Below are 230,686 nucleotides of genomic sequence, written 5' to 3'. Positions count from 1 at the left end.
GTTGTTATTCTGGGAGACGGTTTTACGCAGGCCGAACTTCCGAAGTTTACGGAAGAGGCCAGGAAATTTGCGGATTTCTTTCTCAACTACGCGCCGTACAATGTTTACCGCAACTATTTCAACTTTTTCTCTATTGCAACACCGTCCAGGGAGAGTGGCGTAAGCAATCCGGGCAATGCACCAGACGCGTATCCCGATCAGCCTGTCGGTAAGAAGGAGACTTATTATGGGACGACATTTGGCGAATACATTCATCGGCTCGTTGTTGTCCAAAACTATCAGAATCTCACGAATGTGCTGGCTTTTAACTTTCCGACGGCCGATTTGGTCGTTATGCTGGTTAACACACCATTCTATGGCGGTTCGGGCGGTGGCATTGCGGTCCATACATTGCATTCTGCTGCGAACACCATTGGCGTTCACGAAATCGGACATACTTTTTCTTTTCTGAATGATGAATACTGGGCGGGGCCGCAATATGGCTGGGAGGCTCCTAATATGACAGCCATTACCGATCCGGCAACAATAAAATGGAAGAACTGGCTGGATGAAACGAACATTGGTATATTCCCACACGGCGAAGGCGAGGCCGCCAAATGGTTTAAGCCAACGCACGCCAACTGCCTGATGGAATATCTCGACCGATCATTTTGTGCAGTTTGTAAAGAGGCCACAGCTGAGCGGATTTTGCAATATGTAAGTCCGATTGACCAGGTTTTGCCTGAGCCATCGCAGGGAATCGTGCTTTCGGATCAACCCAAAACATTCAAATTAACCCTGGTCGAGCCCGAGCCCAACAGCTTGAAAGTAACATGGTCGCTGGACGGAAAGTTGATCAGGACCGGAAGCGAAATAAGCTTAAATGTGACTGATATGGAGGAAAATTCGGGCACCTTAGTTGCCTCGGTGTTTGACTCAACATTGCTAAGCAGACGGGATGACAGGGCGAATGAGCGTACTAAAACGGTTCAATGGGCTTTGGTCAAAAGCAATGCGCCGCTTGTCTTTAAGGTAAAAATTTCTGATCCAGGCATTTGTCCGAGTGCGTTTAGCTTGCTCACTGCATCGGGCTGCGCCGGAAATGTTTCCTGGTCCACAGGTGAAGCTGGGTTGTCTATTAATGTAAGCCCAAAGGCAACAACTGACTACACTGTAACATGCAAAACGCTAGGCCAGCCTGATTCAACATTAAAAGCAAAGGTCATCGTCTTTGAACAGCCAAAAGCCACCGCAACCAATACAGGCCCATACTTTGAAAAAGAGACCATTGAACTTTCGGCCAACGGAGGCATCAATTATTCCTGGCAAGGACCGGAAGATTTTAAATCCCAAACCCAGACGGCACGGATCGAAAATGCAACTGTCAAGAATTCGGGCGTTTATGAAGTTCGGGTAGTAGACGGAAATGGCTGTGCAGACACCGCGACAACGGAAGTGAAAGTAGCGCCGATATTAGCTGTTGAAAATCCAGCCAATGCACTTGTACAGGTTTCACCTAATCCGGCAAGAGGTTTTGTGAAAGTCACTACGAAGCTGGCAGGAGCATCACTGTTCACGCTGTTCGATATTCAAGGCAGAAAAGTAATGCAGAAGCAGTTCGAGCAGCAAACCGAACTGAATCTGAATAGAACGACGGGATTGTATTTATACAAATTCAGCAATGGTGGGAAAGAGGTTTCCGGGAAGCTGCTGATTGAGTAGGATGATGAGTTGTTACATCCGCTGTCACACTGAGCGGAGCCGAAGTGCGCTTCTGCTAGCAGTAACGCACTTCGGCTCCGCTCAGTGTGACAGCCTCAGTGTGACAGGGGATGTGATCATCTTACTCACTAACCGACTTTGGCTTGCGGCCTACTTTTGTGCGGTTTCTAATTTTGTCTGGTCTTGGGCGGATCTCTTTGTCCTGAAAATACAGCTTTAAGGATTCAAGAATGATATCTTTTTGCGTTAGGCCTTCCCAGTAACCGTAATCTTTCATGTTTTCCATTAAAATGTAGTCACAATCAAATGTTACTTTCGTAGGCGCTCCGTCTGCAACCTCATTGGTTTTGTTGTTATCAACCTCCTCCTGAATGTCAGCAACCCGCGGAAGCGGCGCAAAATCGAATTTCCTTTCCTTAGCCATCGTGTCAGTTATTAATTCGTTCTAAAATTTCTCGTGTCAGTTTGTAATAATCTTCGGCACCATTGCTATTCGGTGCGTAATCAAATATGGTTGTTCCGTTTGCCTGCGCTTCGGAAAGCGCAATATTGTCCCGGATATAAGATGCCATGAAAACATCGCCCAATTGTTCTTTCGTCGCGTTGATCAGTTCATGGCTGATCTTCTTTCTGATTTTAGGGTTGTATCTTGTCGCAAAAACACCACCGAGATTTGTGTTCGGGCTAATCTTTTTGATCTCCGCAGAATAAACCAGAAAATTCCGAAGACCCTCATAACTCAAAAACTCAGCCTGCAAAGGGACATAGTACTGGTGGCACGAAACCAGGGCCAACCGCGTATTCCCATACAATGCAGGCGGGCAGTCGATGATCACGAAATCGTAACGGTCCTTGATTTTTTCCAATGCAATTTTCAGGTTGAATGGAAATACAGGAGCCGCCTTAATGGTGTCTTCTCGGTGTATCAATTCTGCCGATCCAGGCAACACATCAATATCCACAACCCGCTTTACGATCTCATCAAATTCATATTCGCCTGTGATGAACGAGCCACTGTCTTTTTTAAGTCCTGCATGCTGAATGCCGAAACTTTTGGTAAGACTAGCCTGCGCATCCAGATCAATTACCAGCACCCTTGCATTGGCAAATTTGCTGAGACCGGCAGCAATACTCTGAGCCGAAGTGGTCTTTCCCACACCGCCTTTGTTGTTGACAATACTAATGATTTTCATTTAAAAGTATTATAAGTATAAAAAGATAATAGTTTATTTCCAGTTTGATACGTAAATAAACGTAAAATAATTTTATGCCTAATCTTTATAAATAAAATGTCTCAAAAGTTTTTTGCGTTGTAAATGTATAGATCTTTTTAAAAGAATGATAAGTATTATATGAATTTATTTTTATAGAGAGTGTATCTCGTTGATTTGCAAGAAGTAAGCCTTGTCAGCCTGAGCGGAGTCGAAGGCGCGCTACTGCTAGGTGGACGCGCCTTCGGCTCCGCTCAGGCTGACAGGGGATGTAACATCATTGTTTAAACAGAAGGCTTCACAACACTTTCCGCCGAGCTCGCCAGCAACTTCGCTGTAACATACCGATGAATCCGATACATCAATAACGCGGTCACTACAACAGCAATAACCACCACATTGCCTAATGTTGGGTAATGTTCAATAAATCCGGTGCTGGTTTCTGAAACGATGAACCCTGCGAGGAGGGAGGCGAGGCCGCCTGCGATTTGCTGGATGGATGAGTTGATTCCCATAAATGCACCGCGGTCCTGCGGCTCGGGAACTGCCGTCATCAGCGCCGATGCGGAGATCATTCGGCCGGTTATTCCTACGAATAGGAGCACATTCAAAATGATAATAATCCAAAGTGGTGTCACACTGAGGTTGCAATAAATGAGGGTCATTACACAAGTAATTGCAGAGCCCGCGAGGAAGACTTTGTACTTCCCGATCTTGTCGCTAAGCTTCCCGATGAATGGACTGAAGACCAGCATGCAAAGTCCGGTGATCATATACAAGGTAGGAAGTTGTGCTTCCTGAATGCCGAGGTTGTTGACTCCATAGGCTGTCCCGAACGGCATCAGCATGAAACCTCCGGTGGCTAGTAATGTGGTCGCTGCAAAACCCTGAAGATATTCCGTGCGGGATAATGTTTTTCCCAAATGCTGGAATGCATTGCTTTGCGTCTGGATTTTTAAATGTGCGTTAATCGGTTTCATGTAAGTCACAATAAGGAAACCTACAATCAGGCTCAACCCGACGATCATCAGGAACGGGGCATGCCAGCTAAATTCCTTTGCAAGGTAAAGTCCGATTGGAATACCCAGAACCTGGCTGCTGGCAAAGGCCATTTGCACGAATCCCATGACACGCCCGCGCGCATTAATCGGGAACAAATCTGTGATAATGGCAAAACTGATAGACCCGATGACGCCGCCGAACAGGCCGGTAAAAACGCGCGCCATGAGCAAGAAGTGATAAGTAGGAGCGATGCCGCATAAAAACGTACCGATAATAAAGCCCGTATAGAAGAACAGGAGCATCTTTTTACGATCAAATTTATCAGCAAACCCTGCCGTAAGCAGGCCGGCCGCGCCCGCGCTGAATGCATAGGCCGACACCACGAGCCCGAACTGGCTCGTAGAGATGTCGAGCTTGTCGAGTAAAATATATCCCAATGGCGAAAGCACCATGAAATCCAGTACGATCGTGAATTGTAATGTGGCTAAAATGGCTATAATAAACTTTTCATAGCCCGAAAATGTGCTTGGTTTAGATTCTGTCATAAGGTGTGGTTGGTTTCTAGTCAGTTAATTCTTCGCAGTTGAACCCCGCAGTGGTCACCAGGTGAATGACTGGTTCATGATGCGGATGCGTCGCTTCAATGCGCAGGACATTGTCACAATCCGATAGGTCAATGTTCCATTTGATGATTTCCGAGCAGCCGTTGAGAAGCGGAGTCAGGGACTTAACATGCTTTTTGCGGTTTATGTTGGTGCGGAATACCAATATAAATTCCTGTTTGTTGAGATTATTTTTCATGTGAGCTAATTTAAAGACAGCCAAAACTCGCTGTTTCAAGGTTTTAAAGCTTTGATAACCAGGCCTAGCGTCAGATTTATCTTCTCTTCATTCAAAACAAATAGTGGCCGACCCGGCATACTTGATTTCGCAATGTGAAATTTCACTAATTGATACAGCGGGGCGAAAGCAATTGACCAGTAAATTTCAACCGGCAAAGGAATGATTTCGTTTCTTTCAATAGCCCGATTTACAAACCGGTGCATCGCATTCAGGAACCGCGTGTCAATATTAGAGCGGTCGACCAAGGGCGAATGCTTGACTTGTTCCGTAAAAAACATGCTGTATGGATTCTCGAAACAGTAATTCATCCGATTAAGCCACTGCACTTTCAAGCCGTCGTCGAAATGGGATTCGGGATCAAAATCGCGTAAGGTGGCCTCCACCATTTTTTGCATTTCCTCGGCATACAGCTGCTGGATCAGGTCTTCACGGTCTTTGAAGTAAATGTAAATTGTCGCCACCGAAACGCCTGCCGCTTTCGCCAACTTATGCATGCTTAAGCCTTCAAATCCTTGATCGACGATCATTTCAATCGCCTTTTCCCGAATGACTGTTTCTTTGTTGATGTCTCTGGTTCTCAATTCATAAAGTATCAAATTTCACCACAAATATAAATGAACGTTCGTTTATTTATCGATTTTTTGAGATTAAATAAATTCAATAAAATTCACTGTTTCAAGCTATTCAGGCAAGGTTATTATAAAATTCTCGATGATCTTTTTGTTATAACCTTTATATCCACCCTGGAAATCACGACCAGCTACCTCGATAAATTCGGCCATTCGTGGGGAGTTGAGTTGGGTCAAGAGCGCTTCATAATCGCCATCATATTTTATAAAATATCCCGAATAAACAGTCACGACGGGATTTTCATAAAGCACGAAATTCGGTGCGCGGTTCATCGGCGAAAACACAATTTTTTTACCAAATGTGTTGTCCAATCCCTGCGCACGGCCAAATGCATACCATGCAACTGCATTGACCTTCCCATTATCACGACGATCCAGGGCAGATTTTACTTTAAGAAAATAGGAAAAAGTTTGAGGAAATTGATCTTGAAGGACATTTTCAGGTATAATGCGCTGTTTGCCAGCAGCATCTTTCTGATATGGGAACAAAATATATTCTGTCACCGGATCCGCCGAAGACTTCAACTTAGAAGCCTTAATGATGGGTTTAAGGATGTTTTTTTCCAGGTAAATCTGCATACCGTTCTTGTTTTGGGCATAAACAAGATTTGAGTCCTCCCGAATGATCGTAAACAAGTAATATGCATCAGCTAATGTGGTAAGGCCCACGGAAATCTGACATATGTCGCCTAATCGTTGCCCATTAATGTGCTCAGAACGCTTCATGGACAACTGCCAGGGCTTTGATTCAGGAAGTTCGGAAAAGTGAATATCTCTTTTTCTGCATTGTAAATCAGCGCTTTCACATTGTTCAAATGTGAACTGCGCTTGATCCAAATTTCCAAAGATCACGATCGCCGAATAAGTTGCTGTATTGCCAAAAATGGGAACGGAGCCGTAATTGGTAATCTGCTTCAAATTTCGATTCTGCTGAAAATAGGAGCGAAGCGGTTTCCCTGTTTCGGACGTTAAGAAGCCATTGGGCGTGATAAATCCGCAGGTTCCGCCAGGAGAAAGCAATTTTACGGCTAGCTCGAAAAACGCCATATATGCATCCGTAGAGCCTTTTTTACAGAAGGAATAGAGAGATTGAATAAATGTTCTTTGCGTTATCGGGAGATGCTGGATGCGAATGTAGGGCGGATTCCCAAAGATAAAATCAAACTTCAAACGCTTTCGAAATTGTTTGAGCGCATCGCAAAGTTTTAGATTCCAGTTGATACTAAGACCCAATGGATCGGTCAGCGCATCCAAATTTTTCCTGCAACTTTCCAAAGCATCCGGATCAATGTCCCAGCCATAAATCTGGTTTAGGCGATCAGTAAGTTGGTGCGAAGGAGTCGTCTTGATAATGTGTTCAACGATAGGAACCAGAAATCTTCCATCGCCGCAAGCAGGATCCAGGACTTTTTTGTGGGCCAGATCACCATCATAAAACCCGGAATCTTGAAGGATTTTTTTAACAATATGAAGCGGCGTATAAACCTGGCCGAGGAGTTTTTTCTTTCCGTAAGTGCGTGTTTGAGAAGCCATTAAAAGTCAATGCCGGGCCTCTTTTTCAGAACCTGCGTCAAAAATTTGGACGGAGCAAGCACCTTGATCGTGCTATTATCTGCCGCCGAACTGAAATCTTTGGTGTTTCCTGTCAGAAGGTAGTCGCAACCCGCCATAACCGCAGTATTGTATTGAAAGCCATCTTCCAGATCTTTGAAACTCGATGTCAGACTATCCATTAAACACTTACTATCTGTATGGCAAACATGCAGGAAGCCGAGATAGAGTATCAACCTTTTCTTCAACTCCTCGTTTTTAAGGCCGTTTTTCTGCAAGATATATACAAATGTGTGAAAGCTACCGGGCGAAATGTACATGGGGATTTCATTTTCCAAAGCCCAGGACAGGATAAACTTCGCTTCAAAAGGCTCGCCTGTTGGTCTTGCAAGCGCATGATCAATCAGGACATTTGTATCCAGAAACAGCTTCATAGCCCGTATTTATCCTTGATCATCAAGTCCTTAATTTCTCTGTCTGTCATATAACGGAGAGGACCGTCCTTGGCACATCCGAAAAGTTCGTCAGCAATCGAAGGCTTTTTGGCGATGGTTGTATCGTCTGATTTTGTGTAGCTTAAAAGATATTCTTCAAAGAGATTTGATAAAGATGTGCCACGTGTCGCTGCAAATCTTTTTGCTTGTTCAATGGCCGATTTGCGGACACTAAGCGTTAGTTTAACCTTTGGCTCTTTTACTGTTTTCATTTTACACGTGTGTTCTTGAATAAAACAATTTAAATATACGTATTAAAATCATTATTTCAACGCACATATCCGGAAGCCGGGCAACGTCCTGATGTGGTTTGTTATAACGGGCGGATCGATGTCGCGGAACAAAACTTCATATGTACTTTCATAAAATGTAAACGAAGTTCCGTCAGATCGGATGCGTCTTGTGCCGCTTTTATACAGCGCTCCAATTTCTCCTTTTTCTAATGCAACCTTATTAATGAAACCAAGTAGGGAGGCGACGGTGCCTTCGGTGGGACATTGGTGAAATGAAATGCAGAAGTAATGCGAAGTTTTGGAATTTGCTTTGTGCAGTTGCGACGAAGGAATGTTCAGGACATAGTCGGAGCCTAGCATGCCGGTGCGGCGCTTCATGGATTTGATATCGACGGAAAATGAATGTTCCTCGGATTTGATCAAAAAGTCCTGTCCCCAATCCTGCCCGTCTGTTGCGCCGAAGGATTTGGTCGGCCGCGGTAAATGATAGCAATCTGCAAAAATGATTTCACCCAAGCTTCCGGTAAAACGCATCATTCTGGTTTGGGAAAGTTTGTCGCTGTGCTTATCCCAAATATTGGCAACGTGGTGGTGGCGCAAAGAATGCTCCACGAGCTCGCGAGCAAAAATCCGCTGATTCTCGCTGATTGAGATTTGAATATACGAGCCCTTGGTCAGAACAATTTGCTCCATGCAAACCTAATCGCTAGTAAAGTGAGGACAAAACCGATCAAAATGGCACTAAACGGAACGTAAGTCCATGCTACTAAGTGGATTCTGTCTACAAACCACATCACACCGATGAGTGCAAAAATCAATGTCAGAAATCCGGAAATTTTGCCAAATCCGGGAATTAACGAAAACGGGATCTTTCTTTTGATCAACATGAGTGTCAAGCCCATTGAAATGATCGGTAGAAACTGCATGATAATGTTTGCCTGCCAAACACTCTGCCTTTCAAAAAGAAAAAGATAAATGTTGAGCGTAACAGCGAAAATACCTGGAATGCAAACTGCATAGACGAGCACGGCATAGATGTAACTCCAAAGTTTAACTTCCTTGCTGCCATCTGCCGCCATTCCAATAAGCCAGGCAAAAATGGGTAGCAACATGAAATAAATGGCCAGCGGCCAGGGATTTTCCGAAATGGAGTTGAAGAGTTGGGATAGTGTCATGTAGTAGATTGCAATAAAAGGGAAAGATAACAAAAGAGGAGGGGAATTTTACATTTGTAAATTTCCCCTCCTCCAAAAAATGAATCAGCTCGTCTCAACTCATAATCCTAATAAGAAGCCGATTGTAAAGTTTGCATCCCAGTCGAATACAAATTGCTGACAGCCAGTTGCATCTGTCACGGCCTTATAGATGTTAACGCCGGCTTTTGATTTGGCATTCGTCAATTTCGAATATGCGAGCGGCGCGCTCAATGTGGTGAAGCGCTCTTTTCCTTTGCGGACTTCTTTGGCCATTTCAAAGGGAACGCCGCCGATGATGAAGCAGGTTTTTCTCAAATCCTCAGGAATCTGTTTAGCCTTCGCGCTTACTTCCTGGTACACTTTGGAATCGTCTGTTCCTTCCTGGAAATATTTGGCCCCGTATGATTCAAGCGCAGAAACTTTTCCATTCTCAATCCATGAGATTTTTGTGTTTCCGGAGCCAATGTCAACCACGAATGCTTTGCCAGCATAGTCAGCTGGTAATACTGATTTCAAAGCCAACTGCCCTTCCTGCTCGGCGGTAACCTGGTTCACCACGTATCCGAGCGATTTCAAAACACGCGTTATTTTTACAGTAACATCTGCTTTCGCAGCACCTGAACTTACTACGAAGTGAATGTCTTTGCTGGCCACGCCGTAATCCAGCATGCCGCCAATGTATTTTTTCAGGCCAATTCTCACGTCTTCGTCAGTTGCCATATTTTCGGTCACAAGGCTGTTTCCGAATTCTGATTTTTCAAGAGACCAGCGTTTTTCTTTGTCAACCTTAATAATGAATGAGTTGAAACCGCTTGCTCCCAGCTCAACAACACCGCGTAATTTGCCATCCACTGGCGCCGGCGGTGTGTAACTGAATGCTGAAACTTCTGTGGAAGTTGCTTCTGAATTTTCCGCAGGCGTCTCGGCCGAAGGCATATCGGGGTCGGTGTTACTCGCTTCCGTTTGCGGACTTTGCGCACGATCTTCGGCCATTTGGTTCAGGGCTTTTTCGCCGCCGAGATATTTATAACCTAAGAATATGGCCCCAATAATGATAGCGGTGATAATCAACCGGCCTGCAACTGTTAGTCTTTTCATTGATATTTTGTGTAAAATGAATAATGTAAATTGAAGTAAGGAAGAATTTTAGTCCAGTAACCCTTTGTAGCTGGAATCTTTCGGAGTTCCTACCGAACGGTTCACCGGCTGCGGATTATCGAGCTGGATAAGTTTGAATTGTCCGGAGTTGTAAGCTTCCAGCATGGCTTGTCCTTTGTCTGAAAGCAGCCCGTTCTGAACGTCCACGCCGTTGATAAAGTCCAGTGACAAGTCCATCGCGCGCTTCATTTCTCCCAGTTTCTGGCTCATATCGTCCTGAATGTATTCCATCGACTCATCGAAATAGAACTTTTTGTCCGGATTTCCTTTGAAAATGCTGATTGCCGTACGCAATGCATTAGAGCTTTCTTTAACAATTCTATATTCCGCTTCTTTCAGTTTGACCTTGATTTCTGTTTCTTTTATAATGTAGTCAGCGCTTTTGTTCACTTTTTCCATAAATTCCAGTACGGTTTTCATGTTTCGCTGCAATGGAAATAGCTTTTCATTCATCTCCTGTAAACCGGCTCCTTCAATGGTTGCCAAAGATGCTGTTTCCTTCATTCCCGGCCGGTCGAGCATGGTGCTTGCTTTGTTAGCTTCCGCAAATTTCTGCTTGATCTGCTCATTATTCTCGTTAATGTTCTTGTTCAATTTCACGAGCTGACCAGCAAGCGTATTGATCTGACCCTGCATTTTCTCCCTTTTCTCTTTCAGGTCATCAATGTAAATTTTCATGATCGCAATCGGATCCAGCTTGATAATCAGGCCGGTAATGTTACGCATGAGTGTTTTAAAAAGGAAGAAAACCGCCGTTCTTACATCTTTGCTAGTAAATAGAAAGATAAGCAGCGCAAGCACAGCCATTAAAAAGCCCAGATAGAGTGTGTTTTTAGTTACTTCTATCAGGAAAGCTGCGATTTTATTCCAAAAATAAAGGGTTATAGCCCCGGCTCCCCCGATAAAAAGGAGTGAAGTTATGCCTTCCGGTTTGCTCCAGTATGATCGCTTTGACGCGTCTTCCTGCGAGCCTCCGATTTGTGTAAAATCTGGTGTAGCCATTGTTGATCGAAATGTTAGGTTATTTAAGATATTGATTGATTTTATTTAAATCCGACTTGATCTGATCTACGAAACTGAGATAGGTGATTTCAAAACTATCCTTGTTTGCGTTGATCTTCGCACTTTGTTCTGCCACTTCTCCTGAGATTTGTCCGAGTCGGTTCTTGTTATCGTCCATCTTTTTTTGCAGATCCACAATCTGCTGGGCAATGGCCTTATTGGAATCTCCCAGCCGCTTTTCTTCATCCTGCAATGCGCCCACGCGATCATTGATCGCCCTTTCGACATCTTTCAAAAACGAAGCCCGGTCCTTATCCAAAATTCCCAGGTATTGATTGGCAGAAGTGTTCAAAACCGTTGTTTCCTTCACACCACCCATCGCCTTGAAACTTGCCCAGGCCGCCTGGAACTGCTTTTCCTCTCCTAATCCCAGGCCTTCCATACTCTGAAGTGCCTGTTTGTATTCGAAATAATCAGGTCCCGGAAGGTTGGCTTTTTCGAGCAGGCTCACGAAATGTTCTGTGAATTTCTTGTCGATGTTGCCCGTGCCCGCAGCATTCGGGGCGGTGTTCGCGATGACTGGTTTGGGAGCTTCCGATGCTGCCTGAGCTGCCGTTGTTGGCGCTGCTGCTGGCCTGATCGGTTCCTCACCCTCCTTGATAAAAAAGCTGAGTATCTTCTTTCCGATACCCGGTTCTGAATCTGCCATATGCGTATAAAGTGTTGATTTTGTTAGATCAATATTACTAAAATTAAAAGGATTTCGTACCGTACGATAATTACCAATGGTGCCCTGAATTGATGAAGCCTCGTAAAATTTGGATAGAATTGAAGGTGATTCTTGAATGCCGCCGTTTTTTTGGTGAAGTTTGCCTCAAAAACTAAATCCTTATGCTTAAACTAGGTTTTAACAGCGCCATTTTGGGCGATTTTGGCTTTGAACACGTGGTTCAGTTCGCGGGTAATCACGGTTTTTCTTGTGTTGAAATGATGTGCTGGCCGTCGGATAATGCGGATAGCAGAAGATACGCCGGCGTCACGCATATTGACGTAAACAACCTCACACCCGAGCGGACTGCGGGGATCAGGCATACATTAAAGGAAGCAAATATTACCATTTCGGCGCTCGGTTATTATCCCAATCCGCTTGATCCGGACGAGGAACGTTCCGGTTATTATATTGAACACATTAAGCAGGTGATCCGTGGAGCAGCGAAGCTTGGTATTCCTGTTGTTACGACATTCATCGGACGTAATCCGGCGAAGAGCATTAAAGAGAATCTGGCCAAATTTGCGGATGTATGGCCGGCAATCGTAAAAGTTGCAGAGGAAAATAACGTCAAGATAGGGATCGAGAACTGCCCGATGTTCTTTACAGACGATGAATGGCCGGGTGGAAAGAACCTGGCTATCAGTCCTGCAGTTTGGGACAGGATGTTTGAGATCATACCAAGCCCGATTTTTGGTTTGAACTATGATCCTTCTCACATGATCTGGCAAATGATGAGTGAGACCAAGCCAATTTATGATTACAAAGATCGCCTGCACCACATTCATTTAAAGGATGCAAAAATCTATAAAGACAAGCTGGATAGGGTAGGCATTATGGCGAATCCGCTGGAATATCATTCCCCCAAATTGCCCGGCTTAGGTGATGTAAACTGGCGCGCCTTCTTCGCGGCTTTAACGGACGTGCATTACCGGGGCCCGGTTGTAATCGAAGTAGAAGATAAAGCTTATGAAGGAAGCATTGCAGATGTCCAAAGCGCAATCCTGACAAGCAGAAATTACCTTCGTCAGTTTTTGGGATAAGAGTAGCTGGCTCTTAAAACAGCCGGAATTTGCAATCTGCCCGAACAACTTTTTAAATAACATCTTGAAACAAAAAAGGATAGCCTCTCGACTATCCTTTTTTGTTTATTCAAATAACCTTAATTATTGGATCAACTTGGCTTTCGTAGACAGGAATGCCGTTAAGGAAGCGAGTATACCAACAATTCCGAATGACATTCGCAAATCGGCAAACTGCGCCACAATCCCGATCAACGGCGGTCCGATAAGGAAACCAATAAAGCTGATCGATGAAACCGCTGCCAAGGCCATTCCGGCCGACATAGTGGTTGATTTTCCTGCTGCGCTGTAAACCAATGGGACAACGGACGACACACCGAACCCTACTAAAAGGAAACCGAATGTTGCCGGAACCAGGAATGGGAAAAACACAGCAATAGCAAGTCCTGATCCCATCAAAGCTCCGCTGATCTGCAACATTTTCTTGCGTCCGATGCGGTTGGCAAGCCAGTCTCCTGCAAAGCGACCGCCAGTCATAGTGCCCATAAAGGCTACATAACCAAGTGTTGTCAATGAGGCAGGCACGTGAACGGCTTCCTGGAAGTAAACACCGCTCCAATCGAACATTGCGCCTTCACAAACCATGGCACAGAATCCGATCAAACCTAGCATTAGCAAATCACGGTCCGGCTTTACAAACATGGGTTGCGCTTCGCCTTCGTTCTTCTCGCCATCGGGCATTGTATGCTTGTAAGCGGTGAAAATAATGATGAATGCCGCCAGCGCGATCACGCTAAAATGAATATGAGGAGGGATACTAACCGAAATAAAGAAAGAGCCAATCATCGCGCTCACAAAGCCAGCCAAACTCCAAAGTCCGTGGAATGAGGCCATGATGGATTTTCCGTAGACCTGTTCCACTGCAACAGCTTGTGTGTTCACTGCAATGTTGGTCAGGTTTCCCCAAAGTCCGAATGCGAACAGCGCAATGACAAGCTGCTCGGTCCTGGTTACAAAACCTATAAAAGACAATGTGACCGCATACAAAATGGCCCCGATCAGCACCATTTTTTTACTTCCGTAATGTGTCACCATCCAGCCTGAGATGGGTAAGCTGGCCATTAAGCCGATGGGGAGTGCCAAAAGAACTGTCCCCAAACCGCCTTCGGTCAGGTGCAGCATGTTCTTGATATCCGGGATCCGGCTCGCCCAGGCCGCAAAACTGAGGCCCTGAACGAAGAAGAAAGCAGCGACGGCCAGGCGCAGATACTTTCGGGAGTCGGAGGGAGCGAAAATTGAATAATTCATAGGAGAGAAAAATTAATGACAGATGTGTACAGCACTATCAATTCGTATTTATTTGTTATGATTTTTTTAAGATGCGAAATTTTTAAGATAGTGAAAAACAAAGATTGCTTTTATTGTGAATCACTCTCCGTTGCAAAAATAACGGATTATCAAACATTTTGATTCACCGTTGTTGTACTTTTTAAATAATATTAAAAAGTATGTGTTGTACAAAAGTAAGAAATAGCGTTTTCTGATTCAGCTTTTTTCAAATAGCGTAATCCATTTTGTAAATTGACCTTTCAGCCATCATAAAAATCATTGGATTAATGAAATTTGCCTTCACATCACTCCTTAATTTTCTGTTATTCATAAGTGCTTTTGGCCAGGAAAACAGCGGCGACCGGGCCGCCAGGATCAAAGCCACATTGCCTGTGATCGAGATGATGTACAATGAATATGCTGAAAAGAACCACTTTCCTGCTGTGGCATTCGGCGTAGTGGCGGACGGCGAGCTTGTAATGTCCGGCGCGACCGGTTTCTCAGAGATCGCCACGGAGACCAAAGCGTCGCCTGGCTCTCTGTTCCGGATTGCCTCCATGTCCAAGAGCGTCACGGCGATGGGCATCCTGGCCCTTCGGAAGGAGGGAAAGTTGAAACTCGATGATCCCGCCTATCTCTACATCCCCGAGTTGAAAGATATGCCGTCGCTGACCAGTGATGCCCCGGCTATCACCATCAGGCACTTGCTAACCCACCAGGCGGGCTTCCCGGAAGATAATCCCTGGGGCGACAGGCAGCTGGACACAAAGGATGAGCAGCTTATTGAATTGATTAAAAAAGGAATTTCATTCTCAAATGTCCCCGGCGTGACTTACGAATATAGCAATCTGGGGTTCGCTATGCTGGGCAAGATCATTAGCAATGTTTCGGGGCAGCCTTATCAGGACTACATTAATGAGGTTGTTTTTAAGAAGTTAGGGATGACTAACACCATTTGGGAGTATACTAAGGCCCCTGCAAACCTGTTAGCACACGGATATCGCTTCGAGGACGAATTGTGGAAGGAAGAAGAATTGGAGCATGACGGCACTTATGGCGCCATGGGCGGTTTGATCACTTCTATCGATGATTTTAGTAAATATGTTTCTTTTCATTTGTCGGCCTGGCCGCCATGCAATGATCCGGAAACGGGCCCGGTTTCGGGAAGTGACGTGAGGGAAATGCAGATGCCGTGGAATTTCAGCTATTTGAATGCACAATATAAATATCCCAATGGTCGTACCTGTGCGATGGCTTCCGCTTATGGTTATGGATTGCGTTGGAGCCGCGATTGCGAAGGACGGACTGGAATCGGGCATACAGGAGGCTTGCCGGGATTCGGGAGCCAGTGGCAAATCCTGCCTGAATACGGGATTGGAATCCTTGCGCATGCCAACCGCACCTACGCAGGCATGGCCAACATTAACACCGCCGTGCTCGACACGATTATTACATTAGCAGGTCTCAAACCGCTTCCTGTGGAAGTTTCTGCCATTTTAAGACAAAGAAAAGATGCCTTACTAAAACTATTGCCGCATTGGGAAGGCGTAGAACAAAGTGGGATATTTGCAGAAAACTTCTTTCCCGACAGATCTGTAAATCACAGAAAGCAGGAGCTGGACGCCATTCTCACGCAAACTGGAAACGTGACCGGCTCAACGGAAATAAAGGCTGAAAACCAGTTAAGAGGAAGTTTTCTTTTAAATTGTTCCAACGGCAATGTGCGCGTTTTCTTCACCTTATCACCCGAAAACCCGGCATTGATACAGCAACTTGATTTTTCACTTGCCAAATAATTTCTTAAAAATTTCATGACTAAATAGGGGAGTCGATTTTCTGGATTGTCTGAGAAGAAACAAAATCAGAAAATGATGAAAAAGATACTCTTATTAGCCATCTGCTTAATCGGTATTTCCGCCACAGACATCCTGGCGCAGGAAAACGAAACAATTTTCAAAAGCTCGGGTGTTCGGCGCTCCGGCGGATATGCGGCGATCTCCAATAAGTTTACAAAAATCAATGGCAGCTATGCCAATATGCCCGGCATTTACGGTGGCTGGTTTATCAATCGCCGCTTCATGCTAGGATTGGGCTTTGCCGCCACAACCAATCACATCCCCGTTCCTTTGCAGGACCAGCAGTTTCCGGCGAGAAAAATGACCTATCAATACGGGCAAGCAGGCTTAATGACGGAATATGTAGTTGCTTCGACCAAATGGGTGCATTTCAATTTCAACTTGTTAACCGGGACCGGATTCACCATGCAATACGATCGCCGGGAAGTGGATGACTGGGATTTCGATTTTGACGATCACGATGGCGAAGATCCTAAGTTTTTCTTCCTCATGGAGCCGGGTGTACAGGTTGAATTCAATGTCTTAAAATGGATGCGTTTCAGCCCGGGAGTGTCGTATCGGCAGGCGTTTGGTGCAAAAGGAAACGGCCTTACCGATTCCGATCTGAGCAACATTACCTATAACCTCACATTGAAATTCGGCAAATTTTGACCGTTTTTAATGGATTTCCGGGATTGGGTAATAATGCTCCATTCAGTCCCCACATTACCCTATGAAAAATTGTCAGGCGTCGTGTAGGACTGTCATATCGCTGATTATCTTTATGGAAGGCAATAGGAACAATAGTTTAGAGTTATATTAGCAACGCACTATTTCGACAGCAAAAAGACATAAAATGAGAGTTTCAGGGTATTTGGTTTTCGGGATGTTATTTCTTTCGGCTTCTATGGTCCGGGCGCAAAATGTATACGACGTGATCGTTGCAGGACGCACCATCGGATCTTTAAAGGTCTTCGATGACCAGGGCAAGGATAATTTGGAGCAGCATCGCATTGAATCGGATTTCAAGGTGATGTTCTACAAGGGTAAGTATTCGACCCAGGCGAATTATTCAGGAGGAAAGCTGGTGTCCGCAACCTGTGCGCATCATGTGAATGGGGATTTGAAGGAAAAAACACTTACAAAAAGTGCAGCAAAGAGTTCTTACGAAGTGTTGTTTTCGGGTGAAGACGGCGAGGATAAGCCAAAGCTATCACTCAATATACCGATTAGCAGCACGATAACTGGCCTCTACTACAAGGAGCCGATCAATATCAATGAAGTTTACTCTGAGCGATATGGGAAAATGTGCAGCGTCAAAAAACTTTCGGAAGGGAAGTATGGCGTAACACTTCCCGATGGCAAACAAGGAATCTATTCTTATAAAGATGGGCTCTGCCGGGAAGTCAAAACGGACCTGGCTGGATTTAAGCTGCGAATAGTCCTTAATGAGAAAAAGCAAGTCAGTAGTTTATAACCCAAAAATAAAGCCGGTCCATTTGGACCGGCTTTATTTTTGGGTTATAAACGCTTAGTCAACAGTAGGATAAGCTGTACTATCCTGTTTGTTGTAGTAATCAGCCACTTGCGTGTTGTTGCTCGTCGTTATGTTCGTTGGCGTTTTGTAATTCCGTGGTGAAATCAATGGGTTAATATCGACTCCTTCCGGCGTATAACGCTTGGTAACTACCAGCGTCACCGGGCGCGGCGCATACTTGGGCGTATTGCTCACATAACGGCTGCGCTGTTGCTTGCTGTAACTTTCAACTGTATTCAAATTATAAACGACAGCATCATTGCCGCGGTTAGCTTTGGCTTTGGCAGCTTTATTTGGGTGTTTATAATTGTGAACAGAAACTCCCGGATCAACAATGGACTGTGCCTGTGCACCGAACGTAACTAATCCTGTAAGCAATAATATAGATACTAAAAAAGATGACTTATTCATGATATTATCCGTTTAATCGAGTAACAAAACCTCCCGTTGTACGGGATTTCCATGAATATAAAAAATTTCTTGCCATCCTACTAGGCGCTAAAATGCGGCCAAAAAGCTCGAATTGCGGATTTTGAGGTAACTTTCGGTAACTGAATTGTCAAATTATTGTTGGTATGACAATCTTAGGTTTTTAAATGAAGGTGATTATTGAAAAACTTTTCAAAAATCACGAAAACAGGATAAAATTCAATTGGTTAAAATTTTTGAAAAAATCATCAATTTTAATCAAACTCTTACAGTTTTCTAATTTCTTCCTAATAATTGTGCCATTCCTGACATTATTGCAGCAACGCACGTGTGGAAGTCTGTATACCATTGCAAATGCGCTCCATAGGCAGATCATTGCTGTCTACACCAAAAGGATCCTCGATCTCTTCGGCAATGACTTCAAGACTGGCAAGAATGTAAAACACAAACATTACGAATGGAACAACCAAAAAGTGTAGACTAAAAACGTAGCCGATTGGGAGAGTCAGGCAGTAAATGAAAATGAATTTTTTGATAAAAGAGCTGTAAGAGAGAGGAATAGGCGTGTTCTTGATCCGCTCACACGCTCCGCAAATGTTAGTAAAAGCTTCCAGTTCGTGATTTAGCAGAATCGTATGCTCGGGTAGCAAAACACCTCTTTTTTGCAGTTCAATCACTTTGCTAAAGATCGCAGCGGCAATCTGGTTGGGAATATGATCGTGCACACGAAGCGTTGTCTTTTTATACAATTCTGAATCCTCAAACTCCTCCGACCTGTAACCGCCCTGCAGATGATTTTTCAGAGCAAAAGCATAATTGGGAATCATCTTCATAAAAAATGCCCGCTCCAATTCATGTTCATTTCCAAGTAATGCATTGATTTTCAGAGCAAGGTTGCGGCTGATGTTCATTAATGAGCCCCACTGTTTTCGTCCTTCCCACCAGCGGTCATAAGCCGTATTGGTCCGGAATACGAGCAGCATCGAAATGACAAATCCTAATAGCGAGTGCATCAGGGATATGTTTTTCAGATCCGTGTTTTCCTTTAATTTGAAATGAATCAATAAAAGATAGGCAATGGCTGTCGAATACACCGCAATGGTAAGAATCAGCGGCATGAGCTTGCGGACCGTGTCTCCTTTTTGGAAATAAAATATGTAGCGAAACCACTCCTTAGGATTGTAATCGATCATTTGAGTGTGAGATTGTCAATTAATTTGAAGAATTCTTTCAGGCACTTAGCGGTCAGTCGGGCGTCTTCCAATGCATTATGGGTTTCTTCTTCCCGCTCAAAACCAAAATAGGTGGCCACTGAACCCAGGCTCAGCGAGCGGGGAACCGTTTTGCCATTCTTTTCTAAAATTTGGAAAAACAAATAAGATACAGTGTGAAGGTCAATCAGCTTATTGGAGAATCCCCACTTCATTTTCTCATTGCGGTATGCATAGCGAAGGAAATTAATGTCGTTAATAACACTTTGACCGCAAATGATGACATTGGTAAGGTTTGGCTTACCGGCATTTAGCTTTTTAAGCCATTTTTCAAATTCCGGCAAGACATCGTAAATCATAGGCGCATCTTCCAGATCGGCCATTGATAGTCCATGCACTTCTTCCGATTTAACAGAAAAAGCCTCTTCATTTTCGGGATAGACGTTTTGTAGGTAAGTGCCCAGCGACCGCCAGTTGTCGTCAAAAAACTCTGCTCCAATTTGTATGATCTCATTCCAGCCCGGCTCGGGGCCCGTCATTTCAATGTCTAATACGAGGAACGCCATGCCGTGGTTTTAATTGGTTACATAAAATTGGGACTCTTTTGAAACTCAAACTTATACTTTTGTGTACAAAAATAGAGAAACCTTACATTTTAGCTGATTCATTCATTATTCATTTATATAAAATGCCCATCGATTACAACGAAATCCCGTCGCCTTGTTTTGTTCTGGACGAAACGCTCTTACGCCAGAACCTGAGCCTGATCGATTCGGTGCAGCAGGCGGCCGGTTGCAAGATCATCCTGGCCTTGAAAGGTTTTTCCATGTTCAGCGCGTTTCCGATCGTGAAAGAATATTTGAGCGGCGCTACGGCAAGTTCGCTGAACGAGGTGAAGCTGATCAATGATTTCATGGGTTACCAGGCGCATACATACATGCCGGCGTATCTGGATAGTGAGTTTGCAGAGATCATGGAGCGCAGCAGCCACATCACATTTAACTCCCTGAGCCAATGGGAGCGGTTCAAAGATAGGGTAGAAGCATTCAAAGCTGCGAACCCAGACCATGAGCTTTCCTGCGGCATCCGCGTAAACCCGCAATATTCGGAAGTAGCGACGGATATGTATAATCCATGCGTGCCTGGCTCGCGCCTGGGCATTACGCGGGACAAAATGCCCGACATCTTACCGGAAGGGATAGACGGCATCCACTTCCATACACTTTGTGAGAATGGTTCGGATACATTGGAGCGGACATTGGAAGCATTAGAATCACGCTTCGGAGATTTGCTGCATCAGGCCAAGTGGTTGAACATGGGAGGCGGTCATTTAATGACAAGAGAAGGATACGATATTGAAAAACTAAAAAAATTAGTTAGTAATATAAGGGCTAAGTATAACCTGGATGTGATATTGGAACCGGGTTCAGCCATAGCCTGGCGGACGGGTGTTCTGGTTACAACCATACTGGATGTGATGGATAGTCAAGGCATCGATGTCGCGATCCTGGACACGTCATTTGCAGCGCATATGCCGGACACATTGGAGATGCCTTATAAGCCTGCAATCACAGGTGGCAGCATGGAAGCAGTTGCAGGAAAGCCAACTTACAGAATGGGCGGTATGACATGCCTGGCAGGCGACTTCATTGGTGATTATTCGTTTGATCAGCCATTGACGTCTGGAGATAAAATCATATTTGAAGACATGATACACTATACTATGGTTAAAACTACCACATTTAACGGTGTTAACTTGCCTTCCATTGGTATGGTGTCAGCTGATGGCGATTTTAGATTGATCAAGTCTTTCGGATACGAGAGTTTCAAAGACCGGTTATCATAGTAAGTGCCTGATTTTAGTTAACATTCTCTCTTAAATCGAAAAGCCTCGTTCGAATAATCGTTATAAAAACGACAGACCGAACGAGGCTTTTGCTATATCTATTCTCGAAGTAATTTGAATCTGTTTAACCCTAATTTCCCTGTGGAAGCATTGGAAACAGTCGCCTGATCTCTTCCGGTGACGGCTGTTTTCCATACTCAGTTATCTCAAAAACTTCCACAAATTTTATCTTCTCAGATTGCTCTTTTCCGTACCATTTTTCAACCGTCAGCTTAATCTCGGGGGTGATAGAAGAACGTTTTTCCGTAGCTGCCAATAGCCACTTTTTCCGCTCGTCAAGACCTTTCGGAACATTAGCAAGATCCTGATTTGTCCAGGGTAACCATTCGTAGAATTGGGAGACATGCGCATCCAGTCCGTCGACTTTTTTAGTAATTGCTGTGGTGATGTCAATAGCAATGTCTGGACGGAAAGGGTTAGGACGCTGAAACCGATCCCGGAAATACAGAAAAACGGGGTTTTTAACCAGTGGAGGCACACTGCTAAGAATATTAGGTACGATTACTAGGTAGGATGCGTCCTGCACAATCACCCCAGTATTGCGATGATCGGGGTGATAATCGTTTGTTCTGGGTGCGATCACCACATCTGCATTCCATTCGCGGATTTTTCGGATCACTGCCAGCCGGTTTTCTAATGTGGGGAAAAGCTCGCCGTCGTGGTTGTCGAGCACGTCATATTCGATGCCTAGCCGCTTCGCCACTTCTTTTGTTTCATTAAGCCGACGTTTAGCCAGTTCTCCGCCGCCAATATCCTGGTGGCCTGCGTCGCCATTGGTAAGGGAAACGAATTTAACCTTATGTCCCATGGAGGAGTAAATGGATGCCACGCCTCCGGCGCCAAGGTCGCAGTCGTCGGGATGTGCGCCAAACACAATGATTTTGAGCGGAGTTTTGGCAGCGTCCAATGCGCTTTGTGAAAATGCGGGGGTCAGCCATATCAGCAGAAGTGGCAGAAATAAAATTTTTCTCATATTGGTTAAAATGATTTAGGTTGGGATTGATGCAAAATAGGAATTAAAATTTGTAGTTTTTTTTATTCAAAATTTTATGCATTTTATGAAGTCACAAACGCACTTAAAACCTGTGCAAAAGCTTGTTTGGAGAAAATGGGGGCAGAAAAATTTACGCCTGCTAACCTTCCAGAGTAACAAGTGTTTAATGATTTTACGGTAATATTTAAAAAGCCCCCGCTTAGATTCTTCTAATATTCCTGTATCTTTGTATCCCGTAATCATAGAAAAAAAGCAACGTCTTATGGCTTCCAAAGCACGAAAGACCGCGAAGTACATTTTCGTTACGGGCGGTGTAACATCTTCACTTGGCAAAGGAATCATTGCCTCTTCATTAGCAAAACTACTGCAAGCCCGAGGGCTTTCTGTTACGATTCAAAAATTCGATCCATATCTTAATATTGACCCGGGAACCATGAATCCTTACGAGCACGGCGAGTGCTATGTAACGGACGATGGCGCCGAAACGGATCTTGATCTGGGCCATTACGAGCGTTTCCTGAATGTTCGCACGTCCCAGGCCAACAATGTTACTACGGGACGCATCTACCACAACGTCATTACAGCCGAGCGTCGGGGGGATTTTCTGGGCAAAACTGTTCAGGTTGTCCCGCACATTACGGATGAGCTGAAAAGGAATATGCTGCTGCTCGGGCAAACCGGCGATTACGATATCGTTATTACGGAAATCGGCGGTTGCGTAGGGGATATTGAGTCACTTCCGTTCCTGGAAGCAGTTCGTCAGGTTAAATTCGAGATGGAAGAACACAATACGCTTGTGATCCATCTGACGCTGATCCCTTACTTGAATTCTGCCGGAGAGCTTAAAACCAAACCGACACAACACTCGGTAAGAATGCTGCAAGAAGCGGGGATCCAGCCCGATATTCTTGTTTGCCGTACGGAACATCCGCTTCCTTACGATATCCGCAAAAAAATCGCGCTTTTCTGCAATGTTCAGGTGAATTCTGTTATCGAGGCCATGGACGCGGATACGATTTACGCCGTTCCTTTGCTGATGCTGAAAGAAAGACTGGATCAGCGCGCGCTCTATATGCTCGATATTTACAACGATAAAGACGTCGATCTGGATTCGTGGAAGACGTTTTTGTCCCGCTATAAAAATCCGGTTGATTCCATCCGCATCGGTCTGGTAGGAAAATATGTTGAGTTGCATGACGCCTACAAATCCATCGTTGAATCATTCATTCACGCCGGAGCAGCCAACGAATGCAAAGTCAACATTGAATGGATCCATTCGGAAAGCCTTACAGCAGAAAATGCCGTTGAAAAATTGGAAAGCCTGGATGGTGTTCTGGTTGCGCCTGGTTTTGGTGAAAGAGGGATCGAAGGAAAAATCGCTGCCATCCAGTATGTGCGTGAAAACAACATTCCTTTCTTCGGAATCTGTTTAGGTATGCAAATGGCGGTTATCGAATATGCAAGAAATGTAATAGGCTGGGATGGAGCACATTCTGTTGAAATGGATGCCAACACCGATCATCCGGTTATCCACCTGATGAAAGATCAGAAAGACGTTTCCAACAAAGGCGGCACCATGCGTCTGGGAGCTTATCCATGCAAGATCAAAAAAGACACGCTGGCGAGCCGGATCTATGGTAAAACGAACATTAGCGAGCGCCACCGCCACCGTTACGAGTTCAACAATAAGTATCTCAAAGACTTCGAGGAAAAAGGACTGGTTGCAACCGGAATCAATCCTGACAACAACCTCGTTGAAATGGTTGAGCTGCCCGGGCATCCGTTCTACATTGGCGTGCAATTCCACCCTGAGCTGAAAAGCACGGTGATGAACCCGCATCCGATTTTTGTGAACTTCGTGAGTGCTGCACTTACTTATTCGCTGCAAAAGAGATCTGTTGAATCGCTTAACACCACAATCCACTGATCACAAAAAAGGCCGATAAGCAAAAAACTTATTACCTTTGCCGTCCCCTCGCGGGTTTACTATTTCAATCATTTCAAGTAAATAATGGATAAAAATTTTATCATCGGCTTAGTATTAATCATGCTAATGCTGATTGGCTACCAGATACTGGTTCCAAAACCTGTGGAACCTGCACCTGTGGAGCAAGTAAAACAAGTTACTACAAAACCCTCTGTTCAATCACCAACAGTTTCGGATTCAACCAACTTATCTGCTCAATCCACTGATTCAAATGCGGTAGCGCAAGTCGCTCCGAAAGACCTGGTTATCGAGACGAACGACACGCGTGTTGTTTTCTCTAACAAAGGAGGGGTCATGAAAGAGGTAATGTTGAAAAAATACAAAACCTACGATCAGAAGCCGCTTTACCTGATTGCGGAAAATCATAACAGTTTTCGGATCAACTTCCCGACCACAACAGGTGACGTGCGCTTGACGGACCTGTTCTTCACTACCGAGGCGCAAGATCAGAAAGTAGGGGAAAAAGACTCAGTAATAGTCACTTACCGCGCTCCGTTGAAAGGCAATCAGTTTGTTGAACAAACGTATGTTGTGCATGGAAGCGGTTATGTGATCGATTACGGCATCAAATCAAATGCTACCGGATCAAGTGACAAACTGGTTCAGCTGGATTGGAACAATGATCTGCTGCAATTGGAAAATGATATGCACAAGAACCGTGAGGTGGTCACGATCAACTATTACACCGATGATCTGCAAAGCCTTGCGACGAGCCCGACAGCAACAGAAGAGGACAAAACGGCCGAACCTGTTAAGTGGTTTACAATCAAACATAAATACTTCCTTGCCGGTCTGATCGCGGATAAACATCCGTTTGGTAATGTGGCTGTAAGGGCTGACGTGAACCCTGCGGATTCGACCATCGTAAAGACAATGCATGTTTCGGCCGGAATCCCGATGTCTGCCATACAGAAAGGGGAGGCCAATTATCAGTTCTTCCTTGGACCAAACGATTATCACCTGGTAGATAAGGTTAAAGCCGAGAATTTCGACCAGAATGTTTATCTAGGATATGCGTTTTTAAAGCCGATCAACAAGTTCTTCCTCGTTCCGCTTTTTAACTTTTTGGAAAAATTTGTGAGCAATTATGGTCTTTTAATCATACTGCTGGTAATTTTTGTAAAAACAATCCTTACACCGCTGACTTACAAGTCATATATCAGCATGGCCAAGATGCGTCTGCTGGCACCCGAGCTGGAACAGATCCGCAGCCAGAACCCGGATGATATGGCAAAGCAGCAGCAAGATCAGATGAAGCTTTATCAGGAAGTAGGCGTAAGCCCGCTGAGCGGCTGTATCCCCGTGCTGGCGACCATGCCAATCTTGTTTTCGCTGTTCTTCCTGTTCCCCAACTTGATTGAGCTGCGGCAGCAACCCTTCCTGTGGGCGAGCGACCTTTCTACTTATGATTCGTTCATCAAGCTGCCCTTTACCATTCCTTTCGGTGTAGGAAACCACATCAGCTTGTTCACGGTGTTAATGACGGCTTCCAGCATTGGTTATGCTTATTATAACAATCAGATCACGCCAACGCAGCCCGGCCCGGTAAACATGAAAGTGTTGGGTTACATTATGCCATTGATGTTCATGTTTGTTCTTAACTCGTTTCCTGCCGGTTTGACATTCTATTATTTTGTATCAAACGTGGTGACGATCGCGCAGCAGCTTTTGATCAAGCGTTTTGTGAATGAAGACAAGATCCGGAACATTCTGGAAGAAAACAGAAAGAAAAACGCGAATGGCGAGAAGAAGCAGACGAAGTTCCAGAAATATCTGGAAAAGTCGCTTCAAGCCGCAGAAGAGGCCAAAAAGAAGCAGGCTGAGCTTGAAAAGCGTTCGAAAAAGAAATAAAAGATTTAATATATCGTAATGTATAGGGCAATGTTTCCAACCGGAAATATTGCCCGTTTTTTTCTCTTAGACCGGATTTTGTAATTTGTCCGCCGTTACTCAATTTTCACCCACTGTTACGATGAAATCAATTATTGTAGTCATCTTCATACTTGCCGGTTTGAGCGATGCAGCATTTGCCCAGAATATTGCACAAACGGAAAGCAGATATAAAGCGGCGCTTGGAGATTATAAACAAGGACGTTATGCCGCAGCAATGGAGAAACTTTCGCCATTGACAAGTGTCAATTCAAAAACCACCTTCTCAGCCTACGCACATTACTATTACGCGCTTTCCGCTTACCAATTAAAGCGTTTCAGGGAGAGCAAGCAAATGTTACTGCAATTGCAAAGCCGCTATCCGGGGTGGAACCGTATTGCCGATGCGCAGTATCTGCTTGGTGCCATTGCGCTGGAAGAGGGCAAAACGGATGAAGGACTGACATATTTGGCCAAAATCAAGGATTCCTCCTTGGCAAAGGATGTATTTTCTTTAAAACAACATTATTTCGGCTCGATCACCGATCTGGCTAAATTGAAAGGACTGCAAAAGCAATATGCGGATGATCGGGACATTGCCTTGACCCTGGTCCACTTTATAGAGACTTCCCCAAGCTCAACACAAACTGACTTCCAGATCGCGGAGCAGCTTCAAAAGCAGTTTAAATTTAGTAAAAAAGAAAAAGTTGCCGTAGCAGAAGAAGCGCCAAAGCGCAGCATTCCAAAATCCGAAGGGCAGTGGACAAAAGGTTACTACGATGTTTCTGTGCTCCTTCCGTTTCGTTTGGATGAATTCAGCACGGGCAGGCGTCGTTCGAACCAGTTTGCTTACGACTATTACCAGGGCCTTATAATGGCCAAAGAACAGCTTGCCGCTGAGGGAATAAGCGTAAACCTATGGGCATATGACGTGGGAGCTGATGCCAAAACGGTCGAGCCGATTGTCGAGAATAAGAATTTTCAGCAATCTGATATGGTGATCGGGCCGTTGTATCCTGCCACATTCGAGGTTACTTCCAGCTATGTTGCCAATGGAAGGGCTATTATGCTTAATCCGCTTTCAACCGATGGCAACCTCTTGAAATCCGGCTCTAATATCTACCTGGCACATCCATCTATCGCTTTTCAAATGCAAAAAGCGGCGCAATGGATGAAAACGCAGGCGATGGGATTGTCCGCGGCGATCTACTACGGTGGAACGTCAAAGGACTCTGCAATGGCATTTTCATATGCCAACGAATGGAAGAGTAAGGGAGGGAAAGTGCTGGAAATGCTTAAAATCCAAACGTCCCGGGAGTGGCTGGAAAACAATCTTTCCACCTTCGAAACCACAAAACCATCTCACATCGCTCTCTTCTCTACCGACGGATCTTCCGGCGCAATGTTGATGGAGGTGTTGAACGGACGTAAACTGACCACAACTCCGGTCCTGAGCACATCCACAAGTTTCAGCGCGCAGCAGTCCAGACTTAACCGGTATGCGTCCCGGCTTTACCTGATTGATACGGATTATGTAGACCGTGAAAAGGAGAATATTCGTGAGTTTCAAAAGAATTACTGGAACAAAACGAACACTTTCCCATCCGTTTACTCTTACCAGGGATTCGACCAGCTATTGTTTTTTATGCGTATGCTTGCCAAGCATAAAGATAGGTTTCAGGACGGCTTGCAATCCGCACGGCCGGCAGGTGATGAATATCTTTTGTCAGGATTTAATTTTACAAAAGCAAACGAGAACCAGATTACACCTGTTTTGAAACATAACGGCTCCAAATGGACGCCAGTAGACAGGTAATCCAAATTAGCATATCCAATGAACATTGCAACGAGTCAGCATCTTTTTGAAAAAGCACAACATTTCATTCCTGGTGGCGTAAATTCTCCCGTCCGCGCGTTTCGTGCAGTGGGCGGTTCGCCCGTTTTTATCAAGTCAGCCAAGGGGCCTTATGTTTACGACGAGGATGACAATGAGTATATAGAATTAATCAATTCCTGGGGCCCAATGATCCTGGGACATGCTAACGAATTGATACAAAAGGCCGTATACGATGCCATTCAGCATTCATTCTCATTCGGTGCGCCAACGCGCCGGGAGGTGGAGATGGCTGAGCTTATCGTAAGTATGGTGCCTTCGATCGAAAAGGTAAGAATGGTAAATTCGGGCACGGAGGCTACAATGTCTGCGATCCGGGTGGCGAGAGGTTTTACAGGAAGAGACAAGATTATCAAATTCGAAGGCTGCTATCATGGCCACGGCGACAGCTTTTTAATAGCTGCGGGCAGCGGTGCCGTCACTTTCGGCACACCGGATAGCCCGGGCGTTACAAAAGGTGTGGCAAATGACACATTAACAGCACCATTTAATGATCTGGAAGCAGTTCAAACGCTTGTTAATGCCAACAAGAATGCAATTGCGGCATTGATCCTTGAACCTGTGGTTGGTAACATGGGCTGCGTCCTTCCGGCCGAAGGTTTTTTGCAGGGTTTGCGTAAAATATGTGATGAGGAAGGAATCGTCCTGATCCTGGACGAAGTAATGACAGGCTTCCGTTTGGCAAAGGGCGGAGCACAGGAAAGATTCGGAATTACGCCCGACCTAACAACGTTAGGAAAAATTATAGGTGGAGGAATGCCCGTAGGTGCATATGGGGGCAGGGCAGACATTATGAACAAGGTTTCGCCAGCCGGCCCGGTTTACCAGGCAGGGACGCTCTCTGGCAACCCGATTGCGATGGCAGCGGGTCTTACCATGCTGAATTATCTGAACGATCATCCGGAGGTTTATACGCAACTGGAAGCATCGGGAGAGAAGCTATCAACTGGTTTCAAAGCGTCTATGCAGAAATTGGGTTTAAACTATACATTAAACCACATCGGCTCCATGTATACGCTTTTCTTCACCGATCAGCCCGTGACAGACTTCCCATCTGCTAAGTCGTCAGACCTTCAATTATTTGGCAGATATTTCCACGCTATGCTAGACCGGGGCATCTACATGGGCCCATCCCAATTCGAAAGCATGTTCCTATCCACTGCATTGGAAGACAAGCATTTAGACAAAATCATAACGGCTAACGAAGAATCACTAAAAGAGATTCTAGATCTATAAAATCGGCGACCATTCATTCATCGCATCCGCGACTGCTCATTCACTCATTCAGTCATTCATTCATTCAAAATTAATTAATGCGCCGATACTCCATCATTATCCCTGTTTACAACCGTCCAGACGAGTTACAGGAATTGCTGGAATGTCTTGTGCACCAGACTATCAAGCATTTTGAGGTGATTATTGTAGAAGATGGCTCAAAAATCAAGGCGGATGCGGTTGTAAAGTCTTTTGCAGACAAGCTGAATATTAAATACTTCTTCAAAGAAAATGGCGGGCAGGGTTTTGCCAGAAATCACGGTTTTGAGCGTGCTTCGGGGGAGTATTTTATTCTGCTGGATTCTGATGCGCTGGTTGAACCAGACTATCTGGCTGTTGTAGAGCAAAAGCTAAATACGGACTACGTCGATCTGTACGGTGGTCCCGACACAGACCATCCTTCTTTTACGCCTATACAAAAAGCGATCAGCTATTCCATGACCTCCGTTTTCACGACGGGTGGGATCAGGGGAAAGAAGAATAATATGGGTGGGACTTTCCACCCAAGAAGCTTTAATATGGGCCTTTCCAGGCAGGTTTGGGAGAAAACGGGAGGCTTTTTAACAAGCCGGATGGGAGAGGACATTCTGTTCAGCATTGCTGCTCTACGGCTCGGATTTCGCTCTGCATTGATCCCGGAAGCATTCATTTACCACAAGCGCCGCACGCAATTCATACCGTTTTTCAGACAACTTAAATTTTTTGGAAGAGCCAGGATCAACATTGCCCGGTTTTACCCGGATGAACTGAAACTCGTGCACACATTCCCGCTGCTTTTTACTTTGGCAGTTTGCAGCATCCCCCTCTGGTTTTTGATCTTCAAGCCATTCTTCTATCTGGGCCTGATTGGATTAGCAACATACATTACACTTCTTTTTATAGATGCATTCAGAAAAACAGGAAGCGCTGAGGTTGCATTTCTGGGTATAGGAGCCGCTTTTGTTCAGCTTTTCGGCTACGGAATCGGCTTTATGGAAGAGGGATGGAAACGGCTTTTCGAAAAAAAATCGCACCGGGAAACCGGCGCGACCATCGAATATCCATCATAACATTGGTGTTCAAATTACCGGGATCCCGGGGTTGAAACCCCGGGCTAGAGTTTTATCATATCTGACGATATTATCTAGGGGCTCTGGGATTGTGATTATTTCATAATTATCCAGATACCATAACCTGGGGTTTCAACCCCAGGACGCTAGCTGACTAGCAGGATGTTCCGCTGCTGTCTGGCCGCATGATCCGCCATCTGTCCAGCCGCATGACCCGCCAGAGACCCGCCAGCTCACCATCACAACGCCTTTTGGCAAAAATATACGATCTCCTCACCAGGCAAAGCATACTTCGTGACCTCTGCTTTTGTTAGCTCATCCATCACAAATCGGTCCTCCTTAACAGTAAAGCCACCTTTCTCCAACTCGCGACCATAATTTCGTCCAAATAATCGCAAATGGTCATTTTGTAAAAAGTACTTTTCCCTTTCCTTGGGATCCGTAATCGTAGCATCTTCATAAGTCACTTCATACTTCATATCCTGTGGCGATTGGATCAACGCCCAGCCGCCAGGTTTCAAAACACGGTGCAGCTCGCTCATGGCCAGAATATAATCGTCCACGTGTTCCATTACGTGATTACAAAAGGCAACGTCAAATGTATTTTCCGGGAACGGAATCGAATGAATATCCATCTTTACCTTCGCCAGTGGTGACTCAATGTCGGCTGTAATATAATCCAGGTTTTTCATCTGCTCAAAGCGATCGATGAAGCAATATTCTGGTGCTACATGCAAGACTTTGAGGTTGGCGGTAAAGAAATTCGTTTTTCTTTTAAGATATAGACCCATCAGCCTGTGTCGCTCTAAGGAAAGGCAACTCGGGCAAAGTGCGTTCTCACGGCTGGAAGTGTTACGGCCGTAAGGCAGGAATTTCCGGTAACGGCTTTCGCAAACAGGACATTCAACCTGATTACCAATGTAAAAAATGCTGAGAAAACGGGCAACCCAATGTCCGACCAGTTGCAGATAGGGCCGGGGAATATACCTTAATACTAAACTAATGATGGATTTCATTAAATCAATTAACTAAAAATTAATAATTTTAGGATCATAATAAGGAAAAAAGTAATAAATGATTCCATCAATAGATCCGAAACCACCTGGCAAAAGGCTAATCAAACGAATGTCAACGCGTACGAAATGGATGATATTGGCTCCATTCGGCCTGTTGATTTTCAGTTTTGGCCTGACCGTCCTGAGCGAGGCAGCACTCCAGCGCCGGACAGGAGTTCCTACGCAGGTTTGGGTTGTATTGGGATTGTATAGTCTTGCGCTTATCAATGGCGGCCTCATCATGTTTGGCGAAGCCCTCCGGTTCCGGATATTACTGGACGTCCGCAGGGAAACCCGGCGCAGCATGCGTCAGCTTGTTCGGAAAATCAACATTAAGTCTGCTAGCAAGCATAAACCCGGTAAAAAAGCAAAAAGCCCTACCAAAACAGATTGACAGGGACTAGTTGAATTCCTTTCCGTAGATGCTAAATTATTTTTTATTAGCTTCAAACTGAGCCTTTATTGCTTCAACATCAACGTTGCGTACTTCTGGCTTGCGTAAAAGATCTTTGATTTTCGCTGTGCGGTTATTAGCTACTGCTTTGTTTCTGCGACTCTTACGTTTTAATTCCGTAACTCCCATTGTAAAATATTGTTTTGTGAAAGAGCCGCAAAATTAATCATTTTCATGTAAATAATGCAGACAATAGTCACAAATATTGCCTAACCTGCCCTAACTTTACGGTTAAATTGGCCTACAAGCCAAATTAATTACAAATACTGACACCAATTGACGTTCGATAGCCGGCAAACTTCACTTGCCGGTTCATCGCTTTCAGGTTCCGGTGCGCAGTACATTTACCGAATGAATTCAATGAGTAAACCATCCCTTGCCCGCGGAACCCGAGACTTCGGTCCCGAACAAATGGCAAAACGTACTTTTATTTTTGACACCATCCGCCGCTCTTTCCAACGATATGGATTTTTGCCTTTGGAAACACCAGCCTTTGAAAATCTTTCGGTTTTAATGGGCAAATATGGTGATGAAGGCGATCAGCTTTTATTCAAAATACTGAACTCCGGAGATTTCAGCGGAAAGCTCACCGACGCCGACTGGCAGGAAGGTTCCAAACCATTAACTTCGAAAATTTCTGAAAAAGGACTGCGTTACGACCTTACGGTGCCCTTCGCCCGATATGTGGTGATGAACCGGGGAACATTGGTAATGCCTTTTAAAAGATATCAGATCCAGCCTGTCTGGCGTGCAGACCGTCCGCAAAAAGGCCGTTACCGCGAATTTTACCAGTGCGATGCAGATGTTGTAGGAACCGATTCGCTGCTTTGCGAAGCGGAAATCGTGTTGCTTCTGCACGAGATTTTGCCTGCATTGGGGATTAATGATTTCACAGTAAAGATCAATAACCGCAAGATCCTCACGGGCATTGCGGACATGATAGGCGCGCACGGGATGGAAGGACCGCTTTGTGTTGCGATTGATAAATTAGATAAAATCGGAAAAGATAAGGTTGTTGAAGAACTCGTTGAGCGCGGGTTTTCGAACGAAAGTGTGACTCAACTGGATCCCGTTTTCAGTCTTTCAGAAGGCGCTGAACCATTCACCGCATTGAAAAACTGGTTAGGAAGCTCTGAAATTGCCATGAAAGGCGTGCAAGAACTGGAAGAAGTTTGGGACTTGGTAAAAACGCTTGGACTGGAAAATCCGAAGATACAATTTGATGTGACCTTAGCGCGCGGCCTTTCCTATTATACAGGGGCTATTTTTGAAGTGAAAGCGAACAATGTTCAAATTGGCAGCATTTCCGGAGGTGGTCGTTATGATAATTTGACGGGCACTTTTGGCGTTCCAGGCATTTCCGGCGTGGGCATTTCGCTCGGCGTCGACCGGATTTATGATGTCATGGAAGAACTCAATCTCTTTCCTGAAAACCAAAAGACGGCAACTAAGGTTATGATTTCAAACTTTGACCAGCCAGCATTCCGTTTTGGGTTATCTATCTTGCCAAAGCTGAGAGCAGCGGGCATTAATGCTGAAATTTACCCGGATTCGGTAAAACTTAAAAAGCAGCTGGATTATGCCGACAGGAAGAACATTCCCTTCGTGATCCTGATAGGGTCGGATGAAATGGAAACGGGTCAGCTGACTTTGAAAAATATGAAAACAGGCGAGCAGCAGAAGCTGAATACCGACGACATCATTTCGTCACTCGCCGAAACCAATAACTAAACTTAACTTACAGACCAAACCGTTGCTTAGCGGAAGCCCACAACACAATGAATGACAACATATTAAGAATTGCAATACAAAAATCCGGAAGGTTGAGTGAAGACTCTTTAAAATTGATCAAAGAGTGTGGGATCAGGTTTGATAATGGTGCCGGAAAGTTGAAAACCGACGCTACAAATTTTCCTGCTCAAATCCTTTTCTTGCGGGACGATGATATTCCTGGATATGTTGAGGACGGCGTGGCGCATTTGGGCATCGTGGGTGAGAATGTTTCTGAGGAGTCAAATCGGGACGTGGATACGGTTCACAAGCTGGGTTTCTCAAAATGCAGATTGTCAATCGGCGTTCTCCGCGAGCACGATTACAACAATGTATCGGACCTGGAAGGAAAAAGCATTGCCACGACTTACCCGCGTTTGTTGGAGAAATATCTGAGTTCGAATAATGTTAAAGCCCAAATCCACGAAATTAGCGGATCGGTTGAAATTGCGCCCAGCATTGGTTTGGCAGACGCTGTTTGTGACATTGTAAGTTCCGGCAGCACACTTTTGAGCAACGGCTTGAAAGAGGTGGAAACCATTTTCCGTTCAGAGGCGGTCATGATTGCAAGCAAGCATCTTTCGGAGGTGCAAAAGGATCTTTTGGATCAATTGCTTTTCCGGATCAAGTCTGTTCAGGTTGCGAAGAATAACAAATATATTTTGCTCAACTGCCCCACCAGCGCTGTTGAGAGCATTACCAAGTTTCTGCCCGGAATGCGTGCCCCAACGATCCTGCCGCTGGCCACAGAAGGCTGGTGTTCCTTGCATTCGGTGATCAATGAAAATGAGTTTTGGGAAAATATCGAGAAAATCAGACAGGCTGGTGCAGAGGGGATTCTGGTTATTCCAATTGAAAAAATGATCTTATAATTGTATGAATATTATTCCATTTCCTGAAAGAGAGCAATGGCCTGCATTACTGGCCCGTCCCGTTCAGGAAGCACAGGATATTGAAGCAATAGTAAATCCAATCCTTGATAAGGTAAGGAAAGAGGGTGATCAGGGCATTAAGGAACTGGCGCTGAAATTCGATAAAACGGTTCTCGACAACATTGCTTTCACCGAAGCAGAACTAACCGGCGCAGGTGATAAGCTGGATGAAGCTTTAAAGCAGGCGATAGGGCAGGCATATCAGAACATTTACAAATTTCACGAAGCCCAGCTCCAACCCGCCGAAAAGATTGAAACCATGCCCGGCGTTACTTGCTGGCGTAAAAGCGTTGGAATCGAGAAAGTAGGCATATACATTCCCGGTGGCTCTGCACCATTGTTCAGCACTGTCCTAATGTTGGGAATTCCAGCAAAAATTGCGGGTTGTAAGGAAGTTGTATTATGCACGCCTTCGGATCATCCGGCAATTTTATATGCAGCGCAATTGGTTGGCGTGACCAAAGCATTTAGGATAGGAGGGGCACAGGCCGTCGCGGCAATGGCCTATGGAACTGAATCTGTGCCGAAGGTTTACAAAATTTTTGGCCCTGGGAATCAATATGTTACAACGGCTAAAATGCTGGTCAGTAAAGAAGGCATTGCTATTGATATGCCTGCCGGACCATCGGAAGTTGCCGTTTATGCGGATGATAGCGCGATTCCTGCATTCGTAGCCGCTGATCTTTTATCCCAGGCCGAGCACGGTCCGGACAGCCAGGTGTTGCTTGTTTCGACCAGCAAAAAGCTCTTATCAGCTGTCAATCTTACATTATCCTCGCAAATGGACAAGCTGCCCAGACGCGATCTGGCTGCTCTATCCATTGCCAACAGCAAAGCCATTCTGCTCGATAACGAGGACGATGCCATTGATCTGCTAAACCAATATGCAGCCGAACATTTAATATTAAGTGTTGAGAATGCAGAAGCGGTTTCAGAACAAATAGTCAATGCAGGCTCCATATTCCTGGGCAATTATACACCTGAATCATGCGGTGATTACGCCTCAGGCACCAATCACACATTACCCACCAATGGCTACGCACGTGCATATAGCGGCGTGTCCGTTGATAGTTTTGTAAAAAAAATCACCATACAGAACATTACTAAGGAAGGAATACGGCAAATTGGTCCCGTTGTGGAAGCCATGGCAGCAGCCGAGTCACTGGATGCACATAAGAAAGCAGTTAGCATCAGGCTGAAAAGTCTTTTGTAAGAAGGAATTTTTAATGCTGGAAATATGTCTTAAATTTGGGGACATTTTTCAACTCAATCAAAAGAGCGATGACAGCATACATGGTTAATGAACGGCTCGGAGGTTATGGCATTCTAAAGCATGCTGTAAAGAACGATTTCGATCTTGCTTACCTTGCAGCAAATGGCGTGCCGAAAGCATCCATTCAGCATCTTGCGGATTCAGTAGGCATGGATGTGAAAGATATCATTGCATTATTGCCTGTAACATCCCGCAACCTGCAACGTTACAATGATGTGGATCTGCTTAGCAATGTTGTTTCAGATCATCTCATTTCGCTTGCAGATCTCTTTTCAATAGGAGTTCGGGTGCTAGGTAAAGAATATTTTCTGGATTGGCTCAACAATGAAATTCCTGCTTTGGGGCAGGAGAAACCCATCAGTTTTCTGCGTACACACGCAGGCATAGAACTGATTAAAACAGAGTTGGGACGAATCGAACACGGTATTTTTGCTTAATGGAGCTATTTAGGATTACACGCACTATTTATAAAGACGATTTGACTGGGATTGGCGCTTTTCACCACGGTGGAAGGTGGAACTCGCCCGGCAGACCAATGCTCTATGCGTCCTCGCACAGGTCGCTTGCTATGCTGGAAGTGCTGGTTCACGCCAGCCGGTCCACGCCGCCTCCGGACTATGTTGTTGCTGTGCTTTTTGTGCCTGATGACATTAAATCGCTCGCTGCATACACCGTAGAAGACTGGAAACAGGATCCGCAATGGAGCAAGTCGGTGGGTGACGATTGGCTGCAAGACAGTAAATCGCTGCTATTGAGAGTTCCGTCGGTGGTGGTGAATTCGGAGTATAATTATTTAATCAATCCGTCGCATCCTGCTGCCAGTGAGGTGAAAGTGGCTCATATTGAGCCATTTGAATTTGACAAACGACTATTCTTCTTTTCAAAAAAGTAAATAACCGCATCCGAGCGATATAAAACGGACCGCATGAAAAATACATTTGACCTTACTAAAATTCTTCGTCAGCATATACTTTCACTGGCGCCCTATTCCTCGGCAAGGGATGAATACACAGGACATTCAGGTATTTTCCTGGATGCGAATGAAAACCCTTACGGCTCGGTGACGGAAGAAAATTACAACCGTTATCCCGATCCTTACCAGTCTGAAATCAAACATAAGCTGGCGCCCATCAAGAACATTAATATCGACCGTATTTTCCTGGGAAATGGAAGCGACGAGCCGATAGATCTGCTTACGAGAGCGACCTGCACACCCGGTCAGGACCACGTGATCATCTTGCCGCCTACTTATGGAATGTATGAAGTAAGTGCTTCCATTCACGACGTCATCATTGATAAAGTGTCATTAACGACAGATTATCAGATTGATGTGGAAGCAGTGCTTAATGCAGTGACGCCTAAAACCAAGATTATTTGGATCTGCTCACCGAACAATCCAACCGGCAACGTTATGCAGGCCGACGCCATTACGACGATTCTGGAAAGTTTCGAAGGGCTGGTGGTCGTGGACGAAGCTTACATTGATTTTACAGACACACCTTCATGGATACAACACCTGGATCAATACCCGAATCTGGTGGTGCTCCAGACATTCTCTAAGGCATGGGGATTAGCCGGGATCCGCGTGGGAATGTGCTTCGCCAGCCCGGAGCTGATCCGCATTTTGAACAAGATCAAACCACCTTATAATATCAGCCTGCCGGCTCAGAAAGCGCTATTAGAAGGTTTGGAAGGAATTGATAAAAAAGATAAAATGATCGCAGAAATTCTCAAAGAAAGGACTTCTCTGTGTAACATGTTAACGGATTTATCGTTGGTGATAAAAGTGCATGCAACTGATGCCAATTTTCTACTGGTGCAATTCGATGAAGCAAAGGCAATCATGGATTATCTGATCAGCGAAGAGATCATTGTCAGGGACAGGTCTCGGGTTCATCTTTGTGACGGTTGTTTGAGAATTACAGTTGGCACGCAGGAAGAAAATGAAGCATTAATAGACTCTTTGAAAAAATATCAATCAAAAAGCGTGACGGTGTAGCACGCTTTTTGATAAGAGCACAAAAATTCAATATCCCCGATAAAAACTCATTATGAAGAAATTAGCCTTAACGTTTGCCTTTATCCTCAGCTTTGGTTTTGCACACGCTCAATATGACAACTGGGCAGTTGGTTTTAAATTGGGCGAGCCAACAGGGATCAATATCCGTAAGTATTTCAACAACATTCATGCGCTGGACGTAACGATAGGGACTTATGGCGGAATCTTGTCCAACGACCGTAAGTACAGAGGTGATGAAGGAATTTACAAAAACGCCGGTGTTTCCCTGCAAGTGCATTACTTATGGCATACGCCGCTTTTCAATTCAGAAGCCGTGCACGTTTATTACGGATTAGGTGGACAGGTAAATAGCCGCAGATCTTACCCAAAACGCTTGAATGGCAATTATGAAAAAGACATTTCACTAGGCGGATCGGTTCTGGGTGGAATTGAATATTACATTCCTGATAACCGCATTTCTGTTTTTCTGGAAGGAGGAACCTATCTTGAACTGCTTCCAAGACCATTTTATTTGAGCCCTAACATTTCAGGAGGCATTCGCTTCAACCTGTAAGGTGTTTAAGGTTTATAGTTCATCGGCAGGGTCGGGGAAGACGTATACGCTTACCAAGGAGTATCTTAAACTTGCCCTGCACTCCAATTCAGATACTTATTTCAGGCATATATTAGCTGTCACATTCACGAATGCGGCAGCTAATGAAATGAAAGACCGCATCCTGCTTATGCTGCGGATCTTTTCAGATTTCTTCAATTCGGATGCTGATCCACATCCCATGCTCCGTGATGTGGTAACGGAAATGTATCCGGATACGCTTCAAGATCAAGAACTTTTCCAAGGTGCGTGCCAGCTGATCGCAGGCCGCGCGCAACTCGTTTTCAGACAGATCCTGCATCGCTACTCCGATTTTTCGGTCATGACGATCGATAAGTTTACACAACGGCTTATCAGCAGTTTTACAGATGAACTTGGGATCCCATTTATCTTCGAAACACAACTCGACAGTGATTTACTGGATGACGCCGTAGACCGCCTGCTCGCGCGTATCGGGCAGGATGGCGAAGAGGTGCTCACAGAGATCGTTGAAAGATATTATCGCGAAAATGCCGAGGAGGGGAAAAGCTGGGGCACATTACCCATGCAGATACGCGGCACTGCTGGCACTTTGCTGAGCGAGCAAAGTTACATGCAGATGAAGCGAGTGGAGGATCTTAAAATGCAGGATTGGATCGCCATACGCAACCAGATGCGCGCATTCGTTCGCGAGCGTGAGGCGCATTTAGCGAAACTTTCGAAGCATGCATTTGAATTGATACAATCAACTTTTCTCACTGAAAAAGATTTTCACCAGAGTGGGAGAGGCATTTATGGTTACTTCCGCGACAGAGCCGAAGGGAAGAAAATTTGGGCGGAACCAAATTCCTACGTTTACAAAACCATCGGAGAAGGGGTTTGGTATGGCGCCAAAGCGCCAGTTTTAATTAAAGACGAAATTGAGAAGGTAAGGACAGACCTGGAAAATTATTTTCACCAGATCGAGAACATCCGGACTTCCGAAACGCAGAAAATTACGCTTTACGGACAGCTGGACAGGCACATTTATAACCTGTCGCTGCTGGGTGAAATTAGGAAGGAATTTGATGCGCTTTTAAAACAAAATAATCAAGTCCACATTTCAGACTTCAATCGAAAGATCGTCGAAATTGTGGCCAGGGAGCCTGTTCCGTTTATTTTCGAGCGGTTAGGAGAGCGCTATAACCATATTTTGGTCGATGAGTTTCAGGACACATCCAAGCTGCAATTTGCCAATTTGCTTCCGCTGATTGAGAATGCATTATCAGGCGGTTTTTTCAATCTGATCGTAGGAGATGCCAAACAATCAATTTACAGGTTCCGGGGCGGTGATATGGACCTTATTTTACATCTCGCCACCAGCCAGGTGATGGCGCTGGCGAATGTGCTGGGGAACAGTTCGTATAATGCCGAGCGGTTACTCAGCCTGGATAATTATCTGGATGTAAATCATTTGAAAGTCAACCGCCGTAGCCGTCGGGAGATTACGGATTTCAACAACAACTTCTTTGCCTTCGTTGCCGAAACGGTCGGCGCGGAGAATGTGCTTATCCAGGATGTCTATGATCAGAATTTCCAGCAGGAAATTCCAGATAATGTGCCGAATGGCGGCCATGTTGAAATTGAGTTTCTCGAACTGCATGAGGAAAACGAGGAGACGGAAGAGATCGGGGCCACCGACAGCATTGTCAAGCGTTCTTTGGAACTGGTGAATGAGTTGAAAATGCAAGGTTACGATTGGCGTGACATGGCTATTTTGTGCAGAAAAAAAAGGGAAGCAACTGCCCTGGCCAGCACGCTCAAAGAAGCAGGATTACCCTTGATATCGGACGATGCGCTTTCCTTAGGCTATTCCAGATCGGTGCATTTTATCATTTCCTTTATGAAAGTGCTGCTTAGCTCCGACCACCGGTTGGCGCGTTACGAGGCGGCTTATCTGTTTCATCACGTTGTCAGAAGAGAGAATCCCGCAGCGAGTGAATACGAGCAGATACGCATTTTGTGCGAAGAGAGTGGTTTGGATACATTTCTGGAATATTTTAAAAAATGGAACATTAACCTGAGCTCATTCAGAATGCGGCAATTGTCCGTGTTCGAATTGAGCGAGCAGCTTATGCAGCGTTTCGGATTGTTTGCAAACCATTTCGAGAACGAATATCTGTTCCGTTTCCTGGATGTGGTGATGGACTTTGGAAACAGAAAAAGCAATCACCTCGGCGATTTCCTTACTTATTGGGAGTCGGCAAGGCATAAGCTTTCTATAACAATCCCAGACGAAACCAATGCCATCCGCATTACCACCATTCATAAATCGAAAGGTTTGGAATATCCCGTAGTCATCGTGCCCTATGCACATTGGAAAGTCACGCCTAATGCCAAGCTCGACCGCCTATGGCTTGATCTGGATGATGTCGATTATGATGAACTTGCATTGGCCAATCAGCCCGAAAAAAAGCTGAGGAGCTCAATGGTCTCAGTCGTGAAAGACCTTGAAAACACAGTCGTTGCCACGCAGTATACAGATGAGCGTACACGCACATTGGTTGAAAATCTGAATTTGTTATATGTCGCTTTCACGCGTCCCGTGCAGCGATTGTATATCCTGGCCAAACGCGAAAGAAAGTGGGAATCAAGGCAGCAGGTTAGCAACTGGCTGCAAAATTATCTGGCGCAGGAGGGTGTTGAGCCTGCCTGGAATGAAAGTGAGTCCAAATACGTCATTGCTAATGGCCATAGCGAACCCATGCACGCGCACAGGAAGTCCAATGCACAGCCATTTGTACTGAATCATATCCTTAGTAATGACCGTACGGAATCCTTGCGCCTGAGAAGAATGGCAGACAGGATCTTCGATGTGGAAACATTTGAGCCCAAACATGACCGTTTACAAAAAATACGTTACCTCTTAACCCGCCTCAAAACCATTTCCGACCTGCCATTTGCCCTGGACCGGCTGGTAGGCGAGGGGATTTTTACCAAGGCAGAAACAGCAGCGATTGAGGCACAAACTAGGGATTTATTGAGTGATCCCGAACTGTCAGATCTTTATCAGGATACTGGTAAGGTGCAGACAAACAGAGAGTTATTAATACCAGGAGGTAAGTTACTGCACATTGACCGGGTTGTTGAGCAAACGAGCGGCGAGTTCATTTTCATGTCGTTCGTCGGGGGAAGCAATGCCGACGAGCCGCGCAGGCATTTGCGGAAGCTGATCAAAACATACGACGGCGCGGGCAAGAAGTCTCGCGGTGTGCTGATCACGCTGGAAAACGAACTGGTTGAATGGGTTACCGCAAAATCGAGCGAATAGGACAGTTCGAAGTAGAAGTAGTTTATATTTAATATCCGCTGAAATTCTATAAAATAGTTAAGGGAAACGCTTCATATCAAGAGCGGTTTCCGTTTTTTTCCTGATATTTAGCGGAAATTGCTCAGCCAGTCCATTCCGCTATTTGTCGTTTATGCGCCTATCTTTCCAACAACAGATTTTAATTGGTATAATCTTCTCTATTGTTTTAGTTGTTGTAGTAGGGCTTACGTCTTACAATGCGATAAAGATGCAGCAGGAAAATACCGGCTGGGTGAACCATACCCGGGAAGTAATGGCCATTTCAACGAATGTCCGTAACAAGCTGCTTACTGCGGAATCCAATGTCCGGGGATACGCGCTTACCAATAATGTACAGTTTGAAAACAATTACCGGCAGGCCGCCGACAATGTATGGCAGCAATTGGATGCCATGCGGAAATTGGTAAGGGATAATAGAATACAAATAAGCCGGTTGGATTCACTCATGCCGATCATGCAAGTGCGGCTGGACCTGATGGATCAGCAATATGAGCTGCTCAAAGCCGGAAACGTCAAGCCCGACACCATTAAAGCGATCGTCTTAAAAGGGAAAGTCCTTTCTTCACAGATCGATTTTGTTTTTAAACGCATTGAAAACCAGGAAGAAGGCTTGCTTGCAGAGCGTGAGCAACTTGCTGCCGACAGCTCATCCGAGGCGACACAATACATTGTTTTTGGAACGCTCGTGTTCCTATGCGTCGTTTTCCTGCTATACTATTTTATCAGAAGAACCTATAATGCACAGATCGCTTCCGAAAATGAGACGATTAATGCTAACAAGCAGCTCGAAAAGTTGTCGATTGAGGATCAGGAAAAAAATTGGATATTAAACAATGCAGTTAAACTTGCAGAGGCCATTCGCGGAGAGCCCACACATCGCGAACTGGCGCGCAAATTTTTAAATAAGCTCGTAGAGGTCACCGGCTCGCCGGTAGGGACCATGTATCTGGTCAACCGCTCGGGAGATCTTTTACAGCTCGCCAGCACTTATGGAATCGAAAACGCTGGGTCAGTTCCGGATGAAATCAAATTTGGTCAGGGTATGCTGGGGCAAATGGCATCTGACCAGGTAGGACTGAGGAAAGTGGAAGTCCCCGCCGCATATTTTAAAATTGCGAGCACGACGGGAAGTACCAACCCTGCCATGGTTTATATCAAAACTGTCTCATTTGAAGGTGCGGTGACGGCGGTTATAGAAGTGGGTTATCTCAATGATCCCGGCGATAAGGTTTCCAAGTTATTGGAAATGGTTTCGGACAATGTTGCCGTTGCCATCGTGGCTGCACATGCGCGTGAGACCACCAATGAGCTGCTTGAAAAAACCCAGCTACAAGCGGAAGAGCTCGAAAGCCAGCAGGAAGAACTGCGGGTTACGAACGAGGAACTCATGCGCCAGACGCAGCTTTTGCAGGTTTCGGAAGAAGAGTTGCGGGTGCAGCAGGAGGAGTTGAAACAAATCAATACTGAGCTGGAAGAAAAAGCTTTTATGCTGGAAGAGCAAAAAAGCACCATTGAGGAAGCGCGTGATCAGATACAGATCAAAGCCGACGAACTCGAAAAAAGCGGCAGGTTCAAAAGCGAATTCCTTGCCAATATGAGCCATGAGCTCAGGACCCCATTGAACAGTATTCTCATCCTTTCCAGAATCCTGGGCGAAAACAAAGGAGCGAGGCTCAACGAAGAAGAACAGCGCTATGCTTCTGTAATTTTCAATTCTGGCAATGATCTCCTGACATTGATCAATGACATTCTCGATCTTGCAAAAGTAGAATCGGGTAAGATAGAGCTGATGCACGAGCATGTAAGCACAGAGCTTTTGTTATCCGAGGTCAGAAATACATTTCAGAAAATAGCGGAGAACAAAGGATTGGAACTGAAAATTGAAAAAGCTGAGTCATGCCCGGACACGCTGTTTTTGGATCAGGTCAGATTGCTCCAGATCATTCGGAACCTTGTTTCCAATGCTGTAAAATTCACCTCGGCGCCGGGCACAGTTTCGTTGAATATCAGACAAGAAGCGTCACATTTGTTTTTCGAAGTTTCGGACACCGGCATCGGGATCGCGCCTGAAAAACAGCAGTCCATTTTCGAAGCTTTCCAGCAGGCCGACGGCTCTACCAGCCGGAAATATGGCGGAACGGGACTGGGACTTTCTATCAGCCGTGAGCTCGCTAATTTATTCAAAGGCTCCATTTCTCTAAGAAGTGAAGCAGGAGTAGGATCAACATTTACATTAAAAATTCCCGTACAAGATCAGGAGCCGACTTCGGAAGCCGCAGCGATGCCTCTTGAAATGGTTGAAATCCAGAAGCCGGTGGCAAAAGTGCCGGAGGATGACAACGGCAAAGAATACCGGTTGCTATTGGTTGAAGATGATGAGATTTTTGCGGCGGATATGTCGTCCAAAGCACGGGATAGCGGATTTGAAGTAGTAGTAGCCGACACGGGCAGGAAAGCCATGGAGCTGGTGCAGAGTTTCCGGCCCACGGCCATCATTCTGGATATGCATTTGCCCGATATGTCCGGGGATGAAGTTTTGAAAGAACTGAAAGCAGACCCAAAAACAAGTCTCATTCCTGTTCACACGGTTTCTTCGGGTTCCTATCTGGACATGGATATGGTCAAGGAAGGAGCAATCGGATTTATGCAAAAGCCCGTGGACGAGAAATCGGCGGAGCATATATTTACTTTGCTGAAACTGGAATCCGGCAAGACCGAAAAGCAAAAGATCCTGCTCGTTGAAGACGATCAGTATCAGAGCAAGTATCTGGGAGATTTCCTGACGGCGAACAACATTTTTGTGCTATATGCATTTTCAGCAGCCGAAGCATTAGAGATACTTAATACAAAAACGGTCGATGGCATCATTCTGGATATCCGGCTTTCGGACATGAATGGCCTCGATTTGCTGGACGAGATCAAGAAACATTCAGTTTGGAGCGCAGTGCCTGTTGTGATTAACACAGCGGAGGATCTGGACCAGGCGGACCTTACACGTGTAATGAAATACGCGCATCCGGTCGTGATGAAAACCAAGAAGTCGAATGAGCGGTTGTTGGATGAAGTAAAATTATTCCTGAAAAACATTCAGCCCAAAACACTCAAAGGACCTGAGAAACGGGATGCATTCAGCAATCCGGTAGTCCATTCCGAAAATGTTTTTGTAGGTAAAAAAATACTGGTCGCTGACGACGATATGCGCAATATATTCGCTTTGAGCGCGGTGCTTGAAGAGTCGGGTTTCAAGATCGAAATCGCTACGAACGGCCGGGAAGCCATTGAAAAACTGGAAGATACACCCGAAATTGATCTCGTTCTGATGGACGTAATGATGCCGGAAATGGATGGGATAGAGGCGACGAGAAAAATCAGGGAAGTGCCCAGATGGGCCAACCTGCCCATCATTGCGGTAACGGCCAAGGCGATGCAGGGCGATAGGGAACAATGTCTTGCGGCAGGTGCCAATGACTATATTTCCAAACCTGTGGACGTGGATAAGTTGCTGGCATTAATTAAAGTGTGGCTGCATTCAGCCTGACATATGGTTGTTTTAGAATATTCACAGCTCGAAGAATTGATCGTCCGCATCCGAGAGATTTCCGGTTTCGACTTTTCCGGTTATGCGCGACCATCGCTGCTGAGAAGAGCGGGCCGTTACCTGGCTAAATACGGCATGGACCTGGACGAGCTCATACAGCACATCGAGCCTGGGGGAAGCATTGTATACGACCTGATCCAGGAACTGACGGTCAATTATTCTGAAATGTTCCGCGATCCCGAATATTTCAAAAGGGTAAGGACGGAAGTATTTGGTTACCTGGAATCTTACCCGTCATTACGGTTCTGGGTGGCCGGATGTGCATCGGGCGAAGAGGCGTTTTCAATGGCAATCCTGCTAAAAGAGGCTCAACTCATGAGCCGTTCGCTGATCTATGCAACTGATCTGAGCAATAAGGTGCTTACTTCGGCCAGGGAAGGGGTTTTTACTTTGGGAAACGCAAGATCATTTTCTGAAAATTATCTCCTGGCGGGAGGAAATGGCTCATTGTCGGATTATTATCATGTGGCTTACAATAAAGCCGTTATATCCCCGGAATTGCGGAAAAATATTGTTTTTTCATTACATGACCTTACCGGTGACGGGGTTTTCAATGAGTTTCAATTTATAAGCTGTCGCAATGTAATGATCTATTTTACGCTCGAACTTCGGCAGCAGGTTTTCAAGCTTCTTTACGATAGTTTGAGCATGTTAGGGTTTCTTTGTTTGGGAAAACGAGAAACATTGCGTTATTCGGGGCTTGAAGCCCATTTCAAAATAATTGACAGTGCACTGAACATTTATCAGAAAATCAAATGAACAGCGCGAAAGATGAATCGCTGAGTCTTGTACTAATGGGCGGCTCGTCGGGAAGCTTTGTGATCCTGGAAGACATTATTAAACTTTTAAAGGGACCGATCTCGTTTGCCGTTATTTTCGTATTGCATAGGGGAAGATACAGTTCATCGGTGTTGCCTGATTTATTTAAAACAAAAACCGATGTTCACATGAGCGAACCGCATCATCTTGATCCGATTACCTCGAACACGATTTACTTTGCATTGCCGGATTATCATCTTCTGGTCGGAGAGGATCATCGGTTCTACTACGATCACACAGAGCCGGACTTTTTCTCACGACCGTCCATTGACGCGACATTTATGTCGGCGGCAATGTCAGGCATTCCCCTGAAAGCCGCTATGCTGTTTTCAGGGTCAAGCCAGGATGGAGCCGAGGGATTGAAACTCCTGGCCGAAAAGGGCTGTCCGACTTATGTGCAAAGTCCGGCGTTTGCGGAATTTCCGCGTATGCCGGAAGAAGCATTATTAAAATATCAAAAACACAAGCTGTTAGAGGAGAATGGGTTTTACGAAACGATCAGCGATCTACTTTCATAGAATAAATTAAGATGGAAAACACAAAAATTCTGCTGCTCGACGACCGTGAAGAAAACCTCATTTCGTTGAAAGCGATTCTAAGCAGGGATGATATCGAGATTTACTCCACAACTTCTGCCAACGAAGCATTGCGCATCGTATGGGAAAATGAAATTGCGGTGGCACTTGTCGACGTCCAGATGCCTGGTATGGATGGTTTTGAATTTGCAGAAACCTTGCTTTCCAATCCGAAGACCAAAGAAATTCTGATTGTTTTTGTGACCGCCATTTCGAAAGAAACAACCTATGCGGTGCGCGGGCTCAAAACCGGCGCGATCGATTATCTGTACAAACCGCTGGACCCGTATATAACCAATGCAAAAGTCGACTCGCTGATCAGGCTGGCCAGGAGCCAGAAAGAGATCCGTGACAAGAACAAATTACTTGAAAATTACGCAACAATCATTCTCAATTCCCCCGACATTATTGCAACCGTTGAACCGGAAACGGGCAACATTATTTCCATTAACCCATCAGTTGAAAAAATTCTTGGAATATCTCCCAGTCACCTGGTAGGAACCACAATCCTGGATCTGCTGGTAGAACCGGGGAATGCTTCGTTACGTGAAGTTTTGGTCAGGAAGAGCTACGTGGGTGGGGAAACCATCGTTGTGGAAGACCGGTTCTTCGGGCGGTTAAGACAACCTGTCTGGCTCGAATTACGCATTATGTATAAAAACAGGCTCCTGTTTGTAAACCTGCATGATGTAGAAAAAAGGAAAGAGCATGAAAGAGCATTAATCGACGCACAAAGCCTGGCTGAAAAAGCCCGGAAGGCGAAGGAATCGTTTCTTGCCAACATGAGCCACGAAATACGTACACCGCTTAACGGTATCATCGGGCTCGGGAATCTGCTCAGCGCAACACCCCTCGACGCATCGCAGCGCGACCTGATCGATATGCTGCGCCAGTCGTCCGGATCCCTGCTCAACATTCTCAATGACATTCTGGATATATCCAAAATCGACGAAGGGAAATTCTCTATTATCCCGACGTCCACTGACCTCCGTGTGCTGGGAAAAGGGATTATTGACCTGATGCGCTTTAAAGCAGATGAGAAAAAGCTGAACCTCAGCCTGGCTATCGACCAAAATCTTCCGGAATGTGTCATGGCCGACGGAATGCGCCTGAACCAGATTTTGCTGAACCTGGTGGGCAATGCATTAAAGTTCACACAGGAAGGCGGAGTCGTTTGCCGTGTGGATCTGATCTCAGAAACGCAGTTTGGCCACAAGATTAAATTCAGCGTCGACGATACGGGCATAGGCATGTCTGAGGAGCATCTTGCCAATATTTTCTCGGAGTACGGACAAGCTTCTGAAAACACGTCGCATCAATACGGAGGAACGGGCCTTGGGCTGACAATTTCTCAAAAGCTCGTGCGGCTGATGGGCAGCGAGCTGGAAGTGAACAGCAAATCCAATAAGGGAAGCCAGTTCTTCTTTACCTTAATCCTGCCGGATGCCAATGAAAAAAGCGTTGAGCCAAAACCTTCGGTAGCATTCCAGGATTTGCCGCCATTTACGGGGAAGACAGTCCTGGTAGCCGAGGATAATCCGATCAACGCACTGCTTTTGAAAAAATACCTGAAAACCTGGTTATTGGATGCGACCATGGTTTTGAATGGCAGGGAGGCCATTGATGCATTAAGGGAAAAAAAATATGACCTGATCATTATGGATACAAGAATGCCCGAAATGGATGGCTTTCAGGCCGCAAGCTTTGCCCGGAAGCAGCTGATGATTCAAACCCCGATCCTTTCGCTTTCAGCCACGGTGTTGCCTGAGGAAATTCAACAGGCCCTGGCATCGGGTATGAACGATACATTGTCCAAGCCATTTGAGCCGGAAAAACTGCACCGGAAGATTGCTGCCTTGCTGGGAGAGTAATAGCGTTAGCGGACGATCAGCCGGAAACATATTTCCCAAATGTGGAAAGTCTTATTCATCGCAACGATTTCATCGCGACGATTTATTTCAGTTTGCAGTAATGATTGGTTGGAGGATTTCGTTTATTAATTATTCATAATCGTTACGCTTAGTTAAAATGAAAATCATAAAAAACAGTTGGTGCTTATTACTGCTGGCTGCCCTCGCTGGATGTAGTTCCTCAAAAACCATGACATATGAGTCGAAATGGAACGCGCCTTTCTCGTACGTGGATGAAGTTAAACCAGATCAGCAGGATCAGAAATCAAGGCTCAGATACGGAATCATTAATGATGAACATTACGTTTATCTGACCCTGAAAACCAAGGATCCGACCACCATTCAAAACATCCTTTCCAGCGGCCTGAAAATCTCTTTCAGCCCCGACGGACAGAAAAAAGACCAATACTCCCTGCTGTTCCCGGTTGTAATGAAAGAAGACAGGAAAGCGTTAAAACGCGTGGATACTGATCTTCCCAACAGCTTAGGACTCGACCTGCTTCTGGATTCGTATAACAAAGAAGCCGTTTGGAAAGACAAGCAAGGCCAGCATTTCATCAATCTGGTGGCACAGGACGGCAGCATTAAGTCCAAGATCCTGATGGACCAGAATGGAGAGCTTACAGAACAGATTGCAATCCCGTTCAGCCTCATGGGCGTGAACGCCAGAGAAACCGCAATGCTTGGTGTTAACATTAAAGTGGACGGACAATCGTCACAATCCGGATTCAGCCCACGCATTGGCATAGGTTTAGGGGGAGGAATCGGAATGGGAGGCGGAATGGGTGTAGGCATCGGATCGGGCGGCTATAACTCGCGTTATAACGGCAACGACCGTAATGTGGACATCAAGCTTGAAGTTCAGCTTGCCCGTGCTAACTAGCATTGAAAATGAAGTCCGCCGGCGTCCCGGCGCTCCGGCGGACCAAAACGGTAAATTGTGAACAAGAGCAACATTAAGAGAGCATTCGGTTATTTAAAGTTCAGAAGAAATTTCATCAGATACAGCCTCAATAAAGCGCGCAGTTACGAAATCGTGCTTTTCTGGTTGAAAAGTGTGCTCACAAGATCTCAATTTTTGATCCTGTCGGGTATTCTGGTCGGCATCACATGCGGCCTTGCGGGCGTGATCCTCAAATCGCTTGTACATTACATTCACTATGTAATTACCTACAAGGTCTACTTCGAGCAGCAGGTTTTCTTTTATATTTTGTTTCCCTTTCTCGGCATCGTCATCACGACGCTGGTTGTGATTTTTATATTCAAAGGGCAGGACAAAAAAGGCATCCCCGTAATCCTGTATGAGATCGCGCAGAATTCAAGTGTGGTCTCTTCGGTCAAAATGTACTCACAGATCGTTCAAAGTGCGATCACCGTGGGGTTGGGAGGGTCGGCGGGTTTGGAGAGCCCTATCGCAGTTACAGGGGCTGCAATCGGGTCTAATTTCGCTCAGACCTACAAGCTGGATTATCGCGAGCGGACATTGCTGCTCGCAGCAGGCGCAACGGCCGGTATTGCCTCGGCTTTTAACGCGCCTATCGCAGGGATGATGTTCGCCTTTGAGATCCTGCTGGTAGGCGTCGTATTTTCTGATTTTATCCCCTTGGTCGTTGCGGCAGTTTGCGGAAGTCTTATCTCAAAGATCTTGCTGCAGGAAAATGTTTTATTCCAATTCAAGACGCGCAACCCATTCGATTATCACAACATTCCGTTCTATTTAATTCTCGGCGTTCTGTGCGGACTTTACGCCCGGTATTTTGTTTTAATAGCCAAGTACATTGATGAGTTTTTTCACGGGCTGAAACTCACGCGGATCAGAAAAGCCATGCTCGGAGGCGCGATCCTGTCGGTCTTGTGCGTGCTCTATCCGCCGCTGTTTGGCGAAGGTTATGACACCATTAAAGCCATCACCAATGGGCAGATGCAGTCGGTAATTGAGAACAGTTTGTTCCGCTTCATCGGTTACCGCGAATGGGTCGTTGTTGTCTTCGTTGCGCTGATCTGTTTGCTCAAAGCATTCTCCGCTTCGATCACCATTTTCAGTGGCGGGAACGGTGGGAATTTTGCGCCGTCTCTTTTTGCGGGCGGGTCGCTCGGCTACGTGTTTGCGCTCATCTGCGTGCAGGTCGGTGCCACCGATGTGCCCATCAATAATCTTGTGATCGTAGGCATGGCGGGTGTCATGAGCGGCGTACTTTATGCGCCCTTAACCGCGATATTTCTGATCGCCGAATCCACTTCCGGTTATGATCTTTTTATCCCGTTAATGATCGTTTCGGTCATCTCATATTTAATGGCGAAATGGTTTTCGCCCATCTCGCCCGACCTCAGAAAACTCGCAGAGCAAGGCAAGATTTTCACCCGCGAACACGACCGGAATTTACTCTCGCTGCTACACATTCTGGACCTTATCGATAAGGACATTCAGACGGTAAGCCAGCACGCCACGCGCGAGGAGCTGGCTGAGCTGGTGCGTGTAGGAAGGCGCAATATGATCTCGGTCGTGGACGCGGACAAGAAACTGGTCGGTACAATTTCTCTGGACGACATCCGGCCGCTGCTTTTCAATCCGGAGCTGTATGATATGCTCACGATATCCAACCTCATGAAAGTCCCTTCCGTAGTCATCAGCGACTTCGACAGCATTGTAAGTGTTGTCAAAAAGTTCGATGAAACGGGTGCCTGGAACTTGCCCGTAGTGAAAGTGTCCGGGGAGTTTGTAGGGTTCATTTCTAAGTCCGCCATCCTGAACAGTTACCGCCAGTTGCTGCGCGCACATTCGGGGTGAAAATTTACGCATAAGCGCTTCATAAACCGCCTTATTACGCATTGAAATCTAGCGCGTAACAGGGCAGGTTATGCCATTGCTTAACGATCCACGTGAAACATCTCTGAAATCCCGCTCAGAGGCATCAAAAACCTATTTTTTCATTCATAATAATGCAAAGCATTGTTTGACAATGTGTTAAACTTGCTATATATTTGCATAATACTTGAATGCTCAACTATATTTCAACAATAAAACAAATATAACTCAATCATATGTCAACCATCACGCCATCATTAAAATTGTTCCTGAACCTCACCACAGTGCAGGCCTTGATTACCAAGCGATTCGATGCAAAACTGAGCAGTCATGGCATTAGTCTCAGTGAATTTCTGATCTTGTTTCACCTCGGAGAAGCGCCCGAAGAGAAGATGCGCCGCGTTGATCTGGCTGAAAAAATCGGCCTGACAGCCTCAGGAATTACCCGGATGCTATCGCCCCTGGAGAAGCTGGGAATGGTGAAACGTGAAGCTAACAGCCGCGACGCGCGGGTCTCTTATGTGAAACTGGCGAACGCTGGTAAGCGGATCCTTACCGACGCAACTGCAACATCGGAGCTGTTGTCAGAACAGATTCTTGCAACCCTGAGAACAAAAAAACTGGACGACCTTTCAAAAATGCTCGTAGAAATGGGCGGCACAATTGAATAGACGCGGGCCATAATGCATGCATATTGGTACATCAAAAAGAAAACCCGCCGCATTGCTTTTCAGCATCGGCGGGTTTCTGCTTATAGGGCTTTTAAAGGCGGTTTTACTTCGCTTTTCGCACGTAAATATTGCCATTCATATTCTTCATCATAATTTCGCTTCCGCCGCCATTGATCTTGCCTTTCACCCAGTCATCGATCGAAACCTTATACATTCCGTCCTTGCCCGAGCGCGTGGCCTGCGGAGCGCTTTTGTCAACGTCCACATCGAAGTCGCTGAATATTTCGCCCCGGTCGGATTTCAGTTTTACATCGAATTTTGCAGTCGCCGGAATGGTCACATCCACGTTGCCGTTCAATGTCGAGAATGCCATGGGCGAGGTGTTGTCGATGGTCTTAAAGTTAGCTTTCAATGTTCCGTTGATGGTGTTCGCAACGGCCGATCCGGCAATGTTCGTAAGCGTGATATCGCCGTTCACATTCTGGATTTCCATCTCGCCGGACACGTTCTCAATGACGATGTCTCCATTGTTTACAGTACCAACTTTGAGGCCAAATTTCTGGGGCACTTTGATCTCCAGAAGCATCGTTGTGTTCACCATTCTGGTCGTCAATTTGACAACATTATGCTCTTCGGTTGCGGTCAGTTCTAGGCCTCCGTTTCGGGTGATCCGCTTCATGCCACCGGCTGCTTCGTCTTTCGGCTTGTCCGGCTTTTCCGAGCTCTTAACGACCGCGTCAATGACAACCTGGTTGCCCGAATAACCCGTCACTTTAATGGTCCCGTTTATCAGATTGACTTGCAAAGATCCGGGTTTTGTAGGGTCTGTTAGCGGCACCACGAGTTGTTCTTTCGTTCCCGTCTGAGCCTGGGAAGGACTCGTGAAACAGGCTAGCAAAGCGGCAATCGAGAGGGTCAATAATGGGTTGGTTTTCATTTTTGTTATGATTGTTTTTTAATATAAATATTCCCGTTGAATGTTTCAAACTTATAGGTCGGGCCGCCTTTACCAATGCGGATCCTGGTTTCCGTGCTGAGTTTGTAGACCGTTTTATTGGTTTTGTTTTCTTCATTTTTTACCACTTTCACCGGCAGTGATTCGGTGTTTGGAAAGTCTGTATAAAATTCCCCGTTAAAGCTTTTGAACTGGCAGTCGGCGGAAAAATCCGACGGATAGCTGATCTTGATATCACCATTCAGTGTCTTGAAATCCGATTCGCCCGGAGGAAGTGAAACATAGTTGGCGACAACATTCCCGTTAATAGTCCGCGCGATCGCCGCCCCTTTTGCATTCACCAGCGTAATGGCACCATTGACATTGCTGGCGCCTAATTGGCCCGAAACATCCTTCACATCTATGTCGCCACCGTTTACCGTCGACACATGCAGGTTCATGGCATAGGGGACTTTTACAGTGAAATCCAGCTCAAAATCGTACTCGATCCTGGGGCCGTCATTGTTACGCCTGCCGTGGTTGGGGCGCGAGTCAAATGGTTCGGAAATGTAAGCCGTAATGCTGTCCGCTTTCTGATCGAAATTCAGTTTAAACTCCTGCTTTCCCTCATCTACGATGGCGTTGGTTTTGCCCGTAATTTTCTTGTCCACTTCAATCAAAACCTTACTTCCGTTATAGCCCTCCACCTTTATGGAGCCATTAATGTTGTAAATGGCCAGCACATTGGCCGATGCATTCTGAGATAGGGTAAACTCTTTACTCACGCGCTCCTTGAATTCAAGCTTTTGTGCGGGCGACTGGGTACAACAAAGCACCGCTCCCGCTAATAAGGGGATTGCAAAAAATTTCATAGCTAATTGTTGGATTATGGTTGTAATTTAAGATAAGTCCTTGATTGACTGCTCAATCTTGTTCTTCACAAGGTCATTGAGCCCCTCTCTGTCCAGCAGCTTACGCAGTTCTTTCACAGAGCCTTTTTCCTGCAATTTTACCATCACATCGGCCAGCGCAACCTGAACCATTGGTGAATCCTGCACAGCCAGCGATTTCACCAGGCCTTCCCGCACCACCGAATTCGTGGCAAATTGCGTAAGCGCTTCCAGTGCAACCAGGCGCACATTCACATTTGCATCGTTGTTCAATGTTGAAAAAAGTGCGTCGATCACCTTCTCGTCCGCGTGGGTAATGTCGCTTGTATAGCTCACCGCACGCAGCCTTTCTGTTGCCGAAGGGTTGTCGATCAGCGCCAGCATCATGGTGCTTTTCATCTGTTCCACCTGCGTTGCGAGCGTTTCGATTTGTTCCTGATATGCGCTCGCAGACACATTATTTTTGCTTGTTTTATGGCCGATAACCCAGCCTAACCCTACCAGCAGCAAGCTGAATGCGACCTGAACAGACCATTGCGGAAGTACAAAATCCCTGAGTTTTTGGATAAATGTTTGCCAAGAAAACGCCGTGCTGGTTTCCTCCGTGGCTTTGAAATTATCGAGCATGGCGTAAAAGTTAACCCGCATTTCCTCGCTTGGCTCCGGGACTTTCATCTTGCCCAGACTTTCCCAAAGCTGCTTGTCAGACGTAAACGCCTCCTGGCAATGCACACATTCGGCAAGATGCCGCTCCATATTTTGTCTGTCCGCCTTGTCCAGATCGTCGTGAAGCCAGTCTTCCAATTTATCCTTTGCATGTTCGCAACGCATGTCCTTATCGTCTTTCATTTGTAAAAAACTTTTTTTTCAATTCACCCAAAGCTCTGTGCACCCGCACTTTCACCGTCCCTTCGTTAATGTTCAGAACCTTTGCAATCTCATCGTATTTCATTTCCTGGAACCGGCTTAACACGAGCACTTCCCGGTAATCGTCACTCAATCCGGCCATTGCTTTATGGAGGAAATCGGCGTTTTCTTTTTTCTCAAATCCTTCGTCTGCCAATGTGCCTCCACCGATCTTATCAGCCATTTCATTCACATCATAATGATCTTTAGAGCGGTTTTGCCTGGCGGAGTCATTCAGGATATTCCTGGCCAGATGATACATCCATGTCCTGAATTCACCTTCACCCGTAAACGTATGCTTATATTTGAGCATCCGGTAAAACACATTCTGCACGAGATCTTCGCTCATGTCCCTTTTATGCGTCATATGATAGAAAAACGCAAACAAAGGGCGGTTGTACCGTTCAAAAAGCAGGCCCATCTTGTCCAGATCCCCGGCCTTAACCCTCAGCATGAGTGAATTATCTGTCAGCGTATTCAAACGGTTCGTCTTTTGTGGTGATCCTGATGTGGAAACCGGGCGTGAGGGAAAAGGTTACAGGAATTTATAAAAATAAATTTAAAAAATCCGTATCCATCTCTTTACTAGTGTATTATAAACAAACAAGACCGGTTTCCCGGCCTTATTATGATCAGTATCAATGTCTTCTTTCACCCAATGAAGTTTATTCCGACCGAAGCGATTTTACCGGGTTCATTAATGCTGCCCTAACCGATTGAAACGACACCGTAAGCAGTGCAACCGCCACCGAAACCAGGCTTACCAGTGCTAAGGCCCACCATGAAACGTCAATTTTATATTCAAAATCTTCCAGCCAGCGGCTCATCAGCCACCAGGAAGTGGGCAGTGCAATCACGATCGCCACCACAACGAGTTGAAGAAAATCCTTCGACAGCAGCGCAACAATGCCCGCTACCGACGCGCCCAGCACTTTGCGAACGCCAATCTCTTTGGTCCGTTGCTCCGCCGTAAAAATCGCCAGCCCGAACAGTCCCATGCAAGCGACCAGTATGGTTAATCCAGCAAAAATCGCTAATATTTTACCTGTTTTCTGTTCGGTTTTGTAGGTCTCGTTAAATCTTTCATCCAGGAATGAATAGGTGAAAGGCATATCAGGTTTAAAGCCTTCCCACTGGTTTTTCATTTTGGCAAGCAGGCCAGAAACCTCCTTGTTTTTTGTCTTAATGATCATCCATCCGCGGTCCTGGCTCAATGTCATCACCAGCGGTGAAATTTTCTCGTGCAACGATTTGAAATGGAAGTCTTTTACGATGCCGATCACATGGTAAGCGCTGCCTTTACCCTCATTGTTCCGCCGCGAAAGCGTTTTGCCGATTGCATTATGCTGCCATCCCAGCGCTTTTGCGGCTGTTTCGTTCAGGATAACGGCGGTTGAATCCAAGCCATAGGCTTTTGAAAAATTGCGTCCCTGTGCCATTTCCATGCCCAATGTGGCCAGGTAATCGTAGTCCACTTCGTAACGGAGCGTTTTGAGAAGTTGCGAGGGATTGTCTTCCGGCGTGATCATATAATTGTTGTTATCGGAAGGCCCGGCAGGCACAAAGCCCGACAAGCTGACGTTGCTTACACGCGAATCCCGCATCAGCTCATCCTTGAAAACCGGCATATTTTTGCCCAGAGCCCAGGCCGGAACAATCAAAACCTGGTCTTTTTCATAACCCAGTTTTTTGTTTTGGATAAATTTCAATTGCTGATATACAACCGTCGCACCGACCATTAATGTGATAGAAACGAAGAATTGAAAAACCACCAATCCACTTCTCAGGCCAACATTTTTACCGGAAGAATTAAGTTTAACGGCTGCGTTGCCGCCCTTGAGAACGGCAATAGGCTTGAATGACGAAAGGAAAAAAGCAGGATAGCTTCCTGCAAAAATGCCGACAAACAGACCGAAGATCAGCAAAGCGGGAATCAGCGCGGGAAGTGCTTCCAGGCTGAAACCGAGATTTTTACCCGAAAGACTATTCAGCAACGGCAAACCGGCCAGACAAATAAGCCCTCCAAACACCAATGCAATGCCCGTCAGTAAAATGGATTCCATCAAAAACTGGGCGACCAGCTCGATCTTTTCCGATCCCATCACTTTCCGCACACCCACTTCCCGGGCACGCTTGGAAGAACCGGCCGTGGATAAATTCATGAAGTTAATGCATGCAATGAGCAGCATAATCACTGCAATGGCACCAAAAATGTACACATATTTCAAATCCCCATTGGTGCCCAGATCATACTGAAAATCTGAATGCAGGTGAATTTCGGTCAGGGGTTGCAGATAAAGGCCGAGGTTGTTTCCTTTCTTTTTGAATTCAGCAAAGGTAAGGCCGAGGGCTGTTTTGAGCTGGGGGCCCATGTATTTCTCCACGGTTTGCGGGAGTTTCGCATTCAGCTGGTTGTAATCATAGCCCTCAGGCAAAAGGAGATAAGTGTAAAACTCGGAGATCATCCAGGAGGTCGATTTGGCATCTTCCAGGGAAGACATGGATGCCAGCATATCAAATTGAATATGCGAATGTGCAGGCATTTCCTCCATTACGCCGGTTACCTTATAAGGCGTTTTCCAGTCCTTAAATGTGATTATCTGACCGACAGCATCTTGTTTTCCAAAATACTTCTCAGCCAGTTTGGTTGAAATAACAATTGTATTGGGCTGTATGAGCGCCGATTTTACATTCCCTTCTACGAGCGGAAATGTGAAAACTTGCAGGAAATTAGAGTCGACGAATGCAAGCTCATCGTCCGTATAAATTTGTTGGTTGCGTAACACCATCGGAGCGCCTCCTCGCCTTAACCTGGTGGCTTCCAAAACCTCGGGATAATCGGCTTTGAGGGCAGCGGCGGTGGGAGGCATCACATGCGCTTCCTTCATCTCACCGCCTTGCATTACTCCTTTGAAAACCACCCGCACGATCCGGTCGCCGTTCTCATGAAAGCGATCGAAACTGAGCTCGTCCAGCACATAAAGGCTGATCAGCAGGCAGGAAGCCAGCCCAATGGCCAGGCCCGTAATGTTGATAGCAGAAAAGGCGCGGTTGCGGAGCAGGTTGCGCCAGGCGATTTTGAAATAGTTTTTCAACATAACAGCAGGAGAATGAGAGCGGATTGTATATTATTTTTATGGCTAACAGATCGGTACATTGTATAACATAGTTCTTTGTATAAAATATATGCCAATTTACTTAACGGCTCTTAACAAGCCGTTTACAGGCATCTCCATTTTTCAAAATGTCCGCATTCGGACACTTTTCGTACGAATATGATCAGCATAACAAAGGCTCGCGCGGCACGGCGCTTGGCGGTTCGAAGGAGCGTTGTTACATTTGATATAAAGCAAATCACCCATGACAGAACTGGAAAACTATCTGCAATCTTATTTTGAGTTCGAGCCGAGCGATCTGACCACCGTCGCTTCCTTTTTTAAGCCTGAGTTTGTCAAAAAAGGTGATTATTATCTCAAAACCGGGAAAAGTTGCGATAAATTAAGCTTTCTCCAATCGGGCCTGCTGCGGGTTTATGTGGATTTGGAAGATAGGGAGGTAACGCAGTGGATTTCTTCAAAGGGTTATTTCATCACCGATCTTTCCAGCCTTGTTTTCGGCAAACCTTCCCGCTGGAACATTCAGGCGCTTACAGATACGACATTATACACCATCGATAAAGCCGATTATGACCGGATAGGGGACTTCGTTCCAAAATGGCACCAGACCGAAAAGTTGTTCATTGCGCACTGTTTCGTCATGCTGGAAGAACGCGTGTTCTCATTCCTGTCTATGACCGCTGAGCAGCGTTATAATGTCCTGTTCGAAAGCAGCAGAGAGATTTTCAATCAGGTGCCGCTGCAATACATTGCCTCTATGCTAGGCATGACGCCCGAAACCATCAGCCGCATCCGTCGAAAGCAGCTCATTTGATTTCTTGACATAGGTCAAGTGGCGTTGATTGTGCCGACTATACTTTTGTAGAGTCATTAATCAACCAGCCATTTGTATGTTTATAGGTCATTATGGATTAGCATTCGGAGTTAAGAAAGCAGCTCCCCAAATATCGCTTCTGACATTGTTCGTCGCCGTCGAATTTGTCGACATTCTCTGGCCATTCCTGCTGTTGTTTGATGTTGAACAGGTGAAGGTTACGCCGGGCATTACGGTTGTTACGCCATTTGATTTCGTACATTATCCTTACACACACAGTTTGCTGATGGGCATTGTGTGGGGAGCATTGGCAGCATTGGTTTATTGGTTTTTCAAAAAAGATATCAAAAGCGCTGTAATTGTAGGCCTGGCGGTGCTGAGCCACTGGTTCCTGGATGCCGTAGTGCACATTGCCGATTTGCCGCTGACTCCTTTTTCAGATACGAAAGTCGGAATGGGGCTTTGGAATTCCCTGGAAGGGACTCTCGTTGTGGAAAGCATCATTTTTATCATAGGCGTTGCGCTTTATTACAGGGGCACAAGGGCTATTAATAGCAAAGGAAAATGGCTTTTCTGGCTGCTCGTTGCCTTTTTTATCATCATCGACATTTTCAACATGTTTGGACCGGCACCGGAAGATTCGATTCCTGCATTGTTTGTTTCCTTCGCAGTGTTGCAGTTAATCGTCCTTTCATTAGCGCATTTCGTGGATAAGAACCGTGCTTCCATATAACTTGAAGCGACGCATTGCCGCCAACATTGCTTGCTACCAATATTGCATGCCTCCGGCATTTTATGAATCGTGTCCTTCGTTTTTTCCTACCGATATTGCATGCCTCCGGCATTTTATGAACCGCGTCCTTCGTTTCTTTTTCCTACCGATATTGCATGCCTCCGGCATTGCCTTAAAATCGCGGAGCGATGCAATATTGGTAGCAAAAAAAATGAATGTGCGGAAAGCCTGAATGCCGGAGGCATGTAACGACCAGCACTCCGTACCCTGCTATTTCGTTTTGAAAATGTATTCCTTTCGGGCTTCGGTCGGAAAATCAAATGCCAATCTTCCGGCTTTTACAAGGTTTGAGCTTGCTGGCACTGTTTGAATGTTTTTATAAAATGCATTTGAATTTTCGCCTTTTGCAGCCTTTAACGCAACCTTCGAAGCAGCCTTCACAGCCCCCGGAACGCCTATGCGGCAGTTTCCTCCCAGCTTGGAGCGAATGATAAGCTGAGTGATTTTACCATTGGCCCAGGCGATGTCGAGCTCGAAACCGCCTCTGGCTTTTATGCCTTTTACTTCGCCGCTTGTCCAGTTGTCGGGGATGGCAGGAAGGATGTTGATGAGGCCGTCGTGGCTTTGGAGCAGCATTTCGGTGATGCCGGAAGTGCCGCCAAAGTTACCGTCGATCTGAAAGGGTGGGTGCGCGTCCAGCAGGTTAGGGTAGGTTCCGCCGCCTTTTGCGTAGTCGGTTCCTTCAACGCCTGTCAGTTTCAATTGCTCGCGGATCAGCTTGTAAGCGTGATTTCCATCGAGTAACCTCGCCCATACATTGATTTTCCAGCCTTTACTCCATCCTGTACCGCCGTCGCCGCGCAACTCCATGGTTTTTCTGGATGCTTCTGCAAAATTTGGCGTCGTGATAGGTGAGATCTGGCGGCCGGGGAACAAGCCGAATAAATGTGAAATGTGGCGGTGTTCCGGTTCTACATCCTCCCAGTCTTTGTACCATTCCTGCAAATTTCCCTTTTTGCCAATTTGCATGGGGAACAACTTGCTGCGCTTTTCAATAAGCATTTGTCTGTATTCCGCGTCGATTCCTAACCTTTCGGAGGCTTCGATTAAATTCGTGAAAAGGTCCCAGATAATGGCCATGTCCATGGTGGTGGCAACGGAGACCGAACCTTTAAAGCCTTTCTCTGTTAAGAAAATGTTTTCAGGAGTCGTGGATGGTGCGGTTACCAGCTTGCCGTTTTTATCCTCGATCAGCCAATCCAGACAAAACTCTGCGGCTGATTTCATCAAGGGATAGGCTGTTTTGGACAAATATTCTTTATCACCGCTAAACTGGTAATGTTCCCACAAATGCTGGCATAACCAAGCGCCTCCCACCGGCCAGTTGGCCCAGGAAGGGCTTCCGCTGACCGGATTTGTCGTTGCCCAAATGTCCGAATTGTGATGGAGCGTCCAGCCTTTTGCGCCGTAAAAATTTTTGGCTGTTTCCTTTCCGGTCACGGCAATGTCGCCAATCAGGTCTATTAATGGTGTATGCAGCTCCGATAGATTGGCCGTTTCTACCATCCAGTAGTTCATTTGTGTATTAATGTTGGTTGTGAAATTGCTGCTCCATGGCGGGCGCACTTCGCGGTTCCATATGCCTTGCAGGTTGGCAGGAATGCCGCCGGGACGGGAACTTGAAATGAGCAAATAGCGGCCAAACTGAAAATAAAGCGATTCCAAACCCGCATCTTTCGCACCCTCGGCATATGCTTTCAGGCGTTCGTCCATAGGAAGCTCCGTCTTTGGATTGCCATTAATAACAAGGCTTACGCGGTCGAAAAACTTTTGGTAATCGGTGATATGGTCGCTTTTCAGGGCATCGTAGCTCTTCGTTTGTGCTGCTGTCAGATATTTTTCTGCGATCTGCGACTCGTCTTTTCCTTCTTTGTCAGGACATTTATCAAAACCATTGAAGCTGGTTGCTGCCGACAAAATCAGAACAACTTCGGTCGCGCCCGTGATGTGCAATCCCTGCGCATCGGCAACTGTTTTGCCATCCGACTCCTTTACTTTCATACGCAGCTCAAACCGCATTCCCCGGCATTTGGAAGGATCATTATAGATCACCGGCTGCTCCATGGTTTGCATGTAACTGGGATCCGTATGCGCAGGCGCCTGTCCCTTCATCGCCACCTGATCTTGCCCGATCGCTACATTATTATATACAAGCTGGCTTTGTGTGCTTGCAGTGAAGCTCAATGCGCCCTTTTTGCTAGCTTTCAGTTTCACGATCATTACCTGATCCGGCGCTGAAATGAAGATTTCACGCGTGTAATCGACGCCGTTTATCGTAAAAGAAGTGGAAGACAATGCATTGGAAATGTCCAGATCACGCTTGTAGGCGGTAGGCTGGCCTTCAAAGTCGTGCTTAATGATCAGATCACCCAGCGGCTCGTACGATTCCGTGAAAATGCCTTGCAGTTTCTGCGTCAGCTCCTCGGCCAGTTTGTAATCTTCGTTAGCCAGTGCCGTCCGGATTTGCGGGAGATAGTTCTTCGCATTTGGATTGGGATTCGTGTTCACCGGCCCGCCCGACCAGAGCGTTTCCTCGTTCAGCTGGATGATTTCTTCATTAACCCTTCCAAAAACCATCGCACCAATGCGGCCGTTCCCGATGGGCAATGCTTCATTCCAGTTTTTGGCAGGTTGTTTATACCAAAATTTCAGATCGGATTGCGCGAAGGCAATGTTGCAGGTATGAAGGTAAATGAACGTACAAATTGAAAAGCGGAGCACCCTTCCCGCACCGGAAAGTCGGATTTTGATTAATCTCATAAATGGTTTTTAAAGTATTTCAATTGGGACAGGTTAACAAGATTGTGTCGTTTGTATTCTACTATTCTATTTGAATTTTGTAACTTCGCTTCATGGCAAATTCAGAAACACTCGAAGAATTTTATCAGCACAAGTTTAACTGGCTGCCCGATAACCTCCAACAGGACATCGGGCATTTCAATGTATTTCGTTTGGAAGACTGTATGGGTCCGAATTCGGCACCTATCCAGTATAGCCGTAAGGATTTCTACAAAATTACCCTTATCCGTGGAAAGAACATTTACCATTACGCGGATAAAAGCCTCGAAACGGACGGTGCAACATTGATTTTCTTCAATCCGCAGGTTCCATACACGTGGGAAGGCGGCCCTGACAGCATTTCAGGTTACTTCTGCATTTTCACAGAGGGCTTCTTTTCCGGTCGGATCAGGGACGGATTGGGTGATCTGCCGATGTTTACACCTGGTGGAAAACCAGCTTACCTCCTTAATGAAGCTCAGGAAGCACATATGGAAGGGATATTCAAGAAAATGCTGGAAGAAATTGATTCGGATTATCAATATAAATATGATTTGCTGCGCAACTATGTGACCGAAACAGTGCATTACGCAATGAAAATGCAACCCTCCGAGTCGCTGTATCAGCATCCGAATGCGAATTCCAGGATAACAGCCGTATTTACGGAGCTTTTAGAAAGGCAATTTCCCATTGAATCCCCGTCTCAGCGTTTTACATATAGATCGGCCAATGATTTTGCACAGCAATTATCGGTTCATGTGAACCATCTGAACCGTGCCATCCGCGAAACGACGGGAAAAACAACCACTACACACATTGCAGAACGCATTGCCAGTGAGGCCATTGCACTTTTGAAGCATACCAACTGGAATATTGCCGAGATCAGTTATAGTCTGGGATTTGAGGAACCTGCGCATTTCAACAACTTTTTCAAAAAGCAAACCAGTCAGACGCCCACCTCTTACCGCGTTGTTTGAATTTTGCAATCATCTGTTTGAACCGCGCAATGCAGGATTTTATCCGGTGACCTAATTTTGTTTCATCAAATTAAAACAAACAAAAAAATGGAAACTGATAAGATTTGGTTCGTAACAGGTGCTTCAAAAGGATTGGGGCTGACATTGGTTCAAAAACTCCTGGCTAATGGCTACAAAGTGGCTGCTACTTCGCGGAGCCGGGAAGATTTGCAAAAAGCGGTAGGCGATGACAGCCCGCAGTTTCTGGCGCTGGCAACTGATCTGAAAAGCGAGGCGAGCGTGCAGGAATCGATCGAAAAAACCGTTGCGCATTTCGGCCGCATTGATGTGGTTGTGAACAATGCAGGTTATGGTCTGGTAGGAAGCGTGGAAGAGCTTACCGACAGCGAAGTGCGCGATAACTTTGAAATTAATGTATTCGGTGTGTTTACAGTCATTCGTAAAGCGATGCCGTACCTGCGTGCGCAGCGCTCCGGCCATATTCTGAACATTTCATCCATAGGCGGTTTTATGGGCGGTTTCCCTGGGTTCGGTGCTTATTGTGCTACAAAGTTTGCGGTTAATGGCATGTCTGAGTCGCTGGCGGAAGAAGTAAGGTCGTTCGGCGTGCATGTGACGGTTGTGGAGCCGGGCTATTTCAGGACCAACTTCCTGACCGATTCATCCATTGGCGTTCCCAAAATTCAGATTGAGGATTACAAAGAAGTGCGTGATTCTCAAAATGCACATCAAAACGACATTAACGGAAAACAGCCCGGCGATCCGGAAAAAGCAGCTGACGCCATGATCCGCATCGTGGCAGAAGCCAATCCACCTATGAACCTCTTCCTGGGCAGCGACGCATTTGCCATCGCAAACGGGAAAATCGCTGCCGTTCAAAAAGAACTGTCAGACTGGAAAGATCTGACAGTTTCTACGGACTTTTAACATTAGAAGCTGAGGACATATCTTAATAAAGGGCAGACTGCTTTGCGGTCTGCCCTTTTAGAATTATCCCCTCAACATTGAACAGGCAACTGGTGTGAAACGGCTGCCTGATTAGTAAATTGGCAGAAAATAATTACTTTGCTGTTAAATTGGCATTCTTCAAAACGCAAAAAACAGCACCGTAAAACCTGCATGGATTATTTTCTCGTTTCGTTTTTCCTGATCCAGTACGTCCGGTCTTCATTGCAGACAGCCACAAGCCTTCCGGAATGGGACCGCAAATTGCTGATCGGCCGGTACACCAGTATCGCGTTACTTGTTACGTATTATGTGACGGACACGCCGGACTGGTTTTCCTGGCTCTGGCATCTATTTATGATTATAGTCCTGCTCATTCTTTTAACTAAGGATGAGTTTCTGCAGATGAAATCGGTTTCGCAGTCGGTTGTCCCGTTTGTAGTCATTTCTATCATAAATGACGTCGTAGACCTGGTTGCTCCCAAATTCCATGATCAATATCACGACTTTCTGGACATTGCGGTCGCTTTCGCATTCATACTCTGCTTTGTGATCTGGTTCTATGCCCGCAAGCAGCAGAAAGTATTGTTAAAAGAACGGGAGGATCGTTTGCGCGAGGAACTGGCCAGTAAAGCACAAAAGGAATCATTGGAATATCTCGTTGCCGAGCGCACAATGGAGCTTACGGCGCAGAAAGAGGAACTGCAAAAGGCAATTGAAGACCTGAAATCTACACAAAACCAGCTGATACAGAGCGAAAAAATGGCTTCGCTGGGTGAGCTTACTGCAGGGATTGCACACGAGATCCAAAACCCGCTGAATTTCGTCAATAACTTTTCCGAAGTGTCGGTGGAGCTTTGCCAGGAATTGGAAGAAGAAGTGGACAAAACTTCAATTGCGGACGAGGATAAGGATTATATCAAGGGCATCATCGCCGATTTGAGCCAAAACCAACAGAAAATAACGCATCACGGCAAACGCGCCGATTCTATTGTAAAAGGGATGCTGCAACATTCCCGCGCATCGTCCGGGGAGAAAGAAATGGTGGAAATCAATGCGTTGGCTGACGAATATATGCGCCTCGCTTACCACGGTCTGCGCGCCAAGGACAAAGAATTCAATGCAGCGCTGGTTACAGATTTCGACCCTACTATTGGCAAAGTGCTTGTCATGCCGCAGGATCTGGGAAGGGTTTTTCTGAATCTTTTTACCAATGCATTTTACGCCGTTGCGGAGAAAAAACGACTGCTCACAGAGGCCGGTACGCTGGACGATTACAGACCGGAAGTCAAGATTTCCACGAAAATGTTTGCCGGTAAGCTTTATATAAGGGTGTCAGATAACGGCACCGGCATGCCGGATCATGTGAAAGCGAAGATATTCCAGCCTTTTTTCACAACCAAACCAACAGGCCAGGGAACCGGATTGGGCCTTTCGATGAGCTACGATATCATTACCAGTGCGCACAACGGAACGCTGGACGTAGAGACCATTCCAGGGCAAAAGACAGAGTTTAAAATCACAATTCCTGTTGCCTGATTTACGCGACAGTTTCACGCGACAGTTTATAGATTTGATATGAAAATACTTGTAGTGGATGACGAGGAAGACGTAAAGTCCCTTTTTGAACAAAAATTCAGGAAGGAAATCCGCAGCGCGCAGTTTGAATTTTCATTCGCGTTTTCGGGCGAGCAGGCTTTGGCATTTCTCGCCGATCATCCTTCTGAGGTCGTTATGATCTTGTCGGACATTAACATGCCCGGCATGAGCGGCATTGAGTTGTTGAAGACCATCCGGAAAGATTTCCCCGCTGCGCCGCCGCAGGTAATGATGATTACGGCTTATGGCGACAGCAACAACCACGATCAGGCGATGCAGCTCGGAGCCGACGATTTCCTGACGAAGCCGGTCAATTTTGTTGAATTAAAAGAGAAATTGCTTAAATCCTTATGAAAGCCAAGATACTGGTAGTGGATGATGAGGCTGACCTGCAGTTACTGATCAAACAAAAATTCCGTAGACAGATCCGCGAGCAGGAATACGAATTTATCTTCGCCGAAAACGGCTTCAAAGCCCTTGAAGCACTCGTGCTGCATCCGGACACGGACATGGTGTTAAGCGACATCAACATGCCCGAGATGGATGGTTTGACGTTGCTCATCCGGCTTGGCGAAGTGAGCCCGATCCTGAAATCGGTCATCGTGTCGGCTTATGGGGATATGGACAACATTCGTACAGCCATGAACCGCGGCGCGTTTGATTTCCTGACCAAACCCATTGATTTCAAGGATCTTGAAGTCACCATGGAAAAGACGCTCACCTATGTGGCACAACTGCGGGAAACCCTGCGCGCCGTTCGGGAAAATGATATTTTAAGAATGTATGTCGACTCGTCCGTGCTGCAATTTATGACGCAGGACGCATTCGAGAAATCATTAATGACCAGCGAGAACATTGAGGCGACGGTCGTTTTCATGGATATGTGCGGTTTTACCTCCATTTCTGAAAAAGAGCCAGCCGATCTGGTTGTGAAGCTCATTAACAAGTATTTTGATGTGATGGTGAAAGAGATCATCGCGCAGGGTGGTCTGGTCGATAAGTTCATGGGAGACGCGGTGATGGCGGTTTTCCGGGGGGAATATCATTTGGACCGCGCCATTGAATCTTCACTGGCCGTAAGAAACCAGATCAACAATTTTAAAGAAGAAGCAGAAGGGCATACGGGCTATTTTCCTAAGGTTTCGATCGGGATTAATTCGGGAGAAATGGTTTCGGGGAACATTGGTTCCGCGGCGCTGAAACGGCTGGACTACACTGTCATAGGCGATGCCGTTAATGTAGCTCAGCGCCTGCAGAATGCGGCAAAACCCGGCCAGGTTTTACTTCCGGAGTCTGCTTATCTTGCTGTAAAAGAGGCATTTAATTGTAATCTGGTAGGGGAGGTCGTTTTGAAAAATAAGGCAAATCCTGTTAAGATTTACGAAGTTTTGGAATAGCCATGAATGTTCAGGAAGCAGAAATTTACATCGTTGACCAGTTTCGCCGGAAATTACCCGACACATTGTATTATCACGGCCTGCACCACACGCTGGACGTCACCAATGCAGCATTGCACCTCGCCAGGCTTGAAGGCATAACCGATCCCGAAGCACTTGACCTGCTCAGAACAGCTGCTTTGTACCACGATTCAGGATTTATGGTCACCTACCACGGCCATGAGGAGGCCGGATGTGACATTGTGCACCAGTCGCTGACCCGCTTTGGTTACAATGCGGATCAGATCGAAGTCATCTGCGGCATGATCATGGCCACCCGGATCCCGCAGAGCCCGAAAACACATTTAGAAAAGATCATTTGTGACGCGGACCTGGATTATCTCGGCCGTGCAGACTTCGAGCAGATCGCCGAAACATTGTATCGGGAGCTCAAAGTCCGTGATATGGTTTCTGACATTGAATCATGGAATGCTTTACAAAAAACATTCATAAGCGGTCATGCTTACTGGACAGAATCGGCACGGCGCCTGCGGGACATTCCCAAGCAGGAGCGCTTGAAAACCTTTTTATAGCAGCCGCATTTTCTCGTTCTGCACGCGGATCCGCTGGCAAAGGATACGCAGCACGTTTCTCAGGATCTCATCACGCTCTTCCATCAACTCAAAGAAATCTTCCTGATCGATGCGGAAAACGAGTGTGTCCGTTTCAGCAATTGTTGTCGCAGATCTGGGCTCCGTATCGAGCAACGCGAGCTCGCCAAAAATCTCTCCCTTATCAAATAATGCAAGCTGTTTCTTGCCGTCGTAAATCCCGATTTGCCCCGTATATATAATGTACATGGAATCGCCGGGATCTCCTTTTGCAAAAATTTGCTGCCCGTCGCTGTAAGTGATTTCCTTCATGATCGGCGCAATGGAGCTCAGGACATTCTCGGGGGTCTGGGCGAAAAGTTGGGTGTTTTTTAGAACAATCACTCGCTCCATTTCCGAAATTTGCTGTGAAGTTTCTGCGTGTTTCATGGTTGTTGTTGTGAGATTAAGGCCTGTGGCTTGTGTATTCGATACGCCCAATTTCAACCGCGCGGCATCCCTGATGAGCCGGGAAGTGTGGCTGGTGAAGCTTCCGATGAGCGCGATTTCGTTGTCCGTATGGCTCTTGTTAATCGCCAGCGCAATGGTCCATTCGGTAAATAATTTTTCTTTCTGGGTAAGAATGTAAGGCACTAGTGATACGCCCGATTCCTGGTTGCCCATGTACTGGCGCAAAGCTTCCCGTTTCTTTTGAATAGGGATATTTTCAAACAATGCGTGCAGCGATGGATACAGCATGCGCGGCAAAAGGCTCTCGATCATTTCAAGAGAATTGGCCCGCTTCTCGCGGGACGCATGCCGGATTCCCTTCCAGGCATTTTGCACAGCGTCCTTATCGTACTGCATCATGAAAAGGTAAAAAAGACGCTGGCTTGTCAGTTCCAGTTCGTAATCCAGGGTGTTATTCCAGCGTTCATCCGCTTCCTGCTCGTCCATTCCGTTCAGGAGCATGGAGGCGTGAAATAGTTCTTTTTCCACAAATTCAGAAATAATATGCTTATAATCAGCCATTAGGGAATAATTTGTCAATGCTTTCAATGCGTCCCGGTGAATATAAGTGTCTATATTATTAGAATGTATTGAACTTTCTGAGTTAACTAAATTTATATTATGGTAAATATTGTTAATAAGTTTAAAAAGTATTTGAAGTATAAATTCGTGTTTCGTTTTTTCGGCCACCTTAATGAGCGTTTGCATACGCTCGCGGGAAGGATCATTTTGCAGCCATTCCTCTACAATACCAATGCCCGAGTCGCCGGATTTAATAAGCGACGCAACGGTTTGCCGGTTGAGAGAGCCAGTAAGCGATGGCTTCAATTCACGTAAAAGTTGCGGGGAACCCACAGTTGCAGCTACTTCCAAAGCATAGTTCCGAACCTTTTCCGACCCACTCCGCAGGCACATTTTGACATACTCTTCATGTGCTTTCAGACCCGTAATTTTGACACAGTCCAACGCCACCAGTTGTGCCTGCTCATCCTCCGAAAGAAACAGTCGGCGCAATGTGCCATGGATCAGCGGCAATGCTTTTCCGGCCTCCCAGCTTCCCAGGATCGACCCCTTCACAATGTCCAGATCTTCATGCGCCAGGAAGCGCGCCAGCTGCTCTTCGGTAAGCTGCGATTTGGATGCTGCAATCCTGACGGCCAGTGTCTGGCAAGCTGTGTCAGGTTCAGTCTCAATGTATTTTAAAAACGTCTCCGAGAGCTCCGGTTTTTCAAGTCCGGCAAGCGTTTGTAATGTTTTCAGGCGAACAGCAGTAAACGGATTTTTCAATAGGGAATCTACATTCTTACGAAAGACAGATTCCTTGTTCCGGGCAAGCCAGTCAATCGCATTTAGCACTTCCTCTTTCCTGTCGCTCTTTAAGTTTTCAGTAATAATGGGCAATGCTTCCGACGGTGAAGCCATTTCGCCGCTGCGGATGAAACGCTTGCTGATCGCGCTTTTCAACTCCTGAATGTAATGCCCATAAGCTTTGCGGAATATGATCAGCGCCGCCACCGCGAATAGGAGGGAAAGGTCGAATGTGAGGCTGATATTGCTAAGCTTCTGCGTGTAAATGATCCATAGCAATGCGCCGGCAATGAGCATACCCAATGGCTCAAACAGCCCCTTCGCCAATGTATGTCCCTTCAAGCGGGTCTTGGTGGAAAGCGGCTGAAACAACACCAGGAAAACAGGGTCGAAAATGGTTCTTCGCACCAGTTCAAACAACAGGTAAGCGGCACAATAATACACCAGCAGCGAAGGCTCGTCCTTTCTGAAATACGATGATATGAGCAGGCCGAGCGAGATAACAATGGTCGTCAGCGGCAACAGGAACAGCGTAAGCCTCACCCCGAACCGTTCCACCGTTTTGCCTGAGAAAATCAATTTTACAAATGTCGCAATGATATAAGTGGCTGCGAGCAGCGTTCCCACGAACACGATCACATCGTGCTGGCTGTGGAATTTATATTTGACATTCACAAAGAAATGATACTCAATCCAAGTCGCGGCTGCCGCAACGAACACCATACCCAGACAAAGTGACGTAAGGAGCTTATTTCCGCCAAAGTATTTTTCAATGATCTTGGAGTCCGAGGCGGTGATTTGTCTTGGCCTCGCGTGGTGCGGATTCGGGATTTCGGTGAACCGGAAAGTCAGGATCTGGGTGTAAAATGCGAGGGCAAAAAATACGAGCGAAATGACCAGCAGGATCATTAAAACAGACGGAGAATGGATCAGAACGGCCAGAACAGCACCCAGCGCCTTAGCAGGCATATCGCCCGATCCGATGACGCTGAACAGCCTTTTACTTTGGCGTACATCAAAAACCAATGCAGATAGGCCCCAGAATTCCAGGTTAATGAGCAGGTAAATGATCCGGTAACCCACCATAATGGCAATGGCCGTAGCAATGCCATGACCCGCCCAGAGCAGGCCCATCACCACCAGGACCATTAGCAGTGAAGACAGCATCGTACCCAGGCTCAACCTTTTCAGAAGCAAATGGTGCTCAAAATATTCGTACACTTTCCCCGCCGCCATAACCGCAAGTGCTGCTGCCACATAGGCAATGGGCAAGGAATATTCGGGATGATTTTCGAGCAGAAGAACGTTGGCCGAGACGTAGACCAGCGTTGTCCCAACATTGATAAAGAAATTATGAAAGAAGAAAAGGATCGTCTGGGGATTGATGGAACTGAAAATCTTGCTATTCTTAATCTGGGATATCATATGTTCGGAATGCTGTCGTCGCTTATGTAAATTAAACACTTATCCCCGCACGATCAAAACGGATGGGCAGTGCGATAACCAAAGGCTGTGCGACTCAACGGCCTTTTTCCAGCTTTCCAGACTGATGATCATCACGTCTTTTTCAAGCAGGAAATCCTTTTCCAGGACATTCTCGTTATACAGCGTAACCCGGTCGTTACCAAGTCCGTTTATGGCATCCAGCTCAGCCTGGATGTCAGGCGATTGGCTGGCAGCATTGGTGGGATCCATGATGGTAAGCTTCACATTTTCGTGCAACACGAGCTTTCTGACGAATTGGAACAAGACCTTGTCATCCGGTGAGAAGATCGGCACAAATATATTGTCAGCCCTTTCGAGCTTATTTTCGATCAAAATGCCGACCGGAATCCTTACGGACTTGATAATGTGCGTCGTGCGTTCGTCGAAAACACCTGAGTGGAAGAGTTTTTCCTTGCCCGTAATGGTGTCAAAAAGCCTTTCCCTATTGATCATCCTGGAAGTGAAACCCAGGATTTTACCTAAAAATGTGCCTTCGAAAACATTGCGTCCGATTCCGATCATCAGCATGTCATAGTCTCCGCCATTGCCAGTTTCGATAATGTCGCGCTCGATGTCCTGCGATGGTTTCAGCACCGTTGCTAATGTTGCGCCCAGACTGGCTGCTTCTTCGGTAATGGGCCGGAATGTTTCCCGCTGATATTCTTCTGTGTTCACCTGGTTCAGGTAACTGCTCGGTGACAGGTGCAATGCTGTGATGTGGTGTGATTGAAGTTGTTTTTGAATAAAATGATAGGCAATGCGCATCATTTTTCGTCCTCCTTGGGGACTTGCAAATGCGATCAGAATGGAAAATCTGGATTCTTCGATGGCTGTTTCCAATGCCTCTGATTTATTTTCAGGCAGGAAACGGTCGATCAGGTCCAGGGCAGGGCCGGTCATACAAGTGGTTGCGAGGGCCATAATGACCATCATTGCAAAGATTTCAGGAGACAACACGCCGATATCATAGCCAATGTTCAGTACAACAAGCTCCATAAGCCCGCGGGTGTTCATGAGGGAACCGATAATTAAGCTGTCTCGCCAGGATTGGTTTACAAAACGCGCCGCAACAGCACTGCCGATAAACTTTCCGGTTGTCGCCAGGAGGATGATCAATCCGGTGATTTGCCAGAGGTAAGGATCATTCAGCAGGCCGATCTGCGTCCGCAAACCCGTAAAAACGAAGAATAACGGCAACAGCAAAACCATGGAAACGTCCTCCACTTTTTCGATGAACAGATTCCGGAAGCTCTGGTTCGCAGGCATGATCACCCCAGCCATAAATGCTCCGAACAAGGCGTGAATGCCGATGACCTCAGTGCAGTAGGAAGAAAATATCAGGACAAGAAAAAACAAACCGACCACCGGTTTCGTCAATCCTTCGCGGTAGGAGTAATGGTCACCCAAGCGTTTCAGTATAGGTTTCAGCACTTTCAGCATAAAGAGGACATAGGCAGCCGCCAAAAGAATTGTATAGATGGAGCTCACAAAATCACCTGCTTTGACAATAGCGATTACGGCGGCCAGAATGCACCATGCTGTAATGTCGTCGGTGGCAGCGCAAGTGATTACCATCATGCCGAGCTTCGTACGTGAAAGCCCACGCTCCTGAACAATTCTGGCCAGAACCGGAAAGGCCGTGATACTGAGCGCTATACCAATAAAAAGGGAGAAGGACAGGAAGCTGATGCCGTCCGGGGCAAATTGTTGATATAAATAAAATGCAAGCCCTACACCCAGCGCAAACGGCAGGATTATGCTCGCATGACTGATCACGACCGCTTCCTGTGCCTTGCTTTTGAGGACTTTAAGGTCCAGCTCCATGCCAATGATAAACATGAAAAGGATCAGCCCCACCTGGCTCAGGAACTGCAAGTTACCCAGCGATTGCGTAGGAAACAGAAATGTAGAGAACTCGGGAAAATACATGCCGAGCAACGACGGGCCGAGGAAAATACCTGCGGCTATTTCACCAATAACAGTAGGTTGCCCGATGGATTTACAGATCCAGCCAAAAATCCGCGCGACCAGGATGATCGTAATGATCTGCAAAAGCAGGGTAGCGAGCGGGTGTGTCAGGTTATTACTGAAAGTGTCTGTGAACTGGTCCCAGGACGACGCTGTGGAGGCTGGGTTGTTGGCTAGCAGGTCTGCTTTTTCCAGGGTTTGGCCTTGCCGGATAAAGAAGTAAAGCAAAGCGGAAAAGGCACCAATTGTAATTGTGTAGAAAAGTATATTGCGAATGCTCTTCATTGTCAGTAATGAGTGTAAAGCACGCAAAATAGCGAATAAATGCTGAATGCGGGTTTCCAGACCGTTAAGAATGGAAACCCGTATTTAGATTTTCAGCTCCATAAGCGGTCGTGAGAGCGCTTGTCGTTCCAGTCTGGCGTAGGGGCGAAGAAGCTTTTGTCCTTCGGATTTAGGTGTTTTTTAACTTCTTCTTCGTTCAGTTCAATACCGAGTCCGGGCGCTTCCAGCGGTACAGGTGCATAGCCTTTGTCAATCAGTTTGCGACCGTCCGTTGTCTTCACCAGGCTTTCCCACCACGGCACATCCACCGAATGGTGTTCGAGGGCCAGGAAGTTCTGGGTGGCCGCTGCACAATGCACATTGGCCATGAAGCTTACTGGTGTTCCTGCAAAGTGCATGGCCATCGCAATCCCGTTGTCCTCGGCATAGTCTCCGATGCGTTTGGTTTCCAGCAAACCGCCCGACGAAGCCAGGTCCGGGTGCACAATGTCCACGGCCCGTTTTTCGATCAATGCTTTGAAACCCTCTTTCAGGTAAATGTCTTCGCCGGTTAATGTGGGAGTTTCCAAAGCGTCGGAAATGGTTTTCCACTGGTCGGTATATTCCCAGGGCACCATATCTTCCAGCCAGGCGAGGCGATATTTGTCCAGCGCCTTACCCAGCCGAATGCCGTTATTAAGGTCAAAATGGCCATAATGGTCTGTGGAGAGCGGGATTTCGTAACCTACAACGCTACGCACATCTTCCACGACCCTGGCCATTTCGTCCAGGCCTTTCGGCGTGATCTGGATCGCTGTAAATGGGTGTTTCGTGTTGGCATAGGAATGATAGTCGCCAGCCCACTGGGAAAATCCGCCGCCCCATACCTTATTGTTCACAACGCTGTTTTCACTATTCCGCAGCATCCCGATCGAAACATCCATTTTCAGCCAGGTATAGCCCTGATCCTGCGTTCTGAATTTGATCTTTTCTTTGAACTCATTGATGTCATTGGACTCCGGCGTATCTGCATAAAGGCGCACTTTATCGCGATAACGACCGCCCAGAAGCTGCCAGCAGGGCACATTATAAGCCTTTCCGCAAAGATCCCAAAGCGCCATTTCAACGCCACAGACGCCGCCTGCCTGGCGACCATGGTACCCAAACTGCTTGATCGATTTGAAAAGCTGCTCGACATTGCAGGGGTTTTGTCCCAATAAATGGCTTTTCAAAAACAATGCATAACGTTCGTCCGCACCGTCGCGCACTTCTCCCAAACCATAAATTCCCTGATTCGTATCAATGCGGATAATAGGCGTGCGGCCAACATTCTGAACAATGCAGTAGCGCAAATCTGTTATTTTCAGTTCGGATGGTTTCGAAGCGCGATTGACCTTTGAAGTGGCCTGTGCAATGGTGTCTTCGGTTGACATGGACATAAAGCCGCCCAGCGCGATCCCACCGACGGCTGTTTTCCTCAGAAAATTCCGGCGGCTGTCTTTGGTGATGGGATTACTGATCTCGGCAGCTGCGGCGACTTTCTCCGCTTGTTCAACTTTTTTGTTAGAAGCAATAATGTCTGTTAAAATGCTTTTCATAAGTGTTAGTTTAGAAGTTAGCAATTTGGCAATCGCCCTTAGTAATTCCTTTCTTTGAGATAATCGTCCAATTCCTTCTTGGTCATAGGCAGTTTGCCCGGATAGTTGTTGACCCAGTTCAAAAAGTCCTTTTGAATTACGGCAGACCATTTTGTGTCAATTTCACCAGGCGTATATTTTCCTTCTTTGAGCCTTAAATGTCCAAACTCATCACGGAGCGCAGTAACCTCCGAGGTTAGCACGAGCTCTTCCGCCAGGTGGGCTGGAATGAATATCGTCCCATATTTTTTAGCTAATACTACATCGCCAGGCAGTACAATAGCACGACCGATGCGGATGGGCGTATTAATGTTAGTAAGCATCATTTGCTGAATATAAGACGGGTCCTGGCCCTTCATCCAGGCATTGAAGCCTTTAATCTCACTCAATCCTTCCACATCGCGCACCGAGCCATAGAATATGACACCGCGTTTTGATTTGGCATAAATCGAATTCCCAAGATTATCACCGATCAATGTTCCGTCAGCGATTTTGCCATAACCATCCGCTACGTAAACATCACCGTCTTTCAGCACATCAATAGGCCAGGAATTGGTGCCACCCGTTTGTACGCGGCCTTCCTTTTTGCCTGTTTCTTTCACCAAAGCCTCCAAATCGGGTCGGGAGGGGACATATTGGGCGGTTACCACGCGGCCGGTCATGGCGCTGTCGGGATAGATCAGCTGCCATTCGCCTTCGAACTGATTGTGATAACCTTTGTTCCGTAACACGCCCCATGCTTCTTCCATGGAAATGTTTTTCAATCTGGCCAGGATCGCATCGGACACTTTCGGGCGGCCATCCGGGGATCGCTCGCCCTTCCACGCCGACGTGTAGGCATTGATCTGATCAGGAGTGGGTGAGATAGCTTGCGCCGTGGCTGTAAGACCAAACAGCACAAGCGCTCCCGCAAGCAGGTTTTGTTTTAGCATAAGTAAAAAATTAAGGGTTAGTAATTTTATTTGTCCCAAAAAATAGGCGTTCCAAGCTCGTCAGGGCCCATTCTTGCTACTGCTTCTTTGTAGTTAGCTTCATTCACCGAACGTTCGCGCACGGGGTAAACCAGTCTTTTGATAAAGTCCTTTACCGAAGGATCTTTACCTGGGTACATATTGATTGGCAAGACAGGAAAACCGCTTCTGCGGAAATTAGCCCACGCCTCTGAGCCATTCAGGAAAGAGGAAACCCAATATTGCGAATTGATCTGCTCCAAAGCTTTCGCCGGAACGAATGGGTTAGCAGTCAGATACGCGGTCTGGGCTGCCTCGGGAATTGTTGCGGACACATCATAAGTTGCCATTTGCGCCATGTGAGCCTTTACACCAGCCTCATAAAGTGCTTTTACATTTCCCGTTGCCCAGCCACGCTGCACAGCTTCTGCTAATAGAAGCGAAGTTTGGGAATAGGTAATAAAAAACTCAGGTGCGTCGATTTTCCCGACCGTTCTGCGATTAATCTGTGAGTATTTAAATGCGGAGCCAATTTTTCCGGGAAATCCGGCCACGCTAGTAATGGTTGATTCGTTGTAACCGTACGGCATTCCTTCCTGGTTGGCGGGGTTGGTATCTTCTGCGCCAGCCGTGGCGATCGGGTTGCCGGGCGCTTCGTACTTCACGGCGATCACTTTGAGGCGCGGGTCGGCAGTCGTTTTCAGATAATCAATAAATGCTTTGCCCATATACACATTACCACGCTCGGTTCCCTGAAAATAGCCGGCAAGCGGATGATTGAATGTGCTGTTAAATGCGATATAGGCATTATCTGCATTAGAATCTTGCAAGCCTCCGTTGGCCGGATCAACCGCAATGGCAACAAATTGCTTCGCTTTGGCAGGATCCAATTTTGTGTAACGCATGGCAGCACGAAGCAATAGCGAATTGCCAAGTTTTTTCCATTGTGCAATGTTGCCTTTAAAGAACAGGTCTCCGCTTTCGATGGGTTTTGCAGCGTCGAGCGCTTTTGTTCCCTCTGTAAGTTCTTTTAAAATATCTTCGTAAATCAGTTTTTGATCATCATATTTTGGCAAATTGATACCTTCCAGAAATGCTTTTCCCGCTTGGAAATAAGGTACGTCGCCGTATGTATCAACCAAAACCATAAATACATACGCCTTCCAGATTCGTGACATATTGTACAAATTACTCCGGGCCGCATCGTCCTTGGTCTGTGAAATAACCGTCGTCAGCAGGTTTACAGGGCCATTTTGCAGGTATAACGAATTGAAATTGGCATTCGAATTGGGATCCGAAACGACATTATGATTTCCGCCTTCAACAACACCGGTAAAGGGTGTATTGATCTGCTGTACAATTTGCATTTGATAGTTATGCGTTGCAATGGCAGAGGAAAATTCAGCATTGGAGAAAAAGTAGATCGGGTCGAGGCTGGTAGCCTGCACCGGGTTTACATTAACCTCTTCAAAACCCTTGTCGCAGGAAGTTGCCAGGAGGGTGAGGATGATTAGATATTTGGGTAGATGTGTCATAATTTTGAATGAGTGAATGACTGAATGATTGAATGGCGGTTTGTTAGCATTCCTTTACAATTTCAGGTTTAGGTTGAGACCGTAGCTTCTGGTGGTTGGGAGCGTGTGGGTTTCAATGCCTTGCAAATTGTCGGATGAAGACACCTGGGCCTCAGGATCGAGGTTATCAATGTATTTTTTGATCATCAGCACATTGTTGCACATGGCAGAAATCGTCAGTCCTTTTATGAAAGTTTTTTCTTTCACAAATCGCGAAAGATCGTAGCCGATCGTGATAGACCTCCAACGTACAAACGCACCATTGTAAACAAATGGTGATGCCAGGTTGGTACTCCTGTATGCCGTGTAAAACTGCTCGGCTTCCACTTTCGTATCATTCGGAGCACCATCTGCTTTTACGCTTTCAAGTAATACACCGCCTTCACGTCCGGCCAGCGACGATTTGGACAAACCTTCACGCAGGAAGTTAAGGTTGGAGTTGGAAAGGATTTTATTACCCGCCTTGAAATCGATCTGCGTGCCTATCCGTAACCCTTTCACGTTGATTGTGTTCACCCAGGCGCCAACCCACGTCGGTATAGCGCTTCCGAATGTGGTGAGGTTACCTTGCTGGGGCAGGCCGCCTGATGTGATGATTCTGCCTTGTGCGTCCCTTTTGTAGTCAAATCCGCGAAGCGAAGCCAACGGCTTGCCTACTTCGTGCGAAACAATTCCGAAAAATTCGCCGGTTCCTACATCAAATCGCTGCTGACCAGCTGCCAGCTCAATCACTTTGCTAATGTTGTAGCTTCCGTTGAAACCGGTTTCCCAGGTAATAGCATCGGTTTTTACGGGAACAATCGTCAACAAAAATTCAACTCCCTGGTTACGCAGCTTACCCACGTTCACTTTGGTCTGGCTGAACCCGGAAGTATTTGAAATGTCTACATTCAGGATTTCGTCAACCGTGTTTTTTCGGTATAATGAAAGATCAATGTTCAGCCGGTTATCGAAAGTTTTCATTTCAAGACCGACCTCCGTTTCTTTCACTTTTAGTGGTCTCAAATTCGCATTCGGGCTCACCGTCGACGGGAAAGTGCCTAGCGCTGTCCCGTTGAACGGGTTTGCATTAATACCATAATAGAGGTTATTTGAATAGGGATCGGTATCGCCACCTACTTCGGCATAAGCTGCGCGCAACTTACCATAATTCAGCCAGTTAGGCGCATTGGCAAATGCCTGACTGAAAACGAAACTCGCGCTGACCGATGGATATAAGTAACTGTTTGACTCTGGGTTCAACGTTGAAAACCAGTCATTACGTCCTGTTACATTCACGTAGAGGAAGTTTTTGAACGAAAATTCAGCAGCTCCGTAAATGGAGTTTACTTTCTTTTTGCTGTATCCATAATTTGGCGTTTTAACCTGACCATTGGCAATGGTATACAGATCCCGCACGTAGAAGTTGGTTACCGCAGTGGAGATATTGTCGCTCACTTGTAGCATCTGGTTGCCACCGAGGGTGATATCTATACCAAAATCTCCGAAAGTACGGTTTGCGCCGATCAGAACGTCCAGGTTGCGTTCACGGAAAGTGGCTACATCCTGGTAATAATAACCATTGAATCCAGTCGTAACGGCACTGATCGAGCGCGTTCCGGTAGGACGGTTGTAGTTGTATGGACGGGTGTAATAGTCCTGCCCAACGCGTCCCTGCACAAACAGCCAGCTTGTAAAATCATATCTCACGGATGTGTTTCCGAAAATCCGGTCGCGGCGCACATTCTCAAAGCGGTCGTATGCGACCCAGTACGGGTTATTCCGGTTTGTAAAACGCGCCAGAGGCATTTCATTTCCATTTGCATCCTTGCGGTTTTTCAACCAGTCCGAATTAATGCTCGTCGCCATCGTGTAAATGGTCGTATTCGCATTCATATCCTGGATCCCGATCTGGGGCGGGTTCTTGTTATGCTCGTTCGAATAGTTCGCATTCAATTGCGCCGAGAGCTTATCCGAGAATTTGTAATTCAAACCCAGGTTAAAAATCTTTTTATGGTAGTCAGAATTTGGCATAATGGCATTCGCGTCCGTGTTAGCGAAGGATAACCTGAAATTTCCCTTCTCATTCCCACCCGAAAGGGCAACCGAATTCGTGAAGCTGGTTCCGGTGCGGTAAAAGTTTTTGATACGATCTTTATTGGGCGAGTAGGGCTGTGTGCTCCCGTCGAATTGCGGCGTAGGCGCGCCGTCCATTCTTTCTCCGAATGCAAATACGCCTGAGCTTTGTGCCTCTGCGGTTGATGTGGGCCGTTTTCCAAACTCGCCCTGACCATATTCGTATTGGAAATCGGTGTAGTCCAGTGCTTGTTGTGCCTGGAAATTGGAATTCACCTCAACGCCGATGCCCGTTGTTTTGCTTCCGCTTTTGGTTGTAATAATAATGGCTCCGTCCTTTGCACGGAAGCCGTAAAGCGCTGCCGCAGCCGCACCTTTCAAGACGGTCATGGACTCAATGTCGTCCTGGTTAATGCTTTGTAAACCATCGCCACCATCGGATGAGCCTCCCGTTGGGTTACCCGTTCCGTTTCCGTTCGATCCCCCCGCAGAAACGCTGCTATTATTAATGGGAATGCCGTTTACAATGATCAGCGGCGAGTTATTTCCACCAAAAGATGACTGACCACGGATACGGATCTTTGTTGATCCGCCCGGTCCGCTTGCTGGCGGCGTTACATTCAAGCCGGCCACTTTTCCCTGCAAGCTGTTTCCCAGGTTTGTCGTGCGGTTTGTTGTAAGTTCCTCTGTATTAACGGTTGCAGTGGAATAACCCAGCTTTTTTGCATCCCTTTTTATACCCAAAGCCGTAACGACAACCATTTCCAGATTGCGTTCGTCGGGTTTCATGGAGAGGTCATAAGTGGTTTGATTTCCAATGGTCACTTCTTCTGGCGCGTAGCCCACATACGAGAACACCAAAACGCCGCCCGCATCCGGAACGCTTAGTTGATAAGTCCCTTCTGTATTGGTAGCAGTGCCCACTTTCGTTGACTTTACCACAACGCTTACGCCTGGAAGCGGCTGGCCTTTTTCGTCTGACACTTTTCCCGTAATGGTCCGGTCAATGGAAGTACGATTGTCTGTGATGCCTGGAATCACACTGCCAGGTTCCGCATTACCTTTGGTCAGCACAATCTGCTTACCTTCAATCTTATAGGCAATATCAACGGGCTTGAAAAGCTGGTCGAGCACGTCCGCCAGCGTTTTATCAACTACATTGATCGAAACCTTTTGCTGTGAGCGGATTAGCGCCGAATTATACGTAAACCGGACCTGCGTAAGCTTGTTCAACTTGTTAAGCACCATCTTAATCTCCTGGTTGTTCACCTGGATCGTGACCTTCTGGTTCAGCATATCCTGCGCGCCAACAACCCTCGCAAGCGAAAGGTGTGCAAAGATAAAGGCAATTAATAATTGGTAAAGTGACATTCGCATCGCGCTGCAAAACAGCCGGGACAAGAGTCGATGTTTTTTCATACGTGTAATGGTTAGTTTGGTACTTAAAAAATTGGCACTACAAATTCACTGAGGGCGCAGGATGCCACAGGCTATGGCATCAGCAATGTTTGTTTAGTTGCACCCTTTGCTGGTGATGACAACTTTGCCGTTCACCATTTCATAACCAGCGTCAATTGCCTGGCAAATCGCACTGAGTCTCTGTTTAAGGTTTTCATCATTGAACTGGGCACTAATGCTGCAATTCGCAAGTATATCATGGTCATAATCAATCACAATACCGTACATGTCCTGCAATGCTTTAAAGACCTGGTACACAGGCATATCGTCGAAAATCAGCTCCTTCTGGACCGAAAGCTCGGATAGCAGCTGCCGGTTGATTACCATTCCTTTTAGCAGCTTATTATCTTTCCGGTTGAACACAGCCTGTTGATTGGGATCGAGCACAATCATTGAAACCTTCTTATCCGGCTTCTTTTGCAGCGTCTCATATTCTGTTTTTGGGTAAACTGACACCCGGCCGGTCCTGACCAGCACCATTACTGTATTTTCCTGATCCAAAGCCTTCACCCGAAAGCTTGTTCCCAACACTTTCGTAACGGTTTCATTGGTATAAACTAAAAATGGACGATCAGGATTTTTTGCCACATCAAAGAATGCTTCGCCGGTTAAAACGACTTTTCTTTCTCCGTGTGCAAATGTGGCGGGGTAACATATCGTGCTTCCCGGCGACAATGTTGCCACGCTATTATCACTCAGAAAAACCGTCATTTCTGTTTCAGTGGCATTTTTTTGCACGATTACAGAGTCAACCGCGCTGCTTTTCAAGCTTACCAGGACAGGACTATCTGGGCGATTATGCGTTTTATAAAACCACAAACCCACTGCCGATACGAACACAAAAATGGCCGCGACACGCCAGAGTGGTTCTGCGAGTAAGTGATAAATGCTTTTGTGCTTGTGTGTATCTTTTTGAAGCTCGGCCAATCTGCAAATTTCTCCGATTTCATGTTGAAGCATTTCATCGCTCAGGTTATCCTGATACATGTCGGATACAGTCAGCACGAGTTCTTTCGCCATGCCGATTTCTGCGGCCTTATCGGGATTTTCAGCGATCCATTTCAGCCAGAATGCAGTGATTTCCGGAGTAGGGGCTATCACCCATTTCCGGAACCTTTCATCTCTGGCGAAGTCTTCAACCGTATGATGGCGGTAACCCATAAATAAAGCGTAAGGTCTTTAAATATGTATGTCCGTTTTTTGGGTTGATATAACCAAAAAAATGAAAATATTTTTTGAAATAGTGATAAAATAGCTTTCAGAAGCGTGAATGCGCGGTTTAAAGAAGGGATGCTAAAACAAATAAAGCCCATACAAATTGCGCGGGTGCCCATATCTGCCGGATATCTTTCAATGTGCGGTGCAAAAGATTGGAAACGCTTTGACGTCCCAAACCCATAATGTGGGCAATGTCTTCGTTGTCAAGGTTTTGGTAAAAGCGCAGGTAAATGATTTCCTGCTGCCTTTTCGAGAGCAGCGTAATAATGCGTTGCAAGTGACTGGACTGGGAGTGAGCGCTTTCATCCGCAATGATCTGCGACTCGACAGGCGCATCATCCTGCACGATATCAAAATATTCCTGACCCGGTTCCTGAAAGCGTTTCAGACGAATGCCTTCCTTGATCAGCTTGTGTCTCAGTGCTTTGAGCAGATAGGACTTTACAAACGCGGTTTCTGAAAGATGCTCGCGGCGTTCCCATAATTCGAGATATAGTTCCTGGATGGAATCGCGGATGAAGTCTGGATCAGATGAAAATTTGGTGGAGTAGTTGTAAAGGGCGCGGTAATGCACCTGAGCTAGCTGCCCCAAAGCGGCAGAGTCGCCAGCCTTGAAACGCTGCCAGAGCTGGATATTAATGTCAGAAAGGTTTGATATGTTTGCTTCGTTATTCAAAACTTTGGACCATTAACATTGTTTTAAAATTTCAATGAATTATGCTATTGAAAGCGGCACGTGCTTTTATTCTCTATTAATATTTCAGGAAGTGTGATTTTAGTAAAAAATGGGAGGAAGAACTTGCAAAAAAAGATGGCTGTGCTGAACATGAGTCTGTGCAACACAGCCATTTACGCGGGATTTGAATCTTACTTGGTCACTTTCAATTTACCCTGCATTAATGTGTAATGTCCTGGGAATGTGCATACATACTGGTAAGTGCCAGTCTGTTTCGGGGCAACAAAATAGATGCTTTCTGATTTTTCAGGCTCCACAATGTTGCTATGGAACAGAACGTCGCTTGTTCTGGGAACGTAGTTCAATTCCGAGCCTTTCAAGCCCAGATTAAGTCCGGCCTCACCAACCGCGTTGGCAGTTCCAGGCTTGGTAATCACCAAGTTATGGAGCATATCGTCATTGTTATTAAAGACAATTCTAACACGGCTCCCAGCTTTCACTTGAATTTCAGAAATATCGAATTTCAATCCTGGAACGGTGCCGATCGTAATTGTCTGATCCGGGCCGTTGGTCCAGCTGGCAGGCATTTCCACCACACGCTTTGCGGACGGTGCCGAATTAGCCGGTTCTGCGGATGCACTGGCAGCAGTGTGGGCACTGTGGTCAACCGCAGCCGCCTTAACCGTTGTTGTAAATGCCGATGCATTCACCGGATTGCCCGACGCGATTTCATTTAATGTATAATAACCGGTTGCATGCAGCAATGAATTGCCATCCGCACCTTTCACGCCTTCCGCCTTGATTTCATGAATATAACCCTTGCGAAGCAGGGCCGGATCAAGCACCAGGCGCACTTTCAAGCCATCTTCTGAAACTACAATTCCCTTCAAAGGCACTTCCTGCGTGTTAACGATCGGGCTGCCGTAGGTTTGGTGGTATTTGTAAGTGAAGCTGTTGAGCTTGTAAGCATCCTGGTCCGCAGCCGCTTTTTTGTCGACCGGGCTTGTGAATGTAATTTCAAAACCATCCGGCATAGAACGCACGTTTTTCATTTCAAATGGCATCTTACCCGTCCATACCAGTCGCTGGATGCCGAATTCCTGCTTACCGGTTGCCGACCAGCCACGGCTCGTCTGGCCTACGAACATAGAGCCATCCAATCCCCATTCCATCCGTAAAATTCCAGACATAAACCCTTCACGGAAAGGGAAAACGGTTCCCTGCCATACGCCATTCACTTTTTCCAGATCCACGCGCGTAATAATGCTGTGTCCCTGATCCCCCACGAACATTTGTCCGGCAAAAGGACCGAAAGCGCCGTTGGTAACATCTTCTTTGAAGTCGGAAGTGGAGATTCCCACGAGCGTATGCGGGAACCAGACGGCCGGCGCTTTCAAGCCAGGCAGTTTTTTGGCAACATCATAAAGTGGCTCGCCCGTATTCGGAACGTCGGAAGGAGTCAGTTTTACAGGTGAACCTTCTTCCTTGCTCCAACGCAAGCCAGCCGGGTTTCCTGCAAAATCGCCCTTTTCCAGATGCGTCATACGGCCGGAGCCAACCCAGTCGCCCTGGTTTTCAGTATAAAAAATATCGCCTTTGTACGAACCGAAGCCAGAAGGGGAGCGCAAACCTGTTGCATAGGGGGTCAATTTGCCATCTTCTCCCAATTTTAGCATCCAACCTCTCCATTTAGACTGGCTCGCACCGCGTCCCACCCAGTCGAGGTTCAATGTTACCAGCAGCTCACCATTTGGCATGGGCACAGGGCCGTAGGAATATTGGTGATAATTGCCTGATAATGGCCATTTTGCAAAAGAATCGTAAACGTCGGCGATGCCATCATTGTCCGTATCCACCAGACGTGTAACTTCTCCGCGTTGGGAGATGAGGAAGTCTTTTCCACGATATAAAAGCCCCAACGGCTCATGCAAGCCCGATGCGAAACGGTGGAACGAAGGCTGCCCGTCGCCTTTCAGATAGGGGTTACCGATCATCCAGACTTCACCGCGGCGCGTAGACGTGGCAAGGCGGCCATCGGGAAGCACTTGCATGCCGCCGACTTCCATTTTAATGTTCTCGGGAATTGGAATGGTGATGATCCGGTAGAAATCATCCTCTTTATTTTGCTTGGATTGCGCATACGCCGAGACACATCCCAGTGAAATCAGCGTCGTTAATAGTATATTTTTCATTGATTGAGATCTAAGAATATGGTTACCAGAACATCGTATATGTTGCCGAATCGGACACTGGCAACACCAGCTCCTGATTATCTCCCGCAGGCCTTACCATAGCCTGTGCCTTCTGGTTTACCTGAACATAATAGCGGTTATCGATCTGGAAAAGGCCGTTTTTGAGGTCGGTAATCTGCTTTCCTGAACCCAGCAGTGAGTAAATGGCTCCGTTTGGCTTGCCTTCCACAGTGAATGTGCGGGACATTCCTTTGTCATTGGATATGATCTGATCACTTACGGTTGCAGAACCAATCGCGTAGCGGAACACCGGAAATCCTTCCGCGTTGATTTTATAGCCCAGAAAGTTAATGTTTGAAGAATCCGGCCAGGTCGTTGCTTTATCGGCCAAAACGGCCAGACTGCTTCTGCCTGAAACATGCACAGCTAGTCCAGCAGGAGTCAGCAATTGCGCCTCACCTCTTTCGTACCACATTTCGGTAACATTGGCAAAATTCCCACGCCAAGCCTGCAACATGGCGCCGCGGTTCAAGTCGATCGTGTAGCTCCATCCCTGCGGACTTCCTACTGAAATGCAATGTGTGCGTTTGTATTTCTCGCCATCGATCTGGATAAATGAACGCACCATTTCGGGTTGTTTGTCGGGTGTGACGCTGATATAAGGCTTTGGCTCGGGTTCAGGAAGCGACGAAAGCACATGCAGGTCGTAAGGACGAATGCCCGCCTTCTCCACGCGAAGTCCCAAAGCAGGCTGTCTCCACGGAAAACGTGAATAATGTATTTTAAACTTATGCGCTCCCTGCGTAAGGTTAGCAGAACCCGTATGCGTTTCCTGTGAAGTGCTTTCGCCCAGGCTCATCACACTTTTACCGTCCACCTCGAAATCGAACATCGGTCCTGAGTAAACGCTTGTAAAAATGTATTCGCCAGCTTCCTGCACATCCATATCACCCTCGTAAACAAGGTGAAACTCACGCATCCCGTTCGTTACTTCCTGCGTTAATGCGGGTGACTTGCCTTCATGTGAAAGCTTGCTGTATTCCTTCGCATCCCACTTGTCGGAGTAAACTTTGTAGGCGAGATTGTTCAACGTCAATGTCTTACGGCTTGCCAGCAACTGGTAACCCAGGTTTTTGAAAGCAATCGTTCCTTTGTTTACTTCAAATGAAAGCGGCTTGCCTTCGGCAGTGGCTTGTGAATTCGGGAGGTAAACTGTTTCTAGGACCGTCACGCCATTCAGCGAAAGCAGGTCCAAACGTGCCGAATTGGCAACGCCGGGAACAGCTGCATCATAAACGAGTTCAAGTGTTTGCCAGAGCCCTGGTGCTTTTGAAGCGTTTTGTGTTGGAAATTGTCCGATAAAACCGGAGGTGGATGCATTGGCATCGCGCTGCTGGCTGCTGTCGGAGATTCTTACTTTTTGTCCGCCGGGGAGTACGATGTAACCTTCTGCGCCTGGCGAAACCATGAATTCGGTTGAAAGGCGCATATCGCCCGCTTTCAACTTGGTAGTGAGGGGTTTACCCGGGCTGCCGATCAGGATGCCTTCGCCGGATTTGGTTTTCGGTTTTGCGTTCCCCGTCGGGTGAATTGCCACGTCGCTTTGCACGGACCAGTTGGGGCTGGCGCTTTCAAATGAGCTGAGGTCTTTTAAGGGAAGCAGGGAGTAATTTCCTTTCGCTGTCTGGCCCATAACCATTATGGGACAAGTCAGAAAAAGCATGGAAACTTTCTGAATCAAATGACGCATTGGATATATTAAGTGTATTGTTCACAATTAAAAAGCGAAGTTCGCATTTTGCTACTAATATATCCCGTTAAATTGTAATTAATTTTTAAATAAATAGGGTTTTCTTCATAGGGCTAAAACCTCAGGTTTGCCGTAAATAGCAATGCCAATCACTTCCGTTGCATTTTTATTAAAATAGTTGGTTGGTAACTTGGCTTTCAGCGCATCGAAGTCTTCATTTTTGACTATGAATTCGACGCTTTGTCCGGTCGCAGGATCATTGAGGATCAGCGCCGAGCGCAGGAACAACACTTCATATTTCCCCGACTTTAAATCAGGCGATTTTGCCTTATCCTGCGTAGTAGATTTACGGTTTGCGGGAAAACAAAAAGACCGCTTTTTCAGGGCGGTCTTTTTGTTTACAGGAGTGAAAAGAGGATTATAGTATCATTTGTCCCACCAAACCTTGGTGTTGTAGTTATCGGCGCCTTGTCTTGCTACGGCTTCGGCCAGGCTGGTGGGGTTTAATGTTTGTTCGCTTCTTGGGTAGGCGAAGCGGACGGGGACTTTACCGCTGTTTACGTTGTCGACGCCTGGGGTGATGGTTGGGATGCCGGTCCTTCTCCAATCGAACCAGGCTTCCAGGCCTGTGAAGAAGAGCGCGATCCATTTTTGAGTGCCGATCAATGTTAATGCATCGGTTTCGGAATAGGCCGAGCCGGGAGTTGTGAGGTAATTAGCTGGCATTGTGACATTTGCATAGCCGAATCCAGCTTTAACGCCTTCTTCGTAATGCATCTTTGCCGTCTTCGGCGATTTTACCAAACCTTTCTTGACAGCCTCAGCTAAAATGAATTGCAGTTCCGGATAACCCATAATGTAGCCCTTGGCAACATTCAAGCCTCTTTCTGTGATCGAACCTTTGTAGAATAATGATCCGGCACGCGACACATTGTTGGGGCCGCCGTTGTAGTCCAGGGCTGCCACTTCATTCAGGCCGTTGGGGACGCCTACGTATTTGGGCGCGTTGGCAGCAACGGATGCGTCGGTGGGCTGTGCAAAAATGGCGATGCGCGGATCGGCCAATGCGGTGAGCTTGTCGCCGAGATTTTTACTTAAACGAAATTCATCAAAAGACCCCTGGCGCGCCGTATACAAGGGAAATTGGTTAGGAGCGGATGTAAGATAACGCAAAACTCCGTTGTCTTCGTTCTTGTTGGCATCGCTGAAAACAGGGTTTGCAGTCGGGTTGTCAATGATCGCCTGCATATCCGCTTTCACATCCTTTACATTGGAAATCCGCATCAGGTAACGCAGGCGCAGGCTGTTTGCCAGTTTTTTCCATTTGCTTACATCACCATTATAAATCAGGTCTCCCACAACGACTTCTCCCGGTCCAAGTATTTCGTTGGCGGTTTTCAAATCGGCCAGAATGCCGTTATATACTGCTTCCTGCGTTTCGTATTTGGGTTGTAGAATGCCAGTTACCCCTTTTGTTGCTTCTGAATAAGGAATGTCTCCGTAAGCGTCTGTCAGCAAAGAGAACATCCAGGCGCGCATAATGAGCGAAATTCCTTTGTAATTATTGGCTTTGTTGCGGTCACTGATCTCGATGAGCAGCTGCACATTCCGCAGGTTGTTATACATATTCTCCCAAAGTCCGTCGCGGTCGCCCCAGGTGTAACGGTCTTCTGATACGAACTGTATTTTGGCAGTATGCTGAATCACAATGTTGCCTATGGACCAGCTTTGGTCGACCATCTGGTTCACAGCTGTGCGGATAATGCCCGGCAGCAGCAGATCCGGCGTTACGGCCGTGATGGCGTTGGGATCTGTATTTTTCTCAACAAAATTGTCTGTACAAGCCGGCAGAAAGAAGGCGGCGGCCAGGATCATTAATGTATATTGTCTTATCTTTTTCATATCCTTAAAATGTTTGCCTCAGTTAAAAAGTAAATCCAAGATTGAAGCCCCAGCTGCGTGTGGTAGGCATTCCAACTGATTCAATACCAGGAACAATGGTGCCGCCGCTCAGCGAAGAAGTTTCCGGATCAACGTGTGGCACTTTGCTCCAAACTGCAAGATTTCGTCCCACAACGGAAACATTAAGTCCCTTAATCTTTGCGCGTGACAGATATCTCGCTGGAATAGCATATCCCAAACGAACCTCTCTCAATTTGGCATAGGAAGCGTTGAAAATCCCGCCTTGCGGAATGTCGCGGTTACCCGTGCGTGACTGGTGATATTCCCTTGCAGTGAGTTTCACATCATTCACGCGATAACTTCCGTCCGCATTTTCGATCACACCTTTACCAATTACGCCGTTGCCAGCCTTGGTAATGTCGTAGCCATCGGCACGTCCTTCGAGTGTTTCTTCCAGCTGTCCGGCTTCCAGACCTACTACAAATGTTTCGGAGAAGATCTGACCGCCGTGACGGATGTCAAGCAATCCGCTCAGGCTGACGTTCTTATAGGTGAATGTGTTCCTGATTCCGGCCATCCAGTCGGCGTTGTAGTTTCCTACTTTTACCAGCTTGCTGGTGCCCATGAAACGTCCCGATTCGTTAAAGATCTGCTGTCCGAAGTAAGGGCTGTTCTTGTCTTCCACTTTCTTGAAACCAATGGCATACATATCACCCATGCGCTCACCTACTTGGGCACGAATGGATACGCCATGGCGCTCTGCCATTTGATAATCAGTCACTTCGCCGTCAAATTTGACAACCTTGCTTCTGTTTGCCGACCAGTTTACATTGATATCCCATTTGAAATCCGAAGTCTGGATAGGAGTGCCTGTAAGCATTACTTCATAACCGTAATTCCTGATCTCACCCGCATTGACGATCCTGTCGCGAAAACCGGAGGTAATGGATACCGGAACGGATGGTAGGATCTGGTTTTTTGTATTAATATTATAAAAAGTGAAATCAAGTCCGGCGCGGCCTTTCAGAAAACGCCATTCTGTCCCGATTTCAAATGAGGTGCTGATCTCCGGTTTCAAATTGTAGTTAACAAGCCTGTTGGTAGAGTTGTAAATCGGATAGTCTCCCCATGGATTATCGCGGCTGTAACCGGAGGTAAAGCGATAAGGATCCGTATCATTACCAACCTGTGCCAAACTCGTGCGGACCTTGCCAAACGAAACCCATTCCGGCATCGTAACCACGTCGCTCACCACTGCGCTCAATGATGCCGATGGATAGAAATAGGAATTGATCGTTTGCCCCAGTGAATCGGCTGCCATAGGAAGCGTTAATGCCGTTGACCAGTCGTTACGCGCTGTTACGTCGAGGAAAAGGAAGTTCTTATAACCAAACTGCACCGATCCGTAAACGCTGTTAATGACCTTATTAATGTCGTCAATGGAGCTTACAAGAGGGATCCTCGTGTTATTAAAACTAAAAATACCGGGGATAAGCAACTGGGGAGCAGTTACTTCCAGGTTATTCGTGTTGCTGATCTGGCGGTTAGCGCCAAGGTTTGCACCGAATGTAAAGTCCTCGCTGAACTCCTTATTTGCACTTAATAAAAAGTCAAAATTGGATTCACCGTTCCGAACGCGCTCTTCACGATAGCTTCCGAAAGGGAAACGCTGCGTACTGAATGCCCTGCGACGTTTTCTGAGCTCGTTATTAAAGTCCGTTCCGCCGCGTAATTGCAGGCTCAACCAGCTTGTGAAATCATATTTAAGAGAAATATTTCCGAAGATGCGGTTGGCATTCTGGCTGTTTGTATTCTCGTAAAGGTTGAAATACGGGTTGTCGTGATAGTTATAGTTGAAGTTATATTGCTGTCTGTTTTCCATTCCGGGAATCCAGTAATCCTTCAAACTGTTCAGATCCACGTGCTGACCCATCCAGCAATGCAGAAGATAAATGATGCTTTCTGTTCCATAAGTCAGGTTAGGGCGGTTGTCGCTTTGGCTGTGCACGTAGTTTGCTGAAATACGAACGCTTAATTTAGGGGACAGGTTATAGCCCGAGTTCAATGCAAATGTATTGCGCTTGATGTCGGTGTTGGGAATGATTCCCTTTTGGTCCAAAAGTGTGTAAGAAAGACGGAAATCGCCTTTTTCGTTGGAGCCGGTCACCGAAACGTTGGTGTTGTTGGTAATCCCTGTTTCGTAAAAGTCTTTCAGATTATTTCCCGGCACGAAAGGTGTTGGTGTAATGGTGCCGCGTGCTGCCAGGTCGGCAGGGGAGCCCAAAATGCCGTCATCGACCAGTGAAATGTCGCCGCCGCGGTAACCGTTGGAAGTAGGAGAGTTGGCCTGTGCAATCAGGCGGCCGTCCATTTGCGGTCCCCAGCTTTCGTCCACACCGTCACGGGTCCCACCGCCGCTTCCGTCTACAAACGAAAATTCACCATTATTTCCCTGGCCATATTTACGCTGGAATTTCGGCAGGATCAATGGGTTTTCAAAAGTCACCCCCGCATTCACCGAGACGCCCAGCCCTTTGCTGTTTTTACCGGATTTCGTTGTGATCACGATCACACCGTTTGCACCTCTTGATCCGTAGAGCGCCGATGCATTCGCACCTTTCAGCACAGTCATGGATTCCACATCGTCCGGATTAATCAGCGATGCGCCGTTTCCATAGTCCAGTTCCTGGAAATCGCGGCCGCTGGACCCCGTCAAGGCATTGGTAATAGGCACCCCGTCGATCACGAACAATGGTTGATTTTTATTGATATCAAGTGACTTGTCACCCCTGATGGTTATACGTGCTGATCCGCCGATGCCGCTTGGGCTGCTCATGACCTGCACACCTGCCACTTTTCCGGCCAGTCCGCTGACGAAGTTCGTCTCGCGCGCCTTATCCAGGTCGCCGCCCTTTATTTCCTGGACGGCATAACCCAATCTTTTCGTTTCCTGCTTGATACCTAGGGCCGTAACTACCACTTCGTTCAGGTTTCTGGCGTCGGGTTTCATAAGAATGTCGATAACTGACTCGCTGCCAATTGCCACTTCCTGCGACAAATAGCCCACATAAGAGTAGATCAATGTGGCTGCATTGTCGGGCACAGTAACGGTATAGCGCCCTTCCGAATCGGAGATTGTGCCGGAGGTTGTTCCTTTGAGCACGACGCTTACGCCCGGCAGTCCCAGGCTGTTTTCGTCAGTGATCTTTCCGGTGATGGTTCGGTCGGGTTTGGCTGCATTGGCCATTGGTGCTGCGAAAGTGGCCAGGAAAATGAGCAGCATTGCTAATCCTTGCTGGCAGAGCCGCGGAATTTTCCGGCTTTCAATTAGTGGTAAAAGTTTGTTTCGCATAAAAATGAATTTTAACGGTTGTTGAACTAAAATTCTGCACCCTATATACTGCCATTTGCGTGTGTCGGGCTAGTAAGGTATCAGGTGCGCCATTTCGGGTGCAAAAATCGGGAGATTCGTATCGTGCGTTGTGAAGTATTTGTAAACAAATTGTTATCTGTTAAAACATAAAAAAGCCGTCTGCACCAGGAGTTGTGCAGACGGCTTTTACTACGACTCAGGTCGATTTTAATGTGCTTCGAGCCAGTTGGCGCCGATGCCGATCCCGGTTTCCATTTTTACAGGCAGCGGAATGGCGATGCGCATGAGCTCATCCACTCTTTCTTTCAGCAGATCGATTTCGTCCCGGTGCGCGTCAAAAACCAATTCATCATGCACTTGTAGGATCATGCGTGATTTGAGTTTCTCCTTTGCGATAAAATCATGAATGTTGATCATCGCCACCTTGATCATATCGGCCGCTGAGCCTTGTATAGGCGCATTAATCGCATTTCGTTCGGCATAACCGCGGTTGGTCTGGTTCCTGGAATTAATGTCCGGCACGTAACGGCGCCTGCCCAGGATGGTTTCCACAAATTCCTTTTCCCGCGCATCATTCACCACTTTGTCCATATAACCTTTCACGGCAGGGAATTCTTCAAAATATGCCCGGATGATTTCGCCGGCTTCACCCCGTGGAATAGCCAGTCTTTGAGCGAGCCCGAATGCTGAAATCCCGTAAATGATACCAAAATTGACCATTTTCGATTTCCTGCGCATGTCCGAGGTTACTTCCTCCAATGGCACTTTGAAAACCTTACTGGCCGTAGTAGCGTGAATGTCACGCCCCTGATTGAATGCTTCTATCATACTTTCATCCCCGCTGAATGCCGCCATAATGCGCAGCTCGATTTGGGAATAATCCGCAGAAAGAATCTGAAATTCCTCATTATCAGGCACAAATGCTTTCCTGATCTCACGCCCCCGCGGTGTGCGGATCGGAATGTTTTGAAGGTTGGGATTAGTTGAGCTCAACCGACCGGTTGCCGCAACTGCCTGGTTGTACGATGTATGAATGCGCCCGGTGCGACTACTTACCAGCAAAGGCAATGCGTCCACATAAGTCGATTTCAGCTTTTGCAGTTCCCTGTAATCCAGGATTTTACGTGCAATTTCATGACTGTTTTCGAGCTCCGAGAGAATGTCCTCGCCCGTTGCATACTGCCCGGTTTTGGTTTTTTTCGGCTTCTCAATCAGTTTCATTTTATCGAAAAGGACCTCACCCAGCTGCTTCGGCGAGCTGATATTGAATGATTGCCCTGCTGATGCGTAAATTTCACTTTCTGTTTGCCGAAGATCCAGTTCAAGCACATTGGACATCTCTTTCAAAGCGCCTATGTCAAGCCTTACGCCTTTGCTTTCCATGGAAGCGAGCACTTTCAAAAGTGGCATCTCAACTTGCTCGAACAGTTTGAATGCATTCACCTTCGGCAGCTCGCGCGAGAAGATTGTGTTCAGCTGCAATGTAATATCGGCGTCCTCGCCTGCATATTGCGTGATCTCAGGAATGGAAACATCGCGCATAGTGCCTTGTTTCACCCCTTTTTTGCCAATCAGCGAAGTAATGGAAACCGGTTCGTAATTGAGATAGGAAGCGGCCAGAATGTCCATACCATGGCGCTTGTCCGGTTCCAGCAGGTAATGTGCCAGCATGGTGTCGCTGAGTTTGCCATGGATTTCAATTCCGTAACTTCTCAGCACCAGCAGGTCGTATTTTATATTTTGCCCGATTTTTTCAATGGATTCATTTTCAAATACTTCCCTGAAATTTTCAAGAATTTCAATGGCTTTCTCACGATCGGCAGGGATCGGGATGTAGAACGCTTCTCCGGGCAGATAGGCGAATGAAAGTCCCACAAGTTCAGCATCAATGGTGTCCAGCGATGTGGTTTCCGTATCAAAACAAAACGATTCCTGCAATGAGAGATAGTAAGCCAGGCTTTTCAGCAATTCCGGTGTATCCACAGTATGGTAACGGTGGAATGTGTTGTCGATAGTCGACTTCGTTGTCGGGATATGCAAATCCTCGTATGACTGCTCCGCCGCGTCGTCGTCTGCGATCCCTTCGCTGATGATGGCTGGCTGTTTACCCAGTTCCTCGGTTGGATTTCCAAAAATATCGAGCTGTCCGCCTTTTCCCGGCCCCGGCTTTAAAGCCGGGGTAATTGTTTGAGTTGATGAGCCCAAAATCCTGGTTTTAAGCGTTTTGAATTCCAGCTCGTCAAACAGCTCGATGATTTTATCTGCATTGGCTGCACAAACGGTAAGGTCTTCGGGATCAAACGGGACCGGAACTTTAATGTCGATTGTCGCAAGCTGCTTGCTCAGCACTGCCTTATCAATGTTCTCACGAAGCTTTTCGCCTAATTTGCCTTTTACTTCGTCTGCATGCGTGATAAGGTTTTCAATGGTGTCGTATTCCGCGATCAGTTTCTGGGCCGTCTTTTCACCCACACCCGGCACACCCGGAATGTTGTCCACCGCGTCGCCCATCAATCCCAGAATGTCAATTACCTGATCGATACGCTGGATCTGCCAGCGGTCGAGGATCTGCTGAACACCGAGCACTTCTGCACCTTTGCCCAGGAAAGCGGGCTTATATATGTACACATGCTCTTCCACAAGCTGACCGTAATCTTTGTCCGGCGTCATCATAAAAACTTCAAAACCCGCCGCGGAAGCTTCCTTGGCAATGGTCCCGATAATGTCATCCGCCTCATAACCGTCCAGAACGAGGATCGGGATACACATTGCTTCCAGGAGTCGTTTTACCAGTGGAATGGCCACTGTAATATCCTCCGGCTGGGCTTCGCGCTGCGCCTTATAGGCCTCATATTGTATGTGCCTGAATGTAGGCGCGGATGTGTCGAATGCAACGCCGATGTGTGTAGGTTTTTCCTTTTGCAAAACTTCAAGCAATGTATTGGTAAAGCCAAATACAGCACTTGTATTCAATCCCTTTGACGTGATCCTGGGCGCTTTGATAAATGCAAAATGCGCACGGTAGATCAATGCCATCGCGTCCAGCAGGAAAAGTTTATGAACGGGTTTATCCATGAGGTCTTTTATTTACGAAACTCAAATATAATGTAAGTGTGCCGATGAAATGGATTGCTGACGGTTTTTTGTAGATTTAAGGCAGCCATTGCTGCGTATGGCAGCATGCTTTCCCTTAATGTACATTTTTATATTACAATACTTTTTATATTAATAATAAAAATAAAATGTATAAATATAATTGTACGCTATATACTTTAATAACTTTCTATAAATATTATATTAAACCTAATCAACGTGCCTGATGCGAATCATTTTACCTTTTTTAGCTGTTATCATTTTTTCCTGTAACCAAAGTAAAGACGTGAACGAAGCATATCAATGGCCGGAAGCAACGCCTCCCGTAGCAGAAATGAAAGACCATGAAACCGGAATGCATGGCGACAAACGAAATGATGAGTATTACTGGATGGCCGATTTTTTCAGGAAAGGCCCGGACAGCAACAGCGTTGTGGATTACCTGAAAGCGGAAAATGCTTACACGGACACGATGATGGCGGCCACAAAGAAATTCCAGGAAGATCTTTTCACCGAAATGAAAGGACGTATCAAGGAGAAAGACGAGTCGGTGCCGGTGTTCAGCAATGGATATTGGTATTATACAAGAAGCGAAGAAGGCCAGCAATATTTCAAATACTGCCGCAAAAAAGGATCGCTGGATGCGCCGGAAGAGATGCTTCTGGACGTGGACAAAATGGCGGAAGGACATCCGTATTATTCCGCGGTTGGTTTTAATGTAAGCCCTGACAATAAATTGCTGGCGTATGGCGTGGACACTGTCTCGCGGCGTCAGTATACGATCTATATAAAGAACCTGGAAACGGGCGAATTGTTCAAAGACAAGATCTTCCCGGCAAGCGGCGGATCGGAGTGGGGGAACGATAACAAGACATTGTTTTACACAGCAACCAATCCTAAAACGCTGCTGAGCGAAAAGATCAAGCGGCATACATTAGGGGCAGATAGTAAAAAGGATGCGGTGGTTTATGCGGAAAAGGATAACAGCAATTACATTGGTGTTGGCAAAACCAAATCCGAAAAATACATCATCATCGCATCTTCGGCGACGATGTCATCGGAGTACAGGATCCTGGATGCGGACAAGCCGGAAGGCGATTTTGAGGTTTTTCAGCCAAGAATGAAAAATGTCCTTTACGACATCGATCATCAAAATGACAAATTTCTCATCGTTACCAATAAGGACGCGCTGAATTTCAAGCTGATGGAAACGCCGCTGAATAAGACGGGCGTGGAGAACTGGAAGGAGGTTATCCCGACCAGAAAAGATGTTCTTTTGGAAGGAATCGACGTCTTCAAGGATTTCCTGGTCATTACCGAGCGTAAAAACGGACTGTTACAATTGCGTATCCGCAACATTAAAACCAATGCGGAACATTATGTGGATTTTGGCGAGCCTGCTTACATGGCTTATGCCAGTTCTAATCCTGAGTTTGACAGCAAAAATCTGCGTTATGTTTACACCTCGCTCACAACGCCCAATTCCGTGTATGATTACAATATGGAAACAAAAGGGAAGGAGCTGAAAAAGCGCCAGGAAGTGATTGGCGGATATGATCCGGAGGAATACGTGACGGAGCGCTTGTATGCAGAAGCACGCGACGGCGTAAAGGTTCCGATCTCGCTGGTTTATAAAAAAGGCACCGTTAAGAGCGAAAAGACGCCATTGTTACTATATGCATATGGCTCGTACGGCAACAGCATCGACGCGGCGTTCAGCAGCACCAGGCTCAGCTTGCTCGACAGGGGCTTTATATACGCAATCGCGCACATACGCGGCGGTCAGGAAATGGGGCGGCAGTGGTATGAAGACGGTAAGTTGCTGAAAAAGAAAAACACATTCTACGACTTCATCGACTGCGCGGAATATTTGATCAAGGGCAAATTTACTTCACCTGCACACCTATACGCAGAAGGTGGCAGCGCGGGAGGCTTGTTAATGGGCGCCATTTCCAACCTCCGTCCGGACCTATGGCGAGGCATCATCGCCGACGTGCCATTCGTAGACGTGGTCACAACCATGCTCGACGAAAGCATCCCATTAACCACCAACGAGTTCGACGAATGGGGTAACCCGAAGGATAAGGAATATTATACATTCATGAAAACATATTCCCCTTATGACAATGTCGAGAAAAAAGACTATCCCAACATGCTCGTAACCACCGGCCTGCACGACAGCCAGGTTCAATACTTCGAACCCGCCAAATGGGTCGCAAGGCTCAGAACCCATAAAACCGATAAGAATGTGCTGCTGCTAAAAACAAACATGGAAGCCGGCCACGGAGGAGCGTCGGGGAGGTTTGAATATTTGAAAGAAGTAGCGCTGCAATTTGCGTTTATGTTCGCGTTGGAGGGGATTCGGGAGTAACCTGGCCTGTTAGCCAGCGTGACCAATGATAACAACAACGCCCTGACACCCTGCGCGCAGACAAAGCCGCGTTACCCAGGAGTAGCGCGCCTTCGTCTCCGCTCAGGCTGACAGGGCTTGTTATTACGTCAGTTACAGCCTGATAGGCTGGTCTCATCTCACCTACAACACCCCGAACGCTGCCTCTATATCTGCTATAATGTCATCGATATGCTCAATCCCTACCGAAATCCTTAACTGCGTTGGGTGTACACCGGCTGAAACCTGTTCGATTTCGTTTAGTTGCGAGTGGGTGGTGGAGGCTGGGTGGATGATCAGGGTTTTGGCGTCGCCTACGTTGGCCAGGTTGCTGATCAGTTTCAGGTTGTCTACGAATTTTTCTGCTTGTGACCTGTCCCCTTTGATGGCGAATGATAACACGCCTCCGAAACCTCTTGTAAGATATTTCTTTGCCAGCGCGTGGTATTTGCTGCTTTCGAGGCCGATATAATTTACGCTTTCAACTTGTGGTTGGGCTTCCAGCCATTGCGCCAGTTTCAATGCATTTTCTCCAATCCTTTCGACGCGTAATGAAAGCGTTTCAAGACCTTGGAGGAACAGGAAGCCGTTGAACGGAGAGAGGGCAGGGCCCCAGTCGCGCAGACCTTCCACGCGGGCGCGGATGATGAACTGAATGTTGCCGAATGGTCCGCCGATGCCAAAAACATCGTTCATAACCAGGCCATGGTAACTGGGTGATGGCTCGGTGAACTGCTTGAATTTACCATTACCCCAATTGTACGTTCCCGCGTCTACAATCACGCCGCCGATGGAAGTCCCGTGACCGCCGATCCATTTTGTTGCCGACTGCACCACAATGTGCGCTCCGCGCTTAATAGGCTGAAATATCGCGCCGGCTGCTCCAAATGTATTGTCAACCATTAAAGGCAGGTCATATTTGTTGGCCAACGCTGCAAATGCCTCAAAATCCGGAACGCTGTAGCTCGGGTTGCCGATCGTTTCCAGATAAATGAATTTGGTGTTTTCATCGATCAGCTTTTCAAAGCTGCTTACGTCGTCCCCATCTGCAAAACGCGCTTCGACGCCTATGTTTTTGAAAGAGTTCTTAAACTGGTTGTGCGAACCGCCGTATAGGAACGATGTGGTTACAAAATTGTCGCCAACTGTCGTGATGTTATTGATTGCTATAAATTGGGCTGAATGTCCGGATGCAGTAGCCAGTGCCGCAACGCCGCCTTCCAAAGCAGCCACTCTTTTCTCAAAAACATCATTGGTAGGATTCATGATCCTCGAATAAATGTTTCCGAACTCCTTCAATGCGAACAAGTTGGCTGCATGCTCGGCATTATTGAACACGTAAGATGTGGTCTGATAGATGGGAACAGCACGTGAATTGGTTACGGGGTCTGGCTGTTGTCCGGCGTGGAGTTGTAGGGTCTCAAATTTCATCTTTTTGAACGTTGTTTAAGGTGGATAGAATTCAAATGTATTAAATAAACATATAGTAGATAGAAATTATAGTCTTTTATTTCAGACACAATTTTTATCATTTTACCAATAAAAAAACTTTTTTCATAGCTATCAATGGGTCAGCTTCTCCGAAATCTGAGCCAGCAATGCCCTTACTTTGTCTTTCAGGCTCTCCGGTTCGAGAATGCACGCGCTTGTGGCGAGCATCAGATACCATAGTGCGAAAGCGTCCAGCGAGGCGGACAAAAAGCTCATTTCAATGCCATCGTCGGTCACGGTCTCGGAAACGAAACCGTAATAATACTTTTGATTGCGAATGTAATGTGATTTGTTTTTGTCGATTTTGATCCGGATCAGCCGCAGGTTTTTGGTGTCCCACGACTGCGAAAGAAAATCCTTTAACGGCGCGTGCTTATGCTGGAAATCTTTGTCGGTCAGTTCAATTTTAAGGATACGGTCGGAGCGGAAATTGCGGTAATTGTTGCGTAAATGGCAATAGGCAATGGTGTACCAATAATCATTTTCATGATAAATCCCGACCGGCTCGATAACGCGTTCCGTCAGGTCCTGAAAGCCGAGCGAGTTGTAATTGATTTTGGTAATCTTCCTTTCAGTAATGCTTTTAAGCAGAATGTCCAGCGTATTGCTGTCCTCCCCATAAAACGGCTTGGCCGATTGCCTGACCTCAATATGGTTTTCAAGCGTTTCCACCATTGATTTTTCACTGCTCCGCAACACCGACTTGATTTTGAACATTGCCGACTGATATTGCGATTGCGTCGAAAGGTCCGTGAATTTTTCCATCAGCTTTTCGGCCGTGATGAATGTCCGCGCTTCCTCTTTCGTGAACATGACAGGAGGCAGGCGGTAACCATCCATGATAGAATAGCCCACGCCTGCCTCCCCGATAATAGGCACGCCTGCCTCTGCCAACGAGCTGATATCCCGGTATACGGTCCGTAAACTAATTTCAAACCGCTCTGCGAGATCCTGCGCCTTTACAATTTTGCGCGATTGGAGCTGAATAAGTATGGCAGTAATGCGGTCGAAACGGTTCATTTTGTGGCTGGCTAACGGATTTGCCACAAAAATAAACTTATTGGACCGGTTCTCTCAAATTAAATGCCTCAGAAATTAACTCAAATGACCGTATGCGGTTTTCATTGCTGTCGGCCATGGTGGAAATGATAATTTCATCCACATCAAAGTCGTTGGCAAGCTTGGTAAGCTGCTCTTTGACGTCGTCTTTTGTGCCGGATACAATCCTTCCGCTGTTGTAACGGAGTCGTTCAAGCTCGCCCTCGGTAAACCTGTATTTTTTCACCGTTTCCACATCCGGGAAAGGCCCGAATTTTCCTTTCTCAAATTCGATCAGAATGTAATCCATCATTTTGCGCATTTCAAGCGCCTTTTCCTCTGTTTCGCCGCAAAGGACAAATACAGAAAGCAGGGCATGCGGCTGCGCATATTGATCCGACGGACGGAAGTTTTTGCGATATGTTTCAATCACATCCGGCTTTACGAACCCATTGATAAATTTAGCGACAGCCAATCCCATCCCAAATCGCGCAGCAATGTTGCTGCTGCCCCCGCTGGAACTCAGGATCCATTGCATAGGAATGGTAGGGGACTGTGGGGCTGCATAAATAAAACCACGTTCCGTCCCTGCCGTATCCCGGAAGAAATGCTGTAAATGCTCCAACTGACGCAAATAACTACTTTCACTGAAATCGTTGGAGGGATTCAAGAGTGAGGATGTGATCCTGTCCGTGCCAGGCGCGCGGCCCATTCCCAGGTCGATGCGCCCCGGGAAAAGTGTTTCGAGCATCCGGAAATTCTCGGCCACTTTCAATGCACTGTGATTGGGAAGCATAATGCCTCCTGACCCGATGCGGATATGGTTTGTAGAATCCGCCAGTTTCACCATCAGCACTTCTGGTGTGGATCCTGCTATAAATGTTGAGTTATGATGTTCGGAAACCCAGAAACGGCTGTATCCAAGTTCTTCGGCAAGCTTTGCAGTGGCAATGGTCTCATTGATGGCATCCTGGACCGTAGCGCCCTGTCTCACAACCGATTGGTCCAATATCCCTAATTTTATATGCTTCATACGCGTGATGGCTATTTAGTCGAGAACATCGGGTTTACCTTTTGTATTCCCTCAGAACACATTAGCGACGCTTTCCTTGCGGATAGCAACGCACCTGTGAAGGTTAAATATCCATGCCATTGCTGCTTACAGCACGCGTTCCCAATATGTGGAACGGCCCAGCAGCGGAATTCCTACGTAGCCGCGGATTTCCAGTTTTTCAGTTCTGAGTTTCATCAGGCAGCTGTATGTTTTCCCGCTTTTGGGATCATACATTTTCCCCTCATCCCATATTCCTTCGCTGTATATGAAGTCGTGTAAAAGATCAATATTCAGAACACTTCTCGTCCGGAGTTTTTCATTGGTATTATTGACATCCTTGCGTTGCGTCTGACCGTCAGCTTCCATTAATTTTTGCGCCCAAATGAGTTTCCCGGAGTAAGAATTTCCGTTTTTATAGATCTCAATGCGCGTGTCTTTTTCTTCATTCACCCATTCCCCCAAAATTTTATCACCTGGCGCAGATTGACCAAAAGCAAAAGATACGACAAGCGCAAAAAATATTGTAAAAGTAATTTTATACATTGGAATGCTGATCAGTCTCTAAATGGTTCGTTGATGTCAGAAGTCTTAAAATTATACTAAATGCCTCAAAATTAAATTTTTTGTAACTAAAAGAGGTTTTTTGTTGATAATGCCTTTCCTGGCTTATTTTCGCACATTTCGATTAATGATAATTATTCTAACATTGTTAAATATTTGGCTTAACGCTGTTAGATTTTTATTTCTATTTTCATGACTAGAATAAATCACATTACTCTTTCCCAGAGCCAGGCACAATATACAACACTTCATCCATATGTAAAACTGAATTATTCCAAGACATAACAAACTGGTTTAAGGCTAGGGACTTTGTAGCCGTATCTTATCAGCGGGTTAATTGGGTGATTGCAGGTTATGGATATAAAAGTCGTGTTTGACAGCTTCTGTGTTATGAGCTTAGTATTAATACTAGTCAACTCACGTTTTGTAACTATATTCGAAGCAGTAAACCAGCCTAATATTTATTCATGGAAAATCGACCTCCTGTTCCGGAAAACGAAATGGAAAGGTTATTCAGCCTTTCAGATTTTGACCTTGATTATTCGGATCACCAAGACACATTTAAAGACCTGGCCAAGCTTGCGGCCAAAGTGACGGGAACGTCTATTTCGCTGGTTAACCTCATCGATTCATTGACACAATGGACCATTTCCAACTATGGTTTGGATCTGGATCAGATGCTTCGTGAGGATTCGGTTTGTCAGTATACCATCATGGAAACCGAGCAGTTTGAAGTTGCGGATCTTTCTCAGGACGACCGGTTCAAGGACAAATTTTATGTAACGGGAGGTCCGAGTGTGCGTTATTATTACGGCGTCCCGCTCAAAACCAGCAAAGGACTGCAAATTGGCGCATTATGCGTACTGGATACAGAACGAAGAGCGCTTGATCCAGAAAAAGTTGAACTCATGAAGATCATTGCTGATGAGATCGTGAGCCGGCTGAAAACGCATAAGGTGCTGGAAGACCTTCGTGCAAAGCTCACCGAGGCGAAACAAACCCAGAAAAAAGTCGCACACGACATTCGCGGGCCGCTGGGCGGGATCGTTGGACTGGCTCAGATCATTAAGGACCAGGGTGACGAAAATCAGATGGACGAAGTGCTCGAATTTGTAAATCTGATCCATAAAAGCGGAAATTCGATCCTCGATCTGGCCGAAGAGATCCTGGATTCACATAAAGAGAAGAAGACGGCTGTTCCCGAAGGCGCCGTCCTGGATACCAACCGTTTTAACCTGATTCTTTTTAAAGAAAAGCTTCTCAAATTATATGAGCCCCAGGCTAAACATAAAAAGGTCTTTTTGAATGTTGAAACTAGCAGCCTGACGGAAAATGTAGCATTCTCTAAAAATAAATTGCTGCAAATAACGGGTAACCTGATCTCGAATGCCATCAAATTCACGCCGGTTGGCGGCACCATCACGGTGGATCTGAAACTCGCTATAACATTGGAAATGCCCACTTTGCTCATATCCGTAAGTGATACAGGTGTAGGTATGACCGCTGCCAGCGTGGAGAGTATCATGACCGGCAATGCATCCTCTACGGGCGGCACCAGTGGTGAGCAGGGCTTCGGATTCGGATTAGCATTGGTGAAACATCTCATCGACAGCCTGGAAGGCGAAATGGAGATTCATTCCATCGTCGGAAAAGGCACCACGTTCGATGTTAGATTGCCTCAAAACATCTATTAGTAATATTTGTGAAGTTGGACAGCATTAAACTGATTTTGAAAACTTCTTTTCGAGACTTGACATGACGTGTGTTGCCGTTAATCCGTGCATCGCGACAGAGAGCAACACGATGAATGATACGGTTGACCATAGTTCCTTATCCATTAAAAACGGCTCTTTACTTAACGCGAAAGCAAGATAATAGAAGGAACCAACGCCGCGGATGCCGTAAAATCCTATGCCCATTCGTTCCTTGAAATGCAAATTTGTGCCAATCAACGCTATTAATGATGAAACGGGCCTGATGATCAATAAGAAAAATAAGGATAGCAATGCATATTGCCAGGTCAGATGATCCAAAATTCCGTGTACAAGGCTTCCACCGAAAATGAGCAGCACAATAGCAACCAGGATTCGTTCCGTCTGGTCTGAGAAACTATGAAGGTCTTTGTGGAACTGGTGGTTCAGCTCGTAGTTACGCATCGTTACAGCAGCTACGAAAACGGCAATAAAGCCATACCCGCCCAGCAGCTCGACGATGCCAAATATCGCCAGCGCCGCAGCAACAGCAATAAAGCCATCATTGAGGTCAATTGACTTGCGCTTTTCGGAGAAATTAAAGATTATATAAGCCAGGATCCTGCCGAGCAGTAAGCCTAATCCGGTCCCAACAATGATTTTGAAAGCAAAGTCAACCCTAAACCATTCCCAGGTAAATTCGCGAAAATCACCCGTTGCAGACCCAGCGAGAAAAATAGCCAGCCAGGTGAATGGGAAAGCCATGCCATCATTCATTCCGGCTTCGGCAGTAAGCGAAAAACGCACCTCATCCCTAACTTGCTCCATAGGCGGCCCAACCTGCACATCGGCCGCCAGAACAGGGTCTGTGGGCGCTAAAACCGACCCCAATAGCAATGCGGAAGCAAGATCGAAACGCAGGAAATAGTAGGCAATGAAGGTTACGGAAGCAATGCAAAGCACCATTGTGATGGTAAGCATGCGGAATGGAACGGCCCAGGATTTGAATGAGAAAGGCTTATCGATTTTCAAACCGGTGCCCATAAGCGAGATCACGACGACCATTTCAGTCAAATGAATGGTTTGCACATTGAAAATCACCGGATTAGGGATGGGCAGAACATCCAAAAGCTGATAAACGATTACGCCCAGCACAACATAGACGACGGAATCCGAAATCCCTGTTTGCTTTGTGAAGGAAGGCATCCAAGCCATTCCAAGGACCGCAATCCCTATAACTGTGAGCGTAATGATATAGCTGTCCATAAACAGAAGGGTTTAAAAACCATGCCTTTGCATTCAGATATTGTTTTGTACGCAAGACATTGCCAATTTTACCGCTTCAAACGTGCATTTGTTTAACCCGGATATTTTGAAACTATATAAAGGATTGGTTGCCGCAACGGTCGAAGCCTTGCAGCACATATTTGTTAAAAACCGCCAGGCTGACCGCGTTGTGGAGCAGCTTTTGAAAACAAATAAGAAATGGGGTGCCCGGGACCGTGCTTTTATCGCCGGTAACACCTATGAAATCGTGCGCTGGTGGCGCCTTGTAAAATTTGCAGCGGACATTGAGAAGGTTTCTGAACCCGAGGAGTTCTGGAAAATTGTGGGCGTTTGGCAAATTATAAAACCCCTGCACCTTCACACGGAAGATGACGGCCAATTGCCGGAATGGCCCGAATTTGAGGATATTAATGCTGAAAATGTATTAGTGCGATATGAAGAAGGACTCACCGTACGAAAAATTGCGCAGTCTGTTCCGGACTGGATCGATGCCATTGGCGAAGCGGAACTGGGAGACGACTGGGATGCAGAACTGGCTGCACTGAATCAGCAGGCGCCTGTTGTAATTCGGGTAAATACGCTAAAAAGCAATGTTGCTGCCGTCAAGGAAGTTTTCGGTGAGGACGGAGCGACCGAAATTACAGGCATTCCGGACGCGCTGGTTTTAAAAAAACGCCAGAACATCCTGAATCACGACGCATTTAAGCAAGGGTTTTTTGAAGTCCAGGACGCTGGATCACAATTGATTGCGCCTTATCTGGACATTCATCCAGGCCTTAGCGTTATTGATGCTTGCGCAGGTGCCGGCGGGAAAACGTTGCACATTGCGTCGCTGTTGCAAAATGAAGGTTCTATCCTTGCGATGGACATTGAGCATCATAAGCTGATCGAACTCGAAAAAAGAGCGGGGCGGAATGGTGTCCAAAACCTGCAAACCATGATGATCTCTTCTGACAAGCTGTTTGAGGCGCTTGCGGGAACGGCAGACAGGCTTTTGCTGGACGTTCCTTGCTCCGGCCTGGGTGTATTAAGAAGAAATCCCGACTCAAAATGGAAGCTGAAACCGCAATTTTTGGAAGAAATAAAAAAAGTGCAGTGGCAAATTTTGAACCATTATAGTCAAATGGTAAAGCCTGGTGGCAAGATGGTCTACGCCACCTGCAGCGTGCTTCCTTCGGAGTCCGAAGATCAGGTGAAACGGTTTATGAAAGCCAATAAGCGGGAGTGGAAGTTCATCTCCGCGCACCGCACATCCGTTGCTAAGGACGGAACGGATGGATTTTATATGGCCCTTATGCAAAAGAAGTAAACATCATGCGGTAAGGCACGGTTTTTTGCAATGTCAAAGCAAATTAAACTGATCATTATGAAATCCCAGACAGACAAACGGGAAGAGAAGCTCGACGATGAAACGGTCGATAGACAACCCAGGCAGCAACCGGTGCCCAGTTACGGTGAACCAGGTCAAATGGGCCCTATGAATCCAACACCGGACGTGCCCGGCGCTGATGCCCCCGAGGTAAGCACAGGCAACAGATTTGATACCGACGAGCCCGCCGAGGAAACGGACGAGCGGGAAGTAGGGGAGATCGAATCCGAAAATCCCTGATATCCAGTTCTTTTCGACCAGCTTTTTAATTCCTGCAAGAATGGGGTTTTTACCTTAACCATTGTTGCAGGAATTTGCTTAATGTATAAGCGTTAATTTCCATGCTTTTTGTTCTTCTGCCCCAGCCATAGTATGCTGTTCAGTATCAACTGGTTCTGAATGGGATTGTCAAAAGTAAACGAGAGTTCCTTGTTTGTTTTGTTCTCGTAGTCAATGTCATTGTGCCCCATATTCATATACACCATCTTATATTTTTTATTTGTCCAAACCACTGGATAATAGCCGCTATGCCAGATTTCGTGCTGTTTGGGACCGGTTCCGAGCGGAAAGCTGGCCGGGTCAATTGATAGCAGGATCTGAATGTCCGGGTTCGCTTTCAGCTCTTTTTCCCAACGATACCATTCGTTTGGCGATGCTTTAAATGTCCCAGGCAGCCTGTTTGTGACAGGGCTTTTGGCATCCTCAACTTTTAAAATAGCAGAAGTTGGCCGCCAGGTGTTGCTTTTATACTGTCCGGAACCAAGGAATTCGTTGTGATACCAATCCCAGTTCTGTGGATAAGCCGATGGCGTCAATGCGAATGCCGAGAAGTGAAAACCCAGCCAGCCACCTCCTTTTTCCATATATTTTTGAAATGCTTCCCGCTGTTCGGGCGTCTCCGGCCTTGTGTCTAAAAACAAAACAACCTGGTATTCAGCCAGAAATGATGCATTTAAATTGTTCCAGTTACTGGTTGTATCATAAGTAAAATGATTCTCCCGCGCCATTTCAGGAAAGCGTCTGTTAGCCTCACCAACAAAACTGATGTGCGCCTTATCATTCTTTCCGGTGAAGAATGCGATTACTTTGAAATCAGATTGTGCCTTGGCAAAAAATGGCGCTAATGTAAGGAGCAGCAAAAGTGAGCTGGCGCCATTTCGGCGCAGGAATTCCATGAAAACGGGCATAGGGTAGGAAAGTTAAAGTCACTAAATCTACGAATATCTGCTTTATTTGCGGAAAGAATCTTCGAAAATCGATTTCACAAAAAGCGTATTTCAATCCAATGAATTTCCCCTATATAGCCCAGCAGACGTCCATTTCTGAGAAACAGGTCAAGAATACCATTCAACTTTTTGAAGAAGGGGCGACGTTGCCATTTATTTCGCGTTACCGGAAAGAGGCTACGGGTGGGCTGGATGAGGTGCAGATCGGTGCGATCAAAGATGCCTGGCAAAAGCAGCTGGAAGTTGAAAAACGGCGTGAAGCTATTTTAAAAAGCATCGAGGAGCAGGGAAAACTAACCCCGGAGCTTCGCAAGCAGCTGGCCGGTGTGTTTACAATTGTCGAACTGGAAGACATTTATTTACCCTACAAGCAAAAAAGAAAGACACGGGCGGGCATTGCCATCGAACGTGGTTTGGAACCGCTTGCGCAGCTAATTTTTACGGGTAAAGAGTCGGATCCGGAGCGGAAGGCAGCTTCGTTTCTGAATGACCAGGTGCCGACAGCAGATGATGCCTTGCAGGGCGCCAGGGATATTATAGCGGAATGGATCAATGAAAACCCGGATTCGCGGACCCGCATTCGTAATCTTTTCCAGCGCGGTGGCATCATTACTTCTAAGGTTAAAAAGAAAAAAGAAGAAGAAAGCGTCAAATACCGCGACTATTTCGATTTTTCCGAGCCATTGTCGCGAATTCCTTCGCACAGGTTGCTGGCAATCCGCCGCGGCGAAGAAGAGGGGATTTTGAATGTGACGATCTCGCCGGACGAGGATCAGGCCATTGAAGCGTTGGACCGCCTTTTCCGCAAAGGCCCGCCAGCTGTTTTGACGCAAATGGAGCTGGCGATTTCAGATAGTTACAAGCGACTTTTGAAACCATCCATTGAAACAGAATTCGCCAATCTTTCAAAAGAGAAGGCGGACATTGCTGCTATACAAGTGTTTACCGAAAACCTGCGACAATTGTTGCTGGCGTCACCACTGGGACAAAAAAGCGTTTTGGCGATTGATCCGGGTTACCGTACGGGCTGCAAAGTCGTGGTGCTGGATAGCCAGGGAAATCTGGTTGCAGACCTGGTGATTTATCCTTTTGACAAACCCGCAGATGCAAACGGGAAACTCTCGGACCTGATCCAGAAATGGAAGGTCGAGGCGATTGCAGTCGGCAACGGAACGGCCGGGAGGGAAACGGAGGATTTCGTGCGCAAGCTTTTGACAAATGCAGGCAAGTCGGATGAGGTTGGTTTGTTCATGGTAAGCGAGCAGGGTGCTTCTATTTATTCAGCATCGGATGTGGCACGCGAAGAGTTTCCGGACAAAGATGTAACCGTTCGGGGCTCTGTCTCGATTGGCCGGCGGCTGATGGATCCGCTGGCGGAGTTGGTTAAAATTGATCCTAAATCGATCGGGGTTGGTCAGTATCAGCACGATGTAGACCAGAATTCATTGCGAAATGCTTTGGATACAGTCGTGGAAAGCTGCGTAAATTCCGTAGGCGTAAATCTCAACACGGCAAGTAAGCATCTTTTGCGTTACGTTTCTGGCCTGGGAACGTCCCTGGCGCAGAATATCGTGGATTTTAGGGCTAAAAACGGTGACTTTAAATCGAGACAGCAATTATTGAAGGTGCCGCGCCTCGGAGCAAAAGCATTTGAGCAGGCTGCTGGCTTTCTTAGGATCGAGAATGGTGCTAATCCATTGGATAACAGCGCAGTACACCCCGAACGTTATGACGTTGTGGGCCAAATGGCTAAGGATGTCGGCGCCAATGTGAAGGATCTGATGCAAAAGCCTGAATTAAGGAAGCAGATCAAACCTGAAAAATATATTTCGGATTCAGTAGGGCTGCCGACATTAAAAGACATTCTGCTGGAACTGGAAAAACCATCACGCGATCCGCGCGAGGGCATGAAGCAATTTGAATTTGATAGCTCAGTCCGCAAGCCGGAAGATTTGAAAGTAGGAATGGTCTTACCTGGCATTGTTACCAACATTACTGCGTTCGGCGCATTTGTCGATGTTGGTGTGAAGCAGGACGGGCTTGTTCACGTCTCGCAGATGGCGGATAAATTTATTAAAGATCCTAACGAAGTGGTGAAGTTACAGCAGATTGTGAGTGTGAAGGTAACTGAGGTGGATTTAGCAAGAAAGCGCATTGCTCTCAGCATGAAGTTATAGAAATACTAAGCCAATCCGGTTTGGATCAAGCCGGATTGGCCTTTTGCTAATGCTTTAAAGGACGTGTTTCCGTTCTCCTTCGAGGATTCGTTTAATCTCTCCGACTACTTTCATCCAGTTGCCCTCAGCTGCAACCACTGCTTCTTCGGTTTCCAGATTATCCTGCGTAATGGTAAGCGTCGTTTCGTCGTCGTATTCTGAAATGTGATACGTTACGTGCGCGTAGTTGTCCTCAAAATCATCCGTTCCGGAGAGCGGGCTCCAATATGAGAAGCTCAAAACGCGCTCGGGAATAATTTCCAGAATTGTGCCTTTATCTTCATAAGGTGTGCCGTCCCACACGCCCCGGTAAACGATCGGGCTGCCAACGTGCCAGTCAGAGTACACTTCCGCGCCGTACATATATTGTTTAACAATTTCGGGATCTATTAAAGCCTTCCAAACAGCCGAAGGACTGGCATAGATGGATGTGGATGTAGTTGCAATCTGTTTTCTGTTCATAATTTCGGAATTAGGTCATGCCAAAACACAGAGAAAATCATGCCAACAAACCTTTTTTTGGTCTGATACGCGTATTTTAGCGTATGTAGTTTTGGATAAATTAGATTAGACGTGCAAGAATTATATTTCAAACAAAATCTTCCCATTTCACTCGACGAAGCCTGGTCGTTTTTTTCAAACCCGGCTAACTTGAAAGAGATAACCCCCGCCAAAATGGGCTTTGTCGTAACTTCAAGGCATCACGGCGGCGAAATGTATGCGGGGCAGATCATTCGTTACATTGTAAAGCCCGTGCTTGGTATTCCTTTAAAATGGTGCACAGAGATAACGCATGTGGCTGATAAACAGTACTTTGTGGACGAACAGCGTTTTGGCCCCTATGCATTCTGGCACCATCAGCACCGTTTTACAGCCATTCCCGGCGGTGTAATGATGGAAGATATCCTGAATTACAAGGTTCCTTTTGGTTTCCTGGGAGATTGGGTTAATTCGCTTTTTGTGAGAAATGAAGTCAATCAAATCTTCGAATATCGTCGGAAAGTGCTTACAGAGCGCTTTGGAAGCTAGAAATTATACTGCACCCGGCAGGTGAAAAGATCATCTGAGACATCCGTTTCAAAACCTTTTAACGCAGATTTTTCATTTCTTACAAAATCGTAATAGAAGGTAAATTTAAGCGATTCGTTGGCGGTGTATACATAACCCATCCCAATCGTATCATAGCGGAGATCAGACTTGCTAAAACCCCTGGCGTCTGTTATGTCGGCGCCCGAAACGCGCTTATTAGGGTCATACCAGTCATATTTCATCACAAACTGATGTTCCAGGCTGCCCAGATGCTGTAAAAAGTAAAAGTAAGCGCCGTCAAAATTCCGGGTATAAAGCGGGTCTTTTATTCCGTTCGTTACGGGATAAACGCCGGGCGTTTCGCTGCTGGCAAGTGTGGCCGTCTGATCGCCGCGAATGTATTCCAGCCGAAACTCCGTTTCGCCTTTTCTGTTTGGGAAAGAGATCTGAAAATCGGCGCCAGCATAGTTTCGCGGCGCAACCTTGTAAAGATTCTTGTCTGATGAGTCGCGTACCATCGCGTATTCGCCCGCATTCGCCTTCGTACGATATAATATGGCAGACTGACTGGTAATCCCACCTGCATAGCCGGAAACTGCTCCGGAAACAATCGCGCCGCCCAAGCCGCTCACCTTCGAAGGTTTGACGCTAAGCCGGCCGATGACATCTTTATGGCTGTCGTAATCCACCGGCCCCGACATTCCCTGGCCGTTGAACACGCCCAGGTCAAGTTTGAGTCTCTGCTGCCAGGTCACCGAATTGCGGCTCGTCACGGTCAGCATGGCACCGATGTCCCGCTCCGTCCGCATGAGTATCTGGGACATTCTTCCGCGCTCCGGCGTTTCCCGAGTGGCAGACGAAAGATTCACCTCATAGCCGAATGGCCTGGCGAACATGCCCGTGGTCAGCGCGAATATTTTGAATTTGTTCTCATAAAATCTTCCCCAAAAATCCCGGATCGCCACGCCGCGCTCCGTACCGTCAAACTGGAAAACGAAGTATGAAGTCGGTTCGTTCTTTTTATTCAGGTGCGCATAATCTACCCGAAGCCTGCCCCGCCGAAGCATAAATCGATTATTGGATTGGCCCGAAAAATTACCGCCGCCATAAGTTTCCGCACCCTTTTTTGAGATGAATTGAAACTGCGGCTGAATGTATCCGCTGATCCGCACGCGATTGTAGCGCTCGTAAATGGACAACATTCCTCTTCCCATCTGGTTGGTCGTGTCCACGAGGTCCATCAAGAACCGTTGTGAGTAGGCCTGCGAGTTGCTTAATAGGGCAATAACAAATAGTAAACCGGTAATGCGGTATTTCATTGGAACGAAGTTGGTGTCAGCAAATGGGGTACAAAGAACTTTATTTTCCACTAATATTCTTGCCCAAGTGCCCTAACTTTTCTTCAAAACCAATGCTTGTTCGTTCGCCTTATTGCACGAGAATATGTGAGCTCAATCGCGAAATTTGCGCGCTGGTAAACTGGATATTTTTAAGGCATATTAGGAAAGGAAGCGGAGATGAATGTATTATGAGTTTAGATCTTTCAGAAAGGATGTAATGTATCGGGTAAATAGAAAAGTACGATTGTTATTAGTTTTAATTAAATGTATTAAAAGGTTAGTTTGTTTAATACTTTTAATGTTTGTTAAATTGTATTGAATGTATAGATAGAATTAAATGCTATTTACATAAGGTTAATACGTAACATTTTAAACTATCTATACATTATAATTTGCTAGTATTCAGATTATGAGCTAATAAGCAACTGTAAACCTTTGCTTGATATGCTTCGGCGTTTCGATCTCATCCACAACGGCAACCGACAAATCTTCTACTGAAATGATACTTCTTCTCTTTTCATTGAAGACAGGTGTGTCCAGAGATGTTCTGTATGTGCCTGTTCTTTTGCCCGATGTACCAGGATGCATTTCGATAGCGGGGCTTAGGTAAGTCCAATCTAATTCGTTTTCCGACTTAATCTCACCCTGGTATTTGCGCGCTGCTCCTGCGCCCGCTTTGTATTCTTCCGGGAAATCAGGTGTGTCGATCAATTGCAATCCTGGTGCTACTTCCAGACTTCCTGCACCGCCAATAACCAGAAATCTTTTTACGCCTGCCTGCTTAACGCCGGTCTGAATGGAAGCTGCTCCTTCGAGATATTCCGCATAAATGTTGGGGTTGGTCCAGCCCGGATTGTATGCGCTTATAACGGCGTCAACGCCCGCAACGGCTTGCGATACTGCCTCGGTGTCGAGCACGTCAGCCTGTTTGGGGACGATCAGGTCGCTGTCGGTTGGAATCTTTTCAATGTTTCGGGCAATGGCGACAACTTCATGGCCACGGGAAATCAATTCCTGTAAAAGCGGAGCGCCTACGAATCCTGTTGCGCCGATTAATGCTACTTTCATGCTTGCGTTTGAGTTTAAATGTTAATTGTTTTCGAAAAAAAAGAAGGACGATTTTGGGCAGTGGTAAATGACTAAATGGTCAGCTTTTCATCCTCGAAATTGAGGCAGAAATCTGCCAGTGATTTCTTTGCCAGATTGCTCCTTAATGCGAGCTCAGCTTCGGTGTAAAGTGCGTCCAGATATACATTGATTTGCCGCCCTACATGGCACTCCGGATTGGGCGCATTAATGCTCTTTCCGAGCAGATCATTCTGCCGTATGGCATCATAAATCTCGGATAGAAAAATAGATTCAGCCGGCCTTGCAAGCTTGCTGCCACCTGCCTTACCTTCCTTGCTAACGACGAGCCCATGGGTGCGAAGGTTGCCTAACTCCTTCCGGATAAGCACAGGATTTATATTAACACTGCCTGCCAAATACTCAGAAGAAATCCATTCGTCACCTTCGAAAGCGAGTAAGGAAAGGATATGCACCGAGATACCGAACCGTCCGTTGTTCATTTACTGTAATGTTTGTTGTTACAGTATAAAGGTTGTGAGTTTTAATTTAGAAAGCAAAAAAGATTAGCTTAATCGGCATTAATGTGAACCGTTATCTTGTAATTAGCTGATTGTCAATGATGATAGTATTATACATTTAATTCATTGATTATTTTATAAATGTACAAAAAGTATTAAATGGTATATATTTAGTAATATGAACTAATGTTTGAAATGTCTTTAATTAAATATTAGCTCTTATATATTCCCCATTATTTAATGTATGAAAAGTATAATAATATGGAAACATATAAAAAGTACCAAACTTATTAAATGTTAATAGTGTATAGTTAATATATAATGTAACCAACATTCCTTACTAGTCGATATATCAGAATGTATCAGCCATATCGAATGTTCGTTACTTACAGAATGTTTGTAGCCTCTATTTAAGAATGGTTAGCCCGCCTTTGAAAGACTTTTTTGTATACTGCACGACGTAGTAATAGTAGCCTTGGGAGATGCTGGCAGGGCACCAGTTTTTGCGGATTTTTGAATAATAAACCTGCTTTCCCCAACGGTTAAAAATCGTTACATCTTTGAACTGATTGACACAATTATCGGCAGGTAAATCCTCTAAGACAAAGCAGTCATTTTTGCCGTCATTGTTGGGTGTGATCACGTTTGGAAATTCGGGAACGACGTCCGAAGTGTCATCCTTCACAATGACCCTGACCGTCGTTGTGTCGCTTGCTGCAGCGCAGCTTTTGTCTTGGGTGATGAAGTCGATCATGAAGGCTTTTTCGGACTGCCCATCGAGCATGGAACACTCGGGTGACCAGGCGTAGGGAGAGCTTACTTCTTTGACACCGGTTTTGTTGGCGAACTTCATTCCGGCATCCCCAATGCTGAATCCGCGCCCGGCGGCCGCCAAGCTGATTGTATTGGTGTCGGGATCTGTGGCCAGTACGTCGAAGACTATCTCGCTGCTGCTTCCGATGGTGTAGGTGATCTCTGGTGTTGCCAGCGATGTTTCCACCAGCGGCGGGGTGTTGGGCGATTCATTAACGACAAAATACACCGGCTTCGAAACCGCCAGCGGATTGCCGACACAGCGCATGTCTTCCACCTTGAAATCCACAGCCAGCGTATCACCTTTTTTTGCATTACACGGCGGCGTCCATTTGAATGTTTGCTGAATCTGCGCCTTGCCGCTGATGGCTTTGAAATCCATAGCCACATCGACCATATTGAAATCCTGTCCGCGACCGGAAAGGGCAATGCTGTCCTTGTCGATGTCCGTGCCATACACCGTGAAAACGACCGGCACACCGGCTGTCACGTGCACATACTGGCCGGGCAGGGAAGTGGTCACTTCGGGCGATTTGTTGCTGCTGCTTTCGCGACGGATCAGAATGCTGAGCGTGTCCATCAGCGGAACCGGGCAGCTTTCGTCTTCTGCAATCAGCTCGATCTTGATCGGGCGTTCGTCGTAGGTTACAAAGCATTCATCCAGGCAAACTTCAAATTTGAGCGTGTCGTTGGCAACTTTCGTCTTGAATTCGGCTGGCAGAATGGTGAAATAGTTTTTCGAATTATTAACGGCCCGGCCATTGATACGGATGATCTGGTTGACCGTGGGATCGGTAACCATTACTTCAAAGCAATTCGGATCGCCTTTTTTGACGGTAATAATTTCGTTTTCCCTGTAGTAAGTGTTTTTGCCTTTGGGTTTAAACAACAATTTCGGAGCGTCCATTTTAGGGCAATCCACGACTTTAAGTTGAAAATCCCGTGTAAGGGTCCCGATTTTCACACCGTTCCTGAACTCATCCACCTGCACGGCGAACACATAAAGGCCGACATTGCCCGGCGTCACGGATAACATTCCTGTTCTTGGATTAACAGTCAAAGGTTTTGGCCCGGGAATAATGTTGGCCTCCGATATGCCTGGAAGCCACGTAAGGCGCGGGTAATTGGAGGAACCTCGGGCTTCAACACTAGGATTAGCCTTGTCTGAAAATCCCTGCATAGGGGTGATCAGCTTGTAAGTAAGGCTGTCGCCGTCGGCGTCCTTTCCACCAAAATCAAAGAAAAACGGAGAATTCACGCAGGCATAGTCGCCTTTTATTGCCGGGAAGATGGGGGAGGAGTTCCTGAAATTTGCATTGTTCTTGAAAAGCGGGGGAAATTCAAGATAAAAGAGGCTGCCGGCGTCACCCGGTGCCTGAATGTTCGTGATCGTTCCGTTCCGGCAGCATCGGTCCCAAACCATATAATAACCCTGCGGATCACTGAAATCGTTGGGTTCCAGCCGTAACGACGAGCTGTAAGTGATCATATATGTTTCGAGCGACGATATTCCGCACTGCGGATTAGCATAGGTGACCGATTTTCGTTCTATTTTTGGGGCTTGAAGATAGCCGATGGGCTGGTTGTCGCGTTTTCGGAAGACGTAAATGTTCACAGCCGGGTCCTCAGCACCGGGATTGCCATTCAGCGCATCAAAATACATCGTTAAGCCGATGTTATAGTTGTAATAATTGTCTTTGTTTTCCGTAATAAAGAGCTGGCCGCCAACAATGTGTGTTGCATAGGTTCTGGTAAAGGCAAACAGCATCAGCATGAACAAGATGTACCGTTTTTTCATGGCTTGACAAGGGAGTAGAAATTGTCCTATAGGATTTGGAATTTGAAATTTAAAAAAGAAATATGGTTAAGAATATCAAGTATGAGTACGTTGAAATTACCGATTTTGCAGCAGAAGGCAAATGTATATTTAAATCAGATGACGGCGTAATATTTGTAGAAGGAAATGTGGCTCCCGGTGACATAGTTGATTTGCAAGTAGTAAAAACCAAGAAAAAACTTAAAGAGGCGATCGTTACGAAGATCCATTCAAAGTCGCCTCTCAGGACAGACCCATATTGCCTGCATAACGTTGTATGCGGCGGTTGCAAATGGCAACATATTGCATATGAGCATCAGTTGAAATTTAAAAGACAACAGGTTATAGACCATTTCCAGCGGATCGGGCACATTAAGAATGTAAGCATCAACGAAATTCTGGCTGCTCCAAAAACAGAGTATTATCGCAACAAGCTTGAATTCACTTTCTCCAACTGGCGCTGGCTTACGAAGGAGCAGATGGATTCCGGTGCGACATTTACCAAGCATGCGCTCGGCTTTCACGTTCCCAAGCGTTTTGACAAAATATTTACCGTAGACCATTGTCACCTGCAACCGGACCCGTCCAACACGATCCGCAATTCGTTGCATCATTTCGGCGAGCTGCATAACATTCCTTATTACGACGTCCGCTTCAACAGGGGAACGCTCAGGAACCTGGTGGTGAGAACAGCCAATTCGGGTGATGTAATGGTGATTGTGCAGTTTGGTGAGCAGAATGACGAGGCCATTGAGCAGGTGATGCAGTATTTGCATAAAACACACAGCGAAATTACTTCCCTGAATTACATTGTGAACCTGAAAGGAAATGACTCTTACCAGGATCAGGAAGTGATCCATTATGCTGGCGACACCACGATTCGTGAGACGATGGAAGATCTCACCTTCCTTGTTGGTCCGAAATCTTTTTATCAGACCAATTCGGAACAGGCTTACCAGCTTTTCAGCGTAGCGCGTGAGTTTGCGGGTTTGACGGGCAATGAGTCGGTCTATGACCTTTATACGGGAACCGGGACCATTGCCAATTTCGTAGCGCGCAGGGCAAAAAAGGTTGTGGGTGTTGAATATGTGGAAGCAGCCGTGCAGGACGCGAGAAAAAATTCGGAATTGAACGGCATTACCAACACAGCCTTTTTTGCGGGCGATATGCGGAACATTATGAACGAAAGCTTCCTGCAGGAACACGGCAGGCCGGACGTAATCATCACCGATCCGCCACGCGCGGGAATGGACCAGCCCGTTGTGGAAACGATCCTGAAAGCAGCCCCGGACCGCATTGTGTATGTAAGTTGCAATACAGCTACGCAAGCAAGGGACTTGGCGCTAATGACGGAAGATTATGAGGTGACAAAGGTGCAGCCGGTAGATATGTTCCCGAACACGCACCATGTGGAGAATGTGGCGCTGCTGGTGCGGCGGCCCGGACTTCGGCTCCGCTCAGTCTGACAGTGGCTTTGGGCTTGGACTTCGGCTCCGCTCAGTCTGACAGGGGCTTTGGCTACGCTCGTTGTGGCTTGGACTTCGGCTCCGCTCAGTCTGACAGGGGCTTTGGCAACGCTCGTTGTGGCTTGGACTTCGGCTCGGCTCAGTCTGACAGCGGCTTTGGCTATGCTCGTTTAGACCGGACTTTGGCTGTGCGCAATATGATAATAGCAATACGTTACTGTCAGACTGAGCGGAGCCGAAGTCCTAACTCTACTGTCAGACTGAGCGGAGCCGAAGTCCTAACGTTACTGTCAGACTGAGCGGAGCCGAAGTCAGAACGGCGGTTCGCTATCGGGGCCTTTGTAATCGAAATTACTCAGATCATTTGCTCTGCTCCTGAGCGTTCCGCCTGCGGGGGCGGGCTTGCTTTGGCTTTCGAATGATGCGATGGGGTTTGTGGTTGGGATGGGCCGGTCTACCGAGAATGGTGCCGGGGTGAATTGTGAGTCGAGGTCGGTGAATTTGGTATATTTTCCAATGAATCTTAACTGAACCGTATCCAGTGATCCTGCACGGTTTTTGGCAACGATCACTTCACCGATCCCGGCAACAGAATTTCCTGATTCGTCTTCTGTAATACCATAATATTCAGGACGATATAAGAAAAGAACCATATCGGCATCCTGCTCGATCGATCCTGATTCCCTTAAATCCGAAAGCTGAGGCCTTTTTTCACCGCCACGCGTTTCAACGGCCCGGCTAAGCTGAGAAAGTGCGATTACCGGCACATCAAGCTCTTTCGCCAGGTTTTTGAGCGAACGCGAGATCATAGCAATTTCTTGTTCCCTGTTTCCTGCGCCTTTGCCACCCGTATCTCCCGTCATCAACTGGAGGTAGTCAATCACGATCATTTGAATGTCGTGCTGGGCTTTCAGACGGCGGCATTTTGCACGCAGTTCGAGAATGGAAAGGGCAGGGGTATCGTCAATGTAAATGGGCGCATTGGTAAGCCGGTGAATGCGGTGGTGCAATTGCTCCCATTCGTGCGGCGCAAGGCTTCCTTTCCTGATTTTTTCGCTATCGATCTCTGCCTCAGCCGAAATCAGACGGTTAACCAGCTGAACCGAGGACATTTCGAGTGAGAAAATGGCAACAGGCATATTGAAATCCACGGCAGCGTTACGGAGCGAAGAAACGACGAATGCCGTTTTTCCCATACCCGGACGAGCCGCTAGGATCATTAACTCCGTTTTCTGCCAGCCTGAGGTAAGTCTGTCAAGGGCGCTGAAACCGGATGGCACACCGGTAAGACCATCCTTATTATTCTTTTTCTGATCGAGTTCTGCCAGTGCCTGTCGCATCAGCGCGCCCATATCAGCGTAATTTTTCTTAATGTTTGATTCGGAGATCTGGAAAAGGCTCTGCTCGGTTTTGTCCAAAAGCCTGAAAACGTCTGTGGTGTCTTCAAAAGCCTCGCGCTGGATTTCCGAAGCCACTTTGATCAGCTCGCGCTTGATAAAAGCCTGGGAAATAATGCGCGCATGAAATTCAATGTTGGCGGCGGAGTTCACTTTTGAAGTCAGCTCCATGATATACGGCGCACCGCCTACCAGTTCGAGCTCTCCGGTGCTGCGCAATTTCGAAGTCACCGTCAGCATGTCAATAGGCTCCGAATCAGCGAAAAGCGTGATGATGGCGGTGTAGATCCGGACGTGCGCTTCCTTATAAAAACTGTCTGGGCGGAGAATGTCCGCAACAGCTGTCAGCGCATCCTTTTCAATCATTAATGCACCCAGAACTGCCTCTTCCAAGTCAACCGCCTGAGGAGGTAACTTGCTGAAAGTCTGATCAGTACCGGGCGTTCTGGCGCCCATTGGCTTGCGCCCCTGATTGTTCTGTTTAAAGCCTGATTTCGAGAAATTGCCGGATGCCTTGTCGTTTTCCATGTTACTACAAAGTTAAGGAAAGCATGACCCGTAAGAAAGCAGGAAAGGTTAAGTTCAGGCAAAAATTTTTTTTCAGGAAATGATCCATTTTGTCCGGCTCTGATAATGAAAGAGTTGATTAAAATAAGGTCATTTTTCGTTTTCAAATATCAAATCATAATTGTATTTCTCATGTTTTGTATTACAATTGTTCGTTATTATTACTAAATTTTAGAACAAATAGGAAAACACTAAACTTTAATTCATTTGCTGGAAAAAATCATCACGCTCGAGGACGTTTCAATGGTTGATTTTTTGGGTATTCACAATGCGAATATCAAGGAAGTTGCAGCCGCTTTCCCTGGAAGCAAAATTATTTCACGCGGAAACGAGATCCGCATTCAGGGCACCGCTCCTGAAATAATCCGTATCACTGATGTAATGGATTCATTAATAGCCCATTATCAAAAATACGGCAAGGTTACCAACGACAATGTGAAAGGTTATTTAAATGGCGTTGTTAAATCGCCCGTTGCCAGTGCAGAAGATGATGCGGATGTGATCATTTATGGCAATAAGGGGCTGGTTGTGAAGGCCAAAACGCCAAACCAGAAACTGCTGGTGGAGCAGGCGGAGAAATTCGACCTGGTGTTCGCAGTAGGACCGGCCGGAACGGGAAAAACATACACCGCGGTGGCCATTGCCGTGCGGGCTTTGAAAAATAAGGAAGTCAGAAAAATCATTATAACACGTCCGGCCGTTGAGGCGGGCGAAAACCTGGGTTTTTTGCCGGGTGATTTGAAAGAAAAAATCGATCCTTACCTGCGCCCGATCTACGATGCGCTGGATGATATGATTGCACCGGAAAAGCTGAAATTGTATCTGGAAAGTCGCACCATTGAGATCGCGCCGCTCGCTTACATGCGCGGACGGACATTAAACAATGCATTTATTCTGCTGGACGAAGCACAAAACACGACGCCCATGCAAATGAAAATGTTTCTGACCAGGATGGGCCCCAGTTCCAAAGCCATCATTACCGGTGACAAATCTCAGATTGATTTACCTAAAAACCTGAAATCAGGGTTAATTGATTCATTAGCAGTGCTGAAAGGAATTAAAGGGATCAGTTTTGTTGAGCTGGATGGTTCCGATGTGGTGAGACACCGTTTGGTAAAAGATATCCTTGCAGCTTATGATAAAGCCGAGCAGTAAGCTTCTGCTGACCTTTTTACTGTTGATTATCTCCAAAGCGTTCGTGCTGGCGCAGGACAGCGATTCGTTGCTGAAACGGTGTGCCAGCACAGAACTGGACGCTTTGACCATTTCCAGATTTCCTGCTTTACAGCAACTCAGGATCAAGTCGGAACAAGCCATCCAGAAAAGAATCCAGGCCAACCGCACTTCGCTCAGGACGAATGCGGACGAGATCATAACGATTCCGGTCGTGGTGCATGTGGTTCATAGTGAAGAGGATATGAGCATCGGCGGGGCGAACAATGAAAACATTACAGAAGCCCAGATCCAGAGCCAGATCGACGTTTTGAACGAAGATTATGGCAACGCTTCCGGTTACAAAGGTTTTTACACCGATTCCCTGGGAGTTGATACGCGCATCCGCTTCAAACTGGTAACAGTATTACGGACTTACAATGAAAAGAACCAATTCAGTCCCATTACCGAAGCGGACGATCTGGCTGAAATTTCGCCCGCTTGGGCAACCAGCCGTTATCTCAATATATGGGTCTGCCGCCTGGCTGACCGCTATCTGGGCACTTCCCAATTTCCGGTTGTTACTGAGTTGAATGATCTTACCACAGGACTTTCTACTTCCGAAGATGAGGCAGTCAGGGCATTAACAGACGGCGTCATTATCGATTTCCGCTACTTTGGCAGAAACTCACCAGCCATCACCAGCTCCGTTTACAATCTGGGCCGCACCACCACGCATGAAGTGGGACATTGGCTGGGACTGATCCACATCTGGGGAGACCGGAACTGCGGGACCGACCACTGTGATGATACGCCGACTGCTTTTACCAAAAATGAAACAACCGATATTTCCTGCACACCCGTATTTTCCGAATGTCGGGGTGTCACAACCCGGAATATGATTGAGAATTACATGGATTATTCTCCTGACGGGTGCATGAGTGTATTTACCAATGATCAGAAAGAGCGGATGCATGCCGTCCTCGAACTCAGTCCCAGGAGGGCCAAACTGGTGGAATTTTCAAAAATCAGCGGTGAAGATCTCCTGGTTGAATTGTCTCCAAATCCAGTGAGCGAGACATTAACAGCCAGCGTTTTTACGCCGAATTTTCAACTTTTCACGGTTGAAGTTTTCAATCAGCGGGGCCAGCTTATCACTTCCGGTGCCACTAACCTCAGTTATCTCGACGTTCAAAAATTCCCAAGCGGACTCTATTATTACCGGGTTTCATCCGGCGGACAAACGGTCACCAAACGGTTTGTAGTTCGTTAATATGCTGACACGGTCGCCATTCGTCGGGATTGTACTGTCTTACATTACCGGCATTTTGCTGAGCGAAATCATTCCTCATTTTGCAGGAACACCGGCATTGCTTCTGTCGCTGGCGCTTTTCTTTCTAGCCGTCTGTTTTATTTTCTATATCAAAATCCTGAAAACAGCATTCGGGATTGCATTCGCACTGTTTTTTGTTTCGCTGGGCGCATGGACGATGCAGACTTTCGAGCAACATAATGAAGCGAACATTAAAGTGCTCGCAAATGCTGGATATGATGCTTATGAAGCGGAAATTAAGAGCTTACCAGAGAAACGCACGAAAACACTTCGCTATGAAGCACATATCACGCGCATAAAGGTGCGGGAGAAGTGGAGTAAGGTTGATTTGAAAGCATTGATTAACATCAGCCACGACGCGAGCAACATCCCCGAACCCGGCAACACGATCATAGTCAACGGCACATTAGAACGCCCGATGGAAGCCGGAAATCCAATGCAGTTTGATTACCGGCAATATCTGCGAAACAAAGGAATTGTATGGACCGATTACCTGACGGAGCGTTCGTTTCAAATCATGCCCATTGCTGACCATTCTCTTTTTCTTAACCATTGGAGCAACGGCATTTCGAAATGGGCTGCGCAAACGTTCAGGAAAAATGTGGACGACGACGAAGCCTACGGGTTGATTAAAGCCATGTTATTAGGCAGGAGAGATGATCTCCGCTCTGACCAGATCAGCGACTACACGACATCCGGGACCGTTCACATTCTTTCGGTTTCGGGCATGCATGTTGCGATCATTTTCCTGGTTATCAGTCATTTGTTGGGTTGGATGAAGCGCTGGCGTGTTGGAAAGATGGGTTATTTAGCGCTGATGATCGGGTTGCTAGGCTTTTATGCATTGGTAACAGGCTTGCCGCCGTCGGTGCAGCGGGCAACGCTCATGTGCATTGTGTTTGTTGTTGCGGAGGTTTTTGGCCGGAAACAAAACGCCATGAATACACTTGCATTGTCTGCATTGTTGATCCTGCTCATTGATCCGGCTGCGCTTTACGATGTAGGGTTTCAGCTTTCTTACCTGGCCATGAGCGGAATATTCCTGCTTTATGAGCCTTTAAACGCTATTTTTACGCCGCAGAACAGGATCTTAAAATTTGTGTGGCAGATTTCTGCATTGTCATTCGCGGCACAGTTGGCCACATTCCCGCTCAGCTTGTTTTACTTTCATCAATTTCCGACTTATTTCTGGCTGGTTAATCCATTCGTGATCGCCTTTACAAACGTTCTGTTGCCGGCTGCGCTGATGCTCCTGCTGGTGTCGCCATTGAATGTCCTTTGGCTGCAAGTGGTTATTAATAAAATAGTTTGGCTGTCGGCTTTTCTGACGAACATTGCCGTTTCTGTGCCCAAATCGTTGCCCGGATATTTATTGGAAAACCTTAATCTGGATAAAATTGAGGTAGTTTTGTTATATGCGCTCCTGTTCACAACGTGGTATGCGTATCACATAAGATCTTATCAATATGTAAAAGTTTCCTATCTGCTGGTCATGCTTTTTACAACCTATTCTGTTTCTAAAAGCATTCAGACTCGCGATTCGGACCGAATGGTCGTGCATCAGATTCCCAAGCACGAGGTTGTGAGCATTAAGCAGGGGAAATCGCTTTATATAGTGAGTGACCGGGCTTTTGCAAAGGATTTGGACGCATACAATTTTTACGTTAAAAATTACGCGACCAGTCAGGAAGTGGAAGAGACGGTGTTTATTACTGCGCAGTAATGTCCTATTGAACGGCGTAAACCGCCGAAATCTCGCCAGCTATTTTGCGGTCCCATGCTGCTTGCGCCCCGGCATTGAGGCCGTGCCCGGTTTCACCATCATAACGTTCCTGATCGGTGTTCATTTCGCGAAATGCTTCCAGGAATTGATATTGAATCTCGCTGTCATAATCTTCAATGGTAAGGTCGGCTTTCAGCAGTCGGGCTTTAAATTTCTCAACTACAAGCCTGGTAATGTCAAAATGGATTTGTTCGTGGCGTAATGTGCTTGCATTCCTGGACTCCGGCCGGCCCCATGACATGCTTTTTACCATGAATGTTTTCAGCCCGATTTCCACCACCAGATCATCGTCTTTGGGATAGGAGCGTCCTTCGTAGCCAAAACTGGTAAATACCGCCGCCGCATACCGGCTGCCCGGCTTTGCATTCCGGACTTTGAAATCGTCCCATATCAGCGGCCTTTTCGGAGAATAAAATACCGTATCAGGGTCATTATTACTGATTTCCTTAAAAACCAACTGAATGTTCCTGGCCAGCGCGGGATTTTTTCCGGCATTCAGCGTCATCCATTTTTGAAAGTGCGCAATGGATTGGTCTAGCAGCTGCTTCACGAGCTTTTCATAGACAAAATCCCTTTCCGGTCGGGTATAGTTTGCTGCTGTCTGATAATTTGTGAGCTCCACAGGCTGCATGTTTCGGTACCAGCGGAATTTTACAGAGAGCTTCACTTCGCCGGTCACCTTGTTGGGGCCAACGCGCTTTTCGTTTAGCGAAAGCTCTTTGATGCTGATGTAAAGCGGAAGGTAAGTCTGCTGGTTTTTGGGTGCTGCGAAGGACCAATAATTAAACAGTTCTTTATCCACCTTGCCCGGCAATGCAACAGGCGTTTCCTTTCCCAGCACAATCACTTTTCCCAGTCCAGAACCGGGAATAATGCGCTGATCTTCAACTTCCTGGACAAAAAATTTATAGCTCTTGACTAATGATGCCTGATCCATTGCGAGTTTCAACACAACCTTTTCCTGTTGTGAAAAACCAGGCAGGCATGTGAAAAACAGTGAAAGAATAAGCAAAAAACTTCTGATCATACTTCGAAATCTTATGTTGAATCCCGTTTTCAATTCGATAAGTTTGTATAAAAATTATTGAAGAAACGAATGACATTATCTACAACGAAATTGCGCCCGGAATTTGATGATATCTACATGGAATTAGCAAAAAATCTGGCGTTGCGTTCACATTGTATCAAAGCACAGGTGGGTGCGGTATTAACGAAAGACACCCGCATCATTTCAATCGGTTACAATGGTCCTCCTGCCGGCACGCATAACTGTGATGAAGAATTTCCGGAAGTGGGTTGCCCGAGAGATGCAAAAGGAAGCTGCTCACTCGCATTACATGCAGAACAGAACGCTATCTTATTTGCAGTAAAAAATGGCTCAAATATCGAGGGTTCGACGCTTTTCGTAACATTAGCGCCGTGCATTGCCTGCGCCAGGGTTATTTATACAATGAAAATCAAAAAAGTAATTTTCCTGCATTCGTACGCCGCTTACAAGGGAATCGCAGTGGAGGAAGGGGTGGAGTTTCTGAAGCGTTTCGGCGTGGAGGTGGAGCAGTATTCAATGATTGAATGAGTGAATGACTGAATGTTTTGTATTCACTCATTCACTCATCGCCCGGCGACCCGGTCAAAATTAAATCAATGATGATGCACCCCACCAGCACCATGCACATGCCCGTGGCTGATTTCTTCTGCTGTGGCTGGACGGATTGAAATTATCTGCCCTTTAAAATGCATTTCTTTTCCTGCCAATGGGTGATTGAAGTTCATGACAACGATGTCGTCTTTGATCTCAACAACCTGACCGTGCATTCTTTCGCCGTCTTCGTTGGTCATCGGAATAATGTTACCGATTTGCAATAATTCGTCCTGATTAACGTCTTCCATCTGGAAAACTGCTTTTGGCAATTCGACAATGGCTTCTTCATCAAACTCGCCGTAACCTTCTTCCGGGGCCACCGTGAATTCGAATATATCACCCGCAACAAGTCCCTCGATCTGGTTTTCAAAACCCTCGGGAAGGCCGCTGATGCCTTGTATGAAGTACATTGGATCTTCTTCCGTAACCACTTCAACGACATCTGTTTCGCCGTCTGTGTCAGGAATTCTCAGGCTGTATGTTAACGCTATCACGTTATTTTTTTCGACTTTCATTTGCTAGTTTGATTAAAATAATTGTTGTTGTAAAAAATTGTTCCAAGTAGAGCAGGGAAAACAAACGTACGGCAAATTTGCCAAAATGCCATTTAGATGAATTTTTTAGCACACATTTTGCTATCAGGAAATAAGGAAGGCGTGGTGATGGGCAATTATGTGGGCGATTTCATAAAGGGCCGTCTGACGGACGAAAAGACGGCCGAATGGGACCCGGATTTTGTCACCGGCTTGAAGCTGCACCGGCACATTGATTTTTTCACAGACCAGCACGAAATTGTCCGTGAAGCCACGCACAAGGCTGCATTGTCGCAGGGAAAGCTGGCTGGAATTGTGATGGATATCTATTTTGACTATTTTCTTGCCCAGCATTTCGATCAGTTTCAGGCTGAGCCGCTATTTACCTACACCCGCAATATTTATGCGCTGATCAGGAAGAATGAGCACTTTATTCCCGAGCATATGACGCGTTTGGTGCAGGCCATGATCCGTGAGGACTGGCTTACAAGCTACGCCACCCTGGAAGGCGTGGAGCTTACCTTTCACAGGATGTCCAGGCGGGCTACTTATCTTGCGCCGCTGCGGAATGCGATGCTGGAGCTGCGCGAGAATGAGGAGTTTTACAGGGATAAATTTTTACGCTTCTTTCCGGAACTTCAAAAACAGTCCGAGGAGTTTATATTAACACATTAACATTATTGCCTACCGGCACACCCTATGGCCCAAACACCGGACATTGTCCTGAAAGAGATCAGAAGTAAGAAGTTCAGGCCTATTTATTTTCTGCACGGCGATGAGCCTTACCACATCGATTCCATTGCCGAAGAACTGGAAAAACGTGTTGTTCCTGAATCTGAAAAGGGTTTTAATCAATTCGTTCTGTATGGAAAGGATACGGATGTGGCTGGTGTGCTTAGCTATGCCCGGCGGTTTCCTTTCATGGCCGAAAGGCAGCTGATCCTCGTGAAAGATGCAAATAAGCTGGGCGGGATCGAGCAGAAGGAACAGCAGGCCAGGTTAGAGGATTATGCACTCAATCCGCTGAACAGCACGGTGCTGGTTTTTTGTTTTCATGCCAATGCTGATGAGCGTAAGACATTCATCAAATCAATCAATACGAATGGGGTTGTGGTGCAGTCTAAGAAGATGTACGACAACAAGTTACCCGAATGGGTAGCGTCATTTTGTCAGCATGAGGGCGTCAAAATAAGTCCTAAGGCCGTGCAGATGCTGGTCGATAACATTGGGAACGATCTGAAACGGTTGTCGAACGAGATCCGGAAAATCCTGGTTAACCTCCGCGTAGATGAGGGAATTGATGCCGCAGCCATTGAAAGGTTTGTAGGCATCAGTAAAGAATATAATGTGTTTGAATTCCAAAAGGCATTGATGACGCGTGATGTCATGAAGGCCAACCAGATTGCCACTTATTTTTCCCAAAATTCCAAGGATAATCCGCTGGCTCCGATCCTGATCATTTTATTTGGTTTTTACACAAAAGTGCTGCTTGCACACGCCAGCAAAGATAAATCAGAGAAAGGGCTTGCTACCGAATTGGGTGTCAACCCTTATTTTGTAAAAGATTACCTGCTGGCTATCCGCAATTATCCGCTTCCCAAAGTGGCCAACATTATACATTATCTTCGCGAATGTGATGCACGGCTGAAAGGGCTCGACGGCGTGAGCATTCCGGAAGGTGAACTGCTTAAAGAATTGGTTTTCAAAATTGTACATTAAGGTCATCATGCAGCAAGAAACAGGTTTTGGCTTGTTTGCAGTTGCGGTATATTTGGTAAATGAATAGTGAGCATAAGGTCTTAATCCCCGTTCCGGCGCTTTTTAGTTTTGAAGAATGTTTGTGGTTTCTTAACAGGAATTACGATGATTGCCTGCATATCATTAAAGGCGATACCATCTTTAAGGCACTGGAAGTGGGAGCGGAAATGCTGCTGGTGTCCATCCGCGAGCATTCGGGTTTCCTGGAATTGGAAATTCTCAAGGGAGAAGCAACGCAGGAAAATAAATCTTATCTCATTGGTTATGTGCGTGAATGGTTTGATATGGATACGAACATTCAGCCGTTTTACGACTTGCTGAAAGCTGATGGACGCATTGCCTACATGGCCGAAGATTATAAAGGCCTGCGGGTGATTGGCATTTCCAATCTTTTCGAAGCCATTTGCTGGTGCATTATCGGTCAGCAGATTAATTTGTCCTTTGCCTATAAAGTGAAGCGGCGGCTGGTGGAACATTATGGCAAGCGAATCGACCATGAAAATGAATCTTACTACGTTTTTCCCGAGCCCGAAGTGCTGGCAGCAGCTGATCCGGACCTTTTAAAGGAAATGCAGTTTTCGAAGCAAAAATCGGATTACGTGATTGGCATTGCCAGGGCGTTTGCAAACGGGAGCTTGGATAAAGAAGCAATTCGCGCATTACCCGACTTTGCAGCACGTAAAAAAGCATTGACGGATCATAAGGGAATCGGTGTATGGACGGCTAATTATGTTTTAATGAAGTCGTTGCAGGAACCTGGCGGCATTCCGCATGGTGATATCGGTCTGTTGAATGCACTCTCCAATCACAACATTATCCATGATAGAAGTGAAACAGGCAAGATCGATGCACTTTTTCAGCAGTTTGCAGGCTGGGAGAGTTACCTGGTCTTTTATCTCTGGCGGAGCCTCACTTTCAAGATTTTAGCGTAATGTGCCGTTTTGGTTTCCACTTTAAATAAGCTTCCCGCATACAATGTCCGCATGGTCGGAAACCTTGCGACATTGCCTCTTTCTCTGAATTGAAAAACACCCGGTTTTTCATTTTCATGCGCTTTCCCGAATTACATTGCAATGTTCCGAAAATTTTGAGACGAGCATTTCCGCCATAACAGATTACGTGATCGTCAATTAGTTTCTTCAACCTTCTGCTCGTTTGAAACGACGGAGGTCCGAGGTCCGAGTGCCTGATCATGGCTTTCAGCTTAGTGCGTCGTGGAAAATGATTCCCAGCGTGAAGCGGTTCCCGGAAGTCACTTCGGAAACGCCATGCTTCATATTGACGCGATAGTAACCTTTGGTTCCCTTCACGGGTTTGAAATTGGTTGTGAAGACCAGTATGTCTCCTTTCCTGGGTTTCAAAACGATGGCTTTCGACTGAGCGCGCGGTGTTTGTTGGGTCAACACAAATTCTCCTCCTGTATAATCATTTTCAGGGTCGCTAAGGAAAATAACCAGCTGAATAGGAAAGAACAGATCTCCGTACAAGTCCTGATGCAACGTATTATGCCCGCCTTCGCCGTATTTCAGGATCAGCACGGTAGGCTTTGTTTGTTGCTTTTCGTGACACTTCGTCTGAAAGTCCTGGAAATCAGCAGGGTAATGTTGGTCAATGTTGAGGACTTGCATCCATTTATTAGCGACCGGGGCAAGTTTTGAATAAAAGCTCTGTCGTAAATGCTGGATCAGGTCTGGCAGGGGATATTCGAATTATTTATATTCTCCTAACCCAAACCGGTAACGCTCCATCACGATCGTCTTCCGATAATGTGCTGGTTCATTGTAAGATGCAATCAGCTCATCACATTCCGAAGGCGAAAGGACCTGTTCTATTAATGCGTATCCTTTTCTGTGCAGATCGTCCGTCATGCAACTCCAATCCAATGTTTCAATGTTTTTCATTCGTCTTATTTCTGTTTGATCCAATCTAGTATTGACAGGACAAAAATAGGCGCCGAAGGACCGCTGAAAAACCTGAATCTTGCTAGCTTTTGGTTATTGTATACATTAGGAAGAAAGGACCGACTCGTCCTTGCGCTCACCGATCTGCTGGCGCCACATGGCATAATACAAGCCTTTTTCGTCAAGCAAAGCATGATGGCTTCCCGTTTCCACTACATGCCCTTTTTCCAGGACATAAATCCGGTCTGCATGCATAATGGTAGACAGCCTGTGCGCAATCATTACCGTAATATGCTGACGCTGATCGGTAATGTTGCGGATTGTGTTGGAAATCTCTTCTTCTGTCAGCGAATCCAATGCAGAGGTTGCCTCATCGAAAATCAGCAAATGCGGCTCACGCAGCAGCGCACGGGCAATGGATAAACGCTGCCGCTCACCACCCGAAAGTTTCAACCCGCCTTCGCCGATCACCGTATCAATCCCGCTTTCAGCTCTCGACAGCAAGTTATAACAAGCCGCTTTCAGCAACACATCATTAATCATTTCATCCGTTGCACCGGGGTTTACAAAAAGCAGGTTTTCTTTTATTGTGCCTGAAAAAAGTTGCGTATCCTGCGTTACAAAGCCGATTTTATTCCTGATTTCATCAAAATCAATGTTATTACCATCTATGCCATTGTAATATACAGCTCCCGAAATGGGATGATAAAGGCCCACAAGAAGCTTGACCAATGTCGTCTTTCCCGAGCCGGACGGTCCTACGAACGCAATGGTCTCGCCCCGTTTTACGTCAAAAGAAATATCTTCCAAAGCGGGCCGGTTAGCAGATTGATGCTGGAACCTGACCTGTTCAAATCGCAGTTCTTCGATGTCTGTAATCACCTCGGGATTTGCGGGCTTGCGTTCGACGGGCCTGGCCAGCAATGTTTGCAGATTGTTCAGCGACGCTTCGGCCTCGCGATAGGAGAGAATCACATTGCCCAGTTCCTGCAAAGGCCCGAAAATGAAGAACGAATAAAACTGCATCATCATCATTTGCCCTACGGTAATCCGGTCCCGGAAGACGAAGAACAACAAGGCGAACATGATACATTGTTGAAGGAAATTAACGAATGTGCCCTGAATAAAGCTTATTGAGCGGATGCTTTTTACCTTTCTGAGTTCAAGTTTAAGGATTTTGAATGTGGTTGTGTTCAGACGGGTTATTTCCTGATTCGTCAGGCCGAGGCTTTTGACCAGTTCAATGTTCCGCAGCGATTCGGTCGTGGACCCAGCCAGCGCCGTAGTTTCTTTGACAATGTTCTTCTGGATTGACTTGATTTTTTTGCTCAAAACACTCGTCAGAACTGCCAGTATCACCGAGCCAACCAGGTAAATAAGCGGCAATGAAGGACTGAGCTTAAAGGCAACGACAACCACGAACACAATTCCTACCAATGTGGCAAAGAGCACGTTAACGAAGCTGGTAATGAATTTTTCACAATCCGCCCTAACCTTTTGCAGCACCGAGAGTGTTTCACCGCTGCGCTGGTCTTCAAAATCCTGGAATGGGAGGCGTAATGCATGGCGTAACCCATCTGTGTAAAGGTTTGCGCCAAACTTCTGGATCACAACATTGACGACATAATCCTGAAATGCTTTGGCAATCCGCGAAACCATGGCAACACCGATGATCATCAGCAGGCCGATAAGGATGCCCTTGAAAAAAGCGTCATCAAGGCCATTATCGCGGTAATATTGTGCTTTGTTGGCGTAAGGGTCGATGAGGTAATTACCGAGAATGTAGGGGTTCAGGAGCGAAAAGACCTGATTGATGGCTGCGAGTACAAGCGCCAGTAAAATGAGGGCTTTGTACCGGCTAAGGTATTGTATTAATAATTTCATGGTGAATGAGAGGCGAACCAGCGTTAGACTATTATGGGAAACCGAAAATCCGGTAATTTAATTCTCGCAGAACGCAGAAGAATGCAGATAGGGCAATAAAAAAGACATCCGTCCGGGATGTCTGATCTTTGGTAGCGGGGAGCAGAATCGAACTGCCGACCTTAGGGTTATGAATCCTACGCTCTAACCATCTGAGCTACCCCGCCGTGTTATTGTGGTGCAAAAGTATGTTAAAAAAAATTAAAGTCCAATGCGTTTTTTCAATTTTCGCCCTAAATTTTCGTTTGGATAAAAGAGCAAAAATTAACTTTGATGACATTTATTGTTGAATTATGCTATATTACAGCTTTTAAAATCAGCATATAAGGCGGTACTGTTGTGGTTAACCCTTTTTAATTTTAGTTCATATGGAAAAATATAAATTTGTTACTGAATTTGAATTGCGATCCTCTCCAAAAGTACTCTTTCCATATATATCGACGCCCTCGGGACTGGAACAATGGTTTGCTGAAAAAGTCACTGTATTGCCCGATCACCGGTTTGACTTCCAGTGGGACGGTGACAGCCACATTGCCAGACAGACCGGTTTGCGTATCAATAAAGCAGTAAGATTTGATTTTGAAAATACAAGCGATGATAATCTGGACAACAATCACGTGGAACTAAAACTTGAAGTTAGCGAGTTAACCCAGACAACATTCCTGCGCGTGACCGACTATTCGTCCAACCGCGATGAGCGGGAGATGGCTTCGCTTTGGGATGGCTTTATTGATAATTTGAAAGATATCGTTGGTAGTTGATGAAAAAGCTTGATAAGCTTATATTAATGTCCTTTTGGGGGCCTTTTGTGATAACAATGTCTGTCGTGGTTTTCGTCTTTCTGATGCGAATCATGATTTTTTACATAGATGATTTCGTTTCCAAAGACCTTGGGATAACGGATTACGCGCAATTATTCTTCTTTTTCAGCTTGATAACGGTTCCTACCGCGCTTCCGCTGGCCATGCTGCTGTCATCGCTGATGGCATTCGGTAACCTGGGTGAATTTTTCGAGCTGACGGCCATAAAAAGTGCAGGCATATCGGTTGTGCGTGCTATGGCGCCGCTTTTCATTGTCGCAGTTTCCGTCAGTGCCTTCTCATTTTATTTCAATGACCGAATTTCTCCGTGGGCCAATTTGAAGGGTTACAGCCTTTTATATGATATTAAGACCACGAAAGCCACTTTGAAGATAAAGGAAGGGATTTTTTATAATGATCTCCCTGGGTTTAGCATTAAAGTGGATAAGAAGGAAGAGAATGGTAAGTTAAAGGGAATGGTGATCTATAAGCATAGCAACCGTTCGTATGAAGTGGGAAACACCGAAATCATTCTTGCTGACTCGGGCCGGATGTATTCCATCAATGATAACCGTTACCTGGTGATCGAGCTTTATAACGGAACGCGTTACACGGATGAGGTGAGTTCCGGCACCGCGCGGCCTGCGTATATATCCTCACCGATAGGTGGCGGCAGCATGCCGAATTACTCCAATTTCAGTCGCAATTCGTTCAAGCACTTCCGTTTGACGGAAAGCCTTTCTTCGTTTGGTATGAAGCGCACGGATGAAGGGCAGTTCAAATACCACGAGTTTATGAAGAACATCAGCGACCTGACTTCAACGGCCGATTCGCTCCGTAACTCCTATAATGAGACGCGGAAAAATCTCGTGGCCGGCAGCCAGCAATATTATTCCTACAATTACCGCGAAGGAACCGATAAAACGCTGAAAAAAGGCCCCTGGATTGATTCTTTGCTGAATAAACCTGTTTCGGACAGCTTGAAAAAGGAGATTTTAATGAATACAAAAAGCGCGGCGAACAGTATGCTGAGCTACACCAAATCTCAGAAGGATTACTTGCAGACGAAGCTGAAAGATGCAACCAAGTATGAATTGGAAAAACACCATAAATATACCAATGCATTATCCTGCCTGATCATGTTCCTGATTGGCGCGCCGCTGGGTGCCATCATTAAAAAAGGCGGTTTTGGGGTGCCTGTCCTGGTATCCATTATTTTCTTTATCCTGCTTTATGTCCTGACTAACCAGGGCGACAAATGGGTAAGGGAAGGCATGCTCGCTGTGCCCGTAGGCGCGTGGATGGCTAATACAGTGCTCCTTTTAACCGGATTATACTTCATCGACCGGGCCCGTAGTGACTCGCGGTTGTTTGAAAAAGATGTCTATTTGATGTTTGTCAAAAGAATAAAAGAAAGATGGGCAAGTAGATTTGGCAAAAGCGCGCTTATTCAATCATAGTAAAATTATATTTTTATTTCAGGCCGAAAATCGTAATTTTGCGTCCTTATTTACAGCAGGGTGCTGTGAAAAGTCCAAAAATAATTAATCTGTTGTTACAATTATGTATTTAACCGCGGAAAAGAAGACCGAGATCTTCGAATCAAAAGGTTTCAAGAAAGAAGGCGGAGACACTGGATCTGCTGAATCACAAATTGCTTTATTTACGTATCGTATCAATTATTTGAACGAGCACTTAAAAACGCACAAAAAAGATAACGATACAAGACTTGGTCTACTTAAAATGGTAGGTAAGCGCCGTAGATTGTTGGATTATCTGTACAAAAAGGACATTAACCGCTACCGTGCGATTATTGCCGAACTGAACATACGTAAGTAATTTAGAATCAGGGAACTTCATCTACATGAAAGTTCCCTGATTTTTTGCGGAATTAACAAATTTGGAACGTCAGGATGGCGTTTCGCAGCTACAAAAAACAATATTTTATGCTCTTTAATATAGTTACCAAGACTATACCCTTGCCAGACGGAAGGGAAATCACCATTGAAACAGGGAAATTAGCAAAGCAGGCCGACGGTTCGGTTGTAGTTCGTTTGGGCAACACCATGTTGCTGGCGACAGTTGTAGCTAATAAAGATATTAAAGAAGGTCTTGACTTCTTGCCATTATCAGTTGACTATCAAGAAAAATTCGCATCTGCGGGACGTATTCCCGGAAGCTTCCAGCGTCGTGAAGGCAAGTTGTCTGATCCGGAGGTTTTGACAAGCCGCCTGGTGGACCGCGTTTTGCGTCCGTTGTTCCCGGATGATTACCACGCAGAAGTTCAGGTTAACCTTATGCTGATGTCGGCTGATGCAACTGCATTGCCTGATGCATTGGCAGCTTTGGCAGCTTCTGCTGCACTTGCCGCTTCCGATATTCCTTTCGGCGGACCGGTTTCAGAAGTTCGCGTTGCGAAAATTGATGGCCAGTACGTTGTTAACCCGGGCTCAGTGGAGCTGGAACGTGCAACATTGGAGCTGATGGTAGGCGCAACCTACAATGACATCGCGATGGTAGAAGGCGAAATGAGCGAAGTGTCGGAGGAAGAGGTTGTGGAAGCATTGAAAGTAGCTCATGAGGTTATCAAGCAGCAATGTCTTGCTTTGAAAGAGTTCGAAGCGGCAGTTGGCAAAACAGAAAAGAGAGAATATGTAGGCGATGCAGCAGACGAAGCGCTTGAAGCTCGTTTGAGAACATTTGCATACGATAAAATATACAAGGTAACCCAGCTGGGCTCAACCAATAAAACTGTTAGAAAAGAAGGTTTCAAAGCAGTTTGGGAAGAGTTCATTGCTTCGGTTCCCGAGGATGAAGAAGGTTTTGACAAATCCCTTGCAAAACGTTATTTCAATGACCTGGTGTGGGAAGCATCACGTCGCCTGGTTTTGGATGAAAGGATCCGTCTTGACGGCCGTAAACTGGATGAAGTTCGTCCTATCGCTTCTGAAATCGACTTCTTGCCAAATGCTCACGGTTCTGCCTTGTTTACAAGAGGAGAAACGCAGTCATTGACAACGGTAACATTGGGTACGAAAAATGATGAGCAGATTGTTGATACGCCGATGAAATACGGTTACAGCAAGTTCATGCTGCATTACAACTTCCCTGGATTTTCAACGGGTGAAGTAAAACCAAACCGTGGTCCTGGCCGTCGTGAGGTAGGTCATGGTAACCTGGCTTTGCGTGCATTGAAAAAAGTATTGCCCGTTGCTGAGGACAATCCATACACAATCCGTATCGTATCCGATATTCTTGAATCAAATGGTTCGTCTTCGATGGCGACTGTTTGCGCTGGTTCTCTTGCGTTGATGGATTCAGGTTTGAAGATCAAAGCACCGGTTTCAGGAATTGCTATGGGTCTTATTTCCGATGAAAAAACAGGCAAATATGCGGTTCTTTCGGACATTTTAGGTGACGAAGATCACCTGGGCGATATGGACTTCAAGGTAACCGGAACTGAAAAAGGAATCACGGCTTGCCAGATGGATATGAAAGTAAACGGACTTTCGTATGAAGTTTTGACAGAGGCGCTGATGCAGGCAAAAGCAGGCAGATTGCACATTCTGGGTGAAATGAACAAGACGATGACTGAAAGCCGTGCTGATCTGAAACCACATACACCACGTGCTGTCGTGATCAAGATCGACCGTGAAATGATTGGTGCCGTAATCGGGCCTGGCGGTAAGGTTGTTCAGGATATCCAGAAAGAATCCGGCGCTACGGTTTCTATCGAGGAAAAAGATGGAGCAGGATTTGTAAGTATATTCTCTGCCGATAAGACTTCGATGGATAAGGCGGTTGCCCGTATCAAAGGAATTATCCTGGTGCCAGAAATCGGAGAGATTTATTCTGGTAAAGTGAAATCAATCATGCCGTTTGGTGCGTTTGTTGAATTCTTGCCAGGAAAAGACGGCTTGCTTCACATATCCGAAATCAAATGGGAACGTCTTGAAAAAATGGACGGTGTTCTTGAGGTAGGAGAGGAAGTTCAGGTTAAATTGGTAGAAATCGATAAGAAAACTGGTAAGTATCGTCTGTCACGGAAAGTATTGCTGCCGAAGCCAGAGAACAAAAATGATTAAAATAGTGTTTTTGGAAACAGGGGCAATATTTAATGTCGTTATATATAAAAATAATAAAAGATAGATGAGACAGCTAAAGATCAGTAAGCAAATTACCAACCGTGAGAGTCAGTCGTTAGACAAGTATTTGCAAGAAATCGGGAAGGTGGATTTGTTGACGCCGGACGAGGAAGTGACGTTAGCTCAGAAAATTAGGGATGGTGATCAGCTTGCATTGGAAAGACTTACCAAGGCGAATCTTCGCTTTGTAGTGTCTGTGGCCAAGCAATATCAAAATCAGGGCTTGTCATTGGGCGACTTGATTAATGAAGGAAACTTGGGTTTGATTAAAGCTGCTCAGCGTTTTGACGAAACAAGAGGTTTTAAATTCATTTCTTATGCAGTTTGGTGGATTCGCCAATCTATTCTGCAAGCGCTTGCTGAGCAGTCCAGGATTGTACGTTTACCCCTCAACCGTGTAGGTTCTTTAAATAAAATATCAAAGACTTTTTCAGAACTAGAGCAGCGTTTCGAGCGTGAGCCTTCTCCTGAGGAATTGGCAGAAGTGCTTGAAATTTCTTCTTCCGAGGTTGTTGATACGATGAAGATCTCTGGTCGTCACGTATCCATGGATGCTCCATTCGTTCAAGGTGAAGAAAACAGCCTTCTGGATGTGTTGGAGAATGATCTGGAAGACAAGCCTGATTCCGGTTTGGTGAATGAATCATTGCGTAAGGAAGTGCAGCGTGCACTTTGCACATTGACACAGCGTGAGGCGGACGTTATCGCATTGTATTTCGGTTTGAATGGCGAGCATGCCATGACGCTGGAAGAGATCGGTGAGAAGTTTAACCTTACCCGTGAACGCGTTCGTCAGATCAAAGAAAAAGCGATCAGAAGATTACGCCACGTATCGAGAAGCAAAGCATTGAAAACATACCTGGGTTAATCTCAGCAGATGATGTTGCAATTAACCAGTGATTTGATACAGTATTAATTAAATAGCCTCTTAACGAGGCTATTTTTATTTACAGATATGGCCATTTTACAACCTTTGGTGGATCTCGCCGCCATTTGCTATGCACAGGGAGTCCGGCACGTCGTGGTCTCTCCCGGCTCACGCAGCGCTGCGCTTACGCTCGCATTTACACGCTTCGGGCGCTTCACATTACACGTGTGCATGGATGAGCGCTCGGCGGGCTTCATAGGGCTGGGAATAGCGCAGCAAACAGGCGTTCCAGTGGTATTAATATGCACATCCGGCAGTGCAGTGTACAACTTTGCGCCGGCTGTCTCTGAGGCGTTTTTTCAGCAAATTCCGCTGGTTGTTATTTCCGCCGACCGGCCGAAGGAATGGTTGCATCAATATGATGGGCAGACGATCTATCAAAGCGAAATATTTGGTAAGCACATCAAGCGTTCATTCGAATTGTCGGCTGATTATGCGCACGCAGATGTGCAATGGGCCATTAACAGGATGTCGAACGAAGCAGTAACGCTGGCAGCAACGGTTCCGGCAGGTCCGGTGCACATCAATGTTCCGATCAGAGAGCCATTCTATCCTGCGCCAGGTGATGAAATGATTCCGTCTCCGAATTTGAGGATTATCCAGCGCCAATCGGCGGAGAAAATCCTTGCTCAGGAGGAATGGAATGCATTGCTGGATGAGTTTGAAGACTGCCCGAAAATACTGATCGCTGCCGGTCAGCAAATGCCCGATCAGGCGCTGAGCGATGTGCTGAATAAGATCACGGAAGAGTGGGACATCCCGGTCCTGGCCGATCATATTGCAAACATTTCCGGAGCGAAGATTATCCGCAACCACGATCTGTTTCTAGGAGGAAGTGATGTCGAACAACTGGTGCCGGATTTGCTCATTACGTTCGGTTTGTCATTCATTTCAAAAGATTTCAAACAATTTATCAGGAAAAATCCGCCCAAGCTGCATTGGCACATCGGCGAAGACACATTTCTGGCCGATCCAACGCAATCTTTGACAAGAACGATTCCTGTTTCTCCTCAATATTTCTTTAAAAATCTGTTCGAAAAGCTTGATTACGAGCTGTTTGTGCAGAATTCAGACCCTGAAACGGACTCAGCCTACCTTAGGCATTTTGCAAGTACCGATGCATCAGCAGCTAGTACGAGAGATGATTATCTAGGAAATCTATCTTTGATATCTGATTTAACGTCGTTAGATATTCTTTTTAGATATATCAATAGTAAGATTCAGTTACATGTTGCGAACAGCATGTCTATCCGTTACGTCAATTTGCTCGACCTCGGCAGTAGTATCAATGGCGTATTCTGCAATCGGGGAACGAGCGGAATTGACGGTTGTGTGAGCACTGCTATTGGTGCTGCGATGGTCAACGGGCAGGACACATTATTAATTGTGGGAGACGTTGCGTTCATGTACGATCGCAACGGTTTGCTCATCAACTCACTTCCGCAGAATCTTAAAATCGTGGTCATCAATAATGCCGGTGGAAATATCTTCCGTATGATCGACGGGCCTTCCGGCTTGCCCGAGATTGAAACTTACTTCGAAACCAGACATGCATTTTCGGCTCGGCGCACTTGTGAAGATTCAAGCGTTGCCTATTTTAGTTGTAATGAAATTGAAACATTAGAGACAGCTATCAATGCGTTCTTAGAGAACAAAGGCATCAGCTTGTTGGAGATTTTTACTGATCCTTACGAGAATGAAAGGGTTTGGAAGGCATTGAAGAAGTTGGGTAAGGAATAATAGGTTAGAAGTATTCCACACATAAGATTAGCGACAGTTTTTTGCTGCTTCCGCCATTGAAATGGAGTCCTTCAAAACGACGCCTTGCTTCCAGATCCTGCAAGCTTCCGTAAGGTTCTTTTGCTGGAAGTAAGCCTGGCCCGCAAGTCCGTAAAGCATATCGACCGGCTCGGCAATATCGATGGCTTTTGTGAATGCTTCAATCGCCTTGTCGTGCGCGCCTGCCTGCTGATAATAGATGCCGAGATTGCGAAAGGCGTATCCGTTTTTAGGGAGTCTGTCGAGCGATTTTTCGATGAGTTCCTTCGCTTGCTCAGCCGAACCTGTCTGCAACAGAACATAGCCTTTGTTGTTGAGCGAATAAGGATCGTTTGGCGTTGCTGCCAGAACCTTATCAAAGTAGGAGAGGGCCGTTTTCCAATTCCTTTCTTTTGTCGCAATTAATCCCAGATTGTTGAGTGCTTCGGGTTGAACCGGATTCAAAGCCAGGGCATTTTCAAAATCTTCCTTGGCTGCTTTCCAATTTTTAAGGCCGTAGTATATAGCTCCCCGGTTGACATAAGCTTCAACATTCAGCTTCTGTAATTGGATCGAGCGATCGTAGTCGGCAAGTGCAAGGGATGCATTGCCTTCCGCACCCAGCAGATTTCCACGCACGAGGAAAAACCGCGATGAATCCTTATAATCTTTTTCAATTTGCTGCAAGTCCTCCTTTGCTTCGCGCAAACGCCCTAAATCAAGCCCTGATTCTGCCCTGACGAGATTTGCCTGTGTGAGTGTAGGGTCGATTTTAATCGCTTCTGTCAAAATCTCATGGGCATCTTCCGGCCTGCCCATTTTCAATAAAGTTATCCCTTTATTGAGGTAGGCGTCCGAAAAATCTGCATTTTTGGCAATTGCTTCGTCATATAGGCGTAATGCTTCGGCATAGTTCTTTTGACTAAGAGCCTTGTTTCCTTTCAGAAAGAAGTCAGCGGCATCTTTCTTATCCTGACCAGAACAAGCGGAAAGAATTAGTACTAATAATATTAGTATTCTATTTAGTTTAATACTGATAATCATAGAGTTGCAACAATTTATAAAATGAGATATATTAAGGATATACCCAACGACAAATTTAAGATCGGCCTTTATCAATGGAACAATAAATACATTGTCAAAATTGAATCTGGCATGTATGAGCAAACTTACAAAATCGATGACTATGAAATTGAAAGTCCGGCAGAAATAGAACGTTGCATGGACGAATCATTTATTGCTGCAATTACCTCCCGTTTTGATGCAATGCATGATGATTTTTCGGAGTCCTTACGGCGTAATGAAGTGATCTTCTGAGGTTAAAAATGCCTTTCCTATCAACGTATACGGTTTTAGTACACTTTTCGTTAGATAGCAAACAATTTTAAGAGGTAAGAGCGCACCAAAATACTCTTTAAAAAGATATGGTTAATGACATTAATTCAAATCAAAAATTTACCAACTCAGTCTCTATGGTTTTTAAACACGGCGCCTCCACTTTCGGAATGCTTTTATATGTTGGCGCATCTTCGGTTTTTGCTCAGAATACATTAAGCGTAACCGAACCCGAAGCCCATTTTCGAAATGGCCTGGAATATTATGAAAAGTCCAACTACGTGGCAGCCAGGCAGGAATTCAACGAGTTTTTAGGTACGGATGATAAGTTGCTGAGCACCACGGACTATAACAAGGTTACGGCGGAATACTATGTGGCAGTTACAGGCTTGTATCTGAACTATCCCGAAGCGGAAGTACAAGTGGACCGTTTTGTGAAAAACCATTCAGAACATCCGAAAGCACAGCAGATTTATGGAGATCTCGGCCGGTATTACTACGAATCCGGACAATATGAAAAGGCCATTACTTATCTGGATAAAGCTGTTAATGTAGGAGGAAGCGGCGCGAATAAGCTGGAAAGCACTTATCAGCTGGCTATGTCTTATTACAACACCCAGCAACTGGATGCGGCGCTGCCGTTGTTTAACCAAGTTAAAACGGAGACTTCTTTTGCCAATGCGGGCGATGCTTCGTTTTATGCAGGTGTGATTAATTACCAGAAGAACAAATTCGAAGAAGCTTATCAGGATTTTCAGCGGATCGAGGATCATCCTTACTATAAGAACGAGGCACCAAACTGGATTATCTCATCTTTATATCAATTAACGCGTTACGATGAGCTGCTAGCTTACGGCGAGAAGATCTTGAAATCGCAGAGAGGCAATACTAAACTGGATGACGTTGCTTTGTATGTAGCAGAAGTATATTACGAGAAAGGCGATTATGCTGCCGCTGTAACTTCATACGAGCGTTACAAGCGAATGAAACCAGGCGTTGTGCCTCCGACGGTGGCATTACATTATGGTCATGCGCTGTTCAGAAGCGGTAACTATGAAGGTGCAATAACAAACTTGAAACCCGTCGGGCCGGGCAAAGATTCTGTTTCGCAGTACGCCTCATATATCCTGGGAATCAGCTACTTAAAGACTTCTAAGTTAACTTATGCTTTAACAGCATTTGACAATGCCGCTAAGCTTGACTTTAACCCTGTTGTTAAAGAAGAAGCCGCTTACAACCATGCAAAGGTTCAATTGGAGTCTGGAAACAACAATGAGGCCGTAAAGGAGTTTAATGACTTCATGGCAAGATATCCTGAAAGCAAACATACAGAGGAAGCAACCGAATTAGTAGCAGAAGGATATGCCAGCGCAAGCAACTCGGTTGGGGCAATAAAGTACATTGAGGGCCTTTCCAAGCGGAATGCTAAAATAAATGGCACCTATCAGAGGCTTACTTATAACCAGGGAGTCCTCGATTTCAATGCGCAGAAGTTTGATAACGCTATTGTGATGTTTGATAAGTCCATCAAGTTTCCTATTGATGAGCAACTTTTCATTTCTGCAACATACTATAAGGCGGAGTCTACATATGGTTTGAACAAAGTAGATGAAGCTGCCAACCTGTACTCGCAGATCTCAAAAAATCCGAAAGCAGGCATTTATGCAAGAAAGAGCTTATATGCTCTGGGATACATTTACTATAACCAGAAAAAATACGCTCAGGCTTTAACTTACTTTAAGGAGTTTACGAACAACATTGAAGGCATCGAGCCGGCAATGATCGAAGATGGCTTTTCCCGGCTGGCGGATTGCTACCTGGCTGCCAAGAATTATAATGAGGCGATCAAGACCTACGAGCAGGTTTCGTCCAAAGGTAAAGTGGATAAGGATTACGCATTATTCCAGAAGGCACGTGCTTATGTATACATGAACCGGGAGCAGGAAGCGCGCAGACAGTTTGATCTGCTGATCAGCCAATATCCGCAGTCGAGATATCTGGATGATGCCTATTTCCAGTTGGCCGACATTGATTTCCAAAAACAGAGCTATTCTGCTGCTGTGAAAGGTTTCACGAGAATGATCAACGAGAAACCGAAGAGCAACGCAATCCCCGCAGCATTGCTTCGTCGCGCGCAGTCATACTATAACTTGCAGGTGTACGAACAAGCGATCGTCGATTTCCGTAAGATCTTAACTGAATATGCAGACTCTCCATCCGCAAACAGCGCTTTGGAAGGGATTCAGGAAGCCTATACAGCAGTTGGACGTCCGGAGGAGTTTACGCAGGTGCTTGGCGTTGTAAGGAAAAACAATCCGGGTAACGAGAAGCTCGAAGAAGTGGAGTTCGATAATGTGCGTAACCTTTATTATGCAGAAAAATATGAGAACGCGATCAATGCATTGCAGGGCTTCATTCAGAGTTACCCGGCGAGCAAGCATCAGTATGATGCAAACTATTTCATTGCTTCTTCTTACGACAAGAGCGGCAAGGTGAACGAGGCATTGCAATATTTCAGTAAAGTGGTTCAGCAGAATAAATCAACGTTTGTTGCGGCAGCTGCACAACGCTCCGCAGAACTGGAAATCGCCCGTGGCAATTACAACAATGCGGTTTCAAACTTCCGGGTGCTGCTCCGCAATTCGGAAAGCAAGAAAGAACAGGCGCAGGCCTGGGTTGGCTTGATGGACACTTATTATACATTGAAAAGCTACGACTCCACATTATATTATGCCAAAGAAGTCATCAATAGTGGCAACCTGATCCCGGGTGCAGTGGGAAAAGCCCAGCTATATGCGGGTAAAGTGCCCTACGACCGCGGGGATCTGACAAAGGCAGCCGAAGAGTTTAAAAAGATCGCTGCAACGTCAAAAGACGAATACGGCGCCGAGGCCAGTTACTGGGCAGCAACGATTCTTTTCAAAAACAAGAAATTCAAAGAGGCTGAGACGGCGATCATTGAGATGGGCAAGAATTTCGAGGGATATGATTACTGGCGTGTAAGGTCTTTTATACTGCTTGCTGAGGTGTACGTAGGTTTGAACGAAATGGGACAGGCTAAGGCTACATTAACCTCCATTATCGATAATTCCGACGATAAAGAAGCAGTTGAGCTTGCTAAGGAAAAATTGGCTCAGATCAGTAAATAAAAAGATTCATTCCTGCGGGACTAACAGAAAATATTAAGACTCATGACGAAATCCACCGCGATACGTTCTTCCTTATTTCTATTGACACTTGGCTTTTCTTCCCAGTTCGCTATGGCGCAACGGGGCGAGATTGAGAGCCAGACTTACGAGATTGTAAAAGAAAAAAGCATTGAATTCGCACCTGCAAACCGGGTTTATGATAAAGTTGATCCGATAAAAGGTGAAACGGGCAAGAAAAAAGTTGACTACCAGATCATTGATCCGCAAATCGACCTTTCGTCGCCGAAGCTGACGCCGAGCGTAGCAGCATCATCGGACGAACAGAAACGCAAGGACGAACCGGATGTGCTGAATAATTACGTTAAGCTTGGTGCTGGTAACTACGGCCGTTTTCTGGGTGAAGCATTCGTAGGCGGCCGTCCTTCCGAAGATCTGGTTTTTACCACGCAGTTGAAACATTTATCCGCCGCCAATGGTCCGGTTGATAATAAGAACTCGGCTAATGCGTCAACCAATTTCAGGATAGGCGGTAAATACATTCGGAGCAAGTACAAGGTTGAGGCAGCGCTGGACTATGATCGTAAGAACTACTATTTCTACGGTTATCAGCCACAGCCCGAAACTGTTCAGGTGAACCGGGACAGCATCCGCCAGACGATTAATAGATTTGGTGTAGCATTGGGTTTTGAAAATACAGATGCTTCTGTGCTTGTCGATTATTCCGTGAAAACGAGCCTGCACACATTGCGCGACCGTTATGAAGCTTCCGAATTGGATTGGGGAACCAAGTTAATGGCGTCCGTGCCGCTATCGGAATCGTTTCATGCATTATTGGAAGCAGACGCCTTCGTGACCCAACGTGTAGACCGCTTCACTTATAACAGGAATCTGTTCCGGGTAAAACCAACATTCAAATACACATCCGACCTGTTCTCGGTAACCGCGGGGATTAATGTGGCCAACGAAACAGACAGCGAATTGGAGATCAACAGAACGAAAGCATTCCCGGTTCTGAACATTGACGTTGCACCTTTTGACGGGCTGCACGTATTCGCTGGCTGGAATGGAGATATGGTGAGAAATACGCTGAAAAGTATGCTGGGCGAGAACATGTGGCTGGGTCCCAATGTTCAAATACTTAACACTGATAAGGACTCTGAAATCAGTGCAGGCGTAAAAGGTGAGGGACTTGCTGGTTTCAATTATGAAGGTAAAGTTGCTTACACGCAATACAGAAATTTTTATTATTTCAACAATTCCCTGGCCGACACATCGCAGTTCTCGATCATTTATGATCCGGGCAAGACAAAAGTGCTGAGCATTTCCGGTCAGGCGGGTTACAACTTTAATGATCTGTTCAAAACGTCTGTTAAAGTAAACTTCTTTGATTACTCAGTTGCAGACCTTGAAGAACCCTGGCACCGTCCTGATCTTACGTTAAACTGGTTTAATGCGCTTGCAATCAGTAAAAAATTGTTCGTAACAGCGGATTTTTATATGCTGAGAGGAATAAAAGCAAAAATTTTCCAGAGCGGCGAAGTGACCAAACTGCCTGTTATTGCGGACCTGAATTTCAAGATTGATTATCTGTTAACCAGGAACTTCTCTGCATTTGTGGCCCTCAACAATGTGTTGGGCAAGCAGTATCAGCGTTACCAGTATTACCCGCAGCAAGGACTAAACTTTATTGGAGGATTATCGTTTTCTTTTTAACTTCGCTGAGTTAACTGAAAAAACATTCATGATAGCAGTCGAAACAGTCATCCGAAAACTTGTAGGTGAATATGAATTTGTAATCATTCCAGGATTCGGAGCATTGCTTTCGCACCAGATCCCCGCTGCTTATGATTCGATGTCGCAGACTTTTTCTCCTCCTGCTAAGAAACTGGCATTCAATGAGTTTCTTAAACTGGACGATGGACTCTTAGCCAATTACATTTCGCGTCATGAAAGCTTGTCGCATCTGGAAGCGGTTGAATATGTAAAAGGTTATACGGATGAACTTCGCCATAACCTCGAACAACACGGCCGGGCGCAGATCATGGGGATTGGGGATTTCAGCAAGAATATCGAGGGTAAGCTGGTTTTCGAGCCTAACACTGAGAAATATTTCAAGGATGAATGGTATGGTTTTGAGAAGATCAGGGCCAAGCAGGTTGATAAAAAGATAGTTCCGATCGCAGTTGGAGACAATTACATTGCTGAGGAACAGGTTGAAGTTATTGAATTAGAAGAGGATAGAACAGGCACATTCAAGTGGGTAAGATGGGCCGCTGCGGCAGCCATAGCCACATTGATCTGCAGTTTGAGTGTGTTTTTGGTCAATTCAAGAAACGGCGACATTCAAAGCACATTGAACCCATTCACCGAGTTGTTTGCCAAAGCAGAAGCAACGAATGAGGAAAAATCGGAAACGACCGTTGTTGAACCGGAAACTGTTAAACCAACCGCACAACCAGTCTTAATCACTGATTCTGTTGCTGTAACCAATTTGTCAGTTGAAACTGCGAAACCTTTAAAGGATGATTCAGTTAAGGCAAAAATGGCAATCCCGGCGGTTAAGCCAGAGCCGGCTGCAACCATCGAGCCAGCATCGTCTTCTAAGTTCTATGTGATCGCAGGAACATTTAAAGGGATCAAGCAAGCAAAAGTGCTCCTGGCCCAGTTAAAGGAAAAAGGATTTGAGGACGCCAGCATTTTGCCTCCTGACCGGTTTGGTAAGAAGGTGAAGGTGGCAACGAACGGATACGGCACCGAGACCGATGCTTACCGCGCCTCTAATAAGCTGAAAGGAGTGATCGGAGAAGCGGGCTGGGTTTACAAGAAAAAATAATCTAAAAAAGCATAGAGAAGGAAGCATTAAAGTGCTTCCTTTTTTCGTAACACACGATTTTTTTTAAATTTACGTTGTTGAAACAGAAAAATAATAGCAAATACAATGATTGTATTACAAGCCGAAGATCGTCAGAGAATTGCAGTGTCCTGGGCTATGTCCATAGGGATCACCATCGCAATGCTTGGCATATTCTTCTTTATCAGGCTGAACAGCTCAATACCCAAAGTGGCTCCTATGGAGCTTTTTGTGGAAGTGAACTACGGAACTGACAAGGTCGGCCGCGGCGACGTGCAGACGTTTAACAAGCCTAATGACAGCAAGGTCGCTGAAAATATGCGTGCAGATGCGGATGAGGTGAAAAAGGTTAAGTCTGTTGCGACACCCAAACCAACACCGCCGACTCCTCCGAAGATTGAGCCGGTGAAACCCACAAAAACGGTTGCTGAGAAGCCTGTAATTACATCCAAGGCTGAGAGCCCGGTGGAAGCGCCTGAGAAGAATGAGAGCAAGAAATCGACCGGTTCCGAAGCTTCATCGGCCCCGGCTGCCAAGCCGACCCCTGAAAAGGCAGTTAATAAGGATGCATTGTTCACAAAATCATCCGGAAGCAAGTCGGGAAGCAATGGCACAAACGGCACAAAAAGCGGCGTGGGTGGCAATAACAATGGCGATGATGCAGACGGCGTAGGTGACAAGGGTTCTAAAACTGGAAGCTTGTTTGCCAAGACATATAAAGGTGAAGGCGGCGGTGGCGGAACGGCAGTAGGGTTGAGCCTATCCGGTTGGAGCTGGTCGAGAAGGCCGGTTGTGGATGATAATTCGGATGCTACGGGCGATATTACATTCAAAATTACCGTAGATAAGAATGGCCGTGTGAAGAGCATTATCACGCAAAACACAACAGTTACGGATTATTCAGTTGTTAATAAATACAAAAGCGCAGTGCGCGATTTGACCTTTATCCCAAAGTCATCAAACGTGCCAGACGAATCGGTAGGAACGATCACATTTAAAATCCGTTCCCAATAGTCCTCAGAATGAATTACCAGGAAACATTGGATTATCTGTATAGCCGCCTGCCGGTTTTTCAGAACATTGGGGCCCGTGCTTTTAAGCCGGGCCTTCATACTACCCGGGAGCTTTGTAACTTTCTCGGTGATCCCCAGAATCATTACCCGACCATCCATATTGGCGGAACCAACGGCAAAGGGAGCACATCTCATATGCTTGCTGCTGTGTTGCAGCGAGCCGGTTATAAGGTCGGGCTTTACACATCACCCCATTTAAAGGATTTTCGGGAGAGAATCCGGGTTAATGGCCAATTTGTAACAGAAGAGTTCATTATCGACTTTATCAGCGAAAATAAATCTAACATCGAAAGATTGTCGCCTTCATTCTTCGAAGCGACTGTTGCCATGGCATTTTCGTATTTCTCGAAAATGGAAGTGGATGTTGCGGTAATCGAGGTTGGGATGGGCGGAAGGCTGGATTCGACTAACATTATAACACCAGAACTGTCCATAATTACCAACATCAGCCTGGATCACACGCAATATTTAGGCGAGACGCTGGAAGAAATAGCCGCTGAAAAGGCTGGCATAATTAAACCGAACATTCCAGTCGTAGTCAGTGAAAAGCAGTCCGATTCTATCAGCGGTTTGCTTTCGAATGCAGCTCTGAATGCGGATGCACCGATTATCTATGCTTCCGACCACTATAACGTGCAGAAGAAAAGTCTTAGGGATGGCTTGTTGGAAGTAGATGTAGTTGAAAAAGAAACGCTTACGAGCATCTTTAAAGGGTTGCGTTTAGACCTTACCGGTGCTTATCAGTTAAAGAACATTGCAGGCGTTGTAGCAGCGATTCAGACATTAAGAAAAAAGGGTTGGATGCTTCCTGACTCGCAAGTAAGGGAGGCTCTCTCGGCTGTCACTAAAATCACAGGCTTAAAAGGACGCTGGCAAAAACTCAGTGAAAAGCCGGATGTTTATTGCGATACCGGCCATAACACCGCCGGATTAGCGTCCGCGTTAGAGCAATTTGAAAGCGTCGCGACCGGCGCACAGCGATTTGTTGTTGGCTTTGTCGGCGATAAAGACATCACTTCCATGCTGCAATTATTTCCCTCTGATGGGGTATTTTATTTTTGTCAGCCCTCCAATTTGCGCGCACTGGATGCCAGGGAGCTGACACAGTTGGCCGCGTCGTTTGGCTTAATTGGAAGAGCCTTTTTGAATGTAAATGATGCATTGAATGCTGCAATCGGTGATTCCAATCCACAGGACACTATTTACGTGGGCGGAAGCACTTTTGTAGTGGCCGACATTGAAGATTTGTAATAGATTATTGAATAGAATGACCAGAAGAAAGTTAGAACACTACAAGTTTAGCGCCGACGCCGCGAATGTTATTGAAGCAGGAAAACCCTTATACACCCAAATCAAAGGCCATTGGAATAGTTTATACTTTGAAAATGATTATCCGGTTGTCGTTGAGCTTGCCTGTGGGAAGGGTGAATACACCATTGGATTAGGCAAGCAGTTCCCTGAAAAGAACTTTATTGGGATGGATATCAAAGGAGACCGCATCGCAAGGGGCAGTCTGATCGCGACTGAGAACAAACTTAATAATGTTGCCTTTTTGCGGGCAGGCATACAGTATGCAGATGAATTTTTTGAAGACAATGAGCTCAGTGAGATCTGGCTTATTCATCCGGATCCGCAGGTTAGGGACCGGGACGAGAACAAAAGGCTGACTAATCCTCAATTCCTCGCGCGCTATGCGAGATACTTAAAGCCGGGAGGCATGTTTTACCTGAAAACTGACAGCACCTTCCTATACGAGTACAGTCTTGAAAAACTGAGCGAATCGGAAAGCTTTACGATCATCGAGCATACGGCTGATCTTTACGAGTCGCATCTGCACGACGAGCATTATGGGGTCAAGACACATTATGAAAGCATATTTGTATCAAAAGGATATACGATCAAATACATTAAAGCAGTTGTCTCTTAAACAAAACGGCCTTTTTATCGATTGATAAGAAGGCCGTTTTCGTTATACTTATCTGTTTATTACTTGCCGATCAGGCTGGCAAAGTAGTAAACTGTTCTTACTAATTGAGATACGTAAGACATTTCATTGTCGTACCAAGCCACAGTTCTAACGATCTGTGTATCACCAACTTTCTGAACTCTTGTTTGCGTAGCGTCGAAAAGCGATCCGTAGTTGATACCGATGATGTCGCTGCTAACGATTTCGTCTTCCGTGTAACCGAAGCTTTCGTTAGATGCATCTTTCATAGCAGCATTGATCTCTTCAACCGAAGTTTCTTTTCCAAGAATAACAGTTAATTCAGTCAATGAACCAGTCAATGTTGGTACACGTTGTGCAGAACCGTCCAGTTTTCCTTTCAATGCAGGAAGAACAAGTCCGATTGCTTTAGCAGCACCTGTGCTGTTAGGAACGATATTCTGTGCAGCTGCACGAGCTCTTCTCAAATCACCTTTTGGATGCGGTGCATCTTGTGTGTTCTGATCATTTGTATATGCGTGGATGGTGGTCATCAAACCGTTCACGATGCCGAATTTCTCTTCCAACACCTGAGCCATTGGCGCAAGGCAGTTGGTTGTACAAGAAGCACCGCTGATGATAGTTTCAGAACCGTCCAGAATGTCATGGTTAACATTGAAAACGATTGTTTTCAAGTCGCCGGTAGCGGGAGCGGAGATAACCACTTTTTTCGCGCCAGCTTTAATGTGCGCACTTGCAGACTCCTGGCTTGTAAAGAAACCTGTACATTCCAGAACAACGTCTACTTCATGTGATGCCCAGGGAATTTGAGCAGGGTCACGTTGTGCATATATTGCGATATTTTCTCCATTGACAACAACTGAATTGTCAGTAGATTTCACATCAGCATCAAAACGGCCATGGGCAGTGTCATATTTAAGCAGGTGGGCCAGTACTTTTGGGCTGGTAAGGTCATTGATAGCAACTATATCGATGCCTTCCATATTATAAATCTGACGGTAAACCAGACGGCCGATCCGGCCAAATCCATTGATAGCAACTTTTACTTTAGACATGTCTTTCTAGTGATTGTTTATTACTGACGCGAAATTAACAAAAATGTGCCCTTATTTAAAGGATTTGCATAAAAAAGTCGATCGAAGATCAATTCTCTTACTACTAATTATATTAGTAAAATTGCGATAATACTATTAGTTTTAGTAATTTCGGGTTTTTACTAAATATGTTAGTATATATTTCTGTTGAATTTATTTATTCCGTTTGATTTATGTCTTTATATTTGTCTGGGAGGGTAGGGTAGCTGGCTTCACTACGTCGATACACCTCCCTAGCAGATTTTGAAGTGAAATATTGTCTATTTTAAAGATTTGGCGATAACTCGGTTTTTAAGGGTTTAATTTTACAACATCTCATAACTAACTATAATACAGTACTTTAAAACAATTTAACTAATCCATTACTTGAACATGTTTGTTGCAGAAAAGATTGAGTCTTATTGGTCAGGCCGGGAATTATTAAAGGATCCTGCTGCCATAAATTACATCAAAGAAGTTATTGAAGAGGTCGATAAAGGCAGACTGCGGGTGGCCGAACCGCAGGAAGACGGATCATGGAGGGTAAATGAAGCGCTGAAAAAAGCCATCATTCTATATTTTCCTATTCAGCAGATGTCTGTTAGCGAGGTTGGCATCTTCGAATATCATGATAAAATGAAATTGAAGACAGGTTATGACAAGCTAGGCGTTCGGGTTGTACCACCAGCCGTTGCGCGCTACGGTGCATACATATCAAAAGGTGTTGTATTGATGCCGTCGTACGTTAACATTGGCGCATACATTGACGAAGGCACAATGGTCGACACCTGGGCAACTGTCGGCAGCTGCGCGCAGATCGGCAAGAACGTTCACCTGAGCGGTGGCGTAGGGATTGGCGGCGTGCTGGAACCTGTACAAGCTGCGCCTGTTATTATAGAAGACGGTGCGTTCATTGGTTCACGCTGCATTGTAGTGGAAGGTGCGCACATTGGTAAAAGGGCGGTTTTGGGAGCAGGCGTAACAATCACCGGGAGCTCGAAGATCATAGATGTAACAGGCTCTGAGCCCGTAGAATACAAAGGTTTTGTTCCGGCAGACTCAGTGGTTATCCCCGGCACGCTTCCAAAGGAATTTGCCGCCGGAACCTATCATGTTCCCTGTGCATTGATCATCGGAAAACGCAAAGCCAGCACTGATCTTAAAACATCCTTAAATGATGCATTGCGTGAAAACAATGTGACAGTTTAAGTTGATAAATTATGTTAATGAAGAGCGTTATCCTGCATAGCGCTCTTTTTTTGTGTCTCAGATGTTTGAATGCTCACAAGAAGCTATAAATGAAGCCATTTATTAATGTAAATGGGTTGTTGTTTACATTAATAAATAGCTACCTGAAATAATGTTACATTATTAAACTTAACATTTGTAAATATAAATTGCGTTTAATAACTTGCATGTAACATTGTAAACTGAGCATTACGTGGATTTAAATGATAAAATCAAACAAATTTTGGCTGACAAAAATATGTCGCCGTCCATATTTGCTGATGAGATCGGCATCCAGCGATCCAGCATGTCCCACATTCTTGCAGGACGTAACAAACCAAGCCTGGATATCGTACAGAAGATTGTCAAGCGCTTCCCTGAACTGGGAACGAATTGGATATTAGATGGTGAAGAGCTTCCAAACAGCTCTCCTGAATTTTTATCGGACGGTCAATCTAACCATTTAGAAACCCCTGCAACAGACAAAAGTCCGGCTGCACGGGATGTAAACCTTCCTCTAAAACCAGGCGCAGGCAATAAGAATTTTAATAGAACAATACCGGTCTCAACAAACAACCCTTCCGATATCCGCCGGATCGAAAAAATTCTAATATTCTACTCAGATGGGACGTTTGAGGAAGTAAGATAGAAGCATCTAACAATGTTAGATTTTCTGCCACCAGTATTACAGATTCTATTTAAGAAGGAGAATAGTCCCGGTAAGGCTCGTTTCGGCGGTTTTTATCGTATACGGATAGCTTCCTGCCGGGACTGGCGTGTTGTCTTTGTATTTTCCGTTCCATGGATCCTGATATCCCTGAGAGGCATAAATTACCTGGCCCCATCGATTATAAATTCGCATTTCAAGGATCTGATCTTTGGCATTGAATATCTCAAAACGATCATTATGGCCATCGTCGTTTGGTGTAAACGAAGTAGGGATATGCATTTTAGCTATCACATAAACTTCCGTAGATGCTTCCGCCTTACATCCGTTTTCAGATTCTACAACAATAGTATAAGGGGTATCAACAAGCGGGCCAACCACAGCATCACGTTCGTCATTTGCTGACACCAGGCCATCCGGTGGTGACCACAAATACTTATATGTGGTCGGTTCGGAAGGTTCAACCTTGGGCTGCAATGTCACTTTGGACCCTTCCACTACGCCCTTTCTTGCAGGGAGCGTTACGGAAACAGATTCTTTTGCTACCAATATCGTGTCCGAGCCGGTGCATCCGGTTACTTCATCTGAAATTAAGAGAGAGTAAGATCCGGAATCTTTCGCTTCCAGTGTACTCTGCTTCTCATTCAAGACCGCGTTGTCTCTGCTCCATGAAAGTGCCAGTCCATTCTTTACATTTCCTCCGTTCGCAACCAATTTTGCTACCTCACCCTCACAAATGATATTTTTATCCGCCGAAATAATCGCCTCAATAGGCGGCGCAAGGGTAACATTGACCATTAGTGACGATGTATCCCGCGAACATTTCTGAGTGTAGCTTTTTATCACCGAGTAAACACCCGTGTCACTCACGGCGATGGCCGCTTCCGTTGCACCTGGAATGTTCGAGCCGTTGCGCTGCCATTGATATGACCAGTCGGCTGAACTTTCCGTTTGTAATGTAACGGGCCGTTCAGGGCAAAAGGAAACCTCAGTAACAGGAGCAGCATTCAACATAATCACCGGCTGCTCCGGCTGATCATCATTGCAATCGATCACAAGCAGCTGAAAGTCTCTACGGATCACACCGATTTTCTTGCCATTTCTATACTCTTCAACCTCCACTGCGAATACATACAAGCCCAGCCGGTTTGCGGTCACTGTAAGTTTCCCCGTCTTGTCGATAGCCAGCGGACGCGGGCCAGGAATAATATTGGATAAAGAAATGCCATTTTCCCAATCTACAAGCGGGTAGTCTGATTTTGGCGCGCTATTGCCATTAATCATATTAGGCGTTGTGTAACCCCGGTAAGGCGTTACCAATGCGTATCGAAGTTCGTCACCATCCGGGTCGGACGCTGACATGTTCATTGAAAAGGCCCGGTTACTACATATATATTGACCATTAGGAGCTGAAAACGTCGGAGAAGTGTTTCGGGTACTAACTGGTGGGAATTCAAGATAAAACACCATTCCCATCTCCCCGGGATACTTGATATTATTGACGTCCTTGTTACGGCAACATCTTTCCCACACAATGTAATAACCTCCCGGATCATTGTAGTCCTGCTCGGGCAATGCTACTGTTCCTTTATATGTGCCAATCACGGTGCTCAACGACCGGGCACTTGCGCATGCTTTGTTTTGATATTGAATGGTTTCGGAAGACAGGTAGCGCACGCGGACCTGCTGCATAAAATTGTTATCACGCTTCCGATAGATGTAAACATCCGCTGCTGCGTCCCTGTTTCCGTTCCCGTCGGGGGATGGTTCGACCAGATTATTCTTGTCCCAGAACTGGATCAGCGTAATTTCAAAATTGCCAGCATTTGCAAGCGGACGCATCAAAAGCTCGCCTCCGACGATATGATCGGCATTTACTTGCAATGAAAGGAAAACTAACAGTGGTAGAAACCACAAAATCCTTCGTAAATATCTTGTCATCAACCCAGCTGTTAAGTCCCCTACGTTCGCATAAAATTAATGATTGCCAAGCAAACGATATAATAGACAGCCAAAAATTTTGATAACGGGAATTTCAAATAAAATATTTCTCACGTCCAATTTTAATGCATTACCGGACAGTGCAGGACAGTATGAAATCGAATTACACATACTATTGCGATTAATACAATTCGAATCATTTATTGCATTTATTATATAAAAGGATCATGTTCAGCAGCAGATCAACCAACCCTCCAATCAAGATTTCATAAGTCGTCTCATCTTTTCAATCCTTAAACACCTTAGCGTATGAATGAAATTCGACAATCAAGACTGGGCGTTTGTCTACGGCTATTTGGGAAAATCGCACTGAGCCAAATGCTGGTTGGCGCGACCCTAACCGGCAGCTCAGAGGCAGGAACGTCCTCGAACCACTTAAATGGGCGCTTTGCTATGTTAGCAGACCGCTCTATTAAAGGAAAAGTGGCCGATGACAAGGGACTGGGCCTGCCCGGAGTAAGTGTCATTCTCAAAGGTTCCAGTACCGGAACCGTAACCGATTCGGAGGGGAGTTATAGTCTGAACATTCCGGAGACCGGGGAAAATGTTTTGGTCTTTTCCTTCGTCGGGTACGTTCCAAAAGAGGTGACAGTGGGAAATCAATCTGCCGTCGATGTGGAATTGCTGGTTGATACCAAGGCATTGGAAGAAGTGGTCGTGGTTGGCTATGGTACGCAACGCAAGCGCGACATTACTTCGGCGGTGTCAGTGATCAGTATGGAGGATATTGGCGAAGTGCCTAAGTCCAATGTTACGCGTATGCTGCAAGGACAAGCTCCGGGTGTTATTATTAAGCAGAAAAGTGGAACGCCGGGGCAGCAATTTGAAGTGAAAGTACGCGGGATCAGCTCATTAGGAGCAGGAAGTGACCCGTTGTATGTGATTGACGGATTTCCCGTCGGCATATCAGCCGGGCAGAACCTGAACCCCAACGACATTGAAACCATATCGATCCTGAAAGATGCAGCTGCAACCGCCATTTACGGCGCACGCGGTTCCAATGGCGTGGTTTTGATCACAACTAAATCTGCCAAGGATGGAAAGACAAATCTCAACATATCAGTAGATTATGGCATCCAGAATGTTCCTGAAAGCCGCAAAACCAAAGTGTTGAACGGACAAGACTTTGCGCAGTTTAAGCGGGAAGTTTTCATAGGGCGATATGTATTGGCTAATAAAAAACAACCTGAAGAATCGGAGATTCCCATTGATTTCAGAAATCCCGCAGATACCAAATATTCGACCAACTGGTTTGACCTGATTTTGCATAATAATGCACCTTACAAAGACATTAACCTGACATTATCGTCCGGAAAAGGTCCGATCAAATCTGTTGTTTCTGCCGGTTACTACAAGGAAGATGGTGCTCTGCAGTACACAGGATATGACCGCGCATCGTTACGCACCAATCTCGCGGGTGAAGTGAACAAGTTCATTACCATCGGGATGAACGTTGCCGGAAGTTACTCCCGCTCCAGTTTGTCCAGCACCGACGGCCGTAATGCGCAGGTTGGCTTAACATTGATTGCCGATCCACGCTATCCTGCCTATAATGAAAAGGGTGACCTGATTCCCTATTACAATGGCGTCGGTGACATTTTCGGTTTTCCCAATCCACTGTATATGCTCAAAAACATCAACCGGAACAGGAACATTGCGGATGTGCTGGCAAGCGGTTACGTAGAACTCAACATTGCCAAAGGACTGAAATTCAGGTCTTCTGTGAATGCCAAGATCAACTACAACACCTACAAGGAATACATTCCTTCGACAATCGGCTTGCCCGTGCAGACCGGAACAAATGGTGCGCCTCCGCGTCTCGCGACCGAACGGGACGACTCGGAAGAGTTGAAGAACTACGCTACTGACCAGGTTTTGACCTACACACCAACCCTTGGTAAAGATCACAGTCTGGAAGCAACAGTGGTCTATTCGGCTCAGCAGGAAGTGGTTAAGGGCTTATATGGATCTGGAAATACATTCCCGGACGACCTGACGCCGTTTTTGGGTAGTGCCACCATTCGTTCTTCCAATTCTATGGAGCGCAAATGGACGATGCTGGCCTACATTGCGCGCTTAAACTATGCATTCAGGGACAAGTATCTGTTTTCCGCCACATTCCGGCGCGAAGGCAGTTCCAGGTTTAGCGAAGGACATAAATTTGGCAATTTCCCGGCCGCTTCTGTGGGATGGAGAATTTCGGAAGAATCATTTATCCCTAAAACACCCTGGCTCACAGACCTGAAACTGCGCGCGAGCTGGGGTATGACAGGAAATAATACGTATCGCGTGAGCGCGAACAACAATTTTGGTGTCGGTCAGAATGCAGGTGATGACGGGAATTATGAAAGTTTGTCATTCCTCGGCGTGAACAACTACATTCTCGGCAACACTTTGGCCTCCGGCAAAACAGTGACGCGCTTCGCTAACCCCGAGCTTACCTGGGAAACATCCAACCAGCTGGACATCGGTTTGGATCTCGCAACATTCGATAACAAGCTGGTTTTCACTATTGAATATTATAAAAAGATCACAGATGATATGCTTCTCGGATACAGCATTCCAGCTGTTTCCGGATTCACGTCAACACTGAAAAATCTGGGTAAAGTGGAAAACCAGGGCATTGAAGTGGCTGCTAATTACCGCATTAAGGTAGGTCAGGTCAATCTGAGGACAAACGCGAACATTACATTCAACCGCAACAAAGTGCTGGCCATCCGCGGACAAAATGATTTTATCCTGCAAGGAAGCCAATATGGCGGTTACAACATTCAGCAGGTAGGCCGTCCGATCGGGATGATCTTTGGTTATCGTAAACTGGGCATCTTTAATACACAGGCTGAAATTGATGCGGCACCATTGCAGGAAGGTGCGGTGCCGGGCGCTATGATCTTTGCGGATCTGCATGGCGCAGCCGACGGCGGACCCGATGGCATTGTGTCGTATGATACTAAGGACATGACCGAAATTGGTAACCCAAACCCAAAATTTAACTGGGCCTGGACCGTCGGTGCTGACTACAAGCGTTTTGACGTGAGCGTTTTATTGATGGGCGCCTATAAATATGACATTTACAGAAATATCGAGGCGTCTACCATGAATATGGATGGTGTTTTCAATGTTTTGGAAAAAGCCAAAGACAGATGGAGATCTCCTGAAAACCCCGGCTCAAATCCGGGCGCCAAAAACTCCCAGGGCGGAACGGACTATTTTAAATGGTCTCGCGAGAGCAGCGAGCGCTATGTGTATGACGGAACGCATATGTGGATCAAAAACGTAACGATCGGCTACACACTTCCAAAGTTGAACGGCATTCTTTCTGATGCACGGATATTCGTAAATGCGGCCAACTTGTTTTTGATAACCAAATATCCCGGCAACAACCCTGACGCGGGCGTAAGAGGCGGAACGGAGCTCAACAATGACGATGAGTCTTATCCCGTTCCCAGAACATTCTCCGCAGGCCTGAAAGTCAACTTCTAAATCCCATGAAAATGAAAAAAATTACAGCAATAGGTTTGGTCGTACTTCCGCTGCTTCTGGCTTCATGCGGCGAAGATTTCCTTAACCAGACGGACCCGACGAAGGTGAATGTAGACTTGTTCTATAAAAATGAGGCGCAGGCTAAGCAAGCATTAAATGGTGTTTACGCACAGTTGCAATCTATAACCAACACCGCTTATCTGGCGGGTGAATTTCAAACGGACAACACAACCATTGACCTCAACCCGTCCGATCGCGGCGGCGCAGGCGGTTGGGAAGCATTTGAGTTTTCAACCGTCAATTCGGGCAATGGCGAGATTGCGGCCATCTGGAACAATTACTACGCTACCTTATACAATGCGAACCTGACATTGGAGCGAATCGCAGATGCGGACATTCCGGAGACACCCAAAAAGGAAATTGAAGGCCAGTTGAAATTCCTGAGAGCTTATCTGTATTTCAATCTGGTCCAGTATTTCGGTGATGTGGTGATTGTAACAAGCACATTTGCGGTTCCTGAGCCTACTTTTGACCTCACCCGGTCACCACAGGCAGATGTGTGGGCGCAGATAGAAAAAGATCTGAAAGAGGCAGTCGCTTTGCTGCCGGAGAAGTATGCCTCATCCGGCGACAAAGGTCGGGCAACCAAGGGCGCAGCTTTGTCGCTCCTCGGCAAAGCATATCTGACTACTAAAAAATATCCAGACGCCATAACCACGCTCAAAGAAGTCACTAAGCTTGGTTATACATTAAATGCTAACTATGCCGATAACTTTGATCCTGCGCCTGCCAAGAAAAACGGCCCGGAGTCGATATTTGAGATACAGTATCAGGGAGACAACGACCTGGGCGAACAGAGCAACTTTCAGTATGTGTTCGCGCCCAGGGTTTCCAAAGGGGCGGTTACAGGTTTTTCAGCGGGTGCAAACGGAGGTCGGAATTCACCCACCAATGATATGATTGCGGCATATGAAGCGGGCGATCTGCGCAAGGACCTTTCGCTTAAAACCAGTTTCACACTGGATGGCAAGGTGTATCCCGTTCCTTATGTCAGTAAATACAACTATCCCCACACAATTGTGCAACGGACCAATACAAACTGGCCGGTTCTGCGTTATTCGGATGTGTTACTAATGCTCGCAGAGTCCATTAACGAACAAACCGGGCCCACAGCCGAAGCAGCGGATTATCTGAACCAGGTCAGAAAGCGTGCCGGATTAGCTGCATCAAAAGCCACCGGCAAGGCAGATTTCCGGGCCGCGGTGCTGAAAGAAAGGAGAGTTGAGCTTGCATTTGAAAATCACCGCTGGTTTGATTTGAAAAGAACAAAAACACCTGGTGAATGGGCCGCATTCATGAATGCGCATGGAGCAGCCGAAAGGGCAAAGCCAACCGTCGACAGGGGCAATGTGCCTTTCAATTCCACTGATTATGTTTTCACGGAAAATGAATACCTGCTGCCGGTCCCTGCACCTCAGATCCTCATCAATGCTAAGTTGACGCAGAACCCCGGATACTAAGGTGGCTTATAACACTCTTACTAAATCAATAGGGAAAAACGCTGATGACGAGCGGCTTCTCCTTATTGATTTAGCAAGAAAATCATTCATTTTTTCGTTGAGTAATAGGCGTCCAAGTTTCCGGCTATTGGAATTTTTCTAAAAAACCCCGGTAATTAAATATTTAAGCAAGACAGAACAGGATAGTCTGACAACCGATTCGTTCTAGTATTGTATAACATTACAGGCCGATGCCTGTATCATATTCCTGATCCACTAATCTTCCGCATTGTGTTACTTGAAGCAACCGAAACTTTCTGGCTTTGGCAATTTTTAGGACGATTGCATCCCATGATGGTCCATTTTCCCATTGGATTGCTATTCGTCGCATTGATTCTGGAATTAATAGACTGGAAACGAAAGTCAGCACGCCTGCGCGACGCGGTCAACATTATGACATGGATCGGCGTTGCAAGCGCCGCTTTGTCCGTCACATTCGGTTTGTTACTGTCGGACGCAGAACAATCGCAGGGCGAGACATTTGAAATTCACCGCTGGGCCGGCTTCATTACATTGGGGCTGGCTATCCTGGCGACGATTTCGCTACGCAATGCCAACAGGAGCATTTACCGCTCGCTGCTATTCGTGACCGTTTTTGGCGTTTCCCTGGCGGGCCACTATGGTGCCATGATCACGCATGGCGACGATTACCTTACCAGCGTCATGCCATCATCTGTGGAGCCTGAGCAGGAACAATCCAATGAAGATCCAGCCGACTTTGTGCTTACGAACAATGGTGCGCTTAACCCGCAGCAGGTTCAGGACCTGAATGTGGAAGTCAGGACGATTTTGGCTCACAACTGTTACAGCTGCCACGGCGAAGCAAAATCCAAAGGCGATTTGCGGCTGGACAGCAAGGATGCTATCATGAAAGGGGGAGAGAATGGCGTTGTCGTTGTTCCTAACCACCCTGATAAAAGCGAAATAATCAGGCGCATTTCCCTTCCAAAAGGCGATAAGGAAGCCATGCCGACCAAGGGCAAGCGGCTTACTGAAAGAGAAATCAAAGTGCTTAAATACTGGGTTGAGAAAGGCGCATTATGGCCGGATGGCAAGCAAAAAAGCATCTACCGCGTTGCTGCCCTCGAACCGCGGATGCCCGTCCTTCCGGCTGCAAGCGGCGACATCGTACTTCCAGTAGACCGTTTGGTTAATGCATATTTTCAAAAAAACAAAATTGCCTGGAAACCGGCGGTCAATGATCGCATTTACATTCGCAGGGTTTACCTGGACATTATCGGTTTATTGCCGCCGCCTGAAAAGGTGGAAGCATTCGTTGCGGACGAACGGCCCGATAAAAGAGAACTGCTGGCAAAAGAACTCCTGAACCGTTCAGATGACTATGCTCAGCATTGGATGTCGTTCTGGAATGATGCCCTTCGGAACGACTATTCCGGAACGGGATACATTACGGGCGGCAGGTTTGACATCACCAAATGGCTCTACTCATCTTTGCAGGTTAATAAGCCATACAATTGGTTTGTGAAAGAGCTGATCAGCCCGGTCAAAGGTTCGGAAGGTTTTATTAAGGGAATCAAATGGCGCGGGACTATCAATTCCAGTCAGCGCACCGAAATGCAGGCCGCGCAGAATGTGTCGCAGATTTTCCTGGGACTTAACCTCAAATGTGCGTCGTGCCACGACAGCTTCATCAGCGACTGGAAGCTCGCCGACTCTTACGCATTCGCAAACATCTTCGCCGATACATTACTTGAAATTAACCGCTGCGACAAACCGACCGGAACAATTGCCGGAACAAAAATGCTCTTCCCGGAACTGGGCGAAATCAGCGTAAATGCAAGCACCGAAAAAAGATTGCGCGAACTCGCCGACTTTCTGGTACAACCCAAAGACGGCCGGCTTTACCGCACCGCCGTTAACCGGGTCTGGGCGCAGCTACTCGGCCGCGGCATTGTCGAACCTGTGGACATGATGGACAACATGCCATGGAGTGAAGACCTGCTCGACTGGCTTTCCTCGGATTTCGTTGCCAATGGTTATGATATGAAAAAATTGATCTACACCATTGTCACATCAAGGACATATCAGCTTCCTTCCTCATCCGTTAAGGAGGCAGCCGACATTATGGCCAACGACTACAAGTTCACCGGCATGGTGAGAAGAAGGCTCACCGCCGAGCAGTTCTCCGACGCCATCAGCACGGCATTCAATCCCATGTATGCCGATTCGGCAATCGTGTATAAACTGCTTCCAAAAGATATCAAGAAACGCCTGCCATTTGCCCGCGCTGCCTTCGTGAAAAACGACCCGTTCCAGACTTCACTCGGTCGTCCGAACCGGGAAACAGTGAGCACTTCACGGACTTCGCAAGCCAATTTATTGCAGGCATTGGAGCTAACAAATGGAAGCAAATTCACGAACACATTGAAGGAAGGCTCGAAGATATGGAAGGAGAAATATCCAACTTCTGATTCACTCGTCACGGCACTTTATCAGAATGCACTAGGACGGACACCACTCGCAAAAGAGCTGGCGGCAGCAAAACGAATCCTGGGTCCGGCACCAAATGAGGAAAGTATCCAGGATCTGGTTTGGGCGATAGCACTCGTTCCCGAGTTTCAGTTGATTTATTAAGGTTTAAATGTTAAGTATTTTTCAAAAGCATAAATCAATTAGTACTTAGCATACATAGTATAATACATTACTTTATTTATTTTTAATACATAACATAAATACAGAAAGTATTATTAATATGTGATGTAAAAATTGATAATGCTTTAATAGTGAGCTTATAAAAAAATCATTAGAGATGAACACTACCTGGAATAGGAGAGAATTTTTGCAGAGAGCGAGTGCCGCCACAATGGCAGCGCTGGCTGCGGGAGCACCTGTATCAAACATTCTTTCATCCTGCAAAGGCATATCCGGTCCAGAATCTTCGGCCGACACCGTCATTTTATTATGGATGGCTGGCGGCATGGCGCACACAGAAACCTTCGATCCGAAGCTTTATACGCCGTTCGAAAAAGACATGGAAGGCAACCGCGTGCTCAGCACTTTCAAGTCAGTTCCTACTGTTTTGGATGGCATCCATTTTTCCGACGGATTACAGTCTATTGGAAAAGTGATGGATAAGGGCACGTTGATCCGCTCATATGTGGCGGCTGATATGGGACACATTTTACATTCCCGGCATCAGTATCATTGGCACACTTGCTACGAGCCACCGCAAACAGTGGCAGCTCCGCATATGGGTTCCTGGATAGCCAAAGAACTGGGTCCAAAAAATCCGGTGATCCCCGCGTTCGTGGACATTGGACAGCGGTTCACTGTCGGAGAAGCAGAAGAATTAAAGGCCTTTCATACGGCAGGATTTCTGGGCAACGAGTTCGGTCCGTTCTTTATCCCTGACCCAAGCCAGGGCCTCGAAAGCGTGCGGCCGCCGGTGGGTATGGACGCAAAACGGTTTGAGCGCCGGAACCAGCTTTATAATGAGCTTATTAATAACAGCCCGGTAGGGGAATTCGGCAGCGATTACCAGCGCGAATCGTTGAAAAGGTCAATGGAGCAGGCATATGCATTGCTGAACTCACCCGAATCCAAAGCATTTGACCTAAGTACCGAACCAAAAGAAAGCTATAACATTTACAACACAGGCAAATTTGGCCTGGGATGCTTACTGGCACGTCGTCTCACAGAGCAAGGAGCAAGGTTCATCAGCGTAACAACTGAATATGAGCCATTTAAAGGATGGGATACGCATGAGAACGGCCATACGAGATTGCAGGAGATGAAAAAACAAATCGACGGGCCGATTGCGCAATTGATCAAAGACCTCGATAAACAGGGCTTGCTTGACCGGACAATGGTGGTACTGGCCAGTGAATTCAGCCGTGATATGATGGTGGAAGGCAAGCCAGACGCCAAAGTATTGGAACAGGTGCAGCAGCCCGACATTCTTTCAGACCTGAAATTCTACGGAATGCACCGTCATTTTACAGACGGCGGCTCCATGTTAATGTTCGGCGGCGGGATCAAGAAAGGGTTTGTTTATGGAAAGACCGCAGACGAACGTCCATGCAAAACCATCGAAAATCCGATCAAGATAGACGGCGTCCACCAGACCATTTATCACGCCCTCGGCATTGCGGAAGACACGCAGTATGAAGTAGAAAAACGACCGTTTTACACTACACCCGACGGGAAAGGAAAAGCAGTGATGGAGTTATTGTCATAATAGTTAAACTGAGTCAAAATCGCCGGGTGGTATCTCCTGGCGATTTTTTTATGAGTTATATCCAAAAAAGTCCTGCTAATTAAATATTAATTAAAACCAGACAGAGCAGGATAGTCCGTTGTATCAATCCTCCTAGTATTGCAATATATTACTATAAGAATTAATTATTGTCCTATACAAATATGACAATCCGGTTCTTTCAATCCGCCTTACCAATTCCTAAACCCTTACAAGCTATTCACCTAACCCATATTCATATGAAAACATGAACAAAGCTCCACGCCGTCAACAAAGAGAGAACGGTCCAGCCCCTGCTAGTCACTAAACCTAAAATTTCTTTTTATGAATCAATCTCGACAATCATCCTATTGTGCCCGGTTGAATTCCCTGATTAAGCTTTCACTGAGTCAAGTGCTCATTGGGACTGCTTGCGGAATTTCGGCTGTTGCAACTCCGCTTTTTACGCCTAATCCTGTATTTAATAACAAAAACATTTCCGTTGACAAAACCATTAAAGGTAAGGTTAGCGATGAAGCCGGCGAAAAAGTCCCTGGCGTAAGCATTGTACTCAAAGGATCTACGACCGGTACTGTTACCGACGCCGAAGGATCCTACACCATTAATGTGCCTGATGCAGGTGGAACTTTAATTTTTTCTTCGGTAGGCTTTCTGTCTCAGGAAGTTGCGATTGGTTCCGGTGCAACTATCGACGTAACGCTTGCAACAGACTCCAAAGCACTCACCGAAGTGGTTGTTGTAGGTTATGGTAGCCAGTTAAAGAGAGAAATTACAGGAGCTGTTCAGACAGTTAGCGCGGCAGACATTAAGGACGTGCCCGTTTCCCAGATCACGCAAAAACTGCAAGGACGTCTTGCAGGTGTGCAGATCAACCAAACCACTGGTAAGCCAGGTCAGGGAATGTCGGTCCGTGTTCGTGGCCAGGTTTCGGTTTCCGCGGGCAGCGATCCGTTATATGTCATCGACGGTTTCCCTATTACTGGTAACATTGGTGCTTTGAACCCGGATGAGATTGAAGATATTTCTGTATTGAAAGACGCAGCCTCGACCTCTCTTTACGGTTCGCGTGCAGCCAACGGCGTTGTGCTTATCACAACCAAACGTGGCAAGCCAGGTGAAACCAATGTAGGATTTACCGCTTATTACGGTATCCAGAATGTACCTAAAAAAGGCCGCGTGGAAATGCTGACAGCTCAGGAATTCGCCCAGTTCAAAAAGGAGCTTTTCGAAGACGAGAACAAAGCCGTTCCGGAAGCATTTAAGAACCCAGAGCAATATGCTAACAAAAATAACGACTGGTATGATGCAGTTTTGCGCAATGCACCGATCCAGAGTTACAACCTTACAATCACTTCCAATAAGGACAAATTGAAAACGTCGTTGGTAGCGGGGATATTCAATCAAAAAGGTGTCGTTGTAAATAACGATTACAAACGATATTCACTACGGATGAATTCTGAGTACGACGTTTCAGATAAGATACAGATCGGCTTCAACATTGCTCCTCAGTATATTTTTGATAACACCCCGAGAACCGATGGCGACCGCGGTACAGGTATCCTTTTCAATGCATTGCATACATGGCCGGTCATGCCGATTCGTGATGAAAATGGTCAACTAACTAAGGTAAACACCTTTCCAGAGGGGACCGGAAACATTTTCCAGTATCCAAACTGGGTGCGGGCAGCAGAAGAGTTAACTAATGAGAACAAGAACACCAAATTACTTGGTAACACTTATCTTGTTTACAGTCCGATTAAGGGTCTGAAATTGAGGGCCACATTGAATATTGAATACGAAAACAACAAATTTTTCTTTTTCAACCCTTCAACGGCAACCAGTAATATTAACGTAGCAATCCCGACAACGGCTGTTTCTATCCGCCAAAGTCTGGAAAATGTAGGCTGGCTGAATGAGAACACGGCTGTTTACAACCGCAGCTTCGGAGATCACAACTTTGAATTACTGGCGGGATATACCCAGCAGCGTTACCGTCAGGATTTTACGCGTATCCAGGCTGATACTTACACGGATGACAGACTTCCAACTGTTCAGGGAGCGATCAACATCAACCGCGGCGGAACACAAACCGGTGCAAACGAGTGGGCATTGACGTCTTATCTATCCCGTCTTTCCTATAATTACAAAGGAAAATATTTATTTACTGCGGCTGTGCGTGCGGACGGTTCGTCGCGTTTCGGATCAGATAACCTTTGGGGAACATTCCCGTCTGCATCTGCGGGTTGGGTCGTATCTGACGAAGAATTTCTTAAAAATGTAAGACAAGTTTCCTTTGCAAAAGTACGTGGTAGCTTTGGTGTGATTGGTAACAACAACATCGGTAACTACACACAATATGCGCTTGTGAACAACACTACCAATGCTGTTTTCGGCGGAAATGTGGCTACTGGTGCTGTTGTATCATCTTTGGCAAACAGAAACCTGGGCTGGGAAACAACCAAGCAATTTGACATTGGACTTGATTTAGGTTTATTCAACGACCGGATTCAGTTCATTTATGACTTCTACACGAAGCGGACTACCAATTTGCTTTATGCTGTACAGGTTCCGCAGGAATCGGGTTTCCCATTCTACAATGACAACATTGGTGAGATCAAATTCTGGGGCCATGAATTTTCTTTGACAACCAGAAACCTGGATGGAAAGCTGAAATGGACAACCAATGCAAACATTTCTTTCAATAGAAATAAGGTAATGGAACTTGCACCAGGCATCGATCGTGTTTACGGATCATTCCACATCACACAGGTTGGTCAACCGTTTGGTCAGTTTTACGGAATGGTGAAAGAAGGGTTTTACAGGAGCGCAGAAGATTTGGCTAACTCGCCGATCATTCCCGGACGTTCAGCAATCGGAACAATCAAACTAAAAGATGTGAATGGCGATGGCACCATTACATACGGCGGCGACGCAGATGACCGTACCATTATCGGTAACCCATTTCCTAAATTTACTTACGGAATCGTTAACGATCTGAAATATGGCAACTGGGATTTCTCTATTGCAGGATCGGGCTCGTATGGCAACGAACTTTGGGTGCGTCACCTTTACAGCACGGCCAACCTCGACGGTGTATTCAACATGGTGGCGGGCGTAAAAGATCGTTTCCGTGTTAAAAACACAACAGTTAATGGAATCGGTGTTGCGACTACGGTGATCAGCGAGGGTAATGGAATGTACGGAGCAACTAACAATGGCGGTAACTACACGGGTATCGAGAGAGACTGGAACAGCTCGCACTTTGTAGCGGACGCTTCTTATTTCACGATCAAGAACATTACAATCGGCTACAACATTGGTAAGGTGAATAAGTTTTTCAAGAATGCCCGTGTTTACGGTTCAATCCAGCAGGTTTATGTTTTCACCAAATACTGGGGCGGACCTAACCCTGAAACCAGTGCACAAGGTGATGGTAATGGTGACGGTGGTAACCTGAGCCAAGGTGTGGATTTCTCGAATTATCCGGTTCCACGTACATGGACATTGGGTGTGAACATGAATTTCTAAGCCAGCCAACATTCAATTCAATATTAATTATCAGAAGATGAAAAAAAGATATATAGCGACCTGGTTCCTGACATTTGCGTTAGCAGGATGCCGCGAAGAATTCCTGACTGTTATCCCGGAAACGGCATTGAGCTACGGAATATTTTTCAAAACGGAATCGGATTTTCAACAGGCTGTCAATGCTGCCTATGTTCCGTTCCGCCAGATGTACAACGAACGTGCCTGGGTGTTGGAGGAAATGCATTCGGATAATACGTATTATGCAAGAAACACCCTCTACGGTGCGGTGGACGCAACTGAAAACGTTGCCGACTTCGCGGTTCCAACTGCGGGAGGTGTTACTGCAAATGACAACGTACTGGTTCAGTATCGTCTTAATTATCAGATTATTGCAAGAGCGAACCAAATTCTCGCACTGATTGACGGTGTGGATTTCGCAGAAGATCGCAAGAAAAACCTGAAAGGTCAGGCGTTGTTCCTAAGGGCATTTGCATACTTTGACCTTGTGCGGCTGTTCGGAAAAGTGCCGCTTCACCTTGTGCCTGTTGTTGGACGTGAAGATGCTGCATCGCCGCTGGCCAGCACCGAAGAGATTTATGCACAAATAGAAAATGACGCAAAAGAAGCGGGTGGCCTGTTGCTGAATAAAGCAAAACAAGAGGCAGGGCGTGCCACTTCGGGTGCTGCGAAAACATTGTTGGCCAACCTTTACATTACCCAGAAAAAATGGGCTTTGGCTGAACCGGTGTTAAAGGATGTGATCACAAACGACGGCTATTCGCTGATGCCGGATTATACCAATGCATTCTCGACAACGACTGCAAACAAGAACAATGCAGAATCGGTGTTTGAGATCCAGTATATGGAAGGATCGGCCGGGTACAATGGTAATCAGATCTACCGTTTTATCCCTTCGCCAATTTCCGCCACTGAAATCGCTCCGCTTACGGGCACGTCAAACCCTCAGGCCACTTCGCAGGAAAGTAACAACATTCCTACGCCGGATCTGATCGCAGCTTATGAAACAGGTGACAAGCGGAAAGACATTTCCATTGGTTATGTGACTTTGAGCGGAAGTCTTGCAGAAAATAAGACTTATCCGTACATCAAAAAATATGCTAAGCCGCACTCACTGCATAACAACACTGGTCAGAACTGGCCCGTTTACCGTTATTCAGAGGTGTTGCTCTTCATGGCAGAAACGCTTAACGAATTAGGAAAACCAGCCGAAGCAGCCACTTACCTCAACCAGGTTCGTACCCGCGCAGGCCTTGCCGCAACAAAAGCGACATCGCAAGCAACCATGCGTGAAGCGATCTTCAAGGAAAGACGTGTTGAGCTTGCATTCGAAAACAAGCGCTGGTTCGACCTCACCCGCACCGGCCGTGTGAAGGAGATCATCGGCGCTTATGGGGCAAAAGTAAAAGCCAATCCACAAGCTTACTACTTCCCCAAAGGAGCCGTTCCTCCGCCAAACGCATTCACAGTCCTGGACGACTATTACGGTCTGCCGGCAGTAGAAGCAGCGTTGACGCCGCATTTTTAATGATTGAATGTTGAATGATTGAATGATTGAATGAATGAATGAGCGGGCGCCGCTGCGCTGAATGTTGAATGAGTGAATGAGTGAATGTTGAATATGGATTCAATGTTTCAATCATTCACTCATTTTTTTATTTACTCATTCAGCGCAGTGGCCCCGTGCATTCATTCATTCTGTCATTCAATCATTCAACATTGACTTTCCCCGACACAACAGGATAGTCAAAATAGCGTTTCGTCTTAATATTGTATCTATCAGATTATTTGAAGTTTAAATTTGCTTTATTAAAGAATGTAGAATTCCAGTTTCACCCTGAACGAATGCTTTTTTCATATTTACTTAACTCTTAGCTGTAAAATGTACACTAAAAAACAATGGTCTAAACTTCCTATGACACTCGCCGTGCTGCTTGCAGTAGGCGTTTTCTGCGGGGTTATGCTCAGTAACCGAACTGCCAAACACCGTCCGCCGGGTTCAAAGGTGGATAAAATCAAACTGCCCGAAGGCTTTAAAGCAGAACATTTATATAGTCCTTCCGAGGAAAAAAATGGTTCGTGGGTTTCCATGACATTTGATGACAAAGGACGGATGATCACATCTGATCAGTATGGCGGTTTGTTCCGGCTTGTATTGCCTCCAATCGGCTCTACTGAAAAACCAAAGGTGGAAGCTTTGAAAGTGGAAGGCGATACTGCGAAGGTGGCAATGGGTTATGCGCATGGTCTGTTATATGCGTTTAACAGCCTTTATGTAATGATCAACAACCGCGAAAGCACCAAATTTCCGAAAGGAAGCGGTTTTTACCGGTTGCAGGATACAGACGGTAATGATCAATATGACAAGATCACATTGATTAAGCCATTGAAAGGCGAAGGAGAGCACGGACCGCACAGCATTGTGCTTTCACCAGACAAAAAATCGCTTTATGTGGTTGCCGGTAACTTCACCGATCTTCCGAAAATGGACAGCTATCGGCTGATGCCTAATTGGAAAAATGACAATCTTTTCCCATTCATCAAAGACCCTCGCGGACACGCAGCTGATAGACATGCGCCAGGCGGCTGGATCGCGAAAACGGATCCGGAAGGAAAATCCTGGGAACTTGTAAGTGCAGGTTACCGTAACTCGTATGACATTGCTTTCAATGAAGCAGGTGATCTTTTCATCTATGATTCGGATATGGAATGGGATTTCGGTACACCATGGTATCGCCCAACCCGCGTTTGTCACGCAACCAGCGGTGGTGATTATGGATGGAGAACAGGCTCAGCCAACACGTCGCCAGCATTCGCGGACTTCCTTTCACCGATCATGAACATTGGCCAGGGATCGCCTACAAACCTCATTTACCTGAACGAGGCAAGGTTCCCGGCGAAATACAAAAACACGCTCCTGGCATTTGACTGGAGTTTTGGTATCGTTCACGGTTTGCATTTGAAACCAAACGGTTCAACATACTCGGCAGATCACGAAGAGTTTCTGTCAGGAGCACCACTTCCTCTTACAGACGGAGCAATCGGTCCGGATGGCGCATTGTATTTCCTAACCGGTGGCCGCCGCCTGGAATCTGACCTTTACCGGGTGTATTATGGAGACTACAAAAATATCCCGGCTGGTGCAAATACAGTAAAGCCTGTGCTTACGGCAGAACACAAGCAACGCACAGATCTGGAAAAATTCCATGCAGTAAAAGATCCAAAAGCAGTAGAAACTTCATGGCCATATTTGAAAAGTCCTGATCGTTTCCTGCGCTTTGCAGCACGCTTAGCAATTGAACATCAGCCTGTTGCAGAATGGGAACAAAAAGTTTATGCTGAAAAAGACCCGCAAACATTGATTTATGCATCCATAGCGTTGGCGCGCGAAGGAGATTCTACAAAAGTAGGAGGGCCTATTTTAAACGGACTTACCAAGATCGACTATGCGAAGCTGAATGATCTTCAAAAACAAGCACTGCTTCGCGCTGTCGAAGTGACGCTTTACCGCACAGGACAGCCGGATGCGGCAACAAAGCAAGCAGTAATCGCTTACTTGAATCCAAAATATCCATCTCCGAGTGCTTTGCAGAACCGTTTTTTAAGCAAAATCCTGATCACTCTCGAAGCGCCGAAAGCCGTTGAAAAAACGCTTGCGCTGATCCAGAAGAATGAGAAATTTGATGATAAGGACAATGAAATGGTGACAGCTTCTGCCGACCTTATTTTGAGAAACCCTCAATATGGTCTTGATTTGGCTGGTCTTCTGGAAAAAATGCCGCCACAACAGCAGATGTTCTACGCAATCATGTTGAGCAGCGCCAAAACAGGCTGGACGCCACAATTGAGTGAACAATATTTCAAATGGTTCGCCAAGGCATTCAGCTATCAGGGTGGTCGCAGCTACATTGGATTTATAGACAAGGCGCGACAACTGGCATTGAAAAACGTTCCGAAGGATAAGGTTGCTTATTATAACAAACTGTCTGGTGCTGAGTTACTTACCGGCACCGGTAACGATCTGGTAAAAATGTACTCGCCAAAAGGACCCGGACGTGCCTGGAAGCTGGATGAAGCCGTTGCGCTTGTTCAGGACAGCCTTGCTAACCGCGATTTCGATAAAGGCAAGATGATTTTTTCGGCTGTACTTTGCAACCGTTGCCACGTAATTCAGGGCGAAGGCAATGATGTAGGACCAGATTTGACACAACTCGGAACACGTTTCTCGGCCAAAGACATGCTGGAATCAATTATTGATCCGAACAAAACGATTTCGGACCAGTTTGGATCAGTCGCTTATACAATGAAATCGGGAGAGTCAATTGTAGGTCGTCAGATCAATGAAGATGCTAACGCTTATTACATTGCCCAGAACCCGTTTGATTCTAAAACGATCCGCAAGATCAGCAAAAAAGAGGTTGCATCTACTAAAATGTCAACCGTTTCTGTCATGCTTCCAGGCTTGATCAACGGTTTGAATCCGAATGAATTAAGAGATCTGGTTGCTTACCTGATGTCAGGAGGCAATAAAAATAACCCGATTTATACCGAAGCTTCGGCTCCGAAAGGCGGGAAATAGATCATTGATTTTTTGAGTAGATTATGTTTTATTAAGCTTAATATAGTGGTGCAGGGAATCCCTTGCACCACTACTTTTTTATCCAGTTCCACAATTTTCTGCATGCAAATGAAACGTATCGAAAGACGTTCTGTTTTAAAAAATATTGCCACCAGCGCGGGATTAATGACTTTACCGGTTTCTTTGGCAGAAGCATTTGCCGCATCGGAAAAAGCATTAGGTCCGAAACTCAATGGCAAGATCAATCACTCCGTTTGTAAATGGTGCTATGGGAAGATCCCTCTGGAAACTTTCGCACAGGACTGCAAGAAAATCGGCATAACTTCCATAGAGCTTCTGGGGCCTGCCGAATGGCCGATCATTAAAAAGCACGGACTAACCTGCGCGTTGCCATGGGGCGAGGGCCTGACCAGAAATATTGAAAAAGGCTTTAACGATCCAGCTAACCATGAGGAGCTAATCAAAGGTTTTGAAGATGTGATCCCAAAAGTTCGGGCGGCAGGTTATGACAAAATTATTTGCTTTTCGGGAAACCGCCGCGGCATGTCTGACACAGACGGCATGCGTAATTGCGCGGTCGGACTAAAAAAACTAATCCCAACTGCGGAAAAGCACAATGTAACTTTGGTAATGGAATTGCTCAACAGCAAGGTGAACCACCGGGATTACCAGTGCGACCGGACAGAGTGGGGGGCAGCCCTTTGCGAAATGGTTGGCTCTGAGAAATTCAAGCTTCTTTACGACATTTATCACATGCAAATTCAGGAAGGTGACGTGATTGCGACAATCAAAAAATATCACAAATACATTGCCCATTATCACACAGGCGGCGTTCCCGGACGGAATGAAATTGATGAAACGCAGGAATTGTATTACCCTACGATCATGAAAGCAATCGTCGAAACCGGTTACAAAGGCTTTGTAGGTCAGGAATTTATTCCAAGCCGTAAAGATGACATCGCATCTTTGAAACAGGGTGTAACCATTTGTGACATCGCCTGATATTTATTTTAAAATACTTACTTATATGTCTACGAGACGATCTGTATTAAAGAGTTTAGCCGCGGGCACCGGCGTGCTTTCACTGTCCGAAGTTTTTGCTGCAAATGAAAAAGCCTTAGGTTCAAAACTAAATGGCAAGATCAATCATTCGGTTTGTAAATGGTGTTATGGCAAAATTCCGCTGGACATTTTTGCAAAAGAATGTAAGGAAATGGGCATAACGTCCATCGAACTATTAGGTCCGGAAGATTGGCCAACACTTAAAAAATATGGCCTGACCTGTGCATTGCCAAACGGCGCCGGGATGGGAATTGAAAAAGGCTTTAATGATCTTGCATTACATGACGAGCTTGTAAAAAGCTACGAAGATCTTTTTCCCAAATTAAAGGAAGCGGGATATTCAACAGTCATTTGTTTTTCGGGCAACCGACGTGGCATGTCCGACATTGACGGTATGCGTAACTGTGCAATCGGATTAAGAAGGTTAATGCCGTCTGCTGAAAAGCATGGAATTACTATGATCATGGAATTGCTGAACAGCAAGGTGAACCACAAAGATTACATGTGCGATCATACTTCATGGGGTGCAGGCTTGTGCGAAATGGTTGGCTCTGAAAACTTTAAGTTGCTCTACGACATTTATCACATGTCCATTATGGAGGGCGATGTCATAGCAACGATCAAAAAATATCACAAATACATCGGACATTATCACACCGGGGGAGTTCCTGGCAGAAATGAAATTGACGAAGGGCAAGAGTTATATTACCCGGCTATCATGAAGGCCATTGTCGACACCGGCTATAAAGGTTTTGTCGCGCAGGAATTTATTCCAAAACGTGAACCGCTGGCTTCCCTGAAACAATGTGTACAGATTTGTGACATTGCCTGATTCAAAACTTAATGAAATCGAGAACGTCATTTAAATCCGATCTCGATTTCATTTCAATATTCTTTACCAAAAGGCCCGTTTCTGGACTTTTAGCAGCATAAATCGAAATGACGATTGTCATTTTACCGAGCTCAAAATGCCTCTATTAATGCTCAATATCAGCCAAATAAGCTTCAAATAGCCGAAATTGATCACCCTTAGAATTGAATAGAACAGCCCATCCCGCACCTTAGACTGATATAACGAATTCTAATTGACATAAGCTGAACTTAAATTCAGGATACATTTGTTGTATAATTTATATTATGTTAAATAGACTTCCCTAAATGAAACAAGCGCCTATTCAGCGCTTGTTTCATTTATTATATCAATAAATTTCTTACTCTTCAACGCAAGCAACTTGTTTTGCAGCGAACTGTTCAAGAACTCCGTTTACAGTAGTCAAGTTATCTTTTGCCTCAGCTTCGTCTTTCGCTTGGATAGCTTTTTCAAAATATGGCTTAGCCTTTTTGAACTTACCACAAACACGACCTTCGATCTCTTTGCCGCGTTGCTGATACTCAGTCATGTTCATATTGTCAACTTCGCCTTTCAATTGTACAGCTTCGTTGAAATAGAAAACACCAAGGTTATACAAAGCGTCATAATTTGCACCGTCGATCTCCAATGCTTTCTTGTAGTTCGCAATAGCTTTCTCGCTTGCGTCTTTCTGCTTCGCTTTCAGGTCTGCCAATTGTTTTTCAGATCCTGACGATGCGCTGCTTTGTGCAGCTTCCGTCGCAGATTTCACTTCGCCTTCCATTGTTGCAATGGTTGCGATCGTTTCTTTTTTCTTAGCATTTACATCTGCAAGCTGACGTTTCAGATCCGCATTTTTTGGTTGCTTCTTAATCAACGCACCAATACGTTTCACTTCGCCGTCATAAACTTCAATCTTGCTTTTTTCTGCTTCCAGGTTTTTAGTCAGACTTGCAGCTGATTTACTTCCTGAACCCATTTTAGCACTCAACTGCTTCACGCTGTCCGCAGCTGTGCGCTGCATGTTATCGTAAAGAATTGCAAGGTTTACCACGTTCTGAATATTTTTAGGATCAGCTTGTGCCAATGCTTCCAGTTCGCTGATCGCCTTAGACTCGTTACCTGATGCCAAAAGAATGTTAACAACTTCCGCTTTCAGGTCTTTGTTGTTTGGCGACTGCGCTAATCCTTTGTTCAAAGCTTCAATCGCTTTGTCAAAGTTTTTCTCTTCACGATATAGCTGTGCCAATCCGTAGAATACGCTTGGATCTTTACCGCCATTTGCAGCATATTTTTCGAATTGCTCTCTTGCAACGTCTTTCTTATCAAGCTGTTGCGCAGCAATCCCGCCGTAAAGCGAAGCCAGCGTATCTTTCTTATTGATTTCCTGAGCAGCTGTGAACATTTCAAGAGCACCGTTCAGGTTTTTCGCCTGGTATTTTTCAGCACCCTGCTTTACAAATGCATTGAAAAGTTGAGATCCCTCTCCGCCTGCGAGCACATTTTCCGCTTCCTTCGCAGATTTACCAGGTTCGCCTTTTTTCGTTTTGTCAAGCTCCACAACCTTTTTGTAAGCTTCCAAAGACGTTTTGGCTGCACTTGAATCTACTTCTGATCCCTGCAAAGCAATGTTTTCATACAATTTTGCTCTTTCCATCCAGAATGAAGCCTTTGCACTAGCCTTTGCATCAGTCAGGTCTTTATCGCTTTTCTCTTTATCCTTACGAAACTGGTCTACAACAGCCTTGTTTACAGCATCGTCCTGCGCAAACGCTGACATACTGAAAAGGCTAAGTGCAGACACAAAAAACAATTTTTTCATAAATATTAAACTTTGGTTGTGATTGATTGTTCGAATTCTAAATATAGATCAGTTAAAATAATTTTTACAAAAATCATGCCTCTGGCTCGTCAGAAGGATCATTTTCATCTTCTTCGTCGTCTTCATCTTCAATCACATCTTCTTCATCATCCAACTCTTCTGCCTGCTCATCCGCCGAGACGATGATCATGTCCGAAGTTCCTTCTATCGCTGCCGACGGGATTACGTTTCCGTTCTCATCCAGTTCTTCCGCTTTTTCGTCCGGATCTTTCAGGATTCGTGTAACCGAAGTAATTTCATCCGAATTGTTCAGACGGATCAACTTAACCCCCTGCGTGTTACGGCCGGCCAGACGAATGTCCAGTACGCTCATTCTGATTGCAATCCCATTTCTGGTAATGATCATCAGATCATCCTGCTCAGTAACCTCACGGATTGCTACTAATTTACCCACTTTGTCGGTGGCATTCATGGTCGAAACCCCTTTCCCACCACGCTTGGTAATGCGGTAACTGTCTATTGCAGAACGTTTTCCAAAACCATTTTCTGAAACAACAAGCAGCTGGGCATCTTCGCGGTTGATACAAACCATTCCGATTACTTTGTTATCCGCATCGTTCAGATTGATACCACGAACACCTGCGGCAGTTCTGCCCATCGGTCGAACTCCTTTTTCATTGAAACGAACAGCACGTCCTGCACTCGATGCGATAACAATGTCGTTGTCGCCATTGGTAAGCGCAACATTCAACAGTCTGTCGCCTTCATTAATTGAGATTGCAATAATTCCGTTTGTTCTCGGACGAGAGTATGCTTCCAGCAAAGTTTTCTTGATTGTGCCCTGCTGCGTACACATAATGAGGTAATTATTGTTGATATAATCCGCATCTGACAATGTGCGAACGTTGATCACTGAACGAATGGAATCTCCATTTTCCAGGCTGATCAAATTCTGGATCGGGCGGCCTTTGGATTGCTTGCTTCCTTCCGGAACTTCGTAAACCTTCATCCAGAACAGCTTACCATATTCCGTAAAGATCAGCAGGTAATTCAGCATCGTTGCCGAGAACAAATGTTCGGTAAAATCTGTATCCTTGGTTTTTACTCCGCGGGACCCTACTCCACCCCTTGTCTGCGTGCGATACTCTGCTAATGGTGTTCTTTTGATATAACCTTCATTCGAAATCGTTATCAGCATTTCATCATCCGGGATCATATCCTCGTCGCTGAATTCTTCTGCTGAAAACTCGATCTTAGTACGGCGTTCGTCGCCGTAACGGTCTTTAATCTCGCCTAATTCCGTTCTGATAATGTCATACTTGCGTGATTCGTTTGCAAGAATGTCTTTCAAATCCGTAATCAAAACCATGATCTCCTCGTATTCCTTCACGATCTTGTCTCTTTCAAGACCTGTTAACCGTTGCAGACGAAGTTCAAGAATCGCTTTGGCCTGAATCTCGCTCAGTTCAAACGACTCCATCAAACCTGTTTTCGCGATTTCCGGATCACGTGCGTTACGGATCAATGTAATAACGGCATCCAGGTTATCCAGCGCAATCAGCAAACCTTGCAAAATATGCGCTCTTTTCTCTGCTTCGCGAAGTTCGTACTCGGTACGACGTGTGATAACCACAATCCGGTGATCGACATAATGTTTGATCAGGTCTTTCAGATTGAGCGTTACCGGACGTCCTTTGACCAACGCCACATTGTTCACACCAAAGCTCGATTGCAGCGGCGTGTATTTGAACAAGTGGTTCAATACAATATTAGGGACTGCATCTTTTTTCAAATCAAAAACGATGCGCATCCCGTCCCGGTCAGATTCATCGCGGATGTCCGAAATGCCGTCCAGCTTTTTATCATTAATAAGGCCTGCAATGCGTTCGATCATCGCGGCTTTATTGGTCATGTAAGGAATCTCAGTAATGATGATTTGCTCCCTACCTGTTTTTGAAACCTCAAATGACGCCTTGGAACGCATAATAATGCTTCCGCGGCCAGTTTCAAAAGCAGACCTAACGCCTTGGTAACCATATATAATCCCTCCCGTTGGAAAATCAGGCGCCTTCACGTGCTCCATCAATTCGGGAATGGTAATCTCGTTATTGTCAATGTAAGCTAAAACGCCATCGATCACCTCAGAAAGGTTGTGCGGCGCCATATTCGTGGCCATACCCACCGCAATACCGGATGAACCGTTAACCAGCAAGTTTGGGAATTTAGCAGGAAGAACCGATGGCTCAGAAAGCGAATCGTCAAAGTTTGGCTGAAAATCAACCGTATCTTTTCCGAGGTCGTTCAACAATTCGTCAGCCAGTCTTTTCAGTCTTGCTTCGGTGTAACGCATTGCCGCCGGATTATCTCCATCCACCGAACCGAAGTTACCCTGGCCGTCAACCAGCGGGTAGCGCAGCGACCACGGCTGGGCCATACGCACCATTGTATTATAAACAGACGAGTCACCATGCGGGTGATACTTACCCAAAACCTCCCCTACTATACGAGCCGACTTTTTATGCGAGCGATTGTAATTCACACCCAAATCCGACATCCCGTATAACACACGCCTGTGAACCGGTTTCAAACCATCGCGAACGTCGGGCAAAGCGCGGGAAATAATAACTGACATCGAGTAATCGATGTATGCTCCACGCATTTCATCCTCAATATTAATGGGGATAATGTTTTCACCAGAAGATTCTGCCATAAAGAATTAGAAAAGAATCGAAAATTTAAACGAGCAGCTGAAAAGTCCAACTACCCAATGAATTAATACTATAATGTAAGTTCTAAAAAGTCAAATTTCGCTATTTTAAAGCATTCTAACAAACTATCTTTTGTGCTATTTCAGCATTCCTTTCGTATATCGGTGATCCTTCGGATTTTAAGGAAAGAATGTGCTTTCAAAACTTAATTGGCTTCTATCATTAAATTTTAGTTTCTTCCAGCTTATTACCTAAATGCTTACTTTTCTCCCAATTCCATTATGCCTTTATTACTGACATTTATTGCCATACTCGCCCTCATTGCCCTCATTGCCTGGCTCAAAATCGACACTTTCATCTCCTTCCTGCTCGTCTCCATCGGACTTGGCCTGGCTAGCGGTCTGGATGTGGAAACGGTTAGCAAAGCCATCCAAAAAGGCGTTGGCGGAACATTGGGCGACCTCGTTCTTATTGTTGGTTTCGGTGCAATGTTGGGGAAAATGGTTGCGGACAGCGGAGCGGCGCAAAGGATCACAGATGCGCTGATCGGGCTTTTCGGGAAAAGATACATTCAATGGGGCATGGCGCTGGCCGGTTTTGTGATCGGGATTCCCTTGTTCTACAATGCTGGTTTTGTGATCGTCATTCCTTTGATATTCATGATCAGTGCCACTGCGCGCCTTCCTTTATTATATGTGGGTGTTCCAATGCTTTCCGCTTTGTCGGTTGCGCACGGCTATCTTCCGCCCCACCCCTCGCCTGCCGCAATAGCCAGCCAGCTTAATGCGGATCTTGGACAAACATTATTATACGGGATCATGGTCTCCATTCCTGCGATCGCCGTAGCCGGGCCGCTCTTCGGCAGCACGCTGAAACGCTTCCAGCCAAAACCAGACGAAGATCTTTTCAATGTAAAACCACGGCCAACAGCCGAATTACCCGGATTGGGAATCAGCGTGGTAACCGCTCTGTTACCTGTATTTTTGCTGACGAGTATGTCGGGCGTAAAACGCATTTATCCTGACAATAAGATCATTGGCCTGCTTGCGGAACCCTATTTCGGAATGTTGATTTCCGTATTGTTTGCTGCTTATGTGCTTGGGATCCGTCGCGGAATGAATATGAAGCATGTCAGCAAATCCATGGAAGAAGCATTCAAAGGCGTATCCGTAATCCTGCTGATCATTGCGGGAGCTGGGGTTTTCAAAGAAATCATGACAGCGAGCGGCGTAAGCACTTATATAGCCGAAAGCCTGAAGGGCGTCGACATTTCGCCGTTGGTATTAAGCTGGGGAATTGCTGCGATCATCCGCATTTGCGTAGGGTCAGCAACCGTTGCCGGACTCACCACGGTGGGCATACTTTCACCGTTGCTGGTAACCTCAGATGTTTCCCCCGAACTGCTCGTATTGTCCATTGGTTCAGGTAGTTTAATGTTCTCCCACCTGAACGATGGCGGCTTCTGGCTGTTCAAAGAATATTTCAATTTAAGCATCAAAGACACGTTGCTCACTTGGTCGGTTATGGAAACAATTGTGTCTGTAATGGGATTGCTGGGCGTTTTAGTACTAAATTTGTTTGTTAGGAGTTAATTTTGAATGACTGAATGAGTGAATGAGTGAATGTTTTTTATGTTGAATGAATGATCATACGCATAAAGACGTTGTCACAAATCATTTCCTAAGCTTATCCAACATTCAATCATATCACCGACTACGAATTCAATCATTCAAAACTCACTCATTCACTCATTACAAAATGAACACGACCCCTGAATCCAACTTCGCTGCCCTTGGCCTTAATCTTCCTCCCGCTCCAAAGCCACTTGGCGTTTACAAGCCGCTTCTGATCGTCGACAAACGCTGGGTTTATGTTTCTGGACACGGAACGGTGCAGGATGACGGAACATTAATCAAAGGACGGATCGGTAAGGATATGGACGCGGACGCAGGAAAGCTGGCAGCGCGCCAGGTTGGATTGACGATCCTGTCGACATTGAAAGCAAACCTGGGAAGCCTGAACCGGATCAAGCGCGTAATCAAAGTTTTAGGCATGGTCAATTGCACACCCGACTTTGAAAAACACCCCTTCATCATCAACGGATGCAGCGAACTTTTTGCTAAAATCTGGGGCGAAGAAAACGGAATCGGCGTTAGAAGCGCGGTGGGAATGGGAAGCCTTCCTGATAACATTCCGGTGGAGATTGAGGTGATGTTTGAGCTTGAAGAGAAATAATTTTAACCGGGTCGCCGGGCGATGACTGAATGATTGAATGACTGAATGTTTTGTATGGTCATTCAATCATTCAGTCATTCAATCATTCAAAATTCCTATATATGTGGTTTCAGCTAAATAACCCGGAAAACGTCATTTCTCCTTCACTCCTTTTTTATAAGGATCGGATCGAAAACAATATCCGTGGCATGGTAAGCATTGCCGGCGATGCCGACAGGCTTATTCCCCACGTAAAGACGCATAAATCCAGCGAAATCGTAAAAATGCAGCTGGAACAGGGCATCAATAAGTTCAAATGCGCCACGATCGCAGAAGCCGAAATGCTTGCCGATGCCGGTGCAAAATGGATTTTGCTTGCTTACCAGATGGTTGGCCCGAACATTACCAGACTGTCGGCTCTGCGCGAGAAATTCCAGGATGTGAGTTTCGCTTCCCTTGTCGATAACGAGAAATCGGCGGACGACCTGAATGACCTGGGCATTGCCAATGATGTTATTTTCAATGTATATATTGATGTAAATAATGGCATGAACCGCTCGGGACACGTTACCGACGTCACATTGCTTTCCTTATATCGTTACATTTCCGGACTGTCCAACGTTTCCTTCGGCGGCGTTCATGTGTATGACGGTCATCTGCGTGATCCGGAATTCACCGATCGTAAACTGGCTGTGGATGAAGCATTCGAAACTGTCCTTCCACTCTTTGACCTGATCAAAAACCATACGGGCAATGCGCCCATGATCATCGCCGGGGGCTCTCCTTCATTTACCGTACACGCCATGCGCCCGGATGTGTATCTGAGCCCGGGCACAAATGTGCTTTGGGACTGGGGTTATGGCGACCGGTTTGATGGTCAGCCATTTCAGCACGCAGCACTGGTCCTGACCCGTGTTGTGTCCAAACCCACGGCTGGCATTGTCACCATTGATCTGGGTCATAAAGCCATTGCGCCAGAAAGTCCGATTGAAAACAGGTTTAAATTGCTCAACCTGCCGAGCTATACATTGATCGGACAGAGCGAGGAACATGGCGTTTTGCAGGTTACGCGAGACGTTTGGGATGCTACGGAGATCGGCGATGTGCTCTATGCCCTGCCCTACCACGTCTGCCCGACGGTTGCATTGCATGACTTTGCCTCCATCATTGAAAACGGAGCAGTGACCGACGAGTGGAAAATCGTGGCCCGTAACAGACGCCTGACCATTTAATTCAATTCCTAAACAAAATAAAATGTTTCTTTTCGATGCCCATCTCGACCTTTCCATGAATGCTGTGGAATGGAACCGGGACCTTACCCAGGATTTAAATGCAATCCGACAACGTGAAGCAAACCTGACCGATAAACCAGACCGCGGCAAAGGCGTTGTCAGTTTTCCGGAAATGCGTAAAGGCAACATTGGCATGTGCGTAGCAACACAGATCGCCCGTTTTGTGAAACCCGACAGCAAAATCCCAGGCTGGCATTCGCAGGCACAGGCATGGGCGCAAACGCAAGCGCAAATCGCGTGGTACAAAGCAATGGAAGAAACCGGTGAAATGGTGCAGATTGTAGATCTTCCCGGCTTACATCAACATTTAGATCTTTGGAAAAATGCAGCGTCTACCGAAAACCTGCCGATTGGCTATATCCTGAGTCTCGAAGGGGCCGATTCCTTTATCAGCCTCAAAAACCTGGAAATCGCCTATCAATACGGTTTGCGCGCGATCGGACCGGCACATTATGGCCCGGGCGTGTATGCTTACGGGACAGATTCCGACCAGCCATTATCCCAGAAAGGGAAAGATCTGCTGCGTGAAATGGAAAAGCTGAATATCATTCTGGACGCGACACACTTGTGCGATACGGCGTTCTGGGAGGCGCTGGATATTTTCAAGGGTCCTGTGTGGGCCAGTCATAACCTGGTCCGGAAGATTACGCCGCATAACAGGCAGTTTTCGGACGAAATGATCAGGGAGCTGCTCGAAAGAAAAGCAGTTATCGGCATGGCGTTCGATGCGTGGATGATGATCCCGGGCTGGGTCCGCGGGAAATCGACCCCGGAAAATATGGGTTTGAAGATCGAGCATGTGGCCGAACATATCGACCATATCTGCCAGCTTGCAGGAAATGCATTGCACGTCGGGATCGGCTCCGATCTGGATGGTGCATATGGAAAAGAGCAGTCGCCTATGGACCTGGATTCCATTGCCGACCTGCAATCGATAACCGGGATTTTATCTGCAAGAGGTTACTCTGCCGCGGATATTGAACAAATCATGTGGCGCAACTGGGTTGATTTTCTGGATCGTAGCTGGAAATGATCTACTTCGGAAAAATCTAATAAAATCTTAATATTCCAATAATACTATTTAGGGAAAAGCTTTGCAACTTGCATAAGAGTTGTAAAGCTTTTTTTTGTAATGCATTTTAAGATAAATTAACATTTACTTATTTGTAATTATTATAAATAAGCGCCATCTTTGATAAACGTTAGTAGGCCAATATTCCAATGCTTGACCAGGTTTCATTCCGGACTATCCCTTCATAAATTTCGAGTAACATGCGTAATACATATAAAATATCATTTCGAACCAAAATAAAGAACAACAAATCCTTCCAGCGATTGCACGACTGCCTTAAACAACTGAATGTGAAGCACTGGGCTTACGATTTTCAGGATTTGTTATTGACCCTAACCTCAGAGTTATCTGATTTTTCAAAGATCCAGGCTGTCTTACGTTCAGCGGGATACGTTTGTCATTTTGTAAAGCTGGAAAATCTGAGCGAACCGAAAGGACTGTCGCTAACCTAGCCGTTTTTTGCTGCTTTCGCGCTCATCAAATTCCGTTTTGCCTGTTGCATATGCCGCTCATTGTGGGCAATCAGAAACTGAAACACATCTCCAAGCCGAAGCTTAATCAGCTTGGAGATGGATATGGGAATTTTAATTTTACCAAGATCCTTGTTACGGGCTTTCCTGATATAGTCCATTAATGCTTCCTGTTGCCGCAGAAATTCCCCCACAACTTTCGCGCCGCTCAGATCTGAGGGAGGAATATGACCTTTCATTGCCTTATATTTCTTTTTACCAGTTTCCGGGTCCATCATTTTTGTGAAATACGCACCAAACCAGGAGCTTTTAAACTCAGAAGTATGGGCATCAGCTGAATTTAACAAACCTTTTTTAATGTGTGGCAAATAAAAGTCTCCGTAACTATTGAGATGGTCCAGACATTGTGCTATGCTCCAGCCACCAGTTGGGGACGGCTTGTTAAGTTCGGCATTGCTGAGGTTCTGAAAGAGGGCAATGGCTTCGGAAATGTGCTCCTCTACCCTATCTTCCAGGTTTCGTAGCAGTTCGGCTTTGTTTACAGGTTTCATTTTGCTATTGTTTTATAATGCAAAAATGAGAACCGCGGCGGGATAATTTTTTGGTAAAAACCAACATTTCAAATCCTGACCTTATTTATCAACTTACTAAAATTCGTTGCGTCTATGCCCAGGTAATTGGCCAGATACTTGTGTGGCACTAGCTGTAATATGTGCGGGCTGCGGCGAAGCAAGTTCCGGAATTTATCTTCAGAAGAAAAGCACTGCACTTCCACCAGTCTTTCCAGGATGCCGGAAAGCGTTTGGGTAACGCCAAGCCGGACCATATCGGCAATTGCCACGTGCTTAGCCATCATTGCTTGCAAGTCGTTGACGGGAGCTCGCAGAAATTCTGATGGGGTAAGTGTTTCATAATAATACCTGGAAGGCTGGCCCAGGAGCAGTGAATCCACAACGCCACCGAACGAAGGCGGATACATAAAAGCCAGCGTTGCCTCGCGGTGCTGATCGTCCAGATAATAAACCCGCTGAATGCCTTTGACGACGAAATACAAATAATTTTCGGTTTGGCCAGCCGTCGTAACTACTTCCTTACGACCGGCTGTATACGGTTTCCATATTCCCGAAAATGCATCCCAGTCTTCGTCATTCAGCGGCCTGACTGATTCTATAAGTTTTCGCAGCAGCCGAAGCTCTTCTTGCATGTCTTTTTATTCCGCGATGGATGAAACCATAAAGTTAAGGAAATGAAAAACTTCTTCCTGGCTTTTAATGTGGTTTCTGGCTGCGGACAAATCGTCGCCGATCTTGATCGTGAAAGCAGTTTCGGGAAGTGCTTCGAACATATCCTCGTCCGTAGTGTCATCACCGATGGCCAGTACAAAGTCATAGTTACCATTTTCAACAAAAGCCCGGGATGCGGTTCCTTTGTTAAATGCGGTCTTTTTAACTTCGACAACTTTGCTACCATCGATAACCTGCAAATTCAGCTCCGGTTGGATGTAGTTTTTGAGTTGCCAAAGCAGCTCCTGCGCACGTCTCTGGGCGTATTCTTTATCGTCGGCTGTCCTATAATGCCATGCTAGCGAAGTTTCTTTTTCCTCAACAAATGCACCCGGGCACCGCTTGGCATAAATATCCATAATCGGACGGATGCTCTCTTTCCAGTTTTCTTCATAATTCTCATTCAAAACCCACTGATCACTTCCTTTGGTGCGTATTAGTGCCCCATGTTCGGCAATGATATGAACAGGAAGGTCTTTAAAGAGATTATCCAGAAAATGACGATCACGTCCGCTAATGATAATGACCGTATCCCTCTTCGCAATTTCCAGGATCAGTTTCTTAACATCCTCCGATACAATGGCTTTGGAAGGATCCGGCACGATGGGCGCCAAGGTGCCGTCGTAGTCAAAGAAAAGGATACGATTGGTTGCAGATGTATAGGCATGACGAATGGCGTCGATGCCTTTATTGGTAAGAAAAACCTGTCTCAGGCGCTCGTGCTCTTGTTCTAACATGGTCATTTGGGTAAAAAAGTCTTCTGTCCAGGCAAACACGTCGTACGCTTTGATACGTTCACGCATAGCATCCATCCGCTTTGTCTGCTCCTCTTCGGGCATTTCAAAAGCTATTTTAATAGCATCCGCAATGTCCTGGACATCAAGTGGATTAATAATTAACGCCTCTCCGAGTTCAGCAGCCGCACCGGCCATTTCACTCAGGATAAGCACACCTTTCCGGTCCTTGCGGCTTGCCACATATTCCTTGCAAACAAGGTTCATTCCATCGCGGACAGGTGTGATCAATGCAACATCGCTCGCCGTGTACATGCCTACCAGTTCATGGTAAGGCATTGAGCGATACTGGTATATGATCGGCTGCCAGTAAATGTTTCCATAATCCGCATTAATGCGGCCCACCGTCTGGTCGATCTCCGATTTCATCTGCTGATACTGCTCGATGGTGTCCCTTGAGGGAACCACGACCATAACGAACGAAACTTTTTCGTGCCACTGCGGATATCTTTCCAAAAAACGCTGAAAACCGCGCAACCGGTGAATAATGCCTTTGGAATAATCCAGCCTGTCCACCGAAAATATGATCTTCTGATTCAGAGATTGCCTTACTTCGTTGCGCGCCTCTGCAACCATAGGTTCGTCGTACGCATCATTGAATTTCTCAAAGTCTACGCTGATAGGGAATGAATCAACTTTCACGATCCGGTTGCTCATGTTAATGTAATGCAGCTTGTTTCCATAGCCCGACACAAGCCGCGCTGCTTTCAGGAAATATTCAACATAGTCATTTGTATGAAAACCAACCACGTCTGCTCCCAAAATTCCATTCACAATGGCCTTACGCCAGGTAACGGGCAGCAAGCGGAACAGTTCGAACGACGGGAAAGGAATATGGAAAAAGAATCCTATCTTATTATCAGGAAATTTACTGCGGATCATTTCGGGCAGCAGCATCAGCTGATAATCCTGTACCCAAATCACATCACCCGGTTGTATGATTTCCTGAATTTTATCAAAAAACAGTTTATTAGCAATTTGATAAGCCTCAAAATATTCATCATTGAACCGCGCGAGGGAAGGAAAATAATGGCATAGCGGCCAGATCAGATTATTGCAGAAACCTTCGTAGTAATTTTCATTCACATCATCCGGAATAAAAACCGGGTGCGCCTGAAAGTCATCATTGGTAAGCGATTGGCCTTCCAGTTCTTCCCTGGTATTCTCCGAGAAACCGACCCACTGGATCTTATCACCCTCGTTGAATACGGGCCCATTTTTATCTTTAACCAGGGAGAGTACAGCCGAAACAAGGCCTCCTGAATTTTGGAATAATTGCACCTGATCGTTTTCCCTGACGATTTTAAATGGCAATCGATAGGCTACAATGATTAATCTTCCTTCGTTTTTCTGTTGTTTTAAATTTTCCATAGAACTCTAATAAAATTATAAAACTTATGCCAAGTCTCATTTTAGCACCTGAAATGAAAAATTTGATGTGGTCGGGATTTGTATTAGCTTAGCACCTGCAACCTCTTTCATCATTTTATCGGAACCGATTTATCGTGGCACCAGCTGTTTACAGTTGAGTTGCAAGCAATTAATTTTGCTGTTTTCCATAAATTAAAGTGATGGCTGAACACAAATACAGGTTTCAAAACCTAAGATTAGTCAAGGACTACAATTGTGTAACCGCAGATTAATACTGTGCCACTCTTTTGTTGTGGGTTGCGGGCGGTCAGAAATGGCCGCCATTTTTTAACACATTTGCCTTCGGTGGCAATCAGGCTCAACAACCCAAACCTAACCCTCCCGAACATTAATGAAACGCATTTTTAGTAAATGTTTCATTTTAATATGCCTTCTATTTTCAGCATTTGTTGCTGATGCTCAATTCGATAACATTGTAAATAAGCCCCCCACCGAGCGCTACACGGCCCTCCGGCGATTTATTGACCTTCATATCAATAGCGGTGACAGAGCATCCGGTTACAAATCACTGGAAACGCTCAAACAAGTCGCTGCGAAGAACAACGATGACGATTTGGTCCTGGAAGCAGAATTTATGAAGATCATGCTGAATCGGGAAGTTGATAAAAAAGCTTCCAAGCGGCATATCCTGGATCTTAAAGCCTTAATAGCAAAATCTTACGATGCCGAGAACATGCAGATCCATCTCCGGGCGAGAAGGTTCCTGGCGCATTTGTATTGGTATGATACCAAAATTATGAGCGCGCATTTGAGGAATATTTGACCATACACCCGCTGTTGACAAAGATCTCAGATAAGCATTTTCCAGAAAAAGCTTACTTCCTTACCCAGATCGGCGAAGCTTACTATTATTTCGGCGATTACAAAAATGCCATCAGTTTTTCACGGGAAGCGTTGACGGCCAATGTGATTCAGGAACATCGTGGCGTGCATAACACCGCATTGAACACCATCGGCCTGAGCTACATTAAAACCGGATTTATGGAATCTGCTGATTATTATTTCAAACGGATCCTGCAAAATGTGGGCATTGACGACTACAATGTCTGGAAAGGCATAGCACTTGGAGACCTGGGCCATACAGCTTATCTGCGTGGAAAATACGTTGAAGCGATCCCACTTTTGGAAGCAAATGTCGATCAGGCTGTGCTTATTTCGGATTACAGTCAGGTTGCCAGATCACGCGCAATGCTTGCCGACATTCACTTTCGGCAGAACAATATTGCGAAAGCTGAAAAAGAGATGCACCTGGCGCGGGAGGCTGTGGCACGTTGCGGGAATGATAAGCCGCTCGAACTGCTTTACCAGGTTTACGGCAAAGTCCACGCCGCAAGAGGCCACTTCGCCTTAACCAATGTTTATCTCGACTCTGCGGCGCGCATCAGGAACATTTTTGAACAGGATTTCAATTCGATTCAAATGCTCCGGGCCGGAGAAAAGGCACAGATACAGGCACACCGGTCCGCTATGGAGCGAATCGCCACTGAAAAGCAGATCAAAACATTGGAGCGGAATATCCTGCTCATTCTGGTGCTGCTGCTGGTTGTAGTCGCATTGTATTTTTATAAAACCCACTATTACAAAAACCGTGAAAAACAGCGTGCTATCAACGATCAGCTAGCCAAAGCGGAACAGGAACTAAACTTTGCTTCCATCCAGCTGGAAGAGTTTACGCGAAGCATTTCGGAAAAAACCCAGCTCGTAGAAGAGCTCAGCGCGCGGTACGGCATGAACGAGAGCGAAGAAACCGTTCAGGAATTGCAGAACATTACGATCCTGACCGACGAACAATGGGAATATTTCAGAAGTCTGTTTGAAAAAATACACGTAGGTTACCTCTCACGGTTAAGGGAAAAGCTTCCCGGTCTTACGCCTGCCGAAACCCGGTTCATGGCGCTTGCCAAACTGAACCTTACCTATAAAGAAATGGCCAGCACGCTCGGAATTTCCGTGCAAAGTGTGCGCGTAATCCGCCACAGGATCCGCAAAAAACTGAACCTCCCGGAAGAATCGGATTTGAGGGATGTGGTTACTACAATCTGAGGGAGTAATTGAAAACTGAATCGAAAAGATAACCCGCAAGCTATCAGTGCATTTCAAATTGGAATGTTTTTGGAATGCTCCAATTTCAGGTCTGCAAGGGGTTATTCCTACATTTGAAGTGTTAGACATCTTCTCAGTGAAATCCATGCGACTGGTCAAGTACAAGTATTTCTTTCTGCAATCCTTCCTGCTTATTCTCTTATTAATTCTCTCGGTCTGCCGATGGCACAGCGGACAAGTGGGGAACGCACAAAAGAAGACTCGGATGCACCAGGAAATGTCTGACCAACTTAGTGCACGTTAATCCCTCCTCGTCATATGTTATTACCGGCACCAGCAATAGAACCGCGTTACTCTTGCTGGTGCCGTTTTTTGGATTCTACCAATGACCTGTGCCGACAATTTTAAAACTGAGGTTCCAGCATCGCTTCTTCCTTAGCCACATGCTCGATCGACGGCGGAAGAAGTTTGTACATCACCGGCGTAACAAGCCGCGAAAGCAATGTAGAGCTGATCAATCCGCCGATTAACACCAGCGCCAGGGGCGAATAAAGCGCGCTGTATTCGAACACAAGCGGCAGCAAACCACCTATCGCGGTCATCGAAGTAAGCAGGATCGGCACAAACCGGATTTCCCCGGCTTCAATAATGGCTTCTTCAATCCCCATTCCCTGTGCACGTAGCTGATTGGTAAAGTCCACAACCAGCAGTGAGTTTTTCACCTCAATGCCTACTAATGCTATAAAACCGATCGTTGCCGTGAAAGAAAGCGTCTCACCGGTCAGGAAAAGCATTGCCAGGCCGCCTACTATGCCCAAAGGAATCACGGAAAGCACGATCAGAATGCTCTTGAATGTCTTGAATTCCAAAATTAATACACCCAAAAAACCGAATATGGTAACCAGAATGATCAAGCCTAAACCGCCGAAGCTTTCTTGCTGGCTTTCCTTTTCACCTGCCACAGTAAAGGTCTGGCCATCTGCAAATTTGAACTGCCCAAGCTTGGCTGTAATGTCCTCGTTGATGCGCTGCACATTGTAACCCGGCTTCACAAAGGACGAAACCGTCACATAGCGGTCCTTATCATAATGCCGGATCTGGTTCGGTGAGCTTTCGAATTCAATGTTGGCCACATTCTTTAAGGGAATGTTCGCGCCGGATGCGGACGTGACATATAATTTGTCAAAAACACTATAATCCTGGATGGTCGCATTCCGGGAAACAGACACATTCACATTATAATTATCTGCTTTTCCAACATCCTCGCGATACGTGGCTACATTCAGTCCCGCCGTGCCGAGCCGCACGGTACGGTCAATGTCGGCCGATGAAATGCCCAGCGTCCCTGCTTTCTCCTTATTAATGTTCACTTTCAAGTCTGTGGGCTGCACTTGCAGGGGATTGTTCACATAGATCGTCCCTTCCACCTTGCTCAGCATATCAGCCACGCGGAATGCGGTTTTTCGCAGATCGTCAAGATTCTCGCCATAAATGCGGTAAGCAAGCGGCGCCTCAATCAGCGGACCTTGTTCAAAATCCTTCACCTTGATTTCCGCACCCGGGTAACGTTCCAGCTTTTTCCTTAACCGCTCGATAACCTCCACTTTTTCCTCGGTTTCGAGTCCTTCAACCTGCACAAAAATCTCGGCAAAATTCTCACTTTCATTTCGCTGGATAACATTGTAATAGACTCTTGGATTTCCTTTTCCCACATTGGTTGCAAACGAAGTGATCTGGGGTTCCTGTTTTAAAATCCCTTCGACATAGCGTGTCACCTGGTTCGTCTTTTTCAAATTGGTGCCCTGCGGTGTTTCAATGTCGATGAGGAACATTGGTTTTTCTGATTTTGGAAACAAACTATTCCCGATCAGCGGGACCAGCGCGAGTGACCCTGCGAAGATCAATCCGGCCAGCACCAATGTAACAGCAGGCCATTTCAATGCTTTGTCCAAAAGACTTCCGTAAGTTTTGTGAATGCCTTTCTTCATGCCACGCAGCAATAAGTTACCTTCCGCGCTCGCATGCTTTTTCAAAATAATGCTGGACAAAAACGGAACGATCGTAAGCGACACCAGCATGGATGCGAAAACCGTGGTAATTACAGAAAGCGGCAGACTTCTGATAAAATCGCCTGCGCCTTCCGGCAGGAAAACAAGTGGTAAGAAGGCAAAAATCAATAAAATCGTACAACCCACAACCGCCATACCGATCTGCGAGGACGCTTTCACGGCGGCCTCGACGCGGCCATAACCCATCCGCAAATAACGCTCAATGTTCTCGACCACCACTATGCTGTCGTCCACCAGGATCCCTAAGGCCACAATCATCCCTACAATGCTCAGCTGGTTGATATTGTAGCCCAGCAAGTTCATCATTGTAAGCCCGATACTGAGTGAAAGCGGAATGGAAATCATCACCACCACCGACGCCCGAGAGCCCAGCGGCAGCAAAGTCAGCAACACAAGCAGGATGGCAATGCCAAAATCCCTTGCGAAATGAGATAAACGAATGTCAACGCTTTTGGCCTGATCAAAAACTTTAACCAGATCAATGTTCGACGGGAGCTCCTTTTCAAAGCTCGCAACAATGGGTGCAACCTGGTCCTGGACTGCTATAATGTTCTCACCTTCTTTCTGGCTTACATTCACGAAGCTGCACCGGAAACCGTTCAAGCGTGTAATGTGCGTTTCGTCTTCATATCCCAGCTTCACATCCGCAACGTCTTTCAGGTAAACGATCTTCCCGCCGGACGTAGATACAACTGTGTTTGCGACCTCATCCAGCGTCCGGTAATTTCCGCTGGTCTTAATGTTCAGCTTTTTGGTCGCCATACTGATGCTGCCCCCCGGAATGTTCACATTCTCGCTTTGTAAAGCACTGATGATCTGGTTCTGCGTCAGCTTTTGCTGGGCGATTTTTTCCAAATTGAGGCTAACCTTCACCTGGCGTTCCGGAAAGCCGGCATACTCGACCTTTTTCAGCGATTTGACCTTTTCAAGTCGCTCCTTAAATTCTTTGGAATACTTTTTCAGCTGCGCATAGGAAGCATTTTCGCTGATCAATGCATATTGGTAAATGCTCACGTCCGACGGGATCTGCTTGTTGATCCGAATGTCGTTAATGTCCGCAGGCAAGCTGTTTCTCAGACTATTGATCTCCCGAACCAGCTCCTGGTATTTGTCATCAGGATCGGAACTGTATTTGTACTGCACCTGCATCACGGCCAGCCCGTCGTTGATGTCCGTAATAACGTGCTTCATATCGTCCAGCTCGTTGATCTTTTTTTCCATCGGGTCCACCACCAGCTGCTCCATATCTTTCGGACTGGCACCGGGGTAAACAATGACTACGGTGAACTGAGGCGGATGAATGTCGGGATCTTCGCTGCGCGGCATCGTAAAGAGCGAATAAACGCCCAGCGCCAGCACGGCCAGGAAAATCACCAATGTAAACTGGTAATTCTTAACGGCAAATTCAGGTAATTTCATGACGTAGGGGTTTGAATGTTACTGAACTATTTTGATTGCCGAGCCATCTGCCAGATAAGCTGAACCTTCCCGGATGATCTGCGCACCGGCATCAATCCCTGAAAGAATAAATGCCTTCTCCCCTTCCAGAAACGCTACTTTAACCTGCTTTTTCAATGCTTTCCCATTCGCTGCCACAAACACAAAAGCGCTGTCGCTGTCGCCCTCTATCAAGGCATCCACCGGGACGGATATCATCTCTGTCTTTTGTTTCGGATAAATGCTAACCTTAGCAAAAAGACCGTTTGCGAGCTTGGCGGGCTGCTTATCCAGCCGGATTTCGGCCTGATATAAACCTGAACCCGCATCGCTGCCTTGTGAGAGTGTTGCAATGCTTCCTGAAAAAGTTTGCGGATAAGCGTCAAAGACGATTTCTGCTTTTTCGCCGCCTTTCAAGCGCGTCCAATCCTTATCCGTTAAGCCGCACTTGATCACCCAATCCTTGTTATTTGTGCTGCTGATATACAACACCGGCGAACCGCCCGCCACTTGCTCGCCGGGATTCTTCAACTTTTGAATCACCACGCCGTCCGTTGTCGCGTAAATTTTAGCCTGCGAGAGGTTGAAGCGGACAATGTCCAGTTGCTTTTCGGCCACATGCAAGGTGGTAAGGCTGTTTTCCAGCTGTTCTTTTGTATTTACGCTGTCGCGAAACAGGTTCTGGGTGCGTTGGGCGTCACGCTTGGCTTTCATAAAATTCTCCTCTGCCTGTGCCATTTGCGCTGCAAATTCTGTGGCATTAAGTGTTGCCAAAAGCTGTCCTTTACGCACTTTGTCGCCTTCTTTTACCAGGATAGTATTAATAATTCCGCCCACTTTAAAGGACAGGTTTGCCTCATTTTCAGTCCCAAGCAACCCAGAAGTCTGCACGGGTTGCGACTGGGTTAATGCTGCCGAACTGATGATTTTTACGGGAATAGTCGGGTCCGTTTCTTCCACTTTCTTTTCTTCCTTGCACGCAAGCAGAGTGGCCGAAAGGATGAGCATCATCATGCCCGTCTTGATCGTATTTTTCATGGCATATTTAAAGTTTAGAATGAATAACTGGCTTGCGCACGCTCCAACTCTGCGGAACGTGTCTGCATGATCATATAGGAAATACTTTGCTGCAACTGGTCACTGATGAGCCTGTTTTGCGCATCAAGTAGCTCAATGTAAAGCAATTGGCCTTCGCGGTAAAGCTTCTGCTGATCCTGGTAATATTGCTGGGAAAGTGCCGTTTGGCTTTTGGATGCCTGGTATATTTTGATGGCTGCATTCAGTTTGTTAGCAGCCGTCTGCGCTTCCAGTTCCAGCTGCTGCTCCGCCTGACTGATGCGCTCGCCCGTCACTTTACCATCCAGTAGTGCCTGCTTGGTTCGGTATTGCGTGCGATTACCCGCAAACACGCGCCAGTCGAGCGTAAGCCCGAACAGATAATAACGCGTATCATTGTTAAAATTGAGGAAATCACCTTGCGAACCCAGGTCTATAAACGTTGCTAACCTCGGCAGGGCAGACGCTTTTTCCAGCTGGGCGGAAAGCGTGTTGATCCTGCCGAGCGATTCCAGTTTCAACAATTCCTCGCGTTTGGCCAATGTGCCTGGTCCCGGCGCCAGCTCGGTCTGGATGTTGTCGCCAGTTTCTATTTTAGAGTCCAGGGGCGTGTTCAGCAGGAAGTTGAAATAAGCCGCTGCGCTTTTGGATTGATACCTGGCTTCTTCCGATTTTGCTTCCAACCCGATCAGTTCATTCTCCGAGCGGCTCACAACTGTCCTTATTGCCTTATCATTACTCACGAGCACGCGATTGAAGCGCAGGTTTTCCCGGGCCAGCGTTACGGCGCTTTCCAGGATGCGGATCGCTTCTTCGGATTGCAGGTAAGCATAGTAACCAAGCTTGATTTCCTTGACCAATTCGCGCTTATACACTTCATAATCAGCCAGTTGGAACTGGATTTGTTCCTTCCGAATCTTGGTATTAACCCCTATTTCCGGATTGTAGAGCGGCAGCGAGGTGCGGAATTTGGCGTCATAGTAATTGTTGGGATTAAATGTCTGGTTTACATTCTCGACCTGCGGAAATGCCGACGAGCTCGTAAGCTGGTTCAAAGATGTGTAAACCGGATTCAGCAGATCACCGATCGGAATGCTGATCTTCCTTCCTCCGCGTGAATCCAGATAGGATGTGTTGAAATTGACTTCCGGCAGGAAATAACTTTTGGCTTCTTTCAGTGCATACAGGCTCTTTTGCAGCAAAAAATCCTGTTGTTTCAATCCCTGGTTGTTCTTCAATCCCTGGCTTATGTAAGCATCCAGCACGCGGTTTTGCGCAAAAAGCGTTTGGGTAATAAAAGTCATTACTGCGAAAAGTAGCAGTTTTCGACGTAGACGGTCAGGCCATTTACTGGGATGTAAATGACGTTTATTTAGTGAACACTGTTTACTCATGGCTAAATTTTTTTACACTCTCAGGTTTTCTAAAAAAAAGTTGACGGAGCTTTCCATCATGTGAAGCATTACGTCGTTAGGCATATCCATAATGGACAATCTTTCACGCACATACAGGGAGACCAACCCGTGCCCAAAGGACCACACGGATATCGCAAGGACATATTTGTCCATCGGTTTGATAAGATTCGCTTCCAGGCAGGCGGCGATCGTATCCACCACATATTCAAATGCACATTCACCGGCATCCCATTTTTCCTCAGATTTGATCTGCGAGAGCGGTGCGCGCATGATAAACATCAGATCGTAGTAATCGGGGTTGTCCATCGCGAACTTGACATAAGTCTTGCAAACAGCGATCAATCGGTCAAAAGGGTTTTCGATTCCATCGTGCTTGCGGAACTGCTTGTCCAGTAATGCGAATGCATTTTCGTGGATGACGTAAAAAATTTCATCCTTGTCTTTAAAATATAAATAAATGGTAGCCGGGCTGTATTCAATGTCCTCCGCAATGGTCCGGATGGAGGTTTTGTCATAACCTTGCTTTAAAAACAGCTGCGTGGCGGAATCAATGATCAGATTGCGCATATCCTGCCTCTCCCGCTCTTTTCTCTCTTTGATCGCCATGTTTCAGTGTTTTCGTCGTAAATATAATAAACAGTGTTTAGTAAAATCATTTTAGCCAAAAAAAATATTTTTCACACTCAAAAACCTGCTGACATACTGCTGTCATAAGGCCATGTTTCCTTTGTATTGTTCAAACAAAAAATCACTAAAAACCTTTGACAATGGAAACCAACAACACCTTCACCAATGAAACCGCTGTTTCACCAGCACTACTCACAACCGAAGCACTGCTCAATCACTGGCAGGGACACCGCGCGCTGACGCGCAGGGTAATCGAAGCATTTCCTGAGGATGCGTTTTACAATTTCTCCATCGGCGGCATGCGTCCATTCTCTTTGCTGACGATGGAAATGATCGGCCTGGCAGCACCCGGAATCCGCGGCATTGCATTCGGTGACTGGACTTTTGGTGATCCCGTTCTGGATCACTCAACGCCTCCACCGCCGACAAAACAGGAAGTGCTGAACCTTTGGGACCTGGTAACTGAATACATTAACACGCTCTGGCCGCAGATCCGTGCTGAGCGATTTGAGGAAAGTGAAGCTGCGTTCGGAATGTATGAGAACACAATCCTGAACACAATCATTTATCTGATCGATAACGAGATCCATCACCGCGGACAGGGATATGTGTATCTGCGCGCACTGGGTGTTGAGCCGCCTGCTTTCTGGGATCGGTAGAACAACATTCAGCCACATCATCAGCATCTATTAGCCATGAATTGAACCGGAACAGCCTGCGTTTTGATAGCGCAGTGCTGTTTTCGTTGGAATGGTTTTGGTAAGATTGTGAATAGGATTACATTTATCATTCAATCTATCCAACACTATATGAAGATTCTGACCGTAACATTATTTTCTGCAATGGTTTTAGCAGAAGCATTTTTTGTTGAATCACACGCACAAAAAATCGGGTCCCGGCCCGCTCCTACCGGCAAAATTCCAAGCTCAGGCCCGGGACAGCCCGCCAGGCCATACAGCGAATATCAGCCAAAACCGACTGGACAAATTCAGGGGGCGACGCAAGCTGCGGATCCAAGCGTCGTTTCAGATCCGGTCCCTGTGGTGCAGCAAGGACAGGTTCCTAAGGTAAATACATCGCAGGATCCGGCCACAATGCCTGAAAGATACATGCCTGCAACGACACAGCCTGTTGAGCAAGTAACTGAGATTGAGCAAACTACAACTGCAACACCACAAACAGGATCTAACGGGCAAACCCAGACGAATGTGCAGACACAGAATGGCACCACAACCACACAAACAACGCCCGGTGTAATGCAACCTGCGACATCAACAACCACAACGACGACCAACAGAACAACGACCGTTCCGGCAACCAGACAGCATGTTCAGCAAACGCAGCCCGCCCGGCAGTCACAGCCGGTGCAGCAAGCCCAACCTGTACAGCAAACGCAGCCTGTGCAGCAGACGGTACCCGTTCGCAGCGTTCCCTGATGAAAGTTACCACAAACGGCATGCGGAGAATGGCACAATTCCACCCTGAAATTGTCTTATAACACCTCTCTGCATGATGGCTTGATGTAGTAATTTTGTAATGTCGGAATTGGATCCATTTCAGCACGACACATCTACTTACTATTAGCCATGAAAACGTTTTATTCCATTTTAGCTAATTCCCTGGCCGCGACCCTGACGAACACCTTCGTCTGGTTCGCGGTTACTTTTTGGGTATATCTGGAAACCAAATCCGTCATTGCCACCTCGGTCATGGCAGGGATTTACTTCGCAACCGTTGCACTATCCGGCTTTTTCCTGGGCTCCATCGTGGACCGTTATAAGAAAAAAACCTCGATGACCATTTCAGGCATTGCAACATTGATCCTATATATTCTGGCGTTGCTCACCTATGTTTTAACACCTGAAGCCGATTTCAAGAATCCAGGCAGCATCGGACTCTGGGTTTTGATTGTCCTTTGCCTACTGGGCGCATTGGTCGGCAATATCCGGGCCATCGCCATTTCAACTGTTGTTACCATTCTGATCGAGGAAGACGAACGTGACAAGGCAAATGGTCTGGTTGGGACCGTTAATGGTGTTTCCTTTTTAGTAGCATCTATTTTCAGTGGTCTTGTAATCGGGTTTCTGGGCATGACTTGGATGCTGGCACTGGCCGTTGGGTTAACCATCGCAGTGCTGCTGCATTTATTCACAATCCATATTCCTGAAAAGGAGATCGTTCAGACGGGTTCGCACCTGGAAAGCATTGATATCAAGGGTACTATCGCCGTTGTAGGATTAGTACCGGGCCTCTTCGGGCTGATTTTCTTCAATACATTCAATAATTTTCTCGGCGGCGTGTTCATGTCGCTCATGGACGCTTACGGCCTTTCGCTGGTTTCGGTTCAGGTCTGGGGAATATTGTGGGGTGTGTTAAGCCTTGGATTTATTGTCGGCGGGCTCGTTGTTGCCAAAAAAGGCCTGGGAAAGAAGCCGTTGCGTACATTGTTTGTTGCCAACATTATCATGTGGACGGTCTGTATATTCTTCACAATTCAGGCATCCATCATATTGCTGGGCATTGGCATGTTCATTTATCTCTGCCTGATCCCCGTTGTGGAAGCAACGGAACAAACGATCCTGCAAAAAGTAATTCCGCATGAGAGACAGGGACGCGTTTTTGGTTTTGCACAAAGCATTGAGCAAGCCGCATCTCCTATCACTGCCTTCATGATAGGACCCATCGCCAAATTTGTCTTCATACCATTCATGACAACCGGCGCCGGTGTGGACCTTATCGGCTCGTGGTTCGGGACAGGCACTGCACGTGGGCTGGCACTTTTATTTACTGTAACCGGCATTCTGGGACTTATTGTAACATTAATTGCAATGCGATCGAAGGCGTATCATCAGTTATCTCAGATCTATAAGAAACCGGAACCTGCATTTACAGAAGCCGACGCAATTCAAGCAGAGGGAGAAATCTAGTCATCAATAAAATTTGAAAATCATGTTTAGAGAAACAAAAGCATTCAGTGGATTTTCCGTGGACGATCTGCAAAAAGCAAAGGCTTTTTACGGAAATGTCCTGAGCATTGACCTCTCCGAAGTGGAAGAAATGGGCTTGCTGCAACTGCACATTGCGGGAAGCAGCGACGTGATCCTGTATGAAAAACCAAATCATACGCCTGCCACATTCACGGTTCTCAACTTCCCGGTCGACGACATTGACACAGCTGTAAAAGACCTGAAAGCACTGGGTGTAACATTTGAAAGCTACGATTTTCCAGGGCTAAAAACGGACGACAACAACATTAGCCGCGGAAAACCTTCCGTAGCCTGGTTCAAGGATCCTGCAGGAAATATCCTGTCGGTTTTACAAGGGTAAGCTTCGAAACCCGTGCTAGCTGCCTGCTGAGCGGGAAAGAAATCAGGTAATTTATGCATGATTTAAAAGTGTTATCTTGAAGCGTTGTCGGGTTAGCCCGAAATCTCCCTGATAACATTTTTTTTTCATGAAAACAGCCCCTGGCAGACTGAGAAATTTGCTGATTTTGATTGGCTTTTGCTCCATTTTCTTTCTTGAATGCTCGAAAACTGATCGTAATGCGCAGAATCTGCAAAGTGTGGTCAGCGATACGGAGAACATTCGGGGCAAAAGTATTTATCTCAATACGCCTTACATTACTGCGGGCGATCGCGTTTACATGGTGGGCCATCAAAATGGGACATTTCCGGATATTGGCTGGCATGTTACAGGCGAAATGGGCGGCATCTGGGATCATCTGATCAAGCTGATGGATGGCTTTGCAGCTTCCGTGACGGTTGATAATCAGTCTGCTTGTCTCACAAAGGCAGATACATTCGTTAATTTCCCTTTTGCAAATAAACACGTTTTCACAACCGGGCTTCCAGGGTTGAAAGTAGAGCGTTTCCAGTTCGTGCCAGATGGCAAAGAGGCTGTGGTGGTGGAATACACTTTTATCAATGAAGGAAAAGACAAGCTCAACATTCAGTTTGATTTCAATGGTTATACCGATCTCCGCCCGGTTTGGCTGGGTGAAAGAACCAATATGGTTGATGGCCCGGATGTGACTACATGGGACGAGGCGTCGCACAGCTGGATCGCTAAGGATAGTTTGAATGATTGGTATGTAATGTTTGGCGCTGCCATGTCGCCCAAATCTCATCAGCAGAAGGCCATCACTTGCGATTACAAACCCCAGGGAAAGGGTGTTTCCGCTTCGCTGCAATATGAGCTTGCTATTGAGGGAAACAGTGCCATAAGCCTTTCTATAACCATTTCCGGTTCCTACAAATCAAAAGAAGACGCCCGAAAAACATTTACAGAAACACAGGCGAATGCCGCTAAATTACTGCTCGCAAAGAAAGAGCGATATAAATCCATTGATTCTAAAACCAAACTGACAATTCCCGACAAAAACCTGGAACAAGCCTTTCGCTGGACCAAGTACAACACCGACTGGCTCATCCGCGATGTGCCTGAAATTGGCCGCGGATTGTCTGCCGGCGCTCCGGATTATCCCTGGTGGTTTGGTGCGGACAGCGAATATGCGCTCAAAGGGCTCATTGCCACAGGTCAGCCTGAGTTGGTAAAAAATGCAGTTGAAGTGGTTCACAAACTCTCGGAAAAAATGAATGGAAATGGCCGCATTATGCATGAAACCTCCACGAACGGCGCTGTTTACAATCCTGGCAACATTAACGAAACGCCGCAATTCACCTCGCTGGTGGCGCAGGTTTATCGCTGGACCGGTGACAAGGAATTTCTTAAAAAATATTTTCCTACCCTTAAAAAAGGATTGAACTGGCTGCTCAAAGAGAATGACAAAGATGGTAACCTGCTGCCTGATGGATTTGGCATGATGGAAATCCACGGCATGAACAGCGAAATGACCGACGTTGCTGCGTACACCCAAAAAGCCTTCGCCGACGCCGCCGAACTTGCCACGGAAATGGGGGACAAAAAGTTGGCTCAACATTATTCCAGCATTGCGGAAAAGCTTCGCATCAAGATCAATCGGGAGTTCTGGGTTCCTGAAAGCAACTCCTATGCAGATTTTATCGGCACACCAAAGCAGGCGATCAGCCTCATTGATGATGCCATCATCCGTGCAGACACGTTAAAAAAGCCCTGGGCAGTGGAAGAGCTGAAAGCAGCGAAAGCCAAAATAACGAGCTCGAAATCAATCAATAAGCGCGGATTTGTAGTGCACCACAATTGGGTTGTGAACACGCCCATGGAAACCGGCATTGCCGATACTGCAAAAGCGCTGTCCGCGTTGCAGACAGCCTCCAAGTTTGTAAACCCCTTCGGCGCCTTCGTGACCGGCATCGACCGGGATGAGTCGGCCGGGAAAGATGAGCGTTCGGTTGCTGGCAACAACAAAGTTTTTACTTACACAGGCGCAGTAATGACACTTCCCACGGGCGTACTGGCCATTTCCGAAAATAATTACGGACGTCCGGATGCTGCATTGGGTTATTTGAAAAGAATGACAAAATCATTCAGCTTCGCGCTTCCTGGTTCTATTTATGAGGTTTCACCGGATTACGGCATGATGGCGCAGGCCTGGAATGTATACAGTTACGCTTACCCGATCGTTCAGCAATTCTTTGGCATACAACCATTTGCATCTAAAAAATTGATCCGCATTCAACCGCAGATGCCATCGTCCTGGAATGATGCAAGTCTGGAAAATGTGATCATAGGCGACAATGCGCTGGATTATACATTTAAAAGGAATGGAAAAAGCATCCGCCTGAACCTTTCACAGTCGCAGGAAAGCTGGAAGCTGGAAATCGCGCTGCCGACTGCGAAATTCAAAAATTATCAGGTCAATGGGAAAGCAGTGGCTACGAAGTCCAATGGCACATTTGACACGATAGAAGTAAATGGTAAAATCAATGTGGTCAGCGCTGAATTGAAATAAGCGATCAGGCGCTGATCTGGCTTTTGTTGTATTTGTTTCTGTATTCAACCGGGGATAGGCCAGTGATTTTCCTGAATGTACTGCGGAAGGCTTTGGTGTCGGTATAACCCACTTCGTACATCAGTTCGGTCACATTTTTTCGGCTCACTTCAAAGCTTTTCTTGGCCGCCTCGATCTTCACACGCTGAATGTATTCCACAATCGAATTGGAAGTGGCTTTCTTGAATCTGCGTTCAAAACTCCGGCGGCCGATTGCGAACATTTCGGAAAGCTGATCCACTGTAATTTTATCCTGAAAACTCCTTTCTATAAATTCCTGCGCCTTTCTGACTTCGACATCTTCGTGCTCTTTCTGGCCCGTGAACATAATGAAAGGCGACTGCGTATTGCGGTCAATTTCGATCATGAAAAATTTGGTCGTGTAAATCGCCATCTGCCGGTCCACGTATTTTTCGACGAGATAAACGAGCAGATTCCAGAACGTATTTGCGCCGCCGCTGGTATACACGCCGTTTTCGTCGGTGATAATGCGGTTGTCCATCAGGTTCACCTCGGGAAACATATTTTTGAAATCCGAAGCTGACATCCAGTGTGTTGTGCAGCTTTTACCGTTCAACATGCCGGTGGCCGCGAGCAGAAACGCGCCTACACAAAGGCTGGCCACTTCCGCACCGTTCTCATGCTGCTCAATGATCCACGGAAAAAAGGCCTTATTCATCTCGATCACACTTTCACGATCACCATTAACAGCAGGAATGATGACCAGATCAGTTTTTTTCAGATCATGAATCGTCACATCCGGAACCACTGTAAAAACGCCGCTATACTTTTGAGGATCAGCGGTCATGCCCACCAGCTGAACATCAAAAGCCGGCTCGCGGCCCATAGCAGCCAGGAAGTCGTTTACGAAATTAAAAAACTTGAAAGGCCCCTCAATGGTCCCGAGCGCAGCATCGCCCTGTGGAACAAGAACTGATATATGCTTCATATTTTCAAAAATAACAAAATACGCTGTCGCATTCAATAGGTATGCGGCTTCCCGTCAGTAGTCTAAGGATGAAAGCAACTTATGGTGATAACTTAACCATTCAATCCAATCTTCATGCCGACTATTATTTACGACGAAAAACAAAAAAAAGCGATCAACCTCGATAATGTTGACACCTTCAAGCTAGACCGCAGCGGCGCCGAGTTCCACATCGTATTCCAAAAACAAATCACCGTAAAAGACAGCTACATGTCCACCACCCTCGACAGATGGATCTACACGAGCGAACACGAGCGGGATAGTGTGTTCAGGACGATCGTGGATAGCTACGGGTATCGGGTTTGAGGAAGCCATTCAATCGGATTCCTTCATTAGCAAAATGAAATTGTAGATATACTGGATATTAAACGGTGCCTTGTAATTTCCAACAATTACGAGTCATAATCTTTGTCGCGTTCGGCCCCTGCATTTGACATATTCACCCCCCGGGGGATTGGGAAAAGACTTGTAGGTTTGTTACATCTTATTGCTGACCTGAACTTTAACCTATTACCCGATGAAGATTATCCTAACAATTCTTGCAGTGATCGTTGGCCTCGTTGTCCTGCTGCTGGTGGTGGCATTATTTGTTAAAAATGAATACGAGGTGCGGCGGGAGATATCGATTAACAGACCGAAGGGCCGGGTTTATGATTATATCAAATTCTTGAAAAACCAGGACAATTACAGCAAGTGGGTGATGGCGGATCCGGGTATGAAGAAGACTTACGCCGGCGTCGACGGGACGGTCGGCTTTAAATATGCGTGGGACAGTAAGGATAAGAATGTCGGTGCCGGTGAACAGGAAATTATGAAGCTTGCGGAAGGTGAGCTTGTGAATATTGAAGTCCGCTTTGTACGGCCATTCGAGGGAGTCGGGCTGGCGACGATGACGACCACGCCGGTTGCTGATGATCAAACCCGAGTTAGCTGGGGCATGACCGGGAAAAGTAAATATCCCATGAACATTACCAACCTTTTTATCGATGGAATCCTTGGCAAAGACCTGGAATCCAGTTTGAAAAACCTGAAAACTATCCTTGAAAAATAGTCTGTAAAGCAACATCATTCAACAAATAAACTCAGGAACCATGGAAACTATGCTCATCAAGAAGTCGATTGAAGTGAATGCGCCGAAGGAAAGCGTTTGGGAAACCATTATTTCAAATAATAAAAACAAGATCTGGTTCAACGCATTCAGCGATGGAACGCAGGCCCAAACGGATTGGCAGACTGGCAGTAAAGTCATTTTTGCGGATGCGTCCAAAAATGGAATTATAGGCTTGATTAAGGTTAATAAGCCTGCCGAAGAGCTGGTTATCGAATACAATGGCGTTCTCAACGACGGCGTGGAAAATTATGAGACCGAAGAGGCACAAGGCATGAACGGCTTTCAGGAAATTTATCGTCTCAAAGAAGAAAATGGCCTCACACGCATGGATATGCAATGTGATATGGGCGCCGATTATTTTGAAATGATGTCCGATGCTTGGGACCATGCGCTGGTCATTATCAAGGAATTGTCAGAAACTGGCACAAGCGCAACTGCCCTGCTGGATGATTTAGATAGGACAACTAAAAAATTCAGGGACGCCATCGAATCATTCGACGAGGAAGAAATTAATGAAGTGCCTTTTGAAGGAAGCTGGACGGCCGGGCAGGTTGTAGAGCACATTCTAAAATCAGAAAGCGGCTTGCCTGGTGTATTATTGGGCGATATAACCGATACCAACAGACCGGTCGATGCTAATATTCCGGAAATTGAAAACATCTTTCTGGACTTTTCAACGAAGCTTAAAGCACCGGACTTTAATGTTCCCTCGGACGGACCGCATAACAAGGCGGAGCTGATCGAAGCATTTACAAAAGAGCGGGATGAAATCAGGAAAGTGGCTGCAGAACAGGATCTCCGGCTTACAGCCAGTGCATTTGAGTTCCCGGGAATTGGCACATTCACCCGCTGGGAATGGCTGAATTTTGTGGTTTGTCATTCGAAAAGACATATTCATCAGCTGACAAATATTCGCAAAAAACTTAGCGAAAAGGTAGCGGGATAAAACAGCAAACATTAATAACTTGCGGATTCTTCATTCAAAAAGAATTCAGTTTTATGTTCCGGAAAATAATTCCCGTCATTCTCTTCGTTTTTGCGAGCAGTTTCGCTTTTTCACAGTCTGTCCTGGCCGATAAGAAGATCGCGCCTTTTCAGATAAAATTAACCAACGGGCAGCAGTATACTGCATCGCAGCTTGCCGCGGGCCCGGTGGTTTTGATCTACTTTTCACCTGATTGCGAACATTGCCAGGATTTTACGAAAGACATGCTTAAAAATTACAGCGTGTTTGCCAACAAGCAGGTTGTGATGGTCACTTTCCAGTCGATGGAAATGCTGAAACCTTTTGTGGCGCAGCATAAGTTGGGCACCTATCCTAACATTAAGGTTGGCACGGAGGGATATTCGTACACGGTTCAGCGCTATTACCAGATCAAGTCGTTCCCTTACATTGCTATCTATAACAAAGCAGGTAAGCTTGTGCAGACATTTGAAGGTGAGCAGCCGCATCAGAACATCTTCAATGCATTAAAAAAAATCTGATTTCATTGCACTGACCGGGTAATCTTGCAGAATCGCCGTCTTTATTCAGGATAGCAGCACAACGTTGCAGGCGAAACACTTTCAGCATGAAACAAGATTACCTAAGATACTGGCCCGGTGCTTGTTACCGGGCCGCCATATTGCTTCTGCTTGCAGCTCCGGGCACATTTGCACAGCAGGCCAATGTGAACCTGGACTGGAATCCCCAAAAGAACACCCAGCAACTGAATCCGTACGGTGGAAATGTGATTTCGCCCGATGTTGCAGACGATCACACCATAACATTCCGGGTAAAAGCGCCTGATGCGCATAAGGTTGAACTGACAGGCGGCCCTATTCTCCTTGCACTGAAAGCAAAAGGCCCTGTGCCGTTCATAAAAGGCAGCGACAGCACCTGGACACTGAAAGTCGGGCCGGTTAAGCCTGATATTTATGTTTACAGGTTACTTATCGATGGCGTTCCGGTTGCTGATCCGAACAATACATTCACAGGAACTTCCAACCAGCCCGGTTACAGCAATGTGATCGTTCACGACAACAAGCCCGCCTATTACGATGCCAAAAACGTCCCTCATGGCAATATTACGCGGCATATTTACCATTCCGATGTACTGAACGGAGAACGTGAAATGTATGTGTACACGCCGCCGGGATACGATTCCGGAAAGAAATATCCGGTGCTCTATCTCATGGGCGGCAGCGGCGAGCTGGCATCCGGCTGGATGTTTGACGGCCGTGCCAATTTCATCGCCGATAACCTGCTGGCGGAAGGCAAAATTGTGCCGATGATCATTGCCATGCCCAACAACCAGGTCCTTCACCGAAGCGACCCAAAGCACCTCGAAAAAACTTATGTGCTCTTTGAAGAAGAATTAAGGAAGCATATCGTTCCGTATGTGGACAAAGCATACAGCACCATAGCCGACCGGAAATCACGTGCAATCTCGGGCTTATCCATGGGTGGGCGTCACACGCAGGCAGTGGGTTTCAAGGCATTGGACTTGTTCAGTTCATTTGGCATTATGAGCGCTGGTGACTTGGAGCCGGAGAAGTTGAACCCGGCATTTTTCAGTGATCCTAAAATAAAAGATAAGGTGGATTACTTGCTGGTAGGCCTGGGAAGCGGTGAGTTGGATTTTGTTGGAAAACGCTCGGAAGCAACGCATAAGGCTCTGGAAAAAGCAGGCATTCAGCACGACTATTACATTGGCGGCAACGGCGCGCACGACTGGGGAACCTGGCGAATGCTGTTGAATGACAAATTACTGCCAAATCTATGGCGCAAATCTTCGCCTAAGACCAAATAAAAAGCATTCAGATATTTTACGAATATGTCAAATTTAAATATCGATTCGGTTAAGCAACGGACCTTCGATGCCATTGTGGTGGGAACGGGGATTAGTGGCGGATGGGCTGCTAAGGAGCTTACGGAGAAAGGCTTAAAGACATTGATCCTCGATCGCGGGAAGGATGTAAAACACATTGTGGACTACCCTACTGCCAACATGCAGCCCTGGGAATTCGAGCACCGCGGCCAGCCGTCCCTCGCGATCAGGCAGGCAAACCCGATGGCCAGCAAGCATTATATATTTAAGGAAGACGCCATGCATTTCGTGGTGAAAGACGCGGAACATCCTTACGTGCAGGACAAACCCTTCGACTGGATGCGCGGATATCAAGTGGGCGGCAGGTCACTTTTGTGGGCGAGGCAAACGCAGCGCTGGTCTGACTTCGATTTTGAAGGACCGGCAAGGGACGGTTTCGGTGTTGACTGGCCGATCCGCTATGCGGACATTGCACCCTGGTATAGTTACGTTGAGAAGTTTGCAGGGATTTCCGGCAACAAAGATAATTTACCCCAATTGCCTGACGGTGAATTTCTTAAACCCCATGAAATGTCTTGTGTGGAAAAACATTTCAGCGATCAGACAGCCAAAAATTACAACAATACGCGTCCCATCATTATCGGTCGCGTGGCGCATATCAGCGATCCGCAGCCCATTCACACCGAGCAGGGCCGTGCCAAATGTCAGCACAGGACCATGTGCCAGCGCGGATGTCCGTTCGGCGGGTATTTCAGTTCGAATTCTTCCACCTTGCCATGGGCTGAAAAGACGGGAAACTTTACATTGCAACCACATTCCGTTGTGCATTCCATTATCTATGATGAAAAGAAGAAGCGGGCGACAGGCGTGCGTGTAGTGGATGCATTGACCAAAGAAATGACGGAGTATTATGCCAAAATCATTTTCGTAAATGCATCAGCGATCAACTCGAACCTGATCCTGCTTAATTCTATCTCCAATCGTTTCCCAAATGGATTTGGCAATGACAATGGTCTGCTGGGAAAATTCATCGGTTTCCACAATTACAGAGGCCGCGTGAGCGCAGAATTTGACGGTTACCACGACCGAACAGTGGACGGACGTCGACCTAATGGTGCTTATATCCCGCGTTTCCGGAATGTTTTCAAACAGGAAACGGATTTCCTCCGCGGTTACGCCACCTCTTTTTCTGCTTCCAAAATGGGCGCAAAATCCAGTGAGCTGGGTGAATCATTAAAAGAAAGCCTCTTCAAGCCGGACGACAGCGGATGGAGCCTGGGTGCGCAAATGATGGGAGAAACGCTGCCTAAGGAGACGAATTTTGTAAGTCTCCATAAATCTTTGAAGGACGATTGGGGCATTCCACAGCTTAGAATGCATGTCGAATTCGATGATAATGACATGAAAATGGTCAAAGATTTTTACAACGAGCTCAGCGAAATGCTTGAAAAATCTGGTTTTTCAAATATTAAGACTTCCGATACAAATCGAAATCCAGGCAGTGAAAACCACGAAATGGGTGGCGTAAGGATGGGTAATGATCCTAAAACTTCCATGCTTAATAAATGGAACCAGATGCACGCATGCCCTAATGTGATCGTCACCGACGGAGCGTGTATGACGTCCACATCCACTCAAAATCCTTCACTGACTTATATGGCATTAACGGCAAGGGCGGTAGACCACGCGGTGAGCGAAATGAAAAAAGGGAACATTTGATGCATTATATTTGCCCCTTGAACATAAAGTAAACGATGGCGGTACAAAAATTTTTTGATGGCACACGTGTCAAAATCAAGGGCAGTAAGGACATTTGGGTGATCATCAACCACGAGTCGATACAGAAAGGTGCGACGGTGAAAATAACCGGTAAAGTGAAGTGCAGAAATGAAAAAACGGGAGAAGTGAAGTTTTGCAATGAGAAGAATTGCGAGATCCCGTGACATTGGCACACTGAGTGTATACGTTAATTATCAGTCATTTACCTTTTCAAATTCATAATTGTTTTTGATATGATTATTTAAAAATGTCCCTTTGGATCCTGAGTTCTTCATAGCCTGGTACACTTCCAAAGGAACATTTTTATAATCATACACCATCCCCGAAACATACACAATCCGCAACGTTTCGGTATCTCCGTCGTATATCATTTTTGCGACAACAGAAGATGGCATAGCAAATCAATTTTAGTTTAAATCGTCAAGCTTGTCTTTCAGGTCCGCAACCGGTTTTGAAGAGATTCTGGATGACGTGAAAATCGTGTTGGCGCTGTCCGTATTTCCGTAAAAAGTATTGTTTGCCTTGGCATCCACAGACAGTGCTGCGCCATTGATCGTCACACCTGCGAACAATCCCTTGCTTCTCGAATAAGAATAAACTTCTGCTTCCAGCTTGTAATCCGTACTCGCCGAAGAACTTCTTCCCATCGGACCGGCAGCAACAGAAAGGTCGCCGCCTAATGTAAAGCTTCCCTTGCCGATCTCCGTTAATGTTTTGCTGTTCTTGAAAATCAGGACAAGGTCAACAGCCTGAACGCCGATCTGCGCGCCTACACTGCCGCCTGTGATGGTGACAAATACCGGGTCACTCCATTCGCCTTTTGCATTTTTTACCATTGCAACGCCCTTCCCATGCTTACCGCCCACCATCAGGCCGGCATTGATCAGTTTCGGGACGATAATGATCCCTTTTGAAATGTCCAGCAATTGCGCCGGAATGCTTTCCTCCATGCTGCTGAAATCATCCAGCACGGTAACTGCCGCCCTGATCTTGTCCTCTTCCTTTCCCTGTGCCTGAACGCTTGAAATACTTCCTGACAATGTGAAAACCAGGGCCAGAACGCTGAGCAATTTGAAATTTTTCGTAATCATATTTGTAATTAAATTGTGGACTATAAAACGGAGATGCCCGTCTGACGCGTATTGAACGAGCAACTTTCAACTATCGTGCCTGCAAGTGAAAAAAACACCGAAATTGGCCACCCTTCCCCATTTTTTAAACATAAACCTTCTTTTACGTATATATATGAAACTAAATGATGTTGGTATGGTTTTGTTATAAATCAGAATCAACATTAATCCAAAAAAATCATGAATGCCGAAGCGATAAGCCTGAATGAGAAAGAAGTAAAACCTGTGGTAGACCTTCTGAACGATTACCTGGCCAATTACCACATTCACTATCAGAAATTGAGAGGGTGCCACTGGAATATCAAAGGCCAGAACTTCTTCACCCTTCACGTAAAATTCGAAGAACTTTATACCAACGCACAGCTGACCATCGACGAGATCGCCGAGCGCGTGCTCACATTAGGCAAGCCGCCACACAGCCGTTTTGCCGATTACATTAAAGAATCTTCGATCCAGGAGATCGACACCATCGGCATGTCTGACCTGGATATGGTTGAAGCATTGCTGGACGATATGGCAAAGCTGATCGAATTGGAGCGCTACTTACTGATTGCCAGCGATGAAGCGGGCGACGACGGGACCAATGATATGGTGAATCGTTTTATGCAGTTCAAAGAAAAAAACACCTGGATGCTGCGCTCTTTCGCGGGCAAAAAGTAAGCACGACCAGCTGTTTCAAGCGAATGTTACGAAACCATCCTCAATAAGGATGGTTTTTTTATGCCTTAATGACTTATTTGCATAAATTCTCTTTTGATTCCAGCCATGCGTAACATTCCCGTTTACAAGCTTGGAAGGCTGGGCATTATGGCCCCTTTCAAATTTGCCAAAAACCCTTTGCATTTCCTCCACCAGGGATTCGACGCCTGTGGCGATACATTTAAGATGAAGCTGTTCCGCGAATTTGTCGTGACCCGTGACCCGGGCTTTTTCAGGCACGTTTTGCAGCAGCATAACCGTAATTTCAAAAAGGGAAGTTCTTCAAAAATGTTACGTCCGGTGCTGGGAAACGGGCTGGTTACGAGTGATGGCGATTTTTGGTTAAGGCAAAGAAGGCTTGTTCAACCTGCATTCCATCGCGAAAGATTGCAGGAGTTGTTCCTTGCTATGGGCACTCTTACGGCTTCTTTTCTGGATGAAATGGAAGCTGTTCGCGGGAAAGATGCCGTAGACATTGATGCCAAAATGATGGGCATAACGTCCGATATCGCGCTCAAAACGCTTTTTGGAAATATGACCACGGAGGACAAAGCGCGGATTTACCAGCAGGTCAACCGGACACAAAAATACCTCGTAACCAGGGTCCGCAAGCCATACCGCGTGCCCATTATGGCTATTAATGGTGAAAACCGCCGCTTTGAAACCGATCTGTCTTATTTCAATAAACTGGTTTTTGAATTCATACACCAACGGCGCATTTCGGGCGAAAGGCCGAATGACCTGCTCCAACTTTTATTGGACAGCATTGACGAAGAAACCGGCGAGCAGATGAATGATCAGCAGATACGGGACGAGGCAATCACCATGTTTGCGGCCGGCCATGAAACGTCCGCAACGGGGTTAAGCTGGCTGTTGCTCGAATTAGCAAAGCAACCTGAAATTGTGGCGAAGATCAGGCTCGAAAGTGTCATTTTTGATAATGTGCCCACTTTTAACCAGCTCATGCAAATGCCTTATACCAGGCAGGTTGTGGAGGAAGGCTTGCGACTTTACCCGCCCGCCTGGACCATGACGCGTGAAGCAACGGTGGATCAGGAAATTGAAGGTTTTGATGTGAAATCCGGCACTTCCGTTTTCCTGTCGGTCTTCGAGCTCCACCGGAATCCGAACCTCTGGAAAGATCCGTTGACATTCGACCCAGACAACTTTAACGCCGACAATGTGAAGGACAGGCCGAAATTCAATTACCTACCTTTCGGAGCCGGGCCGAGGATCTGTATCGGGCAGCAGTTTGCCATGATGGAAATGCAGCTCATCCTTGCTTCCTTGCTCAAACGATTTGATTTTGAGGCTGATCCATCCCACCCGGTCGGTATGCATCCGCAGATTGTTTTGAAGTCTACCAACGGAATCAAATTATTCGTAAGATAAAAGGACTGATCATCTCACTGGTGGTGATCCTGACCCGACTTCATATGCAATAGATGTGCGGCTGCTCATACAAGTCCATGCCCATGCACCGGATAAACGGCCGAAACCATTTTCTTACTTTTCGATTCCCTGTCAAAATAATAGTCCAGGCGCCCGAGGTTAATGCCCGCAAAGCCGACCTGATTAATGGTCGTAACCTTGCCGTCCAGGTTCATTACATCTTCGGGAAGTTTCATGAATGTGTGCGTGTGTCCGCCAATGATGAGGTCAATGTTCCGGGTGGACTTGGCCAGGATCTTGTCGGAAACTTTGTTGTCCTTGTATTTATAACCCAGGTGCGAAAGGCATATGACCAGGTCGCAATCCTTGTCGTTTTTCAGCAATGACGCCGTTTCATTGGCTTTGCTGATTGGATCCAGATATTGGGTATCGCCGTAGTTTTTCTTATTTACCAAACCATTTAACTCAATCCCTAACCCGAAAACCCCGATTTTCAAACCTTGTTTCTCAAATATTTTGTAAGGCTGCGTTTTGCCTTGGAGCTCTGTATTGTCAAAATTATAATTGCTGACCAGGATAGGGAATTTGGCATGCGGAAGTTGTTTTACAAAGCCAGCAATGCCATTATCGAAATCATGGTTTCCCATAGTGGCGGCATCATAACCCATATCGCTCATGATCTGCAATTCAAGCTCGCCTCCATACAAATTAAAATAAGGTGTGCCCTGAAAAATGTCGCCAGCATCGAGTAAAAGGACATTTCCCTGCTCCTGCCGGATCTTTTTCACCAAAGCAGCCCGGCGTGCAACACCTCCTAGCCCCTGGTTCCGCGAGCCGTCCATTGGAAATGGTTCTATGCGGCTATGTACATCGTTGGTATGCAAAATAGTAAGTCGCACCGCAGCATCGCGGGCGAAAGATTCAAACGGATTTCCCAGCGCAAATAGAGCCGCTGTGCCTGCACTTTTTTTCAGGAAATCCCTGCGGCTATTCTTTGATAATGACAATTCTTCCATCGAGCTGAGCGGTTATTTTCTTCCCCTGACGGGTCAGGTCATTGATGTTATCCAAAAGTGCTTCACGCACTTTCTTGTTGATTTCCTTTCTTTCAATCGGGTGACGCAAACATTCCAGTTCATCGCCGCCGTCTGCCAGATAATCGTAGGTGAGCAGGTTATAGGTTTTGGTTTTATCAAAAGGCTCCCCGCCAATAGTCACGTCGTAAGCCACGCCATTCCTGATCTTCATCCGCATTCCGGAAATCGGCTCGCCTTCCTTTTTTACAATAAAGTCAATGACTTGCTGCACATTTTCTCCGGACAATTTCAGGGTAACCATTTCATTTTCAAACGGCATCAGTTCAAATACATTCGAAACCGTAATATCGCCTTCCGGAAAAGTGGTCCTTAATCCGCCCTTGGTAGATAGTGTGAATTGAATGGTCGGATCTTTTTTTAATCCCTCGGTAAGCATCGCATCGGCAAAATAGTTGCCCATGAGGGTTTCCGGATCAGACGGTTTGGTAAGCGCTTGAGCTGTCTGGCCGATGACTTTGCTCATTTCCGCCTGCATTTTAGCCTTATAAGGAAGATAATATTTTACAACGGAAGAATCCTCTGCTGTCTGATTATCAACCGCGTATTGCTTGTATTCATTTTTGGTAACAGCTAAATGTTGCTGGCAGGACGAGAAGAAGGCAAAGGCAATGGTCCAGGCCAGGGATGTAATGTGTCGCGGAGACAGGGTCATAATGCTATTTGTTGCGTTTACAAAAATAGCGAGGAAATTACGAAAAGAGACTTCCCGGCGAACCAGAAAGTCTCTTAAATTTAGTTGGCCTTGTGAAATCTTACCAGCCGTCGTTCTGTCTCAAATTCGGATTCGCATCAATTTGCGACTGCGGAATCGGATACAATTCAAGTCTTGGCGAATACGGAATCAGCACATTATCCACGATTTGATCTTCTGACATTGCCGCAATTTCTTGCTGCAATGTGCCCCACCTGCGAATGTCAAAAACGGTTGTCATTTCGCCAGTAAGCTCCAACCGGCGTTCGGTCCGGATAGCAGTGCGAAGAGCCGCAGCCGCAGTTGCTTTCGAAGGCGTAGCCTTAGCGCGGGCGCGAACACGGTTCAGGATCGGCAATGCCTGTGCCGTTTTGCCTGTTTCGAGCAATGCTTCTGCATAGCACAGCAACACATCCGAAAAACGCAACTCGATCAGGTCAGCGCTGTATCCCTGCACCGCGGCCCCGGCAGGTCGGGCAACCCTTGCCAGCTTGCCATAGGCTATGCCATATTTGAAGTCATCATGTGCCAGAGAAGCTTTGGTGCGCTTGTTCACATAGTTGCCGATCTCAGGATTATAGATAATGCTATCCCCCTCTTCCGCCCCTGCCCTGGCGCCGCCTTTGAAAACATATCTGTCCACAAGCGTGAATGGCCTGCGCGTATCTGTTTTTTCAAATAATTTATAAAAATCATAGGTCAAACCGTAGTTCGTCTGCTCGTCACCATTAACCAGCCCTGAGGGGAAAAGATTGAAAGGAAGAATGTTCCCGTTTGGATTCGACGAATTAACAAAATAGCCGAAAGAAAGCACGATCTCCCGGTTGCGTTCATTGTCCAGCGAAAACACCTCAGCAAAATCCGGAATGAGTTCGAAATCAAACTTCTCCTCATTCGCCGGACCTACTATCTCGCTGAACTTGTCAACCGCCTTCTGGTAATTTTCCGTCTTATTCAGCGGTTTCCCCGCCATTGTCAGATACACTTTGCCTAACATGGCCTTAGCAGTTCCCGCAGACACGCGTCCGAGCTCGGCACCACCACGCGAATCGGGCAGGTTTGCTTCCGCAAAGGTCAAATCAGCTATAATGGCTTCGTAGACAGCCACATCCGTTTCTTTCGGAGCAAAAATCAAATCTTCATCTGATAAAGAATTGATTTCTTTCAACAGCAAAGGCACACCGCCAAACAGCCTTACCAGGTTAAAATAAGCGTAAGCCCTCAGAAAACGCGCCTCGGCAATGTACGGATCGGCTTCCTCTTCTTCACCCGGAACAGCCCTGGCCGCATTGTCGATAACCGTATTTGCCCTGAAAATAATCTTATAAAACCGTGACCAAACTGCCTCGAAAGCACCGGAAGTCGAAACATGCCCGAACCGATAATAAGGGTCTGAACCAGAGCCCAAAATGCCAGCAGTAGCATAGCGATGCCCCGATTCTGTGAGGATAAACCGGCTCGATATATCTGAAAAATCGGGCGCCGTCCAGGCTTGGTACACCCCTATGGTTGCCTGATTGAGGCCGTCTTCGTCTTTAAATACAACCTCTTTGGTTAACGACGAATATGGAGATTCTTCCAGGTTGTCTTTGCAGGAAACAATGCCCAGCGCAAGGACAAGCATTGCCGTAATTTTAATATGGTATTTCATATTGATAGTGCTTTGATCTGAATTAGAAATTGCAGGAAATGCCAATGGTGTACGAACGTTGTGACGGATAAGCGCCATAGTCAATGCCCTGTTGTAGCAGCGACTGCGCGTAGGAACTCACCTCAGGATCAAAACCTGTATATTTTGTTGCCGTCCAGATATTGGTCCCAGTCACAAACAAGCGCGGATTTTGAACGGGCCCTAACCTTGGGATGGTGTACGAAAGGCTGAGCATTTTTAATCTGATAAAACTGCCGTCTTCCAGCATGGTAGAGTTAATGTCCCCCGAAGCAATCCCGCGCTGAATACCAGGATATTTTACATTGTTATGCGGGTTTGATTCGGTATAGCGGTTGTTGTACCAATCCTCAGACTGATTAAATCCTACACCGCCGTAATCGACCACACCATTATTAATGTAAAAATTGGTAAGATTCAGGACATCATTCCCAACAGAACCCGTAAAGAGTGCATTTACTGAGAAATTGCGCCAGGTCAGATCATTGCTCCAACCGAACGTAAAGTCGGGCGTTGATTTGCCCAACACGATCCGGTCATCGGCAGTGATAATGTTATCGCCGTTTATATCTTCGTAAATCCAGGCACCGTAAAGCGGTGTGCCTTTTGAACCCGCAGGACGCGGTCCTTCAAATGTCGGGAAAGTAGGATTTCCGTTGCTGTCGAAGGAGGAAGTCTGCGTCAAACCCGACACGCGGAAGCCGAAAAAGCGCCCTACTTCCTCACCCGGCGTGAGTATACCCGAAACGCCTCCAAGCAAGTTTCCATTGATGCTCACATAATCAGGCTGTGTACGTTCTCCCAGGTCGACCAATGTGTTTATATTGCGCGAAAGATTCAAACGGGAAGAGAATGTTATATTTTTCTTCTGGATAATGTTTGCCTGAATGCTAAGCTCCACCCCGCGGTTACGCATTGTCCCGTAGTTATCGATAATTGTCCCCACACCCGATTGCGTAGGCACTTTCCTGGGTTGCAGCAGATCTGACGTTACTTTATTGTAATAATCAAAACTGAAAACCAATCTGTCGCGCGCTGCATTAAAATCTGCTCCGATGTTAAACTGGCGAGTACGTTCCCAGGTTAGGTTTGGATTGGCGATGGAGTTCGGATAAATGCCCGTATTGATTACGCTGCCGTCGCCGCCAGGTCCCATTTCATAAAATCCGCTGGTGTATTGGGATAATGAAGAATAAGGGCCGATGGCCTGGCTTCCCGTCTCACCGAAAGAAGCCCGAAGCTTTGTGTTGGACACAAATGTTACGCTCTTCATAAACTCCTCCTGTTCCAGGTTCCACGCAAGCGCTACGGATGGAAACACGCCATATTTATTGTTGGCGGCAAAAGCCGAAGCACCATCGATCCTTACGGAAGTGTTTAACACATACTTTCCTTTGTAAGTATAATTGGCGCGAAGAAAGCCTGACTGTAATATCCGCTGCTCTTTAAAGGAACCGATGCCCTGGGATTGCGCACTTCCAATGTTGTCGACACCGAAAAACGGAACATCAAAACCGGAATAGTTAGTGCTGACGAATTCAACAGTCTGGTCGTTATATTCCACACCCAATGTCGAATTCAGATAGTGATCTTTCTTGAATGTCTTTTCGTACTGGAAGTACGCATTGACGTTATAACTATACGTATTGGATGTGTTGTTGCTACCGCGACCTTTAACCTGGTTTCCATCGGCTGTGCTGGGCGGCAGAAATACATTTCTGCGCGTCAGATTCTGGTTACCGCCCAGGCTGACCACAAGCTGCAAACCATCAGCGAGCTTGAAATAATTCTCAATGTTAAGCACCGAATAATCGTTCTGCGTAACATCGTGCTTGGCCATTAGCTCATTTACAGGATTGGCAAAATAGTAACCCTGATAGTTCGGGATTCCCAGGCTGTTGTTTCCCAGATAGTCCACCGCAAGTGTTGGAGCGGCACGAAGGCCGTCCATTAAACCACCCGAGTTGGGCCATGCGCGCGAGGCTGTCACGGCGCGGTTAGACTTCTGCCTGGTGAAAGCAACCTGGCCTTTTACATTATACCAATCGTTGATCTCATTATTGAGGTTAACCCTCAAACTGGCCCTGTTGTTATTGGAATTAATGATCGTTCCTTTTTCTCTCAGATAATTTCCGGATATGTAATAGGAAGATTTCGGGCTGCCGCCGGAAAGGCTTAGCGTAATATCTTCGCGGAAGCTGGGCTGCGTTACTGCCTCTACCCAATCGGTGTTTGTAAGCGCGCTATCCAGATTTTCAAATGGTGCCTGGCGTCCGGAAATGATATAGCTTTCATTGATGGTTTCTGCATATTGCCGCGAATTCATCATTTTGATCGGATTAGCGATCGTCCCGAAAGAGGTTTTATTCACCAGTTCCACACGACCTTCGCCACGCTTACCCGATTTTGTAGTGATCAAAACAACCCCGTTAGCACCTCTGGAACCGTAAATGGCCGTTGCCGATGCATCTTTCAGGATCTCCATGCTCTCAATGTCATTGGGATTAATGCCATACAATCCATTTTGAGAATAAGCGCCCGTAAAGTTTGCGCCCGCTTCCCGGTAAGGAGGCATAGGAAAGCCATCGATCACATATAACGGCTCGTTATTGCCGCTCAATGAATTATTTCCCCGGATCCTCACCACAGTGGACGCTCCCGGTTCACCAGAAGATTCGACCACCGAAACTCCCGTGGTGCGACCTTGCAATGCCTGATCCACTGTATTCACGACAGCCGATTTATATTCCTGGGACGAAACCCGGGAAGTCGAACTCGCCAGATCGCGCTTGCTTTGGGCTCCATAACCTACCACAACCACTTCATTCAAGGCTTTGGCTTCGGGAACCAGCTGCACATTAAACTTTGCCTGGTTTCCTACCGGGACTTCTTTCGTTGCAAAACCAATAAAAGTAAAGACAAGAATGGCTCCCTTAGCAGGCACCTTCATCTCAAACGTCCCTTCCGGACTCGTTTCGGAAACGATTTCCGTTCCTTTTACGAGGACCCTGACACCGGGCAATCCAAGGCCTTTCTCATCAACAACTTTCCCTGAAACGGGCTTGGCATCTGCGCCTAACTGCGGCCCGGCCTGTGGATTACCATTCAGGTTCAACGAATCCGGCTGAGTTGAGACTGGTTGTCCGACGGGGGGGTGCGCGGTGGTTGGCTGCGCAGCTGCGGGTTGTGCCGGCTGCGTTGCCGATTGCTGTGCAGGAACATTGCCAACCGGCGTCTGCTGTTTCGTACTGTCGGGCTTTGCAGCTCCTGCGGCTGGCGTAGCTTGTGGTTGTGCCGCACCCGGCTGGGCCGCACCCGGCCGAGCCGCACCCGGCCGAGCCGTAGAATCCGGCTTCGCTGCTGGTTTTACCAGGGGGTCAAAATTCTGGGTTGGCTTTACGAGCGGGGCTGCGGAACTTGTATCAGTAGATGTTTTTGTCTTTGGGAGGGTATCGGTTGCGGGTTTTGTCGGCGCTGCCGGTGTTGCTTGTGCTGGTGCCGCGGGAGTGGCGGCTGGCGATTGCGCCGGAATGGGTTGTGCTGCGGGCTTGGGCAGGGAATCTTTTTTAGCGGAATCGGGTGTTACCTGCTGCGCGTAGGTGCTTGTAACTGCGAGCAGGCAAAACAAAAGCAAGACCCTACCCCTCTGAAAAATGAGATTGCCCGTGCCAGGCTCTACCTCACCTAATCGTTGAGTTGTTTGCATATATTTATCGTTTGGCTAAGTGATAGGACTGAGTCCTGAAATGAATACGTATAGTGCACGACAAAAATCATACCGCTATGTTTCCAGCGGTGATAACAGCGATTCGCACGTGCTAACCTTCACAAGTATATGTCAGCAGCGGTTACAAAAAACGACGCAGATTTCCGGCTAGAATAATTTTTTTATTTCCAAATTAATTCGCGATCGGAAGCGATTATTTTTGGAAACATGCACGTTAAGATTACATTTGTCAAAATGCCCATAACTCCTGGGATTGAGATTTGCTTTATAAAAAGGAGTGCAAGAAACTAAATACAACCATGAGCCAGGAACAACTGCTGACCGCCGATTATATTGATTCTCAGATAGGAAATGTAATCGAATATTATATCCGCTGGGATTTTGAAGAAGATCCTTTTTTCGGGAAAGCAAGGATAAAAGGCTTGGTAGATGATGACTTTGGCAAGTTGAAAATAATCTGTGACGTGATCGAAGGAAGCGATCTGGAACTGGCCTACGAGGAAGAAGAAGTGTTCATGTTTTCCGACAACCACCCGATCTATGCCGGAACATTGCCCGAAATATATTCTGCCAACTGGGTAAGTACTGATGGCAAGAAGAAAAAGCAGATCTTCATTTCCCCGCCCAACGAGAATGCAAAAGAGTTTGCTATCGCGCAGACAAACAGCAAAGTTGTTGTAAAAAGGATTTATTAATTATTTAAAATGAAAATCGGCTTAACCTGTCTGTAACAAGCGGTTAAGCCGATTTTTTATGCCTTTGAATGTAAATTTCAATGACCCGTTTCTAGTTTTTGACAATCTTCTTCGTGAGCACGCGATCTGTAAATTCTGCTTTGACAATGTACAAACCACTCGCATAATTCGTCAGGTCGAAGTCGTACACATTGCTGCTTACTTCCCCGGCTATCTGCTGTTCAGCAATTTTTTGTCCCGAAACATTATAAATGGAAACAGACCTTAATCCTTCGGGCCGCGGATAAAACTGTACTGAGACTTTTCCACTCGTCGGGTTTGGCGTTACAAGGAACCCGGCTTCTTTCAGATTCGGATTAATGGTCACCGTCCGGATATTGATATCATCCAGGAATATATCATTCTCATTTCCATTGGAGTTTACAAATGCAATAAGCACTTCTCCCTGGTTGATGAAACTGGTAATGTTGATCTCTTCACTGCGCCATTCATTAGCAGTGGGCCTGAATGCAGTTCGCGTGGCGGCAGTCCTTGTCACCAGCGAAGGTCCCCATTTCTTATAAACGCTGGTGTAAGTCTGCCCGCAATCGGTGCTGACCATTACTTGCAATGTATCCCAGACATTGCCTTCCACCGTTGAATTCGTATAGGTCGCCGCCGCCAGCTGGAACGACACATAAGCTGAATCTGTGCCCGCAATGTTGACGGTTGGAGATCTCAGGTAATCGCGCTCACCAATGGCCTCGTTACCAAAGTTGGAGATCTTTACAGATGCAGCGCCGGTTTTGGCAGCGGTTGTGGTTTTCTCCCAAGTCGTGCCTGCGTCTTCATTCACAATATCCCAGCCTTGTGGCGGGAATAAGCTTTCGAAGCTTTCCACAACCGGTGCAGCGAACGGTTCATAATATATAAAGGTCAGACTTTGCTCGTCATTGGCCGTATTCTCATCCGCAGCGCCGTTCGGGTTGGAAGTGGTGATGGTAAGGATATGGTTTCCTTCCACGGTGGAAAGTGCACCCAGATTTACAGTTGTTTCTTCAAATGTCGCTAATGAACCCGTCCACCTGAAAGTCTGCACGGTGCCGTTGTCAATCACTGCATTAATGTTCACAGAAGTAAGTGTTTCTTTTCCCCGATTTTCCAGCACAACCTGAGGTGTTAGTGAATTGGCGCAGATCCGCTGGTCAGGCCGTGTGATGGCCTTAAGGGAAGCGTCTTTGTTTTTCAGGTTCAAGGGCGTGCAGGCATCCGAGCTTGCCAGGGACAACCGGGAAAGGTTAAATGATTCATCCATCCGCACTACTTGCCCTTTGGTAAACATTATCAGGCAGTTGTCGGAAGTATAGTCCATGTAATTCTGATACATGATGCCCGGCGCGGTCTGGGTACAATTGTCTGTCTGGATGCCTGTTGGACATGTGCCTGTGCTATTGCCTTGGTTTGGCGTGTCGTCCACCTGGTCTGTTCCGTTGCAGCCGCCATTGTCGTCGCCCCAGATGTGATACAGATTGAAAAAGTGTCCCAGTTCGTGTGTCAGGGTTTTTCCGGCATTATAACCGGCCACATTTCCGCCTGGCAAGCTGCCAAAGTCAATCACCACGCCTTGCTCATCGGGCACGCCGTCATCCGGGAATGTCGCATATCCCAATGTCCCGCCCGATAGGTCGCAGATCCAGATATTCAGGTAACGATCTGTGTCCCAAGCAGTAGCGCCGCCCGTTTCAGCATGTTTTACCAAATTCGTAGTATAGTCAAAATTTGCGCGGGAAGTTGGGTACCGCTCGATCCCGGTTGTAGGTGTTTCATTGGGTGTACGCTGGGCCAGACAAAACTGGATTCCCGACTGCCCGAACAGTGCCCTGAAATGCGACGGAACGCGGCTCGCGCTTCCGTTAATACCCGCATAGTCTGCATTAATCGTGTCAAGCTGCGCCAGGATCTGTTCATCGGTTATGAGCGACTGCCTGTTTGATACAACATGAAAAACCACAGGAATAGTAACATTCGCTGTGGTTTTTAATGACTTTCCTATCACATTCCGCTGCCGGATCGCTTGTTTGAGGCGCAGCTCCCGCTGGTCAAACATGATTTTGAGTGCCGGCTGCCGCGTGAAGCGCATATTAAGTAAATCCATAGTGCTGCATCTATCCTGCGCGCGTACGTGAGCGCTTTGGGTCAGTAAAAATGCAATCAGCAGGCTGGTGACAATGTATTTTAATCGCAGTAAAAAGTATCGCATCGGGAAAATTCCGGGAATCAGATTGATATAAAAAAACTGGTTTGTAATTAAAGCGGCACCGGTTCATAAATACTTACGTAAAAAAACCAGCAAGTGATGCGAATTCTTAGTTATTTAATTTGTTTTACCTAAAATCATACCCGCTAATCTGATCATGTCAGAACCTGCTTTTTTACCGGTGCGCAAGATAATCCATATTGATATGGATGCCTTTTACGCGTCCGTTGAGCAGCGCGATTTTCCGGAATACCGGGGTAAGCCGCTGGCCGTCGGAGGCTCGCCTACCGGCCGCGGCGTGGTGGCCACAGCCAGTTATGAGGCGCGGAAATTCGGAGTAAGGTCGGCTATGTCCTCGCGCAAGGCCATCCAGCTGTGTCCCGGCATAATCTTCGTTCGGCCGCGTTTTGAGGTTTACAAGGCCGTTTCCACGCATATCAGGGAGATTTTCTCGCGCTACACCGATCTGATCGAACCACTTTCGCTTGATGAGGCATTTCTGGACGTTACAGAGGACAAGCTGGGCATCGGCTCAGCCCTGGATATTGCGGAACAGATCAAAACAGCGATTAAAACGGAGCTCAACCTGACTGCTTCTGCCGGGATCTCGGTCAATAAATTCGTGGCAAAAATCGCGTCGGACATTAATAAGCCTGACGGTCTGACATTCATAGGGCCTTCCAAAGTAGAAGCATTTATCAATGCGCAGCCGGTCGAAAAATTTTTCGGAGTAGGCAAAGTCACAGCCGATAAGATGAAGCGGATGCAGCTTTTTACAGGCGGAGACCTCAAAAAATTACCTGAAAACGAGCTGGTCCGTCATTTCGGAAAAACAGGACATTTCTTTTACAAGATCGTGCGGGGAATTGATAACCGGGAAGTGCAAACAGAACGGGAAACCAAGTCGTTGGGTGCGGAAGATACATTCATGTACGACCTCTCCACCATTGACGAAATGCATAAGGAGCTGGATAAGATCGGTGTTACGGTTTTCAACCGGCTGCACAAAAAACAGCTCAAAGGCCGCACCATTACATTAAAAATAAAGTATAGCGACTTCACCCAGATCACCCGGAACCATTCATTCGGCTCGCCCGTGGACGACCTGGACATTATCCTTGAAACAGCGAAAGATCTTCTGGCGAAAGTAGACCTGGAAGAAAAATCCGTGCGCCTGCTGGGCATTTCGCTGTCCAACTTCGGGGAGCTGGAAGTCCGGTCGAGAAGATCAAAAGACTCAGGCCAGCTCGAATTGTTCGGCTGACCTGAATTGTATTATAGCAGCAATGCGTCGACCCGGTGCGCCTGCACTTTTCCTTCACAGGGAGCCCAGGAAAAAATCGTAAAGCGTCCGTCCTGCGACGCAACGAGCGCAATAGCATCGCGCTGATCGTACACAAATTGTGCTGCCGACAAGTGCCTTGTGCCTCCATGCTGCACCGGGTGCATAACCTGGCCCACGTTCCCTATAACGGGCTCCGTTACCAGCATTTCCTCCACCGGCCGACCTTCCGCAGTCCGCCCGATCTTGGCCCCGAAAGCCAGCAATTCATATTTATCATTGATGATCGTTGCGCCGTCCACGGCGGTCAACCCGGCCAGGCCGTTAATAGCCGAGCTCAATTGTGATTGCCAGCCGATCGGGTTGGGATCTTCTATGTATTTTCTGTTCAGTTCTGCCAGTTCGGAAAATGAAGGTTGAACGTGATAGGTAATCGGGTGAATGATAGACTTTCTCCAATCGTCCTTTCCGTTGGGCACAACCAATAAGATGCCTCCCCGCTCGTGGGCGCGCATGGAAACCGCCAGCTGAACCAGCAGGTTAAGCGAATCGCTCCACAATGTCGAAGAAGTAAATCCGATCATGGAATTAATAACCGAAGGGCAATCACGCGCCCTGCCGCTATTCTCGTCCACAATTTTCACCTGATCTCCCTTCAGAACAGCGACATTGACAAACTTTCCGAAGCCATCCACCCGCCTGTGCTTGATCACGAGCATCCCCGGCTCCACCACTTCGAGCACAAAACACAGCCCGGGAATAACCCTTGTGGTTCCCCAGATGCACAGCTCATTGCCTTCCATCCAGACACCCAGATGTATCCCAGAACGTTCCACAGCAGGAGCAAGCTTGGTAAGCGTATTTGCTGATAATGTGAGCCTTTCACTGAAAATCAGGGGGCTTTCGGCATCTTCGGGCGGCAGGAATGCTATAGAAACTTTGGGAGAACGCCCCTCTTCCCTCCGCAGGCTCGCCCAGAAAGTTGTATCAATAATGGTTTCAATGGTCCGGGCGTCGGGCTTAGGCGCCAGTTCCTGATCGTAATGGCTCCTTACAGATACGTGGTGGCGCTCGAAATGGCTTTCGACCAGACTGGCCACGCCCCGTGCCGGCTTATACGTTGTGGCGGGAACAGGATCGCCTGCAATCATGTTAGTTCCAGGGTTATTCATCTTCATGCACGGTCACTTAAAATTTTTTGCTGCTGCCAGCGTTCTCATGGCAGTTGCTTCCTGGCAACAGAACGCACAGTTAAGATAGCAACAAAGAGAAGTGATAAAAAGTTGGATGCTCAATAAGTGCGTATTTTTTTTCACATACTAATAATTTTTTTTCGCCAAAATGCGGCATAGTTAGAGGTGAGTATGAGGCTCTTTCGGCCGCTTAATAATTAGCGATTATGTTTTTTTGACAAATTCTTGCAATTCGATTCCAACCATTTTTAAACTTCTTACGTCGTATAAAACGAAGCTTGAAAGGTAGAAAACGATATTTCGGCTATGAAAATAAAAACAATGGAATCGATGAATGATCTTGGAAAAAACATATCTTGCCTGCATCAAATTAACCAAAATACGTGTATAGATACACGAAATGATAATAATCACATTAACTCTAAGCATAATGCCTGGAAAAGCTAAGTAAAAGACATTTATTTCCACCAGCATCTGCAGTTACTATTCCCTCTTCACCCTTATAAAATTCGGAAACAAAGAACACAGGACCCGGAGTCCTCTAATGACTCTGTGCGCTTGCCAAAAAAGCCGGATCGTTTTCCGGCGGCCAATGCAGGTTCCTGAAAGTAAGTAAGTGGTTCAATAATTGATGATTGATGCCAGTAAATCTGAAACTAAGGATTTTAATTAAACAGACAACTATCGGGTAAACCATATACTCTACACTTAAATTGTAAGATTGATGAAAAGCATCTCGGTAGTAATTCCGAATTACAACGGAAAGCATTTATTCGAAAAATATTTCGAGAATAATTACAAAATTCTCAATACCCTGGGCACAAAGGTCCAAATCATAATCGTTGATGACGCTTCCAGTGACGATTCAGTAGCATATCTGGAAGAACATTACGGGAATAACATTACCATTATCCGGAAGGAAAAGAACTCGGGATTTTCCCACACCTGCAACCTGGGCATTCAAAAGGCCACCAACGATCTCATTTTCCTGCTTAATACAGACGTTACGCTCGAAGAAGGTTATTTTGAAAAACTTTATAAATACTTCGAACTGGAAGACACTTTCGGTGTAATGGGACGCATTATTGGTATGGAAGACGATAACATCCTGGATGCTGCACGTTCGCCGAAGATCCTGGGAAGGAAGATCAAACCAAGCAACTTCTTTTATCTGAAAGATTCAGATACGCTGACACCGACATTCTATCTCTCCGGCGCCATTGCTTTAATGGACACCAGGAAGCTGAAAGCGATCAATGGTTTCAATGAAATGTTCAACCCTTATTACGGCGAAGACCAGGAAATGTCGATCCGTGCGTGGAGACTGGGCTGGAAATGCTATTATGAGCACAATGCAGTTTGCCGCCACGAGGTTTCTGCGAGCACCAAGGGCCATAAGGACAATTATTCTGTCAAAAGGATCTATTTCAGGAACCGTTACTACATGCATCACCTGCATTTGCACGGCATTGACCTGAATCTGTATCATATGCAGGTCATTCTCAGCGACGTGCTCCCCAGCATCATTACACTTCAATTCTATAAAGCACAAGCCTATCTTGACTTCCTGCGTAATATGAACGAACTTTCGGTGAAGAAAACCGCGTTCAAAACCCAGATGAAACATCATAAATCCAACATCGGGATCAATGACGTCATTGAAAACATTAAAATGATGCTTAAATACAAGCAGGTCGTAAAATTATAGTTATTGTCAGCGATTTAAAGCGATAAGCATTAATTTGCACCCTCAACCGGAAATTCTAGGATTTTCGGCTGTTTTACTTTCAGGCGTATGCTAAATATGCCATTTCCACATAATGAAAACATACTTCCGATTACTATCATTTGCCCAGCCCATTGCCAAATTTGCAGTCCCCTATATCTTTTTCACAGTCCTCGGGGTCATTTTCAATACGCTTAACCTCGCACTGCTTGCTCCATTGATGAGCACCCTGTTCAATAACAATAAGGACGGGGCCGAAGTGATACCAAAACCCGATGCCTGGGATGTTACGGGCATGCTAAACTATTACGCACAACAAGCCAACGACGCTTACGGTCCGCATGGCGCATTGCAACTGGTCTGCGCAGTGATCGTTACCTCTATCTTACTTTCCAATATTTTCAAATATTTCTCGCAGCGGGTCATGGAAAATCTCCGGATCCACACCTTGCTTAATTTGCGAAAAACCGTTTTTAATAATGTAATGAACCTGCACGCGGGCTATTTCAGCAATCAGCGTAAAGGGGACATTATTTCAAAGATCGCGTCCGATGTGCAGGTTGTCCAGTTTTCGGTGACGGGAACATTGCAGGTTGTTTTTAAGGAGCCCTTGCAGTTGCTGGCTTACATATTCATGCTTTTTGCAACATCCGCCAAGCTTACATTCTTCGCCATCCTCGTTATCCCGATCTCCGCTTTTATCATTTCAAAAATTGTAAAAAGGCTGAAAGAGCAGGCGAAGGAAGCACAGCACTTGTTCGGTTTAATGATCAGCTATCTGGATGAAGCGCTTTCGGGGATCAAGATCATCAAAGCATTCAATGCGACAGAGGACATTAAGGATAAATTTCACAAAGAAAACATTCGCTATTCCGACCTGGGACGCAAGATGGCGCGCCGGCAGCAGTTGAGCGGGCCCGTTTCTGAATTTTTGGGCGTTACAATGGTGGCGATCATCGTGCTTTATGGCGGCTCGCTCATTCTGGATAACCAGTCCGACCTGAGCGTGTCCAAATTCGTCGCCTATATCGCATTGTTTTCTCAGGTAATGCGTCCTGCCAAGGCGTTAACGGATTCTTTCAGCACCATTCATGCGGGTATAGCAGCCGGCGAAAGGGTTCTGGACCTGATCGATGAAAAACCAGAGATCCAGGACGCGCCTGACGCCGTCGACCTGAAAGAATTTAATCATGCACTCACATTAAAGAACGTTTCCTTTGCTTATCAGGCAAAACCGGTTCTCAAATCCGTTAACCTGACCATTCCGAAGGGAAAAACCATTGCACTGGTAGGGCCCTCCGGCGGCGGCAAATCCACACTCATGGACCTGCTCCCGCGCTTTATTGACGCGCAGGAAGGCAGTGTTTCCATCGACGACTGGAATGTAAAACAAGTAAAAATGGAATCGCTATGGGCACTTTTCGGGGTTGTAAACCAGGAATCGATGCTTTTTAATGATACGATCTATAATAACATTGCCTTTGGAAATCCCAATGCTACGCCAGAAAAAGTGACGGCTGCGGCGAAGGTGGCCAATGCCCACGATTTCATCATGGAGACCGAAGATGGATATGATAGTAACATCGGCGACCGTGGGATGAAGTTGTCTGGCGGACAGAAACAACGTATCTGCATTGCCAGGGCTGTTTTGAAGAACCCGCCGATCATGTTGCTGGATGAAGCAACTTCTGCATTGGATACGGAATCGGAAAAACTTGTGCAGCAAGCATTGAATAATCTGATGCAAAACAGGACTTCGCTGGTGATCGCGCACAGGTTGAGCACCATTCAGAAAGCAGATTCGATTGTGGTTTTGGAGGATGGTCAGATTGTAGAGCAGGGCAATCATTCGGAGCTCATCGCACGTGAGGGGCTTTACAAGCGACTGATTGATATGCAGCAATTCAGCGATATTTGATGGAAAACAAGCCGCTCATTTCGATAGCATTGTGCACCTACAATGGCAGTGATTTCCTGTCAGAACAGTTGGACTCCATCCTTTCCCAAAGCCTTCAAGACTGGGAGCTGGTAATCGTAGACGACTTTTCGCAAGACGAAACATTGACTATACTAAGCAGCTATGCAGCGCGCGACAACCGTTTTAAGATCCATCGCAATCACCAGAACCTGGGATACAACAAGAATTTCGAAAAGGCACTGCAACTTTGCGAAGGCGACTTTATCGCCATCTGCGACCAAGACGATATCTGGCATGCTGATAAGCTGAAATTACAACTCGAAGCGATCCAAAACAATCTGCTGGTTTATCACGATTCGGAATTTATCGATGAATCAGGAAAGTCTATGGACGCCAGGATATCCGACAAATTTGCCTTTTACCGCGGCGACCGGCCCGAGGTTTTTTTGTACTTCAATTGCGTTTCCGGCCACAGTATCTTCATGAAAAGATCGCTGCTTGCCTATGCGCTTCCATTTCCTGAGGGCTTTCATTATGATCAATGGCTTGCATACATTGCCACCAGCAACGGGTCTATTGATTTTGTAGATAAATGCCTGGTCCGTTACCGGCAGCACAAGAAAAATAATACAGACATACTTGCCTTGCGCACGACTTCAAGGTCCACCGGGCAAAAGATTACTGAACTCAAAAGAGAAAGTGAGTGGCTTAAAATTTGCGCAGCGAAAGCTGCCGACAAGTCTGCTCACCTGATTACCAGATTATACAAGCTAAGTCTAGACCGGAATGCTTCCTTTATGAGCATTGCTTACGGCCAGGCTATATGGAAAGACAGGAATTATTTACTGAGGCTTTTGAAAAAAAACAGTTCGAGTAAATTTTTCTTTACCCTAAGAAAAATCTGGGGGCCATTAGCAAAAACGTTCCTTTAATGCATATGACATTCAATTCACCTCCTCATCGGGGCAGTACATCTCCACTCGTATCCATCGCGCTTTGCGTTTATAATGGAGAGAAGTTCCTGAAGGAGCAACTCGATACCCTGGTTAATCAGCGATATCCGAATCTCGAAATCATAGCCGTGGACGATTGCAGCAGCGATGCTTCGCGGGCGATTTTAAAGGATTACCAGCAGCGATATCCTTTTTTAAAGGTTTATGAAAATGAGGTGAATCTGGGATATGTAAAGAATTTCGAGAAAGCCATCACGCTCTGCAACGGAGAATTTATTGCGTTATCGGATCAGGACGACACCTGGAATCTCGACAAGATCCAGATTATGCTGGACAATATAGGAACGCATAAGCTGGTTTACCACGATTCCCGGTTTATGGAAGACGGCGGAAAGCTGCTGGACCTGAAAATGTCGAGCATTATCAATTTGTATAGCGGCGATCAACCCGAAGTGTTTTATTTTTTCAACTGCGTTTCCGGTCACAGCTTATTTTTTAAGCGCGAGCTCGTCGCTGATATCCTTCCCTTCGACGCGGATCACTTTCATGACCATTGGATCGCATATGTCGCTGTTAATCTGGGTACAATCCAGTATGTCGACATTCCGCTTGTGAATTACCGGCAGCACCCGAAAACCTCGACCGATATCCTTAACAAACGGAAAAAGATCAGGAAAAAATACCACGAGAACCGCGATATCAAGAAATTGAGACGCGATTTGAAATGGATCAAATACTGCGCAACATTTAAAAAGAACAGAAACCCGGAATTCCTCAACCGACTGGTCGAATTGTTTGAAAGACGGCTTGACACCTGGATATCATTCGGTTACGCGCGACTCATCGGCAGGCATTTCGACATTTTATACTACATTCAAAAATACCGCAAAGCCAGCAAGCGTGCGTTTGTTTACCGCCAGATCTGGGGATTGAAAGCGAAATTGTTCTGGGCCAGATATTTCAGCTTTTTTGGGAAAGAGGACGAAGACCCAGCTTCAACCTAAGCAAATGCTGATAGGATTTAAAAAAAAGCTTTTTCCGTATACGCGACTTTCTCATACTCATCAGCATTTTATGGATCTGATAAAAAGAATAGTCCCAGTGGATCATCTTTTCAATCACCGTTTCAAAGCACCGTCTCTCCGTGAGATAAAGCTCTCTGTCGCTAATGTTAGCCGTGGTAAGCGGCAGGATTTTTGACCATTTCCGGTGTAATTTAAGGATTTGATCAAACCATTTTTTATCAAAATTCCCCTCAGAAGCGTGTTTCATTAAGATTTCAAACGTGACCAGCACTTTGTATTCGGGATACACGCTGAGACAAAAATCCAGATCATATCCATGAAACCCCGGCAAGAGCTTAGCGTCGAAGGGAAAGCGCAATGCAATGTCTTTACGCGTGCAAAACCACAAACCATCCACACAAACGACCTGGCTTAATTTCTCCTGCCCTGGATTGTGATATGCATGAATTTCTTCTTTGCTGTTGAATTTAAATCCCTGCAAAACATTCTGAAATGCGCGCTCCTCATAGTGAAAATCCACCTGATACCAGCCCGAAGGAGCCAGCGACTTATAGCCGCCACCAGCCACACCAAGAACGCCCGCTTCGGGATCATTGGAGAAAATATCAATCACCGTTTGCCCCCACCCGTGCGTCCTGATCTCCACATCTTCATGCATATAGCAAATGATGTCATATCTGGCCTGCTGCGTGCCCCAATTGTAAACTTCGCAAATGCCTTTTTTCTCAAAACGATTATCAAAAGCAATGATCTCATGCGCAATGCCGACTGTTTGCGCGATGTTTTCTTTCACAATGGACAGATCCTCCGCGTTGGCTGAACAGATAACGATGGATAACATGTATTAAATTCTAAATAAGTTGTGGCTAACATCCATGCAATGCAGGAACAATGCATCTGTAAAGTTAGGGCTTTAAGTAGAAAGTGCACCCCGGAGGTGTTTTAAAGGGGTTACAAACTTTTTCGAACATTGATGAAACACATTTTCCTTTTTCTTTTCCTGCTGCTGAACACGTCCGTTTTTGCGCAGGTGAAATTCGCCCGTCTGTTTTCTGATCACGTTGTTTTACAAAGACAAAAGCCCATTCCGGTCTGGGGCTGGGCGAAGCCGGGAGAAAAGGTAAAAGTGACGCTGGCGCAGCAGACATTGCAAGGCAAAGCGGACGCATCCGGCAAATGGATGGTTAAATTTGATCCTATGGAAGCTGGCGGGCCACATAAGCTCAATGTGT

181 protein-coding genes and 1 tRNA gene (2 of these 182 running past the window's edge) are annotated in these 230,686 nt (G+C 46.2%); 101 read left to right on the top strand and 81 right to left on the bottom strand.

Annotated elements, in window-relative coordinates:
* Window positions 1–1,701 carry the 3' portion of a M64 family metallopeptidase gene (locus LZG74_RS21195; RefSeq protein WP_233798489.1) on the top strand. It extends 114 nt beyond the left edge of the window, so the window shows 1,701 of its 1,815 coding nt (coding positions 115–1,815); its start codon lies off the left edge, out of view; it ends in the stop codon at window positions 1,699–1,701.
* 121 nt (window positions 1,702–1,822) lie between these two features.
* Here the strand turns inward: LZG74_RS21195 and LZG74_RS21190 are convergent, their stop codons facing one another.
* The 13 genes from LZG74_RS21190 to LZG74_RS21130 all read right to left on the bottom strand — a co-directional run bounded on the left by LZG74_RS21190 (window position 1,823) and on the right by LZG74_RS21130 (window position 11,729).
* Complete coding sequence (locus tag LZG74_RS21190) at window positions 1,823–2,125, bottom strand: hypothetical protein (protein ID WP_026628879.1); 303 nt, start codon at window positions 2,123–2,125, stop codon at window positions 1,823–1,825.
* Between the two features lie 4 nt (window positions 2,126–2,129).
* Entirely contained in the window at window positions 2,130–2,894 is a 765-nt protein-coding gene (locus LZG74_RS21185) for a ParA family protein (RefSeq protein WP_233798488.1), read from the bottom strand.
* A gap of 302 nt (window positions 2,895–3,196) precedes the next feature.
* The gene (locus tag LZG74_RS21180; protein WP_233798487.1) at window positions 3,197–4,459 is read right to left on the bottom strand and encodes an MFS transporter; all 1,263 of its coding nucleotides are present in this window, start codon (window positions 4,457–4,459) and stop codon (window positions 3,197–3,199) included.
* A gap of 16 nt (window positions 4,460–4,475) precedes the next feature.
* Window positions 4,476–4,715: a hypothetical protein gene (locus tag LZG74_RS21175; RefSeq protein ID WP_233798486.1), complete on the bottom strand. Its 240-nt coding sequence runs from the start codon at window positions 4,713–4,715 to the stop codon at window positions 4,476–4,478.
* A 35-nt stretch (window positions 4,716–4,750) separates the two neighbouring features.
* On the bottom strand, window positions 4,751–5,338 hold the full coding sequence (locus tag LZG74_RS21170) for a TetR/AcrR family transcriptional regulator (RefSeq protein WP_233798485.1): 588 nt from the start codon (window positions 5,336–5,338) through the stop codon (window positions 4,751–4,753).
* Window positions 5,339–5,437: 99 nt separating this feature from the next.
* Window positions 5,438–6,919, bottom strand: coding sequence for a class I SAM-dependent DNA methyltransferase (locus LZG74_RS21165; RefSeq protein WP_233798484.1), 1,482 nt, complete (start codon window positions 6,917–6,919; stop codon window positions 5,438–5,440).
* The gene (locus LZG74_RS21160) at window positions 6,919–7,371 is read right to left on the bottom strand and encodes a putative toxin-antitoxin system toxin component, PIN family (protein WP_233798483.1); all 453 of its coding nucleotides are present in this window, start codon (window positions 7,369–7,371) and stop codon (window positions 6,919–6,921) included. Before LZG74_RS21160 ends, LZG74_RS21165 begins: the two co-directional genes overlap by 1 nt.
* The gene (locus tag LZG74_RS21155) at window positions 7,368–7,643 is read right to left on the bottom strand and encodes a DUF6364 family protein (protein ID WP_233798482.1); all 276 of its coding nucleotides are present in this window, start codon (window positions 7,641–7,643) and stop codon (window positions 7,368–7,370) included. The genes LZG74_RS21160 and LZG74_RS21155 overlap by 4 nt, the downstream gene beginning before the upstream one ends.
* Before the next feature lie 51 nt (window positions 7,644–7,694).
* Window positions 7,695–8,357: a hypothetical protein gene (locus LZG74_RS21150; RefSeq protein WP_233798481.1), complete on the bottom strand. Its 663-nt coding sequence runs from the start codon at window positions 8,355–8,357 to the stop codon at window positions 7,695–7,697.
* Window positions 8,339–8,839, bottom strand: a complete 501-nt coding sequence (locus LZG74_RS21145; protein WP_233798480.1) for a hypothetical protein — start codon at window positions 8,837–8,839, stop codon at window positions 8,339–8,341. Before LZG74_RS21145 ends, LZG74_RS21150 begins: the two co-directional genes overlap by 19 nt.
* Window positions 8,840–8,938: 99 nt before the next feature.
* Window positions 8,939–9,958 carry a hypothetical protein gene (locus LZG74_RS21140; protein WP_233798479.1) on the bottom strand — a complete coding sequence of 340 codons (1,020 nt, stop codon included), beginning with the start codon at window positions 9,956–9,958 and terminating at the stop codon, window positions 8,939–8,941.
* A gap of 48 nt (window positions 9,959–10,006) precedes the next feature.
* The gene (locus LZG74_RS21135) at window positions 10,007–11,020 is read right to left on the bottom strand and encodes a hypothetical protein (RefSeq protein WP_233798478.1); all 1,014 of its coding nucleotides are present in this window, start codon (window positions 11,018–11,020) and stop codon (window positions 10,007–10,009) included.
* Window positions 11,021–11,039: 19 nt separating this feature from the next.
* Window positions 11,040–11,729, bottom strand: coding sequence for a hypothetical protein (locus LZG74_RS21130; RefSeq protein WP_233798477.1), 690 nt, complete (start codon window positions 11,727–11,729; stop codon window positions 11,040–11,042).
* A 182-nt stretch (window positions 11,730–11,911) separates the two neighbouring features.
* Here LZG74_RS21130 and LZG74_RS21125 point away from each other — a divergent pair, with 182 nt between their 5' ends.
* Window positions 11,912–12,832 (top strand): sugar phosphate isomerase/epimerase, encoded by a 921-nt coding sequence (locus LZG74_RS21125; RefSeq protein ID WP_233798476.1) that lies wholly within the window; start codon window positions 11,912–11,914, stop codon window positions 12,830–12,832.
* Window positions 12,833–12,955: 123 nt separating this feature from the next.
* Here LZG74_RS21125 and LZG74_RS21120 read toward each other — a convergent pair whose 3' ends face one another.
* A complete protein-coding gene (locus LZG74_RS21120) occupies window positions 12,956–14,119 on the bottom strand; it encodes an MFS transporter (RefSeq protein ID WP_233798475.1) in 1,164 nt (387 codons plus the stop codon).
* A gap of 308 nt (window positions 14,120–14,427) precedes the next feature.
* On the opposite strand from LZG74_RS21120, the gene LZG74_RS21115 reads away from it, so the two are divergent.
* The 3 genes from LZG74_RS21115 to LZG74_RS21105 all read left to right on the top strand — a co-directional run bounded on the left by LZG74_RS21115 (window position 14,428) and on the right by LZG74_RS21105 (window position 17,452).
* Window positions 14,428–15,936, top strand: coding sequence for a serine hydrolase (locus tag LZG74_RS21115; RefSeq protein WP_233798474.1), 1,509 nt, complete (start codon window positions 14,428–14,430; stop codon window positions 15,934–15,936).
* Window positions 15,937–16,008: 72 nt separating this feature from the next.
* Window positions 16,009–16,647 (top strand): hypothetical protein, encoded by a 639-nt coding sequence (locus LZG74_RS21110; RefSeq protein WP_233798473.1) that lies wholly within the window; start codon window positions 16,009–16,011, stop codon window positions 16,645–16,647.
* 184 nt (window positions 16,648–16,831) lie between these two features.
* Window positions 16,832–17,452: a DUF6134 family protein gene (locus LZG74_RS21105; RefSeq protein WP_233798472.1), complete on the top strand. Its 621-nt coding sequence runs from the start codon at window positions 16,832–16,834 to the stop codon at window positions 17,450–17,452.
* A 54-nt stretch (window positions 17,453–17,506) separates the two neighbouring features.
* On the opposite strand, the gene LZG74_RS21100 is transcribed toward LZG74_RS21105, so the two are convergent.
* The 3 genes from LZG74_RS21100 to LZG74_RS21090 all read right to left on the bottom strand — a co-directional run bounded on the left by LZG74_RS21100 (window position 17,507) and on the right by LZG74_RS21090 (window position 19,718).
* A complete protein-coding gene (locus tag LZG74_RS21100; RefSeq protein WP_233798471.1) occupies window positions 17,507–17,923 on the bottom strand; it encodes a hypothetical protein in 417 nt (138 codons plus the stop codon).
* Window positions 17,924–18,252: 329 nt separating this feature from the next.
* A complete protein-coding gene (locus LZG74_RS21095; RefSeq protein ID WP_233798470.1) occupies window positions 18,253–19,134 on the bottom strand; it encodes a bestrophin family protein in 882 nt (293 codons plus the stop codon).
* Entirely contained in the window at window positions 19,131–19,718 is a 588-nt protein-coding gene (locus LZG74_RS21090; protein ID WP_233798469.1) for a PolC-type DNA polymerase III, read from the bottom strand. Before LZG74_RS21090 ends, LZG74_RS21095 begins: the two co-directional genes overlap by 4 nt.
* 122 nt (window positions 19,719–19,840) lie before the next feature.
* Between LZG74_RS21090 and nspC the strand changes: the two genes are divergently transcribed.
* The gene (gene nspC, locus LZG74_RS21085) at window positions 19,841–20,998 is read left to right on the top strand and encodes a carboxynorspermidine decarboxylase (RefSeq protein WP_233798468.1); all 1,158 of its coding nucleotides are present in this window, start codon (window positions 19,841–19,843) and stop codon (window positions 20,996–20,998) included.
* Window positions 20,999–21,128: 130 nt separating this feature from the next.
* Here nspC and LZG74_RS21080 read toward each other — a convergent pair whose 3' ends face one another.
* On the bottom strand, window positions 21,129–22,031 hold the full coding sequence (locus LZG74_RS21080) for a PIG-L deacetylase family protein (RefSeq protein ID WP_233798467.1): 903 nt from the start codon (window positions 22,029–22,031) through the stop codon (window positions 21,129–21,131).
* A gap of 283 nt (window positions 22,032–22,314) precedes the next feature.
* On the opposite strand from LZG74_RS21080, the gene LZG74_RS21075 reads away from it, so the two are divergent.
* From LZG74_RS21075 to LZG74_RS21055, 5 genes are all read left to right on the top strand, one after another.
* On the top strand, window positions 22,315–23,979 hold the full coding sequence (locus LZG74_RS21075; protein ID WP_026628857.1) for a CTP synthase: 1,665 nt from the start codon (window positions 22,315–22,317) through the stop codon (window positions 23,977–23,979).
* Window positions 23,980–24,063: 84 nt separating this feature from the next.
* Window positions 24,064–25,890 carry a membrane protein insertase YidC gene (gene yidC, locus LZG74_RS21070; protein WP_233798466.1) on the top strand — a complete coding sequence of 609 codons (1,827 nt, stop codon included), beginning with the start codon at window positions 24,064–24,066 and terminating at the stop codon, window positions 25,888–25,890.
* 121 nt (window positions 25,891–26,011) lie between these two features.
* On the top strand, window positions 26,012–27,724 hold the full coding sequence (locus LZG74_RS21065) for an ABC transporter substrate-binding protein (protein WP_233798465.1): 1,713 nt from the start codon (window positions 26,012–26,014) through the stop codon (window positions 27,722–27,724).
* Window positions 27,725–27,742: 18 nt separating this feature from the next.
* The gene (hemL, locus tag LZG74_RS21060; RefSeq protein WP_233798464.1) at window positions 27,743–29,038 is read left to right on the top strand and encodes a glutamate-1-semialdehyde 2,1-aminomutase; all 1,296 of its coding nucleotides are present in this window, start codon (window positions 27,743–27,745) and stop codon (window positions 29,036–29,038) included.
* 77 nt (window positions 29,039–29,115) lie between these two features.
* The gene (locus LZG74_RS21055; RefSeq protein ID WP_233798463.1) at window positions 29,116–30,126 is read left to right on the top strand and encodes a glycosyltransferase family 2 protein; all 1,011 of its coding nucleotides are present in this window, start codon (window positions 29,116–29,118) and stop codon (window positions 30,124–30,126) included.
* A gap of 239 nt (window positions 30,127–30,365) precedes the next feature.
* Here the strand turns inward: LZG74_RS21055 and LZG74_RS21050 are convergent, their stop codons facing one another.
* Window positions 30,366–31,142, bottom strand: a complete 777-nt coding sequence (locus tag LZG74_RS21050; protein ID WP_233798462.1) for a class I SAM-dependent methyltransferase — start codon at window positions 31,140–31,142, stop codon at window positions 30,366–30,368.
* 109 nt (window positions 31,143–31,251) lie between these two features.
* Between LZG74_RS21050 and LZG74_RS21045 the strand changes: the two genes are divergently transcribed.
* On the top strand, window positions 31,252–31,575 hold the full coding sequence (locus LZG74_RS21045) for a hypothetical protein (protein WP_233798461.1): 324 nt from the start codon (window positions 31,252–31,254) through the stop codon (window positions 31,573–31,575).
* Between the two features lie 36 nt (window positions 31,576–31,611).
* Here the strand turns inward: LZG74_RS21045 and LZG74_RS21040 are convergent, their stop codons facing one another.
* On the bottom strand, window positions 31,612–31,764 hold the full coding sequence (locus tag LZG74_RS21040) for a hypothetical protein (RefSeq protein ID WP_169719995.1): 153 nt from the start codon (window positions 31,762–31,764) through the stop codon (window positions 31,612–31,614).
* 231 nt (window positions 31,765–31,995) lie between these two features.
* Here LZG74_RS21040 and hisS point away from each other — a divergent pair, with 231 nt between their 5' ends.
* From hisS to LZG74_RS20965, 15 genes are all read left to right on the top strand, one after another.
* Window positions 31,996–33,366 (top strand): histidine--tRNA ligase, encoded by a 1,371-nt coding sequence (gene hisS, locus LZG74_RS21035; RefSeq protein WP_233798460.1) that lies wholly within the window; start codon window positions 31,996–31,998, stop codon window positions 33,364–33,366.
* Between the two features lie 47 nt (window positions 33,367–33,413).
* Window positions 33,414–34,277, top strand: a complete 864-nt coding sequence (gene hisG, locus LZG74_RS21030) for an ATP phosphoribosyltransferase (RefSeq protein WP_233798459.1) — start codon at window positions 33,414–33,416, stop codon at window positions 34,275–34,277.
* A 4-nt stretch (window positions 34,278–34,281) separates the two neighbouring features.
* A complete protein-coding gene (gene hisD / locus LZG74_RS21025) occupies window positions 34,282–35,550 on the top strand; it encodes a histidinol dehydrogenase (RefSeq protein WP_233798458.1) in 1,269 nt (422 codons plus the stop codon).
* Between the two features lie 68 nt (window positions 35,551–35,618).
* Window positions 35,619–36,047 carry an antitoxin Xre/MbcA/ParS toxin-binding domain-containing protein gene (locus LZG74_RS21020; RefSeq protein ID WP_233798457.1) on the top strand — a complete coding sequence of 143 codons (429 nt, stop codon included), beginning with the start codon at window positions 35,619–35,621 and terminating at the stop codon, window positions 36,045–36,047.
* Complete coding sequence (locus tag LZG74_RS21015; RefSeq protein WP_233798456.1) at window positions 36,047–36,502, top strand: RES family NAD+ phosphorylase; 456 nt, start codon at window positions 36,047–36,049, stop codon at window positions 36,500–36,502. The genes LZG74_RS21020 and LZG74_RS21015 overlap by 1 nt, the downstream gene beginning before the upstream one ends.
* A gap of 33 nt (window positions 36,503–36,535) precedes the next feature.
* Complete coding sequence (gene hisC / locus LZG74_RS21010) at window positions 36,536–37,609, top strand: histidinol-phosphate transaminase (protein ID WP_233798455.1); 1,074 nt, start codon at window positions 36,536–36,538, stop codon at window positions 37,607–37,609.
* 52 nt (window positions 37,610–37,661) lie between these two features.
* Entirely contained in the window at window positions 37,662–38,183 is a 522-nt protein-coding gene (locus LZG74_RS21005) for a hypothetical protein (RefSeq protein ID WP_026628845.1), read from the top strand.
* 1 nt (window position 38,184) lies between these two features.
* Window positions 38,185–41,511, top strand: coding sequence for a UvrD-helicase domain-containing protein (locus LZG74_RS26445; protein ID WP_233798454.1), 3,327 nt, complete (start codon window positions 38,185–38,187; stop codon window positions 41,509–41,511).
* 247 nt (window positions 41,512–41,758) lie between these two features.
* Window positions 41,759–45,088: a response regulator gene (locus LZG74_RS20995; protein ID WP_233798453.1), complete on the top strand. Its 3,330-nt coding sequence runs from the start codon at window positions 41,759–41,761 to the stop codon at window positions 45,086–45,088.
* Window positions 45,089–45,091: 3 nt separating this feature from the next.
* Window positions 45,092–45,907 (top strand): protein-glutamate O-methyltransferase CheR, encoded by an 816-nt coding sequence (locus LZG74_RS20990; protein WP_233798452.1) that lies wholly within the window; start codon window positions 45,092–45,094, stop codon window positions 45,905–45,907.
* Window positions 45,904–46,485, top strand: a complete 582-nt coding sequence (locus LZG74_RS20985) for a chemotaxis protein CheB (protein ID WP_233798451.1) — start codon at window positions 45,904–45,906, stop codon at window positions 46,483–46,485. Before LZG74_RS20990 ends, LZG74_RS20985 begins: the two co-directional genes overlap by 4 nt.
* An 11-nt stretch (window positions 46,486–46,496) precedes the next feature.
* Window positions 46,497–48,413 (top strand): response regulator, encoded by a 1,917-nt coding sequence (locus tag LZG74_RS20980; RefSeq protein WP_233798450.1) that lies wholly within the window; start codon window positions 46,497–46,499, stop codon window positions 48,411–48,413.
* A gap of 229 nt (window positions 48,414–48,642) precedes the next feature.
* Window positions 48,643–49,335 carry a hypothetical protein gene (locus LZG74_RS20975; RefSeq protein WP_233798449.1) on the top strand — a complete coding sequence of 231 codons (693 nt, stop codon included), beginning with the start codon at window positions 48,643–48,645 and terminating at the stop codon, window positions 49,333–49,335.
* Between the two features lie 57 nt (window positions 49,336–49,392).
* Window positions 49,393–51,240 carry a chloride channel protein gene (locus LZG74_RS20970; protein ID WP_233798448.1) on the top strand — a complete coding sequence of 616 codons (1,848 nt, stop codon included), beginning with the start codon at window positions 49,393–49,395 and terminating at the stop codon, window positions 51,238–51,240.
* A 254-nt stretch (window positions 51,241–51,494) separates the two neighbouring features.
* Window positions 51,495–51,929 carry a MarR family winged helix-turn-helix transcriptional regulator gene (locus tag LZG74_RS20965; RefSeq protein WP_233798447.1) on the top strand — a complete coding sequence of 145 codons (435 nt, stop codon included), beginning with the start codon at window positions 51,495–51,497 and terminating at the stop codon, window positions 51,927–51,929.
* 103 nt (window positions 51,930–52,032) lie between these two features.
* Here the strand turns inward: LZG74_RS20965 and LZG74_RS20960 are convergent, their stop codons facing one another.
* From LZG74_RS20960 to LZG74_RS20940, 5 genes are all read right to left on the bottom strand, one after another.
* The gene (locus LZG74_RS20960; RefSeq protein ID WP_233798446.1) at window positions 52,033–52,866 is read right to left on the bottom strand and encodes a DUF4097 family beta strand repeat-containing protein; all 834 of its coding nucleotides are present in this window, start codon (window positions 52,864–52,866) and stop codon (window positions 52,033–52,035) included.
* Window positions 52,867–52,871: 5 nt separating this feature from the next.
* Window positions 52,872–53,735 carry a hypothetical protein gene (locus LZG74_RS20955; protein ID WP_233798445.1) on the bottom strand — a complete coding sequence of 288 codons (864 nt, stop codon included), beginning with the start codon at window positions 53,733–53,735 and terminating at the stop codon, window positions 52,872–52,874.
* A 27-nt stretch (window positions 53,736–53,762) separates the two neighbouring features.
* On the bottom strand, window positions 53,763–54,602 hold the full coding sequence (locus tag LZG74_RS20950; protein WP_233798444.1) for a zf-HC2 domain-containing protein: 840 nt from the start codon (window positions 54,600–54,602) through the stop codon (window positions 53,763–53,765).
* Complete coding sequence (locus LZG74_RS20945; protein WP_233798828.1) at window positions 54,589–55,113, bottom strand: RNA polymerase sigma factor; 525 nt, start codon at window positions 55,111–55,113, stop codon at window positions 54,589–54,591. The genes LZG74_RS20950 and LZG74_RS20945 overlap by 14 nt, the downstream gene beginning before the upstream one ends.
* A 211-nt stretch (window positions 55,114–55,324) precedes the next feature.
* Entirely contained in the window at window positions 55,325–57,757 is a 2,433-nt protein-coding gene (locus tag LZG74_RS20940) for an ABC transporter permease (protein WP_233798443.1), read from the bottom strand.
* 262 nt (window positions 57,758–58,019) lie between these two features.
* Between LZG74_RS20940 and LZG74_RS20935 the strand changes: the two genes are divergently transcribed.
* Window positions 58,020–58,589 (top strand): Crp/Fnr family transcriptional regulator, encoded by a 570-nt coding sequence (locus tag LZG74_RS20935; protein ID WP_233798442.1) that lies wholly within the window; start codon window positions 58,020–58,022, stop codon window positions 58,587–58,589.
* A gap of 76 nt (window positions 58,590–58,665) precedes the next feature.
* On the top strand, window positions 58,666–59,322 hold the full coding sequence (locus LZG74_RS20930) for a metal-dependent hydrolase (protein WP_233798441.1): 657 nt from the start codon (window positions 58,666–58,668) through the stop codon (window positions 59,320–59,322).
* 270 nt (window positions 59,323–59,592) lie between these two features.
* Here LZG74_RS20930 and LZG74_RS20925 read toward each other — a convergent pair whose 3' ends face one another.
* A complete protein-coding gene (locus tag LZG74_RS20925) occupies window positions 59,593–62,142 on the bottom strand; it encodes a glycosyl hydrolase family 95 catalytic domain-containing protein (protein WP_233798440.1) in 2,550 nt (849 codons plus the stop codon).
* A gap of 92 nt (window positions 62,143–62,234) precedes the next feature.
* Between LZG74_RS20925 and LZG74_RS20920 the strand changes: the two genes are divergently transcribed.
* From LZG74_RS20920 to LZG74_RS20895, 6 genes are all read left to right on the top strand, one after another.
* Window positions 62,235–63,137, top strand: a complete 903-nt coding sequence (locus LZG74_RS20920) for an AraC family transcriptional regulator (protein WP_233798439.1) — start codon at window positions 62,235–62,237, stop codon at window positions 63,135–63,137.
* Window positions 63,138–63,224: 87 nt separating this feature from the next.
* Window positions 63,225–64,064, top strand: a complete 840-nt coding sequence (locus LZG74_RS20915) for an oxidoreductase (protein ID WP_233798438.1) — start codon at window positions 63,225–63,227, stop codon at window positions 64,062–64,064.
* Window positions 64,065–64,256: 192 nt separating this feature from the next.
* Window positions 64,257–65,621, top strand: coding sequence for a sensor histidine kinase (locus tag LZG74_RS20910; protein ID WP_233798437.1), 1,365 nt, complete (start codon window positions 64,257–64,259; stop codon window positions 65,619–65,621).
* A gap of 39 nt (window positions 65,622–65,660) precedes the next feature.
* Window positions 65,661–66,035: a response regulator gene (locus LZG74_RS20905; protein ID WP_026628826.1), complete on the top strand. Its 375-nt coding sequence runs from the start codon at window positions 65,661–65,663 to the stop codon at window positions 66,033–66,035.
* Window positions 66,032–67,078, top strand: coding sequence for an adenylate/guanylate cyclase domain-containing response regulator (locus LZG74_RS20900; protein ID WP_233798436.1), 1,047 nt, complete (start codon window positions 66,032–66,034; stop codon window positions 67,076–67,078). Before LZG74_RS20905 ends, LZG74_RS20900 begins: the two co-directional genes overlap by 4 nt.
* A 2-nt stretch (window positions 67,079–67,080) precedes the next feature.
* A complete protein-coding gene (locus LZG74_RS20895; protein WP_233798435.1) occupies window positions 67,081–67,650 on the top strand; it encodes an HD domain-containing protein in 570 nt (189 codons plus the stop codon).
* Here the strand turns inward: LZG74_RS20895 and LZG74_RS20890 are convergent.
* From LZG74_RS20890 to polA, 14 genes are all read right to left on the bottom strand, one after another.
* Window positions 67,645–70,890: a cyclic nucleotide-binding domain-containing protein gene (locus LZG74_RS20890; protein ID WP_233798434.1), complete on the bottom strand. Its 3,246-nt coding sequence runs from the start codon at window positions 70,888–70,890 to the stop codon at window positions 67,645–67,647. The genes LZG74_RS20895 and LZG74_RS20890 overlap by 6 nt on opposite strands.
* Window positions 70,891–70,929: 39 nt before the next feature.
* Window positions 70,930–73,203: a cation:proton antiporter gene (locus LZG74_RS20885; protein ID WP_233798433.1), complete on the bottom strand. Its 2,274-nt coding sequence runs from the start codon at window positions 73,201–73,203 to the stop codon at window positions 70,930–70,932.
* A gap of 92 nt (window positions 73,204–73,295) precedes the next feature.
* The gene (locus LZG74_RS20880; protein ID WP_233798432.1) at window positions 73,296–74,780 is read right to left on the bottom strand and encodes a mandelate racemase/muconate lactonizing enzyme family protein; all 1,485 of its coding nucleotides are present in this window, start codon (window positions 74,778–74,780) and stop codon (window positions 73,296–73,298) included.
* Between the two features lie 38 nt (window positions 74,781–74,818).
* Window positions 74,819–75,751 carry an RraA family protein gene (locus LZG74_RS20875; RefSeq protein WP_233798431.1) on the bottom strand — a complete coding sequence of 311 codons (933 nt, stop codon included), beginning with the start codon at window positions 75,749–75,751 and terminating at the stop codon, window positions 74,819–74,821.
* 26 nt (window positions 75,752–75,777) lie between these two features.
* Complete coding sequence (locus LZG74_RS20870) at window positions 75,778–77,304, bottom strand: SusD/RagB family nutrient-binding outer membrane lipoprotein (protein ID WP_233798430.1); 1,527 nt, start codon at window positions 77,302–77,304, stop codon at window positions 75,778–75,780.
* Between the two features lie 54 nt (window positions 77,305–77,358).
* On the bottom strand, window positions 77,359–80,817 hold the full coding sequence (locus tag LZG74_RS20865) for a SusC/RagA family TonB-linked outer membrane protein (RefSeq protein WP_233798429.1): 3,459 nt from the start codon (window positions 80,815–80,817) through the stop codon (window positions 77,359–77,361).
* Window positions 80,818–80,910: 93 nt separating this feature from the next.
* Window positions 80,911–82,017, bottom strand: coding sequence for a FecR family protein (locus LZG74_RS20860; RefSeq protein WP_233798428.1), 1,107 nt, complete (start codon window positions 82,015–82,017; stop codon window positions 80,911–80,913).
* Window positions 82,018–82,135: 118 nt separating this feature from the next.
* Complete coding sequence (locus LZG74_RS20855; RefSeq protein ID WP_233798427.1) at window positions 82,136–82,750, bottom strand: RNA polymerase sigma factor; 615 nt, start codon at window positions 82,748–82,750, stop codon at window positions 82,136–82,138.
* A gap of 191 nt (window positions 82,751–82,941) precedes the next feature.
* Window positions 82,942–84,942, bottom strand: a complete 2,001-nt coding sequence (locus LZG74_RS20850; RefSeq protein WP_233798426.1) for a plastocyanin/azurin family copper-binding protein — start codon at window positions 84,940–84,942, stop codon at window positions 82,942–82,944.
* A 22-nt stretch (window positions 84,943–84,964) separates the two neighbouring features.
* Entirely contained in the window at window positions 84,965–86,692 is a 1,728-nt protein-coding gene (locus LZG74_RS20845) for a family 16 glycoside hydrolase (protein ID WP_233798425.1), read from the bottom strand.
* A gap of 105 nt (window positions 86,693–86,797) precedes the next feature.
* Entirely contained in the window at window positions 86,798–86,983 is a 186-nt protein-coding gene (locus LZG74_RS20840; RefSeq protein ID WP_233798424.1) for a hypothetical protein, read from the bottom strand.
* Between the two features lie 135 nt (window positions 86,984–87,118).
* On the bottom strand, window positions 87,119–88,594 hold the full coding sequence (locus LZG74_RS20835) for a SusD/RagB family nutrient-binding outer membrane lipoprotein (protein ID WP_233798423.1): 1,476 nt from the start codon (window positions 88,592–88,594) through the stop codon (window positions 87,119–87,121).
* A gap of 22 nt (window positions 88,595–88,616) precedes the next feature.
* Window positions 88,617–91,946, bottom strand: a complete 3,330-nt coding sequence (locus LZG74_RS20830; RefSeq protein WP_233798422.1) for a SusC/RagA family TonB-linked outer membrane protein — start codon at window positions 91,944–91,946, stop codon at window positions 88,617–88,619.
* A gap of 228 nt (window positions 91,947–92,174) precedes the next feature.
* On the bottom strand, window positions 92,175–95,042 hold the full coding sequence (gene polA, locus LZG74_RS20825) for a DNA polymerase I (protein WP_233798421.1): 2,868 nt from the start codon (window positions 95,040–95,042) through the stop codon (window positions 92,175–92,177).
* Window positions 95,043–95,286: 244 nt separating this feature from the next.
* Here polA and LZG74_RS20820 point away from each other — a divergent pair, with 244 nt between their 5' ends.
* A complete protein-coding gene (locus tag LZG74_RS20820; protein WP_233798420.1) occupies window positions 95,287–97,431 on the top strand; it encodes a S9 family peptidase in 2,145 nt (714 codons plus the stop codon).
* Between the two features lie 162 nt (window positions 97,432–97,593).
* Here the strand turns inward: LZG74_RS20820 and LZG74_RS20815 are convergent, their stop codons facing one another.
* The 4 genes from LZG74_RS20815 to LZG74_RS20800 form a co-directional block, all read right to left on the bottom strand.
* Window positions 97,594–98,880 (bottom strand): O-acetylhomoserine aminocarboxypropyltransferase/cysteine synthase family protein, encoded by a 1,287-nt coding sequence (locus tag LZG74_RS20815; RefSeq protein ID WP_233798419.1) that lies wholly within the window; start codon window positions 98,878–98,880, stop codon window positions 97,594–97,596.
* 132 nt (window positions 98,881–99,012) lie between these two features.
* Window positions 99,013–99,960: a YafY family protein gene (locus tag LZG74_RS20810; protein WP_233798418.1), complete on the bottom strand. Its 948-nt coding sequence runs from the start codon at window positions 99,958–99,960 to the stop codon at window positions 99,013–99,015.
* Window positions 99,961–99,997: 37 nt separating this feature from the next.
* Complete coding sequence (locus LZG74_RS20805) at window positions 99,998–101,011, bottom strand: LLM class flavin-dependent oxidoreductase (protein WP_233798417.1); 1,014 nt, start codon at window positions 101,009–101,011, stop codon at window positions 99,998–100,000.
* A 126-nt stretch (window positions 101,012–101,137) separates the two neighbouring features.
* Window positions 101,138–101,575 (bottom strand): DUF2147 domain-containing protein, encoded by a 438-nt coding sequence (locus LZG74_RS20800; protein ID WP_233798416.1) that lies wholly within the window; start codon window positions 101,573–101,575, stop codon window positions 101,138–101,140.
* A 485-nt stretch (window positions 101,576–102,060) separates the two neighbouring features.
* Here LZG74_RS20800 and LZG74_RS20795 point away from each other — a divergent pair, with 485 nt between their 5' ends.
* The gene (locus tag LZG74_RS20795; protein WP_233798415.1) at window positions 102,061–103,287 is read left to right on the top strand and encodes a GAF domain-containing sensor histidine kinase; all 1,227 of its coding nucleotides are present in this window, start codon (window positions 102,061–102,063) and stop codon (window positions 103,285–103,287) included.
* Between the two features lie 24 nt (window positions 103,288–103,311).
* Here the strand turns inward: LZG74_RS20795 and LZG74_RS20790 are convergent, their stop codons facing one another.
* Window positions 103,312–104,550, bottom strand: coding sequence for a sodium:proton antiporter (locus LZG74_RS20790; RefSeq protein WP_233798414.1), 1,239 nt, complete (start codon window positions 104,548–104,550; stop codon window positions 103,312–103,314).
* Between the two features lie 106 nt (window positions 104,551–104,656).
* Here LZG74_RS20790 and LZG74_RS20785 point away from each other — a divergent pair, with 106 nt between their 5' ends.
* Both LZG74_RS20785 and LZG74_RS20780 read left to right on the top strand, forming a co-directional pair.
* Window positions 104,657–105,880, top strand: a complete 1,224-nt coding sequence (locus LZG74_RS20785) for an RsmB/NOP family class I SAM-dependent RNA methyltransferase (protein WP_233798413.1) — start codon at window positions 104,657–104,659, stop codon at window positions 105,878–105,880.
* A 57-nt stretch (window positions 105,881–105,937) separates the two neighbouring features.
* Window positions 105,938–106,180: a hypothetical protein gene (locus tag LZG74_RS20780; protein ID WP_233798412.1), complete on the top strand. Its 243-nt coding sequence runs from the start codon at window positions 105,938–105,940 to the stop codon at window positions 106,178–106,180.
* Window positions 106,181–106,272: 92 nt separating this feature from the next.
* Here LZG74_RS20780 and LZG74_RS20775 read toward each other — a convergent pair whose 3' ends face one another.
* Window positions 106,273–107,127 (bottom strand): ThuA domain-containing protein, encoded by an 855-nt coding sequence (locus tag LZG74_RS20775; protein ID WP_233798411.1) that lies wholly within the window; start codon window positions 107,125–107,127, stop codon window positions 106,273–106,275.
* Window positions 107,128–107,225: 98 nt separating this feature from the next.
* On the opposite strand from LZG74_RS20775, the gene LZG74_RS20770 reads away from it, so the two are divergent.
* On the top strand, window positions 107,226–109,343 hold the full coding sequence (locus LZG74_RS20770; RefSeq protein WP_233798410.1) for a Tex family protein: 2,118 nt from the start codon (window positions 107,226–107,228) through the stop codon (window positions 109,341–109,343).
* 54 nt (window positions 109,344–109,397) lie between these two features.
* Here LZG74_RS20770 and LZG74_RS20765 read toward each other — a convergent pair whose 3' ends face one another.
* Window positions 109,398–109,844, bottom strand: coding sequence for an SRPBCC domain-containing protein (locus tag LZG74_RS20765; protein WP_233798409.1), 447 nt, complete (start codon window positions 109,842–109,844; stop codon window positions 109,398–109,400).
* Between the two features lie 111 nt (window positions 109,845–109,955).
* On the opposite strand from LZG74_RS20765, the gene LZG74_RS20760 reads away from it, so the two are divergent.
* The gene (locus tag LZG74_RS20760; protein ID WP_233798408.1) at window positions 109,956–110,411 is read left to right on the top strand and encodes an SRPBCC family protein; all 456 of its coding nucleotides are present in this window, start codon (window positions 109,956–109,958) and stop codon (window positions 110,409–110,411) included.
* Here LZG74_RS20760 and LZG74_RS20755 read toward each other — a convergent pair.
* From LZG74_RS20755 to LZG74_RS20740, 4 genes are all read right to left on the bottom strand, one after another.
* Window positions 110,408–111,730 carry a porin gene (locus LZG74_RS20755; RefSeq protein WP_233798407.1) on the bottom strand — a complete coding sequence of 441 codons (1,323 nt, stop codon included), beginning with the start codon at window positions 111,728–111,730 and terminating at the stop codon, window positions 110,408–110,410. The two genes, LZG74_RS20760 and LZG74_RS20755, sit on opposite strands and share 4 nt — an antisense overlap.
* Before the next feature lie 435 nt (window positions 111,731–112,165).
* Window positions 112,166–112,819, bottom strand: a complete 654-nt coding sequence (locus tag LZG74_RS20750; RefSeq protein ID WP_233798406.1) for an NAD(P)-dependent oxidoreductase — start codon at window positions 112,817–112,819, stop codon at window positions 112,166–112,168.
* A 71-nt stretch (window positions 112,820–112,890) separates the two neighbouring features.
* Complete coding sequence (locus tag LZG74_RS20745; RefSeq protein WP_233798405.1) at window positions 112,891–113,319, bottom strand: Rrf2 family transcriptional regulator; 429 nt, start codon at window positions 113,317–113,319, stop codon at window positions 112,891–112,893.
* Between the two features lie 424 nt (window positions 113,320–113,743).
* A complete protein-coding gene (locus tag LZG74_RS20740) occupies window positions 113,744–115,948 on the bottom strand; it encodes a gliding motility-associated C-terminal domain-containing protein (protein WP_233798404.1) in 2,205 nt (734 codons plus the stop codon).
* 62 nt (window positions 115,949–116,010) lie between these two features.
* Between LZG74_RS20740 and rlmD the strand changes: the two genes are divergently transcribed.
* Entirely contained in the window at window positions 116,011–117,432 is a 1,422-nt protein-coding gene (rlmD, locus tag LZG74_RS20735; protein WP_233798403.1) for a 23S rRNA (uracil(1939)-C(5))-methyltransferase RlmD, read from the top strand.
* A 311-nt stretch (window positions 117,433–117,743) separates the two neighbouring features.
* Here the strand turns inward: rlmD and dnaB are convergent, their stop codons facing one another.
* The gene (gene dnaB / locus LZG74_RS20730; protein WP_233798402.1) at window positions 117,744–119,357 is read right to left on the bottom strand and encodes a replicative DNA helicase; all 1,614 of its coding nucleotides are present in this window, start codon (window positions 119,355–119,357) and stop codon (window positions 117,744–117,746) included.
* A gap of 246 nt (window positions 119,358–119,603) precedes the next feature.
* Here dnaB and LZG74_RS20725 point away from each other — a divergent pair, with 246 nt between their 5' ends.
* From LZG74_RS20725 to LZG74_RS20715, 3 genes are read left to right on the top strand one after another with little or no spacing between them, the layout of a single operon-like run.
* Window positions 119,604–120,551, top strand: a complete 948-nt coding sequence (locus tag LZG74_RS20725) for a PhoH family protein (protein ID WP_233798401.1) — start codon at window positions 119,604–119,606, stop codon at window positions 120,549–120,551.
* On the top strand, window positions 120,532–121,821 hold the full coding sequence (locus LZG74_RS20720; RefSeq protein ID WP_233798400.1) for a M43 family zinc metalloprotease: 1,290 nt from the start codon (window positions 120,532–120,534) through the stop codon (window positions 121,819–121,821). The genes LZG74_RS20725 and LZG74_RS20720 overlap by 20 nt, the downstream gene beginning before the upstream one ends.
* 1 nt (window position 121,822) lies before the next feature.
* Window positions 121,823–123,604 carry a ComEC/Rec2 family competence protein gene (locus tag LZG74_RS20715; RefSeq protein ID WP_233798399.1) on the top strand — a complete coding sequence of 594 codons (1,782 nt, stop codon included), beginning with the start codon at window positions 121,823–121,825 and terminating at the stop codon, window positions 123,602–123,604.
* Between the two features lie 4 nt (window positions 123,605–123,608).
* Here the strand turns inward: LZG74_RS20715 and LZG74_RS20710 are convergent, their stop codons facing one another.
* Window positions 123,609–124,691, bottom strand: a complete 1,083-nt coding sequence (locus tag LZG74_RS20710; RefSeq protein ID WP_233798398.1) for a hypothetical protein — start codon at window positions 124,689–124,691, stop codon at window positions 123,609–123,611.
* 69 nt (window positions 124,692–124,760) lie between these two features.
* Between LZG74_RS20710 and LZG74_RS20705 the strand changes: the two genes are divergently transcribed.
* On the top strand, window positions 124,761–125,240 hold the full coding sequence (locus LZG74_RS20705) for a dCMP deaminase family protein (RefSeq protein WP_233798397.1): 480 nt from the start codon (window positions 124,761–124,763) through the stop codon (window positions 125,238–125,240).
* A gap of 65 nt (window positions 125,241–125,305) precedes the next feature.
* Here LZG74_RS20705 and LZG74_RS20700 read toward each other — a convergent pair whose 3' ends face one another.
* Window positions 125,306–125,821, bottom strand: coding sequence for a peptidylprolyl isomerase (locus tag LZG74_RS20700; RefSeq protein WP_026628786.1), 516 nt, complete (start codon window positions 125,819–125,821; stop codon window positions 125,306–125,308).
* A 96-nt stretch (window positions 125,822–125,917) separates the two neighbouring features.
* On the opposite strand from LZG74_RS20700, the gene LZG74_RS20695 reads away from it, so the two are divergent.
* The 3 genes from LZG74_RS20695 to LZG74_RS20685 are packed head-to-tail and all read left to right on the top strand — an operon-like array spanning window position 125,918 to window position 128,529.
* A complete protein-coding gene (locus LZG74_RS20695; RefSeq protein WP_233798396.1) occupies window positions 125,918–126,514 on the top strand; it encodes an ACP phosphodiesterase in 597 nt (198 codons plus the stop codon).
* 24 nt (window positions 126,515–126,538) lie between these two features.
* Window positions 126,539–127,558, top strand: coding sequence for a DNA polymerase III subunit delta (gene holA, locus LZG74_RS20690; protein ID WP_233798395.1), 1,020 nt, complete (start codon window positions 126,539–126,541; stop codon window positions 127,556–127,558).
* 59 nt (window positions 127,559–127,617) lie between these two features.
* Entirely contained in the window at window positions 127,618–128,529 is a 912-nt protein-coding gene (locus LZG74_RS20685; RefSeq protein ID WP_233798394.1) for a DNA-3-methyladenine glycosylase, read from the top strand.
* Here the strand turns inward: LZG74_RS20685 and LZG74_RS26275 are convergent.
* The 5 genes from LZG74_RS26275 to LZG74_RS20665 form a co-directional block, all read right to left on the bottom strand.
* On the bottom strand, window positions 128,513–128,791 hold the full coding sequence (locus LZG74_RS26275; RefSeq protein ID WP_255699453.1) for an Ada metal-binding domain-containing protein: 279 nt from the start codon (window positions 128,789–128,791) through the stop codon (window positions 128,513–128,515). The two genes, LZG74_RS20685 and LZG74_RS26275, sit on opposite strands and share 17 nt — an antisense overlap.
* A 5-nt stretch (window positions 128,792–128,796) precedes the next feature.
* Entirely contained in the window at window positions 128,797–129,294 is a 498-nt protein-coding gene (locus tag LZG74_RS20675; protein ID WP_310589374.1) for a 2OG-Fe(II) oxygenase, read from the bottom strand.
* Between the two features lie 12 nt (window positions 129,295–129,306).
* Window positions 129,307–129,498, bottom strand: a complete 192-nt coding sequence (locus tag LZG74_RS26440) for a hypothetical protein (RefSeq protein ID WP_310589357.1) — start codon at window positions 129,496–129,498, stop codon at window positions 129,307–129,309.
* Window positions 129,499–129,603: 105 nt separating this feature from the next.
* A complete protein-coding gene (locus LZG74_RS20670) occupies window positions 129,604–131,382 on the bottom strand; it encodes an ABC transporter ATP-binding protein (protein ID WP_233798393.1) in 1,779 nt (592 codons plus the stop codon).
* 129 nt (window positions 131,383–131,511) lie between these two features.
* Window positions 131,512–131,588 (bottom strand) — tRNA-Met (locus LZG74_RS20665).
* A gap of 201 nt (window positions 131,589–131,789) precedes the next feature.
* Between LZG74_RS20665 and LZG74_RS20660 the strand changes: the two genes are divergently transcribed.
* From LZG74_RS20660 to menD, 6 genes are all read left to right on the top strand, one after another.
* Window positions 131,790–132,182, top strand: coding sequence for an START-like domain-containing protein (locus LZG74_RS20660; protein ID WP_026628779.1), 393 nt, complete (start codon window positions 131,790–131,792; stop codon window positions 132,180–132,182).
* Window positions 132,182–133,681 (top strand): LptF/LptG family permease, encoded by a 1,500-nt coding sequence (locus LZG74_RS20655; protein WP_233798392.1) that lies wholly within the window; start codon window positions 132,182–132,184, stop codon window positions 133,679–133,681. The genes LZG74_RS20660 and LZG74_RS20655 overlap by 1 nt, the downstream gene beginning before the upstream one ends.
* Before the next feature lie 103 nt (window positions 133,682–133,784).
* The gene (gene rpsO, locus LZG74_RS20650; protein ID WP_026628777.1) at window positions 133,785–134,060 is read left to right on the top strand and encodes a 30S ribosomal protein S15; all 276 of its coding nucleotides are present in this window, start codon (window positions 133,785–133,787) and stop codon (window positions 134,058–134,060) included.
* Window positions 134,061–134,167: 107 nt separating this feature from the next.
* Window positions 134,168–136,306 (top strand): polyribonucleotide nucleotidyltransferase, encoded by a 2,139-nt coding sequence (pnp, locus tag LZG74_RS20645; protein WP_233798391.1) that lies wholly within the window; start codon window positions 134,168–134,170, stop codon window positions 136,304–136,306.
* A 64-nt stretch (window positions 136,307–136,370) separates the two neighbouring features.
* Entirely contained in the window at window positions 136,371–137,234 is an 864-nt protein-coding gene (locus LZG74_RS20640) for an RNA polymerase sigma factor RpoD/SigA (RefSeq protein WP_015810559.1), read from the top strand.
* Between the two features lie 87 nt (window positions 137,235–137,321).
* Complete coding sequence (gene menD, locus LZG74_RS20635; RefSeq protein WP_233798390.1) at window positions 137,322–139,034, top strand: 2-succinyl-5-enolpyruvyl-6-hydroxy-3-cyclohexene-1-carboxylic-acid synthase; 1,713 nt, start codon at window positions 137,322–137,324, stop codon at window positions 139,032–139,034.
* A 27-nt stretch (window positions 139,035–139,061) separates the two neighbouring features.
* Here menD and LZG74_RS20630 read toward each other — a convergent pair whose 3' ends face one another.
* Entirely contained in the window at window positions 139,062–140,096 is a 1,035-nt protein-coding gene (locus LZG74_RS20630) for a lipopolysaccharide assembly protein LapB (protein WP_233798389.1), read from the bottom strand.
* Window positions 140,097–140,117: 21 nt separating this feature from the next.
* Here LZG74_RS20630 and LZG74_RS20625 point away from each other — a divergent pair, with 21 nt between their 5' ends.
* The 7 genes from LZG74_RS20625 (at window position 140,118) to trmB (ending at window position 149,387) form a co-directional block, all read left to right on the top strand.
* The gene (locus tag LZG74_RS20625; protein ID WP_233798388.1) at window positions 140,118–140,369 is read left to right on the top strand and encodes a hypothetical protein; all 252 of its coding nucleotides are present in this window, start codon (window positions 140,118–140,120) and stop codon (window positions 140,367–140,369) included.
* Between the two features lie 155 nt (window positions 140,370–140,524).
* Window positions 140,525–143,536: a tetratricopeptide repeat protein gene (locus LZG74_RS20620; protein ID WP_233798387.1), complete on the top strand. Its 3,012-nt coding sequence runs from the start codon at window positions 140,525–140,527 to the stop codon at window positions 143,534–143,536.
* Window positions 143,537–143,578: 42 nt separating this feature from the next.
* Window positions 143,579–145,249, top strand: a complete 1,671-nt coding sequence (locus LZG74_RS20615; RefSeq protein ID WP_233798386.1) for a TonB-dependent receptor — start codon at window positions 143,579–143,581, stop codon at window positions 145,247–145,249.
* A gap of 28 nt (window positions 145,250–145,277) precedes the next feature.
* Window positions 145,278–146,369 carry an SPOR domain-containing protein gene (locus LZG74_RS20610; protein WP_233798385.1) on the top strand — a complete coding sequence of 364 codons (1,092 nt, stop codon included), beginning with the start codon at window positions 145,278–145,280 and terminating at the stop codon, window positions 146,367–146,369.
* A 105-nt stretch (window positions 146,370–146,474) separates the two neighbouring features.
* A complete protein-coding gene (locus LZG74_RS20605) occupies window positions 146,475–147,401 on the top strand; it encodes a hypothetical protein (protein WP_026628769.1) in 927 nt (308 codons plus the stop codon).
* Between the two features lie 8 nt (window positions 147,402–147,409).
* Window positions 147,410–148,711: a folylpolyglutamate synthase/dihydrofolate synthase family protein gene (locus LZG74_RS20600; protein ID WP_233798384.1), complete on the top strand. Its 1,302-nt coding sequence runs from the start codon at window positions 147,410–147,412 to the stop codon at window positions 148,709–148,711.
* A gap of 16 nt (window positions 148,712–148,727) precedes the next feature.
* Window positions 148,728–149,387: a tRNA (guanosine(46)-N7)-methyltransferase TrmB gene (trmB, locus tag LZG74_RS20595; protein ID WP_233798383.1), complete on the top strand. Its 660-nt coding sequence runs from the start codon at window positions 148,728–148,730 to the stop codon at window positions 149,385–149,387.
* A 59-nt stretch (window positions 149,388–149,446) separates the two neighbouring features.
* Here the strand turns inward: trmB and gap are convergent, their stop codons facing one another.
* Window positions 149,447–150,460 carry a type I glyceraldehyde-3-phosphate dehydrogenase gene (gene gap, locus LZG74_RS20590; RefSeq protein ID WP_233798382.1) on the bottom strand — a complete coding sequence of 338 codons (1,014 nt, stop codon included), beginning with the start codon at window positions 150,458–150,460 and terminating at the stop codon, window positions 149,447–149,449.
* A 411-nt stretch (window positions 150,461–150,871) separates the two neighbouring features.
* Here gap and LZG74_RS20585 point away from each other — a divergent pair, with 411 nt between their 5' ends.
* Window positions 150,872–151,687 carry a 2,3,4,5-tetrahydropyridine-2,6-dicarboxylate N-succinyltransferase gene (locus tag LZG74_RS20585; RefSeq protein WP_233798381.1) on the top strand — a complete coding sequence of 272 codons (816 nt, stop codon included), beginning with the start codon at window positions 150,872–150,874 and terminating at the stop codon, window positions 151,685–151,687.
* A 232-nt stretch (window positions 151,688–151,919) separates the two neighbouring features.
* The gene (locus LZG74_RS20580; protein ID WP_233798380.1) at window positions 151,920–152,354 is read left to right on the top strand and encodes a helix-turn-helix transcriptional regulator; all 435 of its coding nucleotides are present in this window, start codon (window positions 151,920–151,922) and stop codon (window positions 152,352–152,354) included.
* Window positions 152,355–152,399: 45 nt separating this feature from the next.
* Here LZG74_RS20580 and LZG74_RS20575 read toward each other — a convergent pair whose 3' ends face one another.
* Window positions 152,400–154,313 (bottom strand): gliding motility-associated C-terminal domain-containing protein, encoded by a 1,914-nt coding sequence (locus LZG74_RS20575; protein ID WP_233798379.1) that lies wholly within the window; start codon window positions 154,311–154,313, stop codon window positions 152,400–152,402.
* Between the two features lie 309 nt (window positions 154,314–154,622).
* Here LZG74_RS20575 and LZG74_RS20570 point away from each other — a divergent pair, with 309 nt between their 5' ends.
* The 9 genes from LZG74_RS20570 (at window position 154,623) to LZG74_RS20530 (ending at window position 173,650) form a co-directional block, all read left to right on the top strand.
* A complete protein-coding gene (locus LZG74_RS20570; RefSeq protein WP_310589356.1) occupies window positions 154,623–157,856 on the top strand; it encodes a TonB-dependent receptor in 3,234 nt (1,077 codons plus the stop codon).
* A gap of 11 nt (window positions 157,857–157,867) precedes the next feature.
* Window positions 157,868–159,376 (top strand): RagB/SusD family nutrient uptake outer membrane protein, encoded by a 1,509-nt coding sequence (locus tag LZG74_RS20565; RefSeq protein ID WP_233798378.1) that lies wholly within the window; start codon window positions 157,868–157,870, stop codon window positions 159,374–159,376.
* A 330-nt stretch (window positions 159,377–159,706) separates the two neighbouring features.
* Window positions 159,707–162,010, top strand: coding sequence for a DUF1549 domain-containing protein (locus LZG74_RS20560; RefSeq protein WP_233798825.1), 2,304 nt, complete (start codon window positions 159,707–159,709; stop codon window positions 162,008–162,010).
* A 175-nt stretch (window positions 162,011–162,185) separates the two neighbouring features.
* Window positions 162,186–163,613, top strand: coding sequence for a DUF1501 domain-containing protein (locus tag LZG74_RS20555; protein ID WP_233798377.1), 1,428 nt, complete (start codon window positions 162,186–162,188; stop codon window positions 163,611–163,613).
* Between the two features lie 342 nt (window positions 163,614–163,955).
* Entirely contained in the window at window positions 163,956–167,159 is a 3,204-nt protein-coding gene (locus LZG74_RS20550) for a TonB-dependent receptor (protein WP_233798376.1), read from the top strand.
* 37 nt (window positions 167,160–167,196) lie between these two features.
* Window positions 167,197–168,705 carry a RagB/SusD family nutrient uptake outer membrane protein gene (locus LZG74_RS20545; protein WP_233798375.1) on the top strand — a complete coding sequence of 503 codons (1,509 nt, stop codon included), beginning with the start codon at window positions 167,197–167,199 and terminating at the stop codon, window positions 168,703–168,705.
* 354 nt (window positions 168,706–169,059) lie between these two features.
* A complete protein-coding gene (locus tag LZG74_RS20540) occupies window positions 169,060–171,756 on the top strand; it encodes a c-type cytochrome (protein WP_233798374.1) in 2,697 nt (898 codons plus the stop codon).
* Between the two features lie 108 nt (window positions 171,757–171,864).
* Complete coding sequence (locus LZG74_RS20535; RefSeq protein ID WP_233798373.1) at window positions 171,865–172,758, top strand: hydroxypyruvate isomerase family protein; 894 nt, start codon at window positions 171,865–171,867, stop codon at window positions 172,756–172,758.
* A gap of 25 nt (window positions 172,759–172,783) precedes the next feature.
* Window positions 172,784–173,650 (top strand): hydroxypyruvate isomerase family protein, encoded by an 867-nt coding sequence (locus tag LZG74_RS20530; RefSeq protein ID WP_233798372.1) that lies wholly within the window; start codon window positions 172,784–172,786, stop codon window positions 173,648–173,650.
* Between the two features lie 379 nt (window positions 173,651–174,029).
* On the opposite strand, the gene LZG74_RS20525 is transcribed toward LZG74_RS20530, so the two are convergent.
* Together LZG74_RS20525 and gyrA are read right to left on the bottom strand one after the other, a co-directional pair.
* A complete protein-coding gene (locus LZG74_RS20525; RefSeq protein WP_233798371.1) occupies window positions 174,030–175,490 on the bottom strand; it encodes a lipopolysaccharide assembly protein LapB in 1,461 nt (486 codons plus the stop codon).
* A gap of 73 nt (window positions 175,491–175,563) precedes the next feature.
* Window positions 175,564–178,200, bottom strand: coding sequence for a DNA gyrase subunit A (gyrA, locus tag LZG74_RS20520; RefSeq protein WP_233798370.1), 2,637 nt, complete (start codon window positions 178,198–178,200; stop codon window positions 175,564–175,566).
* 279 nt (window positions 178,201–178,479) lie between these two features.
* On the opposite strand from gyrA, the gene LZG74_RS20515 reads away from it, so the two are divergent.
* The 5 genes from LZG74_RS20515 (at window position 178,480) to LZG74_RS20495 (ending at window position 183,228) form a co-directional block, all read left to right on the top strand.
* A complete protein-coding gene (locus LZG74_RS20515) occupies window positions 178,480–179,790 on the top strand; it encodes a gluconate:H+ symporter (RefSeq protein ID WP_233798369.1) in 1,311 nt (436 codons plus the stop codon).
* Window positions 179,791–179,956: 166 nt separating this feature from the next.
* Complete coding sequence (locus tag LZG74_RS20510; RefSeq protein ID WP_233798368.1) at window positions 179,957–180,433, top strand: RidA family protein; 477 nt, start codon at window positions 179,957–179,959, stop codon at window positions 180,431–180,433.
* A 101-nt stretch (window positions 180,434–180,534) separates the two neighbouring features.
* On the top strand, window positions 180,535–181,644 hold the full coding sequence (locus tag LZG74_RS20505; protein ID WP_233798367.1) for a D-TA family PLP-dependent enzyme: 1,110 nt from the start codon (window positions 180,535–180,537) through the stop codon (window positions 181,642–181,644).
* A 22-nt stretch (window positions 181,645–181,666) separates the two neighbouring features.
* A complete protein-coding gene (locus LZG74_RS20500; RefSeq protein ID WP_233798366.1) occupies window positions 181,667–182,737 on the top strand; it encodes a dipeptidase in 1,071 nt (356 codons plus the stop codon).
* Between the two features lie 239 nt (window positions 182,738–182,976).
* Window positions 182,977–183,228, top strand: a complete 252-nt coding sequence (locus LZG74_RS20495) for a hypothetical protein (protein WP_026632066.1) — start codon at window positions 182,977–182,979, stop codon at window positions 183,226–183,228.
* Here LZG74_RS20495 and LZG74_RS20490 read toward each other — a convergent pair.
* The 3 genes from LZG74_RS20490 to LZG74_RS20480 all read right to left on the bottom strand — a co-directional run bounded on the left by LZG74_RS20490 (window position 183,225) and on the right by LZG74_RS20480 (window position 186,694).
* Window positions 183,225–183,797, bottom strand: coding sequence for a DinB family protein (locus LZG74_RS20490; protein ID WP_233798365.1), 573 nt, complete (start codon window positions 183,795–183,797; stop codon window positions 183,225–183,227). The genes LZG74_RS20495 and LZG74_RS20490 overlap by 4 nt on opposite strands.
* A gap of 68 nt (window positions 183,798–183,865) precedes the next feature.
* Window positions 183,866–184,450, bottom strand: a complete 585-nt coding sequence (locus tag LZG74_RS20485) for a Crp/Fnr family transcriptional regulator (protein WP_233798364.1) — start codon at window positions 184,448–184,450, stop codon at window positions 183,866–183,868.
* A gap of 6 nt (window positions 184,451–184,456) precedes the next feature.
* Window positions 184,457–186,694, bottom strand: a complete 2,238-nt coding sequence (locus tag LZG74_RS20480) for a bifunctional alpha,alpha-trehalose-phosphate synthase (UDP-forming)/trehalose-phosphatase (RefSeq protein WP_233798363.1) — start codon at window positions 186,692–186,694, stop codon at window positions 184,457–184,459.
* Between the two features lie 391 nt (window positions 186,695–187,085).
* Here LZG74_RS20480 and LZG74_RS20475 point away from each other — a divergent pair, with 391 nt between their 5' ends.
* Together LZG74_RS20475 and LZG74_RS20470 are read left to right on the top strand one after the other, a co-directional pair.
* Window positions 187,086–187,517 (top strand): hypothetical protein, encoded by a 432-nt coding sequence (locus tag LZG74_RS20475; protein ID WP_233798362.1) that lies wholly within the window; start codon window positions 187,086–187,088, stop codon window positions 187,515–187,517.
* Between the two features lie 14 nt (window positions 187,518–187,531).
* Window positions 187,532–188,797 (top strand): hypothetical protein, encoded by a 1,266-nt coding sequence (locus tag LZG74_RS20470; protein ID WP_233798361.1) that lies wholly within the window; start codon window positions 187,532–187,534, stop codon window positions 188,795–188,797.
* A 404-nt stretch (window positions 188,798–189,201) separates the two neighbouring features.
* Here LZG74_RS20470 and LZG74_RS20465 read toward each other — a convergent pair whose 3' ends face one another.
* The 4 genes from LZG74_RS20465 to LZG74_RS20450 form a co-directional block, all read right to left on the bottom strand.
* On the bottom strand, window positions 189,202–192,285 hold the full coding sequence (locus tag LZG74_RS20465) for an efflux RND transporter permease subunit (RefSeq protein ID WP_233798360.1): 3,084 nt from the start codon (window positions 192,283–192,285) through the stop codon (window positions 189,202–189,204).
* 18 nt (window positions 192,286–192,303) lie between these two features.
* Window positions 192,304–193,341 (bottom strand): efflux RND transporter periplasmic adaptor subunit, encoded by a 1,038-nt coding sequence (locus tag LZG74_RS20460; protein WP_233798359.1) that lies wholly within the window; start codon window positions 193,339–193,341, stop codon window positions 192,304–192,306.
* Window positions 193,342–193,355: 14 nt separating this feature from the next.
* Entirely contained in the window at window positions 193,356–194,663 is a 1,308-nt protein-coding gene (locus tag LZG74_RS20455; RefSeq protein WP_233798358.1) for a TolC family protein, read from the bottom strand.
* Between the two features lie 102 nt (window positions 194,664–194,765).
* Window positions 194,766–195,380, bottom strand: coding sequence for a TetR/AcrR family transcriptional regulator (locus LZG74_RS20450; protein ID WP_233798357.1), 615 nt, complete (start codon window positions 195,378–195,380; stop codon window positions 194,766–194,768).
* Window positions 195,381–195,541: 161 nt separating this feature from the next.
* Here LZG74_RS20450 and LZG74_RS20445 point away from each other — a divergent pair, with 161 nt between their 5' ends.
* The 5 genes from LZG74_RS20445 to LZG74_RS20425 all read left to right on the top strand — a co-directional run bounded on the left by LZG74_RS20445 (window position 195,542) and on the right by LZG74_RS20425 (window position 201,294).
* Entirely contained in the window at window positions 195,542–196,060 is a 519-nt protein-coding gene (locus LZG74_RS20445; RefSeq protein ID WP_233798356.1) for a DinB family protein, read from the top strand.
* Between the two features lie 150 nt (window positions 196,061–196,210).
* A complete protein-coding gene (locus LZG74_RS20440; protein WP_233798355.1) occupies window positions 196,211–196,837 on the top strand; it encodes a hypothetical protein in 627 nt (208 codons plus the stop codon).
* A gap of 150 nt (window positions 196,838–196,987) precedes the next feature.
* On the top strand, window positions 196,988–198,328 hold the full coding sequence (locus tag LZG74_RS20435) for an MFS transporter (protein WP_233798354.1): 1,341 nt from the start codon (window positions 196,988–196,990) through the stop codon (window positions 198,326–198,328).
* A gap of 22 nt (window positions 198,329–198,350) precedes the next feature.
* Window positions 198,351–198,728 carry a VOC family protein gene (locus LZG74_RS20430; protein WP_233798353.1) on the top strand — a complete coding sequence of 126 codons (378 nt, stop codon included), beginning with the start codon at window positions 198,351–198,353 and terminating at the stop codon, window positions 198,726–198,728.
* A 127-nt stretch (window positions 198,729–198,855) separates the two neighbouring features.
* Window positions 198,856–201,294 (top strand): glycogen debranching protein, encoded by a 2,439-nt coding sequence (locus LZG74_RS20425; RefSeq protein WP_233798352.1) that lies wholly within the window; start codon window positions 198,856–198,858, stop codon window positions 201,292–201,294.
* Between the two features lie 4 nt (window positions 201,295–201,298).
* Here LZG74_RS20425 and LZG74_RS20420 read toward each other — a convergent pair whose 3' ends face one another.
* Window positions 201,299–202,282, bottom strand: a complete 984-nt coding sequence (locus tag LZG74_RS20420) for a GlxA family transcriptional regulator (protein ID WP_233798351.1) — start codon at window positions 202,280–202,282, stop codon at window positions 201,299–201,301.
* Window positions 202,283–202,396: 114 nt separating this feature from the next.
* Between LZG74_RS20420 and LZG74_RS20415 the strand changes: the two genes are divergently transcribed.
* The 7 genes from LZG74_RS20415 (at window position 202,397) to LZG74_RS20385 (ending at window position 208,185) form a co-directional block, all read left to right on the top strand.
* A complete protein-coding gene (locus tag LZG74_RS20415) occupies window positions 202,397–202,627 on the top strand; it encodes a hypothetical protein (protein ID WP_233798350.1) in 231 nt (76 codons plus the stop codon).
* A gap of 211 nt (window positions 202,628–202,838) precedes the next feature.
* Window positions 202,839–203,372 carry an SRPBCC family protein gene (locus tag LZG74_RS20410; protein WP_233798349.1) on the top strand — a complete coding sequence of 178 codons (534 nt, stop codon included), beginning with the start codon at window positions 202,839–202,841 and terminating at the stop codon, window positions 203,370–203,372.
* A gap of 40 nt (window positions 203,373–203,412) precedes the next feature.
* Window positions 203,413–204,378, top strand: a complete 966-nt coding sequence (locus tag LZG74_RS20405) for a DinB family protein (protein ID WP_233798348.1) — start codon at window positions 203,413–203,415, stop codon at window positions 204,376–204,378.
* A gap of 53 nt (window positions 204,379–204,431) precedes the next feature.
* Window positions 204,432–204,917 (top strand): redoxin domain-containing protein, encoded by a 486-nt coding sequence (locus LZG74_RS20400; protein WP_233798347.1) that lies wholly within the window; start codon window positions 204,432–204,434, stop codon window positions 204,915–204,917.
* Window positions 204,918–205,003: 86 nt separating this feature from the next.
* The gene (locus LZG74_RS20395; protein WP_233798346.1) at window positions 205,004–206,224 is read left to right on the top strand and encodes an esterase; all 1,221 of its coding nucleotides are present in this window, start codon (window positions 205,004–205,006) and stop codon (window positions 206,222–206,224) included.
* Window positions 206,225–206,248: 24 nt separating this feature from the next.
* Window positions 206,249–207,961, top strand: coding sequence for a GMC oxidoreductase (locus LZG74_RS20390; protein WP_233798345.1), 1,713 nt, complete (start codon window positions 206,249–206,251; stop codon window positions 207,959–207,961).
* 35 nt (window positions 207,962–207,996) lie between these two features.
* Entirely contained in the window at window positions 207,997–208,185 is a 189-nt protein-coding gene (locus tag LZG74_RS20385) for a hypothetical protein (RefSeq protein ID WP_026632084.1), read from the top strand.
* Window positions 208,186–208,215: 30 nt separating this feature from the next.
* On the opposite strand, the gene LZG74_RS20380 is transcribed toward LZG74_RS20385, so the two are convergent.
* Both LZG74_RS20380 and LZG74_RS20375 read right to left on the bottom strand, forming a co-directional pair.
* Window positions 208,216–208,416, bottom strand: a complete 201-nt coding sequence (locus LZG74_RS20380; protein ID WP_233798344.1) for a KTSC domain-containing protein — start codon at window positions 208,414–208,416, stop codon at window positions 208,216–208,218.
* Between the two features lie 12 nt (window positions 208,417–208,428).
* Window positions 208,429–209,112, bottom strand: coding sequence for a lipid-binding SYLF domain-containing protein (locus LZG74_RS20375; protein WP_233798343.1), 684 nt, complete (start codon window positions 209,110–209,112; stop codon window positions 208,429–208,431).
* A gap of 219 nt (window positions 209,113–209,331) precedes the next feature.
* Here LZG74_RS20375 and LZG74_RS20370 point away from each other — a divergent pair, with 219 nt between their 5' ends.
* On the top strand, window positions 209,332–209,811 hold the full coding sequence (locus tag LZG74_RS20370; RefSeq protein ID WP_026632087.1) for a Dps family protein: 480 nt from the start codon (window positions 209,332–209,334) through the stop codon (window positions 209,809–209,811).
* Between the two features lie 105 nt (window positions 209,812–209,916).
* Window positions 209,917–211,242 (top strand): cytochrome P450, encoded by a 1,326-nt coding sequence (locus LZG74_RS20365; protein ID WP_233798342.1) that lies wholly within the window; start codon window positions 209,917–209,919, stop codon window positions 211,240–211,242.
* Window positions 211,243–211,307: 65 nt separating this feature from the next.
* On the opposite strand, the gene LZG74_RS20360 is transcribed toward LZG74_RS20365, so the two are convergent.
* The 4 genes from LZG74_RS20360 to LZG74_RS20345 form a co-directional block, all read right to left on the bottom strand.
* The gene (locus LZG74_RS20360) at window positions 211,308–212,258 is read right to left on the bottom strand and encodes a metallophosphoesterase (RefSeq protein WP_233798341.1); all 951 of its coding nucleotides are present in this window, start codon (window positions 212,256–212,258) and stop codon (window positions 211,308–211,310) included.
* A complete protein-coding gene (locus LZG74_RS20355) occupies window positions 212,230–212,991 on the bottom strand; it encodes a 5'-nucleotidase C-terminal domain-containing protein (protein WP_233798340.1) in 762 nt (253 codons plus the stop codon). The genes LZG74_RS20360 and LZG74_RS20355 overlap by 29 nt, the downstream gene beginning before the upstream one ends.
* 100 nt (window positions 212,992–213,091) lie before the next feature.
* Window positions 213,092–214,681, bottom strand: a complete 1,590-nt coding sequence (locus LZG74_RS20350) for a RagB/SusD family nutrient uptake outer membrane protein (RefSeq protein WP_233798339.1) — start codon at window positions 214,679–214,681, stop codon at window positions 213,092–213,094.
* Between the two features lie 22 nt (window positions 214,682–214,703).
* The gene (locus tag LZG74_RS20345; RefSeq protein WP_233798338.1) at window positions 214,704–218,405 is read right to left on the bottom strand and encodes a TonB-dependent receptor; all 3,702 of its coding nucleotides are present in this window, start codon (window positions 218,403–218,405) and stop codon (window positions 214,704–214,706) included.
* Window positions 218,406–218,725: 320 nt separating this feature from the next.
* On the opposite strand from LZG74_RS20345, the gene LZG74_RS20340 reads away from it, so the two are divergent.
* Window positions 218,726–219,121, top strand: a complete 396-nt coding sequence (locus LZG74_RS20340) for a hypothetical protein (RefSeq protein ID WP_026632093.1) — start codon at window positions 218,726–218,728, stop codon at window positions 219,119–219,121.
* A gap of 91 nt (window positions 219,122–219,212) precedes the next feature.
* On the opposite strand, the gene LZG74_RS20335 is transcribed toward LZG74_RS20340, so the two are convergent.
* Window positions 219,213–221,255, bottom strand: coding sequence for a M43 family zinc metalloprotease (locus LZG74_RS20335; RefSeq protein ID WP_233798337.1), 2,043 nt, complete (start codon window positions 221,253–221,255; stop codon window positions 219,213–219,215).
* Between the two features lie 259 nt (window positions 221,256–221,514).
* Between LZG74_RS20335 and dinB the strand changes: the two genes are divergently transcribed.
* On the top strand, window positions 221,515–222,621 hold the full coding sequence (dinB, locus tag LZG74_RS20330; RefSeq protein ID WP_233798336.1) for a DNA polymerase IV: 1,107 nt from the start codon (window positions 221,515–221,517) through the stop codon (window positions 222,619–222,621).
* An 11-nt stretch (window positions 222,622–222,632) separates the two neighbouring features.
* On the opposite strand, the gene LZG74_RS20325 is transcribed toward dinB, so the two are convergent.
* Window positions 222,633–223,817 carry a putative sensor domain DACNV-containing protein gene (locus LZG74_RS20325; protein ID WP_233798335.1) on the bottom strand — a complete coding sequence of 395 codons (1,185 nt, stop codon included), beginning with the start codon at window positions 223,815–223,817 and terminating at the stop codon, window positions 222,633–222,635.
* 739 nt (window positions 223,818–224,556) lie between these two features.
* Here LZG74_RS20325 and LZG74_RS20320 point away from each other — a divergent pair.
* The 4 genes from LZG74_RS20320 to LZG74_RS20305 all read left to right on the top strand — a co-directional run bounded on the left by LZG74_RS20320 (window position 224,557) and on the right by LZG74_RS20305 (window position 229,433).
* Window positions 224,557–225,540, top strand: a complete 984-nt coding sequence (locus LZG74_RS20320) for a glycosyltransferase family 2 protein (RefSeq protein ID WP_233798334.1) — start codon at window positions 224,557–224,559, stop codon at window positions 225,538–225,540.
* A gap of 112 nt (window positions 225,541–225,652) precedes the next feature.
* Window positions 225,653–227,476 carry an ABC transporter ATP-binding protein gene (locus LZG74_RS20315; RefSeq protein ID WP_233798333.1) on the top strand — a complete coding sequence of 608 codons (1,824 nt, stop codon included), beginning with the start codon at window positions 225,653–225,655 and terminating at the stop codon, window positions 227,474–227,476.
* Window positions 227,476–228,408 (top strand): glycosyltransferase family 2 protein, encoded by a 933-nt coding sequence (locus LZG74_RS20310; RefSeq protein ID WP_233798332.1) that lies wholly within the window; start codon window positions 227,476–227,478, stop codon window positions 228,406–228,408. The genes LZG74_RS20315 and LZG74_RS20310 overlap by 1 nt, the downstream gene beginning before the upstream one ends.
* Complete coding sequence (locus LZG74_RS20305) at window positions 228,408–229,433, top strand: glycosyltransferase (protein WP_233798331.1); 1,026 nt, start codon at window positions 228,408–228,410, stop codon at window positions 229,431–229,433. Before LZG74_RS20310 ends, LZG74_RS20305 begins: the two co-directional genes overlap by 1 nt.
* Here the strand turns inward: LZG74_RS20305 and LZG74_RS20300 are convergent.
* Entirely contained in the window at window positions 229,390–230,295 is a 906-nt protein-coding gene (locus LZG74_RS20300; protein ID WP_233798330.1) for a glycosyltransferase, read from the bottom strand. The genes LZG74_RS20305 and LZG74_RS20300 overlap by 44 nt on opposite strands.
* Before the next feature lie 132 nt (window positions 230,296–230,427).
* Between LZG74_RS20300 and LZG74_RS20295 the strand changes: the two genes are divergently transcribed.
* A protein-coding gene (locus LZG74_RS20295; RefSeq protein ID WP_233798329.1) for a sialate O-acetylesterase crosses the window boundary here: on the top strand, window positions 230,428–230,686 show its start. It continues 1,697 nt past the right edge of the window; the window shows 259 of its 1,956 coding nt (coding positions 1–259); it begins with the start codon at window positions 230,428–230,430; its stop codon lies off the right edge, out of view.

The organism is Dyadobacter sp. CY327, from assembly GCF_021390415.1.
Classification (GTDB): Bacteria; Bacteroidota; Bacteroidia; order Cytophagales; family Spirosomataceae; genus Dyadobacter; species Dyadobacter chenhuakuii.
The sequence above is the reverse complement of the archived record's forward strand: the minus strand, read 5'-3'. Positions and strand labels throughout refer to the sequence as shown.

Bases quoted from the DNA above. Each gene is read 5' to 3' on its own strand.
- LZG74_RS20910 (WP_233798437.1), top strand. From the start codon at position 64,257: ATGGATTATTTTCTCGTTTCGTTTTTCCTGATCCAGTACGTCCGGTCT.
- LZG74_RS20940 (WP_233798443.1), bottom strand. From the start codon at position 57,757: ATGTTGAAAAACTATTTCAAAATCGCCTGGCGCAACCTGCTCCGCAAC.
- LZG74_RS20525 (WP_233798371.1), bottom strand. From the start codon at position 175,490: ATGAAAAAATTGTTTTTTGTGTCTGCACTTAGCCTTTTCAGTATGTCA.
- LZG74_RS20405 (WP_233798348.1), top strand. From the start codon at position 203,413: ATGGAAACTATGCTCATCAAGAAGTCGATTGAAGTGAATGCGCCGAAG.
- LZG74_RS20560 (WP_233798825.1), top strand. From the start codon at position 159,707: ATGATGGTCCATTTTCCCATTGGATTGCTATTCGTCGCATTGATTCTG.
- LZG74_RS21045 (WP_233798461.1), top strand. From the start codon at position 31,252: ATGTCAACGCGTACGAAATGGATGATATTGGCTCCATTCGGCCTGTTG.
- LZG74_RS21090 (WP_233798469.1), bottom strand. From the start codon at position 19,718: ATGGCGTTCCTCGTATTAGACATTGAAATGACGGGCCCCGAGCCGGGC.
- LZG74_RS20350 (WP_233798339.1), bottom strand. From the start codon at position 214,681: ATGAAATACCATATTAAAATTACGGCAATGCTTGTCCTTGCGCTGGGC.
- LZG74_RS20610 (WP_233798385.1), top strand. From the start codon at position 145,278: ATGATAGCAGTCGAAACAGTCATCCGAAAACTTGTAGGTGAATATGAA.
- hemL (WP_233798464.1), top strand. From the start codon at position 27,743: ATGAACATTGCAACGAGTCAGCATCTTTTTGAAAAAGCACAACATTTC.
- LZG74_RS20925 (WP_233798440.1), bottom strand. From the start codon at position 62,142: ATGAGATTAATCAAAATCCGACTTTCCGGTGCGGGAAGGGTGCTCCGC.
- LZG74_RS20535 (WP_233798373.1), top strand. From the start codon at position 171,865: ATGAAACGTATCGAAAGACGTTCTGTTTTAAAAAATATTGCCACCAGC.
- LZG74_RS20540 (WP_233798374.1), top strand. From the start codon at position 169,060: ATGTACACTAAAAAACAATGGTCTAAACTTCCTATGACACTCGCCGTG.
- LZG74_RS20630 (WP_233798389.1), bottom strand. From the start codon at position 140,096: ATGATTATCAGTATTAAACTAAATAGAATACTAATATTATTAGTACTA.
- LZG74_RS20685 (WP_233798394.1), top strand. From the start codon at position 127,618: ATGAATAGTGAGCATAAGGTCTTAATCCCCGTTCCGGCGCTTTTTAGT.
- LZG74_RS20450 (WP_233798357.1), bottom strand. From the start codon at position 195,380: ATGGCGATCAAAGAGAGAAAAGAGCGGGAGAGGCAGGATATGCGCAAT.
- hisC (WP_233798455.1), top strand. From the start codon at position 36,536: ATGAAAAATACATTTGACCTTACTAAAATTCTTCGTCAGCATATACTT.
- LZG74_RS20415 (WP_233798350.1), top strand. From the start codon at position 202,397: ATGCCGACTATTATTTACGACGAAAAACAAAAAAAAGCGATCAACCTC.
- gyrA (WP_233798370.1), bottom strand. From the start codon at position 178,200: ATGGCAGAATCTTCTGGTGAAAACATTATCCCCATTAATATTGAGGAT.
- LZG74_RS20390 (WP_233798345.1), top strand. From the start codon at position 206,249: ATGTCAAATTTAAATATCGATTCGGTTAAGCAACGGACCTTCGATGCC.
- LZG74_RS21165 (WP_233798484.1), bottom strand. From the start codon at position 6,919: ATGGCTTCTCAAACACGCACTTACGGAAAGAAAAAACTCCTCGGCCAG.
- LZG74_RS20550 (WP_233798376.1), top strand. From the start codon at position 163,956: ATGAATCAATCTCGACAATCATCCTATTGTGCCCGGTTGAATTCCCTG.
- LZG74_RS20790 (WP_233798414.1), bottom strand. From the start codon at position 104,550: ATGGACAGCTATATCATTACGCTCACAGTTATAGGGATTGCGGTCCTT.
- LZG74_RS21185 (WP_233798488.1), bottom strand. From the start codon at position 2,894: ATGAAAATCATTAGTATTGTCAACAACAAAGGCGGTGTGGGAAAGACC.
- yidC (WP_233798466.1), top strand. From the start codon at position 24,064: ATGGATAAAAATTTTATCATCGGCTTAGTATTAATCATGCTAATGCTG.
- LZG74_RS20370 (WP_026632087.1), top strand. From the start codon at position 209,332: ATGAATGCCGAAGCGATAAGCCTGAATGAGAAAGAAGTAAAACCTGTG.
- LZG74_RS20495 (WP_026632066.1), top strand. From the start codon at position 182,977: ATGCGTAATACATATAAAATATCATTTCGAACCAAAATAAAGAACAAC.
- LZG74_RS20670 (WP_233798393.1), bottom strand. From the start codon at position 131,382: ATGAAATTATTAATACAATACCTTAGCCGGTACAAAGCCCTCATTTTA.
- LZG74_RS21140 (WP_233798479.1), bottom strand. From the start codon at position 9,958: ATGAAAAGACTAACAGTTGCAGGCCGGTTGATTATCACCGCTATCATT.
- dinB (WP_233798336.1), top strand. From the start codon at position 221,515: ATGTCAGAACCTGCTTTTTTACCGGTGCGCAAGATAATCCATATTGAT.
- LZG74_RS20860 (WP_233798428.1), bottom strand. From the start codon at position 82,017: ATGGGTTACCGCCATCATACGGTTGAAGACTTCGCCAGAGATGAAAGG.
- LZG74_RS20620 (WP_233798387.1), top strand. From the start codon at position 140,525: ATGGTTTTTAAACACGGCGCCTCCACTTTCGGAATGCTTTTATATGTT.
- rpsO (WP_026628777.1), top strand. From the start codon at position 133,785: ATGTATTTAACCGCGGAAAAGAAGACCGAGATCTTCGAATCAAAAGGT.
- LZG74_RS20420 (WP_233798351.1), bottom strand. From the start codon at position 202,282: ATGAAGCATATATCAGTTCTTGTTCCACAGGGCGATGCTGCGCTCGGG.
- LZG74_RS20445 (WP_233798356.1), top strand. From the start codon at position 195,542: ATGGAAACCAACAACACCTTCACCAATGAAACCGCTGTTTCACCAGCA.
- LZG74_RS20935 (WP_233798442.1), top strand. From the start codon at position 58,020: ATGACAGAACTGGAAAACTATCTGCAATCTTATTTTGAGTTCGAGCCG.
- LZG74_RS20660 (WP_026628779.1), top strand. From the start codon at position 131,790: ATGGAAAAATATAAATTTGTTACTGAATTTGAATTGCGATCCTCTCCA.
- LZG74_RS20655 (WP_233798392.1), top strand. From the start codon at position 132,182: ATGAAAAAGCTTGATAAGCTTATATTAATGTCCTTTTGGGGGCCTTTT.
- LZG74_RS21020 (WP_233798457.1), top strand. From the start codon at position 35,619: ATGACAGCATACATGGTTAATGAACGGCTCGGAGGTTATGGCATTCTA.
- LZG74_RS20485 (WP_233798364.1), bottom strand. From the start codon at position 184,450: ATGCAAGAAGAGCTTCGGCTGCTGCGAAAACTTATAGAATCAGTCAGG.
- LZG74_RS20700 (WP_026628786.1), bottom strand. From the start codon at position 125,821: ATGAAAGTCGAAAAAAATAACGTGATAGCGTTAACATACAGCCTGAGA.
- LZG74_RS20360 (WP_233798341.1), bottom strand. From the start codon at position 212,258: ATGGAAGAATTGTCATTATCAAAGAATAGCCGCAGGGATTTCCTGAAA.
- LZG74_RS20695 (WP_233798396.1), top strand. From the start codon at position 125,918: ATGAATTTTTTAGCACACATTTTGCTATCAGGAAATAAGGAAGGCGTG.
- LZG74_RS21015 (WP_233798456.1), top strand. From the start codon at position 36,047: ATGGAGCTATTTAGGATTACACGCACTATTTATAAAGACGATTTGACT.
- LZG74_RS20990 (WP_233798452.1), top strand. From the start codon at position 45,092: ATGGTTGTTTTAGAATATTCACAGCTCGAAGAATTGATCGTCCGCATC.
- LZG74_RS21115 (WP_233798474.1), top strand. From the start codon at position 14,428: ATGAAATTTGCCTTCACATCACTCCTTAATTTTCTGTTATTCATAAGT.
- LZG74_RS21155 (WP_233798482.1), bottom strand. From the start codon at position 7,643: ATGAAAACAGTAAAAGAGCCAAAGGTTAAACTAACGCTTAGTGTCCGC.
- LZG74_RS20945 (WP_233798828.1), bottom strand. From the start codon at position 55,113: ATGCTGAGGGTTAAGGCCGGGGATCTGGACAAGATGGGCCTGCTTTTT.
- LZG74_RS20720 (WP_233798400.1), top strand. From the start codon at position 120,532: ATGATAAAGCCGAGCAGTAAGCTTCTGCTGACCTTTTTACTGTTGATT.
- LZG74_RS20440 (WP_233798355.1), top strand. From the start codon at position 196,211: ATGAAGATTCTGACCGTAACATTATTTTCTGCAATGGTTTTAGCAGAA.
- LZG74_RS20460 (WP_233798359.1), bottom strand. From the start codon at position 193,341: ATGAAAAATACGATCAAGACGGGCATGATGATGCTCATCCTTTCGGCC.
- LZG74_RS20930 (WP_233798441.1), top strand. From the start codon at position 58,666: ATGTTTATAGGTCATTATGGATTAGCATTCGGAGTTAAGAAAGCAGCT.
- LZG74_RS20740 (WP_233798404.1), bottom strand. From the start codon at position 115,948: ATGAAAAAACGGTACATCTTGTTCATGCTGATGCTGTTTGCCTTTACC.
- LZG74_RS20565 (WP_233798378.1), top strand. From the start codon at position 157,868: ATGAAAAAAATTACAGCAATAGGTTTGGTCGTACTTCCGCTGCTTCTG.
- LZG74_RS20920 (WP_233798439.1), top strand. From the start codon at position 62,235: ATGGCAAATTCAGAAACACTCGAAGAATTTTATCAGCACAAGTTTAAC.
- LZG74_RS20355 (WP_233798340.1), bottom strand. From the start codon at position 212,991: ATGACCCTGTCTCCGCGACACATTACATCCCTGGCCTGGACCATTGCC.
- LZG74_RS26440 (WP_310589357.1), bottom strand. From the start codon at position 129,498: ATGAAAAACATTGAAACATTGGATTGGAGTTGCATGACGGACGATCTG.
- hisD (WP_233798458.1), top strand. From the start codon at position 34,282: ATGAATATTATTCCATTTCCTGAAAGAGAGCAATGGCCTGCATTACTG.
- LZG74_RS20955 (WP_233798445.1), bottom strand. From the start codon at position 53,735: ATGAAATTTTTTGCAATCCCCTTATTAGCGGGAGCGGTGCTTTGTTGT.
- LZG74_RS20505 (WP_233798367.1), top strand. From the start codon at position 180,535: ATGTGGTTTCAGCTAAATAACCCGGAAAACGTCATTTCTCCTTCACTC.
- LZG74_RS20605 (WP_026628769.1), top strand. From the start codon at position 146,475: ATGATTGTATTACAAGCCGAAGATCGTCAGAGAATTGCAGTGTCCTGG.
- LZG74_RS20980 (WP_233798450.1), top strand. From the start codon at position 46,497: ATGGAAAACACAAAAATTCTGCTGCTCGACGACCGTGAAGAAAACCTC.
- LZG74_RS20770 (WP_233798410.1), top strand. From the start codon at position 107,226: ATGAATTTCCCCTATATAGCCCAGCAGACGTCCATTTCTGAGAAACAG.
- nspC (WP_233798468.1), top strand. From the start codon at position 19,841: ATGCCCATCGATTACAACGAAATCCCGTCGCCTTGTTTTGTTCTGGAC.
- LZG74_RS20510 (WP_233798368.1), top strand. From the start codon at position 179,957: ATGAACACGACCCCTGAATCCAACTTCGCTGCCCTTGGCCTTAATCTT.
- LZG74_RS20775 (WP_233798411.1), bottom strand. From the start codon at position 107,127: ATGCCCGTTTTCATGGAATTCCTGCGCCGAAATGGCGCCAGCTCACTT.
- LZG74_RS20490 (WP_233798365.1), bottom strand. From the start codon at position 183,797: ATGAAACCTGTAAACAAAGCCGAACTGCTACGAAACCTGGAAGATAGG.
- LZG74_RS20915 (WP_233798438.1), top strand. From the start codon at position 63,225: ATGGAAACTGATAAGATTTGGTTCGTAACAGGTGCTTCAAAAGGATTG.
- LZG74_RS21055 (WP_233798463.1), top strand. From the start codon at position 29,116: ATGCGCCGATACTCCATCATTATCCCTGTTTACAACCGTCCAGACGAG.
- menD (WP_233798390.1), top strand. From the start codon at position 137,322: ATGGCCATTTTACAACCTTTGGTGGATCTCGCCGCCATTTGCTATGCA.
- LZG74_RS20320 (WP_233798334.1), top strand. From the start codon at position 224,557: ATGAAAAGCATCTCGGTAGTAATTCCGAATTACAACGGAAAGCATTTA.
- LZG74_RS20800 (WP_233798416.1), bottom strand. From the start codon at position 101,575: ATGTATAAAATTACTTTTACAATATTTTTTGCGCTTGTCGTATCTTTT.
- LZG74_RS20475 (WP_233798362.1), top strand. From the start codon at position 187,086: ATGAAACGCATTTTTAGTAAATGTTTCATTTTAATATGCCTTCTATTT.
- gap (WP_233798382.1), bottom strand. From the start codon at position 150,460: ATGTCTAAAGTAAAAGTTGCTATCAATGGATTTGGCCGGATCGGCCGT.
- LZG74_RS21105 (WP_233798472.1), top strand. From the start codon at position 16,832: ATGAGAGTTTCAGGGTATTTGGTTTTCGGGATGTTATTTCTTTCGGCT.
- LZG74_RS20750 (WP_233798406.1), bottom strand. From the start codon at position 112,819: ATGAAAGTAGCATTAATCGGCGCAACAGGATTCGTAGGCGCTCCGCTT.
- LZG74_RS20950 (WP_233798444.1), bottom strand. From the start codon at position 54,602: ATGAAAGACGATAAGGACATGCGTTGCGAACATGCAAAGGATAAATTG.
- LZG74_RS20640 (WP_015810559.1), top strand. From the start codon at position 136,371: ATGAGACAGCTAAAGATCAGTAAGCAAATTACCAACCGTGAGAGTCAG.
- LZG74_RS20755 (WP_233798407.1), bottom strand. From the start codon at position 111,730: ATGAAATACCGCATTACCGGTTTACTATTTGTTATTGCCCTATTAAGC.
- LZG74_RS20745 (WP_233798405.1), bottom strand. From the start codon at position 113,319: ATGAACAACGGACGGTTCGGTATCTCGGTGCATATCCTTTCCTTACTC.
- LZG74_RS20375 (WP_233798343.1), bottom strand. From the start codon at position 209,112: ATGATTACGAAAAATTTCAAATTGCTCAGCGTTCTGGCCCTGGTTTTC.
- hisG (WP_233798459.1), top strand. From the start codon at position 33,414: ATGAATGACAACATATTAAGAATTGCAATACAAAAATCCGGAAGGTTG.
- hisS (WP_233798460.1), top strand. From the start codon at position 31,996: ATGAGTAAACCATCCCTTGCCCGCGGAACCCGAGACTTCGGTCCCGAA.
- pnp (WP_233798391.1), top strand. From the start codon at position 134,168: ATGCTCTTTAATATAGTTACCAAGACTATACCCTTGCCAGACGGAAGG.
- LZG74_RS20570 (WP_310589356.1), top strand. From the start codon at position 154,623: ATGAATGAAATTCGACAATCAAGACTGGGCGTTTGTCTACGGCTATTT.
- LZG74_RS20325 (WP_233798335.1), bottom strand. From the start codon at position 223,817: ATGAAGATGAATAACCCTGGAACTAACATGATTGCAGGCGATCCTGTT.
- LZG74_RS21145 (WP_233798480.1), bottom strand. From the start codon at position 8,839: ATGACACTATCCCAACTCTTCAACTCCATTTCGGAAAATCCCTGGCCG.
- LZG74_RS20615 (WP_233798386.1), top strand. From the start codon at position 143,579: ATGACGAAATCCACCGCGATACGTTCTTCCTTATTTCTATTGACACTT.
- LZG74_RS20885 (WP_233798433.1), bottom strand. From the start codon at position 73,203: ATGAAGAGCATTCGCAATATACTTTTCTACACAATTACAATTGGTGCC.
- trmB (WP_233798383.1), top strand. From the start codon at position 148,728: ATGACCAGAAGAAAGTTAGAACACTACAAGTTTAGCGCCGACGCCGCG.
- LZG74_RS20815 (WP_233798419.1), bottom strand. From the start codon at position 98,880: ATGAAATTTGAGACCCTACAACTCCACGCCGGACAACAGCCAGACCCC.
- LZG74_RS20780 (WP_233798412.1), top strand. From the start codon at position 105,938: ATGAAATCCCAGACAGACAAACGGGAAGAGAAGCTCGACGATGAAACG.
- dnaB (WP_233798402.1), bottom strand. From the start codon at position 119,357: ATGGAAAACGACAAGGCATCCGGCAATTTCTCGAAATCAGGCTTTAAA.
- LZG74_RS20345 (WP_233798338.1), bottom strand. From the start codon at position 218,405: ATGCAAACAACTCAACGATTAGGTGAGGTAGAGCCTGGCACGGGCAAT.
- LZG74_RS21175 (WP_233798486.1), bottom strand. From the start codon at position 4,715: ATGAAAAATAATCTCAACAAACAGGAATTTATATTGGTATTCCGCACC.
- LZG74_RS20555 (WP_233798377.1), top strand. From the start codon at position 162,186: ATGAACACTACCTGGAATAGGAGAGAATTTTTGCAGAGAGCGAGTGCC.
- LZG74_RS20850 (WP_233798426.1), bottom strand. From the start codon at position 84,942: ATGAAAAATATACTATTAACGACGCTGATTTCACTGGGATGTGTCTCG.
- LZG74_RS20810 (WP_233798418.1), bottom strand. From the start codon at position 99,960: ATGAACCGTTTCGACCGCATTACTGCCATACTTATTCAGCTCCAATCG.
- LZG74_RS20710 (WP_233798398.1), bottom strand. From the start codon at position 124,691: ATGATCAGAAGTTTTTTGCTTATTCTTTCACTGTTTTTCACATGCCTG.
- LZG74_RS21005 (WP_026628845.1), top strand. From the start codon at position 37,662: ATGAAGAAATTAGCCTTAACGTTTGCCTTTATCCTCAGCTTTGGTTTT.
- LZG74_RS20365 (WP_233798342.1), top strand. From the start codon at position 209,917: ATGCGTAACATTCCCGTTTACAAGCTTGGAAGGCTGGGCATTATGGCC.
- LZG74_RS21100 (WP_233798471.1), bottom strand. From the start codon at position 17,923: ATGAATAAGTCATCTTTTTTAGTATCTATATTATTGCTTACAGGATTA.
- LZG74_RS20960 (WP_233798446.1), bottom strand. From the start codon at position 52,866: ATGAAAACCAACCCATTATTGACCCTCTCGATTGCCGCTTTGCTAGCC.
- LZG74_RS20435 (WP_233798354.1), top strand. From the start codon at position 196,988: ATGAAAACGTTTTATTCCATTTTAGCTAATTCCCTGGCCGCGACCCTG.
- LZG74_RS21110 (WP_233798473.1), top strand. From the start codon at position 16,009: ATGATGAAAAAGATACTCTTATTAGCCATCTGCTTAATCGGTATTTCC.
- LZG74_RS20455 (WP_233798358.1), bottom strand. From the start codon at position 194,663: ATGACTTTTATTACCCAAACGCTTTTTGCGCAAAACCGCGTGCTGGAT.
- LZG74_RS20995 (WP_233798453.1), top strand. From the start codon at position 41,759: ATGCAGCAGGAAAATACCGGCTGGGTGAACCATACCCGGGAAGTAATG.
- LZG74_RS20965 (WP_233798447.1), top strand. From the start codon at position 51,495: ATGTCAACCATCACGCCATCATTAAAATTGTTCCTGAACCTCACCACA.
- LZG74_RS20315 (WP_233798333.1), top strand. From the start codon at position 225,653: ATGAAAACATACTTCCGATTACTATCATTTGCCCAGCCCATTGCCAAA.
- LZG74_RS26275 (WP_255699453.1), bottom strand. From the start codon at position 128,791: ATGATCAGGCACTCGGACCTCGGACCTCCGTCGTTTCAAACGAGCAGA.
- LZG74_RS20515 (WP_233798369.1), top strand. From the start codon at position 178,480: ATGCCTTTATTACTGACATTTATTGCCATACTCGCCCTCATTGCCCTC.
- LZG74_RS20845 (WP_233798425.1), bottom strand. From the start codon at position 86,692: ATGCGTCATTTGATTCAGAAAGTTTCCATGCTTTTTCTGACTTGTCCC.
- LZG74_RS20890 (WP_233798434.1), bottom strand. From the start codon at position 70,890: ATGATATCCCAGATTAAGAATAGCAAGATTTTCAGTTCCATCAATCCC.
- LZG74_RS20585 (WP_233798381.1), top strand. From the start codon at position 150,872: ATGTTTGTTGCAGAAAAGATTGAGTCTTATTGGTCAGGCCGGGAATTA.
- LZG74_RS21040 (WP_169719995.1), bottom strand. From the start codon at position 31,764: ATGGGAGTTACGGAATTAAAACGTAAGAGTCGCAGAAACAAAGCAGTA.
- LZG74_RS20895 (WP_233798435.1), top strand. From the start codon at position 67,081: ATGAATGTTCAGGAAGCAGAAATTTACATCGTTGACCAGTTTCGCCGG.
- LZG74_RS20830 (WP_233798422.1), bottom strand. From the start codon at position 91,946: ATGCGAAACAAACTTTTACCACTAATTGAAAGCCGGAAAATTCCGCGG.
- LZG74_RS20425 (WP_233798352.1), top strand. From the start codon at position 198,856: ATGAAAACAGCCCCTGGCAGACTGAGAAATTTGCTGATTTTGATTGGC.
- LZG74_RS21135 (WP_233798478.1), bottom strand. From the start codon at position 11,020: ATGGCTACACCAGATTTTACACAAATCGGAGGCTCGCAGGAAGACGCG.
- LZG74_RS20380 (WP_233798344.1), bottom strand. From the start codon at position 208,416: ATGCCATCTTCTGTTGTCGCAAAAATGATATACGACGGAGATACCGAA.
- LZG74_RS20820 (WP_233798420.1), top strand. From the start codon at position 95,287: ATGCGAATCATTTTACCTTTTTTAGCTGTTATCATTTTTTCCTGTAAC.
- LZG74_RS20400 (WP_233798347.1), top strand. From the start codon at position 204,432: ATGTTCCGGAAAATAATTCCCGTCATTCTCTTCGTTTTTGCGAGCAGT.
- LZG74_RS20625 (WP_233798388.1), top strand. From the start codon at position 140,118: ATGAGATATATTAAGGATATACCCAACGACAAATTTAAGATCGGCCTT.
- LZG74_RS20575 (WP_233798379.1), bottom strand. From the start codon at position 154,313: ATGACAAGATATTTACGAAGGATTTTGTGGTTTCTACCACTGTTAGTT.
- LZG74_RS20805 (WP_233798417.1), bottom strand. From the start codon at position 101,011: ATGAAGCATATAAAATTAGGGATATTGGACCAATCGGTTGTGAGACAG.
- LZG74_RS20900 (WP_233798436.1), top strand. From the start codon at position 66,032: ATGAAAGCCAAGATACTGGTAGTGGATGATGAGGCTGACCTGCAGTTA.
- LZG74_RS20765 (WP_233798409.1), bottom strand. From the start codon at position 109,844: ATGAACAGAAAACAGATTGCAACTACATCCACATCCATCTATGCCAGT.
- LZG74_RS20545 (WP_233798375.1), top strand. From the start codon at position 167,197: ATGAAAAAAAGATATATAGCGACCTGGTTCCTGACATTTGCGTTAGCA.
- LZG74_RS21180 (WP_233798487.1), bottom strand. From the start codon at position 4,459: ATGACAGAATCTAAACCAAGCACATTTTCGGGCTATGAAAAGTTTATT.
- LZG74_RS20795 (WP_233798415.1), top strand. From the start codon at position 102,061: ATGGAAAATCGACCTCCTGTTCCGGAAAACGAAATGGAAAGGTTATTC.
- LZG74_RS20870 (WP_233798430.1), bottom strand. From the start codon at position 77,304: ATGACACATCTACCCAAATATCTAATCATCCTCACCCTCCTGGCAACT.
- LZG74_RS20430 (WP_233798353.1), top strand. From the start codon at position 198,351: ATGTTTAGAGAAACAAAAGCATTCAGTGGATTTTCCGTGGACGATCTG.
- LZG74_RS20880 (WP_233798432.1), bottom strand. From the start codon at position 74,780: ATGAAAAGCATTTTAACAGACATTATTGCTTCTAACAAAAAAGTTGAA.
- LZG74_RS21190 (WP_026628879.1), bottom strand. From the start codon at position 2,125: ATGGCTAAGGAAAGGAAATTCGATTTTGCGCCGCTTCCGCGGGTTGCT.
- LZG74_RS20835 (WP_233798423.1), bottom strand. From the start codon at position 88,594: ATGAAAAAGATAAGACAATATACATTAATGATCCTGGCCGCCGCCTTC.
- LZG74_RS21130 (WP_233798477.1), bottom strand. From the start codon at position 11,729: ATGGCAGATTCAGAACCGGGTATCGGAAAGAAGATACTCAGCTTTTTT.
- LZG74_RS20305 (WP_233798331.1), top strand. From the start codon at position 228,408: ATGCATATGACATTCAATTCACCTCCTCATCGGGGCAGTACATCTCCA.
- polA (WP_233798421.1), bottom strand. From the start codon at position 95,042: ATGGATAAACCCGTTCATAAACTTTTCCTGCTGGACGCGATGGCATTG.
- LZG74_RS21095 (WP_233798470.1), bottom strand. From the start codon at position 19,134: ATGATCGATTACAATCCTAAGGAGTGGTTTCGCTACATATTTTATTTC.
- LZG74_RS21125 (WP_233798476.1), top strand. From the start codon at position 11,912: ATGCTTAAACTAGGTTTTAACAGCGCCATTTTGGGCGATTTTGGCTTT.
- LZG74_RS20410 (WP_233798349.1), top strand. From the start codon at position 202,839: ATGAAGATTATCCTAACAATTCTTGCAGTGATCGTTGGCCTCGTTGTC.
- LZG74_RS21050 (WP_233798462.1), bottom strand. From the start codon at position 31,142: ATGAAATCCATCATTAGTTTAGTATTAAGGTATATTCCCCGGCCCTAT.
- LZG74_RS21080 (WP_233798467.1), bottom strand. From the start codon at position 22,031: ATGAGAAAAATTTTATTTCTGCCACTTCTGCTGATATGGCTGACCCCC.
- LZG74_RS20705 (WP_233798397.1), top strand. From the start codon at position 124,761: ATGACATTATCTACAACGAAATTGCGCCCGGAATTTGATGATATCTAC.
- LZG74_RS20500 (WP_233798366.1), top strand. From the start codon at position 181,667: ATGTTTCTTTTCGATGCCCATCTCGACCTTTCCATGAATGCTGTGGAA.
- LZG74_RS21150 (WP_233798481.1), bottom strand. From the start codon at position 8,357: ATGGAGCAAATTGTTCTGACCAAGGGCTCGTATATTCAAATCTCAATC.
- LZG74_RS20530 (WP_233798372.1), top strand. From the start codon at position 172,784: ATGTCTACGAGACGATCTGTATTAAAGAGTTTAGCCGCGGGCACCGGC.
- LZG74_RS20600 (WP_233798384.1), top strand. From the start codon at position 147,410: ATGAATTACCAGGAAACATTGGATTATCTGTATAGCCGCCTGCCGGTT.
- LZG74_RS20300 (WP_233798330.1), bottom strand. From the start codon at position 230,295: ATGTTATCCATCGTTATCTGTTCAGCCAACGCGGAGGATCTGTCCATT.
- LZG74_RS21160 (WP_233798483.1), bottom strand. From the start codon at position 7,371: ATGAAGCTGTTTCTGGATACAAATGTCCTGATTGATCATGCGCTTGCA.
- LZG74_RS20480 (WP_233798363.1), bottom strand. From the start codon at position 186,694: ATGGAAAATTTAAAACAACAGAAAAACGAAGGAAGATTAATCATTGTA.
- LZG74_RS20905 (WP_026628826.1), top strand. From the start codon at position 65,661: ATGAAAATACTTGTAGTGGATGACGAGGAAGACGTAAAGTCCCTTTTT.
- LZG74_RS20310 (WP_233798332.1), top strand. From the start codon at position 227,476: ATGGAAAACAAGCCGCTCATTTCGATAGCATTGTGCACCTACAATGGC.
- LZG74_RS21075 (WP_026628857.1), top strand. From the start codon at position 22,315: ATGGCTTCCAAAGCACGAAAGACCGCGAAGTACATTTTCGTTACGGGC.
- LZG74_RS20985 (WP_233798451.1), top strand. From the start codon at position 45,904: ATGAACAGCGCGAAAGATGAATCGCTGAGTCTTGTACTAATGGGCGGC.
- LZG74_RS20865 (WP_233798429.1), bottom strand. From the start codon at position 80,817: ATGAAAAAACATCGACTCTTGTCCCGGCTGTTTTGCAGCGCGATGCGA.
- LZG74_RS21120 (WP_233798475.1), bottom strand. From the start codon at position 14,119: ATGAATTATTCAATTTTCGCTCCCTCCGACTCCCGAAAGTATCTGCGC.
- LZG74_RS20385 (WP_026632084.1), top strand. From the start codon at position 207,997: ATGGCGGTACAAAAATTTTTTGATGGCACACGTGTCAAAATCAAGGGC.
- LZG74_RS20335 (WP_233798337.1), bottom strand. From the start codon at position 221,255: ATGGATTTACTTAATATGCGCTTCACGCGGCAGCCGGCACTCAAAATC.
- LZG74_RS20715 (WP_233798399.1), top strand. From the start codon at position 121,823: ATGCTGACACGGTCGCCATTCGTCGGGATTGTACTGTCTTACATTACC.
- LZG74_RS20395 (WP_233798346.1), top strand. From the start codon at position 205,004: ATGAAACAAGATTACCTAAGATACTGGCCCGGTGCTTGTTACCGGGCC.
- LZG74_RS20975 (WP_233798449.1), top strand. From the start codon at position 48,643: ATGACATATGAGTCGAAATGGAACGCGCCTTTCTCGTACGTGGATGAA.
- LZG74_RS20340 (WP_026632093.1), top strand. From the start codon at position 218,726: ATGAGCCAGGAACAACTGCTGACCGCCGATTATATTGATTCTCAGATA.
- LZG74_RS21065 (WP_233798465.1), top strand. From the start codon at position 26,012: ATGAAATCAATTATTGTAGTCATCTTCATACTTGCCGGTTTGAGCGAT.
- holA (WP_233798395.1), top strand. From the start codon at position 126,539: ATGGCCCAAACACCGGACATTGTCCTGAAAGAGATCAGAAGTAAGAAG.
- LZG74_RS20465 (WP_233798360.1), bottom strand. From the start codon at position 192,285: ATGAAATTACCTGAATTTGCCGTTAAGAATTACCAGTTTACATTGGTG.
- LZG74_RS20875 (WP_233798431.1), bottom strand. From the start codon at position 75,751: ATGCTAAAACAAAACCTGCTTGCGGGAGCGCTTGTGCTGTTTGGTCTT.
- rlmD (WP_233798403.1), top strand. From the start codon at position 116,011: ATGGTTAAGAATATCAAGTATGAGTACGTTGAAATTACCGATTTTGCA.